This is a genomic window from Phycicoccus sp. Root101, from assembly GCF_001426245.1.
GTDB lineage: Bacteria > Actinomycetota > Actinomycetes > Actinomycetales > Dermatophilaceae > Pedococcus.
The window spans coordinates 1-230,686 of sequence record NZ_LMCM01000006.1; the positions used below are offsets into that span (position 1 = coordinate 1).

A 230,686-nucleotide genomic window follows, 5' to 3' on the forward strand; every position below is an offset into this window, starting at 1 on the left:
CAGCGCCGATGGTACTGCACTGGTTACGGTGTGGGAGAGTAGGACGCAGCCGGACATACTTTCAAAAGGGCCTTCCCACACGGGAAGGCCCTTTTGGCTTTTGCGGTGCTTTGCGCACCCGCACACGAGAACACCGTTCATCGCAGTCACAGCCCAGGGGGCACCGGGAGTGCCCGGGTCCGGACGAGTCCGTAGACTGCGAGTCGATTACTGCACAGCGAGGAGCATTTCGTGTCCGAGAACCAGTCAGGTCGTGACGGCCAGGGCCGTCGTCCATCCTCGGGCGGCGGACGTCCTGGTGGCGCCGGAGGCTCGCGCGGTGGTCAGGGCGGCGCAGGCGGTGGGTACCGCGGTGGCTCCTCCGGTGGTTCTGACCGCGGCGGCTATCGCGGTGGATCCTCTGGCGGCTCCTCGGGCGGTTCCGGTGGTGCTGACCGCGGTGGGTACCGCGGTGGTTCCTCCGGCGGTTCCGGTGGTGCCGACCGCGGCGGCTATCGCGGTGGTTCCTCGGGCGGTTCCGGTGGTGCCGACCGCGGCGGCTATCGCGGTGGCCCCTCCGGTGGGTCCGACCGGGGTGCGGAGCGTGGTGGCTCCGAGGGCGGCTACCGCGGCCAGGGTGGTGCACGTCCGGGCGGCGGCCGTCCCGGTGGTCGCCCGCCGGGTGGCTCCGAGCGTCGCGGCGGCGTGGGCCGTCGGGACGACCGTGACGCCGGCAGCTTCGACAACAGCGAGCGTCGTGGTGGGCCGCGCCTGGCTCCGAAGAAGCCCAAGCTCCCCGAACCCCGCATCGCCGAAGGCGTCACGGGCAAGGAGCTCGACCGTTCCATCCACGTGCAGCTGCGCACCCTGAGCAAGGAGAACGCCGAGGGGGTCGCCCAGCACCTCGTGATGGCTGCCGCGCTCCTCGAGATCGACGACTTCATCGGGGCCGAGGCCCACGCCGAGACCGCTGTCCGGCGGGCCGGCCGGGTGCCGGCCGCCCGCGAGGCGCTGGGACTGGTCGCCTACCGCAAGGGGGAGTGGGCGCGGGCCCTGAGCGAGTTCCGTACGGCGCGCCGCCTCAGCGGCTCCTCGCACATGTTGGCCCTCATGGTCGACTGCGAGCGGGGCCTGGGCCGCCCGGAGCGCGCGCTGGAGCTCGCGATGTCGCCCGAGGCGCGGTCCCTGGCCGTCGAGGACCGGGTCGAGCTGGCCATCGTCATCTCCGGCATCCGCCGTGACCTGGGTCAGCTCGATGCTGCCCGTCTCGCCCTGGAGATCCCGCAGCTCAAGGGTTCCAGCCGCAAGCCGTGGGCCGCCCGCCTGTCGTACGCCTACGCCGAGACGCTGCTCGCCACGGGTCGCGAGGAGGACGCGCGTGAGTGGTTCGCCCGCGCGGCCGACGCCGACCACGAGCTCGAGACCGACGCCGCCGAGCGGCTGGCCGAGCTCGACGGGGTCATCCTCACCGACCTGCTCGAGGGTGAGGACGACGACACCGACGTCTCCGACCCCCGTGACCGCGGTGCTGACCGGTCCGAGGTCGAGGGTGGCCGTGGACGCGACGAGGACGTCCGCTAGGTGGCGAGCCTGATCGAGCGGTACGCCGCGGTCGTCTGTGACCTCGACGGTGTGGTCTACCGCGGCCCCGATGCCGTCGACCACGCGGTCGGCGCGCTCTCGGGCCTCACCGTGCCGATCGTCTACGCGACGAACAACGCGTCCCGTCCTCCCGAGGAGGTTGCGGCGCACCTGACCGACCTCGGTCTGCACGCGAGTGGCCGAGACGTGGCCACCAGCTCGCAGGCCGGTGCCGAGGAGCTCGCTGCCCACCTGCCCCACGGCGCGCGGGTGCTCGCCGTCGGTGGTGTGGGTGTGCGGGAGGCGTTGCAGGCCAAGGGGTTCCGTGTCCTCCAGCCCGCCCAGGTGCGCGACGACCCCGGCCAGCGGGTGGCCGGCGTGCTGCAGGGCTACGGCCCCGACGTGACCGCTGCCGACCTCGCCGAGGCCGCGTATGCCGTGGCCGCCGGAGCCATGTGGGTGGCCACCAACACCGATGGCACCCTCCCGACGCACCGCGGCACCGCCCCGGGCAACGGCACCCTCGTGGCAGCCGTTCGCCGTGCGGTGAACCGGGACCCCGTCGTGGTCGGCAAGCCCGAGGCGCCGCTGTACCACCTGTGCGCCGGGCGCCTCGGGATCGAGGTCCGTCGGGTGCTGGCCGTCGGGGACCGTCTGGACACCGACATCGCCGGTGCGGTCAGCGCGGGGATGGACTCTGTCCTGGTGCTCACGGGCGTCGACTCGGTGACCACGCTCGCGACGGCACCCAGGCAGCTGCGACCCACCTACCTCGTCGAGGACCTGCGGTCACTGCAGGACGAGTACGACGACGCCGAGACCGACTACTCCTGGTGGGTATGCGGGAACGACCGGCGACGGGTTGTCGACGGTCGGTGGGAGGTGGCGAGCCAAGGGGCCGCGATGGAGGCGGCTCGGGCCGGGATCGCCGCGCTCCACCAGGGGCTCGACGACGGTGACCTCGACACCGAGACGGTGCGACGTCTCGTGCGGGACCTCGACGACTGGCAGTAGCGTGAACGACCAGCAGCGGCGTCCAGCCGCTCCACCCAGGAGGTCTCCCATGGCATTCGAGTCACTGCGCGGCTACATCCAGCTCGCGAGCGGACTGGGGGAGCTGACCATGGCCAAGGCGATGGAGGCAGCCCAGGGCCTGCTGGCCCTACCCGGTGCAGATGAGGTGACCCGCAAGGTCGTCCAGGCCTCCACCGTGGCCGAGGAGCTGCTCGACGTGGCGAAGTCCAACCGCGCCAACCTTGTGGCCCTGATCCAGGGCGAGGTGGAGACGGCGCTCAAGCGTGCCGACGTGGCACGGGTGGCCGACCTCGACGCGGCGCGGACCGCCCTGGCCGGGGTGAGCAAGGAGCTCGCAGACCTGCGAGCCCTCGTGGTGACCACCGGCGCCTCGGCCGTCGCCGGTGCCTCCCGCGGAGGCCTGGGCAGGTCCGGTGCGGTGTCCACCTCCGCCCGACCCGTAGCGCCTGCCACCAGCACGCCGTCACCCGCCACGCCTTCGGCCAAGAAGGCTGCTGCGAAGAAGGCCGCGCCGGCCAAGAAGGCTGCTGCGAAGAAGGCTGCGCCGGCCAAGAAGGCTGCTGCGAAGAAGGCTGCGCCGGCCACAAAGGCAGCTCCCGCGACAAAGGCTGCTGCGACGACGAAGGCGGCTCCCGCGACAAAGGCTGCGCCGGCCAGGAAGGCGGCTCCCGCGACGAAGGCTGCGCCGGCCCGCAAGGCCACGGCGACGAAGAGCACGACCCGCAAGACCGCGACCAAGAAGGCGACCTCGTGAGCGAACCCACTCCTGCCAGCACGCCGACCCCGGTCCCGGTCCCGGGTCCGCCGGTCCCCGGCCCGCCCGCGCCCAGTGCGCCCGCGCCGCCTGCACCTGGACCCGGTGCACCGGGGCAGACCGACGCTCCCGACCTCGGTGAGCACGGCACCGGTGACATCGTCATCGACTCCGCCCTGCAGGACCTGCGGGACGCCCCGGCGGACGACCTGGACGCCCAGATCGAGGCCGGCCGTCGGGTGCACCAGACGCTCCAGGGTCGGCTGTCCCACCTCGGCGGCGAGTGAGCGACACCACCCGGCTCGACGTCGAGCTCGTCCGCCGCGGGCTGGCCCGGTCGCGCGGCCATGCCCGGGCGCTCGTCGAGGCCGGGGACGTCCACGTCAACGGCACCGAGGCAGCCAAGATCTCCACCCCGGTGCGCCCCGGCGACGACATCGACGTCCGTGAGGCCGGGCCGGGCTGGGTGAGCCGCGCGGCATACAAGCTCGTGGGGGCCTTCGACGCGTTCGGGGGGCAGGGTCTGACGGCGGCGGGCAAGCGGTGCCTCGACGTCGGAGCCTCGACGGGTGGGTTCACCCAGGTGCTGCTCCACCAGGGGGCGGCGCACGTGGTGGCGTTGGACGTCGGGCACGGACAGCTCGTCGCCGAGCTCGCGGACGACGCACGGGTCACCGAGCGCAGCCGGACGACGGTCCGAGGACTGGAGCCCACCGACATCGGTGGACCGGTCGACCTCCTGGTGGCCGACCTCAGCTTCATCTCCCTGACCCTGGTCCTCGCGACCTTCCGTGCGCTCGTCCAGGACTCGGGGGACGCCCTCGTGCTGGTCAAGCCGCAGTTCGAGGTGGGGCGGACCCGCCTGGGCAAGGGCGGGATCGTCCGCAGCCAGGGGGACCGCGCCTGGGCGGTGACCGAGGTGACCCGAGCGGCTATCGAGGCAGGGCTGCACCCGAAGGGCCTGGCCGAGAGCCCGATCCGTGGGGGAGAGGGCAACGCCGAGTACCTGTTGTGGCTGACCCCGCGCGCCGAGGAATCCCTGGGATGGGAGGCTCTGGTGAGGACCGCAGACCTGGTGAGCCTGAAGGGAGCCCCGTGAGCACTGCAGACCAGCGCCGGATCCTGCTCGTCGCCCACCCGCGCCGGCAGGAGGCCCACGACATCGCCATCGACGTGGTGAAGCGGCTGCACGCGGCGGGCATCGAGGTCGTCATGCAGCCGGAGGAGGCCCAGCTGCTCGGGTTGGGCGACCACCCAGGCGTTCGGCTCGCGACGGCGGACAACCCCGCGGAGGGCTGCGAGCTGATCTGCGTGCTCGGCGGCGACGGCACGATCCTGCGCGGGGCGGAGATGTCCCGCGGCACAGGCGCACCGCTGCTCGGTGTGAACCTCGGCCACGTGGGGTTCCTCGCCGAGGCCGAGCGCGAGGACCTCGGCTCGACCGTCGAGCACATCGTCGCCCGTACCTACACCGTGGAGGAGCGGATGACCCTGGAGGTCACCGCCCACGTCGACGGGACGCCCGTCTACTCCAGCTGGGCCCTCAACGAGGTGACCGTCGAGAAGGCCAACCGCGAACGCATGCTCGAGGTCGTGGCCGAGGTCGACGGCCGGCCGCTCACGACCTGGGGATGCGACGGGGTGGTCGTCGCGACGCCGACCGGCTCGACGGCCTACGCCTTCTCGGCCGGTGGCCCGGTCGTGTGGCCCGACGTCGAGGCCCTCCTGCTCGTGCCGATCAGTGCGCACGCCCTGTTCGCCCGTCCGCTCGTCCTCGGGCCCCAGTCGCACCTGGCGCTCGAGGTGGTGCCCGACACGCTCGGCACCGGTGCGCTGTGGTGCGACGGCCGCCGCGCCGTGGACCTGCCGCCCGGAGCCCGGATCCAGGTGGTCCGGTCCGACACGCCGGTCCGCCTGGCCCGGCTCAGCACCTCGCCGTTCACCGACCGCCTCGTGGCCAAGTTCGACCTGAACATCCACGGTTGGCGCGGTCAGGCCCGTCGCGAGGAGGCCGCCCGCGCCGGGCGGGGCGTCACCTCCGAGTCCTAGGGTGGGCGCATGTTCCTGGAGAATCTCGTCTTCGACGCCGTCGAGCCCCAGCGCACAGGGCGGTTCTGGGAGGCCGTGGTGGGCGGGGAGCGCCTCACCGACGAGCCCGACGGGTTCGAGACCCGCCTGACCATCGATGGCGGCCCCGTGCTCGACCTGTGCTTCCAGCGCGTCCCCGAGTCGCCGTCGGAGCCGCTGCGGCTGCACCTCGACCTCCTCGGCGGCGACCGTCAGGCGGCCGAGGTCGAGCGACTGCTGGGGCTGGGCGCCCGCCACCTCGACATCGGGCAGCAGGACGTGCCGTGGGTCGTGCTGGCCGACCCGGAGGGCAATCCCTGCTGCGTCATGGAGGAGCGTTCGGTGTATGCCGACACCGGCCCCATCGCGGCGCTGCCGCTCGACTCGGCCGACCCCGGGCGGGACGCGGAGTTCTGGGCCTGGCTGACCGGCTGGGTCCCTGCGCCGGGTGCGGCTCCGCAGACCCTGCGCCACCCGTCGCTGCGCGGGCCGCTCCTCGAGCTGTGCACCGAAGCGGAGCCCAAGGGACCCGGCAAGAACCGGGTGCACCTCGACGTCCGCCTCGAGGCCGGTGAGGACCCCGACGAGATCGAGTCCCGGATCGTCGAGCGGGGAGGGCGGCGGTGGCACCCCGGCTGGGGCGACCTGCCCTGGCGCAGCTACACCGACCCCTCCGGCAACGAGTTCTGCGTCCTCCCTGCCCGGTCGTGACCTCGACGCGACGTGGGACGCGTGGCGCAGTGGCGTCGTGGGCGCGTGAGAGGGTGGCCCCGTGCTGCAGGAACTGAGGATCCAGCGACTCGGCGTCATCGACGACGCCGTGCTCGACCTGCACCCCGGGCTCAACGTCCTCACGGGTGAGACCGGCGCCGGCAAGACCATGGTCGTCACCGGCCTCGGGCTGCTGCTCGGTGCCCGCGCGGACGCCGGCCTGGTCCGCGCCGGGGCGGCGTCTGCCGTGGTCGAGGGCCTGGTCGAGGTCGGGCCGGACCATCCCGCGTCGGTGCGTGCCGCCGAGGCCGGTGCCGAGGTCGGTGACGGACTGGTCCTCATCCGCTCGGTGTCGGCCGAGGGCCGGTCGCGCGCCCACGTGGGTGGGCGCAGTGCCCCCGTCGGCGTCCTCGCCGAGGTGGGGGAGCACCTGGTCGCGGTCCACGGCCAGGCCGACCAGTGGCGGCTGCGGCACGGCGACCAGCACCGGGCCATGCTCGACCAGTTCGGAGGGGCCCCGGTCGCCAAGGCGCTGGGCCGCTACACCGAGCTCCACGACGAGCACGAAGCCGCCCGCGCGGAGCTCGCCCACCTGCGCGAGCAGGCCCGTGACCGGGCCCGCGAGGTCGAGGTGCTCCAGCACGGACTCGAGCAGCTCGAACAGCTCGACCCGCGGCCCGGCGAGGACGCCGACCTGCGCATCGAGGACGAGCGACTCAGCCACGCCGAGGGTCTGCGGACGGCTGCTGCCCTGGCGCACGACCACCTCGGTGGCGCCCAGGAGTATGCCGCGGAGCCCAGTCCCAGCGCGGTCGAGACGATCGCGGCCGCACGCCAGGCCCTCACCGGTGAGGTCGGGCACGACCCGGCCCTGCGCGAGCTCGACCGCAGGCTCGCCGACATCGGCTACCTCGTGGCGGACCTGGCCGCCGACCTGAGCTCGTACCTCACCGACGTCGACGTCGACCCCGCCCGCCTCGCCTGGGTGCAGCAGCGGCGCGCCGACCTCACTGCGGTGACGCGCAAGTACGGGGAGACCGTCGAGGACGCCCTGGAGTGGGGTCGCTCTGCGGCGCAGCGGCTGGACCTGCTGCTCGGCTCCGACAGCCGGATCTCCGAGCTCGAGCCACGGGTGGCCGAGCTCGACCGTGAGCGCACGGTCGCCGCGGCGGCCCTCACCCGGGCGCGGAGCAAGGCCGCTGCGAGGCTGGCCAAGGCCGTGACGACCGAGCTGTCCCACCTGGCCATGGGACAGGCGACCGTCGAGGTCGCCGTCACGCCGCGCACTGCGGGGCTCGGTCGGCACGGCGCTGACGACGTCGAGATCCTGCTCGCCGCCAACCCCGGCAGCCCGGCGCGGACGGTGGCCAAGGCTGCGTCGGGTGGTGAGCTCTCGCGCGTCATGCTCGCCCTCGAGGTCGTCACCGGCGCTGCCGGTGGTGCCGACGTCCCGACGTTCGTGTTCGACGAGGTCGACGCAGGAGTCGGCGGGTCCGCCGCCCTCGACGTGGGTGCGCGCCTCGCTGCCCTGGCCGAGCACGCCCAGGTCGTCGTCGTCACCCACCTGCCGCAGGTCGCGGCATACGCGGACCGGCACCTCGTGGTGCGCAAGGCGAGCGACGGGCACATCACGTCGAGCGGGATCCACGCCCTCGAAGGGGACGAGCGGTTGCGCGAGCTGGCCCGGATGATGTCCGGTGGCGAGAGCGAAGCGGCCCTGGACCACGCCCGTGAGCTCGTCGCCAGCACGTCCGCACGGCGCACCGCGGCCGCAGCCTCCTGACCTGCCCGACCCGTCCCGGTCGACCGGCGCCACCCCCGCGTGGGGCGCGCTGAACAGCGCTGCCGCCGTGGGAGGATGGCCGCGATGCCCCTGAAGATTCCCCGCCAGCGAGCCCGCGAACCCGAGAGCCCCGGGGTCCGTGGGCTGGCCCGCGTCGACGCCCGGACCAAGAACCTCACCAAGCGGTTGCGTCCCGGCGACATCGCCGTGATCAACCACCAGGACATCGACAAAGTGAGCGCCGAGGCGCTGCTGGCCTGCAAGCCGGCCGCCGTCGTCAACGCCGCCCCGTCGATCTCCGGGAGGTACCCGAACCTCGGGCCCGAGATCCTCATCGATGCCGGGATCCCGTTGCTGGACAACGTCGGTGCAGATGTCATGCACGACCTCCAGGACGGCCAGCAGGTCCGGCTGGACGGCGACGACCTGTGGCTCGGCGACCAGGTCGTGGCCAGCGGCCAGGCGTTCGACCACGAGATCGTCGCAGCCGCCATGACCGAGGCGCGGGCCGGGCTCGCGGTTCAGCTCGAGGCGTTCGCCGCCAACACGATGGAGTACCTCCGTCGTGAGCGGGACCTGTTGCTCGACGGTGTCGGGGTCCCCGACATCACGACCGAGATCGACGGCCGGCACGCGCTGATCGTCGTCCGCGGGTACCACTACAAGGAGGACCTGCAGACGCTGCGGAGCTACATCCGCGAGTACCGCCCGGTCCTCATCGGTGTCGACGGCGGCGCCGACGCGCTCCTCGAGGTCGGCCTCAAGCCCGACCTCATCGTCGGCGACATGGACTCCGTGTCGGACGCGACGCTGCGGTGCGGTGCAGAGGTGGTCGTCCACGCCTACCGCGACGGCAACGCCCCCGGCCTCGAGCGCGTCCGGCGCCTCGGGATCGAACCCGTCGTCTTCCCGGCCACCGGCACCAGCGAGGACGTCGCCATGCTCCTCGCCGACGACAAGGGCGCCGAGCTCATCGTCGCCGTCGGAACCCATGCCACCCTCGTCGAGTTCCTCGACAAGGGTCGCAGCGGCATGGCCAGCACCTTCCTCACCCGGCTGCGGGTGGGTGGCAAGCTCGTCGACGCCAAGGGCGTCAGCCGGCTCTACCGCTCCCGCATCTCCAACCTCACCCTCACGTTCATGCTGCTCGTCGGCCTGAGTGCCCTGTTCGCGGCGCTCTGGTCGACGACGGGTGGGCGCGCCCTCCTGCAGGTCCTCGGCGCTCGCTGGGACGACCTGTGGTCCTTCGTCGTAGGAATTGTCACGTGATCGACTTCCGGTACCACCTCGTCTCCATCGTCTCGATCTTCCTGGCACTCGCCGTGGGCATCGTGCTCGGTGCCGGTCCCCTCAAGGAGGACCTGGGCAACACCCTGACGTCCGAGGTGAAGAACCTGCGCGCCGACAAGGCCACCCTGCGGGCGCAGCTCGACGCGGCCGACCGCGGCACCAAGGCGCGGGACGAGTTCACGACCGCGAGCAACCGCAGCCTGCTCGCGAGCCGCCTCACCGACACGACGGTCGCCGTGATCGTCCTGCCGGGTGCGGACGCCGGCCTCGTGAAGTCGACGACCGAGACGCTGACGGCTGCCGGGGCCAAGATCGGCTCCTCGATCCAGGTCCAGGACGCGTGGGTCGACCCCGACAAGGCGTCGTTCCGCGCCAGCCTCGGCCAGCAGCTCGCGAGCCAGGTCGGTGTGCCGCTGGACGCCCAGGGCAACGTGATCGACACCGTGCTCGCGCGTTCGGTCCTCACCAAGGCGGGTTCGGCCTCGACCGGTGCCGCGGCAGCGCTCGAGGTGATGCGCACGGGTGACCTCATCAAGTACAGCTCCGACGCCGTCACCCCCGCCAGCGTCGCCGTCGTCGTCTCCGGACCGGTCACCGGGTCGGACTCGGCAGCGCGCACGGCCCGGACCACCGCCCTCGCCCAGCTCTCGGTCGCGATGGACGCGGCCGGCGCCGGTGCCGTCCTGACCAGCACGACCAGCACCCCGGGCGCCACGGGCGTCTCCTCGGTGGTGACCGCGGTGCGCGACGACAACGACCTGTCCGACGTGCTGTCCACCGTCGACGACGGCGAACTGCCGATGGGCCAGGCGAGCGTGGTGTTCGGCATCCTCGAGCAGGAGGCGGGCAAGGCCGGGGCATACGGGCTGGCCGGCGACGCCACCGCGGCCTTCCCGCAGCTGGCGACGAAGTAGGCCCTGCCGTGCGTGCGCTGCACCCCCTGGTGACCGGTGCGGTCGCCGGCGTCGTGTCCGCCGGCGCGCTGGCCCTGCTGCGGGTGGTGCCGCCCGGTGGCGCGGACCGGTGGGACCGCACCAACCACGCGGGTGGAACGGTGACCCTCCTCGAGGGCCCCGCGTATGCCGCCGGTGCGGCCTGCGCGGCAGCCCTCGCCGGCGGGGGGCCCGGGCCGGTGGTCGCGGCCACGGCGGCGGCCGGCCTCGGTGCGCTCGACGACCTCGTGGGCGACTCGTCGAGCAAGGGCTTCAAGGGCCACCTGGGTGCCCTGGCCCGCGGCGAGGTGACCACCGGCGCGGTGAAGATCCTCGGGCTGGGGCTGACCGGGCTGGCCTCGGCCGCCCTCGTCGACCGCCGCGCGCGCAGGCTCGGCCCCGGCTCCGTGGCACCGACGGTCGTCGACACCCTCGTGGGTGGGGCCGTCGTCGCGGGTTCGGCGAACCTCCTCAACCTGCTGGACCTGCGCCCCGGGCGCGCGCTCAAGGTGACCCTGCTCTGGGGTGCCCTCGCGGCGACGCGTCCACGCGGGGCCTCTGCGGCCGCCGCGGCCGCGGGTGCAGCCTCGGGGCTGCTGAAGCCCGACCTGGCCGGCGAGGCCATGCTCGGTGACACCGGGGCCAACAGCGCGGGCGCCCTGCTCGGCACGGCGCTGGTCCAGTCGACCGGGCGCCGGGGCCGGCTCGCGGCCCTCGCGGCCCTGACCGCGCTGACCCTCGCCTCGGAGAAGGTGTCCTTCACCTCCGTGATCGAGTCGACCCCCGTCCTGCGCGACCTCGACGCCCTGGGCCGCCGGTGACCTCCGCCGCGCCCGGTTCCGCCGACCGCTCGGACGCCCGCTCCGACGATCGCCCGGAAGAACGCTCGAACGCCCGGTCGGTCGGGCTGTCCGTCGCGAAGGCCGCGGGGGTGATCGCCCTCGTCACCTTGGCAGCCCGCGTGGTGGGTTTCGGCCGCACCCTGGTCTTCTCCAAGGGTGTCGGCACCACCGAGGTCGGCGACATCTACCAGACCATCAACATCCTCCCCAACGTCGTCTACGAGGTGGCAGCCGGCGGGGTCCTCGCGGCGGTGGCCGTGCCACTCATCGCCGGCCAGCTGGGGCTGGGTCGCACCGAGGAGGCCGACCGCACCGCGTCGGCACTGCTCGGCTGGGCCGTCGTGGTCCTTGCGCCATTGAGCCTGCTGCTCGGTGTGCTCGCCCCCTGGCTGAGCCGAGCACTGCTCGGGGCCGGCGCGACCTCCGGCGACGTCGCGCTCGGCTCGCACATGCTCGTCCTCTTCGCCCCCCAGGTCCTGCTCTACGGCGTGGGGATCGTCCTGTCCGGCGTCCTCCAGGCGCGACGCAGGTTCTTCGCCGCAGCCCTGGCGCCGCTCCTGTCGAGCCTCGTCGTGATCGGGGCCTACATCGCCTATGCGGTCATGGTCGACCACGCCACCTCGCCGTCCGACGTCCCGGACCCGGCGGTCTGGGCCCTCGCCGGCGGCACCACCCTCGGGGTGGTCGTCCTGAGCCTCCCGCTGCTCGTCCCCGTGCTGAGGTCGGGGGTGCACCTGCGCCCCACCCTGACCTTCCCCGACGGGCTGGCCCGCCGGGCCCGCTCGCTCGCGGGCGCCGGGGTGGTGGCGCTCATCGCCCAGCAGGCCTCCGTCCTGACGGTCCTGTGGATCACCCACCACCGGACCGACGTGGTGGGCACGGTCAACGTCTACACCTACGCCCAGGCCGTCTACCTGCTCCCGTATGCCGTGCTGGCCGTCCCGATCGCGACGTCGGCCTTCCCGGCGCTGGCCCACACCGCGGCCGAGGAGTCGGCCGGCTTCGCGGGAACGGCGTCCCGCGACACCCTCGCGAGGGCGCTGCAGGGCATCATCCTGCTGACCGCCGGTGCAGCAGCCGTCCTCATGACCGTGGCCCCGGCGGTCGGGGTGTTCTTCGACCACCTCGACCGCGGTGCCCGCGCCGGCGGTGGCGTGGCTCTCGCGGCCCTGCCGGGGACGCTGTCGGCGTATGCCCCTGGCCTCCTGGGCTTCGGCGTCGCAGCCCTCCTGACACGGGCGCTGTACGTCCGGGGGCGTCCGTCGCTCGCCGCCGCGGCCGTGGCCGCCGGGTGGGCGATCTCCGCGCTCCTGCCGCTGGGCCTGCTGCCGGAGGGTTCGGGTGCCGGAACCACGCTGGGCATCCTGGGGGTCTCGTCGTCGGTCGGCATGACCGTCTCGGCCGTCCTGCTCGGCGTGCTCGTGCGCCGGGCCTGGGGCGCCGAGGCCACCCACGGCAGCGGCCGGACGCTGGGCACTGCCGTCGTCGCCGTCGCCGTCGCGCTGGCCATCGGCGACGTGGTCAGCCGGGCGATCCCCGCCACCTCCCTCTGGAGCGCGCTGGGCAGCGGGTTCGTCGTGGCCCTGACCACCCTCGGGACCTACCTGCTCGTCATGGCGGTGGCCGACCGGAGCACCGTCAAGACCCTGCGCGACCGGGGCCGCAGCCGTCGGCGGGGGAGCGCCGCGTGAGGGTGGCCATGGTGGTCGGTCGCTCCACCGGGGGCATCGGCCTGCACGCCGTCGACCTCGCGACGCACCTGCGGGCCATGGGCGACGAGGTGGTCTTCGTCACCGACGACCTCACGGCCGACCGGTTCGAGCTGCCCGGGGCGCTGCGCTGGTGGCCGTCGCGCGCGGGTGGCCTCCCCTCGGCGGTCCGGTCGCTGTGGCGGCTGCACGGGCTGGCGCGGACGTCCGACGTCGTGCACGCGCACGGCCACCAGGCAGGACTGCTCGCCGTCCTGGCGGCGACCGGCACGGGCACCCCCGTGGTCGTCAGCCAGCACAACGCCGTGCTCGGCGCCCGGGGCCCCCGGAGGGTGATCTCGACCGTCCTGCAGTCGCTCGTCGCCCGGCGCTCGGCCCTCGTCACCGGCGCCTCGAGCGACCTGGTCGAGGAAGCCGCCGCGTACGGGGCGCAGGGCGCGCGGCTGGCGCCGGTGCCGTCCCCACGGGTCCCGGCCCTCGTGGCGGCGCCGCTCGCCGACGTGGCCGCACGCCGGGCCGCGGCCGACGCGCTGTTGGAGGCCCACGGCATACCCGGACCGGGCGCGCTCGTGCTCACGATCTCGCGCATCGCACCCCAGAAGAACCTCGACGTGCTCGTCGAGGCGGCCGGCCTGGTGGCCGCGCCCGTGGCGTGGGTCGTCGTCGGTGACGGCGACGACGCGCTGCTGTCCGAGCTGCGGCGGCGCGCGGCCGACGACGGCGCCCCGGTGCACTTCGTCGGCGCGGTCGCGGACCCGACACCGTGGCTGCGGGCCGCCGAGGTGTTCGTCCTGCCGAGCCGGTGGGAGGCGCGGGCGCTCGTGGTCCAGGAGGCGATGGCCGCCGGTGTGCCCGTGGTGGCCAGCGACACCGGCGGACTGCACGACGTGGTGGAGGGTGCCGGTGTGCTCGTCCCGGTCGGCGACGCGCCCGGGTTCGCGGCCGCCGTCGACGAGATCCTCGGGGACGGCGAGCGGCGCGGGAGGCTCTCCCAGCAGGGGCGGGAGCGCGCCACATCCTGGGACGACGGGCTCGCGACCGCGCGTCGCTGGCGCGAGTGGTACTCAGGCCTGCCCGGGATGACGTAGGCTTGAATCCCGTGGTGGAGCAGACGAAACACATCTTCGTAACCGGGGGCGTTGCCTCCTCATTGGGCAAGGGTCTGACGGCGTCGAGCCTCGGCCTTCTTCTGCGGTCGCGTGGTCTACGCGTCACGATGCAGAAGCTCGATCCGTACCTCAACGTGGACCCCGGGACGATGAACCCGTTCCAGCACGGCGAGGTCTTCGTGACCGACGACGGGGCCGAGACGGACCTCGACGTGGGGCACTACGAGCGGTTCCTCGACAGCAACCTCGTGGGCAGCGCCAACGTCACGACGGGCCAGATCTACAACCAGGTGATCGCCAAGGAGCGTCGCGGGGAGTACCTCGGCGACACCGTCCAGGTCATCCCGCACATCACCAACGAGATCAAGGAACGCATGCGGGCGCAGGCCGCCGGCAGCCCCGGCGTCCCGCAGTCCGAGGCGCCGGACATCATCATCACCGAGATCGGCGGCACCGTCGGCGACATCGAGTCGCTGCCATTCCTGGAGGCCGCGCGCCAGGTCCGCCACGACGTGGGCCGCGACAACGTCTTCTTCCTCCACGTCTCGCTGGTCCCCTACCTCGCCCCCAGCGGTGAGCTCAAGACCAAGCCGACGCAGCACTCCGTCGCAGCCCTGCGCCAGGTCGGCATCCAGCCCGACGGGCTCGTGCTCCGTGCCGACCGTGAGATCCCCGACGGCATCAAGCGCAAGATCTCGCTCATGTGCGACGTCGACACCGAGGCCTGCGCCGCTGCCGTCGACGCCCCGAGCATCTACGACATCCCGAAGGTGCTGCACAAGGAGGGCCTCGACGCGTACGTCATCCGTCGCCTGGGCCTGAACTTCCGGGACGTCGACTGGCACGACTGGGACGAGCTCCTGCGCCGGGTGCACAGCCCCGAGCACACCGTCGAGATCGCCCTGGTCGGCAAGTACATCGACCTGCCCGACGCGTACCTGTCGGTCACCGAGGCCATGCGTGCCGGTGGCTTCCAGAACGACGCGAAGGTCCACATCCGCTGGGTCGCCAGCGACGAGTGCCAGACCGAGGCCGGCGCGCAGCGTGCCCTGGGCGGCGTCGACGCGGTGCTCGTGCCCGGCGGCTTCGGCGTCCGCGGCATCGAGGGCAAGCTCGGCGCCCTGCGCTGGGCCCGCGAGAAGCAGGTGCCGACGCTCGGCATCTGCCTGGGCCTGCAGTGCATGGTCATCGAGTACGCGCGCAACGTCGCCGGGATCGAGGGTGCGAGCTCCACGGAGTTCGACCCGCAGACCCCGGCCCCGGTCATCGCGACCATGGAGGAGCAGAAGGCGTTCGTCGAGGGTGCCGGCGACCTGGGCGGCACGATGCGCCTGGGTGCCTACCCCGCCAAGCTCGCCGAGGGCTCGGTCATCGCCGAGGCGTATGGCGCCGTGGCCGTGGACGAGCGCCACCGGCACCGCTACGAGGTCAACAACGGGTACCGCAAGGAGCTCGAGGAGGCCGGTCTGGTGTTCTCCGGCCTGTCCCCGGACGGCAACCTCGTCGAGTTCGTCGAGCTGCCGCGCGAGGTGCACCCCTATTACGTCTCGACCCAGGCGCACCCGGAGTTCAAGTCCCGCCCGCACCGCGCCCACCCGTTGTTCGCCGGTCTCGTCGAGGCCGCGATCAACGCGCAGCGCGCTGCCCGGCTGGTCGAGGTCGAGCGCCCGCGGGCGACTGCCGACGCGACGGCCACGGCGTGAGCGGGTCCCCGCTCGAGTCGCTGGCCGACCGGTTCGAGGCGCGCCCGGTGGTGGCCTCCTCGACGGTCTTCGAGGGACGCGTGTGGGACGTCGTCAGCGAGACGGTCGACCTCGGCGCGGCCGGTGAGGTGACGCGCGAGTTCGTGCGCCACCCCGGGGCCGTCGCGGTCGCCGCCGTCGACGAGCAGGGGCGGCTGTGCCTGATCCAGCAGTACCGCCACCCGATCCGGGCGTTCGAGTGGGAGATCCCGGCCGGGCTGCTCGACGTCGACGGGGAACCGCCGCACGTCGGGGCCGCCCGCGAGCTGCACGAGGAGGCCGACCTCGTCGCCGCCACCTGGCACGTGCTGGCCGACTACGTCAGCTCGCCCGGAGGGCTCGACGAGGCCCTGCGCATCTACCTCGCCCGTGACCTTTCCGCGGTGCCCCACGACGAGCGGCACGACCGCGACGGCGAGGAGCTCGGCATGCCGCTGCGCTGGGTGCCGCTCGAGCAGGTGCGCGACGCGTTCCTGGCCGGTCAGCTGCACAACGCGACCATGGGCATCGCCGCCCTGGCCGCCCTCGCCTCCCGCGACCAGGGGTGGACGACGCTGCGCCCCGTCGACGCGCCCTGGCCCAGCCACCCGGCGCACCGCGACCCTGCCGGCTCCTGACGTGGCCGGCACGTTCGGTGTCGGTGCGTCGGGGGTCACTGCCGCCGGTGACTGCCCCTGCGGCACCGGTGAGCCCTATGCCACCTGCTGCGGCCCGCTCCACGCCGGCGAGTCCGTGGCCACCACGGCCGAGCAGCTCATGCGCAGCCGGTATGCCGCGTACGTGCGTGGCGACGCGCCATACCTCGTGCGGACCTGGCACCCCCGCCACCGCCCGGACCCGCTCGAGGTCGCTCCCGACCCCGGCTGGTTGCGGCTCGAGGTGCTCGACGTCGTCGGCGGTGGGGAGGACGACGGGACCGGAGAGGTCGAGTTCGTCGCGACGCACGTGGACGGGCCCCTGCACGAGCGCAGCAGGTTCGTCCGTCGGGCCGGCCGGTGGGTCTACCTCGACGGTGTCGTCCGCGACTGACGAGTCGTCCGCCGGGGAGGCGGAAACCGATTCGTGGGGGTTGCGGCTCGGTCCGTAGGATGGGCGGGCTCGTCAGAGCGTTCCTGTCCCCGACCTCGAAGGATCTCCTGTGCTTCGCACCCACGAGGCCGGCACGTTGCGTGCCGACCACTCCGGCCAGACCGTCACGCTCACGGGCTGGGTCGCCCGTCGGCGCGATCACGGCGGAGTCGCGTTCCTCGATCTGAGGGACGCCAGTGGCGTCGCGCAGGTGGTCGTCCGTGACGAGGTGCTCGAGCAGGGTGGCGCCCACGACCTGCGCAACGAGTACTGCGTGCGTGTCGTCGGCGAGGTGCGGACCCGTCCCGAGGGCAACGCCAACGCCGACCTGCCCACCGGCGAGATCGAGGTCATCGCCGGCGAGATCGAGGTGCTCAACGCCTCCGCGCCGCTGCCGTTCCAGATCGACGAGCGCGTCACCGTCGGCGAGGAGGCCCGCCTCAAGCACCGCTACCTCGACCTGCGTCGCCCGGGTGCCTCGTCGGCCGGGGCCGCGGTCCGCCTGCGGTCCAAGGTCAACGCCGCGGCCCGCTCGGTGCTCGGTGCCCGCGACTTCGTCGAGATCGAGACCCCGACGCTGACGCGGTCCACCCCCGAGGGTGCCCGCGACTTCCTCGTGCCCGCACGCCTCGCGCCCGGTTCCTGGTACGCCCTGCCGCAGAGCCCGCAGCTGTTCAAGCAGCTGCTCATGGTCGCCGGTATGGAGCGCTACTACCAGATCGCCCGCTGCTACCGCGACGAGGACTTCCGCGCCGACCGCCAGCCGGAGTTCACCCAGCTCGACATCGAGATGTCGTTCGTCGAGCAGTCCGACGTGCTCGAGCTCGGTGAGGAGATCGTGCGCGAGGTGTGGAAGCTGATCGGCGTGGAGCTGCAGACGCCGTTCCTGCAGATGACCTATGCCGACGCGATGCGCCGGTTCGGCTCGGACAAGCCCGACCTGCGGTTCGGCAACGAGCTCGTCGAGTGCACCGAGTACTTCAAGGACACCCCCTTCAGGGTCTTCCAGGCGGAGTACGTCGGGGCCGTGGTCATGCCCGGGGGCGCCTCGCAGCCGCGCAAGCAGCTCGACGCCTGGCAGGACTGGGCCAAGAGCCGCGGCGCCAAGGGTCTGGCCTACGTGCTCGTCCAGGAGGACGGCACGCTCGGCGGTCCGGTGGCCAAGAACCTCACCGACGCCGAGCGCGACGGGCTGGCCGCCCACGTGGGCGCGAAGCCCGGTGACTGCGTCTTCTTCGGCGCGGGCACGACCAAGGCGTCCCGGGCGCTCCTCGGCGCGGCCCGCCTCGAGATCGGCAAGCGCTGCGACCTCATCGACGAGGACGCCTGGTCGTTCCTGTGGGTGCTCGACGCCCCGCTGTTCGAGCCGACCTCCGAGGCCGTCGCCGCCGGTGACGTCGCCGTCGGTGGAGGCGCCTGGACCGCGGTGCACCACGCCTTCACCTCGCCCAAGGCCGAGTTCCTCGACACCTTCGACACCGACCCCGGCCCTGCCCTGGCGTACGCCTACGACATGGTCTGCAACGGCAACGAGATCGGTGGCGGGTCGATCCGTATCCACCGCCGCGACGTGCAGGAGCGGGTCTTCAAGGTCATGGGCCTGTCGGAGGAGGAGGCGCAGGAGAAGTTCGGCTTCCTCCTCGACGCCTTCGCCTTCGGCGCCCCGCCGCACGGCGGCATCGCCTTCGGCTGGGACCGCGTCGTCACCCTGCTCGCAGGAACCGACTCGATCCGCGACGTGATCGCCTTCCCGAAGTCCGGTGGCGGCTACGACCCGCTCACCGCCGCGCCGGCGCCGATCACCCCGGAGCAGCGCAAGGAGGCCGGCGTGGACGCCAAGCCGGCCGCCCCCGCTGCCCAGGGCGCCGAGGCGGCGACCTCCGCCACCAGCTGATCCGAGCCCGCTCGGGGCACGACGAAGGGCGGGGACCACACGGTCCCCGCCCTTCGTCGTGCCCCGAGGTGCTGGCTACTTCGCGAGGAAGGTCAGCAGTGCGCTGTTGAACTCGTCCTTGTGGGAGACGTTGATGCCGTGCGGGCCGTCCTTGACGACGTGCAGCTCGCTGCCCGCGACCGCGTCGTGGGTCCGCTGCCCGGAGACCTCGAACGGCACCGTGCCGTCGCTGTCGCCATGGATGACCAGCGTCGGCACGTCCACCTTGGCGAGGTCGTCGCGGAAGTCCTCGACCCAGGCGGCGATGCACTGGGCGGCGGCCTCGGGGTCGGCCTGGGCAGCCAGGCCCAGTGCCTCCTGGCGCTGGGCCTCGCTCACCTTGAGCTCGTCACCGGCGCTGAAGAACCCGGTGGTGAAGCCGTCGAAGAACGCCGGCGGGTCCTTGCGCAGGTCGTCCTGCATGCCGGCCACGGTGTCCTTGTCGAGGCCACCGTCGGGGTGGTCGTCGCTCTTGAGCAGGAACGGCGGGATGGCTGAGGCGAAGACGGCGCTGTGCACCCGGTCGGTGCCGTGCCTGCCGATGTAGCGGGCGACCTCGCCGCCACCCATCGAGAACCCCACGAGCGAGGCATCACGCAGGTCCAGCTCCTCGACGACCGCCTTGAGGTCGTCCGCGAAGGTGTCGTAGTCGTAGCCCTTCTCGGGCTTGTCGGACTCGCCGAAACCGCGGCGGTCGTACGTCACCACGCGGTAGCCGGCCTCGGTGAGCGCGGGCACCTGGTCGGCCCAGGACCTGCCGCTGAGCGGCCAGCCGTGGATCAGCACGACGGGGCGGCCGGTGCCGCCGGTGTCCTCGTAGTGCAGCTCGACGTCCTTGGACAGCAGGCCGGAGGATCCCTTGACGGTGGGCATGTGGTTCACCTTTCAATCGAATGCTGGACCATTCGACCCTAAGCACATCCCGGGGTCTCTGCAGATCTGCGGACCTCCCGCACCCGTGGGGCTGCCGTCACAGGCTGCCGGCTGCCGGGCGCTCGGCGTCCGGCATCCCACCGGTGAGGCGCTCGCCGTCGACGAGCACCTCGCAGCGCTCGGACCAGAACGCGACGTGGTCCTGCAGTCGGACGGCGTCGTCGAGCGGGTCGGGGTAGAACCACGCGATGTCCGCGCCGACGTCGTCCCCGGTGCCGAGGTAGCTCGCCCGCCCCTTGTAGGCACAGACGGTGTGCGTCTGCGACGGCGTGAGGAGGTCCATCCGGACGTCGTCGACGGGCAGGTACCAGCGGGTCGGCAGGGCGGTCTCGTAGACGGCGAGGGCCCTGCGGGACTCTGCGAGCACCGTCCCAGCCAAGCTGACCACGACGTGCCGGTCGCTGCGCAGCACGTCGATCCGCTTCCACGGGTCGTGCGCGTGGCCCATGACCGGTTGGTCCTCCTCCACCCAGTCGAACAGGGCGAAGTCGAGGACGACACGACCACCCAGGTCCGGGTCGTCGGGGCGGAAGCCCACCTCGACGAGCCCACCGGCATCGTCGTCGGGTGCTCCCTCCCGCACGGCCACCGGGGTTCCCGGGCACGTGTGCAGCTCGAAGTGCAGCGGGCCGAGGACCGGGGGCAGCCCGTCGGGGAGCTCACGACGGGGGAGGTCCACCAGCTCGATCCCGTTGGCTGCGAAGGCGTCCGGCGGCACGGCATACTCCGGGACCACCCGGCGCGGCTCCCACACCAGCAGGGCATCGGTCGTGTCGACGAGGAGGTGACCGTGCCGGGAGGCGCGCAGCCGCTTCGTGGTGCGGGTGAGGCGCAGCTCGGACAGGCCGCGGAACCACTGGTCGTGCAGGTCGAGTGCCATGGGTCCACGATCCTCGCCCGGGACCGGGTGGGCAACGGTCCGTGCAGCCGCCCGCTCAGGCGGTCGCCAACCGTCGGCTCGACCAGAGGTGTGCCTCGCCGTACCCGAGGCCCGTGTAGAGGCGGCGGGCCACGTCGTTGTCGGAGTACATCCCGAGGGTGCACACCCCGGCGTCGCGGACGGCCGCTCGCGTGAGCCGGGCCGTCACCGCGAGGCCCAGACCGGTGCCACGCGCCCTCGGGTGGACCGTGATGCCGGACAGGTGCGGGTGGCCGGCCACGTTGGGTTCGCGGACGCCGCAGGCCAGCAGGCTGCCGTCGTCGGCGCGGACCCCGACCCAGTGCTGGTCGGCCCGCTCGAACGGCCTCGCTTCGGTGCGCTGGTTGGCCAGCGCCAGCAGGGCACGGATGGGGGCCTCGTCGGCGTCGCCGAGGACCTCCAGCCGGTCCTCGGCAGGGACCTGCGACGGTGGCTGCGTCGCGCACAACCACTCCCACTCGTTGCCCTCGGTGACCGGCAGGTGGTGGGCGACCGCGGGCAGCGACCCGCGCTCGACCGTCACCGAACCCAGCGGATCAGGCAGCAGCCGGGCCGCCACCAGCTCGCCCACGAGCGCGTCCACGTCCGTGGGCGGACCCATGACGAGGAGCCCGTGGCGGCGGGTGTGGGTCTGGCGGGGGAGGGCCATCGCGGCACCGAGGCAGTGAGCGGCGCCCACGAGGGGCGAGGGGATGTCCCACCGCAGGAACGCGCTCCCACCGCTGAACGCCAACAGCTCCTCGTGGCTCGAGATCTCCTGCAGCACAGCGTTGTTCGCGCAGGAGCCGGACGCGTGCGTCACTCCGTGATCCCGAACCGCGCGTGCCACCTCTTCAGCCGCGCCGGCGCCCACCAGTTCCAGTCGCCGAGCAGGGCCATCGTCGCCGGCACGAGCAGCATGCGGACGAGGGTGGCGTCGAGCAGCACGGCCACGGCCAGGCCGACACCCGTCTCCTTGATGATGAGCAGCTGCCCCGCCACGAACCCCGAGAACACGATGACGACGAGGATCGCCGCCGACGTGATGATCCGCCCGGACCGCTGCAGCCCGGCGATGACGGCGTGGTCGTTGTCCGCGCCGCGCTCGTGCAGCTCGACGATGCGCGACAGCAGGAACACCTCGTAGTCCATCGACAGCCCGAACCCGAAGGCCAGCACGAGCATCGGGATCGTCGACTCGATGCCCCCGACCGAGTCGAACCCCAGCAACCCTTGGAGGTGCCCCTGCTGGAAGACCCAGACGACGATCCCGAGGCTGGCGCCGAGCGAGACGACGTTCATGAGCAGGGCCTTGACGGGGATGACCACCGAGCCCGTCATGAGGAACAGCAGCACGAGCGTCGCGAGGGCCACGAGCGCAAAGGCGTATGGCGCGCGCTCGCGCAGGGAGTCGGTGAAGTCGCGCAGGCCGGACGCCTGCCCGATCACCTTGGTGGGGAAGTCCGGTCGGTCCGCGCGCAGCGCGGTGACGGCGTCGCGGGCGCCGTCGTCCAGGGGGCCGCCGGGGGTGTCGATGGCGATGACGCTGAGCCGGTCGGACACCGCCTCGACCCGGCCGGTGAGGCGGGTGCCGCCGACGACGGGCAGCGCCGCGGCATACGCCTGCGCCTGCTCGGGGCTCGCGGTGGCCACGACCTGGACGTCGGGGCCGGCCAGGCCCGGGTAGCGGGCCTCGAGGGTCGTGAAGAACTCGCGCTGGGGGGCGCTCACGGGTAGGAGCTCCTTGCCCGACGAGGTGAGCCGCAGGTCGAACGCCGGCGCCGCGAGGGTGCCGAGGACGGCGAGGACGGCGAGGATCACCAGGAGGGGGTGGCGGAAGACGCGGGTCGCGAGCCGCGAGAACACGCCCTCCTCCGGCGCCTGCTCGGTGCCGCGCTTGAGCAGCCGCCTGGCGCCCAGGACGCACAACGCCGGGACCAGGGTGAGGGCGACGAGCATCGCGACGAGGACCACCGACAACCCGGCCGAGCCGATCGCCTTGAGGATCGACGCCTCGAAGACGAGCAGGCCCCCGAGCGAGATGGCGACCGTGAGCCCGGAGAAGACCACGGTGCGGCCGGCCGAGTCGACGGTCCGGACGATGGCGGCGAGCACCTCCTCCTGGGTGATCTCCGACGCCGGGCGGCCCTGCACCCGGCTGCGCAGCTCCTCACGGAACCGGCTCACCGTGAGCAGTCCGTAGTCGATGCACAGGCCCAGGCCGAGGACGGTGACGACGTTGACCACCGTCGCGTCGAGGTCGATCACGTGCGAGAAGCCGAGGAGGGAGGCGAGCGCGCCGGCGATCGAGGCGATGGCGCCGATGATCGGCATGCCTGCCGCGACGAACCCGCCGAACACCAGGACCATGACGAGGAAGCTGATCGGCAGGGCGATGCCCTCACCGGCTCGCAGGTCCTTCTCGACCTGCGAGGTGATGGCGTGGATGAGGTCGGCCAGGCCGCCGGTCGTGCCGTGCGCGCCGGGGATGGCTGCCACGAGGGCGTCGAGCTGCTGGTCGACCTGCGCCTGGGCGCGGTCCCGCGCATCGCCCTCGAGCCCGGGGTCGAACGTCACCACGGCCGCGAACCCGTCACCCGACGTCGGCAGCAAGGTCTTCGCCTGGGGGCTGTCGAGCCCTGCCGGCACCAGCTGGGGTGCGGCGACCGAGGCGACACCGTCGATGCCGCTGATCGCGCTCGCAGCAGCCTTCACCGCGGCGACGGTCGCCGGGGCGGCGGCGTCGGCGTCCGTGACCTGGAGCAGGTGGGTGCTCGTCGCGGAGCGACCCGCCGCGACGAGCTGGTCACGGCCCTGGAGGTTCTCCCCGGCGACGGACGGGTCGCCGGACTGGAGGCGCTCGAACAGCGACTGGTTGCCGAACGCCCCGGTGGCCCCGGCGAACGACGCGACCACGGCCAGGAGCCAGATGAGGACCACGGTGCGCGGGTGGCGCCCGACGAGGCCGCCGAGGTGGGACAGGGCTGAGGTCGACCGGTCGGGGTGGTCGGGCGCGTCGGTCACGCGGGATAGCCTGCCATCCGTGGTGACAGGCGATGGCGACGACCTCTTCGCGGCGGCCAGCGGGACCGCAGGTGGTCCCGGTGCGGCCGTCGACGGGGCCCGCCTGCCGTCGGGTGCGGCGCTGCCCCCGCTCGCCGTCCGGATGCGGCCGGCGAACCTCGACGAGGTGCGGGGCCAGTCCTCGGTGCTGCGCCCGGGGAGCCCGCTGCGCCGCCTGATCGAGGGCTCGGCCGGAGCTGCCGGGCCGCTGTCGGCGATCATCTGGGGCCCGCCGGGCACGGGCAAGACCACGCTGGCGCACCTCGTGGCGACGGCGGCCGGTCGCCGGTTCGTCGAGCTGTCGGCGGTGACGGCAGGCGTCAAGGACGTGCGCCAGGTCATGGACCAGGCTGCCCGCGACCGCGACATGTACGACCGGCAGACCGTGCTCTTCCTCGACGAGATCCACCGGTTCACCAAGGCCCAGCAGGACGCGCTGCTGCCGGGCGTCGAGACCCGGCAGATCATCCTCGTGGCGGCGACGACGGAGAACCCGTCCTTCTCCGTCATCGCGCCCCTGCTGTCCCGGTCGATGCTCATCACCCTGGGCTCCCTCTCGGACTCGGAGGTCGCCGAGGTGCTCGTCTCGGCCGTCGCGGACGAGCGTGGGCTGGCGGGGGAGTTCAGCCTGGCCGACGACGCCAGCGCCCACCTGGTGCGGATCGCCGGCGGAGACGCGCGGCGAGCCCTCACGTCGCTGGAGGCCGCGGCGGGCGTCGCCCTGGACGAGATCGCCCCGGGTGCCGAGGTCGACGGCCCGGTCGAGATCACCCTGGCGCACACCGAGCAGGCGGTCGCCTTCGCCAGTGTGCGCTACGACAAGACCGGCGACCAGCACTACGACGTCGCCTCGGCGCTGATCAAGTCGATGCGCGGTTCCGACGTCGATGCCGCCCTGCACTACCTCGCGCGGATGCTGGAGGCGGGGGAGGACCCGCGCTTCATCGCCCGGCGCATCGTCATCTCCGCCAGCGAGGACGTCGGCATGGGCGACCCCACGGCCCTGCAGACCGCCGTCGCCGCGATGCACGCCGTCGCCCAGATCGGCATGCCCGAGGCGCGCATCATCCTGGCCCAGGCGGTCGTCCACAACGCCCTCGCACCCAAGAGCAACGCGGCATACACCGGCATCAACGAAGCCATCGCGGACGTGCGCGCGGGACGCGGCGGGGCGGTGCCCCCGCACCTGCGTGGCAGCGGGTATGCCGGCGCGGCCCGCCTCGGGCACGGCGACGGCTACGTCTACGCCCACTCCGAGCCGGACGGCGTCGCCCAGCAGGCGTACCTGCCCGACGACCTCCAGGGCAAGACCGACTACTACCGGCCGACCGACCGCGGGTTCGAGGAGCGCCTCGGTCCGCGGTGGGCCTGGCTGAAGTCCAGGATCCGCGGCACCTGAGCCGGGGCTCGCGGTGTCGGATGGCGTCACCCACAACCGGGTAGGGTTGCCGACATGGATGTGAGTCTGGGCGACATCGCCGGAATGATCGCGGCCCTGGCGTTCGCGTTCCTGGTCTTCAGACTGGGCAGCGTGATCGGCAAGGCCGGCAAGATCCTCGACGAGACGCGGATCGGTCTGCGGACGACCACCGAGAACGTCCAGCCGACCCTGATCAAGCTCACCGACACGGTCAGCCTCACCAACGAGCAGCTGGCGCGGGTCGACGGCATCACGACCAACGTCTCGGCCATCACCACGAACGCCAGCGCCCTCACCGCCCTCTTCGCGGCGACGCTCGGCAGCCCGGTGGTCAAGGTCGCGGCCTTCACGTATGGCGTCCGGTCGGCCCTGAGCGGGGCCGGCACCAAGTCGACCGGTGGCCGTCGCCGCCGCAGGGGCTGATCGCCGTGGCACGACTCTTCTGGCTCGGGCTGGGCGCGGCCGCCGGTGTCTACGCGGTGCGCAAGGTCGGCAAGGCCGCCCAGGCGTACACGCCCGCCGGCGTGGCCGACGGCCTGTCCGACTTCGGTGACGGCCTGCGCGAGCTCGCCGCCGCCGTCCGCGAGGGCATGGCCGAGCGCGAAGGCGAGCTGCGGCTGGCCCTCGGCATCGACGCCGGGACCGCCGACGACCCCGAGGCCAGCGCCGCACGCCTCGACGCCGCCTCTGCACGGGCGCTCCTGGACGACCCCATGGGCCGCCGCGCCGACCGGGACTTCCGAGCTCGGTAGGGGCGTTCGCGCACCCGCGCGTCCCGTCCCCGCACACCGCTCACCCCTACCCGTACGATTCGTCATGCCCGCCCACCCCTCCAGGGCATGCGCAAAGGACTGAGTACATCCATGGAAACCGCCGAGATCAGGCGCCGCTTCCTCTCGTTCTACGAGAGCAAGGGCCACACGGTCGTCCCGTCGTCCCCGCTGGTCTACGACGACCCCAACCTGCTGTTCGTCAACGCAGGCATGGTGCCGTTCAAGCCCTACTTCCTCGGGCAGCAGACCCCGCAGTGGGACCGTGCCACGTCGGTGCAGAAGTGCGTCCGCACCGGTGACATCGAGGAGGTCGGCAAGACCTCCCGCCACGGCACGTTCTTCCAGATGAACGGCAACTTCTCCTTCGGGGACTACTTCAAGGAAGGCGCCATCCGGTTCGCCTGGGAGCTCATCACCACCTCCCAGGACCAGGGTGGCTACGGCCTCGACGCCGACAAGATCTGGCCCACCGTCTACGAGGACGACGACGAGGCCTACGACCTGTGGCACCGCACCATCGGGGTGCCCAAGGAGCGGATCACCCGCCGCGGCAAGCTCGACAACTACTGGCACATGGGTGTTCCCGGTCCCGGTGGCCCGTGCAGCGAGCTCTACCTCGACCGTGGCCCGGACTACGGCCGCGAGGGTGGGCCCGCCGTCGACGAGGACCGCTACCTCGAGTTCTGGAACCTCGTCTTCATGCAGTACGAGCTGTCGGCCGTGCGCGCCAAGGACGACTTCGACATCGCCTCGGAGCTGCCGAAGAAGAACATCGACACCGGCATGGGCCTCGAGCGCATGGCCACCCTGCTCCAGGGCGTCGACAACCTCTACGAGATCGACGAGGTCTACCCGGTCCTCGACCGCGCGGCTGAGCTGACGGGCAAGAAGTACGGCGCGCACTCCGGTCACGCCGCCAGCGAGTCCCACCCCGACGACGTGCGCCTGCGCGTCGTCGCCGACCACGTCCGCTCGAGCCTCATGCTCATCGGCGACGGCGTCACCCCCGGCAACGAGGGTCGTGGTTACGTGCTGCGCCGCATGTTGCGTCGCGCGGTGCGTTCCATGCGCCTGCTCGGGTATGACGAGCCCAGCCTCCCGCTGCTGCTCCCCGTCTCCGTCGAGCGGATGAAGAACTCCTACCCCGAGCTCGAGGCCGGGTTCGACCGGATCTCGCAGATCGCGTACGCCGAAGAGGAGGCGTTCCGCCGCACGCTGGCCTCGGGCACGACGATCCTCGACACGGCCGTGTCCCGCACCAAGGACTCCGGCGGCACGACGCTGCCGGGCGACCAGGCGTTCCAGCTGCACGACACGTACGGCTTCCCGATCGACCTGACCCTGGAGATGGCGCAGGAGCAGGGCCTCGAGGTCGACCGGGCGGGCTTCACGCGGCTCATGCAGGAGCAGCGCGAGCGCGCCAAGGCGGACGCGAAGTCCAAGAAGGGCGGGCACGCCAACACCGAGGTGTGGCGGGACCTGCGCGCGCTCGGCGCGACCGACTGGCGGGCCTACTCGCAGCTGACCAGCGAGGCGAAGGTCGTCGGCCTCGTCGTCGACGGCGTGCGCGTCGAGGAGCTCGAGCCCGGCCAGCGTGGCCAGGTCGTGCTCGACCGCACCCCCTTCTACGCCGAGTCCGGTGGCCAGGTCGGTGACGAGGGCATCATCACCGCCGACGGCGCGCACCTGCGGGTCGTCGACGTCCAGCGGCCCGTCAAGGGCCTGGTCGCGCACACCGTCGAGGTGCTCACCGGGCCGGTCCGCACCGGCCAGGAGGTGTCGGCCGAGGTCGACCCGGAGTGGCGCATCTCGGCGTGCCAGGCGCACTCGGGCACGCACGTCGTCCACGCCGCCCTGCGCCAGGTGCTCGGCCCGACGGCCCTGCAGTCCGGCTCCTACAACAAGCCCGGCTACCTGCGCCTCGACTTCGCCTGGGGCCAGTCCCTGTCGAGCGAGACGCGCAGCGAGATCGAGGAGGTGGCGAACCTCGCGGTCCGCCAGGACCTCCCCGTGTCGGCGCAGTTCATGACCCTGCCGCAGGCGCGCGAGTTCGGGGCGCTGGCGCTGTTCGGCGAGACCTACGACGAGCAGGTCCGAGTCATCGAGATCGGTGGCCCGTGGTCGCGTGAGCTCTGCGGTGGCACGCACGTCGGCCACTCCTCGCAGATCGGTGCCCTCTCAGTGACCGGCGAGTCGTCCGTGGGCTCGGGTGTCCGTCGCCTCGAGGCGTTCGTCGGCATGGACGCCCTGCGCTACCTCGCCAAGGAACGCGCCCTCGTCGCGGAGCTCACGGAGATCGTCAAGGTCCAGCCGGGCGAGCTCAAGGAGCGCGTCGCGGCCCTCGTGGCGCGGGTGCGCGACGCCGAGCGCGAGCTCGAGAAGGTCCGTCGCGAGCAGGTGCAGGCCCAGACCGGCAAGCTCGTCGAGTACGCCCGTGACCTCGGTGGCATCCGGGTCCTCACCCACGACGCGGGTGACGGCGCCAGCGCCGACGACCTGCGCACCATGGCCCTGGACCTGCGTGGCCGCCTTGGCGAGGCGACCCCCGTGGTCGTCGCGCTCACCGGCGTGGCCAAGGGCCGGCCCGGTGTCGTCGTGGCGACCAACGCCGGAGCGCGTGCGCGCGGCGTCAAGGCTGGTGCGCTCGTGCGCGTCGCGGCCCAGACGCTCGGCGGCGGCGGAGGTGGCAAGGACGACCTCGCCCAGGGTGGTGGCACCGATCCGGCCAGGACCGGTGACGCGCTCGGCCGCATCGACGCCGCGGTGCGCGAAGCCGCCGGCATCACCGGCTGACCGCGGACGACATCGTGACGCAGGCGGTCACCAGGACCGGGGTGCGGGTCGGCGTCGACGTCGGTAGCGTCCGGGTCGGGGTGGCCGCCAGCGACCCGTCGGGGTTGCTGGCGACCCCGGTCCGCACCGTGGGCCGTGACCGGCAGGAACCCCCGGCCGCCGAGCCGACGGACCTCGAGGAGATCGCCGGCATCGTCGACGAGACGTCGGCGATCGAGGTCGTGGTCGGCCTGCCGCGGACACTCGCGGGGGCCGAAGGTGCCGCCGCCGAGACCGCCCGCACGTATGCTGGGCGGCTGGCGGTCCGTATCGCCCCCGTGCCGGTGCGCCTGATCGACGAGCGACTGACCACGGTCGATGCGCACCGTTCCCTCCGTGACAGCGGGGTCGACGGCCGCAAGCAGCGCGCGGTCATCGACCAGGCGGCGGCGGTCCTGATCCTGCAGGCCGCCCTCGACGCGGAGCGAGCCTCCGGGCGACCGCCCGGTGAGCTGGTCAGGACTGGCGGGCGCAAGCCCCGGACGAAGGACAGGCACCGATGACCGAGCCCCATCTGGAGCACTCGATCTTCGGGGGACAGCCGGACGAGGGCCACGACCCGCACGGGGACGCGGCCGGACGACCGGTCAGCCGCGCCCAGACGCGTCAGCAGGCCCGGCCGCGTCGCCGCAGGCGCGGACGTCGCCGGGGCATCCTCGTCGTCGCCCTGGTGATCGTGGCCCTGGCCGGCTTCGCGGCATACACCGTGCTGCGTCCGGTGGTCGACGGCTTCCTGGAGAGCAACGACTACGCCGGCCCCGGCGCGGGCGAGGTGAAGGTCGTCGTCAACGACGGCGACACCGGCCGCGCCATCGGGACCACCCTGGAGAAGGCCGACGTCGTGAAGTCGGCGAAGGCCTTCCTCGACGCGGCGTCCGCGGACAGCCGGTCGGCCGGGATCCAGCCCGGCACCTACACGTTGAAGAAGCAGATGTCGGCCAAGGGCGCCCTCGCGCTGCTCGTCGACTCGGCCAACCGCAGCGTCCCCCGCGTGACGATCCGTGAGGGGCTCTGGAAGAACGAGATCTTCGCCGCGCTGTCCAAGGGCACCGGGGTTCCCGTGGCGGAGTACACCGCCGCGATCAAGGACCCGCAGGCGATCGGCCTCCCGGCCGTGGCGAAGGGGAACGTCGAGGGGTACCTCTTCCCGTCGACGTACGAGTTCCCCGCGAAGGCGACCGCGACCACGCAGCTCAAGACCATGGTGGCCAAGACCCTGAGCGAGCTCGACCAGGCCGGTGTCGCCGAGGCGGACCGGGAACGGACCCTCATCGTCGCGTCCATCGTCGAGGGCGAGGTGAGCGGCGACGCCGACCGCGGCAAGGTCGCCCGCGTCATCGAGAACCGCCTGCGCACCAAGGGCGCGCCCAACTACGGCCTGCTCCAGATGGACTCGACGGTCCACTACGCGGTGCAGAAGCGCGGCCGCGCCGGCACGAGCAACACCGACCGGCAGAGCCCGAGCCCCTTCAACACGTACAAGAAGCAGGGCCTCCCGCCGGCGCCGATCAACAGCCCCGGCGCCGCGTCGATCGAGGCAGCCGCCTCACCCACGGCAGGCTCGTGGCTCTTCTTCGTCACGGTCGACCCCGACACCGGTGAGACCAAGTTCGCGACGACGCAGGCCGAGCACGACCAGAACGTCAAGGAGTTCCAGGCGTGGTGCAGGGACCACTCGGACCGGTGCTGAACGCCGCCGTCCTCGGGCGACCCGTCGCCCACTCCCTGTCACCCCTGCTGCACACCGCCGGCTACCGTGCGCTGGGCCTGCGCGACTGGACGTATGGCGCGCACGACCTCGGCGCCGACGAGCTGGCTCCCTGGGTGGCCGACCGTGACGAGGGGTGGCGTGGCCTGAGCCTCACGATGCCGCTCAAGGAGGCTGCCCTCGCGGTGGCCGCCACGGTGTCGGAGACCGCGCGGCTCACGGGGGCCGTCAACACGCTCGTCCGGCGCGAGGACCTCGGGTGGGACGCCCATAACACCGATGTCCACGGGCTGGTGGCCGCGCTGGCGCACGTCGACCACGGCGGGGCGGCGACCCTGCTCGGGTCCGGCGCGACGGCAAGGTCGGCCGCCGTCGCCCTGTCGGAGCTGGGGGTCTCGCGCGTCCGGGTCGCGGCACGCAACGTCGTGACGGCGACCGAGGTGGTCGCGCTGCTGGACTCGCTCGACGTCCACGCCGTGCCGGTGCCACTCGGGGAGTGGGCCGCCGGCCCGGGCGGAGTGGTCGTGTCCACCCTGCCCCCGCCCGCGGCCGAGGCCGCTGCCGTGCACCTCCCGCCGGACGGTGACCTGGCGGGCACCACCCTCCTCGACGTCGTCTACGCCGACTGGCCCACCCCGTTGGCCCGCGCAGCGGAAGCGGCCGGCGCCGACGTCGTCAGCGGCCTGGAGATGCTCGTGCACCAGGCGGCTCGCCAGTTCGAGCTGTTCACCGGGCAGGCCGCCCCCGTCGAGGTCATGCTCGCTGCCGGCCGAGAGGCGTTGGGCCGGTGATCGCCCGTTCCGCCGGTGTGGGCGCCCCCGTCTGGGTCGTCGCCGTCCTCGCCCTGGCCGGTCTCCTCCTCGGCGGGCTCACCGGACGCAGGCTGTCCGAGGGTGGGTACCGCACCGAGTACGACGAGGCGGGTGCGCTGCCGCGGGTCTGGTGGTGGCCAGCACCCGTGCTCGCCCTGCTCTGGGGCTTCCTCGCGTGGCGGATCGGTGACTACGCGGGGTGGGCGGCGCTGCCGGCCTTCCTGCTGTTCGCCTGGCTCACCGTCGCCCTGGTGTGGATCGACGCCGACGTGCACCGCCTGCCCGACGGGCTCGTGCTCCCGGCCTACCCCGCACTCGGGATCCTGCTGCTGGTGGCCACGCTGGGCCTGGGGGACTGGCACGCCGCCGTGCGGGCGTTGCTGTGCCTCGCCGCGGTCTTCACGCTGTTCTTCCTCATGAACCTGGTCTCGCCGGCCTCGCTCGGCTTCGGGGACGTCAAGCTGTCCGGGTTGATCGGGCTGCTGCTCGGCTGGCTCGGGGTCCAGGAGGCCGTGAGCGGCATCGTGGCCGGGTTCGTCGTGGGTGGTGTCGTGGCCCTGCTCATGCTCGTCGGGCAGCGGGTCGGGCTGCGCTCGCACATCGCGTACGGCCCCTCGCTGCTCGTCGGCACGTTCCTCGCGCTGGCGTTCGAGTACCAGCTGGTGGCCTAGCGGAAGGGGCCCACGGGCTGCGTGGGAGGATCGAGCCATGCTTCGCTGGTTGACCGCAGGTGAGTCCCACGGCCCGGCCCTCCTCGCGACGATCGAGGGCCTGCCCGCTGGTGTGGAGGTGACCTCCAAGGACGTCGCCGCCGCCCTCGCCCGTCGTCGCCTCGGCTTCGGTCGTGGGGCCCGGATGAAGTTCGAGCAGGACGAGGTCGAGTTCCTCGGTGGGTTGCGCCACGGCGTGACGATGGGCTCGCCCCTGGCGATCCGCATCGGCAACACCGAGTGGCCCAAGTGGGAGACCGTCATGTCCCCCGATCCCGTCTCCGACGAGGCGTATGCCGCGTCCGACGACGTGAACGCGGAGAAGGAGGTCGCCCGCAACCGGCCCCTGACCCGGCCGCGTCCGGGGCACGCCGACCTCGTGGGGATGCAGAAGTACGGCTTCGACGACGCCCGCCCGGTGCTCGAGCGGGCCTCGGCCCGCGAGACCGCCGCCCGCGTCGCCCTGGGCGAGGTCGCGGCCCGGTTCCTCGAGCAGGCGTACGGGATCCGGCTGGTCTCCCACACGGTGGCGATCGGCACGGCCGGTGTCTCCGACGACGCCGAGCTGCCCACCCCCGACCAGGTCGAGCAGATCGACGCAGACCCCGTGCGGACGCTCGACGCCGACGGCTCCGCGGCGATGGTGGCCGAGGTCGAGGCGGCGAAGAAGGACGGCGACACCCTCGGCGGCGTGGTCGAGGTGCTGGCCTACGGGCTGCCCCCGGGCCTGGGCTCGCACGTGCACTGGGACCGCCGGCTGGACTCCCAGCTGGCAGGCGCTCTCATGGGGATCCAGGCCATCAAGGGGGTCGAGGTCGGCGACGGCTTCCGCACCGCCGCCCGCCGCGGCTCGGCCGCCCACGACGAGATGGAGCGCGACGCGGGCGGAACGATCCGTCGCAGGACGGGGCGCGCCGGCGGCACCGAGGGCGGCATGTCCACCGGGCAGGTGCTCCGCGTCCGGGCCGCGATGAAGCCCATCTCCACGGTCCCGCGCGCGCTCGACACGATCGACACCACCGGCGCCGAGGCGGCCAAGGCGATCCACCAGCGCTCCGACGTGTGCGCCGTGCCCGCTGCGGGCGTCGTGGCCGAGGCGATGGTCGCGCTCGTCCTCGCGCAGGCCTGTGTCGAGAAGTTCGGCGGCGACTCGGTGACCGAGACGGCCCGCAACCACGCGGCATACCTCGCGGCGATCCCTGAGGCGATGCGGACGTGGTGACCTCCTCCCACGACGAGGGCGCCACGGCGCGCCCCGTCGCCGTCGTCATCGGTCCGCCCGGCGCGGGCAAGAGCACGATCGGTCGTCGCCTCGCTGCGGCGCTCGGAGTGCGTTGGCACGACACGGATTCGGCGATCGAGGAGGCCCAAGGCGCTTCCATCTCCGACCTGTTCGTCGACCACGGCGAGGACCACTTCCGCGCCCTCGAACGCGCCGAGGTCGCACGCGCCCTTCGTGAGGGTGACGTGGTCGTCTCCCTCGGCGGCGGCGCGCCCATGGACGCGCAGACGCAGGAGCTGCTCGTGGGGCACACCGTGGTGTTCCTCGACGTGGGCATCGCCGACGCGTCACGCCGGATCGGGTTCGAGGGGAACCGTCCGCTGCTGATGGTCAACCCGCGGGCCACCTGGACCAAGATGATGAACGAGCGCCGCGCCACCTACGAGCGACTGTCGACCGTCCGCGTCGACACCGCCGGCCGCAAGCCCGCCGAGATCGTGGCAGAGGTCGTCGCCGCGCTGGGCCACACCCCTGCCGGCGCCGCGCCCGCCCCTGCCACGCCCCCCACCGACCCGGAGGAGCAGTCATGAGTGACGCCACGCGGATCAGCGTCGGCGGGCAGTACGACGTCGTCATCGGCACCGGTCTCCTCGACGAGCTGCCGGGCCTGGTGGGGGAGGGCGTCCAGCGCGTCCTCGTCATCCACCCCCGTGCCCTGGCGACCACGGGCGAGGCAGTGCGGGAAGACCTTGCCGCCAAGGGTTTCGAGGCGTATGCCGCGGAGGTTCCCGATGCGGAGGAGGCCAAGACCGCGCAGGTCGCCGCGTTCCTCTGGGGTGTCCTCGGGCAGGCGGGTTTCACCCGCTCCGACGCCGTCGTCAGCGTGGGCGGGGGAGCGACGACCGACCTCGCCGGGTTCGTCGCCGCGACGTGGCTGCGGGGCATCCGCGTCGTGCACGTGCCGACGACGCTGCTCGGCATGGTCGACGCCGCGGTGGGTGGCAAGACCGGCATCAACACCAGCGAGGGCAAGAACCTCGTCGGCGCGTTCCACGAACCAGCCGGGGTGCTGTGCGACCTCGCGACGCTCGAGACCCTGCCGCAGCACGACTTCACGGCCGGACTGGCCGAGGTGGTCAAGTGCGGTTTCGTCGCCGATCCCGTGATCCTCGACCTCGTGGAGGCCGACCCGGTGGGGGTGCGTTCACCGTCAGGCGAGCACGTCCGCGAGCTGATCGAGCGAGCCGTCCGCGTCAAGGCCGACATCGTCGCGCAGGACCTGAAGGAGTCGTCGCTGCGCGAGGTCCTCAACTACGGCCACACGTTCGGCCACGCCGTGGAGCAGGTCGAGCGCTACGCGTTCCGGCACGGCGCCGCGGTCTCGATCGGCATGGTCTACGTCGCCGAGCTGGCCCGGCTCGCCGGGAAGCTGGACGACGACCTCGTCGACCGGCACCGGGCCGTCCTGACCTCGCTCGGCCTCCCCGTCACCTACCGCGGTGACCGCTGGCCGCAGCTGCTCGACGCGATGAAGCGCGACAAGAAGTCCCGGGGCTCGCTGCTGCGGTTCGTCGTGCTCACCGGGCTCGCGAAGCCGGCCCGCCTCGAGGGTCCGGACCCCGCGATCCTGCAGGCCGCCTACGCCGAGGTCAGCTCCGAGGTCGCCCGTGGCGGGGCGATCTCGCTCTGACGTCGCCGGCCGTCAGCAGCGCCCGGTGCCCCAGGCCTTGCAGGCGATCCGCACGGCCTCGGCGGTGCGCAGCTCCACGAAGCTGCCGGTGTTCGACAGGATCGGCTTGGTGCTGCCCCAGTAGTTCGTGAGCCGTGAGTTCGTGCCCTTGCCGACCCGCAGGGTGTAGACCTCGCCGGGCCTGATGACGGTCCCGCGCGGGATCTCCCACGTGTACCCGTTGTTCGAGAGCGTCTGGTACGACACGTCGACCGAGTACGTGCCTGCCGAGCGGAGGCTGATGTATTCGCCGTTGAGGTTGTCCGCGTCGACCCCGGGAGCGTCGGGAGCGGCGTTGATCCGGACCTTGCCAGCGAGGGGGCTCGTGCACGCGGACATGCATGGGTACATCGACCAGGCGCGCAGGTCGCCGTCGCGGTCGAAGAGGTAGGCGCCGCTGCCGTGCCGGTTCGCGGCGATGCTCGCGTTCGGGAACTTCGGCGCGGTGCCGCCCCAGTAGAACGACGTCGTCGTGGCGGTGCCCTTGCCGACGTGCAGGGTCAGCAGCCCACCAGCCGGGACGACCGCGGTGGACGGGAAGGTGAACCAGTCCTGGCCGCCCGTGCGCATCTGCCAGCCGGCGACCGACAGGGTCGCGGTGCCGCTGTTGAGGACCCGCACCCACTCACCGTTGACGTTGCCGCCGTCGTCGCCGTTGGCGTCCCAGTTGACCCAGACCTTGAGGGGGGTGCCCTGGGACGGACCGGAGCGGCAGTAGTCGGTGTCCCACAGGTTCTTGCCGGCGCGGGCCGCCTGCTCCGCCGCGGTGAAGTACGCCTTCCAGCGGGTGTCGTCGTTGGCCAGGATGATCGGCAGGGCGTGCCCGGCCCTGAGCTGGGCCAGCTGGGTGTCGAGCCAGCCGGTGCTCGTCGAGACGTCGATGTGGCGCACCGGCCGACCGAGGCTGGAGGCGGTCGTCGAGTTGGTGGTCAGGCGCACCCGGCGACCGGCGACCATGCGGTCCATCGCCGCGGTCGCCTCGTCGGCGTGGCAGCTGCCGATCTCCATCGTCTGGATGCCGGTGTTGCGGATGTGCGGGGGAGTCAGGGAGCTGGGGTCGCCGTCGACGCGTATCGCCACGGTGTCTCCGTCGATCGTGTGGTCGTAGGTCCCGTAGGTGACCTTGGCCGACCAGACCTTCGAGGTGGTGGCTGCGGACGCCACCGAGCCGGTGGCGAGGAGGGCGGCTGCGCAGGTCAGGCCGAGCGCCGCGGCGACGGGCCCCCTGACGGCGCCACGCGCCATACGGCGGGGTCGGCCGGCGGGGCGGACGGAGAGGCGGGGGACGATGCGGTCTGGCACGAGGAGCTCCGGGGACTGGCGGGGTCGACGGTGGGGGGATGCGTCGACGGCAGCCATGGTGACATCGCGACGGCTCCCGTGGAGCACTCGCGGTCAAACGTGGCCAAACGGGGGAGGTCGCCCCACAGCAACCCCACAGCGACGGCACAGGGCGCCACGGGGTGCGCGGGGCACCATCGTCGACATGAGCAACCACGAGGACCACGGAACCGACCACTTCGGGAACCCGCACGACGACCGCCACGACCGGGGCCTCGAGTTCGACGTCGCCACCCTCCTCGGGCGGCGCGGCATGCTCGGGATCCTCGGTGCGCTGGGAGCAGGTGCGGCACTCGCGGCCTGCGGCACCGGGTCGGACACGGCCGCGACGTCGACGACGAGCAGCCCGGCGTCCTCGTCGTCGTCCGCCAGCAGCACGACGTCGACCTCGTCGGGGGCCGGCACGCCCGCGGCCGAGGTGCCGGACGAGACCGGCGGTCCGTACCCGGGCGACGGGTCGAACGGACCCAACGTGCTGGACGACTCCGGCATCGTCCGGTCGGACATCACCACCAGCTACGGCACGTCCACGACGAAGGCCGAGGGCATCCCCCTGACGATCAACCTCACCGTCACCGACGCGGGCAACGGCTACTCCGCCATGGAGGGCGCTGCCGTCTACCTGTGGCACTGCAACCGTGACGGCCAGTACTCGCTCTACTCCCCAGGAGTGGAGGACGAGAACTACCTGCGCGGCGTCCAGGCGACCAGCGCCTCGGGGACGGCGTCCTGGACGAGCATCTACCCGGCGGCGTACGACGGCCGCTGGCCTCACATCCACTTCGAGGTCTACTCCTCGGTGGCCGACGCCACGAGCAGCGGCCAGATCGTCAAGACGTCGCAGATCGCCCTCCCCGAGGCCGCCTGCAAGGAGGTCTACGCGACCACCGGCTACGAGGCCAGCGTCGCCAACCTCGCCCGGACCTCCCTGACCCAGGACATGGTGTTCGGGAACGACGGCGGGATCCACCAGCTGGCGACGGTGACCGGGAACGTCACCGACGGGTATGTCGCGAACCTCACCATCGGGGTCTGATGAAGCGACGTTCCGGCCGGGTGTCGCGCCCGTTGAGGTGCCGGGTATGGCGCGCGGTCAGGTGAGCCGGCGGGTGAACCGTCGCTCGTCCCGGCCGGAGGTCGGGTCGGCCACGACGTCGTCCGTGGGCACCCACCCGGCGCGCCGGTAGACCCCGGTCGCGCGGGTGTTGTCGTCGATCACCCACAGCTCGATCTCGTCGTAACCCTCCGTGCGGGCGTGGTCGTCCACGGCGGCGAGGAGGGCTGCACCGACGCCGTCGCCCCAGGACACGGCGTCGACCGCCAGGTAGAACAGCTCGAGCACCCGGGGGTTCGGGGCGCACAGGGCGAAGCCGACCACCGCATCGTCGCGACGGGCGGCCAGGAGCGTGGCCCCGTCGAGGGCGAGACGACGCAGGACCCCGGGCACTGCGCCCTCCACGTCGACGGTCCACCCCGACCGTCGCGTCGAGCGACAGCACGGGCCCAGATCCCGGCGACGGCCCGGACGGCATCCTCCCCGGCGTACCCGCCGTCCTGGCTCGAGAGGGTCAGCACCGCGCAGGCTCAGAGCTCGTCGAGGGCGGCGAGGTCGGCCAGGCTCGGCTGCCAGGCGACGGCACGGGCGTTGCGCTCGACCTGTGCGGCGCTCGTCACCCCGGAGATGACCGAGGCGACCTGTGGCTGGGCGGCGAGCCCGCCGATGGCGACGTCGAGCAGCTCGAGGCCACGGTCGGCGGCGAACGCCTGCAGGGCCTCGACGCGGTCCCAGTCGGCGTCGACGAGCCAGCTCGCACGGTCCGCTTCGAGGGCGGCTCGGGAACCCTCGGGCGCCGCGGCCCCGCGCTGGTACTTGCCCGTGAGCAGGCCGCGGGCTAGGGGGAAGAAGGGCAGCAGGCCGAGGTCGAAGCGCTCGCACGCCGGCGTCACCTCGTTCTCGACCGTCCGGTCCAGCAGGGAGTACTCGTTCTGCACGGACACGAACGAGGCCAGCCCGGCCGTCGCCGAGGTCCACGATGCGTCGGCGACCTGCCACCCGTCGAAGTTGGAGCACCCGACATACAGGACCTTGCCCTCCCTCACGAGGTCGGTCAGGACCTCCAGGGTCTCGCCGATCGGGGTGAGCGGGTCCGGGCGGTGCAGCTGGTAGAGGTCGATGTGGTCGGTCTGCAGCCGGCGCAGGCTGGCCTCGACGGCCCGGCGGACGTAGCGCCGCGAGCCGCGGGCACCGAAGTCCTCACCGTTCGCGCCCTGCATGTCCATCCCGAACTTGGTCGCCACCACGAACTCGTCCCGCTGGCCGCGCAGCGCCTCGCCGAGCATCTCCTCGCTCTGCCCGGGGTGGCCGCCGTAGATGTCGGCCGTGTCCAGCAGCGTGACACCGGTGTCCCGCGCCGCCCGGAGGAGGTCGACGAGGCCGTCCTGGTCGACGCGTCGCCCGAACGCGTTGCAGCCGAGTCCGACCGCACTGACCATCAGGCCGCTGCCGCCCAGGGGGCGGTACTCCATGTCGCTCATGCCACCACCCTAGGTCGGCGCCGGGACCCCCACCCGGCAGGGCGGCGACCACGTCGCGACCCAGCCCGGGCCCCGCAGCGATTCGGGGGAGACCCGCCCCGGCGGCTAGACTGAACGGCGATTCCCACCCCGAACCTTCCGGAGCACTCGCGCGCGCCTGCGCCGCTGGATACCGGCTCATCGAAAGCGATTGACACGTGGCATCGACCAACGAGCTCAAGAACGGCCTGGTCCTGAACCTCGAGGGACAGCTGTGGTCCGTCGTGGAGTTCCAGCACGTCAAGCCCGGCAAGGGCCCGGCGTTCGTGCGCACCAAGCTCAAGCACGTCCTGTCCGGCAAGGTCGTCGACAAGACGTTCAACGCCGGCCTCAAGGTCGAGACCGCCAACGTCGACCGTCGTGACATGCAGTACCTGTACAAGGACGGCACCGACTTCGTCTTCATGGACGGGACGACGTACGACCAGATCCACATCCCGGAGACGATCGTCGGCGACGCCGCCAACTACCTCCTGGAGAACCAGGTCGCGCAGATCGCCACGCACGACGGCAGCGTCCTCTACGTCGAGCTCCCGACCTCGGTCGTCCTCGAGATCACGTACACCGAGCCGGGCCTGCAGGGCGACCGCTCCACCGGTGGCACCAAGCCGGCCACCCTCGAGACCGGTGCGACGATCAACGTCCCGCTGTTCCTCGAGCAGGGCACGAAGGTCAAGGTCGACACCCGCGACGGCTCGTACCTCGGCCGAGTGAACTAAGTGGCTGCTCGTTCCAAGGCGCGCAAGCGCGCGATCGACATTCTCTTCGAGGCCGAGCAGCGCGGGCTCAACGCCCGCGACCTGCTCGCCGACCGGCTCGCGAAGCCGGTCACCGAGGCACCGCTGAACCAGTACACCGCCGACCTCGTCGAGGGTGTCGTGTCGCACTGGACCGACATCAACGAGCTGCTCTCGACCTACTCCCAGGGCTGGACGATCGAGCGCATGCCGAGCGTCGACCGCGCGATCCTGCGCCTGGGTGCCTACGAGATCCTCTACACCGACGACATCCCGGACGGTGTCGCGATCTCCGAGGCCGTCGAGCTGGCCACGTCGCTGTCCACGGACGACTCGCCGAAGTTCGTCAACGGCCTGCTGGGCCGCCTCGCCGAGGTCAAGCCGACCCTGGCCTGAGACCCCTGTCGTCCCGCTTTGGGTGCCTGGACGGTCGGAATTCCGACCGTCCAGGCACCCAAAGTCGCATCGGGGGAGCGTGCGGCGAGCCCGGTGTGCGTCCGCAGGGGATCGGCCGCTACAGTGGCCAGCGATCGACATCCTTTAACGACCTGTCCTGTGAGGCAGGGAAGGAGGTCCTGACGCCCGTGCGTCCTGACTCAGCCGTACCCGTCCCGGTCGACGCCTCCCCGGCTCCCGGGGCCCCGACCCCGTCACCGTCGCGCACGGTGCTCTCGGCCAGCGACATCTCCCGCGCCCTGCGCCGCGTGGCCCACGAGATCCTCGAGCACAACAAGGGTGGGACCGACCTCGTCATCCTCGGCATCCCGAGCCGCGGCGTCGTCCTCGCCCAGCGGCTCGCCGCCGTGATGGAGAGCGTCGAGGGCAAGCCGGTCCCGGTCGGCGCGCTCGACGTGACGATGCACCGCGACGACCTGCGCCGCCAGCCCACCCGCAGCCCCCGGCACACCGACATCCCCGGCGGCGGGATCGACGACAAGGTGGTCGTGCTCGTCGACGACGTCCTGTACTCGGGCCGTACCGTGCGCGCCGCCCTCGACGCCCTGTCGGACCTCGGCCGTCCCCGCGCCGTGCGGTTGGCCGTGCTCGTCGACCGCGGTCACCGCGAGCTGCCGATCCGCGCCGACCACGTGGGCAAGAACCTTCCCACCTCCAGCGCGGAGCGCGTCTCGGTGCGCCTCAGCGAGCACGACGGCGTCGAGGACCAGGTCACCATCGCCGGAGGAGAGTCGAGATGACCATCGCCCTGTCCCGCGAGGCGACCACGCGGCACACCCGTCGTCACCTGCTGTCCTCGGCGGACCTCGACCGCGCGCAGGTCCGCGAGATCCTCGACACCGCCGCCGAGATGCACGGCGTGCAGCAGCGTGAGGTGAAGAAGCTCCCGACCCTGCGGGGGCGCACCGTGGTCAACCTGTTCTTCGAGGACTCGACCCGCACCCGCAGCTCGTTCGAGATCGCCGGGAAGTGGCTCTCGGCCGACGTCATCAACATCAGCGGCAAGGGGTCCTCGACCTCCAAGGGTGAGTCGCTGCGTGACACGGTCCTCACCGTGGCGGCCATGGGGGTCGACGCGCTCGTCATCCGCCACCACGCCAGCGGCGCCGCCCAGCAGGTCAGCCAGTGGGTCGACGCGCACGTGGTCAACGCCGGCGACGGCACCCACGAGCACCCGACGCAGGCATTGCTGGACGCGTACACGATGGAGCGCCGGCTCGGGGACCTCGAGGGTCGCCACGTCGCGATCGTCGGCGACCTGACCCACTCCCGGGTGGTCCGGTCGAACCTCATCACGCTGCGCACCCTCGGGGTCCGCGTCACCCTGGTCGCGCCGCCGACCCTGATGCCCAGCGGCATCGGTCCGTGGGCAGCGGCGGAGGGGTTCGCGCTGTCGAACGACTTCGACGCGGTGCTGCCGACCGTGGACGCCGTGATGATGCTGCGGGTGCAGCGGGAGCGCATGAGCGGAGGGTTCTTCCCGACGCCGCGCGAGTACACCGTGGGGTACGGCCTGACCCGGCCGCGGCTCGACGTGCTCATGGCCGCCAACCCCGACGCCGTCATCTGCCACCCCGGCCCGATGAACCGTGGCCTCGAGATCTCGCCGGACGCCGCGGACGCCGCCGCGTCGCTGGTGCTCGACCAGGTCAGCGCCGGGGTCGCGGTGCGGATGAGCGTGCTCTACCACCTGCTCGCCGGCGGCGAGGGAGAGGACAGCTGATGGCCAGCCTGCTCATCACCGGAGCCGACCTCGTCGGCCGCGACACCGACGGACGCGCCGACATCCTCGTCGAGGACGGCGTCATCACCGAGGTCGGCTCGATCCGCTCGGCCAAGGGGGCCGACGTCCTCGACGCCGACGGGCTCGTGGCGCTGCCCGGACTGGTCGACCTGCACACCCACCTGCGCGAGCCCGGCCGCGAGGACGCGGAGACGATCGCCTCCGGTGCCGCGGCCGCCGCGGTCGGTGGGTTCACCGCGGTGCTCGCGATGGCCAACACCAACCCCGTCACCGACACGGCAGAGGCCGCGGAACGCATCTTCGACCTGGGACGGGCCACCGGCCTGGTCGACGTCGTGCCCGTGGGTGCGGTCACCAAGGGCCTGGACGGTGAGGAGCTCGCCGAGCTCGGTCTCATGCACCGTTCCCGAGCGCGCACCACCTTCTTCTCCGACGACGGCAGGTGCGTCCACAACGCACGGGTGATGCGCCGCGCGCTGGAGTACGTCCGCGCCTTCGGGGGCGTCGTCTCCCAGCACGCCCAGGACCCGAACCTCGCCGGTCCGCAGGCCTGCGCCCACGAGGGCGAGCTGTCCGGTCGACTCGGGCTGCCCGGCTGGCCGGGCATCGCCGAGGAGTCGATCGTCGCCCGTGACGTCATGCTTGCCCGCCACACCGGCTCGCGCGTCCACGTCGCCCACGTCTCCACCGCGGGCACGGTCGAGGTGATCCGCTGGGCCAGGGCCCAGGGCATCGACGTGACCGCCGAGGTCACGCCCCACCACCTCGTGCTGACGACCGACCTGCTGGCCGGCTACGACCCCACCTTCAAGGTCAACCCGCCGCTGCGGCCCCAGGAGGACGTCGACGCCCTGCGCGCCGCGCTCGCCGACGGCACCATCGACGCGGTCGCCACCGACCACGCCCCGCACGCCCGGCACGACAAGGAGCACGCCTTCGTCGACGCGGCGTTCGGGATGCTCGGCCTCGAGACCGCGTTGTCCGTGGTGAGCGAGGTCATGGTCCACGGCGGGTTCCTGGACTGGGCCGGCGTCGCGCGCGTCATGTCGCAGAACCCGGCCCGCATCGCCGGGATCGCGGCCCACGGGTCGGCGCTGGCGGTCGGCGACGCGGCCCACCTCACGCTGGTCGACCCCTCCGCCGAGGTGACCGTCGACCGCAGCGCGAGCGTGTCCCTGTCCCGCAACAACCCCTGGCACGGCCGGACCCTGCGCGGTGCGGTCCACGCCACCGTCTTCGGTGGCCGGGTCACCGCCCAGAAGGGAGCCCTCGCGTGACGCGACTCCAGGCCGTCGGGGTGCTCCTCGTGGCGCTCGGCCTCATCTACGCGCTCCTGTATGCCGCGTGGCTGCGCAAGCGCCGCCGTCACGCCTCCGCGGCCATCGTCGCCGAGCGCGAGCGCACCCGGAGCGGTGAGGTCACCGACGACGGCAAGGAGCCGAAGGCTGCGGCAGCCCGGCTGTCGGTCGAGGGCACGTACGTCAGCACCACCACGGCCGTCAGCCGGCTCGAGCGGGTCACCGTCGAGGGACTCGGCAACCGCGCCAGGGCGACCCTGGTCATCAACCGTGGGACCCCCGAGGACCTGGTCCGCATCGAGCGCCAGGGCGAGTCGACCGTGGTCATCACCGGACCGCGCCTGGTGGCGGTGCGCCGCGACCGCGGCATGGTCGGCAAGTTCGTCGGCAGCAACAAGATGCTGATCCTGCAGTGGCGGGCCGATGACGACGCGCTCTACGAGACCGGGTTCCTGCCGCGCTACAAGGCCGACCTCGACCGGGTCGAGTCCGCCCTGTGGTGGCACACCGGCGAGTCCCGCGAGTCGGAGAACCCGGCTCACGACCCCGATTCCCCTGCGACAGAAGGACGATCCACGTCATGACCAGTCCCGCCCACCTCGCGCCGCGCGGTGCCGCCGTCCTCGTCCTCGAGGACGGGCGGGCCTTCCACGGTGAGGCCTACGGCGCCACCGGCCAGACCGTCGGCGAGGCGGTGTTCTCCACCGGCATGACCGGGTACCAGGAGACGCTCACCGACCCGAGCTACCACCGGCAGGTCGTCGTCATGACGGCCCCCCACATCGGGAACACCGGCGTTAACGACGAGGACGGCGAGTCCCGCAGGATCTGGGTCGCCGGCTACGTCGTGCGCGACCCCGCGCTGCGGCCGTCGAACTGGCGCTCGCAGAAGTCGCTCGAGGACGACCTGCGCGAGCAGGGGGTCGTGGGGATCAGCGGCATCGACACCCGTGCCCTGACCCGCCACCTGCGTGAGCGCGGCGCCATGCGCGTCGGGATCTTCTCCGGCGACCGGGCCGACCAGTCCGTCGCGCAGCTCACCTCGACCGTGCAGGAGGCGCCGCTCATGGCCGGTGCCGCCCTGGCCGCCGAGGTCACCACCGAGGAGGCGTACGTCGTGCCGGCGGTGGGGGAGAAGCGCTACACGGTCGCGGCCCTCGACCTCGGCATCAAGGCGATGACGCCGACCCTGCTCGCGCAGCAGGGCATCGAGGTGCACGTGCTCCCGGCCACCTCGACCTTCGAGGAGATCCGCGCGATCGGCGAGGACGGGCCGGACGGGGTGTTCTTCTCCAACGGTCCCGGTGACCCCTCCACCGCGGACGCCGAGGTCGCCGTGCTGCGCCAGGTGCTCGACGCGCGCATCCCGTTCTTCGGGATCTGCTTCGGCAACCAGCTGCTCGGGCGCGCGTTGGGCTTCGGCACCTACAAGCTCAAGTACGGCCACCGCGGCATCAACCAGCCGGTGATGGACCGCACCACCGGCAAGGTCGAGGTCACCGCGCACAACCACGGCTTCGCGGTCGACGCGCCCCTGAACGGGGAGGTGACCGCCCCCGCGGACGCCGACGGCACGGCATACGGGCGGGTGCGGGTCTCGCACGTCTGCCTCAACGACGACGTGGTCGAGGGCCTCGAGTGCCTCGACCTGCCGGCCTACTCCGTGCAGTACCACCCGGAGGCAGCAGCCGGTCCCCACGACGCGGGCTACCTGTTCGACCGGTTCGTCGAGCTCATGAAGGCCAACCAGCAGAAGGGACACGGTCTCTAGACATGCCGAAGCAGGAAGACATCAAGAGCGTCCTCGTGATCGGCTCCGGGCCGATCGTCATCGGCCAGGCGTGCGAGTTCGACTACTCGGGCACCCAGGCGTGCCGCGTCCTGCGCGAGGAGGGCATCCGCGTCATCCTCGTCAACTCCAACCCGGCGACGATCATGACCGACCCGGAGTTCGCCGACGCGACGTACGTTGAGCCGATCACCCCTGAGGTCGTCGAGTCGATCATCGCCCGCGAGCGTCCCGACGCCGTGCTGGCGACCCTGGGCGGCCAGACGGCGCTCAACTGCGCGATCTCGCTGCACGAGGCCGGCGTCCTGGAGAAGTACGGCTGCCCGCTCATCGGCGCCAACGTCGAGGCCATCCAGCTCGGTGAGGACCGCGAGAAGTTCAAGGGCGTCGTCGAGCGCTGCGGCGGCGAGTCGGCCCGCTCGCTCATCTGCCACACCATGGACGAACTGCTGGCAGCCGCCGACGACCTGGGCTACCCGGTCGTGGTGCGCCCCTCGTTCACCATGGGCGGCCTGGGCTCCGGCTTCGCCTACGACGAGACCGACCTGCGCCGCATCGGCGGGGCCGGCCTGCAGTACAGCCCCACGACCGAGGTGCTCCTGGAGGAGTCGATCCTCGGCTGGAAGGAGTACGAGCTCGAGGTCATGCGCGACCACGCGGACAACGTCGTGGTGGTCTGCTCGATCGAGAACCTCGACCCCATGGGCGTCCACACCGGTGACTCGATCACGGTCGCGCCCGCCCTGACCCTCACCGACCGCGAGTACCAGCGACTGCGCGACCTCGGGATCGCGATCATCCGCGAGGTCGGCGTCGACACCGGTGGCTGCAACATCCAGTTCGCGGTGAACCCCGCCGACGGCCGGATCATCGTCATCGAGATGAACCCGCGCGTCTCGCGGTCGAGCGCCCTGGCGTCCAAGGCGACCGGCTTCCCGATCGCCAAGATCGCCGCGAAGATGGCCATCGGCTACACGCTGGACGAGGTCCCCAACGACATCACCCGCGAGACGCCGGCGTCGTTCGAGCCGTCCCTCGACTACGTCGTGGTCAAGGTGCCGCGCTTCGCGTTCGAGAAGTTCCCTGCTGCCGACCCGACCCTCACGACGACGATGAAGTCCGTCGGCGAGGCCATGTCCATCGGCCGCAACTTCACCGAAGCCCTCCAGAAGGCGTTGCGCTCCATGGAACGCAAGGGCAGCAGCTTCCACTGGGACGGCCCGAAGCCCAGCGTCGAGCAGGCCCGGACCTACCTGCACACCGCGAAGACGCCGACCGACGGCCGCATCGTCACGGTCCAGCAGGCGATGCGCGGGGGGCTGTCCGTCGAGGAGGTCCACGAGGCGACGGGTATCGACCCGTGGTTCCTCGACCAGATGGAGCTCATCAACGCCATCGCCGAGCAGGTCGCCGCGGCGCCCGAGCTGACCCCGGCGCTGCTGCGCCTGGCCAAGCGGCACGGGTTCTCCGACACCCAGATCGCGTCGTTGCGGGCCATGCCCGAGGCGGTCGTGCGCGGGGTGCGCCACGCGCTGGGCGTGCGTCCCGTCTACAAGACGGTGGACACCTGTGCCGCGGAGTTCGCGGCCCTGACGCCGTACCACTACAGCACCTACGACGAGGAGACCGAGGTCCAGCCGCGCGAGAAGCCAGCCGTCCTCATCCTCGGCAGCGGCCCCAACCGCATCGGCCAGGGTGTCGAGTTCGACTACTCCTGCGTGCACGCCAGCTTCGCCCTGCGTGACGCCGGCTACGACACGGTGATGGTCAACTGCAACCCCGAGACGGTCTCGACCGACTACGACACCAGCTCGCGCCTCTACTTCGAGCCGCTGACCCTCGAGGACGTCCTCGAGGTGGTGCACGCGGAGCAGCAGGCCGGTCCGGTCGCCGGCGTCATCGTCCAGCTGGGCGGCCAGACGCCGCTCGGGCTCGCGAAGGCGCTCAAGGAGGCCGGTGTGCCGATCGTCGGCACCAGTCCCGAGGCCATCGACCTCGCGGAGGACCGCGGTGCCTTCGGCCGCGTCCTCGCGGAGGCGAACCTTCCCGCCCCTCGTCACGGAACCGCATACAGCGCAACGGAAGCCGTCGCCGTCGCCCAGGAGATCGGCTACCCGGTCCTCGTGCGCCCCTCCTACGTCCTCGGTGGGCGCGGCATGGAGATCGTGTATGACGACGAGACCCTCTCGGGGTACGTCACCCGCGCGACCATCGCCAGCCCCGAGCACCCGGTACTCGTGGACCGGTTCCTCGACGACGCGATCGAGATCGACGTCGACGCCCTCTACGACGGCACCGACATGTACCTCGGCGGGATCATGGAGCACATCGAGGAGGCCGGCATCCACTCGGGCGACTCGGCCTGCACCCTGCCGCCGGTGACGCTCGGTGTCGCCGAGCTGCAGCGGGTCCGCGAGGCGACGCTCAAGCTCGCCGAGGGCATCGGCGTGCGTGGACTCATGAACGTGCAGTTCGCCCTCGCCCAGGACGTCCTCTACGTCCTCGAGGCCAACCCCCGTGCTTCGCGCACGGTGCCGTTCGTCGCCAAGGCGACCGGTGTGCCCGTCGCCAAGGCGGCTGCCAGGGTCATGCTCGGCGCGAGCATCAAGGAGCTGCGCGCGGAGGGCATGCTGCCGCCGTTCGGCGACGGCGGCACCATGCCGAGCCACGCGCCGGTCGCCGTGAAGGAGGCGGTGCTGCCGTTCAAGCGGTTCCGCACCAAGGACGGCCAGGTCGTCGACAGCCTGCTCGGCCCGGAGATGCGCTCCACCGGTGAGGTCATGGGCATCGACCAGGACTTCGGGACGGCGTTCGCGAAGGGGATGCTCGCCGCCGGGTCGGGGCTGCCGCGCGAGGGCAAGATCTTCGTGTCGGTCGCCAACCGCGACAAGCGCGCGATGATCTTCCCGGTCAAGCGCCTCGCCGACCTCGGTTTCACGATCGTGGCGACCACCGGCACCGCGGACGTGTTGCGCCGCAACGGGATCGCCTCGCAGGTCGTGCACAAGCACAGTGAGCGGGCCACCGCGGAGGGCAGCATCGTCGACCTCATCCTCGACGGTGAGATCGCCATGGTCGTCAACACGCCGAGCGGCCCGAACGCCCGTGCCGACGGCTACGCGATCCGGGCGGCGACCACCTCGATGGACCGCCCGATCGTCACCACGGTGCAGGAGCTCGCCGCAGCCGTGCAGGGCATCGAGGCCCAGATGAAGGGGGAGTTCACCGTGAAGCCGTTGCAGGAGCACGCCCGCGACCTCGACCTCTACGGCCGGACCCAGGCCGACCTGGACGGTGGTGTGGCGTGAGCGAGGCCACCACGCGCCATACCCGTCCCGGTGGGGGAGTCGTGCAGGTGACCGGTGAGCTCATCGCGACCCGGCGCGCCGGCGCCTACCACCACCTCACCTTCGTGGCGCCGGGCATCGCCGAGCTCGCCCGGCCCGGCCAGTTCGTCGCCCTCGCCGTGGGCGGGCCGACGAGCGCGAACCTGCTGCGCCGCTGCTTCTCGATCCACAAGGTCAGCCCCTCCGGGACCTACGGCGGGACGGTGGACGTCGTCGTCGCGGCGCACGGCCCGGGCACCCAGTGGATCTCCGAGCTGCGCGCCCATGACGAGGTCGACATCGTCGGACCGCTCGGCCGCGCCTTCCCGCTCCCCAAGGAGCCGGTGCCCTGCGTCCTCGTCGGCGGCGGGTACGGCAGCGCCCCGCTGTTCTGGCTGGCCGAGGCGCTGCGGGCCCGCGGCTGCCACGTCGAGGTCGTCCTCGGCGCGGCGACCGAGTCCAGGCTCTTCGGCGTCGTCGAGGCGCGCCGCTACGCGGACGGGGTCACGGTGACCACGGACGACGGGTCCATGGGCACCAAGGGCTGGGTCTCCGACGTGCTGCCCGACGTGATCCGCCGCACGGGCGCCGCCGTCGTGTACGGCTGCGGACCGATGGCCATGCTCAGGTCGATCACCGACGTGGCCACGGCCGAGGGTGCGGTGGCCCAGGTCGCGGTCGAGGAGTCGATGGCCTGCGGTGTCGGGGTCTGCATGACCTGCGTCATGCCGGTCGTCGACGCGTCGGGCGTCACCAAGATGGTGCGGTCCTGCGTCGAGGGACCGGTGTTCCGCGGAGACCGGGTGCGCTGGGACGCGTTCTCCGACGGACTGTGCCGGGTGCCCGACGACGCCGTCGGTGCGCCGAGGGCAGGAGGCCACTGATGACCACCACCACCACCACCACCACCGTGCCGGCCACGCCCGCGATGTCCGCAGCGTCCGCCGTGTCCGCCGTGGACATGTCGGTCGACCTCGCCGGTCGGCACCTGCCGAGCCCCATGATGACCGCCTCCGGCTGCGCCGCCAACGGCCGCGAGCTCGGCCGGTTCTTCGACGTCGCCGAGCTCGGGGCGTTCGTCACCAAGTCCGTCATGGCCGACCCGCGGTCCGGCCGCGGCACGCCCCGCATGGCCGAGACGCCCTCCGGGATGCTCAACTCGATCGGCCTGCAGGGCCCGGGCATCACCTCGTTCGTCGAGAACGACCTCGCCTGGCTCAAGCAGGCCGGGGCCAGGACGCTGGTCTCCATCGCCGGCAACACCAGCGGCGAGTTCGCCGACGTCGCTGCCACGCTGCGGGCCAGCGACGCGTTCGACGCGGTGGTCGGTGTCGAGGTCAACATCTCCTGCCCGAACGTCGCGAACCGCGGGCTTGTCTTCGCCTGCGACCCGTTGGCCTCGGCCAAGGTGATCGCCCTGGTGCGGGAGCAGCTGCCGCGGGACGTGCCGATCTTCGCCAAGCTGACGCCCGACGTCACCGACATCGTCAGCGTCGCGCAGTCCTGCGTGAAGGCGGGTGCCGACGGCCTCACGATGATCAACACCCTGCTCGGCATGGTCATCGACACCGACCTGCTCCGACCGCAGGTCGCGGGGGTGACCGGTGGGCTGTCCGGCCCGGCCGTCCGGCCCGTCGCCGTCCGCGCGGTCTGGCAGACCCGCGCCGCGATGCTCGAGGGGCGGCTGCCGTTCGTCCCGATCATCGGCGTCGGGGGAGTGCGCACCGGGCGCGACGCGCTCGAGCTCGTCGCTGCCGGCGCGAGCGCCGTGCAGGTCGGCACCGCGACGTTCAACGACCCGTCGGCGCCGGTGCGCGTCGGTCGAGAGCTCGCGGGACTGTTGCACGACAAGGGATTCGAGCGACTTGCCGACGTGGTCGGTATCGCCCACGAGAGGGTGGCACGCTGATGGCGGACCAGGCGCGGCAGGACGAGACACAGGACCAGGCGCACGACCAGGCGCACGAGCGGGTGACGTTCGGCCAGCGGCTGCGGGCCACCACCGACCGGTTCGGACCGCTGTGTGCCGGGATCGACCCGCACCGCGCCCTGGTGGAGTCGTGGGGCCTGACGTACGACGTCGAGGGGCTGACCCGGTTCACCGAGACGTGCGTCGAGGCCTTCGCCGGGCACGTCGGCGTGGTCAAGCCGCAGTCCGCCTTCTTCGAGGTCTTCGGGTCCCGAGGCGTCGCCGTCCTCGAGCGCGCCATCCTCGCCCTGCGCGAGGCCGGCACGCTGGTCATCCTCGACGCGAAGCGCGGCGACATCGGCTCGACGATGTCGGCCTACGCCGAGGCCTACCTCGGCGACGACGCCGTGGCGCCCGCTGACGCCCTCACCGCGAGCCCCTACCTCGGGTTCGAGTCCCTGCGCCCGGCGCTCGACCTCGCGGCGCAGACCGGTCGTGGTGTCTTCGTCCTCGGCCTCACCTCGAACCCCGAGGGACGCACCGTGCAGCACGCCACCCTGCGCGACGTGAGCGTCGCGGAGAGCATCGTGGGCGGCGCCGCCACGGAGAACGCAGCGGCCCGGTCGCACGGCGACCTCGGTTCGGTGGGGCTCGTGGTCGGCGCGACCGTCGGGTCCGCCGTCCAGGAGCTCGGCCTGGACCTGGCCGGCTGCAACGGCCCGCTGCTCGCCCCGGGCGTCGGGGCGCAGGGTGGGACGAGCGAGGACCTGCGGCGCGTCTTCGGTGACGCCCTGCCGAACGTCCTGCCGTCCTCCAGCCGTGAGGTCCTCTCCGCCGGACCGGACGTCGTCCGGCTCCGGGAGCAGGCCGTCCGCACCAGCGAGCACCTCGCCGACCTGCTCCGCTGACGCGGTCCACCCTCCGCGCTGCGGCTTGCCGCGGCCTGCCCACCTCGACGAGAAACGAGCTCGTTCGGTTGCTAGAGTCGAGTGAAACAGTGAACGACGTTCGCACGACCCCTCCCGCACGCCTCACAAGGAGTACAGCTGTGGCACTTCCCCCGTTGACGCCCGAGCAGCGAGCAGCGGCCCTGGAGAAGGCCGCCGTGGCCCGCCGCGAGCGCGCCGCCGTCAAGAACCGCCTGAAGTACGCGCAGGGCTCCCTCAAGGAGGTCATCGCGGACGGCAAGGGCAACGACGTCGTCGGCAAGATGAAGGTCTCCGCGCTGCTCGAGTCCATGCCCGGCGTCGGCCGGGTGCGTGCTCGCCAGATCATGGAGGAGGTCGGCATCTCCGAGAGCCGCCGCGTCCGTGGCCTGGGCGCCAACCAGATCTCCGCGCTGCTCACCCGCTTCGACGAGGCGTGAGCCGCCCCGCACCTGCCGGCGAGGAACGCCCCCGGCGCCTCGTCGTCCTGGCCGGACCCACCGCGGTCGGCAAGGGCACCCTCTCCGCCTACGTCCGCGAGCACTTCCCCGAGGTGTGGCTGTCGGTGAGCGCCACCACCCGGGCGCCCCGACCCGGTGAGGTCGAGGGAACGCACTACCACTTCGTCGACCAGGCCGAGTTCGCCCGCATGGAGCAGGACGGCGAGCTCATCGAGTCAGCCGTGGTGCACGGCCGCAACCACTACGGCACGCCGCGCGGGCCGGTGGAGCAGGCACTGGCCGAGCACCGGATGGCCCTGCTCGAGATCGACCTCCAGGGGGCGCGCCAGGTCAGGGCCACGATGCCCGAGGCGCTGTTCGTGTTCCTCGCCCCGCCGAGCTGGGACGAGCTGGTCCGCCGGCTGGTCGGCCGGGGCACCGAGGACGAGGAGGAACGCACCCGCCGCCTGGAGACCGCGAAGGTCGAGCTGGCCGCCGAGGACGAGTTCGACGTGACCATCGTCAACGACGATGTTCGTCGGGCTGCCGAAGAACTCGTATCATTGATGCGAACCCACTGACTTCTTGCGCCCCGAAACAACAACAGGAGTGATTTCCCCCGTGTCCGGAACCGTCGCGAACCCGATCGGCATCACCAACCCCCCGATCGACGACCTCCTCACCAAGGCCGACTCCAAGTACGCCCTGGTCATCTACTCCGCCAAGCGCGCCCGCCAGATCAACGCGTACTACAGCCAGCTCCAGGAGGGCCTGCTCGAGTACGTCGGACCGCTCGTCGACAGCCAGGTCCACGAGAAGTCGATGTCCATCGCCCTGCGCGAGATCAACGAGGGCCTGGTCACCTCCGAGCCGATCGAGAGCTGAGCCCGGCGGGGGAGCAGGGAGCGACAGCGCGATGGCGCGCATCGTCCTCGGTGTCAGTGGTGGCATCGCGGCCTACAAGGCCTGCTCCCTGCTGCGCCTGTTCACCGAGGCCGGCCACGACGTGACCGTGGTGCCGACCGAGTCGGCCCTGCACTTCGTGGGTGCCCCCACGTGGGAGGCGCTCTCCGGCAAGCCGGTCGCGACCGGGGTCTGGGAGTCCGTGCACGAGGTGCCGCACGTGCGCCTCGGCCAGTCCGCCGACCTCGTCGTCGTGGCCCCGGCCACCGCCGACCTGGTCGCCAAGGCCGCGCACGGCCTGGCCGGTGACCTGCTCACCAACGTCCTGCTCACCGCACGCTGCCCGGTCGTGGTGGCGCCCGCGATGCACACCGAGATGTGGGAGCACGCAGCGACGCAGGCCAACATCTCGACGCTCATGGAGCGCGGGGTGCATGTCATCCCGCCGGCGTCCGGTCGCCTCACCGGCGCGGACACCGGTCCCGGCCGGCTCCCCGAGCCCGCCGACCTGTATGCCGTGTGCGAGCGGATCCTCGCCCACGGCACCGCCGCGGTGGTACCGCCCAAGTACGCGACCGAGCTCCGCGCCATACCCGAGGACGAGGGGCTCGCCGAGGGTGGCCTCGAGGGGCGCAGGGTCGTCATCACCGCCGGAGGGACCCGGGAGCCGATCGACCCGGTGAGGTTCCTCGGGAACCGCAGCTCGGGCAAGCAGGGGTTCGCGCTGGCCACGGTGGCTGCCCGGCGGGGTGCCGAGGTGGTGCTCATCGCCGCGAACACGACCCTGGCGGCTCCCGCGGGGGTCCTCGTCGTCCCGGTGCAGACCGCCCTCGAGCTCGAGACCGCCGTCGCCGCGGCTGCGCCCGGGGCCGATGTCGTCGTGATGGCCGCTGCCGTCGCCGACTTCCGCCCGGCGCACTACACCGACGCCAAGATCAAGAAGACCCACGACGCCGACGACCCGGACGCCGCGCCGACGATCGAGCTGGTGCGCAACCCCGACGTCCTGGCCGGGCTGGTCGCCCGCCGCGGCGACGACGCGAGCCCCGTCATCGTCGGGTTCGCCGCGGAGACCGGCGATCAGGACGGCAGCGTCCTCGACCACGCGCGCGCCAAGCTGGCCCGGAAGGGCTGCGACCTGCTCGTGGTCAACGAGGTCGGCACCGACAAGACGTTCGGGCTCGACGACAACACAGTCCACATCCTGCGGCTGGGTTCGAGCCACGTGATCGATGCGGGGCCCGCCCCCAAGGAGCAGATCTCCGCCGCAGTGTGGGATGCCGTCCAGCAGATCTTGTGACGTAGGTACACTCGCGAGGTCCGTGCGGCTCCGGCTCGCGGCCCCCAGTCAGCAGCCGCTGCCCCCGAAGGAGTTTTGAGTGTCCGCACGCCTGTTCACGTCCGAGTCCGTCACCGAGGGTCACCCGGACAAGATCTGTGACCAGATCTCCGACTCGATCCTCGACGCCATGCTGGCGGAGGACAAGGACAGCCGGGTCGCCGTCGAGACGATGGTGACCACCGGGCTGGTCCACGTCGCCGGCGAGGTCGACACCCGCAGCTACGTCCCGATCGCCCAGATCGTGCGCGACACCATCAAGGGCATCGGCTACGACTCGTCCGAGAAGGGCTTCGACGGCGCCTCCTGCGGCGTCTCGATCTCCATCGGCGAGCAGTCGCCGGACATCGCGCAGGGCGTCGACACGGCCCACGAGAACCGCACCGGTGGAGTCGACCCGCTCGACAAGCAGGGTGCCGGCGACCAGGGCCTGATGTTCGGCTACGCGTGCGAGGACACCGCCGAGCTCATGCCCCTGCCGATCTACCTCGCGCACCGGCTGGCCGAGCGCCTCACCGCGGTCCGCAAGTCCGGTCAGGTCGCCTACCTGCGCCCCGACGGTAAGACCCAGGTGACCATCGGCTACGAGGGTGACAAGGCCGTCCGCCTCGACACCGTCGTGCTGTCGACGCAGCACGCCTCCGACATCTCGCTCGACGACCTGCTCGCGCCCGACATCGAGCAGCACGTCATCGCCCCGGTCCTGGCCGAGCTCGCCGAGACCGGCACCGACCTCGACATCTCGGGGTACCGCAGCCTGATCAACCCGACCGGCCGCTTCGAGATCGGTGGCCCCATGGGCGACGCCGGCCTCACCGGCCGCAAGATCATCGTCGACACGTACGGCGGCATGGCCCGCCACGGTGGTGGCGCGTTCTCCGGCAAGGACCCGTCGAAGGTCGACCGCTCGGCCGCCTACGCCATGCGCTGGGTCGCCAAGAACATCGTCGCGGCCGGCCTCGCCCGCCGCTGCGAGGTCCAGGTCGCCTACGCCATCGGCAAGGCCCAGCCGGTCGGTCTCTACGTCGAGACGTTCGGCACCGAGACCGAGCCGATCGACAAGATCCAGGCCGCGATCACCTCGGTGTTCGACCTGCGCCCGGGGGCGATCGTCGACCAGCTCGACCTGCTGCGCCCGATCTACAAGGCGACGGCCGCTTACGGCCACTTCGGCCGCACCTCGGTCGAGGGCGTCGACAACGCCTTCACCTGGGAGCGCACCGATCGCGTCGAGGCGCTGCAGCGCGCGGTCAAGGGCTGACCGGCTCCTCGCACCCAGCGTCCGGTCGACCCGGCCGACCCCTGCCCCGCAGGAGTGTCGGCCGGGTCGACTAGTTTTCACACGTGTCCGAACCGGGAGCCGTCGAGCAGCTGTCGCTGATCCGCGCCGCGCTGCCCAAGGCTCCGCGCCCGCCGAAGGCGACCGACACGGCCGAGGTCGACCCCGTCGCGGCGGTGGTCGTCGACACCGGGCTGGCCCACCTGGACCGCCCGTTCGAGTACCTCGTGCCGACCGCGCTCGGCGAGACCGCCGTGCCCGGCGCACGGGTCAAGGTGCGGTTCGCCGGCCAGGACCTCGACGGGTTCGTCGTCGAGCGCAAGGCGGCGGCCGAGCACGACGGCCGGCTGGCGCCGATTCGTCGGGTCGTGTCGCCCGAGCCTGTCCTGACCGCCCGCCAGCTGTCGGTGGCCCGGGCGGTCGCCGCCCGCTACGCCGGCACCCTCGGTGACGTCCTGCGCCTGTCCGTCCCGCCGCGCCACGCCGCTGCGGAGAAGGCCCTGGCCCTCGAGCCGCCGGTGCCCGACCCCCTGCCGGCCCTCTCCGGTCCCGGCCCCGCCTGGACCCGGTATGCCGCCGGGCCGGCCTACCTCACCCGGCTCACCTCGGGGGAGACCCCGGCCGCGTCGTGGCTGGCCCTGCCCTCGACCGACCCGGCAGAGGACTGGCCGGCGGCCCTCGCGACGGCTGCTGCGGCAACCGTCGCCGGTGGCCGCGGCGCGGTCCTCGTCGTCCCCGACCACCGGGACGTCACCCGGGTGGATGCCGCCCTGACCGCCGCCCTCGGACCGGGAAGGCACGTGCGGCTGACCGCCGACCAGGGCCCGCAGGCGCGCTACACCGCGTGGCTCAAGGTGCTGCGCGGGCACGTGTCCGTCGTCGTCGGCACCCGGGCCGCAGCCTTCGCCCCCGTGAAGGACCTGGGCCTCGTCGCCTGGTGGGACGACGGCGACGACAACCACGAGGAGCCTCGCGCGCCATACCCGCACGTCCGGGAGGTGCTGCTGACCCGGGCCGCCGTCGAGGGGGCGGCGGTGCTGTCCGGGGGGTTCACGCGGACGGTGGCCGTGCAGCAGCTGGTGGAGACCGGCGCGCTGCGCCCCATCGCCGCGGCCGGCGCGGTGCGCGCCGCGGTGCCGCGGGTGGTCGTCGCGGGAGAGGGACTGGAGCTCGAGCGAGACCCGGCTGCGGCCAGCGCGCACCTGCCGTCCATCGCGTGGCGGACCGCCAAGACCGCCCTGGAGTCCGGGCCCGTGCTCGTGCAGGTGCCGCGGCGGGGGTACGTGCCGTCGCTCGCCTGCCAGACCTGTCGCGCCCCCGCTCGTTGCGCCCACTGCTCCGGCCCGATCGCCGTGACCGGGCGCGGTGCCGAGCCGGGGTGCCGTTGGTGCGGGCGTGGGGTCGGTCGGTTCGAGTGCCGCCAGTGCGGCGGACGTGAGCTGCGGTCGTCCGTCGTCGGCGCCCGCCGCACGGCGGAGGAGCTGGGACGGGCGTTCCCCGGCGTGCCCGTGCACACCTCGGGCGCGGGAGCGGTCCTCGAGCGGGTCGCGGCCGCGCCGTCGCTGGTCATCGCCACCCCGGGGGCAGAGCCCGTGGCCGACGGCGGGTACGCCGCCACGCTGCTGCTCGACGCCTGGGCCTCGCTCGACCGCCCGACGCTCGACGCGGGGGAGGAGGCGCTGCGTCGGTGGCTGGCAGCTGGTGCGTTGACCCGGGGTTCGGCAGCACGTGGGCAGGTGGTCCTGTGCGGGGCGCCCGGCCACACCACCCTGCCGGTCGTCGAGGCCCTGGTTCGCTGGGACCCGGCGTGGTTCGCCGCCCGCGAGCTCGCCGACCGGGCAGCCCTGTCGCTGCCCCCCACCGTGGTGATGGCCGCCGTCAGCGGCGAACGCCGTGCGGTCGACGCCGCGGTGCAGCAGGCCGACCTCGCCGACGGCACCGAACGGCTCGGGCCGCTGCCGCTGCCGGACGACGCGGTGCGCATGCTGCTCCGGGTGCCCCTCGCCGACCGCGACGCGCTGGCCACGTCCCTGACCGCGATGCGGGCCAAGCGCAGTGCGCGCAAGGAACCTGTCAGCGTGCAGGTCCGTGTCGACCCGCCCGACCCGGCGACGTAGGCCGAGCGAGGGGTTCGCCGGCTGGTGCGGGGCCTGGGGTGGGGTGTGCCATCGCGGGGGCCGCAGGATCGTAGGAGGGCCTGACGACATCCGTGTTCCTGACCTAGATTTGCGGCATGAGCTCTCGTCGGCAGGTCGCCGGTCTGGTCGCCCTGGTCCTCGCGTTGCTCGTCACCGGGGCCGTCCTGTGGATCGGTGGCGCGGAGACGGAGTTCGGCTGGTTCGCCTACTCACCGTTGGACCAGCAGCCCTCGCCGGGGATCTTCCTCATCTCGGAACGGCGACAGGCAGCGCTGGTGGTGTCGTTGGTCGGCCTCCTGCTGCTGAGTGGCGTGCTGGGCTTCGTGGTCGGCCGTCGGGCCACCCACGGCTCTGAGGCGTAGCCGCCTGCCTGACCGCTGCGACGAGCCGCGGTCCGTGAGTTCGTCCCGAACCGTCCGGCAGCCGGTTCCATGAGTGGTGACCGACTTCACGGCAGCGATGCGGACTAGGCGAGTGGCCACAGCATGTGGGCGCCCGCGTCTAGGGTGCCGCCATGGTCGCCCCGATCGAGATCGCCACTGCCGTGCTGGTGCGTGACGGCTTGGTGCTGCTGGCGCATCGCCATGCCAGGCGTCAGGCGTATCCCGACCGCTGGGGCTTCGTCGGCGGACATGTCGAGCCGGGCGAGCTGCCTCACCAGGCTGTCATCCGTGAGTGCCTCGAGGAGCTCGGTGTGCACGTCCAGAACCCCCTGCCGATCACGATGACGGTCAGCGACCCCGGCCTCGTGATGCACGGGTTCCTCGTGACCGATTGGAGAGGAGAACCGGTCAACGCAGCGCCGGAAGAGCATGACGATCTTGCCTGGTTCCGACCCGAGGATCTCGCGGAGCTGGAGATGGGCCACCCGGAGACTCTGCCCAGCGTCCTGGGCGCCATCAAGGACGCCACCAGTCAGCCGCGGCCAATCGTTCGCTGAGCGGTGGATCCGGTCGACGTGCAGCCGGACCCACCGCTCAGTGGTGGCCCCAGTTGGTGCGGATGAGTCCGCGGTCGGGGTTGTCGGGGTCGTCGAGCCAGGAGATGGTCTGCGCTGGTGGTGGTGGGGCGAGGCTGAGCCCGGGTGGGGGTGGTGTGCCGTGGGTGGCCTCGTGGTCGGAGGGGATGGCGAGGTCGTTCCAGGTGATGGGTCCGCCGCTGGGTGGTTGGTAGGTGCCTGCGGGGACGGGTGGGTCACCTTCGGGTGGTGGGGCGGTTNGAGGGGATGGCGAGGTCGTTCCAGGTGATGGGTCCGCCGCTGGGTGGTTGGTAGGTGCCTGCGGGGACGGGTGGGTCACCTTCGGGTGGTGGGGCGGTCTCGTGGGGTCGGGGTGGTCGGATGGGAAGCCCGTACCGGTTGGTGACGGTGAGTCCGTCGGGGTGGGTGGGGTCGCCGGTGATGGTGTAGTCGCCGCGGTCGATGCCGTCGTGGTGGGCGGTGCAGAGGCTGATCTGGTTGTCGGTGTCCGTGGGGCCGCCGTCGGCCCATGCCTGGAGGTGGTGGATCTCGACGAACCCGGTGGTGGGGCAGCCGGGGAATCGGCAGCCGCGGTCGCGGTCGGTGATCAGGCGGCGGGTGCGGTGGGGCAGGATCCGCATGGCCCGCCCGACGGAGACGGGTCGCCCTTCGGTTTCCCAGACGGGTTGGACCTGCCCGTCGCTGATGAACCGGCCGAGCAGGCGCAGGGGGATGGCGTGGCCGCCGTTGACCCAGGCGCCGGTCGTGTCGAGGTGCAGGTAGACCCGGTAGTGCGCCGATCNTGATGAACCGGCCGAGCAGGCGCAGGGGGATGGCGTGGCCGCCGTTGACCCAGGCGCCGGTCGTGTCGAGGTGCAGGTAGACCCGGTAGTGCGCCGATCTGCTGGTGGAGGTGACCGCCGCGAGTGATCGGGTGGCCATCTCCTCGAGGGCGTCGGCGTAGGTCGGCAAGCCCGCGTAGCGGTCGTCGACGTCGGCGCCGGCATGACGTGACTCGCCAGCCGCCGGGGTGGAGATTGCGGTCGCCTCCGCGTTGGCCGTGCTGGCGGCCTTGCGGCGAAGGAACAGTGCGTCCTTGGCTTCCTTGACGGCTTGTTCGACCAGGGCGCCGATGGTGGCGGGGGCGGAGTACCGCAGCTGGAACCGGCCGTCGGCGTCGTACGACATGGCCAGGTCGGGCTTGGCGCAGGCACGCTGCTCGGCGGCCGACTCTGCCTCGTCCGCGGCCTCCCCTGTCTCATCCATCGGTTCCGGGGCGGCGAAGGCGTGGCGGGCGACGGCTCGGCGCAGCTGGGTCACGGTCGCGTTCCGGGCGAACTGGGTGACCGAGGCCTGGTGGGTGACGGGGACGTGGCGGGCCAGGACGGCGACCTGGTCCAGGGACAGCTCCCCGGCNGTGACCGAGGCCTGGTGGGTGACGGGGACGTGGCGGGCCAGGACGGCGACCTGGTCCAGGGACAGCTCCCCGGCCTCCAACGCCACAGCTGCGTCGGTCAGCTCGGTGCGTCGCCTGGCCACGGCGACGATGTCAGCGGCGTGGGCATGGGACAGGCCGGCGCGGACGACGAGGTAGTGCTCGGGTGACTTGAACCCGCCCTCGCCCCAGTGCCGGTCGCGCATGACCTCGTCGATGATGTCGACGAGCTCGGCCTGCGCCCGGTTCAACCGACCCGCAACAGCAGCGGTCCGCTCCCACAACGCTTGGTTCCGCACGCCCCAGCCACCGTCCGGAACCGTGTCCGGGACGGCGGTGAGCGGGCTGACCGACATACCTCAATCGTACACCTGTTCGAATGATGCAGAAAGACTTGTCCACACCCCGAATCGCTCGAATCGTGTCCGGGACGGCGGTGAGCGGGCTGACCGACATACCTCAATCGTACACCTGTTCGAATGATGCAGAAAGACTTGTCCACACCCCGAATCGCTCGAATTCGCTGACAGCAGAACCACATTCGTCCCACGAGCCACGCGGGACGAGCCCGACCCACGGTGGCGCGCACCGCGACATACGCGTCGCACCTAGACTGGTCGCCGTGTCGATCCAGAACATCCGCCTCTTCGGTGACCCCGTGCTGCGCACGGCCGCCGAACCCGTCGTCGACTTCGACCGCGAGCTGCGCCAGCTGGTCAAGGACCTCACCGACACGATGATGGACGCGCCGGGCGCCGGCCTCGCGGCACCGCAGATCGGTGTGGGCCTGCGCGTCTTCACCTACTGGATCGACGGCGAGCTCGGGCACCTCGTCAACCCCGACCTCGCGCTCTCCGACGAGATGCAGGACGGCGAGGAGGGCTGCCTCTCGTTCCCGGGCATGAAGTTCGAGACGCCCCGCTCGCTGCGGGTGGTGGCCAAGGGCTTCAACCAGTTCGGCGAGCCCGTCCTCATCGAGGGCTCCGAGCTGATGGCGCGCTGCATCCAGCACGAGACCGACCACCTCGACGGCATCCTGTTCATCGACCGGATGGACCGCGAGCAGCGCAAGCTCGCCATGCGCGCCATCCGGGAGGCGCAGTGGTCCGGTGAGGCCGCGCCCACCGTCAAGGTCAGCCCGCACGCGACGTTCGGCAGGAGCCTGTGAGCCTGCGCCTGGTCTTCGCAGGCACCCCCGACGTGGCGGTCCCGGCCCTCGAGGCGCTCCACGCGTCGGCGCACGAGGTCGTGGCGGTGGTGACCCGTCCTGACGCCCGTGCCGGCCGAGGTCGGGGTCTCGCCCAGTCACCGGTGCGGCAGTGGGCGCAGGAACGTGGGATCGAGGTCCTCACACCGCGTCGCCCGAGCGAGGAGGACTTCCTCCAGCGGTTGCGTGAGCTCGAACCCGACGTCTGCCCGGTGGTCGCCTACGGCGCCCTGATCCCTCGCGCGGCTCTCGACATCCCGCGCCACGGCTGGGTCAACCTGCACTTCTCGCTGCTGCCCGCGTGGCGGGGCGCCGCCCCCGTGCAGCACGCCCTGATGGCCGGCGACGAGATGACCGGTGCCTCGACCTTCCTCATCGAGGAGGGCCTGGACACCGGCCCCGTGTATGGCGTGATGACCGAACGCGTCCGTCCCACCGACACGTCGGGAGACCTCCTCGGGCGACTCGCCGACGGGGGTTCGGGGTTGCTCGTGGCCACGATGGACGGGATCGAGGACGGTTCGCTGCGGCCGGTGCCCCAAGGGGCGGAAGGCGTCTCGCTCGCGCCGAAGATCGACGTCGCGGACGCCGAGGTCCGTTGGGACCGACCGGCGATCGCCGTCGACCGGCTGGTGCGGGGCTGCACGCCGGCACCCGGGGCCTGGACCACGTTCCGGGGCGAGCGCCTCAAGCTGTCTCCCGTCACCCTGACACCGACCGGTGCGGTCGACGTGCCCGACGGCTTGGGACCCGGTGAGATCTCGGCGGGCAAGCGCGCCGTCTGGGTGGGGACGGCGACGACCCCGGTCCTCCTCGGCGAGGTCCGCCCGCACGGCAAGAAGGACATGGCTGCGCCCGACTGGGCCCGTGGCACCCGCATCGCACGAGGAGAGTGCTTCACCATGGTCCAGGCCCCGTCATGAACGAGTCGGGCGGCGACCGGGGCAGAGGTCAAGGCGGGCCGCGGCGCAACGCACAGGGTCGCCAGCGACCCGAACGCGCGCACGGCGGACGTGAGCGTTCGGCACAGAAGCCCAGTGAGCGTGGCCGCACGAGCGACCCGCAACGGCTCGCCGCCTACACGGTGATGCGGGCCGTCGCAGACGGTGCCTACGCCAACCTCGAGCTCCCGAGAGTGTTGCGGGAGAAGGACATCCGTGGCCGTGACGCCGCGTTCACGACCGAGCTCGTGTATGGCGCGGTGCGCATGCTCGGCTTGTACGACCCGATCATCAGCGTTGCCGCGGCAAGGCCGATCACCAAGATCGACGAGAACGTCGTCGACACGCTGCGCCTCGGTGCTCACCAGCTGCTCGGCATGCGCGTCCCGACGCATGCGGCCGTCGACGAGACCGTCGCCCTGGCCCGCAAGGTCAACGGTGCCGGGGCCGCCGGCTTCGTGAACGCGGTCATGCGGCGGATCAGCGAGCGCGACCTCGACCAGTGGCTGGCCGAGGTCGTCCCCGCCAACGGTGACCTCACGGCACAGCTGTCGGTCGAGCACTCGCACCCCGAGTGGGTGGTCAAGGCGCTGCGCGCGGCCCTGCTCGGCCACGGCGCCGCGACGGCGGAGACCATCGACGACGAGCTGAGCGCCCTGGTCACCTCGGACAACGAACCCGCCAAGGTCTCGCTCGTCGCCAGGCCCGGCCTGAGCAGCGTCGACGAGCTCGTCGACGACGGGGCCGAGGCGTCCTGGCTCTCCCCGGTGGGGGCGGTTCTGCCGGGAGGTGACCCGGGCGCCATACGCGCGGTGCGGGAGGGACGGGCCGCGGTCCAGGACGAGGGTTCGCAGCTCCTGGCGCTGGCCCTCGCAGCGGTGCCCGTCGACGGTGACGGCACCGAGCAGTGGCTGGACCTGTGCGCGGGCCCCGGTGGCAAGGCGGGGCTGCTCGCCGCGCTGGCGTTCGGGGCGGGGGCCGACCTCACCGCCAACGAGGTCAGCGAGCACCGCACCGAGCTCGTCCGCCAGACCCTGCGCCCCGCGCTGCTCCAAGCCGGCGCCCACGGCCGCACGATCGAGGTGCGGACGGGTGACGGACGGGCTTACGGCGAGGACGAGCCCGGGCGCTACCAGCGGGTCCTCGTGGACGCCCCGTGCACCGGGCTGGGCGCACTGCGCCGTCGCCCCGAGGCGCGCTGGCGCCGGACTCCCGCCGATCTCGCGGACCTCGGCAAGCTGCAGCGCGAGCTGCTCGCCTCGGCCATCGACGCCACGGCGCCCGGCGGAGTGGTCGCGTACGCGACGTGCAGCCCGCACCTGGCGGAGACCCAGTTCGTCGTGCGCGACGTCACCCGCAAGCGCGACGACATCGAGCTGCTGGACGCCCGTGACTACCTCCGCGATGCCTCCGGCGAGCCGGTCGACGTGCCCGGCGACGGACCGACCGTCCAGCTGTGGCCGCACATCCACGGCACCGACGGGATGTTCCTGGCCTTGCTGCGCAAGAAGTAGCCAGCTCGGCAGAGCCTCTCGGGACGCTCCGGGTGGGTCGATCCGGCCTCTGGTCGCCCGTTAGGGTGAGCGCCGTGCAGATCTCGCCCAGCATCCTGTCGGCCGACTTCGCCAACCTCGAGTCCGAGCTGGCGCGCATCGCCAACGCGGACTGGGCACACGTGGACGTCATGGACGGCCACTTCGTGCCGAACCTGACCCTCGGCCTGCCGATCGTCGAGGCCCTGGCCCGGGTGAGCCCCATCCCGCTGGACTGCCACCTCATGATCGAGGACCCCGACCGCTGGGCGCCGCAGTACGCGGAGGCGGGCGGCTCGTCGGTCACCTTCCACGTCGAGGCGGCCGCCGACCCCCGCGCGGTCGCGCGCTCCATCCGTGCCGCCGGGGCACGGTCCGGTATGGCGGTCAAGCCCGGGACGTCGTTCGCCCCCTACGAGGACCTGCTCCCGGACCTGGACATGGTGCTCGTCATGACGGTCGAGCCGGGCTTCGGCGGCCAGTCGTTCATGGCCGACCAGATGCCCAAGGTCACCCAGGTCCGTGAGGCCGTGCGACGCCTCGGCGGCGAGGTCTGGGTGCAGGTCGATGGGGGAGTCTCCGCGGCAACCATCGAGCAGTGCGCCGAGGCCGGTGCCGACGTGTTCGTCGCCGGCTCCGCCGTGTACGGCGCCGAGGACGCTGCGGCGGCGGTGGACGAGTTGCGGGCCCTCGCCACGCGCCACCAGCACTGACCCGGAGCCCGCACCGGCCGCGGTGAGGACCGTCACGCGGACCTGGGCTACGCGCGGACGCGACCACGCTGGCATACTGGGAGCACGTGCTCCGGGGTCGGTGCAATTCCGAACCGGCGGTGACAGTCCGCGACCCGGCCGCAGCCAGCGGCCGGTTGACTTGGTGGAACTCCAGGACCGACGGTGAAAGTCCGGATGGTAGGCAGCACGCAAGGCAGGACCCTCGGTCCTGTCCGGTGGTGACGACTCCTGTCGTCGCGCGCCGGGCACCCGTCGACCCTGCCTGCACGTCCCCCGGAGCTCGACCGATCGGTCTCGAGCACGAGGGCAGGACATGCAGCAGCACCAGGACGAGCGCGACCAGGTCCCACCGGACCGTGACGTCGCCTGGATGCGTCGTGCGCTCGAGCTCGCGGCACGTGGTCGTCGCCCCGACGCCAACCCGCGCGTCGGCTGCGTCCTCGTCTCGCCTGAGGGCGACCTCGTGGCCGAGGGCTGGCACCGCGGTGCCGGGACCCTGCACGCCGAGACCGACGCGCTGAGCCACGCGGGCGACGCGGCGAGGGGCGCGACGGCCTACGTCACCCTCGAGCCCTGCAACCACACCGGACGCACGCAGCCGTGTGCCCAGGCGCTCCTGGAGGCCGGGGTGGCCCGCGTCGTGCACGCCCAGTCCGACCCGAACCCGCGCGCCGCGGGCGGGGCCGAGGTGCTGCGCGGTCACGGCGTCGAGGTGACCAGCGGGGTGCTGGACGACGAGGCGACCGCCCTGAACCGGACCTGGACCCACCTGGTCACGACCGGCCGGCCGTGGGTGACCTGGAAGCTCGCGTCCACGCTCGACGGGCGCAGCGCCGCGGCCGACGGCACGAGCCAGTGGATCACCGGCCCGGTCGCCCGCGACGACGTGCACACCCAGCGCTCCCGGTGCGGCGCGGTCATCGTCGGCACCGGTACGGCCCTCACCGACGACCCCCGGCTGACGGCACGGCGTGCCGACGGTTCCCTGCACGAGCACCAGCCGCTGCGGGTCGTCGTGGGGGAGCGCGACCTGCGCCCGGACGCCCGGGTGCTGGACGACAGCGCACCGACCTGGCACCTGCGCACCCGTGACCCGAAGGAGGTCCTCGCCCGGCTCGCGGAGGCCGAGATCCACCACGTGTGGCTCGAGGGCGGGCCGACGATGGCGGCCGCGTTCCTGGCCGCGGGGGTCGTCGACGAGGTCATCGCCTACGTCGCCCCCGTGTTCCTCGGGCGCGGGCGTCCCTCCGTCGGGGACCTCGGCATCACCACCATGGCCGACGCCCTGCGCCTCGAGCCCACCGACATCACCGTGCTCGGCACGGATGTACGAATCACCGCAGCACTGAAGGAGATCCACTGATGTTCACCGGAATCGTCGAAGAGCTCGGCCACGTGGTCGGGCTCGATGCGGGCGAGGACTCGGCACGGCTGACGGTGCACGGGGCGGTCGTGACGACCGATGCCGTGCACGGCGCCTCCATCTCGGTCAACGGGGTCTGCCTCACCGTGGTCGAGCACGGCGACGAGGAGTTCACCGTCGACGTGATGGCCGAGACCCTGCGGCGCTCCAGCCTCGGCGCGCTCGTCCCCGGTGCACGGGTGAACCTCGAGCGGGCGATGCCTGCGAACGGACGGTTCGGCGGTCACGTGGTCCAGGGCCACGTGGACGGGACGGCCACCATCACCCACCGCACACCGGGGGACCGCTGGGAGGTCGTGGGCTTCACGCTCCCGCCGGCGCTCTCGCGCTACGTCGTCGAGAAGGGCTCGATCACCGTCGACGGGGTCAGCCTGACCGTCGCCTCGGTCGACGACACGTCGTTCACCGTCTCGCTCATCCCCACGACACTCGACCTGACCACCCTCGGCCACAAGGGCGTCGGGGACCCCGTCAACCTCGAGGTCGACGTCATCGCCAAGTACGTCGAACGGCTCATGTCCCAGCAGGGTCGTGACGCTGCCGCCGACCCGCTCGTCGTCGCACAGGAGGACCACTCATGAACGTGCTCGAACGCCTCTTCGAGGCCCAGCTGACGATCGGCTCGCAGCAGATCCTCTGGCGTGAGGTCGTCGGCAACGCCTTCGGCTTCGCGTCGGCCATCGGCGGCATGCGGCGGCGCGTCTGGGCCTGGCCGGTGGGCATCGTCGGGAACGCCCTGCTGTTCACGGTCTTCTTCGGCGTGGCCTTCTCCAACCCGCAGCACACGACGCTCTACGGCCAGGCCGGCCGCCAGGTCTTCTTCATCATCACGAGCATCTACGGCTGGCTGCTCTGGCGGCGGGTGCGCCGGGCCAACCGCGCGGACGGCACCGACCGACCGGCCATCACCCCGCGCTGGGCCACGCCCCGGGAACGCCTCGCCTACCTCGGCTTCTGGGTGGCCGGCGTGGTCGTCCTGCAGTGGGGGTTCGCGGCCATCGGCGCCGGGTTCCCCGCGCCCCGCTGGTACTTCTGGTGCGACGCCTGGATCTTCGTCGGCTCGATCGTCGCGACCTACGCCATGGCGCGCGGGTGGAACGACTTCTGGCTCGCCTGGATCGCGGTGGACGTCGTCGGCGTGCCCCTGCTGGTGCACTCCGGGTTCTACCCGTCCGCGGTCCTGTATGCCGTGTACGGCGGCCTCGTGCTCTACGGCTTCTTCGTGTGGCTCAAGGCCTCTCGCGAGGAGATCAGTCCCGAGCGCGAGCTCGCGGGAGCTCGGGCATGACTCGGCTCGCGACCATCGAGCAGGCCCTGGAGGCGCTGCGCGAGGGTCGCCCCGTCCTGGTCACCGACAGCGAGGACCGCGAGAACGAGGGCGACGTCGTGCTGGCCGCCCAGACGTTGACGGACGAGTGGCTCGCCTGGACGATCCGGCACACGAGTGGCTACCTCTGCGCCCCCGTGACCAGCGAGACCGCGGACCGGCTGGGGCTGCCGCTCATGGTCGCGGACAACCGCGACCCCCTGCGCACCGCCTACACCGTCACGGTCGACGCGGCGGAAGGCGTGACCACGGGGATCAGCGCGGCGGACCGTGCACGCACCATACGGCTGCTGGCGGACCCGGCATCCACGCCGGGGTCGTTCGTGCGGCCCGGGCACGTGATCCCGTTGCGCGCCAAGGACGGTGGCGTGCTGGAGCGGCCCGGGCACACCGAGGCCGCGGTCGACCTCTGCCGCCTCGCCGGGCTGGCACCGGTCGGCGCGATCGGTGAGCTGGTCAACGACGACGGCACGATGATGCGCCTCCCCGAGGTGCTGGACACCGGCGCCCGCCACGGGCTGCCCGTCGTGACGATCGCCCAGCTCATCGCCTGGCGTCAGCGCCATGACCGTGTCCGCCGTCTCGCCGACACCGTGCTGCCCACCGCGCACGGGACCTTCCGCGCCGTCGGCTACCGCGACGTCGTCACCGGCGCGGAGCACCTCGCCCTCGTCAGCCCGCGGGGACTGGTCGGACGGGCGCCGTTGGTGCGACTGCACTCCGAGTGCCTCACCGGCGACGTGTTCGGCTCCCAGCGCTGCGACTGCGGACCCCAGCTCGAACGCTCCCTCGAGCGTGTCGCAGCCGAGGGGGGAGCGGTCGTCTACCTCCGCGGTCACGAGGGCCGTGGTGTCGGCCTCGTGTCCAAGCTCCAGGCGTACGGCCTGCAGGACCAGGGGCTCGACACCGTCGATGCGCAGGTCGAGCTCGGCCTCCCGATCGACGCGAGGGAGTATGCCGCCGGGGCAGCGGTGCTCGTCGACCTCGGCATCGCGGCGGTGCGGCTCCTGACGAACAACCCGCTCAAGGTCGAGGCGCTGCGGGGCCATGGCATCGAGGTGCCGGCGGTGGAGCCGATCAGCATCGCGCCCCTGCCCACCAACGAGGCCTACCTGCGCACCAAGCGGGACCGGATGGGGCACCGCCTCGTCATCGAGGGCACGGACCAGGGAGCATCGGCATGAGTGGACACGGGGCACCGGCGATCGCGGTCGACGGAACAGGGCTGCGGGTGGCGGTCGTGGCCGCCTCGTGGCACGACGTGGTGATGGACGGGCTGGTGGCCGGCGCGGTCCGTGGCCTCGCCGACGCCGGCATTCAGGACGCCGCCGTGGTGCGCGTCCCCGGGACGGTCGAGCTGAGCGTCGCCTGCGCCCGGCTCGCGCCGAGCCACGACGCCCTCGTGGCCCTCGGTGTGGTCATCCGTGGCGGCACCCCGCACTTCGAGTACGTCTGCTCCGGCGTGACGACCGGCCTGACGCAGGTCAGCATCACGACAGGGGTGCCGATCGGGTTCGGGGTGCTGACCTGCGACGACGAGCAGCAGGCCCTCGACCGGGCCGGCCTCGAGGGATCGAGCGAGGACAAGGGCCACGAGGCCGCGACCGCCGCCGTGGCGACTGCGGTGACCCTGCGCGACCTCCACGTCTGACGGCGCCGCCTCGCCCGCAAAGCGGGGGTTGCGTGGCGAAACGGGACATATTTCTGCAGGTCTCCCGGAACGACACCCGCTTCGCGGGGAGGGCTGCGGCCCTGACTACGCTCACGTGGTGACCGACAACGCGATGCGACGGGCCCTGGCGCGGGCCAGGGACGGCAAGGCCCTCGACGGTGCGGAGGCCCTGGTGCTGCTGGGGGCTCGCGGTGAGGACCTCGAGCAGCTGTTCACCTCGGCGAGCCGGGTCCGTGACGCGGCCATGGCCGCCGCGGGTCGACCCGGGGTCGTCACGTACTCGCGCAAGGTCTTCATCCCCCTCACCCGGTTGTGCCGCGACCGTTGCCACTACTGCACGTTCGCCACCGTCCCGGGTCGTCTCCCCGCGCCATACCTCTCACCGGACGAGGTGCTCGACATCGCGCGGGCAGGGGCGGCGCAGGGCTGCAAGGAGGCGCTGTTCACCCTCGGGGACCGGCCCGAGGACCGCTGGCCGGCGGCGCGGGAGTGGCTGGACGCCCACGGGTACGACGACACGCTGTCCTACGTCCGCGCGATGTCGATCCGCGTGCTGGAGGAGACGGGACTGCTGCCGCACCTCAACCCCGGCGTCATGTCGTGGTCGGACCTGCAGCGACTCAAGCCGGTCGCCCCGTCGATGGGCATGATGCTGGAGACGACGTCGCGAGCAGTGTTCGAGGAGCCCGGGGGAGCCCACTTCGGGTCGCCGGACAAGGACCCGGCGGTGCGCCTGCGGGTGCTCGAGGACGCCGGCCGGGTGGGGGTGCCGTTCACCACGGGCATCCTCGTCGGCATCGGGGAGGACGCCCAGGACCGCGTCGACAGCATCCTGGCGATCCGCCACGTGGCACGGGAGTACGGCACCGTCCAGGAGTGCATCGTCCAGAACTTCCGGGCCAAGGACGACACGGCGATGCGGTCGACCCCCGACCTCGGGGCGGAGGAGTACCTCGCCACCATCGCGGTGACCCGACTGCTCCTCGGCCCGACCGTCACGGTCCAGGCCCCGCCCAACCTGTCCGAACCAGCCGAGATCGCGCGCCTGCTCGCCGCGGGTGTCGACGACTGGGGCGGTGTCTCGCCGGTCACGCCGGACCACGTGAACCCCGAGCGCCCCTGGCCCGAGATCGAGCGGCTGGAGCAGTGGACGGCGGACTCCGGGCTGCGACTGGCCGAGCGCCTCACGGCGCACCCGCGGTTCGTTCGCGGAGGCCTGTCCGGTGACGAGCCGTGGTTCGACCCCCGCGTCCGCCCCCATGTCGAGGCCCTTGCCGACCCGGTGACCGGTCTCGCCCGTGAGGGCGCCGTCGCGACCGGGCTGCCGTGGCAGGAACCGGACGGTGGTGTCGCCGACCTCGGCGCCGGCACGGGCCGCACCGACCTGCACGCCAGCATCGACACGACCGGTCGGACCGCCGACCGGCGCAGCGACTTCGACCAGGTCTACGGCGACTGGAGCGAGGTCGCGACGCGCATCGACGGGTCCGCGACGTTGTTGCCCAGTGACGCCCGCGCCGCCCTGGCGCGCGCCGAGTCGGACCCGGCCGGTCTCTCGGACGCCGACTACCTGACGCTGTTCACCGCCGACGGCGCGGACCTCGAGGCCCTCACCTCGCTGGCCGACCACCTGCGACGCGAGGTCGTCGGTGACGACGTCACCTACGTCGTGAACCGGAACATCAACTTCACCAACGTCTGCTACGTCGGCTGCCGGTTCTGCGCGTTCGCACAGCGCAAGACCGATGCCGACGCCTACACGCTCTCGCTCGAGGAGGTCGGCACCCGCGCCGCGGAGGCGCAGGCGCTCGGCGCGACGGAGGTCTGCCTGCAGGGTGGGATCTCGCCCGACCTCAAGGCGGGGGCGTACGCCGACATCGTCCGGGCCGTGAAGTCCGCGGCGCCGGGCATCCACGTCCACGCCTTCTCTCCCATGGAGATCGCCACCGCGTCGGCCAAGCAGGGGGTCTCGGCCCGTGCCTGGCTGGAGGAGGTCAAGGAGGCCGGCCTCGACTCCATACCGGGCACGGCCGCCGAGATCCTCGACGACGAGGTGCGCTGGGTCCTGACCAAGGGCAAGCTGCCCGCCGACCAGTGGCTCGAGATCGTGGCCACCGCGCACGAGCTCGGCATCCCCAGCAGCTCCACGATGATGTACGGCCACGTCGACCACCCGCGCCACTGGGTCGGCCACCTGCGCCGTCTGCAGGAGCTGCAGGACCGCACGGGCGGGCTGACCGAGTTCGTGCCGCTGCCCTTCGTGCACACCAACGCCCCGGTCTACCTCGCCGGCCTCGCCCGACCCGGGCCCACGTTGCGCGACAACCGCGCCGTCCACGCCGTCGCGCGCCTCATGCTGCACGGCCGCATCGACCACGTGCAGACGTCGTGGGTGAAGCTCGGCGTCGAGGGCACCCGGGCGATGCTCACCGGCGGTGCCGACGACCTGGGTGGGACGCTCATGGAGGAGACCATCAGCCGGATGGCCGGCTCCGAGCACGGGTCCGCCAAGACCGTTGCCGAGCTCACCGAGATCGCCGGCGGCATCGGTCGTCCGGTGCGGGAGCGCACGACGACGTATGGCGCCCCCTCCCGCACCGTCCCTGCCTGAGCCCGGGCGGGTGGCGGCGGGGTGCCGGTTCCGGCACCCGGTCCGGGTTCGGTCGGTGCGACGGCCACCCGTACCCTTGACGCGTGAAGACCTTCGACGACCTGTACGCCGAGCTGGCCGAGAGGGCGGTGACCCGGCCCGAGGGCTCGGGCACCGTCCGTGAGCTGGACGCCGGCGTGCATGCCATCGGGAAGAAGATCGTCGAGGAGGCGGCCGAGGTCTGGATGGCTGCCGAGCACGAGGGCAAGGAGCGCACGGCCGAGGAGATCAGCCAGCTGCTCTACCACCTGCAGGTGCTCATGATCGCCTCCGACATCAGCCTCGACGACGTCTACACCCACCTCTAGGAACCACCGCCATGCTGCGAATTGCCGTACCCAACAAGGGCTCCCTCTCCGAGGCCTCCGTCGAGATGCTGCGCGAGGCGGGCTACCGCGTCCGTCGTGACAGCAAGGAGCTCGTCCTCACGGACGCCGACAACGACGTCGAGTTCTTCTACCTGCGCCCCCGTGACATCGCGGTGTACGTCGGCTCCGGCACCGTCGACTGCGGCATCACCGGACGGGACCTGCTGCTCGACTCCGGGAGCGCGGCCATCGAGGTGATGACCCTGGGCTTCGGGGGGTCCACCTTCCGGTACGCCGCCAAGCCCGGCACCTGCGCCTCCGTCGAGGAGATCGCGGGCCGCCGCGTCGCGACGAGCTACTCCGGCCTGGTCGAGAAGCACCTCGCCGGTCAGGGCATCAGTGCCGAGGTCGTCCGCCTGGACGGGGCCGTCGAGACCGCGATCACCCTCGGCGTGGCCGACGTCATCGCGGACGTCGTCGAGACCGGCACCACCCTGCGCCAGCAGGGACTCGAGGTGTTCGGCGAGGAGATCCTGCGCAGCGAGGCCGTCCTGATCCGCCGCGAGGGCAGCGGTGAGACCGCGGCGGTCGAGGTGCTCCGGCGCCGGCTCACGGGGGTCATCACCGCCCGCCACTACGTCATGCTCGACTACGACGTGCCCGTCGACCTCGTCGAGGACGCCTGCGCGATCACGCCGGGCCTCGAGTCGCCGACCGTGTCGCAGCTGCAGAACAAGGACTGGGCCGCCGTGAGGGCCATGGTGCCGCGGTCACGGACCAACGCGATCATGGACGAGCTGTGGGACCTCGGCGCGCGGGCGATCCTCGTGACCGACATCGCCGCGTGCCGGTTGTGAGCGAGCGCCGGGACGACCGCGACGAGGCCACCGCCTTCGCGGTGTTCCAGCCGCGTCGCGGACGGGCCGTCGCGCTCGGCTTCGCCGCCGCGACCCTGCTGCTGTTCGGGCTCATCGCCGTCTTCCTGCCCGGCCCGGCCCAGGGCGGCACCTGGCGCACCGGTGACAAGGTCTTCTTCGCCGGGGTCGGGGTGGCGATCGCCCTGCTGCTCTGGCGGTTCGCCTCGATCCGCGCAGTGCCGACCCGTGACGGCATCACCGTCCGCAACCTCGTCACGACCCGTGTCGTGCCGTGGCGCAGCATCGTCGACGTCCGCTTCGGTGGCGGCGACCCGTGGGTCACGGTGGAGCTCGACGACACCGACACGCTGGCGATCATGGCGATCCAGAAGGCCGATGCGGAGCTCGGGCGTTCCGAGGCGAGTCGGCTCGCCGCCCTGGTCCAGGCGCTCGGGCCGTCACCGAAGAGCCCGGACGTCACCGTCGACTGAGCGCCGTCGGTGCCGGCACCACCCGGCACCACCCGGCGCCACCCGGCGCCAGCCGGCGCCACCCGGCCCCCGGTCGTGGGGTGCGTCGACGTGGACGCGTAAATCAGTGGCCTGACCAGCCGTCCGCGGTGAGACTGTCGCCGTGCGCACCCAGGCCGAGCAGCTCCAGGACGACGCGGTGACCCGTCGATGACGACCGCGATCAGTCGACCCTGCGCAGTCCCGGCCGCAGTGCGAACGCAAGGGCCACCTGCGCGAACATCAACAGGGTCAATGACATCCACACTCCGTCGAACCCACCCGTCGCATCGCGGATGGCACCCATGGTCGCGGGGCCGAGCGAGGCCAGGCCGTAGCTGAACAGGAACGCCATCCCGGCCAGTCGTGCACTGGCCGCGGGCGTGGCCGCGTAGTCGACCATGAGCACGAGGCCGAGGGCGAAGGCCGCACCCTGCCCCAGCCCGAGGACGACCGCCCAGACCCACGGCAGCGCACCGGGCGCGAGCCACAGCCCCGCCTGGCCGAGCAGCCCGAGCACGGAGAACGAGACGAGCAGGACCCTGCGGTCGTGGACCTTGTCGGTCAGGGCCGGGGCGAGCAGCCCGGAGACGAGCTGGGCCGCGGTGAACGCGCTGAGGAGGTACCCGGCGTGGGTCGGGTCCCAGCCACGGCTCGCGTACGTCGGGGCGATCCAGGCGAGGGACGAGTAGAACTCGATCGACTGCACGGCCAGGTAGGCCGCGACCAGCCAGGCGGTGGGGTGCTTCCACGGGAGCCGGGCGGGGGTCACCACGACGGGGTTGGCAGCACGGTGACGGGTGTGTCCGCGCCACACCGGGATCCAGGCGAGCGCGCCGACGAGTCCCAGCAGCGACCAGGAGCCCAGCGAGGCCTGCCACGAACCCAGCCAGCCCTGCAGCGGCACCGAGAGGGCCGACGAGGCGCCGGCGCCACCCATCATGGCGAGCATGTAGAGGCCGGTGACCAGTCCGGCGCGCTCGGGCGGGAACAGCTCCTTGACCAGCCCCGGGAGGAGCGTGCCACCGATGGCGATGCCGACCCCGGCGACGAAGGTCGCGGCATACAGGAGCCACACGTGGCCCCCGCCGAAGCGCAGGGCGAGGCCGACCGCGACGCACACCACGGACAGCTCGATCGCGCCCGCGGCACCGATGCGTGCGGCCACGCGCTGGGCCATGGGCGCGAACGCCCCCATGCACAGCACGGGCAGCGTGGTGAGGGCGCCGAGGGCCGCGTTGGACAGCCCGAGGTCCGTACCGATCGACGCGACGACCGGGGGGACGCTGGCCATCGCGGTGCGGAGGTTGACCGCCACGGCGACGAGTCCGAGAGCCATGAGCCACAGGGGCGGGAGGTGGTGTCGTCGCGCAGTCATCGGCGCCAGTCTGTCAGGGCGGCGGTCAGCTCTCGTCCGCGGTGTGGGTCATGGACTCCGGCACCATGTCGCGGGCCTCCTCCAGGGGCAGCCCGGTGAGCATCAGGAGGTCCACCACCATGGAGCGGATCTGGGCACGCATGACCTCGCCCGACAGGCCGGACGACGGGTCGAGGACCGCGCTGGCCTCACCGATCCGGTGCAGACCGACCCGGGCGTGGGTGGGCAGCCGGCGCTCCGCGAGCTCGCGGGAGATGTCGGTGGTCGTCTCCGCGAGTGCCTCGAGCAGGCGCAGGTAGGCGGTGGGCACGGGTTCCTCGCGCCACGTCGCGATGGCGGCGCGGCGGACCAGGACGCGCAGGTTGCGGATGGCCCGGTCGAGGGGTTCGAGCAGGTCGGCGATGGCCAGCACCCCGGGCAGGTGCCGCCGTCGGAACAGCGACAGCCGGACCACCGCGACCCCCTCGGCGGAGAGCGCCCGGGCCTCGTCGAGCATCGACTCGGAGTCGCGGGCCCGGGACAGGGTGGCCGAGGCGAGGTCGGAGTCGCCCTCGCGCAGGGACCGCACCGTGTCGGTGAGGATCTCGCTGATCTCGGCGACCACGAGCGCGGCCTGCTGCCGCGGGCGGCGCAGGGGTGCCGCAGGGGCCACGAGGGTGAAGAGCAGGGCGATGACCCCGCCGACCACGGCGTCGAGCCAGCGGGTGAACGCGTACCCGGGGTCGGCGACGAGGGTGGTGACGATGACCGACTGCACGCCCGCCTGGGTCGTGAGCAGCATGCCCGCGCCGAGCAGCCCGGCGACGCTCATCGAGAGGACCACGACGACGACGATCTGCCAGGTGCCCGAGCCGAAGAAGTGCACGAACGCGTCGCCGACGAACACCCCGACCGCCACGCCGAGCATCACCTCGCCGACCCGCCGCAGCCGTTGGCCGTACGACAGCCCGAGGGAGATGATCGCCGTCACCGGGGCGAAGAACGGCCGCGCGTGGCCCAGGAGGTCGTAGGCGACCCACCACGCAGCCGCGGCGCCCAGGCCGCACTGGACGATGAAGAAGAGCCGGCTGACCATCCGGGCCGTGCGTGCCTTCGCCTCCTGGCGCGAGCGGGCGGCGGCGCGGGCCAGGTCCTGGGAGGTGGGGGTGCGCGTGCGCGCGGCGCCGCGCCGGAACCGCGCGCGGGCCCGGGTGATGCCGTCGGGGCTCACCCGCGTCAGCCGTTCGTGCGGTCGACGGCGGGGGAGGACATGGGCCGAGTATGGCGCTGCGCCGGGTCCGAGGGCGCGTCGAGTCCCACCGTGGTGTCCACGTGGAGGTCGGCGCGTGCCCGGGTGCCGTCCGCTGCATACAGCGCCTGCTCCTGGGCGGCCCAGCGGTCCCAGAACTCGGCGTAGCCGGGGTCGCGGGCGAGTCCGCGCTCCCGGCGCTGGGCCGGGTCGGCGTCGACCCACACGAGCACTGAGAGGAGCTCGCCGCCGGGCAGGGCGCCCGACCCGCACCCTTCGAGGACGACCACGTCGCCGGAGGCCTCGTGCCACTCCGCGTACGCGCCGGTTGACCAGTCCCACCGCCGGTAGCGGGCGGGCCGTCCTGCCAGCAGGGGGTCGACGACCCACTCGCGCACGCGCTCGGTGGAGGCGGCGAGCCCGTCCCACCCGGGGTAGAGGTCGTCCATGTGGATCGTGGGGGCGCCGAGCGCGTCCGCGACCTCGGCCGCCAGCGTCGTCTTCCCGGCACCGCTCGGACCGTCCACGGCGACGAGCCGCGTTCCCCCGCAACGGGGTCGGCTCGCGGCGACCCGCCGGACGATGCGGTCGACCGGGTCGACTCCGTCCATCTCGCGGCCGCCTGACATGCGCCCCACCCTAGATCGGTAGCCTTCCCGGGTGAGTGTCGCCACCCGGGTCATCCCGTGCCTCGACGTCGACGCCGGCCGCGTGGTCAAGGGCGTCAACTTCGCGAACCTGCGCGACGCGGGGGACCCCGTGGAGCTGGCCAAGCTCTACGGCGAGCAGGGCGCCGACGAGCTGACCTTCCTCGACGTGACGGCCAGCAGCGGCAACCGCGAGACGACGTACGAGATGGTGAGCCGCACCGCGGAGCAGGTGTTCATCCCGCTGACGGTCGGCGGGGGAGTGCGGACGATCGCCGACGTCGACAGGCTGCTGCGCGCCGGCGCGGACAAGGTGGGGGTCAACACCGCGGCCATCGCGCGACCGGAGTTGATCGCCGAGATCGCCGACCGCTTCGGTTCGCAGGTGCTCGTCCTGTCGGCCGACGTCCGGCGCCGCCGGGACGAGGCGGGCGCGTTGACCGGGGGCTTCGAGGTGACCACGCACGGGGGTCGGCAGGGCACCGGCATCGACGCGGTGGAGTGGTGCGCCCGCACGGCCGAGCTCGGTGCCGGCGAGATCCTGCTCAACTCGATGGACGCCGACGGCACCAAGGACGGGTTCGACCTCGAGCTCATCGGGCTGGTCCGACCGGAGATCTCCATCCCCCTCATCGCCAGCGGCGGAGCCGGGCAGGTCGGTCACTTCGCCCCGGCGGTGCGGGCCGGCGCGGACGCCGTGCTGGCCGCCAGCGTCTTCCACTTCGGGGAGCTGACGATCGGTGACGTCAAGGACGCCCTGCGCGCGGACGGTCTCGCCGTCCGCTGAAGCCGCCGGCCGTCGGCCACGTGCCCCCGCAGGGTGGGCGGCGGCGCAAGATGCGCCGGATCGCCTCAGTCGAGCAGCTTGCGCCGGATCGCCTCAGTCGAGCAGCTCGAGGCGCACCGTGACGGGGTCGCCCTCCTCGATGCCCTCGGACGCACGGACGGCCTTCTTGACGGGCAGCACGTACGAGCCGTCCTCGTCACCGGCCCCCGCACTCGGGAAGATCGAGGTGGTCCAGGTCGTGCTTCCCACCGTGGCCCGCACCCGGACCGACCCGAACCCGCGCGGTGGTCGGGGCCGCTCGCGCACGACCTCGGCAGCCTCGTCGTCCAGCGTGACGAAGTACCAGCTGTCGCGGGCACCCCACTCCCACAGCGGCCCCGTGAACCCGACCTGCTCGCCCATGGGTCAAGGGTAGGCCGCACCCCCGTCAGGGGCCGGTCAGCCGAGCCCGAGCTGCGCGCCCCAGAGGGCCTCGACCGCCTCGTCGCTGCCGGTGACCTCGACCTCGGCCACCCGGCGACGGCCGTAGGCCGCGAGCAGCAGCTCCACGGGCGAGCCCTCGAGGACGACGGTGCCGAGCTCGGTGGTGGAACGCGCGTGCAGGGACCTGCCGTCGGGATCGCGCAGGACGACGCCCACGGGGCTGCGGCGGAAGAGCAGCCGGCCCAGGCGGTTGAGCGAGCCCCACACGGCCCGTTCCTCCCGCAACGACATCGTGCGCCTCGGGCCGCGGGCCCCGTCGCCGCGCAGCACGTCCTCGTGGTGGATCACGAACTCCACGAGGTTCACGGCGTCGTCGAGCCGGGGGAGCCGCACCGGTGACCAGGCTGGTGGACCCGAGCGGACGAGGTCGACGAGCTCGGGCCACGGCTTCGCGGCATACGCGGCCTGTCCCTCCTCGAGCCGGGAGGCGAGCGCGGGCACCCACACCCCGGGGGACAGGTCGGGGCGCCGGTCCCGGATGACGAGGTGCGCCGCGAGGTCGGCCGTCGTCCACGGGGAGCACAACGTCGGTGCGTCCGGCCCCGTCGCGAGGAAGGTGTCGCAGAGGGCGTCGCGCTCGAGGCGGGCGAGGTGGGTCATGTGCCCATCATGCGTCCTGGCGGTCGGCGACGGCGCAGTCGGTGCCGCGTGAGAGGCTTCGGTGTTCCCACTCGTGCACCACCCGGAGGTTCCCTGTGTCCGTCGACGCCGCGCCGTCGCTGCGCCGCAGCCTCGGCATCGTGGGAGTCGGGATCCGCCGCGAGCCCCGCTGGTTCGGGCTGGCCGTGGCCGGAAGCGCCCTCTACGGCGTGATGACCGTGCTGACCGCCTGGGCCATCGGCAAGGTGACGCGGGAGCAGATCCAGCCCGCGGTCGCTGCCGGAGGCGTCACCGGTGCCCAGCTGTGGACGATCTTCGGCTGGGTGGCCGGCGTGGTCGTCGTCAACGTCGTCGGCGTCGTCATCCGCCGGGTCGCCGCCGGCTACACGATGTACAACGTGGCGGCCGGGTACCGCCGCGAGGTCACCCGCCAGTACCTGCGTCTTCCCCTGTCGTGGCACCACCGCCACCCGTCGGGGCAGCTGCTGTCGAACGCGAACGCCGACGTCGAGGCGACCTGGAACGTGTTCGCCCCGCTGCCCATGGCGCTCGGCGTCATCATCATGCTCGTCGCGGGCATCGTGCAGATGGTGCTCGTCGACCCGGTCATGGCGATCATCGGCCTGACCGTGTTCCCCGCGCTGTTCCTCGCCAACATGGTCTTCCAGCGCTCGATGTCCCCCCGGGTGTCGCGCGCGCAGCAGCTGCGGGCCGAGGTCAGCGAGGTCGCCCACGAGAGCTTCGAGGCCGCCCTCATCGTCAAGTCGATGGGTCGCGAGGAGCAGGAGGCGCGACGCTTCGAGGAGGTCACCCGCCGCCTGCAGGCCGCGAACGTCGAGGTCGGCCGCACCCGTGGCACGTTCGACCCGGTCATCGAGTCGATCCCCACGCTCGGCACGCTCGCGGTGCTCGTCGTCGGCGCGCACCAGGTCGCGAACGGCGTGCTCGAGCCGGCGGCGGTCGTCCAGGTGGCCTACCTCATCTCGGTGCTCGCGTTCCCCGTGCGGGCGCTCGGCTGGGTGCTCGGGGAGCTGCCGCGCACCGTCGTCGGCTGGGACCGTGTCGACGCCGTCCTCAAGGCCCGTGGTGAGCTGGAGTTCGGCGACGAGTCGTTGGTCCGCACCGGCGCGGCGCGCTCCCGGCTGGACCACGTCGACTACTCCTACGACATCGTCGACGAGCACGGCGTGGAGTCGAAGTTCCAGGCCATCCACGACGTCAGCATCGACGTGGCCGCCGGGTCCACGGTGGCCCTCGTCGGCCCGACGGGGTCGGGCAAGTCGACGCTGACCAACCTCACCCTGCGACTGGTCGACCCCGACCGTGGCGAGGTCACCCTCGACGGCACCGACCTGCGTCGCGTCGCCCGCGGCGGGGTGTCGTCGGTCGCGGCGCTCGTGCCCCAGCAGACGTTCATGTTCGACGACACCGTGCGGGGCAACATCACGCTCGGCCTCGACTTCACCGACGACGAGGTCTGGGCCGCGATCGAGGTCGCCCAGGCGACCGGGTTCGTCCAGGCCCTCGGCTCCGGACTCGACACCCGGGTGGGCGAGCGTGGCGCTTCCCTCTCCGGTGGTCAGCGTCAGCGGATCGCGTTGGCCCGGGCCATCATCCGTCGCCCCCAGCTGCTCGTCCTCGACGACGCGACGAGTGCCGTCGACCCCGCCGTGGAGCAGGCGATCCTGGCCGGCCTGCGCCGGTCCAGCGCCGGCACCACCGTCCTCGTGGTCGCCTACCGCATGTCGACCATCACCCTCGCCGACGAGATCGTCTACATCGAGCTGGGCCGGGTCGTCGACCACGGCACGCACCGCGAGCTCCAGGCGCGCTGCGCCGGCTACGAACGCCTCGTCACCGCCTACGCGCGGGAGGCCGCCGAGCGCGCCGCGGTCATCGCCGACGAGGAGGCCGCCCTCGCCGCCGACGTGGACAGCGCCGAGGAAGGGGTGGACGCACCATGAGCACCTCCATCGACGCCACCTCGGGCCTCGGCACGCTCGCGACCCTGCGCCGTGGGCTCGACCTCTCGCCCGAGCTGCGCCGCGGCCTGGGGGTCACCCTCGCCCTCGCCGCCGTCACGACGGTCGGTCGCGTCGTCGTCCCGTTCGTGGTCCAGAAGACCACCGACAACGGGCTGCTCGGCAAGAACGGCCCGGACCCCGGTCTCGTGACGCAGTACGTCCTGCTGGCCCTCATCGCCGTGGCCGCGACAGCGGTCACCGCGTATGCCGTGAACGTGCGCCTGTTCCGCGCCTCCGAGGCGGGGCTGGCGACGCTGCGGCTGCGGGCGTTCCGCCACATCCACGACCTCTCGATGCTCACCCAGAACACCGAGCGCCGGGGGTCGATGGTCAGCCGCGTCACCAGCGACGTCGACACGATCTCGCAGTTCGTGCAGTTCGGCGGGATCATCCTCATCCTCAGCCTCGGCCAGATCGCCGTGGCCACGGCCCTGATGCTCTTCTACAGCCCGCTGCTGACGGCCGTCGTCTGGCTCTGCTTCGTGCCGTTGCTGTTCGTCATCCGCCGGTTCCAGGCGATCGTGGGCCGCGCCTACACCAAGGTCCGCGAGCGCGTGGGCGACCTGCTCGCAGCCGTCTCCGAGTCCGTCGTCGGTGCCGCGACCATCCGCGCCTACGGCGTGGAGGAGCGCACGGCGCACCGGATCGACACCGCCATCGAGGACCACCGGGCCGCGGCGATCGGTGCCCAGGTGCGCTCGGTCGTGGCCTTCTCCTCGGGGCAGCTCGTCGCCGGGCTGACGCTGGCCGTCGTCCTCGTCGTGGGGACCATCCAGGCGGTGCACGACGACCTGAGCCTCGGGCAGCTGCTGGCGTTCCTGTTCCTCGTCAACCTCTTCACCCAGCCGGTGCAGCAGGCCACCGAGATCCTCAACGAGCTGCAGAACGCCGTCGCCGGCTGGCGCCGCGTGATCGGCGTGGTCGACACCCACGCCGACGTCGCCGACCCCGGCGACGCCGGGCAGGTGCTGCCGCGCGGTCCGATCACCGTCGAGTTCGACGACGTCTCGTTCGCCTACCCCGGCGGCGACACCGTCCTGCACGACGTCAGCCTGTCCATCGCTCCTCGGTCACGGGTGGCGATCGTCGGCGAGACCGGTTCGGGCAAGTCGACCCTGGCCAAGCTGCTCACACGCCTGATGGACCCGACCGACGGGACGGTCCGCATCGACGGCGTCGACCTGCGGGACGTGCGGTTCTCGTCCCTGCGCGAACGCGTGGTGCTCGTGCCGCAGGAGGGCTTCCTCTTCGACGCGACCCTGCGGGAGAACGTGCGCTTCGGCCGGCCCGACGCGACGGACGCCGACGTGACGCTGGCCATCACCGAGCTCGGGCTCGACGCCTGGCTCGCCGGCCTGCCGCAGGGCCTGGCCACCGAGGTCGGGCAACGCGGCGAGTCGTTGTCGGCGGGGGAGCGTCAGCTGGTGGCGCTGGCCCGGGCCTACCTCGCGGACCCCGACCTGCTCGTGCTCGACGAGGCCACCTCGGCCGTCGACCCCTCCACCGAGGTCCGGCTGCAGCGGGCCCTCGAAGGGCTCACCCGCGGGCGCACCTCGGTCGCGATCGCGCACCGCCTCTCCACGGCGGAGGCCGCCGACGAGGTCGTCGTCGTCGACCAGGGCCGCATCGTCGAGCGCGGGCCGCACCGTGACCTCGTGCGGGCCGGCGGCGTGTATGCCGCGCTGCACGCCTCCTGGTCAGCCCAGCAACGCGGCTGACGGGGCCTGCTCGCTGCCGGTCGTTCGCTGCCGGTCACGGCTGTCCACACCCGGGTGGGACGGTCCGCACTCGTGGCTGTCGGTGGGCTGTTGCATGATGGGTGGTGGACGGCCTGGTCGACAGCCCGGTCGCCCCGATGACCCGCGGATCCTGAGTGGATCCGGCCCGGACCGCGAGGGGCAGCACCAGTGAGCACGACAGCCGCACGACACTCCGCATCGCGCCATCCGAGCGGGGAGGACGATTCCACCCCGATCGGCCTGGAGGACGCCCGCGCCCTCATCGAGGGTCTCGCCCTCGCCGACCTGCCGGTGGGCACCGTGGGCCTCGAGGTCGAGGGCCACGCCGTCGTCTGGGACGACCCCACGGCCCGGCCCTCGTTCGAGGTCCTGTCCGCGGTGGCCTCCCGGTGCGCCCAGCTCCCGGCGGGTGGGCGCACCAGCCTCGAACCCGGTGGCCAGGTCGAGGTCTCCTCCGCACCACACCCGGACATCGGCACCGCGCTGGTCGCCATGGCCCAGGACACCGCCCACCTGCGCGCAGCCCTGGCCGCCGAGGGACTCGGGTGGGCCCTGCTCGGCAGCGACCCCCTGCGACCGCCGCAACGGCTCAACCCCGCCCAGCGGTATGCCGCGATGGAGCGCTTCTTCTCGGCCAGCGGCCGCACCCGTGACCACGGCGCCACCATGATGTGTTCCACCGCCGCCCTCCAGGTGAACCTGCAGCCCGGGCACCCCGACCAGTGGTCCGACCGCGTCCGACGGGCTCAACGGCTCGGGCCGCTGCTCACCGCGATCAGCGGCAGCTCGGCCTACCTCGCAGGGCAGGACACCGGCTGGCACTCGGCCCGGCAACGAGCCTGGACCGGGCTGGGGGAGCTCCGGGCCGGGCCCATCGACGACCGCGACCCGGCGCGCGCCTGGGTCGAGCGTGCGCTCGAGGCGCCCGTGGTGCTCGCCCCGCCCCGGGCGACCGGGGTGCCGGACGACCGCCCCGCCCCGTCGTTGCGCGCGTGGATCACCGACCCCGGCGACTGGCCGGCGGCGACGGCCGCCGACGTCCGCCGCCAGCTGACGACGTTGTTCCCGCCCGTGCGGTTGCGCGGGTGGCTGGAGCTGCGCTGCCTCGACTCCCTGCCCGATCGGTGGTGGCCCGCCGTGGCCGCGCTGACGACGTCGTGGATGGACGTCGAGGAGATCCACCCCGTCGTCGACCGGGCCGTCGCCGCCACGGCCGACCGGTGGCACGAGGCCGCGAGCGACGGCCTCGGCGACCCGGCCCTGGGACGGGCCGCCGCCACCTGTCTCGAGGCCGCACTGTCCGTGGTGCCCGAGGGCGTCCGGCCCGCGGTCGAGGAGCTCACCGACCTCGCGGTGGCGGGACGCAGTCCCGGCACCCTCATCGTCGACGACCTCCGCAGGCGGGGGCCTGCGGTCGTCCTGGAGGAGATGTCCCGTGCCTGACCCGTCCGCACCCACCACCGCGCCGACCCCGTCCATCCCGGTGCTGCCCACCGCGACGGAGGTCGCCCGCGACCTCGAGCTCGCGCGTGAGCGCACGACCTGGCTCACCGAGCTCGACGAGGCCGAGCTGTTCGCCCAGCACAGCCCGATCATGAGCCCGCTCGTCTGGGACCTCGCGCACATCTCGCAGCAGGAGGAGCTGTGGCTGATCCGCGGTGGCGACCCGGCCTGTCCGGGGATGCTGCCCGCCGGGGTCGACGCGCTCTACGACGCGTTCACCCAGCCCCGTGCGATCCGGCCCCGCCTGCCGCTGCTGCCCCCGGTCGAGGCCCGCCGCTACGGGCGCGAGGTCCGCGGTCGGGTGCTCGACGCGCTGGAGCGGGCGGACGACGTCTTCCCCTACGCCATGGTGGTGCAGCACGAGGAGCAGCACGACGAGACCATGCTGGCCACGTTGCAGCTGCGCTCGGGAGCCCCGGTGCTGACCCCGACGCGCCAGCTGCCGCCGGGACGACCCGTCGCGCCCGGCTCGGTGCTCGTCCCGGCGGGCGAGTTCGTCCTGGGGGTCAGCGCCCTCGAGGAGCCGAGCTCGCTCGACAACGAGCGCCCCGGACACGTCGTCGACGTCCCCGCGTTCCGCATCGGCCGCGTCCCCGTGACGAACGCCGAGTGGCAGGGCTTCGTCGAGGCCGGTGGGTACGACCGCGAGGAGCTGTGGTCGGCTCGCGGCTGGGCGCACCGGCACGAGGCCGGGCTCGAGCGACCCATGGCATGGCGCGGCGACGGCACCCGGGTGCGCTTCGGGGTCGTCGAGGACATCCCGTCCGACGAGCCGGTGCAGCACGTCAGCCACTTCGAGGCGGAGGCCTTCGCCCGCTGGTCGGGAGCGCGGCTGCCCACCGAGGTCGAGTGGGAGAAGGCCTGCGCCTGGGACCCGCAGGCAGGGCGACGTCGTCGCTGGCCCTGGGGATCCGCGGCGCCCGGCCCCAAGCTCGCCAACCTCGGTGGCGGAGCCCTGCGCCCCGCACCGGTGGGCTCGCTCCCGGCCGGCGCGTCGGCATACGGGGTGGAGCAGCTCGTCGGGGACGTCTGGGAGTGGACGTCCTCGGCGTTCGAGCCCTGGCCCGGGTTCAGCCCGATGCTCTACGCGCAGTACAGCGCCCCGTTCTTCGGCGGGGACTACCGCGTCCTGCGCGGTGGCTCGTGGGCGACGGCGGCGTCGACGGTGCGGCCGTCGTTCCGCAACTGGGACCACCCGTTCCGCCGGCAGATCTTCACCGGCGTCCGCCTCGCCTGGGACGCCTGATGTGCCGGCACCTCGCGTGGTTCGGGGCGTCGCGCTCGGTGGCGTCGCTCGTCCTCGACGCCCACCACGGTCTGCTCACGCAGTCGTGGGCTCCGCGCCGGCAGGCCCACGGCACGGTCAACGCCGACGGCTGGGGCATCGGGCTGCACCCGGAGGGCGGGGGAGCGGCGGCCCGTTGGCGCTCCGACAAGCCGATCTGGTCCGACACCAACCTGGCCTCCATGGCGCCGCACCTCGTCGCCGGCCGGGTGATCGCCGCGGTCAGGTCGGCCACCGAGGGGATGCCGGCGGACGCGACGGCGGCAGCGCCGTTCCTGCACGACGGGTGGCTCGTCTCGCACAACGGCAGGGTCGACCGGGCCGCCGTCGGACCCAGCCTCGACGCCGAGTCAGCCTGCGACGCGGCGCTGCTCGCCGCGCGCGTCGTCGCCGCGGGTCCCGAGCGAGTGGGGGCCACCCTGCACGACATCGCCGACGCCGACCCGGCCGCGCGTCTCAACCTGCTGCTGCTGTCACGGGACCAGCTGCTCGCCACGCGCTGGGGCGACACGCTGTTCGTGCGGCATGACGACGACGGCGTCCTCGTGGCGAGCGAGCCGGACGGGTCCACCGGCTGGGAGGAGGTGCCCGACCGGCACCTCGTCACGGTCACCGCTGCGGGCGTGCGGGTCGCGCCGCTCACCAGCGGCTGACCCGCGGACCCGCCCGACCCGTCGCTTCGGCACAATGGCCCGGTGACCTCACCCGCAGCCCTCGACCCCCGGATCGCCGCCCGGCTCAAGCGTGACGCCCAGGGCCTCGTCGCCGCGGTGGTGCAGCAGCACGACAGTGGCGAGGTGCTCATGCTCGGCTGGATGGACGACGAGGCGCTGCGCCGCACCCTGACGGAGGGGCGCGTGACCTTCTGGTCGCGCAGCCGCGAGGAGTACTGGCGCAAGGGCGACACCAGCGGTCACGTGCAGCACGTGCGCTCGGTGGCGCTCGACTGCGACGGCGACGCGCTGCTCGTGCGGGTCGACCAGGTCGGCGCCGCGTGCCACACCGGCGACCACACCTGCTTCGACGCCGGCGACCTCGGCGCGGTGGTGGCCACCGATGGCTGAGGCACCCGTCGGCGCCGACCGGCCCGCGGGTGACGTCGCCCCCGACCTGTCGTTCGGCACGACCTGGCCCTCCCTGGAGACCTTCCAGCTGCTGGCCCGTGACCGTCGCGTGATCCCGGTCGTCCGGCGCCTCATGGCCGACGCCGAGACGCCTGTCGGGGTCTACCGCAAGCTGGCCAAGGACGCCCCGGGCACGTTCCTGCTCGAGTCGGCCGAGCACGGTGGGGTGTGGTCGCGGTACTCCATCGTCGGCGCCGCCAGCGGTGCCGTCCTCACCGAGCGTGACGGCCAGGCCCACTGGGTCGGGGAGGCTCCGGTCGGGGTACCCACCACGGGCAGCCCGCTGGACGCCCTGCGCGACACCGTGGCCGTGCTCGCCACCGCCCCGATCGAGGGCCTGCCCCCGCTGACCGGCGGCATGGTGGGTGCCATCTCGTACGACGCGGTGCGGCACTGGGAGAAGGTCCCGTCGGAGGTGCCCGACGAGCTGGGCATCCCCGAGATCACGATGATGCTCGCCACCGACCTCGCGGTCCTTGACCACGCGGACGGCTCGGTGCTACTCGTCGCCAACGCCGTGAACTTCGACGGGACCGACGAACGCGTCGAGGATGCCTGGGCGGACGCGGTCGGGCGGCTCGACGCCATGACGAGCGACCTCGCGGCGGCGGCCCCCAGCACCGTGTCGACGGTCGACGGTCAGGCCTTCGACCGGGCCCGGGGTGACGTGCGCAGCAACTACTCGCAGCCGGACTTCGAGGAGATGGTCGAGCAGGCCAAGGAAGACATCCGTGCGGGCGAGGTCTTCCAGGTCGTTCTCTCGCAACGGTTCTCGACGCCGTGCCCCGCTGACGCCCTCGACGTCTACCGGGCGCTGCGCACCTCCAACCCCAGTCCCTACATGTACCTGCTCCGTCTGCCCCTGGCCGACGGGACGGCGTACGACGTCGTGGGGTCGTCGCCGGAGGCGCTGGTCAAGGTGACCGGGCGGCGCGCCATCACCCACCCCATCGCGGGGTCGCGCCCCCGCGGCAAGACGCCGGAGGACGACCTGCGGCTGGCGGAGGACCTGCTGGCCGACCCCAAGGAGCGGGCCGAGCACGTCATGCTCGTCGACCTCGGGCGCAACGACCTCCAGCGCGTCTGCCGGGCCGGCACCGTCGACGTCGTCGAGTTCATGAACGTCCGCCGCTACTCCCACGTGACCCACCTCGAGTCCACGGTGGTCGGCGACCTCGCACCCGGCCACACGGCATACGACGTCCTCGCGGCGACGTTCCCGGCAGGCACCCTGTCCGGCGCGCCGAAGCCGCGCGCGCTCAGCCTCATCGAGCACTACGAACCCAGCCGCCGCGGCATCTACGGCGGCGTCGTGGGGTACCTCGACTTCCACGGAGACCTCGACATGGCCATCGCCATCCGCACCGCCGTCATCAAGGACGGCACCGCCCACGTCCAGGCAGGGGCCGGCATCGTCGCCGACTCGCTGCCCTCGGCGGAGTTCGAGGAGACGGTCAACAAGGCCGCCGCCGCCCTCCGGGCCGTCGCCACCGCCGGCGCCCTGCGGACCGTCCGGTGAAGCACCTCAGACCGACGTCCAAGCTCACCGTCATCCTGCTCGCCCTGATCGGGGCCGGCGTCCTGCTCGCCAGCGGCGGCCGCACCTGGGTGACCGGCACCGTCGACGACCCGGTCCTCGGTGCGAGCCGCATCCTCGGGACGGGCAGCGAGCTCGCGAGCGGGGTCGTGGCCCTGGCGCTCGTCGCTGCGGCCGCGGCCCTCGCCAGTGCCACGAGCGGGCCGGTCGTGCGCCGGATCACCCTCGTCGTGCTCGCCCTGGCCGCGCTCGGGGAGGGTGTCGTGGCCGCCCGGATCGCGCTCGACCCGGCGCAGTCCCTCGGTGCCGTCGCCGCGCGGTCGCTCGGACGGACCGGGTCGATCGAGACCCATGCCACCCCGACGTCCTGGCCGTGGATCTCCGTGGTCGCCAGCGTGCTGCTGCTCGTCGCCGCCGTCGGCGGCTGGTTCGGCGCGGGGTCGTGGCGCGGCCTGGGGGCGCGGTACGAGGCCCCGGGCGCGACGGCGGGTGCGCGTGGCCAGCGGGTGGCCAGCGACTGGGACCGGCTCGACGCCGGCGACGACCCCACCACGCGCGACGACGCGCCAGGCACCTGACAGAATGGCTCCGAACGACCTCCCCTCACTTCCCCAGGAGTCCCGCACCATGGCAGAGCACGAGATCCACGAAGACCACGGCCACAGCGTCGCCGCGTGGACGGCCGTCGGGGTCCTGCTCGTGGGCACCGCCGTCATGGCTCTCGCGGTCGCCATCGCGAACGTCCCGCTGTTCTTCGTCGGCGTCGGGGTCTGCGTCGTCGGCGTGGTCCTGGGCAAGGTCCTCGGGATGGCCGGCTTCGGCGCCAAGGACGTCCCGCCGGTGACGAGCGACTCCCAGAAGACCTCCGGCGTCAGCTGAGCCGTGACGGTCGCGGCCAGCCGCCTCCCGGAGCCGCTCCGCGCCCCGCTGCTCGTCGGTGCCGGTGGGTTGCTCACGGCCGCCGCGCTCCTGGCCCGTGACCCGCACACCGCGGGCTCGTGGCCGGTCTGCCCGATCCTTGCCCTCACCGGCGTGCCGTGCCCGGCCTGCGGTGGCCTGCGCGCCACCCACGACCTCCTCACGGGTCACGTCGTGGCCGCCCTGTCGAGCAACGCGTATGCCGTGCTCACGGTCCTGCTCGCCGCCGGTGCGTATGTCGCGTGGCTGGCTGCCGCCGCACGGGGGCGGCCCCTGACCTGGCTGCGGCGTTCGTCGTGGGTGGGTGGGCTCTGGGCCGTCGGGCTGCTGGCGTTCGGGCTGCTGCGGCTGCTGCCCGCCTTGTCCGTACTGCGACCCTGACGCGGCGCCGCCGGACCCGATCTATAGCCTGTCAACCATGGCCACCGTGCTCGACGAGATCGTCGCTGGTGTCCGCGAGGACCTCGCGGACGCCGTGTCCGCGACCCCTCCCGCCAGGATCGAGCAGCTCGCCCGCGACGCGGCTGCCGCGCTCGACGCCGAAGCCGCCCTGCGCCGGCCCGGGTTGTCCCTCATCGCCGAGGTGAAGCGGGCCAGCCCGAGCAAGGGGGCCCTGGCCGACATCGCCGACCCCGCCGCCCTGGCCGCCGACTACGAGGCCGGTGGTGCGACCGCGGTGAGCGTCCTGACCGAGCGCCGCCGGTTCGGTGGCTCCCTCGACGACCTGGATGCGGTGCGGCGGGCCGTGCGGATCCCGGTGCTGCGCAAGGACTTCATGGTGGAGGACTACCAGCTGTTCGAGGCCCGGGCCCACGGCGCCGACCTCATCCTGCTCATCGTCGCCGCCCTCGCGCAGGACGACCTGGTCCGCATGCAGCAGCTGGCCCGCGACCTCGGGATGACCGCCCTCGTGGAGGTCCACGACGAGGACGAGACGGCCCGTGCCGTCGACGCCGGTGCGTCGGTCATCGGCGTGAACGCCCGCAACCTCAAGACCCTGGCTGTCGACCCCGACACCTTCGGGCGCCTCGCGCCCCTCATCCCCGACACCTGCGTCAAGGTGGCCGAGTCCGGGGTCTCCGGACCCGCCGACGCCGCCCGCTTCGCCGGTGAGGGCGCGGACGCCGTGCTCGTCGGGGAGGCACTCGTCCGGGGCAGTGCGCCACGACAGGCAGCCCACGACCTCATCGCGGCGGGAGCCCACTCATGACCGACCAGACGCCTGCCACCCCTGCGCACGGGCTCGTGCCCGAGCCCGTGGCCCGACCGGGCCGCTTCGGCGACTTCGGCGGCCGCTACGTCCCCGAGGCGCTGATCCCCGCGCTCGAGGAGCTCGACGAGGCACGGCGCAAGGCGATGGTCGACCCCGAGTTCCTCGGCGAGCTCGAGCGGCTGCACCGCACCTACACGGGTCGTCCCAGCATCATCACGGAGGTGCCCCGGTTCGCCGAGCACGCCGGAGGCGCCCGGATCATCCTCAAGCGCGAGGACCTCAACCACACGGGCTCGCACAAGATCAACAACGTGCTGGCGCAGGCCCTGCTGACCAAGCGGATGGGCAAGTCCCGGGTCATCGCCGAGACCGGCGCCGGCCAGCACGGCGTCGCCACTGCCACGGCGGCGGCACTCATGGGGCTGGAGTGCGTCATCTACATGGGCAAGGTCGACACCGAGCGCCAGGCGCTCAACGTCGCCCGCATGCGGATGCTCGGTGCCGAGGTCAGGCCGGTCCCCACGGGCAGCGCCACGCTCAAGGACGCCATCAACGACGCCCTGCGCGACTGGGTGACCAACGTCGAAGACACCCACTACATCCTCGGCACCGTGACCGGCCCGCACCCGTTCCCCGAGATGGTCCGCGACTTCCACCGCATCATCGGGGTCGAGGCGCGGGCCCAGGTGCTCGACACCGCGGGACGGCTGCCCGACGCCGTCATCGCCTGCGTCGGCGGCGGTTCCAACGCCATGGGCATCTTCCACCGGTTCCTCGACGACACCGACGTCCGCCTCATCGGCGTCGAGGCCGGGGGAGAGGGTGTCGAGGGCGGACGCCACGCGGCCCGTTTCGCGGCGAGCTCGCCCGGCGTGCTGCACGGGACGTTCAGCTACCTCATGCAGGACGACGACGGCCAGACGCTCGAGTCGCACTCGATCTCGGCAGGGCTCGACTACCCGAGCGTCGGACCCGAGCACGCGCACCTCCGGGACACCGGCCGGGCGGAGTACCGCTACGCCACCGACGAGCAGGCCATGAAGGCCTTCGAGCTGCTCTGCCGCACCGAGGGCATCATCCCCGCCATCGAGTCGGCACACGCGCTCGCCGGTGCCATCGAGGTGGGTCGTGAGCTCGGTCCGGACGCGCTGCTCCTGGTCAACCTGTCAGGGCGCGGCGACAAGGACATGCACACGGCCGCGGAGTACTTCGGCCTCATCGACGGCGACGCGGTCCCGCCCGGCACGGCCGACGAACCGGGCGCCGAGGGCGACGGGAGGACCCAGCTGTGAGCACCGCCACCGGCACGACCGGCATCGGGGTCAGCGACGTCCTGGCCCGCTGCCGCGAGGAGAACCGCGCGGCCCTCGTGGGCTACCTGCCCGTGGGCTTCCCGACCGTCGAGGGCTCGATCGCGGCGATGGTGGCCATGGTCGAGGCAGGCGTGGACATCGTCGAGGTGGGCATCCCCTACAGCGACCCGCTCATGGACGGACCGGTCATCGCGTATGCCGCGGACCAGGCCCTCAAGCACGGCGTCCGGGTCGGTGACGTCTTCACGGCCACCCGCGCCGTGCGTGACGCCGGCGCCCCGCCACTGGTGATGTCGTACTGGAACCTCATCCTGCGCCACGGACCGACCGCCTTCGCGACCGACCTCGCGGCAGCCGGGGGAGCCGGCATCATCACGCCGGACCTCATCCCCGACGAGGCCGGCGAGTGGATCGCCGCGAGCGACGCCAGCGGGCTGGACCGGGTCTTCCTGGTCGCCCCCAGCTCGACGGACGAGCGGATCGCCTCGGTCACCGAGCGCTGCCGCGGGTTCGTCTACGCCGTCTCCCACATGGGAGTCACCGGTGCGCGCACCTCGATGGGCGACGCGGCCTCGGTCATCGTCAGCCGCACCAAGGCCGCGACCGACCTGCCCGTCTGCGTCGGCCTCGGGGTCTCGACCGGCGCGCAGGCGGCCGAGGTGGCCGCCTACGCCGACGGGGTCATCGTCGGGTCCGCCCTCGTGCGGTGCCTCACGGAGGCCGCCGACCTCGAGTCCGGCATCACCGTCCTGCGGGCCCTCGTCGCCGAGCTGGCCGAGGGTGTCCGGAGCGGTCGCTGACGTGGGCGTGCTCGCCCGGCCGCGGACCCGGGACGTCATCGGTCTGCTGGCCAGGCTCGTGCTCGGTGCCGTCATCCTCGTCGCGGGACTGCTCAAGGTGGGCCACCTCGAGACGTCCGCCCGGGCGGTGCGGGCCTACCAGCTCCTCCCGTACGACGTGGCGGGGTACGTGGGGTACGCCCTGCCGATCCTCGAGGTCGCCGTGGGCGTCCTGCTCGTGCTGGGCCTGTTCACCCGGGGGAGCGCCCTCGTGGGCGGCGTCCTCATGGTGGTGTTCATCGTCGGGATCTCGTCCGCGTGGGCCCGCGGCCTGAGCATCGACTGCGGGTGCTTCGGCAAGGGGGGAACCATTGCGGCGGCCCAGACGCAGTATCCACAGGAGATCGCCAGGGACGTCGGGCTGCTGCTCTGCGCCGCCTGGCTCGTGCTCCGGCCGCGCACCGCGCTGAGCCTCGAGCGCTTCCTGTTCCCGGACCGTCACGACCAGGCCCGGATCGACCCCGACCCGCACCACGAAAGGCCCCCGGCATGACCAGCAGCAGCGCCAGCCGCAAGGCGAAGATCCAGGCGGCCACGCCGAAGTCGCAGCAGCGCAAGGGCGCCAACCCGGTGGTCGTGGCCACCGTGGTCGTGGTCGTCATCGTCGCGGCGGTCGTGACCGCCGTGATCCTCGGCAGCCGCGACAAGGAGGCGGCGACCACCGCCGGTGGGTCGTCGCTCCCCAAGGGTGCCTCCGCGATGGGAACCGGGATCGTGGTCAACCCCGGTGCCCCGGCCAACGTGCCGACGCTGGACCTCTACGAGGACTTCCAGTGCCCCATCTGCGCCGAGTTCGAGCACCGCTTCGGTGAGGGCATCACCGCCCTGGCGGAGAAGAACCAGGTCAAGCTCGTGTTCCACACGCTGAGCTTCCTGGACGACAACCTCCGCAACGACTCGTCCAACCGCGCGGCCAACGCGGCGGCCTGCGCCGCCGACCAGGGCAAGTTCCTCGAGTACCACACGGCGACGTTCGGGGGGCAGCCGCTGAAGGAGGGCGCCGGCTTCACCGACGCGGCGCTGAAGTCGTTCGCCGAGAAGGTCGGGATCACCGGAGCCGGCCTGACCACCTGGCAGCAGTGCTACGACGGCCGGGCCCACAACCAGTACGTCGAGTCCGTCCAGACCCAGTCGGAGAAGGACGGCGTCCACGGCACCCCGACGCTCAAGCTCAACGGCAAGGACGTCTCCCTCAACGGCTTCACCAACGAGTCCCTCGACGCCGCCGTCAAGGCCGCCACCAAGTGAGTGCAGCGGCGGTCCTGACCCTCCCCTCGGCCCTCCCGGCCGCCATCCCCAGCCCCACGTCCGGCGTCTGGCACCTCGGGCCGTTCCCGCTCAGGGGCTACGCCCTGTGCATCCTGGCCGGGATCGTCGCGGCCGTGTGGATCACGGGCCGGCGGCTGGCGGACCGGGGCCACCCCTCCGAGAAGGCGATCGACATCTCGGCCTGGGCGGTCCCGTTCGGCATCGTCGGAGGTCGCCTCTACCACCTCATCACCTCCCCGCAGGCCTACTTCGGCGAGGGCGGCCACCCGTGGCGCGCCTTCGCCATCTGGGAGGGGGGCCTCGGCATCTGGGGGGCCATCGCCCTCGGCGCCGTGGGGGCCTGGATCGGGGCGCGTCGCCACGGCGTCTCGTTCCACGACTTCGTCGACTCGGCCGCTCCCGGGGTCGCGGTCGCCCAGGCGCTGGGCCGCTGGGGCAACTGGTTCAACAACGAGCTCTACGGCCGGCCGACCGACGTCCCGTGGGGCCTGACCATCCACCAGTGGGACAGCGCCGCGGGACACGCGGTCCGTGACTCGTCGGGCAAGGCGGTGGTGCTCGGCACCTTCCAGCCGACGTTCCTCTACGAGTCGCTGTGGTGCCTGCTCCTCGCGCTGGTGCTCGTCGTGCTGGACCGCCGCCGGGCGCTGCGCAAGGGACAGCTGTTCGCCCTCTACGTCGTGGGGTACCCGCTCGGTCGCATCGTCTTCGAGCTGATGCGCAGCGACGAGGCCAACCACATCCTCGGGGTCCGGGTGAACGTGTGGACGAGCATCCTCGTGTTCCTGCTGGGGTTGTTCCTCTTCCGGGCGGGGCGTCGCCGCGAGGTGGCCGTCCCCGCACGCTCGGCATCTCACCATACGGAATAGGGCGGCTCACATGCTAGGACGAGAAGGGTTGTCGGTATTCTCGTCCGAGCCGTGGCCAAGGCCGTCCACGCGCGTGTACAGGTGTGCCCCGGACAGTCCAGGAGGGCCGCTCCGACGCACCACGACCCCTCTAGGACGGTGACCCGAACGTGACTTCTGCGCGCTTCTCCGCCCAGCCCGCCGACACCGGGCTCTACCGCCGCGAGTTCGAGCACGACGCCTGCGGCGTGGCCCTCGTGGCCACGATGCGGGGCAGCGCAGGTCACGACATCGTCGACCACGCCCTCACCGCGCTGCGCAACCTCGAGCACCGCGGCGCCACCGGCGCCGACCCGCTCGTGGGCGACGGCGCGGGCATCCTCACGCAGGTCCCGGACGCCTTCTTCCGCGCGGTCGTGGGTTTCGACCTCCCCGTCGCCGGCGCGTATGCCGTGGGCACCGCCTTCCTGCCCGCCGACGAGACCGAGCGTGCCCGTGTCGTCGAGCGGATCGAGGCCATCGCCGCGGAGGAGAACCTCACCGTGCTGGGCTGGCGCGACGTCCCGGTGAGCGCCGAGCTCGTGGGCCAGGCCGCGCGCGACTGCATGCCGTTCTTCCGCCAGCTGTTCGTCAGCTCCTCGTCCGGCCGGATGGTCGGGATCGGCCTGGACCGACTGGCCTTCTGCCTGCGCAAGCGGGCCGAGCGCGAGACCGAGGTCTACTTCCCCTCGCTGTCGTGCCGCACCCTCGTCTACAAGGGCATGCTCACCACCGGTCAGCTCGAGCCGTTCTTCCCCGACCTGTCCGACCGCCGGTTCGAGACCCAGCTCGCGCTGGTGCACTCGCGGTTCTCCACGAACACCTTCCCGAGCTGGCCGCTGGCCCACCCCTACCGGCTCATCGCCCACAACGGCGAGATCAACACGGTCAAGGGCAACCGGAACTGGATGCGCGCCCGCGAGAGCCAGCTCGTCTCCGACGTCATCCCCGGTGACCTCGAGCGGCTGTTCCCGATCTGCACCCCCGAGGCCTCCGACTCGGCGTCCTTCGACGAGGCGCTCGAGCTGCTGCACCTCGGCGGACGTTCGCTGCCCCACGCCGTCCTGATGATGATCCCCGAGGCGTGGGAGAACCACACCGAGATGGACCCCGCCCGACGGGCGTTCTACGAGTTCCACTCCACCTTCATGGAGCCCTGGGACGGACCCGCCTGCGTCACGTTCACCGACGGCTCGCTCATCGGTGCGGTCCTCGACCGCAACGGCCTGCGCCCCGGTCGCTACTCGGTCACCGACGACGGCCTGGTCGTCCTCGCGTCCGAGGCCGGTGTCCTCGACCTCGACCCGACCCGGGTCGTGCGCAAGGGCCGCCTCCAGCCGGGCCGGATGTTCCTGGTGGACACCGAGCACGGCCGCATCGTGTCGGACGACGAGATCAAGTCCTCCCTCGCCACCCAGCACCCGTACGACGAGTGGCTGCACGCGGGCCTCATCCACCTCGACGACCTCCCCGAGCGTGAGCACATCGTGCACACCGCCGCCTCGGTGGCGCGTCGCCAGCAGACCTTCGGCTACACCCAGGAGGAGCTCAAGATCCTCCTCGCGCCGATGGCGCGCACCGGGGGAGAGGCGCTCGGCTCCATGGGCACCGACACCCCGATCGCGGTGCTGTCCGACCGTCCCCGCCTGGTCTTCGACTACTTCACCCAGCTGTTCGCCCAGGTGACGAACCCCCCGTTGGATGCCATTCGCGAGGAGCTGGTCACCTCCCTCGGCACCGTGATCGGTCCCGAGGGCAACGCCCTTGCCGCGAGCCCGGCGCACGCCCGCCAGGTCGTGCTGCCGTTCCCCGTCATCGACAACGACCAGCTCGCGAAGGTCGTCCACGTCAACGCCGACGGCGACCTGCCCGGCTACGCCACCCACGTCGTCCGTGGGCTCTACGACGTCACCGGTGGGGCCGCCGCCATGCAGGCCCGGCTCGAGGAGATCTTCGCCGAGGTCTCGCAGGCCATCGCCGACGGCGCCCGCTTCGTCGTCCTGTCCGACCGTGACTCCGGTCGCGACCACGCCCCGATCCCGTCGCTGCTGCTCACCTCCGCGGTGCACCACCACCTGATCCGCGAGAAGACCCGCACCCTGGTCGGCCTCGTGGTCGAGGCGGGTGACGTGCGCGAGGTGCACCACGTCGCCCTGCTCATCGGGTACGGCGCCGCCGCCGTGAACCCCTACCTCGCCATGGAGTCGGTCGAGGACCTCGTCCGCTCCGGCGCGATCGAGGGCGTGACCTCCGAGCAGGCGGTCAAGAACCTCATCAAGGCGCTCGGCAAGGGCGTCCTCAAGGTGATGTCGAAGATGGGCATCTCCACCGTCGCGTCCTACCGCGGCGCCCAGGTGTTCGAGGCGATCGGTCTGTCCCAGGAGCTCGTCGACCGGTACTTCACCGGCACGGTCAGCCAGCTCGGCGGGATCGGGCTCGACGTCGTCGCCGCGGAGACCGCGGCCCGCCACGCCGCGGCCTACCCCCCGGACGGCGTGCGCCTCCCGCACCGCAAGCTCAACGTGGGCGGTGAGTACCAGTGGCGCCGGGAGGGCGAGCCGCACCTGTTCGACCCGGACACGGTGTTCCGCCTGCAGCACTCGACGCGCCAGCGCCGGTACGACATCTTCAAGCAGTACACCCAGCGGGTCGACGAGCAGTCGGAGCGGCTGATGACGCTGCGCGGCCTGTTCGAGCTCGGTGGGGCGAACCCGCGCGAGGCCGTCTCGATCGACGAGGTCGAGCCGGTCAGCGAGATCGTCAAGCGGTTCAACACCGGCGCGATGTCGTACGGCTCGATCAGCCTCGAGGCCCACGAGACCCTCGCCATCGCGATGAACCGGCTCGGCGCGCGCTCCAACACCGGCGAGGGCGGTGAGGACGTCGAGCGCCTCATGGACGACGAGCGCCGCTCGGTCATCAAGCAGGTGGCCTCGGGCCGCTTCGGCGTGACCTCGCTCTACCTCACCAAGTCCGGTGACATCCAGATCAAGATGGCCCAGGGCGCCAAGCCCGGCGAGGGTGGCCAGCTGCCCGGGCACAAGGTGTACCCGTGGGTGGCCAAGACCCGTCACTCCACGCCCGGCGTCGGCCTCATCAGCCCTCCGCCGCACCACGACATCTACTCGATCGAGGACCTCGCCCAGCTGATCCACGACCTCAAGAACGCCAACCCCGAGGCCCGGATCCACGTCAAGCTCGTCTCCGAGATCGGGGTCGGCACGGTGGCCGCAGGCGTCTCCAAGGCGCACTCCGACGTGGTGCTCATCTCCGGCCACGACGGCGGCACCGGCGCCTCGCCGCTGACCTCGCTCAAGCACGCCGGTGGTCCCTGGGAGATCGGCCTCGCCGAGACCCAGCAGACGCTGGTGCTCAACAACCTGCGCGACCGCATCGTCGTGCAGTGCGACGGGCAGCTCAAGACGGGCCGTGACGTCGTCATCGCCGCCCTGCTGGGTGCGGAGGAGTTCGGGTTCGCCACGGCGCCGCTCGTCGTCAGCGGCTGCGTCATGATGCGCGTCTGCCACCTCGACACCTGTCCGGTCGGCATCGCCACCCAGAACCCCGAGCTGCGCAAGCGGTTTAGCGGCAAGCCGGAGTTCGTCGAGACGTTCTTCGAGTACATCGCCGAGGAGGTGCGCGAGCACCTCGCCGCCCTGGGCTTCCGGTCGGTCGAGGAGGCCATCGGCCAGGTGTCGTCGATCGACGCCACCAAGGCCGTCAACCACTGGAAGGCCGCGGGCCTGGACCTGTCGCCGATCTTCGCCGACGTGCAGAGCCCCGACGGCTCGCCGCGTCGGAACACGACCAAGCAGGACCACGGCCTCGAGAAGGCGCTGGACCACCAGCTCATCACGATCGCCAAGGAAGCCATCACCGACGGCACCCCGGTGTCGGCCGAGGTCGCCGTCCGCAACGTCAACCGCACCATCGGCACGCTGCTCGGCCACGAGGTCACCAAGGCCCACCCCGACGGCCTGCCCGACAACACGATCGACCTCACGCTCCGGGGCTCGGCCGGGCAGTCGCTCGGCGCCTTCCTGCCGCGGGGCATCACGCTGCGCCTGTACGGCGACGCCAACGACTACGTCGGCAAGGGCCTCTCCGGCGGCCGGGTCGTCGTCCGTCCCGACCGCGCGGCGCCCCTGGCCGCCGAGCAGAACGTCATCGCCGGCAACGTCATCTGCTACGGCGCGACCACCGGCGAGCTCTTCCTGCGCGGCAAGGTGGGCGAGCGGTTCTGCGTCCGCAACTCCGGCGCCAGCGCGGTCGTCGAGGGCGTGGGCGACCACGGCTGCGAGTACATGACCGGTGGCACCGTCCTGGTCCTCGGGCCGACGGGTCGCAACTTCGCGGCCGGCATGTCCGGTGGCGTGGCGTATGTCCTCGACATCGTCGAGGACCGGGTCAACCGCGAGCTCGTCGACCTGTCGCCGCTGCGACCGGACGACGAGACGGTGGTGCGCGAGCTGCTCGCCAAGCACGTCGAGTGGACCGAGTCCCCGGTGGCCTCAGGGCTGCTCGAGGACTGGGACACGGCGCGCGGCCGGTTCACGCTCGTGCTGCCTCGCGACTACCAGCGCGTCCTCGACGTGCGGGCGGCCGCTGAGGAAGAAGGTTTGGACGTCAACGGCTCCGAGGTCTGGGAGCGGATCATGGAGGCTTCCCGTGGCTGACCCCCAGGGCTTTCTCAAGACGCGCGAGCGCGAGCTCCCGGCCCGCCGACCCGTTCCGGTCCGCATCCGGGACTGGAAGGAGGTCTACGAGGAGCAGGAGCTCGGGCAGCTCCAGCGCCAGGCCGGTCGCTGCATGGACTGCGGGATCCCGTTCTGCCACAGCGGTTGTCCGCTCGGCAACCTCATCCCCGAGTGGAACGACCTCGCCTGGAAGGGTGACTGGCGCGAGGCCATCGAGCGCCTGCACGCGACCAACAACTTCCCGGAGTTCACCGGTCGCCTGTGCCCGGCCCCGTGCGAGACCGCCTGCGTGCTCGGCATCAACCAGCCGGCCGTGACGATCAAGCAGATCGAGGTCACGACGATCGACCGTGCCTTCGACGCCGGCTACGTCCAGCCGCAGGCGCCCGAACGCCTCACCGGCAAGACCGTGGCCGTGGTCGGCTCCGGTCCCGCAGGGTTGGCGGCCGCCCAGCAGCTGACCCGGGCGGGGCACACCGTGGCGGTGTACGAGCGCGCCGACAAGCCCGGAGGCCTGCTGCGCTACGGCATCCCCGAGTTCAAGATGGAGAAGTCGGTGCTCGACCGCCGCATCTCCCAGATGGAGGCCGAGGGCACACGCTTCCGCAGCGGCGTCAAGGTCGGCGAGGACGTGACCGGCCGCCAGCTGCGTGACCGGTACGACGCCGTCGTCCTGGCCATCGGTGCCACCGTCCCCCGGGACCTGCCGGTGCCCGGGCGTGAGCTCGACGGCGTCATGCAGGCCATGGAGTTCCTGCCGCCGGCCAACAAGGTCGCGCTCGGCGAGAGCGTCCAGGGCCAGGTCACCGCGGAGGGCAAGGACGTCATCGTCATCGGTGGAGGTGACACCGGCGCCGACTGCATCGGCACCTCGCACCGCCAGGGCGCCAGGTCGGTCACGAGCCTGGAGATCATGCCCCAGCCGGGGGAGGAGCGGGTGGCCGGCCAGCCGTGGCCCACCTACCCCATGACCTTCCGCGTCGCCTCCGCCCACGAAGAGGGCGGSGAGCGGGTGTATGCCGTGTCGACCAAGGAGGTCCTCGGCGAGGACGGCAAGGTCAGCGGCATCCGCGTCGTCGACGTGCAGCGCGGTGAGAACGGCTTCGACGAGGTCGAGGGCACCGAGCGGGTGCTGCCGGCGCAGCTCGTCCTGCTCGCCATGGGATTCCTCGGGCCGGAGCAGCCGGGCGTCGTGGAGCAGCTCGAGGTGGAGCTCGACGAGCGCTCGAACATCAAGCGCGACAAGGAGTACATGTCCAGCGTGCCCGGCGTCTTCGTCGCGGGTGACGCCGGTCGTGGCCAGTCGCTCATCGTCTGGGCCATCGCCGAGGGCCGTTCCGCTGCAGCGGGCGTCGACAAGTACCTCAGCGGCCAGACCGCCCTGCCGCGTCCGATCAACCCGAACGACCGCCCCCTCGTCGTCTGAGCGGCGGGCGTCCTGCGCGACTCGAAACACGGCATACCCGGACACCCGGTGGGCCTCCCCGGAAGGGGTGGTTCACCGGGTGTTCGCGTGTCCGCAGGGTGACCGCCGTCACGTTCCGGACGGGGCGGGCGATAGGGTCGCAACCATGCGTCGCGCCAAGATCGTCTGCACCCTCGGCCCGGCTGTCTCCAGCCCCGAACGCATCCGTGCGCTCGTCGATGCGGGGATGGACGTGGCCCGGCTGAACCTCTCCCACGGCGAGTACGCCGACCACGAGGAGATCTACCGCTCCATCCGCCGGGCCAGCGACGAGACCGGTCACGCCGTCGGGATCCTCGTCGACCTCCAGGGGCCGAAGATCCGCACGGGTCGCTTCTCGGGTGGCCCAGTGAGCCTGCCCACCGGCTCCGAGTTCACCATCACGACGCGGGAGATCGACGGCACCCCGACCGAGGTCGGCACGACCTACAAGGGCCTGCCCGGCGACGTCCGCCCCGGTGACGCGCTGCTCATCGACGACGGCAAGGTCGCGCTCGAGGCCGTCGAGGTCACCGCCACCGACGTCCGCTGCCGGGTCACGGTCGGGGGCACCGTCAGCAACAACAAGGGCATCAACCTTCCCGGTGTCGCGGTGTCCGTCCCCGCCCTGTCCGAGAAGGACAAGGAGGACCTGCGCTGGGCGCTGCGCCTGCGCGCCGACATGATCGCGCTGTCCTTCGTGCGGTCGGCCAAGGACCTCGACGACGTCTACGAGGTGATGGACGAGGTGGGCGTGCGGCTGCCCGTCATCGCCAAGATCGAGAAGCCCCAGGCCGTCGACAACCTCGCCGAGATCATCGCCGCCTTCGACGGGGTCATGGTCGCGCGCGGCGACCTCGGCGTCGAGCTGCCGCTCGAGGAGGTGCCGCTGGTCCAGAAGCGCGCCATCGAGATTGCCCGCCGCAACGCCAAGCCGGTCATCGTCGCCACCCAGGTGCTCGAGTCGATGATCGAGAACCCCCGCCCCACCCGCGCGGAGGCCTCCGACGCGGCGAACGCGGTCCTCGACGGCGCGGACGCGCTCATGCTGTCCGGCGAGACCAGCGTGGGCGCCTACCCGATCGTCGCCGTCGAGACGATGGCCCGCATCATCGAGAGCACCGAGGAGCATGGCCTCGACCGCATCCTCCCGCTCGGCACCAAGCCGCACACGATGGGTGGCGCCGTGTCGGCCGCCGCGGTCGAGATCGGCGAGCTGCTCGGCGCGAAGTACCTCATCACGTTCACCCAGTCCGGTGACACGGCCAAGCGGATGTCGCGCGTCCGTCCGCGCATCCCCATGCTGGCCTTCACGCCGGAGGCGCACACCCGCTCGCGGCTCGCCCTCGCGTGGGGCATCGAGACCTTCCTCGTGCCGATGGCCCGGCACACCGACCAGATGGCGCGCCAGGTCGACAAGACCCTGCTCGCCGACGGCCGCGTCAAGGAGGGCGACCTCGTCGTCATCGTCGCCGGCTCGCCCCCCGGCATCCCCGGCTCCACCAACGCCCTTCGCGTCCACAAGATGGGTGACGCGGTCAACAAGGTCGCGCCCGCCTACGAGGACCTCGAGGACTGACGCCGCGAGGGGTGCCAGCGGGTGGCGGGCACCGCCCCCACCCGCTTGTATGCTGCTCCCGCACCTCCGCCGGCCCGTCCGGCGAGCTGCGCCGAAGTGGTGGAATGGCAGACACGGAGCACTCAAAATGCTCTGCTCGAAAGGGCGTGCGGGTTCGAGTCCCGCCTTCGGCACCACAGACCTCCCACTCTCGCCGTGGAGCACCGGTCTCGCCCAGTGGGGCGTCCCCACGCCGGGCACGCAACATGCCGTTAACGTGCGTCCCATAGGCTCAGTCCTGTGAGCGAGACCCAGTCGACGACGACCACCACCAAAGCCCCCACGCGGATCCTCGTGGCGGAGGACGAGGCGCTGATCCGCCTCGACCTCGCCGAGATGCTGGCCGAGCTCGGTTACGAGGTCGTCGGGCAGGCGAGCAACGGCGAGCAGGCGGTCGAGATGGCCAAGGAGCTCACGCCCGACCTGGTGATCATGGACGTGAAGATGCCCGTCATGGACGGCATCACCGCAGCCGAGGAGATCGGCTCGGCGAAGATCTGCCCCGTGGTGATGCTCACCGCCTTCAGCCAGACCGAGCTGGTGGAGCGGGCGCGCGACGCCGGCGTGATGGCGTACATCGTCAAGCCGTTCACGGCCTCCGACCTCGCGCCGGCCATCGACATCGCCCGGCACCGCTGGACCGAGGTGAAGGCGCTCGAGAGCGAGATCGCCGACCTCGGCGAGCGGCTCGAGACGCGCAAGGCCGTCGACCGGGCCAAGGGCATCCTCATGAAGAAGCTGAAGATCTCCGAGGCGGAGGCGTTCCGATGGATCCAGAAGACGGCGATGGACCGTCGCCTGGGCATGCGCGAGGTGGCCGAGGCCGTCGTCACCGGCATGGACAAGGCCTGACCGGTGCCGGCAGTGGTTCGCGCGGCCTCGGCGGCCGACGCGCAGGCGCTGGCCGGCGTCGCCGCGGCGACCTTCGCCCTGGCCTGTCCACCGCACGTGACGCCGGAGGCCATCGCGACCTTCATCGCCAACGTGCTGTCGGAGGAGCGGTTCGTCGAGTACCTCGCCGACCCCGCCCGTGACCTGTTCCTCGCCGAGGACGGCGGCACGGCGACGGGCTACGCCATGCTCGTCACGGGGGAACCGTCCGACCCGGACGTACAGGCGGCGCTGAGCCTGCGGCCGACGTCGGAGCTGAGCAAGATCTACGTGCTGCCCGACCAGCACGGCGGCGCCACCAGCAGGCTCCTGATGGCGGCCGCCCTCGACGCCGCTCGCGCCAGGGGGTCCGGGGGCGCCTGGCTCGGGGTCAACCAGCTCAACGAACGCGCTCAGCGGTTCTACGCCAAGAGCGGGTTCACGCAGGTGGGCACCAAGCGGTTCCTCGTGGGGGACCGGTACGAGGACGACTACGTGTTCGAGCAGCCGTTGTGACGCTCGCCCGGGCGGCCGAAACGGCCTCCTGATCCGAGGGCCGTCGCGACGAAATGCCAGTGGTCGCAAGCAAGCCCATTCACTTGCACGGAGCAGTTCTGTTGAAGACTTCACTAATGGAGCGCGGTGGCTCTAGAGTCCTACTCCTGGCGCGTTCCTGGAACGGCCAGCGGCCCTCGGGGGAGCCGCGCACACACGAGTCAGACCGTCGATGATGGAGGAACCGGTGAGCCGTCCCGCGATCAGCGTCAAGCGTGTGCGCGAGGACGAGCAGCGAGCGTTCACCGAGCTGTGGATGTCGGCCCGGGTCGAGGCCGGGGTCAGCCCGGAGGTCGCTGCCCGAGCCGCGTCGGAGGGCCGCGTCGCCGCCGCCCTGGGCCGTGAGGACGTCCGGGCCTACGTCGCGATGGCGGACGGGCGCGCGGTCGGGTTCGCCGTCGCCGCCACGAGCCCCTTCTCAGCGCTCACCGAGGCTCCCTGCGTGACGATCGACCAGCTGTACGTCGTGCCCGAGTCGCGCAAGCACGGCGTCGCGCGCCAGCTCATGGGTGCCGTCACGGTCTACGCCGACTCGCGCGGGTGCGAGCAGATCGGCTGCAACGTGCCCGCGCAGCACCGCGAGGCCAACCGCTTCTTCGCTCGCCTGGGCTTCAGCTCGCAGGTGGTCCGACGGATCACCACGGTGGCCGCCCTGCGCCGGCGACTGGGCACCGACGAGCAGCGCACGCACTCGCTCGAGGCGCTGCTGCACCGTCGCCGGTCGCTGCGGGCACGGGCCGCCCAGTCGGCCAACCGCCTGGCCGGCTGACTGGGTCAGCTCTGGGGCCTGGCGATCCCCAGCCGGGTCGTCGGCACCCCGGGCAGGACGGTGCCGGCGGTGATGCCGCAGCGCTTCTCGAGGATCTCGCCGAGGACGATGCGGTAGTCCGTCGTGGCGTTGAGGTCGCCGGCGAGGAGCTTGTCCGGAGTCAGGCCGGGCCAGGTCCCGTAGACCTTGCCCCCGTTGACGCCGCCGCCCATGACGAACGAGACGTTGCCGTACCCGTGGTCCACGCCGCCGGAGCCGTTCTCCGCCACGCGACGGCCGAACTCCGAGAGCGTCACGAGCGTGACCTTGTCGCCCGCTGCCCCCAGGTCGGTGTTGAACGCGGCGAGCGCCTTGCCGACCTCCGTGAGCTGGTTGTACATCCACCCGCCGTCGGAGCGTCCGAGGTTGACGTGCATGTCCCAGTTGCCGGAGTCGATGGTCACCGCTCGCAGGCCCACGCCGGCCTTGATGAGGCGGGCTGCATCGCGCAGTGCGTCGCCGAGCGCGCCATACGGGTATGCCGCGCCACCGGCAGGCGTGTAGGGGGTGCTGGTCAGCGCGGTGGTCGTGCCGACCGTGCTGAGTGCGGTGTTCGCCGGTCCGGCGAGCTGCGCGGGCGCACCGGCGTAGAGGGCGCCGAGCGCCTTGGTCCACCGGCTCATCTCGGTGGCGTCCCACGCGCCGGCCAGGTCGAAGCTGTCCAGGCTGCGCATGGCGAGCTCGACCGTGGGGCCCATGAGGGAGCGCGGGGCGCTGGTCGACGCGAGCGAGGTCGCGGCGAAGGGACCGGGGGTCGTGGTCGCGCCGACCATGCGGTCCAGCCAGCCCGTCCGCAGGGAGGACCCGGGGGCGGCGCGCTCCATCTCGTCCATGTCGGTGAAGTGCGACCGCGTGGGGTTGGGCTGGCCCACCGCGTGCACCATGGCCAGGCGACCGGACGTGAACAGGGGCAGAAGGGGGGCCAGTGCCGGGTGGAGGGCGAAGCGCGCGTCGAGCTTGAGCCCGCGGGACTGGGGGACGGCGATGTTGGGCCGGGCCTCGTAGTACGCGGCGTCGCCGACGGGTGCGACCGCGGTGAGGCCGTCGAAGCCGCCGCGGAAGGACAGCACGACGAGGGTGTCACCGGTGTAGCCGGCGTCGGCGAACGTCAGCTGCGTCGCGGCCTCGGCCGAGGTCGAGCCGAGGGTGAGGGCGCCGGCGGCGCCGAGCCCGGAGGCGGCGAGGAAGCCGCGGCGCGAGAAGCCGGTGTCCCTGATGGTGCGGACGAAGTCGGGGCAGCCGCAGGCGTCAGCTGACGGGGGGCCGGGGGCGGCACCCTCGACGGGGACGGGCGCGGTGCCGGGCAGGGTGGTGTGGGTCATCAGGGCCTCAGCGGGTTGCGAACTCGGGGGAGTCGAGGATGAGCGCGACGACGTAGGGCAGGCGCCAGCCGAGGGCGGCGTCGTTCGCGGACAGGGTCGTGGCAGCGGTCTTGTCGAGGAACGCGCAGACCGCGTCGCGCTTGGCGGCGGGCAGCGGTGCCTGGGTGAGGCGCTGCGCGAGGGCGTCCACGTACGCGCCATACGTCGCGGGTGCGGTGGTGGGGAGCAGGGTCCGGAGGGCCGGGTACTTCACCTTGGTCGTGGCGGGGTCGGAGGCCGTCCACGTCTGGTACATGTGGAAGTTCCAGGTGGTCAGGGTGGTGCCGGCCCCGGCCCAGGCAGGCGCCACGTCGGGGTAGCCGTTCGGCGCGGGCCACCCCATGGGGGCCTGTCCCGCGGTCTGGGCCATCCACAGCAGGTCGTTGAGCCAGCCGGGGAGGTCGGCCCCGGGCTGGGCGCCGAGGACGCGGACCGCCGAGACGATGTTCTCGAGCGGTCGCTTGGTCTTCTGGCCCGCAGAGGCGGAGAACTCCGGGGAGGTGAGCAGTGCCCGCAGCACCGGGGCGATCTGGGTGTCGTTGGCGAGGTAGACCTGGGCCAGCCGGTCGATGAGCGTCGTCGGCGGGGTGTCCGACACGAAGCGGACCGCGAGCTTGGTGACGATGCGGCGGGCCGTCTTCGGGTGCCGGGCGAGGTAGTTGAGGTAGGACTCCACGACCGGGGTCCCGGCGGGCGAGGCGTTGTCGTTGCTCCAGGTGAGCAGCGAGACCTTGCCGCGGTAGTGCCGCATGTCGCGCCAGAGGTACTCGCCGGTCTCGAAGTCGATGCCCATGCCCGTGAGGACCAGGGCGGACCGGCGGATGTCGGACTCCCGGTATCCGCCGTCGACACCGACGGTGTGCAGCTCGAGCAGCTCACGGCCGAAGTTCTCGTTGGGGGACCGCTTGGTGGAGAACGCGTTGTCGAGCTGCTGCAGCATCGCGGGGTGCTTGGCCGCCGCGACCAGCATGTCGGAGTACCGGCCGAGGGCGTTCCGGCGGATCACGTCGAGGTGGTAGCGGTGCAGGCTGTCCCACGCGTCGCCCCATGGGCCGGTGACGACGAGGTGGTTGGTCCAGAAGTCCACCATCACCTCGAGCAGCTGGCGCTTGGACCAGATCGCGCGGGCCAGGTAGGCCTGGATGACGGCGTAGCCGGCGTCGCCGGTTCTGTCGGGGTAGTACTTGTCCCGCACGCCCCAGATCCGGCTGTTGAGGATGGGCCACTGGGTGGTCACCAAGGAGTCCATCGCGGTGTCGGGGACGGCGGTCAGGGGGCTGAGCTGGGCGTCGATCCAGGCGGTCGTTCCCTTGGCCGCGATCTCGGCGACCAGGGCGGGGGTGGCGCCCCACGACGCACGCCGGGCCAGGTGCAGGGCGGGGCTGGGTGCGGCGACGGCGGTGGCTCCAGCGGTGGCCCTGGCCGTCGAGGTGGATGAGGTGTAGGCGACGCCCTTCCGGGGGGTGTAGGCGCGGTCGATCGTGGCGGGGGCCGGGTCGTGCGCGGTGACAGGGGGTTTGGCCAGCTGCTGGGGGAGGGGGCGCTGCGTGATCGGGTTGGCGACGGTCGGGGCGGTGTAGGTGCTGGGGGACCGGTGCGGGGCGACGGCGTCGACCGCCGCGGCCGCCACGGCGCCCACGGCGCCGCGTCGGGTGACCTTGGCCCCGGCCGGCTCGGTCCGGGCGTCGGGGAGGGGGCCGGTCGCGGTGGGGGGTGACTGGGGGGAGTCGGTGGCGACGGCCGAGCGGTTGCGGATGATGCTGGGGGGCACGTCGTCGATCGTCTCCCGCGCGTCACGGGGGCGTCGTCACCCGTTCGGGCCGTTCGACGGGGGACCAACGGACGGCTTCCCAGCCCACTTGACCGGCCCTTGACCTTGCGCTGACCACGCCCTGACGAAGCGGGTCGAAATGTCGGGTTTCGGGGGTCAGGCCCCGGGTGCCGCCGCCCGCACCAGGCAGGTGATGCGGCAGGTGCAGATGCGCCGTTCCTGCTCGTCGGTGATGACGACCTCGTACGACGCGAGGGTGCTGCCGAGCGAGAGCGCCGTCGCGGTCCCGGTGACGAACCCGGAACGCGCCGCCCGGTGGTGCGTCGCGTTGATGTCCAGGCCCACCGCGATCCGCTCCGGACCGGCGTGCAGCGCCGCTCCGATGGAGCCGAGCGTCTCGGCCAGGACCACCGAGGCCCCACCGTGCAGGAGGCCGTACGGCTGGGTGTTGCCGGCGACCGGCATCCGGCCGACGACCCGGTGCGGGGTGCCCTCGAGCACCTCGATCTGCATCCGGTGCAGGAGCGAGTCGGGGTTCATCGCCTGCATCGCCGCGAGGGCGGGGCCGAAGTCGTCGGTGGTCTCGGGGGTGTCACTCATAACCAATAGGCTGCCATGCGTGAGTCGCCTCCTGCTCCTCGACGGACATTCCCTCGCCTACCGGGCCTTCTTCGCGCTGCCGGTCGAGAACTTCTCGACCAGCACCGGTCAGCACACCAACGCGGTCTACGGCTTCACGTCGATGCTGATCAACGTGCTGCGCGACGAGCAACCCACCCACCTCGCCGTCGCGTTCGACGTGAGCCGCAAGACGTTCCGCAGCGAGGAGTACGCCGAGTACAAGGCGACCAGGTCCGCGACCCCCAGCGAGTTCCAGGGCCAGGTGGCGCTGGTCCGTGAGGTGCTCGACGCGCTGAAGATCAAGCACGTGCAGCTCGACGGCTTCGAGGCCGACGACGTCATCGCGACGCTGACCACCCAGGCGACCGCGCAGGGGATGGACGTCGTCATCTGCACCGGCGACCGTGACGCCTTCCAGCTCGTGACCGACAAGGTGACCCTGCTGTACCCCGTGCGCGGTGTCTCCGAGGTCTGGCGGATGGACCCCAAGGCGGTCGAGGAGAAGTACCTCGTGGCGCCGGAGCGCTACAGCGACCTCGCCGCCCTCGTCGGGGAGACCAGCGACAACCTGCCCGGGGTCCCCGGTGTCGGACCCAAGACCGCGGCCAAGTGGCTCGGGCTCTACGGCGACCTGCAGGGCGTCGTCGCGCACGCCGACGAGATCAAGGGCAAGGCGGGGGAGTCGCTGCGCGAGCACCTCAACGGCGTCCTGCGCAACCGCCGGCTCAACCACCTCCTCACCGACCTCGAGCTGCCGGTCACCATCGACGAGCTCGAGCGGCAGAACTGGGACCGCGACCAGGTCCACACGGTCTTCGACAGCCTCGAGTTCAGGGTGCTGCGCGACCGCCTCTTCGAGTACCTCGAGGCGCCGCAGGAGGAGGCCGAGCACGGCTTCGACCTCGAGGGGAGCGTGCTCGCCCCCGACGAGGTGGCCGGCTGGTTGCAGGAGTATGCCGCCGCCGGGGCCCGCGTCGGCGTGCACGTCGTCGGCAGCTGGGGTCGCGGCACCGGGGACGCCACCGCCCTCGCGCTGGCCACCGACGGTGATGCAGCCGCATACGTCGACCTCGCGGCGCTCGACCCGGCCGGGGAGGCGGCTGTCGGGGCCTGGTTGGCTGACCCGATGCGGCCCAAGGTGCTGCACGACGCGAAGGGTCCGCTGCTCGCCCTGGCAGCTCGCGGCTGGGCGGTCGACGGCATCGAGACCGACACGGCGCTCGCGGCCTACCTGGTCCGGCCCGACCAGCGCTCCTACGACCTGTCCGACCTGGTGCTGCGGCACCTCGGCCGCGAGCTGCGCGCCGAGACCGCCGACAGCGGCCAGGGGCTGCTCGACTTCGGCGACGACCAGGACACCGGGGCGCAGGAGTCGATGGTCCGGGCCCGCGCCGTCCTCGACCTCGCGGCGTCGCTGGCCGAGCAGCTGGAGGCCACCGGGGGCACCTCCCTGCAGCGCGACGTCGAGCTGCCGCTCGAGCACGTCCTCGCCGGGATGGAGCGCACCGGCATCGGGGCCGACACCGAGACCATGACCGGGCTCGAGGCCGACTTCGCCGCCAAGGTGCGCGAGGCCCAGGAGGACGCCTACGACGCGATCGGGGGCGACCAGATCAACCTCGGTTCGCCGAAGCAGCTGCAGGTGGTGCTGTTCGAGACGCTGGGGCTGCCGAAGACGCGGCGCACCAAGACCGGGTACACCACGGACGCCGACGCGCTGACCGACCTGTTCACCAAGACCGAGCACCCGTTCCTCGAGGCGCTGCTGCGCCACCGTGACGCCTCCCGCCTGCGGGTCACCGTCGAAGGGCTGCTGAAGTCGGTGGCCGACGACGGCCGCATCCACACGACGTACCAGCAGACGATCGCCGCCACGGGTCGTCTCAGCTCGACCGACCCCAACCTCCAGAACATCCCGATCCGCACCGACGAGGGCCGCCGCATCCGCGAGGTGTTCGTCGTCGGTGAGGGGTACGAGTCGCTGATGTCGGCCGACTACAGCCAGATCGAGATGCGGATCATGGCGCACCTGTCCGGCGACGAGGGGCTCATCGAGGCGTTCCGGACGGGGGAGGACCTGCACCGGTTCGTCGGCTCGCGCGTCTTCCACGTCGAGCCGCAGGACGTCACGTCGGCGATGCGCTCCAAGGTCAAGGCGATGTCGTACGGCCTGGCCTACGGCCTGTCGGCCTTCGGCCTGTCCAAGCAGCTCACCATCTCGACCGGTGAGGCGCAGGGGCTCATGGACGAGTACTTCGCCCGGTTCGGTGGTGTGCGCGACTACCTGACCGAGGTCGTCGCCGAGGCGCGGGGCACGGGGTACACGCAGACCATGCTCGGGCGCCGCCGGTACCTGCCCGACCTGACCTCCGACAACCGCCAGCGCCGCGAGATGGCCGAGCGGATGGCACTCAACGCGCCGATCCAGGGCTCGGCCGCCGACATCATCAAGCTCGCCATGCTGCGGGTCGACAAGGCCCTCACCGAGTCGGGTGCCCGGTCCCGCCAGCTCCTCCAGGTCCACGACGAGCTCGTCCTCGAGATCGCCCCGGGCGAGCGGGACGATGTCGAGGCGCTGGTCCGCCGTGAGATGGGCGGTGCCATGGAGATGGACGTCCCGCTCGAGGTGAGCGTCGGCGTCGGCCGTTCCTGGCACGACGCCGCCCACTGAGACGAGGATGGTGCGTCCGCGGCCGGATCTGCAGCAGGACCCGGACTCCTCGGTCGACCGTGTCCGGCCGGTCGGCCGCTGGGGCGTGCTCCCCGCCACTCTGGTGAGTCTGGCCCTGGCCCTCGTGGTCTGTGGCCGTTCGTTGGGGCCCGGGGTGTACCTCTACCGCGACTTCGTGACCGTCCCGGAGCTCGCGCGCGGCAGGGGGTTGCTCGGCGGTGACGGCGAGCCGCCGCGCGCCGTCCCACTCGACGCAGTCATGGCCGCGCTGTCCCCCCTGCTGGGGACGGGCGTGCAGCAGCAGGTCATGCTCGTCGCGACCCTGTTCCTCGCAGGGACCGGTGTGGCCGTGCTGCTCCGGTGGCGCGGGACGGCCGCCATGGTCGCTGGCGCCGCCGTCGCCACCTGGAACCCCTTCGTTGCCGAGCGGTTGGCCCTGGGCCAACCACCCACCCTGCTCGCGTACTCGATGACGCCCTGGCTGGTCGTCGCCGTGCGCTCGCGGCTCTCGACATCGCGCGCGCTCGGTCTCGTGCTCGGCTGCGCCCTCCCCGCGGCGCTGACTCCCTGGGGGGCGCTCGTGGCCGCGTTCGTCACCATCGGGGCCAGCCTGGCCACCTCGTGGAGGCGGCGGCTGACCTGGATGGGCGGTGTCACCATGCTGTCGGTCCTGTGGTCCCTGCCCTGGCTCGTGCCGGCCCTGGCGAACTCCACAGGTGGGGCCGACCCCGACGGCGCGCGCGCCTTCGCCCTGCGGGCCGACTCCCCGCTCGGGCTGGTGGGCTCGGCACTCACCCTGGGAGGCAGCTGGGCTGCGGCCACGGTGCCGGGGTCGCGCACGTCCGTGGTCGGGGTAGCCGCCTCGATGCTCCTCGTGGCCGCCTCGCTCGTCGGCCTCGTGGCACTGACCCGCAGGTCCGGACGCTCGGCCGGGCTCCTGGCGGGTGCGGCCTGGCTGGTGCCGGTGGCAGTGGCAGTCGTCCTCGCTGGGCCCGCGCTCGAGCTCTTCTCGAGCTTGCAACAGGTGCCAGGCGTCGCGATCGGAAGGGACACCCACCGGTGGCTGGGACTCAGCGCCGTCGCCAGTGCAGTCCTCGTCGGGGTGGCCGTCGGTGAACTCGCGTGGCGCACGCGGTCCCGCCCGGGAAGGACGCTGCGCCGAAGTGCCTCTCGCATGCCCGGAGTGGTCGGGGCCGTGGTGGTCCTCTCCGCGGCGGTCCTCGCCGTGCCCGACCTGCCCTCGGTCGTCTCCCGGGGATACCGCCCGGTCACCCTGCCGTCGGACTGGGCGCCGATGGTGCGCGCCGCGGAGGGGGCGGCAGGCGGCGGGCAAGTCCTCGTGCTCCCCTTCCAGGCGTTCCGGCGGACCCCATGGGTGGGGGACCAGCCGTTCCTCGACCCCACCCCCAGGGCACTCGGCGTCCCGGTGGTGGTGTCCCGTCAGCTCGTCGTCGCGCGAGGACAGCAGCGGTGGACCGTCGACGACGACGTGGTCACGAGTGCCGAGCTCGGCCTCGGGGCGACGCCCGGCGGACCCGATCCGGTCCAGCTGCGACGGCGGGGGATCACCACGGTCGTCGAGTGGCTGGACAGCCCGGGGGCTCGCTGGAGGAAGACCGACGGGCTGGTCACGGTGTTCGACGGCCCGCACTTCCGCGTGTGGGCGGTGACACGGGGGGGGGTGAGAAATCCCCGAAGGATTGCGCGAAAAGCAGAACCAGCCGGTAACCTCTGCGCAACACCACCGAGCCTGGAGGCCACCGAGCATGAAGTTCTTGCGACGCGACGAGCGCGGAGCCGTGTCGTCTGCCGCAGCCATCACCCTGCTCAGCGTCGTCATCGGTGGTGGTGCCGCCACAGCGGCGGTCTTCGGCGTGATCAGTGCGAACGGCCCGAAGGACAGCACGGCCATCGTCGACGGCAAGAAGGACATCGTGCCGCCCGAGGACCTGCTCAATTACGGCGGCTAGTCAGCCCCGTACGGTCTCGGAGCGGGCGTCGGTCATCGTGACCGGCGCCCCTCGTTGTGTCACGTGGTCCAAGAGGACCTCCCAGTGCTGCGCCGTTCCCACCCAGGTGAACTGGCGCGCGTAGTCACGCGCGTGTCCGCCCAGCTCGGCGCGCAGCCCGGCGTCGGCGAGGAGCGCGGACACGGCCCGGGTCATGGCGTCGAGGTCGTCGACCAGCATGCCGGTGCGGCCATCGATGATCGACTCCGACAGCCCCCCCGCATCTGAGTACGCCACGGTCGGCACCCCGTGGCTGGCAGCCTCCACGACACAGAGCCCCCAGCCCTCCTTGACGCTGGGCGCAAGCGCGACCCAGGCGCTCGAGAGCTCGGCGTGCTTGGTGGCCTCGTCGACGAACCCGAGGAGGGCGACATCGTCCTCGACCCCCGAGGCGTGGGCGTGCTCGGCGATGCGGTCGTGCCACCAGCCGTGGCCGACGACGCGCAGCCGTAGGCCCGGGTGGGTGGGCCGCAGCCGGGCGACCACGTCGATCGCGTGCTCGACACGTTTGTGGGGGACGAGCCGGCCCAGGACGATGAGGGTCGGGTCGGCGGCACGCGCGACCCCCAGGGCCAGTGGGGCGTCGGTCCCGTTGTGGATCACGGCGATGTGCGCACCGGTGACGCCGAGGTCCACGAGCTCGTCGCGGGTGCGGCCGGACACGGCGACGTACTGACGGGAACGGTAGACCCGCGGTGCGATCCTCGACTCGATGAACCACCCCACGCGCGCTGCGACCGGGCCGAACACGACCGGCCACTGCTCCCGGTGGACGTGGTGCACCAGGACGACGACGGGAGTGCGGGTCCAGAGTGACGAGAAGAACGGGATGCCGTTCTGGGTGTCCACCACCGCGTCGTACGCCCCGTGGGCGGCTTCGTCCCGGCGCAGCGCCCGCGTCGCGGCGGCATACACCGTGAGGCGGCCGCCCTGGCGCCGGAAGGTGACCCCGCGACGCACCTCGGTGGCCCGGGCGTCGCCGTGGGCGGCGCAGTAGAAGGTCACGTCGTGGCCACGCGCGGCGAGGTGCTCGGCAACGGTCTCGAGGTAGTGCTCGGCGCCGCCTCCCTCAGGGTGCGTGAAGTCGCGCCAGCTGAGAAACGCGAGACGCACGTGTGCACATCCTCACAACGGTGGGAGTTGGGCATGTTGACTGATGGGTAACCGTAGCGGCACTAGGGTTCAGGGCGTGGTCGAGTCGGGCGATGTCGCCGTGCAGCCGTACCCCAGGGGATCCCTGCGCAGGACCGTCGAGCTCTTCCGGGCCTTCCTCGTCGAGCAGACCGACCCGGATCGCTTCTACTCCACCCTGGCCGTCGACTCGGTGGCCGAGGTGCAGCGCTGGACCAGCCTGGAGGGTGCGACGGTCATCGACATCGGGGGTGGTCCCGGGTACTTCGCCGACGCCTTCGCGGCCGCGGGCGCGCGGTATGCCGGGGTCGAGCCGGATGTGGGGGAGCTGACCGCACGGGGAAAGGTCGGGTCCAACGCGGTACGCGGTTCGGGTCTGCAGCTCCCGCTCGCGTCGGCGAGTGTGGAGGTGGCCTACTCGAGCAACGTCCTCGAGCACGTCCCCGACCCCGAGGCGATGGCTGCCGAGATGCTGCGCATCACGCGTCCCGGCGGAGTCGTGGTCCTGTCCTGGACGCCGTGGCTCTCTCCTTGGGGTGGCCACGAGACGGCGCCCTGGCACTACCTCGGTGGCCGCCGGGCCGCCGACCGGTATGCCGCGAAGCACGGCAAGCGACCCAAGAACGACTTCGGGCGGTCCCTGTTCGCCTGCTCGGTGGGTCGAGTGATGCGCTGGGTGCGGTCCGTCGAGGCCGCCGGCCAGGTGTCGGTCGTCGAGGTGCTGCCGCGGTACCACCCCTGGTGGGCCAGGTGGGTCGTCCGTGTTCCCGTCGTTCGTGAGGTCGCGTGCTGGAACGCCGTCGTCGTGCTCCGCAGGAGCGGCTCGTGACCGCTGCCACCCCGTCGGTGCGGCACCGCTCATGGCTCGACCTGTTCGCACAGTCCGCGATCCTCGTCGCCTTCTGCGTCGTGCAGAGCCCCCGCTGGGTCGTGCCGGACACCAAGCTCGACCTCACCGTGGCCCCCGGGGCCTTGCTGACCCGGGCGTTCACGCTCTGGGACCCACAGGCGGCCGCGGGACAGCTGCAGAACCAGGGATACGGCTACCTCTTTCCGATGGGGCCCTTCTTCTGGCTGGGCGAGGTTGTCGGGCTGCCGGACTGGGTGGTGCAGCGCCTCTGGTGGTGCGTCATCCTGCTCACCGCTTTCCACGGCATGCGCCTGCTCCTCGAGCGGCTCGGGGTGGGCACCCCCGCCTCGCGGCTGGTCGGGTCCTTCGCCTTCGCCCTGGCTCCACGGATGCTGGAGGGCCTGGGTGCCGTGAGCTCGGAGATCTGGCCGATGGCCGTGGCCCCCTGGGTGCTGCTGCCACTGGTCGCCGTGGCGGACGGCGACGAGCGCCAGGCGGCTGCCCGCTCGTCGGTGGCCTTCCTCTTCGCCGGCGCGGTCAACGCCGTCGCCACCCTCGCATTGCTGCCGCTGCCCCTGTGGTGGCTGCTCACCCGTCGCAGTCCGCGGCGGTGGCCGCTCTTCGCGTGGTGGGCTTCCGGCATCACGGCGGTGTCCCTGTGGTGGGCCCTCCCGCTCGTGCTGCTCGGACGGTACAGCCCGCCGTTCCTGGACTGGATCGAGTCCAGCGCGGTCACCACCTCGGGGGCCTCGACCACCGAGGCCCTGCGCGGCACCACCCAGTGGATCGCCGCGATCAACGGCGCCAGAGGGCCACAGTGGCCGGCCGGGTGGCAGATCCTCACGGCCGCTCCGGTCGTCGGGCTCGGGCTCGCGCTAGCCGCCGTCGGCCTCTGGGGCGTGTGGATCGCAGACCGGCGCTGGAGCCTGTTCGTGCGGGGAGGTCTGGCCGGAGGAGTCCTCTTGGTGACCCTCGGGCGTGTGGCTGCCGGGACGGGGCCGCTGGCCCCGGTGTTCGGCGACCTGCTCGACGGTCCGCTGGCGCCGTTCCGCAACACGCACAAGTTCGAACCCGTGATCCGCGTCGTGCTCTGCATCGGGCTGGCCCACGCCATACCGGTGGCCACGGCCTCCCTGAGACGGGTGGGGAGCCGACTGCCCCAGGTCGTCCAGGTGGTGGCGATCCTGGCCATCGTCGCGCAGGCTGCTGCACCCGCCCTGCAGGGCGTCAGCCAGCGGGGTCAGTTCATCGCAGTGCCCGACTACTGGAAGGAGTCGGCGAACTGGCTCCGCGACCACCGCGGACCGGGCCGCACCCTGGTCCTTCCCGGCGCCTCCGCGCCGGCGTCCTACTGGGGCGACCCCCGCGACGAGCCCCTGCAGCCGTTGGCGGGAAGCCCGTGGATGGTGCGCGACGCCGTGCCGCTGGGTTCGGCGGGTGCCACCCGGGTCCTGAACGACATCGAGGCACGGGTGGCGTCCGGCTACGGCGGGCGCGAGCTCGCCAATGAGCTGTCGCGGCTCGGCGTCAGCCGCGTCCTCCTGCGCTCGGACCTCAACTACCGCGTCACCGGTGCGCCCTCCCCGGCGGTCGTCGGCGCGGCCCTCAGGTCCTCGGGAGCCACTCCGGTCAAGGCGTTCGGACCGCCCGTCGGCGGGAGTCCGTCCACGGCCCTCGCGGTAGACGGGGGACGCGAGACGCCCACGCCCGCCATCACGATCTACGACCTCGCCCCGACGTCGATCGCGCCCAAAGCGACCACCGCGGCTGCGACGACCAAGGTCGTGACCGGGGGACCCGAAGGCGTGGCGCTGCTGCCGGATCCCTCCGTCCCGACGGTGCTCGCCTCGGACCGTTCCTCACTGGCGGCGGCCGGGTTGGCAGACGCCCCCCAGGTCCTCACCGACACCCTGCAGCGGCGCGAGGCCGGCTTCGCCTCGGTCCGCCAGAACTACGGGCCCCTGCTGGCCCGCGGTGAGGAGTACCGCGCCAACCGTCGAGTGCATGACTGGCTCATGCCGTTCCTGCCGCTCGGGAGCCAGCTCGCAGCCCTCCAGACTGTGCTTGAGGTGGTGGGGGCCCGTGACGTCGCCGCGACGAGCTCGCTGGCCGTGCCGGACCTCGGTCAGGGCCGCGACCTCACGAGGGTGCCCGAGAGCGCCTTCGACTCCAGTGCCGACACGATGTGGGAGAGCGCGGGATTCCGGCCTGCCGGACAGCAGATCTCGGTCACCTGGGCCACTCCCGTAGCCGTCCCCGCGACGATGTCGGCGCTGTTCGACATGGCGCGCGGCGCGGACGTCGCGGCGGTCACGATCTCCACGGATCGCGGGACCGTCCGCACCCCGATCTCGAGCCCCGACGTGGCCGCCACGGACGCCGCGCGCTATGCCGTGCAGCTGTCGGCGCCCGTCGGGACCTCGCGGCACCTGACGCTCACCATCGCCGAGGTTCGCCCGGGCCGTCCGACGGTCCGGATCCGCGACATCGGGCTCGGGAGCCTGCCACGGGTCGAGACCTGGCAGCGCCTGGCCGACCCCACGGCATCGACGGTGTCGGACGTCTTACTGCAGGCTTCACCGTCCCGCGTCCCCGCGTGCGTGCCCGACGTCCAGGGATCACCGGTCTGCGTGCCCGATCGGGCGGTCGTCGCGGACGGTGAGACGGACCTGCGTCGGATCTTCAGGCTCCCGGTGGGAGCCACGTTCTCCGGCTCGGGGACGGTCGTCCCCCGCGACGACCCGGCGACCCGGAGGCTTCTCGCCCGCGGCGACAAGATCTCGGTCAGGGCCTCGAGCTCCTGGCTGCCGGGGGCACAGACGGCGCCGGCCCTGGCCGTCGACGGCGACGAGCGCACGTACTGGGCGGCCGATCCCGTCGACAAGCGGCCGTCGCTCACGGTGACCTTCCCCGGGCGTCGGGAGGTGTCGGGCGTTACCCTCACGACCGCTGCCACGATCACCGGGCGACGACCCACGGCGGTCGAGGTGACGGTGAACGGTCACGTGTACGCCCGGGCGGTGGGTGAGGACGGCACCGTGAAGACCCCGACGACCCGGGCGGTGAAGGTGGCTGTGACCGTGACCGCGTCCACCCCGCTGGTGTTCCAGAACGGGCTGACCCGCACTCCTGCGCCCGTGGTCGTGGGCGACCTGAACGTGCTCGGCACTCCCTTCCCGCCGGCCGACCAAGACCTCGTTGCCGTTCCGTGCGGGTTCGGGCCCCGGCTCCAGGTGAACGGCACCGAGTACGCCACCCGGGTCCAAGGGTCACGATCCGCCCTCGTCAACGGTCAGCCGCTCGACCTGACCGTGTGCTCGCCCGTGCGACTCGGGACGGGTGAGCAGCGGCTGCGGGTGCTCGCCTCCCAGGAGTTCGGCTTGCGCACCTTCGCTCTGACGACATCGCCCCCGTCGACCGGCGCCTTGGCGACCTCGCCCGGCTCGTCGGCGAGCCTGGGCACGCAGAAGTGGTCGGCGACCTCGCGCGAGCTCGTGACCGGGGCCACGTCGGTGCCCTCGCTGTTCGTCGTCCGGGAGAACCAGAACGCGGGCTGGGCCGCCTCCGACCCGTCGGGCGACCTCGCCGCCGTGAGCGTGGACGGCTGGGCGCAGGGGTGGGTGGTCCCCGCGGGACGTGGCGGCGCGGTCGACCTGTCCTTCGGCCCGCAGATGCCGTTCAGGCTGTCGCTGCTGCTGGGATTGGTGACCGCTCTCGCCGCGGTCGCCCTGGCCCTCGCGCGTCCGAGGCGTGGTCGGGAGAACCATGGACGACCGGAGGTGCTTCCGGAGGTGTCCGCCCCTGTCCTGCCGCTGGTCGCGGCCGGTGCCGTCGTCGCCGTCCTCGTCTCCGGCTGGTGGGGTCTGCTGGCCGTCGTCCTGGCGATCGCGCTCCGGCACCTGCCGAGATCGGCGCGGACCTGGGGTTTCGTGGCGCTCGCCACCGGCTGGGTCCTGTGGTCGGCCTCCGCGCCGTGGCCAGATGCCGGGGCGACGAACCGAGGACTGGTGTCGCAGCTTCTCGCGGGGGCCTTGCTGATCGTGGTGGTCTTGCCGAGCACCTTATCGCGCCAGGGGTCTCCCGGCTCTCAGGCTCGCTGAGGACGCGAGGGTGTGCGGTCCCGCACCCAGGCCTGGACCGGCGACTCGAGGACGTGCCAGCTCACGGCCGAGAGGGCGATGGTGGGGAGCAGGGTGAGGACCAGCGTGGTCCAGAAGTGACCGTTGAACAAGGGGTAGCCCAGGACGTTCCGGACCGCGAACATCACCGGAAGGTGCCACAGGAACACGCCGTAGCTGATCTTCCCGAGGTAGCCCATCAGGCGGCTGGCGAGCACCGGCGAGAGGGGGGTGGTCGCGCCGACCGCCGACGGCGCGACGACGAGAAAGGCCACGATGCCGTACCCGAGGTGCTTGAAGGTCTGTTCACCCGTCGTGGGAGGTCGCAGGTCGTAGGGGCCAGCGAGGCGGGTGGTGAGCACCCAGAGGACGGCTGCGGCGATCACCCACAGAGAGGTGGGCGACCGGCGCACGGCCGTCGTTAAGGGAGTCCAGCGTCCCGGAGCCGAGGTGAGGACTGCGAGCAGCATGCCTGCAGCGAACCAGTCGAGGGTCGCCGGCAGCGTCTGGAGCCAGGTGTACCCGGTCGGGAGCACGTGCTCGGCACCCCAGCGGAAGACCTGCGCGGCGAGCGCCAGGGCGGCGATGGCGGCCACCTCGGCCCGCGGCCCGCGACCGCGGCAGACCCACACGACCACGGCCGCGAGGCCGGGCAGTGCCAGGTAGAACATCACCTCGGCAGACAGACTCCACAGCTGCGCGAGTCCGGGGAGCAGCCACGACTGCTTCAGGCTCTGCAGCTGGAGCAGGTTGGCCACCCAGTGGCCGGGGGACGCGGCGCGGGCTGCCGGCACGAGCAGCGGGGTGACAGCGAGGACGACGAGCCACGCGGGCACCAGCCGGGCCGCCCGACGGGCGAAGAAGGTCCGGATCTCGGGTGTCCTGCCGAGTCCGGCGTTCGCGCGCGCGTGCGGCCGGTAGAGCAGGAACCCGCTCAGAACGAAGAAGACGGCCACCCCGATGTCCATGCGGGCGAGGAGGCCCGGGAGCACGTCACGCCCGATGGCTCCGGACATGAACCCGGCGTGGGTGAGCAGCACGGCGCCGGCGGCCACGGCACGCAGGCCTTCGAGCTCCTGGACGTGTCGCGGGCCCGACGAGCCCCCGGTGCTGGTCGCGGTGGTCGGGGCGCCCGAGGTGTCCGTCGGGGTCGTCACCGGGACTCTTTCTCGGCGACGACGATCGACGCGCCGGTGATGCAGACGCCCGAGTCGGGACGGCTGCGCGACAGCGTCAGGCTCGACACCCGGACGTTGGGGGGCAGTGGGAAGGCCACCATGTGCGGCCCACGCTGGAGGTCGGGGCTGCTGTGGGCGACGACGGGGGAACTGACGCCGGTGTCTCCGGTCACGGTGGCGGAGACACGTGTCGTGTCGGACACCAGGAGGCGCATCTGCAGCAGGGCGCCACGGTAGTAGGGCACGGGGTTGGCGAACCGGACGGTGACGGTCTTCGACCCGGCGATCAGGCCGTTGCCGCAGAAGTCCTTGCGTTCATTGGTGGCGGTCGCCACGGCCTTCAGCCGCGCGGTGACCAGGTGTCCGTCCCTGTCGACGATCCGGGGTGTCGCGTCGAGGCGGACGGTCTCTGTGTCCGGGTGCAGCAGGGCTACCAGGCTGGCCGACGAGAAATCGGGCTGGACCCAGGCCGGCACCACGGAGTCGGGGACCGGGGTGGGGATGACGGGCGCCCGGTTGGTCGCGAGGTCCTTGGCGAGCGTGTCGACGTACTGCGTGTTCGTCGAGGTGTGCCAGCGGACCGCGAACCGTGACCAGGACGTCGCGAAGCAGACGCCGACGGCGAGGGCCGCGACCAGCCCGACCCTGGCGAGTCGCCGGGCGCGACGTGCCGACGTGGCGCCGCTCGTGGTCGACGCTGTGCCGGCGGTGGACTGGCCGGTGAGGACCGCTCCGAGCGCGGCGGCGAGGAAGACCGCGAGCAGGACGCTGACGTCGGAATAGAGGCGCAGGTCGTCGACGGAGCGGATGTCGGCACGGCTGACCCGGCCGACGTACACCAGAACGTACACGGGGAAGACGTAGCTCAGCACGAGCACGAGCACCCGCCACGGCCGCTCCCGGGTGTCGGAGGGCGCCCCCTTCCGACCGGCCAGGAACGCCAGGAGCAGGACGGCAGCCACCACCACGAGCGCCACGACCACGAACCAGGCCGGGGTGGTCGCGAAGCTGTAGGTGGGGCCTGCCTTCCGCCACATTAGGGGCCCGCCGAGAAGCCCGGGGACGGTGTTGACGAAGACCGACCGCATGGTGCTCGCGACGAACCCGGCGACGCTCGGGGACCCGGTGCTGGCGTGGTCGTACTCGCCGGAACCGTAGAAGGCAAGGAACAGGAGGTTCACACCGGCGAGGGGCGCGAGCACCACCAGGGCCCGACGGAGCCGCTGGAGCCGGGTGCCGGTGGTGGAGTAGAGCAGGGCGCCGGCGGCCGCCACGACCGCGACGACCAGGGCGCGTTCGGAGAAGCACAGTCCCAAAGCGGTCGCGCCGACGCAGACGGCGGCCCAGATGAGTCGGCCGCCCCGCACGACGCGGAGGGCGGCGTCGACGGCCACGAGCACGCAGGTCAGGGCGACCAAGGTCGTGAGGGCCTGGCGGTACCACGCCAGCGCGGGCACGATCGAGGTGCCGAAGAGTCCGAGGGACAGCCCGACGAGGGCGGCCCGTCCGTCAGGGACGAGGTGCTCCAGCAGGCGCCACAGAGCGACCCCGAGGCCTGCCGCCACCACGAGGGTGACCACCGCGGCCGGTCCATGGGCCAGCGGCCAGTAGGTCGCCTGGAGCCAGTCCACGGACCGCGCGCCGGGGGAGAGGTGCGTGCGGTTGCTCTCCACGATGAACGGCCAGATCCCGCGCCCGGCCGCATACGCCTGGGCGCGAAAGTCGTCGATGTAGAGGCCGCCGGGGACGACGAGGTATGCCGTCGCCAGCACGAACGCCGCGATCACCGCGCCCGCGGCGCGTTGCGTCCCGGTCAACCCCTTCAGCGCCGTCAGCCCGGCGAGGCCGGCGGGACCGATGGAGTCGGGGCGGCCGGCGGGCACGTCCGAGCCATCGGGGGTTCCGAGTGGCGACGACGCTGCTGTCGAGCTCCCAGTGCGAAGCGTTGAGTCCATGCCATCCGTTCATGAGTCGAAGTCGCGGTGGGCGCGCCCCGTCATATCTACACGTCGGCAGGCTACCCGCTGGTAGCGTGCGCTCACCTCAAATCGCAAGGAGATAGCCGGGATGCGCAAGGTGCTTGGCAGCGTTGCCATGGTGCTGGGAGTTCTGCTGTTGGTGCTCGGAGTGCTGGCCAAGCCAGTGCTCTACAAGGGCCTAGCCACAGTGAAGCTAGACCAGCGTTCGGAGTCGACGTCTCAAGGATCGGGGATGTCGGCGCTGTACGCGCATGAAGTCAACGGTTCGGCCGTCTTCGACAAGCTCCAGAACGTCAATCTGAAGAGCACCCGCGAGGTGATCGGCATCCCCGGCCGTGTCAAGGCCAAGGGGACCCAGGACGACCAGGCGTTCTGGCAGACGACGGTCCAGTCCCAGGCGCAGATCAACGGGAAGTGGACCGACCTCAGCTACAGCAACGAGGGTGTCTCGTTCAACCGCAAGTCGGGCACGGCGACCAACTGCTGCGGCGACTACAAGTCCGCCGGTGACCTCGACGACCCGTCGAAGCTCGTGCCGGTCGACCACCAGGGCAACTTCTTCAAGTTCCCGTTCGACGTCCAGAAGAAGTCCTACTCCTGGTGGGACGGCGACCTCGGCAAGGCGACGGACATGCAGTTCGTCCGCGAGGAGAAGATCGAGGGCCTGAACACCTACGTCTTCCGCCAGATCATCGACAAGGCGCAGGTCGCCCAGCGCGAGGTCCCCAAGGCCATCTTCGGGGACTCCTCGTCCGGCAACGTCCAGGCGTCGGTCATGTACGGCAACGTCCGCACGCTGTGGATCGAACCGCACACGGGTGTGCTCATCAAGGGCCAGGAGCAGGTCGACAAGTCGCTCGTGGCCGAAGGCTACGACGACGTCCCGACGACGCTCGGCACCATCGGCTACAGCGACGCGACGGTGAAGAAGAACGTCGAGGACTGGTCGAGCAAGGGCGCCCTGCTGGGCTTCATCGGTGGCGCGCTCACGCCGGTGGGCATCGGGCTCGGGATCCTGCTCATCGCCCTCGGGCTGGTCCTCACCCTCGGTGGTGGCCGCCGTGGCCGCCGGGAGGCCTGACCCGCGCGAACAGCGAGGAAGGGCCCGGTCGGAGATCCGACCGGGCCCTTCTCGTGGTGTCCGTGCCGTGCGCCCGCGCGGGGTTCGGCCCCATGAGGGGGCCGTCGGGTCGGCGGAGTGGCTGCTCCCTGCCGACCCGACGGCCCGGGGAGGTGCCGGTGCGAGGCGTCCCGCCTGTGGGGGATGGCGTGGGCGCCTCGTCCGGTCACGGACGGATTCGTCGTCTTTCAGGTATAGCGCCCCTTCGGCGTTTTGTCTCGGCGAACCTGCGAATGGTGCCGGGTGCGCCCGTCTGCGCACGGTCGCCGTGGCCCTCGTCCGGAGGTGGACGCGCCGAGGCCCGGTCCCGTCCGGAGGTGGACGCGCCGAGGCCCCGGTCCCATTCGGAACCGGGGCCTCGGCGCACGGCTCAGGCCGTCGACGGCTGGGGCTGCCGGGGGCCGCGCCCCGTTCCCTGGTCGCCGGGGCCACCGTCGGAGTCGGCCTCGTCGGCCGTCAGCGGCTGGGCGATGCTCTCCAGCGACTGGCCCTCGGCCTTGACGCCGAGGAACGCCTCCGCGAGGCCGCCGATGACCATCAGGGCCGCGCCGAGGAAGTAGCCCACGGCCAGACCGGTGATGTCCTTGGACGCCGAGGCGTCGTCGATGAGCTTGCCGAACAGCAGCGGGCCACTGATGCCGCCGGCCGCGGTGCCGATCGCGTAGAAGAACGCGATGCACAGGGCACGGGTCTCGAGCGGGAACACCTCGCTGGCGGTGAGGTAGGCGGCGCTGGCCCCGGCCGAGGCGAAGAAGAAGATCACCACGCCGAACAGCGTCAGGGTCACTGCGCTGAGGCCACCCAGGCTGAAGCCGGCGATGGCCAGCAGCACTCCCGACAGGAGGTACGTCCCGGCGATCATGCGCACGCGACCGATCGAGTCGAACAGCGGGCTGAGCAGCAGCGCGCCGGCGAAGTTGCTGACGGCGAAGATGGCGATGTACCACCCGGTCTGCTTCACCCCGAAGAACGTGGTCAGGCTGTCGCCGTAGGTGAAGAAGAAGGCGTTGTAGAGGAACGCCTGGCCGACGAACAGCAGGAAGCACAGGACGGTGCGGCGCGGGTAGAGCGTGAACACGGTCTTGGCGATCTCCGGGATGGAGATGGTCCGTCGTTGCCGGATGGTGATCGGCTCGTCGTCGATCGTGGGGAGGTCGCGCCCGGTTTCCTCGGCCACCGTCCCCTCGATCTGCTTGACGATCGTCTCGCCCTCGTCCTCACGGCCGTGGATGAAGAGCCAGCGCGGGCTCTCCGGGACGTGGCGTCGCACCACGAGGATGCCGACGGCGAGGATGGCGCCCAGGCCGAAGGCGAGCCGCCAGCCGATCGCGGGGTCGAGGACCTTCGGGTCGAGCAGCGGGATGGTGAGCAGGGAGCCGAGGGCGGCACCGATCCAGAACGAGCCGTTGATCGCCACGTCCACGCGACCGCGGTACTTCTTGGGGATCAGCTCGTCGATCGCCGAGTTGATGGCGGCGTACTCGCCGCCGATGCCCATGCCGGTGAGGAACCGCGCGATGAAGTACCAGAGCGGGTTCGGGGCGAACGCCGTGAGCACGGTGGCCACGGTGTAGACGCCCAGGGTGAGCAGGAACAGCTTCTTGCGACCGAACTTGTCGGTCAGCTGTCCGAAGAACAAGGCTCCCAGGCACGCACCGGCGACGTACACCGCGCCGGCCATCCCGATGTCGGAGCTGCTGAGGCCGAGTCCGGTGTCGGTGGGCTTGAGCGCCTCCGACATCGAGCCGACGATGGTCACCTCGAGGCCGTCGAGGATCCACACGGTCCCCAGGCCGATCACGACCATCCAGTGCCACCGGGCCCAGGGCAGGCGGTCCAGCCTGGCCGGGATGTCGGTGGTGATGCGTCCTGTTTCGACGTCTGACGCCACGGTTCCTCCTCATTGAGTTCCAGGCGCGGACCCGTGGTTCGGGTGCGGCGCCGCCAGAACGCTAGGGCGAACCGGGACCATCCGCACTCCGGGGAGCGAACCGGGCACCTTGCGCCCGCGCCATACCGGCACCGACCGCGTCCGGTATGGCGCCCAGCCGGCCCTCGCGGAGAAGGTGCAGGTCAGGGGCGGTAGCAGACGAAGATCGCCGTCCCGGGGAACAGCTGTCCGCGCAACGGGGACCACCCGCCCCACGCCTGGTCGTTGCGGTCGGGCCACTCGGGCTCGACGAGGTCGACGAGGAACAGGCCGGCGGCCACCATTTCGCGGACCCGGTCACCGACGGTGCGGTGGTGCTCCACGTAGCTCGCCTCCCCGTCGGAGTCGCTCTCGACGTAGGGAGTGCGGTCGAAGTAGGACTGGCCGACCGTCAGCCCTGCCGGGCCGGGGTCGTCGGGGAAGGCCCACCGGAAGGGGTGGGTGGTGGAGAAGACGAACCGCCCACCGGGGCGCAGCACCCGGGCCACCTCGCGCATGAGGAGTGCCGTGTCCGCGACGAACGGCACGGCGCCGTACGACGTGAAGACGAGGTCGAAGCTGCCGTCGGCGAAGGGGAGGGCCACCGCGTCGCACTGGGCGAACGGCACGGCCTGCTCCGGGCTCGACCTCCGGTTGAGGTCGAGGCCCTGGCGCACCATCCCCGCCGACAGGTCGGTGGCGACGACGGTGCCCCCGGCCGCGGCGACCCACCTGGCGCACTGCCCGGCGCCCGCACCGATCTCCAGGACTCGGCGTCCGGCCACCTCGCCGAGCAGCGTCAGCTCCTCCTCGCGCCAGCCCTCGGGCCCCCAGACGAACTGGGCGTCACCGAGGAAGGTGCCGTGCTCCGCGTAGTACTCGCCGGCCTCGGCGTCCCACCAGGACCGGTTGGCGGCCGCGGTCTCCTCGGCTCCCGCGTCGCGGCGGCTGACCTGCGCAAACTCGCTCACCGGTGGACCTCTCGTGTTTTGACCGTGCGGGGACGGTCTCGGTAGGGTGGGGGAGCACATCCGTGTGCGCGCTTCGTCGTGTCACCCCACCGGTGCGCGCGAGCGTGAGCACAACAACCATCTTCTATTCACTGTCCATCATCGGAGTTCCTACTACATGACTGCCAGCACGGTCGAAAAGACCGCCCCTCAGGTTGCCATCAACGACATCGGCACCGAGGAAGAACTGCTTGCCGCGATCGACGCGACGATCAAGGATTTCAACGACGGCGACATCGTCGAGGGGATCATCGTCAAGGTCGACCGGGACGAGGTCCTGCTCGACATCGGTTACAAGACCGAGGGTGTCATCCCCTCCCGCGAGCTCTCGATCAAGCACGACGTCGACCCCTCTGAGGTCGTCAAGGTCGGCGACGAGGTCGAGGCCCTGGTCCTCCAGAAGGAGGACAAGGAAGGTCGCCTGATCCTGTCCAAGAAGCGTGCGCAGTACGAGCGCGCCTGGGGCACGATCGAGAAGATCAAGGAAGAGGACGGCGTCGTCACCGGCACCGTCATCGAGGTCGTCAAGGGTGGACTTATCCTCGACATCGGCCTCCGTGGCTTCCTCCCCGCGTCCCTCGTCGAGATGCGTCGCGTCCGCGACCTCCAGCCCTACGTGGGCAAGGAGATCGAGGCCAAGATCATCGAGCTCGACAAGAACCGCAACAACGTGGTCCTGTCGCGCCGTGCGTGGCTCGAGCAGACCCAGTCCGAGGTGCGCACCACGTTCCTCAAGGAGCTCCAGAAGGGGCAGGTCCGCTCCGGCGTCGTCTCCTCGATCGTCAACTTCGGTGCGTTCGTGGACCTCGGCGGCGTCGACGGTCTCGTCCACGTGTCCGAGCTGTCCTGGAAGCACATCGACCACCCGTCCGAGGTCGTCGAGGTGGGCCAGGAGGTCACCGTCGAGGTGCTCGACGTGGACATGGACCGCGAGCGTGTCTCCCTGTCGCTCAAGGCGACGCAGGAGGACCCGTGGCAGCACTTCGCCCGGACCCACGCGATCGGTCAGGTCGTCCCGGGCAAGGTCACCAAGCTCGTCCCGTTCGGTGCGTTCGTGCGCGTCGACGACGGCATCGAGGGCCTGGTCCACATCTCCGAGCTGGCCGAGCGCCACGTGGAGCTGCCGGAGCAGGTCGTCACGGTCGGGTCCGACATCTTCGTCAAGGTCATCGACATCGACCTCGAGCGTCGCCGTATCTCGCTGAGCCTCAAGCAGGCCAACGACGACAGCGCGCCCACGGCCGAGTTCGACCCGACGCTCTACGGCATGGCCGCGGAGTACGACGAGAAGGGTGACTACAAGTACCCGGAGGGCTTCGACCCCGAGACCCAGGAATGGCTCGAGGGCTTCGACGCCCAGCGCGAGAAGTGGGAGAAGCAGTACGCCGAGGCCCACGCTCGCTGGGAGGCCCACAAGGCCCAGATCGAGGAGGCCACCAAGGCCGACGCCGAGGCTGCGGCCAACGCCGGTGCCGCGACGTCGTACTCCTCCGACTCGGGTTCCTCCTCCTCGTCGTCGTCCGACAGCGACTCGGGCAGCAGCAGCCGCCCGGCCGCTCCGGCGTCCGAAGGCACCCTGGCCTCCGACGAGGCCCTCGCCGCGCTGCGCGAGAAGCTCACCGGCAACTGAGCCCACGCTCGCGCCATACCTCGGTATGGCGTGGGCACGGCTTCGAGAGGCCCGGTTCCCCTGCGGGGGAGCCGGGCCTCTCGGCGTTCCCCGTGTCGGGCGCTGCGGAGGTGCCTGCCCGTGCTTGGCTGTGGCGGTGCCCTTCACCGTCAGCCACGTCGCCGCAGTCCTCCCGGTCGCCGGGCGGTCCGAGCGGTTCCTGCCCGCGGCCGGGCTCGTGGCAGGGTCGATGGCACCGGACTACCCGTGGTTCCTCACGGGCGGGCGTTCGGCCGGCCTGAGCCACTCCGCCCTCGGGATCGTGACCGTGGACCTCGTCGCGGGCGTCCTCGGGGTCCTGCTCTGGCGGCGGTTGGTCGCCGCGCCGGTGCGTGACCTCCTGCCGCGTCGGATCGGAAGAGCGGTGCCGGAGCCTGCCCGCACCCGGGTCGTCGACCTGCCCTGGTTGACCCTGGCCGTGGTCACGGGGGCGGTGACCCACGTGCTGTGGGATGGCTTCACCCACCCCGGGAGGTTCGGGGTCAGGTGGATCGGCTGGTTGTCCGCGGACCACGCCGGGGTGCCCGGGCACCAGTGGGCCCAGCTCGTCAGCGGCGCGGTCGGCGGCCTGGTGGTTCTCGCCTGGGCGGTTGCACGGGTGGTGCGGGAGGACGCGCCGCCAGGGCGACCCGTCATCGGCAGGAGCACCCTCCGCGAGCGGCTCGGCGCCCTGCTCGTCGTCCTCGTGGGCCTCCTCGTGGGTGCCCTGGTCGGCCTGGTCACCGCCCCGGCCGACCTCGAGTCGATGCTCTTCCGGGTCGTCACCCGTGGTGGGCTGGCGGCGGGCCTCGGCGCGGTCGCCGTCTGCCTCGCCTGGCACGCTCGAGCTGCCGGCCGAGTGGGGGTGTCGGCTCCGGGCAGGTAGCGTGCCGGACATGGCACGCAGCATCGCGACGAACACGAAGGTCGACCTCGAGGGGCTCCTGGACTTCGTCCGCCCCCGCCACCAGATGGTGGTCATCACCACGCGGTCCGACGGGCGTCCGCAGGCGTCACCGGTGACCGGGGGAGTCGACCAGGAGGGCCGCATCGTCATCTCGTCCTACCCCGAGCGGGCCAAGACGAACAACGCCCGCAAGCGTCCCGAGCTCAGCGTCATGGTGCTCTCGGACGACTTCGGCGGGGCGTGGGTGCAGGTCGACGGGGACTGCGAGGTGATCGACGCACCAGAGTCGGTCGAACCGCTCGTCGACTACTTCCGCTGCATCTCGGGGGAGCACCCCGACTGGGACGAGTACCGCCAGGCGATGCTCGACCAGGGCAAGTCGATCCTGCGCCTCACCCCCACCCGTTGGTCGCCGATCGCGACAGGCGGTTTCCCCGCCCGCCTGGCCGACTGACGCCCGACCCCACCTCGCCCAGGACATCACGATCGGGGCACAGGCGGCGCGAACCGCGCTCTCCCCGGGCGGCGAGGCCGCTACCTTCCCGGGCATGGAGGGGACGGTGTGGGGGGTCCTGATCGGCACGGTCAAGACGATCGTGGCGATCCTCAGCGTGCCGGCGTGGCTGCTGGCGGCGTACTTCGTCGGCTGGTTCTGGGTGGGGCTCCCGAGCTTCGCCACCTGCAACATCGGAGTCACACCGAGCTGTGCACGCGGCCACGGCATGCCTCAGTACCTCACCGTCCTGGTGCTCACGATCTCGTCCACGCTGCTCCTGCTCGCCGCCGCATCCAGGTGGCACCGGAGTCGTGCCTGGCTCGCGGCCTGCCTGTGTGCCATCGCGGCATGGCTCGTGGCGACGCTCATGGGCGAGCTCGCGTTCGTCCCCCGTTGGTGGCTTGCCTGACTTCTGCCCCTCTGGACGACCTGAGTCGGGACTAGGGTGGGTGCCATGTTGCGCGTCGGTCTCACGGGTGGAATCGGGTCCGGGAAATCGACTGTGGCCCAACGGTTCTCGGCACTCGGAGCGGTGATCATCGATGCCGACGTCCTCGCCCGCGAAGTCGTGGCGCCGGGGTCGCAGGGGCTACGGGCTGTGGCCGAACGGTTCGGCGAGGACGTGCTCGACGACGAGGGCGGCCTCAACCGCCCGGCGCTCGGGGCGATCGTGTTCGCGGACCCGGCGGCGCGGCGTGACCTCGAGGCGATCACGCACCCGTTGATCGCCGCCCGGACGGCGGAGCTGCTCGAGCAGGCCGGGGAGAGGTCCATCGTGGTGCACGACGTGCCGCTGCTCGTCGAGAAGCAGATGGGACCGTCATACCACCTGGTCGTGGTGGTGGGGGCGGCCGAGTCGACCCGCGTGAAGCGCCTCGCGGCCGCACGGGGGATGACCGAGCAGGAGGCCCGGAGCCGGATCGCCGCGCAGGCCGGTGACGACGAGCGCCGAGCCACTGCGGACGTGTGGCTCGACAACGACGGGGCCCGGGAGGACCTCGGGGTCGCGGTCGACCGGTTGTGGAGCGACCGACTGGTCCCGTTCGAGGTCAACGTCCGCACCGCCACCCGGTCCCGCCGGCCCGAGCGACTGGTGCTGCACGAGCCCGACCCCACCTGGCCCGCCCAGGCCGAGCGGCTGCTCGGGCGACTGCGACGCGCGTTCGGTGACGTCCTGGTCACTGCCGACCACGTCGGCAGCACGGCCGTGCCCGGGCTCATCGCCAAGGACGTCATCGACCTCCAGGTGGGGGTGCGGTCCCTGGCCGACGTCGACGAACCGGAGCTGCTGGAGACGTTGCGCAGGGCCGGCTTCCCGAGGCCCTCGGGCGACTGGAGCGACAACAGCAAGGACGGGTCGGTCTGGCCCAAGCGGTTCCTCGGCAGCGCCGACCCCGGCCGGGTCGCACACGTCCACGTCCGTGAGGTCGACAGCGAGGGTTGGCGCTGGGCGCTCGTCTTCCGCGACTGGATGCGAGCCGACCCTGCCGCCCGGGCCGAGTACGCCGCCGAGAAGCAGCGGATCGCCACGACGACCGACACCGTCGACGCGTACGCCGACGCCAAGGAGCCATGGTTCGACTCGGTCCACGACCGAGCGGCCGCCTGGGCCCGGGACACGGGGTGGACGTACCCGCGTGGCTGACGAACGGACCCCGCGCAGCGTCTACGGCGTGGGGGAGGAGCCGGACCCCCGCTTCTCCCTCGCCAACGAGCGGACCGCACTGGCGTGGATGCGCACCGCCCTGGCCCTCGTCGGCGGCGGCGTGGCCATGGTGTCGCTGGCGAGCCTGGACTCCCTGCCCGCCTGGACCGCCCTCGTGGGAGCCGCTGCCTGCCTCGGGGGCGCCACGCTGTCCCTGCGTGCCGTCGGTGCGTGGGCACGGGTGGAGCGCGCCCTGCGGCTGCGCCAGCCGCTGCCCGCACCATGCGCGCTGGGGGTGCTGGCGGGCGGCGTCGTCGTCCTGGCCGTGCTCACGCTGGTGCTGTCCGTCGTCGAGCTGCGCGGCCGGTGAGGGGCAGGAGGGGGCTGCGCGGCCCGGTGCGTGGGTGGTCGGGTTGAGCTCGTTCCCGCAGCGCGAGGCCCTGCAGCCAGAGCGGACGGCCCTGGCATGGCAACGCACCGCCGTCACGGCCCTGGTGGCCTTCGTCCCGCTGGTCGTCGTCGCCCTGCGGCGCGACCTGCCGTTCGTAGCAGGCGGTGGCGGGGTCGCCATGGCGGTCAGCGCCGGGTTGGTGGTGTCGGTTCGTCGCCGGCTGCGGCAGCTGGACGACGACGAGCGCGGGTACTCGCCACTGCCACCCCTGGCCCAGGTCGCCGCGATCACGGTGCTCTGTGCCGTGGGCGGTGTCGTGGTCGCCGTGGCGCGGTTCAGCTGAGGTCGCGCTCGTCGCGCACGGGGACGAGGGGCAGGGCGACGGCGGCGAACACCGCCGCGAGCCCGAACACCGCGGCATACCCGACGTGGGTGGCGACGAGGCCGGCGACCGGGGGCACGCACGCGGCGACCAGGAACTGGCCGGTGTTCTGCAGGCCGAGGGCCCGCCCGCTCCAGAACGGCCCGGCCCGCTCGGCCACGGCGGTGAAGGCGAGCCCGTTGTCCGCGACGGTGACCGTCGAGGCCACGACCAGCAGCACGACGGCAACACCCCAGCCGAGGCCGGCCGTGAGGCCGAGAGCCGCCATGGTGACCACCGCGGCGACCGCGACCCAGCGCAGCGGCCGCATCCTGCTGCCCACGACGTCGGACAGCTGGCCGACCCCGATCCGGCCGAGTGCCCCGGCGACCTGGGTGAGGGCCACGAGGACGCCTGCCGTCCCGGCGGACCAGCCGCGTTCGGAGACGAGCCAGACGAGCGCATAGGTCCAGACCACGAACTGGGGCACGACCAGCAGCATCGACACCCCGTGGATCCGGGGGAGGTACCGGTCGGAGCGGTAGGGGCTGTCGGACGCCTGCTGACGTCGGACGGGTCGCGGCGGGTCGATGACGACGGCGGCGACGAGGACCAGACCCAGGGCAGCCGCCGCGGTGGGCAGCCACAGGGCGGCCGTCACCCCGTGCGCGTCGGCGACCACGGCCATGCTCACGGCGGCGACCCCGACCCCGACCGGCTGGGCCATCTGCCGGATGCCCATCGCGAGGCCGCGCCGCTCGGGCGGGAACCAGCCGACGATGACCCGCCCGCTGGCCGCGTTCGCGGAGGCCGCGGCTGCTCCGGCGAGGAACAGGGCGAGGGCGAGGGTGGTCGTACCGGGGGCCAGGACCCCGGCGACGGAGGCCACCGCCGTCCCCGCGAGCCCTGCGAGGAGGACGAGGCGTTCGCCGTGCCGGTCGACGACGGCGCCCCAGGCCACGAGGGTGAGCATCGTCCCTAGCACCGGTGCGGCCGCCACCAGACCGGCCTGGGCGAGCGTCAGCCCCGAACGGGCCACGAGCGCGGGGATGAGGAAGGCCGGTCCGTGCACGGCGACGGCCGAGGCCGCCTGGGCGAGCGTGGTGGCGCCGAGCATGGCCCACCGACGGACCGTCCCGACCTCGACGGCGCGGCCCGGTGCGGGGCGGGTCAGTGCCACCCGCCCAGTCAACGCCGCGCACCTGGTGCGCGCAGCCGTGTCTCACCGGATCGTGAGACGCCCGTCCCGGGTGTGCCGCGCAGCCCCGCGGGTGGGCCGGCGGCGGCTGTCGGTGGCGAGGCATACGGTGGACCCATGCGTCCCACGACTGACCTGCAACGCACCGTTGCCCCGTTCGAGGTCGTCTCCGAGTTCTCGCCGGCCGGCGACCAGCCGACCGCGATCGCCGACCTGGCCAAGCGGGTCCGCGCCGGCGAGCAGAACACCGTGCTCCTCGGCGCCACCGGCACCGGCAAGTCCGCGACGACCGCCTGGCTCATCGAGGAGGTCCAGCGCCCCACGCTCGTGATGGCCCCGAACAAGACGCTGGCCGCCCAGCTGGCCAACGAGTTCCGCGAGCTGCTGCCCAACAACGCGGTCGAGTACTTCGTCTCCTACTACGACTACTACCAGCCCGAGGCGTACATCGCGCAGACGGACACGTACATCGAGAAGGACTCCTCGATCAACGAGGAGGTGGAGCGGCTGCGGCACAGCGCGACCAACTCGCTGCTGACCCGGCGCGACGTCATCGTGGTCGCCTCGGTGTCCTGCATCTACGGCCTCGGCACCCCGCAGGAGTACGTCGACCGGATGGCGCGGCTCAAGGTCGGTATGGAGGTCGACCGTGACGAGCTGCTCCGCCGGTTCGTCCAGATGCAGTACACCCGCAACGACCTGGCCTTCACGCGGGGCACCTTCCGCGTCCGGGGCGACACCGTCGAGATCATCCCGGTCTACGAGGAGCTGGCGGTCCGCATCGAGTTCTTCGGCGACGAGGTCGAGCGGATCTACACGCTGCACCCCGTCAGCGGCGAGATCATGCGCGAGGAGACGGAGATGTACGTCTTCCCGGCGACGCACTACGTCGCCGGTCCCGAGCGGATGGAGCGCGCCATCCGCGGCATCGAGCTCGAGCTCGCCGACCAGCTCGCGACGTTCGAGAAGCAGGGCAAGCTGCTCGAGGCGCAGCGGCTGCGCATGCGCACGACGTACGACATCGAGATGATGCGCCAGGTCGGCTCCTGCTCCGGCATCGAGAACTACTCGATGCACATCGACGGCCGGGCCCGGGGCACCGCTCCCAACACCCTGCTCGACTACTTCCCCGAGGACTTCCTGCTCGTCATCGACGAGTCGCACGTCACCGTGCCGCAGATCGGTGCCATGTACGAGGGCGACATGTCCCGCAAGCGGCAGCTCGTCGACCACGGGTTCCGGCTGCCGTCTGCGATGGACAACCGTCCGCTGCGCTGGGAGGAGTTCCTCGAGCGGATCGGCCAGACCGTCTTCCTGTCGGCCACCCCGGGCCCCTACGAGCTGGCGCAGAGCACGGGCGTCGTCGAGCAGATCATCCGACCCACGGGCCTGATCGACCCCGAGGTCGTGCTCAAGCCGACCAAGGGCCAGATCGACGACCTGCTGCACGAGATCGGCGAGCGGACCGCGAAGAACGAGCGCGTCCTGGTCACCACGTTGACCAAGAAGATGGCCGAGGACCTCACCGACTACCTGCTCGACAAGGGGGTCCGGGTCCGCTACCTGCACAGCGAGGTCGACACCCTGCGCCGCGTCGAGCTGCTCCGGGAGCTGCGGATGGGGGAGTACGACGTCCTCGTCGGCATCAACCTCCTGCGCGAGGGGCTCGACCTCCCGGAGGTCTCGCTCGTCAGCATCCTCGACGCCGACAAGGAGGGGTTCCTGCGGTCCGCCCGTTCGCTGATCCAGACCATCGGTCGCGCCGCCCGCAACGTGTCCGGCCAGGTGCACATGTACGCCGACAAGATCACCCCGTCCATGGCGGAGGCGATCGACGAGACCTCACGCCGGCGCGAGAAGCAGATCGCCTACAACCTGGCCGCCGGGGTCGACCCGCAGCCGCTGCGCAAGAAGATCGCCGACATCACCGACCTGCTCAACCGCGAGGACGCCGACACCGAGGCTCTCATCGGCTCCGGTCGCAGCCAGTCCCGCGGCAAGGGCGGGGGTCGTGGCGGCCGGGGGACGGTCCAGGCCGACGCGGCGGTGGCCAGCGACCGGCTCCGCGGCATGCCGGCCAACGACCTGGCCAACCTCATCCAGGAGCTGTCGACGCAGATGCACCAGGCCGCCACCGACCTGCACTTCGAGCTGGCTGCGCGGTTGCGCGACGAGATCGGCGACCTGAAGAAGGAGCTGCGCCAGATGTCGAACGCCACGCAGTAGCGGCGCCGCGACCCACCGGCATACGGACCGAATAGGGCAGGCGGCCGAAGTCTGGGAGACTGCTCGACGGACCAAGGGCCGGACGGGTACGCACACCCGGCGCCGGACACGGTCCGAGCAGTTCTGCACCACGCTTTTCATGTTCATCGGAGGGCCGGGTCCCCCGAGGAACATCGCTGTACATGTTCATCGGAGGGGAGTATCCCCACGCGGTGTCCTCGTCATCACGGCAGCTCCGCCCGTGGCCTCCTGGCCGCTCGGGGCGCTGCCCGGGGAGCCGGTCCGCACCAGCTCAGGGGCGGGAGAGACCTCCGGCCACCTCAGTCGTGACCGGAAGGGTCGTCTCGTGAATTCCCTCGTCCATGCCGCCGCGGATGCCGACAAGATGGATGTCGCTCCGTGGGTCTGGTACCTCACCATCGGTCTGATGGCCGCCGTCCTGCTCTTCGACGTCTTCATCATCGCGCGCCGTCCCCACGTGCCGAGCACCAAGGAGGTCAGCATCGCGCTGGCCGGCTACGTCGGTGCTGCCGTCCTGTTCGGCCTCGGTGTCTGGTGGTTCACCAAGGACGCCCACGGCGCGAAGTTCATGACCGAGTACTACGCCGGCTGGCTCACCGAGTACTCGCTGTCGGTCGACAACCTCTTCATCTTCCTGCTGATCATGGCCAGGTTCGGGGTCCCCGAGAAGCTGCAGCAGTCCGCCCTGCTCATCGGCATCATCATCGCCATCGTGCTCCGAGGCATCTTCATCGCCGTCGGTGCCGCCGCGATCAACAACTTCGCCTGGGTGTTCTACATCTTCGGTGCGTTCCTCATCTACACCGCCGTCAAGCTCGCCAAGGAGGGCGAGGGCGACGACGACGAGTACGAGGAGAACCGCTTCATGAAGTTCGTCGAGAAGCGCTTCCCGGCCACCCAGGAGTACGACGGCGCCAAGCTCTTCACGAAGATCGACGGCAAGAAGCTCGCCACCCCGATGTTCATCGTCATCATGGCGCTGGGGACCACGGACCTGCTGTTCGCCCTCGACTCCATCCCCGCGATCTTCGGCCTCACCAAGGACCCCTACCTGGTCCTCACGGCCAACCTCTTCGCGCTGATGGGGCTGCGCCAGCTGTACTTCCTCATCGGGGGTCTGCTGAAGCGGCTCGTGTACCTCAGCATCGGCCTGGCCGTCCTGCTGGCCTTCATCGGGGTCAAGCTCGTGCTGCACGCCATGCACGAGAACGAGCTCCCGTTCATCAACGGCGGCGAGCACATCGAGTGGGCCCCGGACATCCCGATCTCGGTCTCGCTCGGTGCCATCGTCGTCATCCTCGGCGTCACCACCGTGGCCAGCCTGCTGAAGACCCGCAAGGACGACCAGGCGGCCACGCCCGGCACCTGACGGCACCCTCGACGGCACCCGCGTGCCCGCTCCCGGCTCCGTGCCGGCAGCGGGCACGCGCGCGTCAGCCGGTGGACGTCGCAGGCTCCTTGCAACCCCCAGCGCCCATGACGAGGACGCTGGCCAGCACCACGAGCCCCATGCCGAGCAGCTGCCGCCCGGTCAGGCGCTGGTGCAGCACGAGGAAACCGGCGAGCGCGGCCGCCGCCGGCTCGAGGCTCAGCAGGATCCCGAACACCCGCGCGCTGAGGTGCCGCAGTGCTGCGAGCTCCAGCGAGTAGGGCAGCACCGACGAGAGCACGGCGATCCCGAGCCCTTTGACGACCGCTCCGCCGCTCCAGTCGGGGACGCTGCGCAACCCCAGTGGCAGGCTCACGACGAGCGCGACGGCCATGGCGAGGGCGAGCCCGTCGAAGCTCGCGAACTCCCGGCCTGCCCGTCCGCTGGCCAGGATGTATGCCGCCCAGCAGGCTCCCGCCGCCGCGGCCAGTCCCAGCCCGGTCCACTCGACGGTACCCAGCGGTACCTCGAGGGCGCGGGAGATGAGCACGACCCCGATCGCGGCCGCCACCACGGCCAGGAGGTCGCGTGCCCGACGTGCCAGCACCGTCGCCAGGGTCAACGGACCGAGGAACTCGACGGTGACGGCGACCCCGATCGGCAGATGCTCCAACGACGCGTAGAACGCGAGGTTCATCAGCCCCAGCGCCAACCCGAACGCGATGACGGTGCGCCAGGCAACGGGGGACTGGCCGCGCAGAGACGGTCGGGCCAGCCCGAGGAGGATGGCCGTGGCGAACAGCAACCGCAGGGTGACCGACCCGGCCGCACCGATCTCCGGGACGAGGGTGGCGGCGAGGGCGCCGCCGAACTGGACCGAGACGACTGCGGTGAGGACGAGCAGCAGCGGGGAGGCCGGAGCTCGCGTCGTCGCCATGGGCGCGACTGTAGTGAGGAGGTCGGGACCGGGTGCAGCTGGTCTCACCAGCCGCGGTCGCGCCACTCCTGCAGGTGGGGTCGCTCGGCACCGAGCGTCGTGTCGTCCCCGTGGCCGGGATAGACCCAGGTCTCGTCGTCGTAGACGTCGAAGACACGGGTGGTCACGTCGTCGATGAGGGCCGCGAAGCTCTGGCCCTCGTTCTTGGTGTTCCCGACACCTCCGGGGAACAGCGAGTCCCCGGTGAACAGGTGGGTGTGCCCGTCCGGGTCGTCGTACGCGAGGGCGATCGAGCCGGGGGTGTGGCCACGGAGGTGGATGACGTCCAGGTCCACCTCGCCGAAGCTGATCCGGTCGCCGTGCCCGACCGTGCGGTCCGGCGGGACCGGGAGTCCGTCGGCGTCCGCGGCACCACAGATGCTCGTCGCCCCGGTGGCGGTGAGGACGTCGGGCAGCGCGCGGTGGTGGTCCCAGTGCTGGTGGGTCGTGACGACGACGTCGAGACGACCTGATCCCTCCGCCACGAGCTCGAGCAGTCGAGGTGCGTCGTCCGCCGCGTCGATGAGGAGCTGTGCGCCCGTGTGGTGGCACTGCAGCAAATAGGCGTTGTTGTCCATCCCTGAGACAGAGATCTTCCAAATGCTGAGAAGGTTGAGGGTCCTTTTTTCACTTGGGCCAGTCGATTTCACATGTCCGTCGTAGGTCATGTCACGCATTCTGTAGTCACGGGAGGCAATCACGGTGAATCAGTGGGTTCGCCTAGTTCCTATTGACTATTGCTGCTCCTCTTTTTGACGTCATACGTTTGACCCGTCGCGGAAGCAACGGGGGCCTCACAGGGGGTGCAGTCTCCCGTCCGCGGGTTGGTGAGGGATACAACATGGCTGCAACATTTCAGGACTACCCGCGCCCAGTCGCGGGTGGAGAGCTCGACACAGTAAGAGCACTGCTGCACGACCTGCGGCAACCGCTGGCCGCCATTCTGCTCCTCTCGGGAGCTGAAGGTGGCGACAACGCACGAAAGATGAACCTGATCGAGGGCCAGGCCCGTTGGTTGGCCGAGCTCGTCGAGGCGGTGCTGTCCGACGCGTCCGATGACGACGTCGAGAGCATCGACCTCATCACCGTGGTCCGTAGGGCCACCGAACGGGCACAGGTGACCGCCTCGTGCCCGATCAAGATCGATGTCGTGGGTGCGCCGCAGGCTTGGGCGCGACCGGTGGCTCTGGGACGGGCACTCTCGTGCGTCCTGGACAACGCCGTCCGGGCAGCGGGTGAGGAAGGCCATGTCACCGTGGCCGTCCACACCGACGGCGCCGGCGTCCACGTGACCGTGCGAGACGACGGGCCCGGTCTCGGGCGCATCGCCTCTGTCACATCGCTTGGACTCACGACCACGCGCGCCATGGTGGCTGCTTGCAAGGGGTCCTTCCGTCTCTACACGGCCGATGAGGGCGGCGTCGTCGCCGACATCACCCTCGCGCCCGTGTCCGACCGCGAGGCGCTGCCGGCGCTTCCGACCCTTCAGGTGGTTGCATCATGAGGATCGTCGTCTGCGATGACCATCTCCTCCTCCTCGAGGCCCTCGGCCTCGCCCTCGGTGCCAAGGGGCACGACGTCGTCGCCCTGGCCGGTACGCCGGACGAGGCCATCGCCGCAGTGGCGATGCACCGGCCCGAGGTCTGTCTGCTCGACGTGAACTTCCCCGGCGGCAACTCCGTCGCGGCGATCCACCAGATCAGGGAGATCTCACCGGAGACCAAGGTCGTCATGCTCTCGGCCGAGGCCGACCACGCGGTGGTCGGTCGCGCGATCGCCGAGGGCGCGTCCGGCTACGTCGGCAAGGAGAAGCCGATCGTCGAGATCATCGAGATGCTGGACCGCGCGGTGCGCGGCCAGCTCGCGGTGGAACCTGCTCTCCTGCAGCGCGCCCTGCGCCCGCAGAAGACCACGGAGGACCCGCTCTGGGCCCTGCAGTTCCTGACCGACCGTGAGTGGCAGGTCATGCGCTGCATCATGGAGGGACAGACGACCGAGGAGATGGCCGAGGCCCTGGGCGTGCAGCGGAGCACCGCGCGCACGCACGTCCAGAACCTGTTGACCAAGCTCGGGGTCCACTCCCGCCTGCAGGCCGCCGCGCTGATGTCCGCCCACGGCTCGCACGAGTCGTGGCCGGCGCACCTGCGCTGAGCCCACCAGGTCCGACCACGACGTCGGACCACAGGGCGCCACCGCACCACTGCACCACCGGCCCCGGTGACGACGCACCCGCGTCGACACCGGGGCCGGTGGTCTCGGTCGACGGGTCCGACAGGGGTCGTCCCACGTCCGGTTTCCGCCTCGGCGGGAGAAGATCACCCTTTTGACGTAGGGGCTTCTCCAGCACCAGTCGGTGGGGCAATCGGTGTGGAGGCGAGAGGGTGAGGTCATGCCTGCCCCCACGCGCATACTCGTCGTCGATGACCATGAGGTCTTCGTCGACGCCCTCGCCGTCTGCCTCGGTGACTTCGACGGCGTGGTGGTCGCAGGAACGGCCACCAGTCTCGAGTCCGGCATGCGCCTGCTCGACCAGGCGTCCTACGACGTCATGGTCCTCGACCTCGACCTCGCCGGTGAGGACGGGCTGCGGCTCGCCCGTGAGGCCCTGCGCCTCAACCCGGGCGCCGGGGTCGTCGTGGCCACCGGCCTCGACGCGTCCGACCGGATCGTCGAGGCCGTCCAGCTCGGCGTGCGCGGCTGGGTCACCAAGACGGTGACGCCCGAAGAGCTCGTCGACGCGGTCCAGGGCGTGGCGCGCGGGGAGACCCGGATCCCTGCGGACCTCCTCGCCGGTGTCCTCGTGTCGTTCTCGCGCGAGCAGCGAGCGCCCCTGGAGCACGTGCAGGGCATTCGCGACCTGACGACGCGTGAGCTCGAGGTGCTCGGGTGCCTGGTGGAGGGGATGAGCCGCACCGAGATCGGCGAGCTGCTGCACGTCTCTCCCAACACCGTGCGGACCCACGTCCAGAGCATCCTGCACAAGCTCAAGGTGCACTCGGCGCTCGCTGCCGTGGCGATCGCCCGGCGCGCCGGCGTCACCGGTGCGTCGATCCTCACCAGCTGAGCTCAGGCGCCCCGGGGCAGCTCGGGGACACGACCACCGTCGGCCCGGACCTGCGAGCCGTCGCGACGTGCGAGCCACAGCATCAGGCCACCGAGGCTGCCGCTGACCGTGGTGCTGCCCTCGCCGACCGTCCAGGTGTCACCCTCGTCCGCGCGGAGGGTCACCGCGGGGGGCCTGCTCCCGAGCGCGAGGCGGTCCACCGCGTCGGCGACGAACGCGCGCAGCAGGTCCGGCTCGACGTCGTCGAAGGTGAATCCCGCGTCGAGGTCCACGTGGTGGAAGACGACCTCGCGCAGGCGCAGGAAGGGCAGCCTGCTGGAGGGCACTTCGTAACCGCCCCGCATCTCGACCCGTTCGGCCGCCAGGGTGCCGCCCAAGGCCTCGAGCGCCGGGACCAGGCGTTCCGCGGTGGCGCGCAGGTCCTCGAGCTGCTCGGTGGCCGGCCGCCCCGCTCCTGCCGCGATCTCGGCGTCGCGAGCCCCCGTGCCCCCGGGGTACATGTCCTGCCGCTCACCCGTCACCGCCCACGACGCGAGCCTGGCGATGGCGTCGGCGTTGCGTGCCACGTGGCTGAGGACGTGCCCGCGCGTCCAGCCCTCGCAGAGCGAGGGGCCCGAGACGTCGTCGAGCCGGGCGGCGGTCCCGAGGAGTCGGTCCGTGTGGGCGGCCAGCAGGGTGAGGTCGGTGTCGAGGCTCATCTGCGCCACGCTAGTCCGACGCCGGGTCGGCAGCCTGCTGGGCAGCGACCTTCTCGGCGGCGGCCACGGCGTGGGCCGCGCCGATGAGCGCGAGGTGGGAGAAGGCCTGGGGGAAGTTGCCCACCATCCGACCGTGCTGGGGGTCGTACTCCTCGGACACCAGCCCGACGTCGTTCACCAGACCCACCAGGCGGTCCATGAGGGCGGTGGCGTCCGCGACCCGGCCGCACGCGGCATACGCGCTGACGAGCCACCAGGAGCAGGCGAGGAACGGGTGCTCGTCCCCGGGGAGTCCGTCGACCCCGGTCTGGGTGCGGTAGCGCAGCAGGAACCCGTCGCGCATCAGGTCGGACTCCACCGCGCGCACGGTGCCCAGGACGCGCGGGTCGTCCGCGGGCAGGAACCCGACCAACGGGATGAGCAAGAGCGAGGCGTCGACCTCCGTGGTCTCGTAGTGCTGCGTGAAGGTGCCCCGGACCGGGTCGTAGCCGCGGGACAGGACCTCGTCGCGGACGGCGTCGCGGACCTCGCGCCACCGCTCGACCGGGCCCTCGAGGTCGTGCTCCTCGACGCTGCGGACCGCGCGGTCGAACGCCGCCCACACCATGACGCGCGAGTGGGTGAAGTGCCGCAGGGGACCGCGGATCTCCCACAACCCGTTGTCCGGCTGGTCCCAGTGCTTCGCGAGGTCGTCGACCAGGGCTCGCTGCATCGCCCACCCCTGGGCCGACACCTCGAGCCCGGCCCGTCGCGCCTCGTCCAGCGCGATCATCACCTCGCCGAGGACGTCGGACTGGCGCTGGTCGACGGCGCCGTTCCCGATCCGGACCGGTGCGGAGCCGGCATAGCCCGGGAGGTGGTCCAGGGTCCGTTCCGGGAGCCGCCGGGCCCCGTCCACGGCATACATGATCTGCAGGTCCTCGGGGTCGCCGGCGACGGCGCGGATGAGCCAGTTGCGCCACAGGCGCGCCTCGTCGAGGTAGCCGGAGGAGACCAGCGCCTCGAGGGTGAGGGAGGCGTCCCGGAGCCAGCAGAAGCGGTAGTCCCAGTTCCGCTCGCCCCCGAAGTCCTCCGGCAGGCTCGTCGTGGGGGCCGCCACGATCCCGCCGTAGCGCGAGTGGGTGAGCAGGCGCAGGGTCAGCAGCGAGCGGACCACCTGCTCGCGGTAGGGGCCCTCGTAGCTGCAGCGGTGGGCCCAGGCGTTCGAGACGTCGATGGTCTCCTTGATGCGGGAGTCGATGTCGAGCGGCGCGGGCACGGGCTCGTGGGAGGGGAACCACGTCGTCGAGAACGTGTAGGTCTCACCGGCAGCGACGTCGAACTCGTCGACGTGGTGACCGTCCTCGGGGTCCGGGAGACGCGTGCCGCGCAGCACCAGCATGTCCGGACCGGCGATGGCGGTGATCACGTCGCTGTCGAGGCGGTGCCCGACCCCGCGGGACACCCACGGGCGGACCTTGCCGTAGTCGAAGCGGACGGTCCACTCGTGCCGCATCCGGACCGTGCCGCGTTCGCCGCGCACGCTCCGGACGATGTCGGCCCGCCCGTCCCCGATCGGCATGAGATCGGTCACGGTGACCCTGCCCGAGTCGGTCTCGTGGACGGTCTCGAGCACGAAGGAGTTGTCGACGTACCGCCGGGTGCTGCGTGCCTCCTCCACCGGTCCGAGCAGCCACCGGCCGTTGTCGCGGGTGCCCAGCAGCCCGGCGAAGCACGCGGGGGAGTCGAACCGGGGGAGGCAGAGCCAGTCGATCGACCCCCCTCGGCTCACCAGGGCGGCGGTCTCGGTGTCGCCGAGCACGGCGTACTCCTCGATGGGGGTCGGCTGCGGAGTCGTCGTCACGACCTCACCGTAGGCGCCCGTGACGCGGCTGTCAGTGCGGGCACCTAGCATGAAGCGCGTGACCGCAGTGCACCCCACCACACCCCCCATCCGCCCCCACCACGACCAGCTCGTCGTCCGTGGGGCCCGTGAGCACAACCTCAGGGACGTGTCGGTCGAGCTGCCCCGCGACTCGATGATCGTGTTCACCGGGCTCTCCGGCTCCGGCAAGTCCTCGCTCGCGTTCGACACGATCTTCGCCGAGGGCCAGCGCCGCTACGTCGAGTCGTTGTCGGCCTACGCCCGCCAGTTCCTGGGGCAGATGGACAAGCCCGACGTCGACTTCATCGAGGGCCTGTCGCCCGCCGTCTCGATCGACCAGAAGTCGACCAACCGCAACCCGCGGTCCACGGTCGGCACGATCACCGAGGTCTACGACTACCTCCGCCTGCTCTTCGCGCGCGCCGGCCGACCGCACTGCCCCGTGTGCGGTGAGCCGATCACCCGGCAGAGCCCGCAGCAGATCGTCGACCGGCTCCTCGAGCTCCCCGACAAGACCCGTTTCCAGGTGCTGGCGCCCGTCGTGCGTGCCCGCAAGGGCGAGTACGTCGACCTCTTCACCGAGCTCCAGAGCAAGGGCTTCTCGCGTGCCCGCGTCGACGGTGAGGTGGTGTCGCTCACCGAGCCCCCGAAGCTCGAGAAGCAGGTCAAGCACACCATCGACGTCGTCGTCGACCGCCTCGTCGCCAAGGGGTCGGACTCGGGCGCCAAGCGCCGGCTCACCGACTCGGTCGAGACGGCCCTCGGCCTCGCCGGGGGAGTCCTCGTCGTGGAGTTCGTCGACAAGGAGGCCGACGACCCGACGCGGGAGCGGCGCTTCTCCGAGAAGATGGCCTGCCCCAACGACCACCCGCTGTCCATGGACGAGGTCGAGCCGCGCTCGTTCTCGTTCAACAGCCCCTTCGGCGCCTGCCCCAAGTGCAGCGGCCTCGGCACCGAGCTCGAGGTCGACCCCGAGCTGCTCGTGCCGGACGAGGACCTCACCCTGGCCGAGGGCGCGATCGCCCCTTGGGCCCAGGGCAGTGGATCGGCGGAGTACTTCCAGCGGGTCATGACCGCCCTCGGCAACGACCTCAAGTTCGCGATGGACGTCCCGTGGAGCGCGCTCCCCGCGCGGGCCCGGGAGGCGCTGCTGCACGGCCAGAACTACAAGGTCCACGTCCGCTACAAGAACCGCTACGGCCGGGAGCGCTCCTACACCACCGGCTTCGAGGGTGTCGTCCCCTTCGTGAAGCGGCGCCACTCCGAGACGGACTCCGAATGGAGCCGGGAGCGGTACGAGGGCTACATGCGTGAGGTGCCGTGCCCCGAGTGCCAGGGCGCCCGGCTCAAGCCCGAGTCGCTCGCCGTCACCATCGGCGGGCAGAGCATCTCGGCGATCTGCGCCCTGGCCATCGCCGACTGCGCGACGTTCCTGCAGACCGTCGACTTCACCGAGCGGGAGCGGCAGATCGCCGAGCGCGTCATCAAGGAGATCGAGGCCCGCCTCGGGTTCCTGCTCGACGTCGGCCTCGACTACCTGTCCCTGGACCGGCCTGCCGGCACGCTGTCCGGTGGCGAGGCGCAGCGCATCCGCCTGGCCACCCAGATCGGGTCCGGCCTCGTGGGCGTCCTGTACGTGCTGGACGAGCCGAGCATCGGCCTGCACCAGCGCGACAACCACCGCCTGATCGAGACCCTGACCCGGCTGCGCGACCTCGGCAACACGCTCATCGTCGTCGAGCACGACGAGGACACCATCGCCACGGCCGACTGGGTCGTCGACATCGGCCCTGGGGCCGGCGAGCACGGTGGTGAGGTGGTGCACTCCGGTCCGGTCAAGGGCCTGCTCGAGCACCCCGACTCGATCACCGGCAAGTACCTCTCGGGTCGCCTCGAGATCCCGACACCGATCACCCGCCGTCCGCAGGAGAAGGGTCGCGAGGTCACCGTCGTGGGGGCGCGCGAGCACAACCTGCACGGGGTCGACGTGTCGTTCCCGCTGGGCAACCTCGTCGCGGTCACCGGCGTCTCCGGTTCGGGCAAGTCGACCCTCGTCAACGACATCCTCTACAACGTCCTGGCCAACAAGCTCAACGGTGCCCGGCACGTCCCGGGGCGGCACAAGACCGTCAAGGGGCTGGACAACCTCGACAAGGTGGTCCACGTCGACCAGAGCCCGATCGGCCGCACCCCGCGGTCCAACCCGGCGACCTACACCGGGGTCTTCGACGCGATCCGCAAGCTCTTCGCCACGACGACCGAGGCCAAGATCCGCGGCTACCAGCCGGGCCGGTTCTCGTTCAACGTCAAGGGCGGACGCTGCGACGCCTGCTCCGGAGACGGCACCATCAAGATCGAGATGAACTTCCTGCCGGACGTCTACGTCCCGTGCGAGGTCTGCCACGGCGCGCGGTACAACCGCGAGACGCTCGAGGTGCACTTCAAGGGCAAGACGATCGCCGACGTCCTCGACATGCCGATCGAGGAGGCGGCCGACTTCTTCGCCGCGGTTCCCGGGATCGCCCGGCACATGCGGACGCTCAACGACGTCGGGCTGGGCTACGTCCGGCTCGGGCAGCCGGCGCCGACGTTGTCCGGTGGTGAGGCGCAGCGCGTGAAGCTGGCTTCCGAGCTGCAGAAGCGGTCGACCGGTCGGACGATCTACGTCCTCGACGAGCCGACGACCGGCCTGCACTTCGAGGACATCCGCAAGCTCCTCGAGGTGCTCCAGGGCCTCGTCGACAAGGGCAACAGCGTCATCGTCATCGAGCACAACCTCGACGTCATCAAGAACGCCGACTGGGTCATCGACATGGGTCCCGAGGGCGGCAACGGCGGCGGGCTGGTCGTGGCCGAGGGCACGCCCGAGGAGGTCGCCGAGGTCGAGGCGAGCCACACCGGCCGGTTCCTGGGACCGGTGCTCGCCAAGAGCGCCCGCACCACGGCGCGACCGACCGGAGCCACCGTGGCCAAGGCGGGGGCCGAGAAGGCCGCCGTCGTGACCAGGGCCACCCGGGCGAAGACCGCTGCGGCGCCGTCGGGTGCCGCGAAGTCCGCTGCGGCCAAGCCGGCCAAGCGCACCGCGGCGGCCTCGGCCACCACTCGTGCCACGGCGACGAAGAAGGCGGCCAGCCAGAAGGCGGCGTCGGCAAAGGCCGCTCCGAGGAAGGCCACCGCGACCACGGCAGCGGCCAAGACCGCCAAGGCGGCGACCAGGGCGCCGCGGTCGGCGGGCGCGAAGCGGAGCTGACGGGGGCGCCGGACGCGCGGTCGTGCGCGTCCAGGCGCCATACGCAGAAGGGGTGGACCGCAGCTGCGGTCCACCCCTTCCGGCGGTCAGGTCGGGCTGACCCTCAGACGTCGCCGCCGAGGTAGGCGGCCTTGACCGCTGGGTCGCTCGCCAGGTCCTTGCCGGTGCCCTCGCGGATGATCTCGCCCGTCTCGAGGATGTAGGCGCGGTCGGCCCGCTTGAGGGCCTGGGCGGCGTTCTGCTCGACGAGCAGCACCGTGGTGCCCTGCTTGTTGATCTCGGTGATGATGTCGAAGATCTGCTGGATCAGCTTCGGTGCCAGGCCCATCGACGGCTCGTCGAGCAGCAGCAGCTTCGGGTTGGCCATCAGGGCCCGCCCCATCGCCAGCATCTGCTGCTCGCCGCCGGACATCGTGCCGGCCACCTGCGTGCGGCGTTCGGCCAGCCGGGGGAAGAGGCCGAAGACGCGGTCGCGGTCCTGGCCGATCTTCGGGGACTTGCGGTCGGGGCGCGCGTAGGCACCCATGTCGAGGTTCTCCTGCACCGTCATCCCGACGAAGCAGCCACGTCCCTCGGGGGACTGGGCGATGCCGAGCACGGGGCGCTCGTGGGCGGGCATCGCGGTGATGTCCTGCCCCTCGAACCTGATGGCGCCCTGGCGCACGGGACGCAGCCCCGACACCGTCTTCATGGTCGTCGTCTTGCCGGCGCCGTTGGCCCCGATGAGCGTGACGATCTCACCCTCGTTGATGGTGAACGAGATGTTGCGGATGGCCTCGATGCGTCCGTAGTTGACGCAGAGGTCGTCGACCTCAAGAAGCATCTTCATCAACTCCCAGGTAGGCGGCGATGACCGCAGGGTTGTCCTGGATCTCGGCGGGGACGCCCTCGGCGATCTTCTTGCCGAACTCGAGGACGACGATCCGGTCGGTGACCCCCATGACGAGCTTCATGTCGTGCTCGATGAGGAGCACGGTGTAGCCCTGGTCGCGGATGGACCGGATGAGCTCCATGAGCCGGGCCTTCTCGGCCGGGTTGAAGCCGGCAGCCGGCTCGTCCAGGCAGAGCAGCTTCGGGTTCGTGGCGAGGGCTCGCGCGATCTCGAGCCGACGCTGGTCACCGTAGGGCAGGTTGCGGGCCAGCTCGTCCGCGCGCTTCTCCAGGCCCATGAACTTGAGCAGCTCGTAGGCACGGTCCATGCCCTCGCGCTCCTCGGAGTGGTGCTTCGGCAGCCGGAGCAACGCCGAGCCCATGCCGGTGGAGTGGTGGGCGTCGGCACCGACGAGCACGTTCTCCAGGGCCGTCATGTTGTGGAACAGGCGGATGTTCTGGAACGTGCGGGCGATGCCCAGCTTGGTGATCTGGAACTTCTTGCGCTTGCCGAGGGCTTCGCCCATGAACTTCACGTCGCCGGACGTGGGCTGGTAGACGCCGGTCATCACGTTGAAGCAGGTCGTCTTGCCGGCACCGTTCGGCCCGATGAGACCGAGGATCTCGCCCGTGTTGATGTGGAACGAGACCCCGTCGAGGGCGGTGACGCCACCGAAGCGCAAGGTGACGTCGTCGACCTCGAGCATCTTGCCCTTGGGCAGGTCGGTGACCGCGTCGACGGAGATGTCGACCGACGTGTCGGGTCGGGCGTCCTCGTCGGGGGACAGGGGCGTGTCGTCGTCGACGCGGGCACCCCGCGTCTCGTCGGCGCTGCTGGCGCCGGCCTTGGTGTCAGACATGCGCTGCTCCTTCCTCGAGCACTTCGGTTTCCTCGTCAGCTCGTTTCGCCCGCACCGACCGCCGCGGCGGCAGCAGGCCCTGCGGCCGGAAGATCGCCAGAGCCATCAGCACGAGGCCGAAGAGCAGGAACCGCGCGTCGGAGAGGAACCGGAACTTCTCCGGGGCCCAGGTCAGCAGCGCAGCGGCGAGGATGACGCCCCAGCGGTTGCCCTGGCCACCGACGACGACCATGGCCACGAAGAGCACCGAGTACAGGATCGTGAAGTTGTCGGGGTTGATGAACTGCTGCTTGGTCGCGAACAACGCGCCGGAGAGGCCACCGATGGCGGCACCCGTCGCGAAGGCGAGCAGCTTGAACCGGAACGTCGGCACACCCATGAGCTCCGCGGCGTCCTCGTCCTCACGGGTCGCCTCCCAGGCGCGGCCGACGCGGGAGTTCTGCATGCGCCAGTCGAGGAACAGCACGATGAACACCAGCGTGAGGGCCAGCCAGTAGTAGGGGATCGAGTCGGTCACCGAGAACTGGATGAACCGGGTCTGGTTGCTCAGGTCGACCTTGGCGACGAAACCGTCCCACACCAGGTGCGGCACCCCGAAGAGGTCCAGGCTCGGGGGAGTCGGGATGTTGGAGATGCCTCGCGAACCACCGGTGAGGCCGTCCGCGTTGACCAGGACCAGCCGGACGATCTCACCGAAGCCGAGCGTCACGATGGCGAGGTAGTCGCCGCGCACGCGCAGGGTCGGTGCACCCAGGACGATGCCGGAGAACAGCGTGACGGCCATGGCGATCGGGATGCACAGCAGCAGCGGGATGTTGCCGTGCGCGGACCCGAGGATGCCTACGGTGAACGCACCGATGGCGAAGAAGCCGATGTACCCGAGGTCGAGCAGCCCGGCATACCCGATGACGATGTTGAGCCCGATCGCCACGAGGGCGTAGAGGGCGCAGAGGAACAGCACCGCACCGAAGTCGGAGTCCGTCGTCGTGATGAGCGGCGGGTTGATGATGGGCAGCAGGTACACGAACACGGCGGCGGCGATCGCGAGGACGATCTTGGCCCAGCGGGGCAGCGCGCGGAAGCGGTCCCCGACCCCGTGGAGGAAGTTCCTGACGGCGTTCATGCGCGTGCCTTTCCGAGGGACTCACCGAGCAGGCCGGTGGGGCGGAACAGGAGGATGACCACGAGGAGGGTGAAGGCCACGACGTCCTTCCACTCACCGCCGAAGACCGCCTGGCCGTAGTTCTCCGCGACCCCCAGGATGAAGCCACCGAGCAGGGCGCCGCGCAGGTTGCCGATGCCGCCGAGGACAGCTGCGGTGAAGGCCTTGACGCCGAGGATGAAGCCGGAGTTGTAGCGGATCTGGCCGACCTTCAACAGGTACATCACCGCGGCGGCACCGGCCATGGCGCCACCGAGGACGAACGTGAGGCGGATGACCCGGTCACGGTTGACACCCATGAGTGCAGCGGACTCGGGGTCCTGGGCGACGGCGCGGATGCCGCGGCCGAGGCGGGACCGGCTGACGAACTGGTCGAGGCCGATCATCATGATGATGGCGGCACCGAGCACGATCAGGTCGATGTTGGAGACGTGGTAGTCGAAGACGTAGAAGAGCCGCTTCACCTCGATGTTGAGGGGGAACGGCGAGGCCTCGCGGGGTCGACCGACGTAGCGCACGAGGTCCTGGTCCTTGCCGAACCACTTGAACGGCTTGTCGCGCAGGCCCATGGCCTCGGACAGGGTGTACGAGGCACCGATGGCAGAGATCAGCGCGATCAGCGGCGGCGAGTTGCGCTTGCGGAGCGGGCGGTAGGCCACGAACTCGAGGACGAGGGCCACCAGGGCCGACATCGCCATCGCCGTGGCGAAGGCCACGACGAGGAAGCCGGCCGTGCCGAGCCCGGTCGCCTTGGTCGCGCCGATGGCGGTCAGCACCCAGACGGCTGCGAAGCCGCCGTACATGAAGACCTCGGAGTGCGCGAAGTTGATCAGGCGGAGCACGCCGTACACGAGGGTGTACCCCAGGGCGATGAGGGCGTAGATGGCTCCGTAGGCCAGGCCGGTGATCGTGAGTTCCCAGAAGTTGTTGAGCAGAAGATCCATCAGGCCTCCGAGTCAGGGGGCTTCTCAACCTGGGTCAGGGGGAGACCAGGCCGGCCCGCGTCCGGGTGGGAACACGGTAGCGGCCAAGGCCCTCGATGCCGAGAGCCTTGGCCGCTACGCGTGGAACTACTTGATTTCCTGGTCCGGGACGATCTTGCCGCCGGTGACCTTGTAGGCCCAGACGGAGACCTCGGCCGGCTCACCCTTGGCGTCGAACTTGACGTTCTTGGTGACGCCCTGGGCGGAGTAGGAGCCGATGAAGGCCGTCATGTCCGCCGAGGTGGTCTTGCCGGCCTTGATGCCCGCGAGGAACACGTTGGCCGCGTCGTAGGCCTCGGCCGAGTAGGTGGCCGGGTCGGAGTTGTACGCCTTCTTGTAGGCGGCCTGGAACTCCGGAGCCTTGTCCGGGGGGAGGCAGGGGCAGGTCACGATGGCACCCTCGGCCGCCGCACCGGCGCCCTTGATGAAGCCGTCGTCCTTGACACCGTCAGCCGCGACGAACGTGCCGGTGAAGCCGCCGTCCTTGAGCTGCTTGGCCAGCTTCGAGGCGTTCGAGTAGTAGCCGCCGTAGAAGAACACGGTGGCACCCGAGGACTTGGCCTTGGTCACGGTGGCCGAGAAGTCGTCCTGCTTGCCGTCGGCAGCGGTCTCGTCCGAACCCGCGACCGCGGAGCCGAGGTCCTTCTTGACGATGTCGGCGAGGCCCTTGCCGTACTCGGACGTGTCGTCGGAGACGAAGACCTTGGTGGCCTTGAGGGTGTCCTTGATGTACTTCGCGGCCGCCGGGCCCTGCGTGGCGTCGTTGCCGAGGATGCGGTGGAAGGTCTTCCAGCCGTTCTCGGACAGCGCCGGGTTGGTGGCGGAAGCGGAGATGGTGTTGAGGCCGGCCTGCTCGAAGATCGGGTCGGCAGCCTTGGACTCACCGGAGAAGGCGGGGCCGACGATGCCGACGAGCTTCTTGTCGGTGACGGCCTTCTGGGCCAGTCCGGGGGCGATGGCCGGGTCACCCTGGCTGTCGAACGAGGTCAGCGTGACCTTGCAGTCGGCGTTCTTCTCGTTGTACTGGGAGACGGCGAGCTCGGCACCGTTCTTGATGTTGATGCCGAGGTTCGCGGCGTCTCCGGTCAGTGCACCGAAGAAGCCGATCTTGAGGTCGCACGCCTTGCCACCGCTGGTGGATCCGGCGTCGTTGGTGGTGCCGCCACAGGCACTCAGTGCGAGCGCAGCCGCCACGAGGGGCGCGCCAATCTTGAACACGGAACGCAAGAGTCCTCCTGAAGTCACATGGTGCACGTGGAGGCAGCAGGGTCACAGCGCCCACGGTTCCCCGGATGGGGTGTGTGCAGACTATGACGCCGGACGTCGCCCGGTTGGGGACTTCGGCCTCAGGCGTGATCGTGTCGTTATCACAGGTCTTACTGTTTGGCCGCGTCAGACGACGACATCCTCCGGCCATGTAGGAGCGGTGGGACGACGATCTCCGTGAGGCGAACTCGGCGGACCTTTCGTACGTATACACAGCATGGCGCTGCATACTCGGCGCCACGTGTCTGTCCCCGAAGGGCCATCCCACCGAAAGGCGTACCCATGACCCACCTCGACGACGAGCCCACCACCGCCCCGCCTGCCCACGATGCCTCGGTCTCGCGCCCCAGCCGCCGGGTGGTCCTGGCGTCCGCCGGTGCCGGGGTCGGTGCGGTGGCCCTGGCCGGCTGCGGCTCGGCCCAGGACGCCGCCAACACGGCCGTCAGCAGCGCCTCGGACGCGGCGGCCGGCGCCGTCAAGGACGCCATCTCCAAGGCGACCATCCCCGTGGGCGGTGGCAAGGTGTTCGCCGACCAGAAGCTCGTCGTGACCCAGCCCGCCTCCGGTGAGTTCAAGGCGTTCAGCGCCGTCTGCACCCACCAGTCCTGCGTGGTCGCGGACGTCGCGGACGGCACGATCAACTGCGCATGCCACGGCAGCAAGTTCGACATCACCACGGGTGCCGTGAAGAACGGGCCCGCCTCGTCGCCGCTGCCGGAGAAGAAGGTCACCGTGAGCGGTGACGGGATCTCCGTCACCTGAGCCGACAACGGCGTCGGCCGGGGGTGTGCTCCGCAGGCCCGCGGGGCACACCCCTCGACGTGGGCGGCGTCGGTGCCGCTCCATAGAGTGGGGCCGTGGCTGATCCGACGACCTACCGTCCTGCGCCGGGGGAGATCCCCGTCGACCCGGGGGTCTACCGGTTCCGCGACTCGGCCCGGCGGGTCATCTACGTCGGCAAGGCCAAGTCCCTGCGCCCGCGGCTGTCCTCGTACTTCCAGGACCTGTCCGCCCTGCACCCGCGGACCGCGACGATGGTCACCACCGCGGCCAGCGTCGAGTGGACCGTCGTCTCCACCGAGGTCGAGGCCCTGCAGCTCGAGTACTCCTGGATCAAGGAGTTCGACCCGCGGTTCAACGTCAAGTACCGCGACGACAAGTCCTACCCCTACCTCGCGGTGACGATGGGGGAGGAGTTCCCCCGCGCGCAGGTGATGCGCGGTGCCAAGCGCAAGGGCACCCGGTACTTCGGCCCCTACGCCCACGCGTGGGCCATCCGCGAGACGCTCGACCTGCTGCTGCGGGTCTTCCCGGTGCGCACCTGCTCGTCCGGCGTGTTCAAGCGGGCCGGCCAGGTCGGCCGCCCGTGCCTGCTCGGCTACATCGACAAGTGCTCGGCGCCCTGCGTCGGCCGGGTCAGCCCGGAGGAGCACCGGGCCATCGCCGAGGACTTCTGCGACTTCATGGCCGGCAACACCTCACGGTTCGTGAAGCGGCTCGAGCGCGACATGGCCGCCGCGTCCAAGGAGCTCGAGTTCGAGCAGGCGGCCCGGCTGCGCGACGACCTCGTCGCCCTCGGCAAGGCGCTCGAGAAGTCGGCCGTCGTCCTCGGTGACGGCACCGACGCCGACGTCTTCGCCCTCGAGGACGACGGCCTCGAGGTCGCCGTCCAGGTCTTCCACGTCCGCGGCGGACGGGTGCGCGGCCAGCGCGGCTGGGTGGCCGAGATGGACGCCGAGACCGTCCCCGAGATCGTCGGTCACCTGCTCCAGCAGGTGTATGGCGGGGAGTCGGGTGAGGGGGTGCCGCGCGAGGTGCTCGTCCCCGTCCTGCCCGACGACCCGGGGGCGGTGTCGCTGTGGCTCGGTGCGCTGCGGGGCTCCAACGTGGACCTGCGCGTGCCGCAGCGCGGGGACAAGCGCACCCTGCTCGAGACCGTGCACCGCAACGCCAAGCAGTCCCTGGCCCGCCACAAGCTGGCCCGGGCCGGTGACCTCACGGCCCGCAGCGTGGCCCTGCAGCAGCTGCAGGAGACCCTCGACCTGACCGACGCACCGCTGCGGATCGAGTGCTACGACATCAGCCACATCCAGGGCTCCCAGGTGGTCGGGTCGATGGTCGTCTTCGAGGACGGCCTGGCCCGCAAGAGCGAGTACCGCCGGTTCGTCATCCGTGGCGAGCAGGTGGACGACACCGCAGCCATGGACGAGGTGCTGACCCGACGGTTCAGCCGCTACCTCGAGGAGCGCGACCAGTCCGCGGACCTCGAGCTCGGGCCCGACCCCGAGGCAGGTCCGGAGCGGATCGACCCCGACACGGGCAGGCCCAAGCGTTTCGCCTACCCGCCCAACCTCGTCGTCGTGGACGGTGGTCTGCCCCAGGTCAACGCGGCCAAGGCGGCGCTGACGGCCCTGGGCATCGACGACATCGCGGTCGTGGGCCTGGCCAAGCGGCTGGAGGAGGTGTGGGTGCCGGGCCAGGACTACCCCGTCATCCTGCCGCGCACCAGCGAGGGGTTGTACCTCCTGCAACGGCTGCGCGACGAGGCGCACCGCTTCGCGATCACCTTCCACCGGCAGCGCCGGTCCAAGGCAATGACCGCCAGCGTGCTCGACGCCATACCCGGACTGGGGGAGACCCGGCGCAAGGCCCTGCTGCGGCACTTCGGGTCGGTCAAGAAGATCCGGGCGGCGACCGCCGAGGAGCTCACCGAGGTTTCTGGCATCGGGCCTGCGCTGGCGGCCACGATTGCGGCAGAGTTGGCCTCGCAGGGGTCGGGCACTCCGGCCGTCAACCTGATGACGGGCGAGATCATCGACGAGGACGGAGCAGGGCAGTGACCAGCGCGGCAGGGACAGGCCCCGACGAACCGGACGAGGCGACCCCGTCCCGACCCGAGCTCGTCATCGTCACCGGCATGAGCGGGGCCGGTCGCTCCACCACGGCCAACGTCCTCGAGGACTCCGGCTGGTACGTCGTCGACAACCTGCCCCCGCACCTGCTGGTCTCCCTCGCCGACCTCGCCAGCGGCGTGGGCCGCAGCGCGGAGCTGCCGAGGATCGCGGCCGTCGTCGACGTGCGGGCCCGCGGGTTCTTCGCCCACCTGCAGACCGCGCTCAACGAGCTGCGACTGCGGGACTGGCACCCCAACCTGGTCTTCCTCGATGCCACCGACGAGGCCCTGGTGCGCCGGTTCGAGTCGGTGCGGCGCCCGCACCCGCTCCAGGGGGACGGCCGCCTGCTCGACGGCATCGTCCGTGAGCGCGAGATGCTGGCCGACCTGCGCGCCGTCGCGGACGTCGTCATCGACACGTCCGGGCTGAACGTCCACCAGCTCGCGAAGAAGGTGCACCCCGTCTTCGCCGACGGCGGGTCCGGCCCGAAGGTCCGGCTCGCGGTGATGTCGTTCGGGTTCAAGTACGGCGTCCCTCTCGACGCCGACTTCGTCTTCGACATGCGCTTCCTGCCCAACCCGTTCTGGATCCCCGAGCTGCGCAACTTCACCGGTCAGGACGCCCCGGTGTCGGAGTTCGTGCTCGGACAGGAGGGCGCGGGCGAGTTCGTCGAGCGGGTGGGCGCCCTCATGGAGCCGGTCGTGGCCGGCTACGTCCGCGAGGGACGGCGGTACGCCACCGTCGCCGTCGGGTGCACGGGCGGCAAGCACCGCTCGGTCGCCGTGGCCGAGGCGCTCCGGACCCGGTTGGCCAGCGACGACGTGGCGACCTTCGTCGTCCACCGGGACCTGGGGCAGGAATGACGGGTCCCGCGGTCGTCGCCCTCGGGGGCGGGCACGGCCTGGCAGCCTCACTCGAGGCCCTCAAGCTGGTCTGCGACGAGATCACGGCCGTCGTGACCGTCGCGGACAACGGTGGCTCATCGGGACGGTTGCGCGACGAGTTCGACGTGCTCCCGCCCGGTGACCTGCGGATGGCCCTCACGGCGCTGTGCGACGACACCGAGTGGGGCCACACCTGGCGCGACGTGCTGCAGCACCGGTTCCGGGGCGACGGGCCGCTCGCCGGCCACGCCCTCGGCAACCTGCTCATCGCCGCGCTGTGGGACCTGCACCACGACCCCGTGACCGGGCTCGACCTCGTCGGGCGGCTGCTCAACGCGCGGGGGCGGGTGCTGCCGATGGCGGCCGTCCCGCTGGAGATCACCGCCCAGATCGCGGGCACGGACCCGGCCGACCCGGAGCGCGTCGACACGGTCCGCGGCCAGGTCGCGGTCGCCAGCACCCGCGGTCAGGTGCGCAGCATCGCGCTCGAGCCCGCCGACCCCCCGTCGGCGGCCGAGACGATCGACGCGGTCCGTGAGGCGGACTGGGTCATCCTCGGCCCCGGTTCGTGGTTCACCTCGGTCATGCCCCACCTCATGGTGCCGGCGTTGCGTGACGCCCTCCACGACACGGCGGCCAGGCGGTTGCTGACCCTGAACCTCGAGCACTCGGGCGAGACCGCCGGGTTCTCCTGCGCCCGCCAGGTCGACGCGCTGGCCGACCACGCCCCCCGACTGCGGCTCGACGTCGTGCTCGCCGACCCGGGTGCGGTCGACGACGAGGACCAGCTGCGCGAGGCGGCGGCGCGGCTCGGTGCGGAGGTCGTCGTGGCGGCGGTCGCCCAGCGCAGTGCACCGGGGCACCATGACTCCCTGCGACTCGCCGCGGCGTACCGTGACATCTTCGGGTGACGACGCCCCGACCGGGCGAGCACCCGGGAGCAGGACCGACCAAGCGGGGCCCACGGACCCCACCGAAGCACCACGGCGAGATGGCAGGATGACGGCATGGCGATGACGGCGCGGGTCAAGGACGAACTGAGCAGGCTCGACGTCACGAAACCGTGCTGCCGCAAGTCGGAGGTGGCGGCGACCCTGAGGTTCGCGGGCGGCCTGCACATCGTCGGAGGCCGCATCGTCGTCGAGGCCGAGCTCGACACGGCCAACGCCGCCCGACGGCTCCGCAAGAACATCGGCGACCTCTACGGCCACCCGTCCGAGGTGCTCGTCCTCGCTGCCGGAGGCCTGCGCAAGGGCAGCCGTTACGTCGTGCGGGTCGTGCAGGACGGTGAGGCCCTGGCTCGCCAGACCGGCCTGATCGATGCGCGGGGTCGTCCCGTCCGGGGTCTGCCGCCGAAGGTGGTCAGCGCCTCGGCGTGCGACGCCGAGGCGGCCTGGCGTGGCGCGTTCATCGCCCATGGCTCCCTGACCGAGCCCGGGCGCTCCTCTGCCCTCGAGATCACCTGCCCCGGCCCGGAGGCCGCCCTGGCGCTCGTCGGTGCCGCGCGCCGCCTCGGCATCCAGGCGAAGGCCCGTGAGGTCCGTGGGGTGGACCGTGTGGTCATCCGCGACGGCGACGCCATCGGCGCGATGCTGACCCGGCTCGGCGCCCACGAGGCGGTGCTCGCGTGGGAGGAGCGCCGGATGCGGCGTGAGGTGCGGGCCACGGCCAACCGCCTGGCCAACTTCGACGACGCGAACCTGCGCCGCTCGGCCCGCGCGGCCGTCGCGGCCGGGGCGCGGGTGCACCGTGCCATGGAGATCCTCGGCGAGGAGATCCCCGACCACCTCCGCGAGGCCGGTGAGCTGCGGCTGCAGCACAAGCAGGCCTCCCTGGAGGAGCTCGGCCAGCTGGCGCAGCCGCCGATGACCAAGGACGCGGTGGCCGGGCGGATCCGACGGCTGCTGGCGATGGCCGACAAGCGGGCGCAGGACCTCGGCGTCCCCGGCACGGACGCCAACCTCACGCCTGACATGCTGGACGCATGACACAGATCGCCGTCGTCGGCACGGGGTACGTCGGCCTGTCCATCGCCGTGCTGCTGTCCCGTCGGCACCCGGTCGTCGCCCTCGACATCGACGCCGGTCGCATCGCGGGCCTGCAGGAACGTCGCAGTCCCATCCACGACAGCGAGATCGAGGCCGCCCTGGCGTCCGAGGACCTCGACCTGACGTTCACCACGGACCCGGCCCTGGCCTACGCCGGCGCCGAGTTCGTCGTCGTCGCGACACCGACCGACTACGACCCCGAGACCAACTACTTCAACACGTCGTCGGTCGAGTCCGTGCTCAAGGACGCCGCGGCCCACAACCCGCAGGCCACCCTCGTCGTGAAGTCGACCGTGCCCGTCGGGTTCACCCGCGACGTGTCCGACCGCCTGGGGCTCGACTCGGTGGTCTTCAGCCCCGAGTTCCTCCGCGAGGGCAAGGCCCTGTGGGACCTGCTGCACCCGTCCCGGATCGTCATGGGCGAGCGCAGCGACCGGGCCCAGCGGTTCGCCGACCTCCTCAGCGAGGCGGCCCTGACCGACGACGTCCCGGTGCTGCTGACCGACAGCACCGAGGCCGAGGCGATCAAGCTGTTCGCCAACACCTTCCTCGCGATGCGGGTGGCCTTCTTCAACGAGCTGGACACCTTCGCGGCCACCCACGGCCTCGACAGCCGGCAGATCATCGACGGCGTGGGGCTGGACCCTCGCATCGGCAGCCACTACAACAACCCGTCCTTCGGGTACGGCGGATACTGCCTGCCCAAGGACACCAAGCAGCTGCTCGCCAACTACCAGAACGTCCCCCAGAGCCTCATCGAGGCGATCGTCCACGCGAACGCCACGCGCAAGGACTTCGTCGCGCAGGACATCCTGTCGAGGCGTCCGCAGGTCGTCGGGATCCACCGGCTCATCATGAAGGCCGAGTCCGACAACTACCGGTCCAGCAGCGTGCAGGGGATCATGAAGCGGATCAAGGCCAAGGGCGTCGAGGTCATCGTCTTCGAACCGGCCATCGCCGATGACCACTTCTTCGGGTCGCGCGTGGTCCGTGACCTCGCGGAGTTCAAGGCCGAGGCGGACGTGATCGTGGCGAACCGCGTGGTCGCCGAGCTGGCCGACGTCGCCGACAAGATCTACACGCGCGACCTCTTCGGCGGCGACCAGTAGCTGGCCCCGGCACCTGGCTGCGTCACCGTCAGGTTGCCCGGAGGTTACCGGCCCGTACACCGGACCGTCCTGTCGGCGTGGGACCACCATCCAATAGGGTCGGGAGCGACTCCTCGTGCCGCGTCACGCGGCACACCGTCCCCACCTGAGAAGGACTTGGCACAGTGACTGTTCGCGTAGGAATCAACGGCTTCGGCCGCATCGGTCGCAACTTCTTCCGCGCCGTCGTGGCGTCGGGAGCCGACATCGAGGTCGTGGCCACCAACGACCTGATGGACAACAAGACGCTCGCCCACCTGCTCAAGTACGACTCCATCCTCGGTCGCTTCCCGGGTGAGGTGACCTACGACGACACCTCGATCACCGCTGGTGGCAAGACCTTCCGCGTCTTCGAGGAGCGCGACCCCGCCAAGATCGACTGGGCCGCAGTGGGCGCCGACATCGTCGTCGAGTCGACCGGCTTCTTCACCGACGCGACCAAGGCCAAGGCCCACATCGACGGTGGCGCCAAGAAGGTCATCATCTCCGCGCCGGCCTCCAACGAGGACATCACGATCGTCATGGGTGTCAACGACGGCGAGTACGACGCCTCGAAGCACACCATCATCTCCAACGCGTCCTGCACGACGAACTGCCTGGGCCCGATGGCCAAGGTCCTCAACGACGAGTTCGGCATCGTCAAGGGCCTCATGACCACGATCCACGCGTACACCCAGGACCAGAACCTCCAGGACGCCCCGCACAAGGACCTGCGTCGGGCCCGCGCCGCCGCCCTCAACATCGTCCCGACGTCGACCGGTGCCGCCAAGGCCATCGGCCTGGTCCTCCCGGAGCTCAAGGGCAAGCTCGACGGCTTCGCCCTGCGCGTGCCGATCGCCACCGGCTCGGCCACCGACCTCACCTTCGAGGCCGGCCGCGACACCACCGCCGAAGAGGTCAACGCCGCCATCAAGAAGGCTGCCGAAGGCCCCCTCAAGGGTGTCCTCGTCTACACCGAGGACCCGATCGTCTCCAAGGACATCGAGACCGACCCCGCCTCCTGCATCTTCGACGCGGGCCTCACCAAGGTGATCGGCAACCAGGTCAAGGTCATCGGCTGGTACGACAACGAGTGGGGCTACTCCAACCGCCTCGCGGACCTCGTCACCCTCGTCGGCAAGTCCCTCTGACGCATGCGGTCGATCTCCGAGCTGGGCGACCTGCGCGGAAAGCGCGTCCTCGTCCGGTCTGACCTCAACGTGCCGCTGGACGGCGCACAGATCACCGACGACGGCCGCATCCGTGCGTCCGTCCCGACGATCAAGGCCCTGTCCGAGGCGGGCGCACGCGTCATCGTGTGCGCCCACCTCGGGCGGCCCAAGGGAGCGCCCGAGGACCGGTACTCCCTGGCGCCCGTGGCGGCACGCCTCGGCGAGCTCCTCGGTCGCGGCGTCACCTTCGCCACAGACACGGTGGGGGAGAGCGCCCGGTCGGCGGTCGACGCCGCGCAGGACGGCGACGTCGTCGTTTTGGAGAACCTTCGCTTCAACGCGGGGGAGACGGCCAAGACCGACGAGGAGCGCGCCGAGTTCGCGGGTCAGCTCGCCGGGTTGGCCGAGGCCTTCGTCTCCGACGGGTTCGGGGTGGTGCACCGCAAGCAGGCCAGCGTCTACGACGTGGCCCGTCTGCTGCCGTCCGCGGTGGGTGGCCTCGTCGAGACCGAGGTGGGTGTCCTCAAGCGCCTCACCGAGGACCCCGAGCGCCCGTATGCCGTGGTGCTCGGCGGTGCGAAGGTCTCCGACAAGCTCGGGGTGATCGACAACCTGCTCCAGACCGCAGACCGCCTCCTCATCGGCGGCGGCATGGTGTTCACCTTCCTCGCCGCCCAGGACTACGAGGTGGGCAAGAGCCTCCTCGAGGCCGACCAGCTCGACGTCGTCCGCGGCTACATCGAGCAGGCCAAGGAGCGCGGCGTCGAGATCGTCCTCCCCGTCGACATCGTCGCCGCGACGGAGTTCTCGGCGGACGCCGAGCACGACGTGGTGCCGGCCGGCGCCATACCGGCGGACCGGATGGGGCTCGACATCGGACCGGAGTCCGGAGTCCTCTTCGCCGAGAAGCTCAAGGACTGCCGGACCGTGTTCTGGAACGGCCCGATGGGCGCGTTCGAGATGGAGCCGTATGCCGCGGGCACGGCCGCCGTGGCCAAGGCCCTGGTCGAGGTCACCGAGAAGGGCGCCCTCACCGTCGTCGGCGGTGGCGACTCCGCGGCCGCCGTGCGCCAGCTCGGGTTCGAGGACGCGCAGTTCGGCCACATCTCCACCGGCGGTGGCGCGAGCCTGGAGTACCTCGAGGGCAAGGAGCTCCCGGGGCTCACGGTCCTCGACGAGACCGGACCCGACCACCAGACCGCGCCCGACACCACCAAGGACCCCGCCTGATGGCAGCCAAGACCTCCGGACGCACGCCGCTCATGGCAGGCAACTGGAAGATGAACCTCGACCACCTGCAGGCCACCCACCTCGTGCAGAAGCTCGACTGGACCCTGCGCGACGGCCGGCACGACTTCAAGGCCGTCGAGGTCGTCGTCCTCCCGCCGTTCACCGACCTGCGCTCGGTGCAGACCCTGATCGACGGTGACCGGCTCGAGCTGCGCCACGGCGCACAGGACCTGTCCGCGCACGACCCGGGCGCGTACACCGGCGAGATCTCCGGGGCGTTCCTGGCGAAGCTCGGCTGCACCTACGTGACGGTCGGGCACAGCGAGCGGCGCGAGTACCACGCCGAGAGCGACGAGGTCGTCAACACCAAGGTGAAGATGGCCTACAAGCACGGCCTGACGCCGATCTTCTGCGTCGGGGAGGGCCTCGAGGTGCGCCAGGCCGGCGAGCACGTCGCCCACGTCCTCGCCCAGGTCGAGGCCGGCCTCGCCGGCGTCACGGCCGAGCAGGCCAGGTCGGTCGTCATCGCGTACGAGCCGGTCTGGGCCATCGGCACGGGTGAGGTGGCGACGCCCGAGGACGCCCAAGAGGTGTGTGCGGCGATCCGGACCAAGCTCGCCGAGCTCTACTCCGGTGACCTCGCCGACGCGGTGCGCGTGCTCTACGGCGGGTCGGTCAAGGCCAACAACGTCGCGGCCATCATGGCCCAGGAGGACGTCGACGGCGCCCTCGTCGGTGGGGCCTCGATCGTGCCGGAGGAGTTCTCCTCGATCTGCCGGTACCGCGACCACAACAAGACGAGCTGAACCCCGCGCCGACCGGCGCGGCAGGAGCTCGGTCGGGCCGTTCGGCGCGGTCGGTTCAGCCCGGCGCGGCAAGAAGGTATCCTGACCGCTGCTGCCTTTACGGTGGCGAACTGTTGTCGACGAAGATGGGTGAACCGTGGAAGCCGTACGCATTGGCCTGCAGGTCCTGCTGGTCATCGGTGGTCTGATCCTGACCTTGCTGATCCTGCTGCACAAGGGCAAGGGTGGCGGCCTGTCCGACATGTTCGGTGGTGGCATGTCCACGTCGCTGGGTTCCTCGTCCGTGGCCGAGCGCAACCTCGACCGCTTCACGGTCGCGGTCGGCGTCATCTGGTTCGCCTGCATCGTCGGCATCGGTCTCATCGACCGCTTCTCCGCCTGACCCGAAAGGAAGCACTCCAACATGGCAGGTGGCAACGCAATCCGAGGCAGCCGAGTCGGCGCCGGACCTATGGGCGAGGCGGAGCGCGGCGACGCAGCTCCCCGAGTCTTCGTCTCCTACTGGTGCGCCAACGGCCACCAGATCCGTCCCAGCTTCGCCGAGGAGCCCGGGCTCGTCGTCCCCGAGACCTGGGACTGCCCGCGCTGCGGGTTCCCCGCCGGCCAGGACGAGGCGAACCCCCCGGCCCCGCCGAAGGTGGAGCCGTACAAGACGCACCTGGCCTACGTGAAGGAACGTCGTTCGGACGCCGACGGCAAGGCCATCCTCGACGAGGCCCTGGCCACGCTGCGCGACCGCAAGCTCATCCAGTAGCACGACGCACCTGCGCCGAAGGGCGCCGCGGACCACGGTCCGCGGCGCCCTTCGCGCAGGTCGGGGGCTGCGTCAGCTGCGGGCCGAAGGATCGGGCGCAGCAGGCCCGGGTCCGCCGGAGCCTCGGCAAGCAGCAGATCCGGACTCCCCGCAGGTTTGAGCCGGCTGCGACCGGGGCACACACCACGTGGGCGGACGACCACCGCCGCCCCTCACGCCTGCCCCACCCGAGGAGAGTGCTCCGTGGCTCCCCAGCCCCCCGGTCCCGCCCCACGCTGGGTCCCGCTCGGACCCCGTCCTGCGGGCACCCCGAGCGGCCACGACGAGACGTCCCTGCTCGACAGGGCCCGACGCGCGGCGGGCGATGTCCCGGCGGCCCTGGCGCTCCTGCCCGATCTCGCGGACACCCCGTTGCCCGGGCACGGGGACACGGCCCGGCTGTGGGAGGTCCTGGCGTCACTGGCCTGTGTCGACCTCACCGTCGCCCGTGTCGCCGAGCCCCACCTGGACGCCCTGGCCATCCTCGACCAGGCAGCCGTCGTGGTCTCCGCTGCCGCCACGACGTGGGGGGTGTGGGCCGCGCACGCCCCCGGCGCCCGCCTCGAGGCGACCCCGAACGGCGACGGCGGATGGCGGCTCGACGGAACCAAGCCGTGGTGCTCGCTGGCCCAGCACCTCGACCACGCGGTCGTCACGGCCCACACCTCGGAGACGACCCGCCGGGCGTTCGTCGTGGACCTGCACCACCCCGGCGCAACGCACGACGACCCGCGTGGCTGGGTCTCGCGGGGCCTGGTCGACCTCGTCTCCGTGGCCACGCACTACGACGGGGTGCCCGCCACCCCCGTCGGCGAGGACGACTGGTACCTCACGCGACCCGGCTTCGCCTGGGGCGGCATGGGGGTGGCCGCCTGCTGGTACGGCGCGGCCGTCGGCCTCGCGCGCACCCTCGCTGCGGCCGGGGGGCGACGTGAGCCCGACCAGGTGGCCCTCATGCACCTCGGAGCGGTCGACGCGAGGCTGCACGCCGCCCGAGCCGTCCTGGCGGAGGCCGCCGCTGCGGTGGACGCCGGGCAGGCCGACGGTGCGGCGGGTGCGCTGCTGGCCTCCCGGGTCCGCGCGGTGGTGGCGTCGGCCGCGGAGGACGTGATGGTGCGGGTCGGGCACGCCCTCGGTCCCGGCCCGCTCACCTCCGACGAGGCGCACGCCGCTCGAGTCGCCGACCTGACCGTCTACCTGCGCCAGCACCACGCCGAGCGTGACGACGCGGCCCTGGGCCGGCAGGCATCACCCCACTGGGTGGGTATGGATCCGGATGGCGCGCCGGACCGGACGCCGGACCGGACGCCGGACCGGGCGCAGTCGGGTGGCTCGGCGTGACGGCCTCCCCGCAGGACACGCGACCGGCGGACGGGTTCGACCCGAACGCACCGGGCACCCCCGAGGAGCACTGGACCGCGGCCATGCAGGAGGCAGCGGCACCGGTCACGGCCGTCGAGCTGCTTCCCGCAGGGGTCGACGTGGTGGTGCTGTCGGCGCACCCGGACGACGAGTCCCTGGCAGCGGCAGGGCTCATGGCCGCCGCCTCCGCGCTGGGACGTCCGACCACGGTGGTGGTCGCCACGTCGGGGGAGGGGTCGCACCCCGCCTCACCCACCCACACCGCCGAACGGCTGGCCGGCATCCGTGAGCGTGAGGTCGCTGTGGCGGTGGCAGCCGTCGCCCCCGGCGCCACCCTGGTCCTGCTCCGCCTTCCCGACGGGGAGCTCGGGCAGCACCGGACGGGCCTCACGGAGGCGTTGACCGACCTGGTCGGTGCGGACACCGTGGTCGTGGCGCCCAGTCGCCATGATGGCCACCCCGACCACGAGGCTGCCGGGGAGGTCGCCGCCCGTGTGGCTGCCGCGGCAGGGGCGACCCTCGTCGAGTACCCGATCTGGCTGTGGCACTGGGGGACCCGGGACGACCTGGCGGGCAGGGACCTCGTCCGGCTGGCCCTCGACCCGGCGGCCCGGACCGGCCGCGAGGTCGCCCAGCGCGCCCACGTGTCCCAGGTCGCGCCGCTGTCGGACCAGCCCGGTGACGAGGTCCTTCTCCCGGCGCACGTCCTGGCCAGGTTCGCCCGCCCCCACGAGGTGTTCGTTCGGACGCTGCCTGACCGGGGAGTTGCCGCGCCGGTGAACGAGTCCTTGCCCATGCAGCGCACTCGCACGGAGCCCACGCGGACGCAGCCCACGCAGACACGCACGGCGCCCGGCGGCCCGGCCGGCGCGCAGGACGCCGTCTTCGACGCGATGTTCGACGAGTCCGACGACCCGTGGGGGTTCGAGTCGAGATGGTACGAACGCCGCAAGCGTGCCGTCACCCTGGCTGTGCTCCCCAGGGCCGACCTGGGGCGGGTCCTCGAGGTGGGCTGCTCTACCGGGGTGCTCACGGCTGAGCTGGCAGCCCGTGCAGCCACCGTGCTCGCCACCGACCTCAGCGCCGAAGCGGTGCAGCGCGCCCGGCAACGCCTGGACGGTGACCCGACGGTGACTGTCGCCCAGCTGCGCGCCCCGCAGGAGTGGCCGCCGGGCACGTTCGACCTGGTCGTGCTCTCGGAGATCGGGTACTTCTGGGACGCCGACGAGCTGCACCGGGCGCTGGGCCTCGTCGTCGCGTCGCTGGCCGAGGACGGGCTCGTCCTGCTGTGCCACTGGCGTCACCCCGTGAGTGGCTGGCCGCTCGACGGCGACGACGTGCACGCGGCTGCCGTGGCGCTGCCGGGGCTGGAGGTCGTCGTCAGCCACGTGGAGGAGGACTTCCGGGTCGACGTGCTGGCCGCCGGGTCCTGGCGGACGCCGGCGACGGCGGAGGGCCTGACGTGACCGGGCTGACCTCGGTGGTCGTCGTGGTGCCGGCCCGCGACGAGGAGCTCGTGCTGCCCGACTGCCTGCGGTCGCTGGAGCGCGCTGTCGGCGCGCTCCGTGCCGCGCGCCCCCATGTTGCGGTGACCGTCCTCGTCGTGCTGGACCGCTGCACCGACGGCTCGGCCGAGGTGGTGGCGCGGCACCCGTGGGTCCGGAGCCTCGACTCGTCGGCAGGGCGCGTCGGCACGGCCCGGGCTGGCGGTGCCGCGGACGCGCTGCGCGACGCCACCGACCCCCGCGAGGTCTGGCTGGCGAGCACGGACGCGGACAGCGTCGTGCCCCCGCACTGGCTCACGGCGCAGGTCGAGCTCGCCGAGGGCGGGGCCGACCTCGTCCTCGGCACCGTGGAGCCCGAGCTCGTCGACGACGGCCTGCTCGGCCGGTGGCGACAGCGCCATCGGCTCGGCGAGGGCCACCCGCACGTGCACGGAGCCAACCTCGGGGTACGGGCCTCGCGGTACCTCGAGGTCGGCGGCTTCCCTGCCGTCGCCCTGCACGAGGACGTCCTGCTCAGCGAGGCGGTCAAGGCGACCGGCGCAGCCTGGGTCGCGACGGACGCCACCCGGGTGCGGACGTCAGGACGCCTCGACGGCCGCGCCCGGGGAGGGTTCGGGACCTACCTGCGCGACCTGGCCGCCGAACCGGACCCAGCCGTCGTCGTGCCGTGAGCCGGACGGCTCAGGACAACTCGGAGGCCGCCTCGGCGTCGAGCAGCCACAGCGTCTCCTGACGCCCCTTGACCTGGGCCGCGGAGGACTGCGCCGGCGCAGCCCCGGCGACCGAGACCTTGACCGCATGCGCCTTGTCGGCACCCGCCACGATGAACCAGGTCCGGTCCGCCCGGGCCAGGGCCTCGAACGTCAGGGTGATCCGCGTCGGTGGCGGCTTGGGCGAGTCGTGCACGGGAGCAGCAGCCACCCCGCTCGTCAGCTGGTCGGGGTGACCGGGGAAGAGGGAGGCGACGTGCGCGTCGGGGCCGACCCCGAGCAGCAGCACGTCGAACGTCGGAGACGGGGCGCCGTCGCCCGCGGCGGCCGCCAGCTCGGCGGCATACCGCTGCGCGGCCGCAGCCACGTCGTCACCGTCGGGGCCGTCCGGGCCCGGCATGGCGTGGACCTTGGCCGGGTCGAGCGGGACGGCATCGAGCAGCGCCTCCCGGTTCTGCGTCTCGTTGCGGTCGGCGTCGCCGGCCGGCAGGAAGCGTTCGTCGCCCCACCACACGTGCAGGTTCGCCCAGTCCACGGCGTCGCGCGCCGCACTGGCCGCCACGGACGCGAGGATCGCCGAACCCATGGTCCCGCCGGTGAGGACGACGTGCGCCTCACCGCGGGCCGTCTGGGCGTCGACGAGGGCGGTGATGAGCCGCGCCGCCGACGCGTCGGACAGCAGCTGCTTGGTCGCGTGGACCAGGACGACCGGTTCGCCCGTCACGAGTCCGCCTTCCTGGGTGCGGCCTTCTTCGCCCCTGCCTTCTGCGCCCTTGCCTTCTGCGCCCCTGCCTTCTGCGCCGCCGACTTCGTGGCAGGAGCGGTCCGGGCGGCCTTGGCCTTGTCGAGCTTGCGCGCGGCAGCCTTCTTCACCGTGGCCGTGGTGCTCGGCTTCTGCTCGGGGTCGGGTGCCTGGACCATCGCCGAGCTGCCGGTCCTGTGGGCGCGCGACAGCTTGCGAGCCTCGGCCGCGGCCTCCTCGGTGGACGGGGCCTCGCCCTCGCGGATGGCCTCGCTGGCGGTGACACCCTTGCGGCCGACGCGGGGAAGGCCCTTGCGGATGGTCTCCTCGTAGATGTCGTCCGGGTCGAGGCGACGCAGCTCGTCGGCGAGGCACTCGGCCGTGGCGCGACGGGCGAGGGTGATGCGCCGCACCGGCTGACCGGGCTGGCTCAACGTGGCCACCGTGCCGTCGGGGCGGACCAGGTCGACCGGGCCGCTCTTGCGGTCGAGACGGACGCTGATCATGCCCGTACCAGCGCGGCTGCGAGCGCGAGTCACCTTGCAGCGCAACGTCTGCGCGAGCCACCCGGCGAGCAGGTCGGTCGAGGGGGAGTCGCTGCCACCGGTCACGGTGGCCTCGGTGACCGGCTCGAACGGACGCTGGTCCAGCGCCGCCGCGAGCAGGCCGCGCCACAGGGTGACGCGCGTCCACGACAGGTCGGTGTCGCCACCGGCGTACGTCGCCGCGCGGTTGAGCAGGGCGTTGCGCGGGTTCTTGGCCTCCGCGGCATCGGTGACGCGGCGCTGGGCCATCGAGCCGATCGGGTCCTTGGACACGTTGGCCGGGGCCTCGCGCGGCCACCAGGCCACGACCGGGGAGTCGGGCAGCAGCAGGGGCGTCACCACGCTGCGGCCGTGGTCGGCCAGCGGACCGTAGAGGCGGGCCACGACGACCTCGCTGGCGCCGGCGTCACCACCGACCCGGATCTGGGCGTCGATGCGTGAGGCGCTGCGCTTGTTGCCGATGACGACGGCGATGATGCGGCAGGGGTGCTGCCGGCTCGCGTCGTTGGCGGCCTCGATGGCCTCGTCCGCGTCCTGCTCGTCGACGACGATGATCAGGGTGAGCACGCGGCCGAGGGCCATGGCGCCGGTGTCCTGGCGCAGGGCCACCAGCTTCTTGCTGATCGCCACGGTCGAGGTGCTGGGCAGGTCGATGATCACCGGGGTCCCCGATCAGTATTGGAGGAGCGCAGCGGGGCGGGTCCCACGCTCTGCGTGGGCGAACTGAGTGGGGTGGTCAAGGCATTCTCCAGACGCGTCCGTCGCGGTGCATCATCTCGTCGGAGCTGTCAGGTCCCCAGCCGCCCGAGAGGTACGGCTCGACGGGACCCTTCTGCTTGGCCCAGAACGCCTCGACCGGGTCGAGGATCTTCCAGGACAGCTCGACCTCCTCGTGCCGCGGGAACAGCGGTGGGTCGCCGAGCAGCACGTCGAGGATGAGCCGCTCGTACGCTTCGGGGCTGGACTCGGTGAAGGCACGGCCGTACCCGAAGTCCATCGTCACGTCGCGCACCTCCATCTGCGCACCGGGCACCTTGGCTCCGAACCGCATGGTGATGCCCTCGTCGGGCTGAACGCGGATGACGATGGCGTTCTGCCCGAGCTCCTCGGTGGCCGTGTCGTTGAACGGCAGGTGCGGGGCCTTCTTGAACACCACGGCGATCTCGGTGACCCGCTTGCCCAGGCGCTTGCCCGTGCGCAGGTAGAACGGCACGCCCGCCCAGCGGCGGGAGTCGATCTCGAGCTTGAGCGCGGCATACGTCTCCGTGCGGGAGCCGGAGGCGACGCCGTCCTCGTCGAGGTAGCCGCCGACCTCCTCGCTGCCCTGCCACCCGGCGGCGTACTGCCCACGAGCGGTGGCCTTGGCCAGGTCCTTGGGGAGGCGGACCGCGGAGAGGACCTTCTCCTTCTCGGCGCGCAGGTGCTCCGCTGCGAAGGAGACGGGCTCCTCCATGGCGGTCAGTGCGAGGAGCTGCAGGAGGTGGTTCTGGATGACGTCGCGGGCGGCACCGATGCCGTCGTAGTAGCCGGCGCGGCCACCGATGCCGATGTCCTCGGCCATGGTGATCTGCACGTGGTCGACGTAGTTGGCGTTCCAGACCGGCTCGAACATCTGGTTGGCGAAGCGCAGGGCCAGGAGGTTCTGGACCGTCTCCTTGCCGAGGTAGTGGTCGATCCGGAAGACCGAGTCGGCCGGGAAGACGCCCTCGACGATGTCGTTGAGCTCACGCGCACTCTTGAGGTCGTGGCCGAACGGCTTCTCGATGACGACGCGGCGCCACGAGTCGCCCTCGGGACGGCTCAGGCCGGAGCGCTCGAGCTGCTCGCACACGGTGGAGAACGATCCCGGCGGGATGGACAGGTAGAACGCCTGGTTGCCGCCGGTGCCGCGCTCCTCCTCCAACGACTTGACCGTCTCGGCCAGCAGGTCGAAGGAGTTGGGGTCGTCGAACGTCCCGGGGACGAACCGGAACCCCTCGGCCAGGTTGCGCCACACGCTCTCGCGGAACGGCGTCCTGGCGTGGGCCTTGACCGCGTCGTACACGATCTTGCCGAAGTCCTGGTCGGCCCAGTCGCGTCGGGCGAAGCCGACGAGCGAGAAGCCCGGCGGCAGCAGGCCACGGTTGGCCAGGTCGTAGATGGCCGGCATCAGCTTCTTGCGGGCCAGGTCGCCGGTGACCCCGAACAGCACCAGACCACAGGGGCCGGCGATTCGGGGGAGGCGCTTGTCACGCGGGTCACGCAGCGGGTTGCTGTCCTGCGTCACACGGGTGGGACTCATGCACTGCCCTTCGTGTCGTCGTCGGCAGCCGGGACGGCGAGGGCGGTGAGTGCCTCGCGGACCTGGGCCAGGCCGGCGTCGTGGTCGGTGAGGTGGAGCTGCAGGACCGGGCGACCGTGCTCGGCGAGGACCTGGGCGTCACCCGCGGCCTGAGAGGCCACGAAGTCGCCGAAGCTGAACTCGCGCCCCGGGATCGGCAGGTCCGCGTGGGGGGCGGTCGTCACCTGCAGGTAGACGCCGGTGGCCGGGCCGCCCTTGTGGAACTGGCCGGTGGAGTGGAGGAAGCGGGGCCCCCAGCCGAACGTCACCGGACGGTGCGTGCGGCGTGCCAGCCCTGGCCGCACGGAGGCCAGGTCCGCGTCGGTGATCCGGTCGAGGTAGGCCATCACCGCGAGGTAGCCGCGGGCGGGGTCGAGCTGCCGCAAGAGGGCGTCGAGCGCCTGGGGCACGGTCGTGGCGTCGCCGAGCCAGTCGCCACCCAGGGCGCGGATCTCCACGGCACCGTCGGTGGCTGCGGGCTCGTCGCCCGAGCCCATGCCCTGGTCCAGCAGCGCGCGAGAGGCCTTCTTGGCGCTCTCGACGTCCGGCTGGTCGAACGGGTTGATGCCGAGCAGCCGGCCGGCGGCCGCGGTGGCGACCTCCCACAGCAGCAGCTGGGCGCCGAGGGGCCCGGTCACCTCGATCGAGGAACGGTCGGCGTGCACCTCCGCGTCGGTGTCGACCGCGTCGTCGTCACCGGTGAGGCGCACGACGGTGACGTCGGGATCCGGGTGGGCGACCTCGGGGTCGTCGAGGGAACCCACGACGACGGGCAGGATCCCGGTGCCCTGCTTGCCCGTGCTCTCGGCGATGAGCTGCTCGGCCCAGTCGGCCAGGCCGACGATGCCGGAGCCGTCGTCGACGAGGACCAGCTTGTCGCGCAGGGGGTTCGTGGCCGCCATGGCAGCACCCAGGCGCAGGGCCGGGTTGCCGTCGTCGTCGGCGCTCAGGACGTCCGCGACGGCCTCGGCGTCGTCGAGCACGCCCTCGATGTCGGCCCCCGCCAGCCCCGACGGGACCAGCCCGAACGCGGTCAGAGCGGAGTAGCGTCCGCCCACGTTCGGGTCGGCGTTGATGACGCGGTAGCCGTCGGCGCGGGACTGCTCGTCGAGCGGGCTGCCCGGGTCGGTGACGACGACGATGCGGCTCGTGGGGTCGATGCCCTTCTCCTCGAACGCCGCCTGGAACGCGCGGCGCTGGGAGTCGGTCTCGACGGTGGACCCGGACTTGCTCGAGACCACGACCGCGGTGCGCTCGAGCTCGACGATCGCGTCGCGGACCATGTCGGGCTGCGAGGAGTCGAGGACGACCAGGTCGACCCCGGCCGTCCCGCAGATGACCTCGGGAGCGAGGGACGAACCGCCCATGCCGCACAGCACGATGCGGTCGACACCCTCGCCACGGAGCTGGTCGCGCAGGGCCGCGATCTCACCGAGGAGCGGCCGCGACGTGCGGGCGAGGTTCACCCACGACAGGCGGATGGCCGACTCGGACTCGGCCTCCGGACCCCAGAGCGTCGCGTCCTGGGCGAAGAGCTTGCTGGCGAACTGCGCCTCGACCAGGGCCGGGACGGATGCGGCGATCGCGTCCGCGGCGGGGCCGGAGGCGACCACACCGAGCGAGGTCACCGGTCGACCTGCTCCGAGTGGCCGGACTCGTTGTCGGGCGCGTCCGTGCCGACGTCGGCGCGAGCGAGGTCGATGTCCTTCTGGACCTCGTCGAGCAGCTCGCCCCACGCGACCTCGAACTTGTCGACGCCCTCGCGCTCGAGCTGGGCCGTCACGTCGGCGTACGAGACACCCAGGCCCTCGAGGGCGTCGAGCACCTCGGCGGCGTCGGCGTAGGCGCCGGTCACCGTGTCACCGGTGACCTCGCCGTGGTCGACGACCGCGTCGAGCGTCTTCTCGGGCATGGTGTTGACGGTGTTAGGGGCGACCAGCTCGGTGACGTAGAGCGTGTCGGAGTAGGCCGGGTCCTTGACGCCGGTGGAGGCCCACAGGGGACGCTGCGCGTGGGCGCCGTCGTCCTCGAGGTTCTTCCAGCGCGGGGTGGAGAAGACCTCCTCGTAGGCCTGGTAGGCGAGGCGCGCGTTGGCGACGGCCGCCTTGCCCTTGAGGGCCTTCGCCTCGTCCGTGCCGATCGCGTCGAGTCGCTTGTCGATCTCGGTGTCGACGCGCGAAACGAAGAACGACGCGACGGAGTGGATCGTCGACAGGTCCTTGCCCTTCTCCCGTGCCTGCTCGAGGCCGGTGAGGAAGGCGTTCATGACACCGCGGTAGCGGTCGAGGGAGAAGATCAGCGTCACGTTGACGCTGATGCCCTCGGCCAGCACCTGCGAGATGGCCGGCAGGCCCTCGACGGTCGCGGGGATCTTGATGAGGACGTTGGGGCGGTCGACGGCCTCGACGAGGGTCTTGGCCTCGGCGACCGTCTTGGCGGTGTCCTTGGCCAGTCGCGGGTCGACCTCGATCGACACGCGGCCGTCGACACCGTCGGTGGACTCGTAGAGCGGGAGGAACAGGTCGCACGCGTTGCGGACGTCCTCCGTGGTGAGGCCGAACACGGTCTCGTCCACGGTCTTGCCGTCGGCGGCGAACGCGCGCAGGTCGGCGTCGTAGCGGTCGCCCTTGGCGAGGGCGGCCTGGAAGATCGAGGGGTTCGTCGTGACGCCGACGACGCCCCGGTCGATGAGGTCCTTGAGGTTGCCGGTCTCGATCCGCTCGCGCGACAGGTCGTCGAGCCAGACGGAGACGCCCTGGTCGGCGAGGGCCTTGAGTGCGTTGTCAGTCACAGTGGGTCACTTCCCTTTGGATGCAGCGCTCTTCGTTGCGGCGCTGCGCTTGGTCGTGGTGTCGGTCGCCTTGGTCGGCGAGACGCCGGCGCGGGGCCGGGTCTGGTTGACGGCGGGCGCGACGCTCTTGCGCGCGGTGGCCCTGGCGTCCTTGAGGGAGTCCTTGGCGGCCTTCACGACGGCCTCCGGGGTGATCCCGAACTCGCGGTACAGCGTCTTGTAGTCGGCCGAGGCACCGAAGTGCTCGAGGCTGATGCTGCGACCCGCGTCGCCGACCAGGTCGTGCCAGCCCATCGACACGGCGGCCTCGACGCTGACGCGCGCCCGGACCTCCGGGGGGAGGACACGGTTCTGGTAGGCCTTGCCCGACTGCTCGAACCACTCGCGACACGGCATGGACACCACACGAGTTGCAACGCCCTGGCGCTTCAGCGATTCCCGTGCCTCGAGGGCGATCGCGACCTCGGAGCCGGTGGCGATGAGGATGACGTCCGGGGCCGACTTGCCGTCCTTGCCGCCGTCGATGAGGACGTAGGCGCCCTTGGCCGCGTTGGCGGCCTTGGCGTAGACCTTGCGGTCGAGGACGGGCACGTTCTGCCGCGTGAGCGCCAGCGCCGCCGGGCGGGCGTTGCGCAGGACCTGGCCCCACACCGCCGCCGTCTCGTTGGCGTCCGCGGGGCGGACGACGTCGAGGCCCGGTATGGCGCGCAGCGAGGCGAGGTGCTCGACCGGCTGGTGGGTGGGCCCGTCCTCGCCGAGGCCGATGCCGTCGTGCGTCCAGACGTAGGTGACGGGGAGCTGCTGGATGGCAGCGAGCCGCACCGCGGGACGCATGTAGTCGGAGAAGACGAGGAAGGTGCCGCCGTAGGGGCGGGTCAGTCCCTCGAGCGCGATCCCGTTGAGGATCATGCCCATGCCGTTCTCGCGGATGCCGAAGTGCAGGGTGCGACCGTAGGGCCCGCCCTTCCACTCGCGGGTCTGGCGGTTGCGCGGGATGAAGGACGGCTCGCCCTCCATCGTCGTGTTGTTGGACTCGGCGAGGTCGGCGGAGCCACCCCACAGCTCGGGCATCACGCCGGCGAGGGCGCTGAGCACCTTGCCGGACGCGGCGCGGGTCGCCATGCCCTTGGCCTCGTCGGCCTCGAACACCGGCAGCGCCGCGTCGAGCCCGGCCGGGAGGTCACCGGCGACGAGGCGGTCGAGCAGTCCCGCACGGTCCGGGTTGGCCTTGCGCCACGCGGCATACGTCTTGTCCCACGCCTTGTGCGCCGCCTTGCCGCGCTTGCCCGCGAGGCGGGTGTGGGCGAGGACCGCACGGTCGACCTCGAAGGTCTTCGCGGGGTTGAAGCCGAGCAGCTCCTTGGTGGCCGCGATCTCGGCGTCGCCGAGGGCGGAGCCGTGCGACTTGCCGGTGTCCTGCTTGGTGGGCGACGGCCACGCGATGATCGTGTGGAGCTGGACCAGGGTCGGCCGGTTGGCCTTCTTGGACTTCTCGAGGGCCGCGAGCAGTGCGTCGACGTTCTCGACGTAGCTGGCGCCGTCACCGTCGCCGCGCCAGTCGACGTCGACGACGTCCCAGCCGTACGCGCGGTAGCGCGCCGCGACGTCCTCGGAGAACGAGATGTCGGTCTGGTCCTCGATCGAGATCTGGTTGGCGTCGTAGATGACGGTGAGGTTGCCGAGCTGCTGGTGACCCGCGAGCGAGCTGGCCTCGGCCGACACGCCCTCCATGAGGTCGCCGTCGGAGGCGATGACCCAGATGTGGTGGTCGAAGGGGCTCTCGCCGGCCTTGGCGTCGGGGTCGAGCAGGCCGCGCTGGCGACGCTGCGCCATGGCCATGCCGACGGCGGACGCGAGGCCCGAACCGAGGGGACCGGTGGTGATCTCGATGCCCGTGGTGTGGTGCACCTCGGGGTGCGCCGGCGTCTGGGATCCCCACGTGCGCAACGACTTCAGGTCGTTGAGCTCGAGGCCGTACCCGGACAGGAACAGCTGCACGTACTGCGTCAGGCTCGAGTGCCCGGCCGACAGGACGAAGCGGTCACGACCGAGCCAGGCGGCGTCGGTCGGGTCGTGCCTCATGACGTTCTGGTAGAGCAGGTAGGCCGCGGGGGCCAGGCTCATGGCGGTGCCGGGGTGGCCGTTGCCGACCTTCTGGACGGCATCCGCGGCGAGCAGTCGAGCGGTGTCGACCGCACGCACGTCGAGGTCGGTCCAGCCGGCCTTGCGGGCCACGGGACGGCGCAACGACGTGCTGCGCTTCCTCACGGCGGTGGCCTTGGTGGAACGGGTGGTGGTGGGCACTGACGGTTCTCCTCACACTGAGTTGCACAGGCGGTCGAGGCTTCGGTCCGAGACTAGTCCTGAGCGTGACCGTCGTCGCATCCAGTCCCGGCGTTCGGCTCGCTCCGGACGGGGATAGACTTGCCCCGCCCGTGAGACCCCCAGCAGCACCCGCGAAGGACGCCGTGACCGCACTCGATCCGACTGCCCGGATCTCCGCGTCCCCGATGCCGCCTCGGCGCAAGGCCGCCGCATACCTGGCGTTGACCAAGCCCCGCATCATCGAGCTGCTGCTCGTGACGACGGTGCCGGTGATGTTCCTCGCCGAGGGCGGGGTTCCGTCGCTGTGGCTCATCATCGCCACCCTCGTCGGTGGTGCGCTCAGCGCCGGCGCGGCCAACACCTTCAACTGCGTGTACGACCGCGACATCGACGCCGAGATGCACCGCACGAGCAACCGGCCGATGGTCACCGGCGAGATCTCGCCGCGTGAGGGACTGGTCTTCGGAGCGGTCCTCACCCTGGCGTCCACCGTCTGGTTCGCGCTCGTCGTCAACTGGCTCTCCGCCGCGCTGTCGCTCGGTGCGATCGTCATGTACGCCGTGGGCTACACGATGCTGCTCAAGCGCCGCACCGCCCAGAACATCGTCTGGGGCGGCGCAGCCGGGTGCATGCCCGTCCTCATCGGGTGGTCGGCCGTCGCGAACTCGGTGTCGTGGTCCGCGGTCGTGCTCTTCCTCGTCATCTTCTTCTGGACGCCGCCGCACTACTGGCCGCTGTCGATGAAGTTCAAGGACGACTACGCCGCCGCCCACGTGCCGATGCTCCCGGTCGTCGAGAAGTTCGTCGTCGTCGCGCGCCAGATCGTCGCCTACTCGTGGGCCATGGTCGCCGCGTCGCTGCTGCTGGTGTGGGTCAACCCGATGGGCTGGCTGTACCTCGTCACGGCCGTGGTCACCGGCGCCCTGTTCCTCGCCGAGGCGCACCGCCTGCACCGGGCCGCCAGGGCCGGCGAGGGTCCGACCGTGCTCAAGCCGATGCGGCTGTTCCACTTCTCGATCACCTACGTCGGGATCCTCTTCCTCGGCGTGGCGCTCGACCCCCTGTTCTACCTCCCGCTGCGCTGACGGCGGACGACCGGCCGTCGTCGCCCCGGCCTCGGCCCCGGTCGAGCCGGCTGCTGGCTCGACCGGGGCCACCCTGCCCTCCGGGTCCGTGCCCGGGACCCCGGGAGGCTCTCAGCCGCCCGTGACGGCGATGTAGACGGCGGGGTTCCCGTTGGGGTTGAGCAGCACTGCCGGGGCGAGGCACCGCTCGGGGAGCATGACCTTGGCCCGGATGCGGGCATCACCCTGGGCGTCGAAGGCGACCGGCTTCGTCGTGGCGACGACCATGCCGCCACAGGCGACGCTGGCACTCAGCTGGGGCACGGGGTTGCCGCGGCCCGGGATGACCAGGCCCTCGACCTCCACGCGCACCGAACCGTCCCGGGAGACCCGGGCCTGGCCCTCGTCGATGACCCAGGGGGCGCCGCCCGGCTTGGCGCCGAACAACGTCGGGTCCGCGACCATGCTGCCGACGACGCCCGCCCGCAGGATGGTCGTGTCGTGGTCATCGTGGCCGGAGGAACCGCTGGCGAGGGCGGCGGTGGAACCGAAGGCGACAGCGGCGAGGACGGCACCGGTGGCGGCGGCAAGGCGGGTGGGTGACTTCATGACTGACCTCTTTGTCGGCGGTGAGGTCCCCGGTGGACCTCCTCAACGGGAGACGAGGTGGCTGCCGTCGTCGTTCACCTCAGGCAGGTCGCGCAGTCCGCGCAGCGGTCCCCAGAACATCGACAGGCACGCCACGGCGTGCACCGCGGCCATCAGCGCGATCGTCGGCCGCAGCCCGAGCTGGGTCCCGAGGAGACCGGCCGCCAGTCCGGCCAGCGGCATGGTGCCGAAGTTGACCACCTGGGCCGTCGTCACCTGCCGGGCGAGCATCTCCTCGGGGACGTACCGGTTGCGCCACGCGCCGCGGATGACGTTGCCCGCCACGACCCCGGTGCCGACGAGCAGCTGCCCGACGACAAGGTATGCCGTGCCGGCACCGTGCGTCGCCAGCGGCACGAGGAGGGCGGTCGGGCCTGCCACGACCTGCAGCCACACCACCGCCCGCGCGCTGCCGAAGCGGCTGGAGAGCCGGGTGGCGAGGGCGGCGCCGAGGAACCCTCCGACGCTGCCGGTCGCCATCACCACCCCCACGGCGGCCGGCGACAGGTCGAGGTCACGGACGAGGAAGAGGACCAGCAGCGCGGCATACCCGGTGAGCCCGAAGTTGGAGACGCCGCCCATGACGGTGAAGAACCGCAGGAACCGGTCTGTGCGGATGTAGTCGACGCCCTCGCGGATGCTCGTCCGCAGGGACGACCGCGCAGGGGTCCCGGCACCGTCCTCGCCGTCGGGTCCGGCAGCCGTGGTGAGCCGCAGGGAGGCCAGGCAGACCGCCGAGACGAGGAAGCTCACGGCGTCGACGAGCAGTCCCGTGGCCGCCGACCCGAGCTGGGCCAGCAGGCCGCCGACACCGGGGCCGGCCACCTGCATCGCCGACTCGGTGCCGAAGAGCTGGGCGAAGGCCTGCTCCTGCTGTTGGGCGGGAGCCACCTGGCGGACCAGGGCGGGGTACGCGGCACGGAAGAAGACCGTGCAGGTGCCGTTGCCGAGGGCGGCGAGCACGAGGTGGGTCAGGGTGAGGTGGCCCAGGGCCCAGGCGAGGGGGACGCTGGCCAGGACCGCAGCGGCCACGAGGTCGCTGCCGACCATGACGCGGCGGGCGGGCAGGCGGTCCACCCAGGCCCCTGCGGGGAGGCCGACGACCAGCCACGGCACCCAGGCCGCAGCCGTGAGCACGCCCATCCAGCCCGGCCCGGCGTCGAAGGCGACCACGGCAAGGAGGGGGAGCAGGACGGACGTGGTGGCGTTGCCGAGGACGCTGACGCCCTCGCCGAACCAGAGCAGGCTGAAGTCCCGGTTGCGGCGCAGGGGGAGCGCGGCGACCGGTGCGGTGCGGTCCGTCATGGCTGGGCCGGGAACCCTCGGGCGAAGACGAGCACGGGCTCGCGGGCGACGCCGTCGTCGGGCACCTCGCGCCGTCCCCAGCGCATGAGGACCTCGATGAGCTCCTCGGAGACCTGGCGCAGCTCGTCGGGGGACAGGCGCATCCAGTTCTGGGTGGCGAACGCAGCCCGGTCCCACTCGGGCACGTCGGCGGCCTGGGCGTTCCACTGCTGAACGCGCTCGAACTGTCGCTGCAGGTGCATCGCCTCGGCGGCGTACGCAGCAGTGACTGCGGCCGTGTCGTCGGCGAACTCGGCGCGCGACCAGCGGGTGCCGGGGTCGACCAGGCGCCACCAGCGCTCCCGCCGGTCCTTGGCGAGCTCGGGGGCCTCCTCGACCAGGCCCGCCTCGGAGAGGACCTTGAGGTGGTGGCTCGCGCTCCCGACGGCCTGGCCGGTGCGCTGGGCCAGGCCCGAGGCGGTGGACGGACCGTCGACCTTGAGGGCGTCCATCATCCGTGAGCGGAACGGGTTGGCCATGGCCGACAGGGCCTTGGCATCGGTCACGTGGCGGATGCCGTCATGCTCTCGTGGAGTGTTCACGCCCTCAGGCTAGATGCACAAGAGACATTGCACAAGGCCCATTGCACAAGAGAGCTTGTGCAATGGGTCGTCAGCCGGTGCAGCCCACGGGGATCTCGCCCAGGGTGGTCAGGCTGGCGTTCTGGGGAGTGGCCTCGAACGTGGTGCAGGAGCTGTCGTCGTACCCGCGGCCGGTCCACCACATCAGCAGCGTGGCGGCGATGATCAGCGCGGCCACGATGCGCCCGAGACGTCGGTTGCTCGCTGCCCTCGAGCCCAGCGCGCGGGGTCCTGCGGTGGCATCCATGCCTGAGTGTCCACCCGCAGCAGGACGTTTGCCTAGGTTCGGGGAACTGCGCGTTGACGCACCATGGCGCGCGTCAGGGTCACGACGAGCAGGCTGGCGAGCAGCATGTGCACGACGACCACGGCCCACGGCAGGCCGGTGAAGTACTGCGTGTAGCCGACGACGCCCTGCAGCACGGTGACCGCGAGGACGGCCGCCCACGCCCGGCCGGGGGCCGACGTGGTCCCCGTCAGCCGCGCGGCGACCCAGGTCGCCACGACCAGGCCGACGAACAGCATCACCGCGTCGGCGTGCAGCCACGAGACGGTGCGGGGGTCGAAGCCGAGTCGGGCCGGCTCGTCGGCGTCGCCCGAGTGGGGGCCGGAGCCGGTGACGACGGTGCCGAGCGCCAGGACGACCGCGGCGACGGCGCAGGTCGCCCGGCCGAGCCGCTCGACGAGGGGGTGCACGGACAGGGTGCGTGGGCCGGCCGGTCCCTGCGCCCGGTAGTAGAGGAGGGCTGCGGCGGTCACCAGCCCCATCGAGACGAGGAAGTGCGCCGCGACGGTGACCGGGCTCAGGCCCGTCAGGACGGTGATGCCGCCCAGGACCGCCTGCACGACGACCCCGCCCAGGACGACGACGGCGGGGACGAGCAGGTCGCGGCGCCGGTCGGCCCAGACGACGACCGCGACGATCGCCAGGAGGGCCGCGATCCCGACGACGCTGGTCAGGGTGCGGTTGCCGAACTCGATGTAGCGGTGGAAGCCCTCCGCCTGGTGCCGGACCGGGGTGTACGAACCGGGGACGCACTGTGGCCAGGTGGGGCACCCCAGCCCGCTCCCGGTCAGCCGCACGAGCCCGCCGGTGACGACGATCAGCACCTCGACGACGAGGTTGAGGAGCAGGACCCGGGGGAGCCAGACCGCCCCGGTGGTGGCCGCACGAGCGGTCTGGGCGGGGGTCGAGACGGGTGGTGCGGTCACGCAACGAGGGTACGTCTCAGGTGGAACCCTGATGACGCTGGGGGAGACACCCGATGGTCGCCGGCGTCCCGGGCTGGCTGACTGGGGCCATGACGAGGAACGCCTGGAGGCTGAGTGCCGCGTGGATGCTGCTCTTCGCAGGGATCCACACCTACTGGGGCCTCGGAGGCACGGCGCTGCTGCCACCGGGGATCTCGGTCCGTCAGCACCCGGCCCTGCTGGTCATCGACCTCGTCGCAATCCCGCTCTGCCTCGCGGGGGCCGTGACCACGTGGCTGCTGCGACCCGGTCAGCGGCACGGCAAGCTGCGGCAGCGGGCGTGGCTGCTGTGGCCCGCCCAGGTGGGGACGGCCGTCATGCTCGGCCACGTCCTGTCCAATGTCGCCCTCGTTCTTCCCGGGGTCGTCGCAGGGAACGGCCTCGGCGACGCCCGGGCGCGCTACGTCCTGGTCCACGAGACCTTCTGGCTGCTCGGGGGCCTGCTGCTCGCGGCGACGGTCGCCGCGTTCCGTCGTGAGCTCGAGGCTCAGTCGCTCCAGCGGAACAGGCGCCGGGCGAGCAGGGTCGCCACCGCACCCCAGACGACCAGGACGACCCAGTGGGCAGGGCTCGCCGTGCCGTCGACGAGCGCCGCCCTGAGGCTGTCGCCCAGCGCCGCCGAGGGCAGCAGCTCGACGACGGGGGCGAACCGGTCGGGCAGCTCGCTGCCGGCCACCACGACACCACCGAGGCCCAGGAGGACGAGCCAGACGAGGTTGGCCAGCGCCAGCACCCCCTCGGCGCGCAGCGTGCCACCGAGCAGGAGGGCGAGGGCCACGAAGGCCCACGTGCCGAGGAGCGTGGACAGCACCGCCGCCGGTATGCCGCTCCAGCTCGGCTCCCAGCCGAGCGCCAGCCCCACACCGGCGATGACGACGAACTGAATCGCGATCACCGCCAGCACCGCGACCGCCTTGGCCGCCAGCAGGCCGGTGCGACCCAACGGGGAGACCCCGAGCAGGCGCAGCACGCCGTACCTGCGGTCGAAGCCGACCGAGATCGCCTGGCCGGTGAAGGCCGACGAGACGACGCAGAGGGCGAGGACACCCGGCACGACCAGGTCGACGCGGCGGCCGGCACCCACCGAGATACCGGTGGTGTGGACCAGGGCGACGAGGACGGCGACGGGAAGGACGAGCGCCACGAGCAGCTGCTCGCCGTTGCGCAGCAGCGTGGCCGCCTCGAACCGCGCCTGCGCGAGCACGCGGTCCCGGGCCGGGGCGGCAGCGGCCGTCGTCCCCGTGGTGGGCGCCGAGGGGGTCGTGCTCATGCGGCCGGCCGTCGGGTGAGGGCGAAGTAGCGGTCCTCGAGGCGCTCGCCGGCCGTGACCTCCGCGAGCGAACCCTGCGCGACGACGCGTCCGGACGCCACGACGACGATGTGGTCGGCCAGCCGCTCCGCCTCCTCGAAGGAGTGCGTCGTCAGGATGACCGCCGCTCCTGCGTCGGCGACCTCCCGCACCAGCTCCCAGACGTCCAGGCGGGCGTGCGGGTCCAGCCCTGCGCTCGGCTCGTCCAGGAAGGCCACCTCGGGACGTCCGACCAGCGCCGCGGCGAGGGCCACCCGCTGCTTCTGGCCACCGGAGAGGCGGCGGACCGAGGTGGTCGCGAAGTCGCCGATCCCGAGCCGGGCGACGAGGTCGTCGAGGGGTGCCGGCGCGGCATACAGGGAACGCAGGTGACGCAGCAGCGGCACGGGACGGGCGGCGTTCGGCAGGCCGCCGTCCTGGAGCATCACGCCGACCCTCGCGCGGTGGTCTGCGCCGGCGTGCCACGGATCGGTGCCGAGCACGCGCACCTCACCGGCGTCGCCCCGACGCAGGCCCTCACAGCACTCCACCATCGTGGTCTTGCCGGCCCCGTTGGGGCCGAGGACGGCGGTGACCCGGCCGGCGGGGGCCGACCACGAGGCGCCGTCCAGGGCGACGACGTCGCCGTAGCGCTTGACGAGGCCGGTCACGGCGACTGCTGGTGGCACGGCCCGAGTCTAGGTCCGACCGCGGGTCCCGCCTGCCACGGGTCGCCGGTCGGGGACTGAGGTCCCCGGGGCTCCGAGGACGGGGCGGATGCCCCATGCCGGGGGGTACCTCACGCGCGGAGCGTGACTGCTGTCGCGCCCGCTCCGGGTGCGGCGCACCTCCCGAAGGAGCACCTCATGAGCCTGACCGCACACCCCTACGTCGTCCTCGCCGAGCAGCAGTGGAAGCAGGAGAGCCTCGGCAGGGCGAACCGCGCTCCACGGCGCACCCCATCGGGGCCGGGCCGGGTGCGGACCGCAGCACGCCTCGTCCTGGCAGCGCTGGCGACGCAACGGCACGACGGCCCCCGACCCGACGGCCACCGGCCCGGCACCGGCGGTGGTCGGCACACCGCCCGCCCCGTCTGAGGTAGCCGGGGGCGTCGGCCGCGGCAGATAAGGCATCTGCCCCATGTGGGACCCCACCTCACCCGCGCAGCGTGGGACCCGTCGAAGCACCACTCACCAGAACCACCGCGAAGGAGAAGACCCATGAGCATCACCGCAGACCCGCTGTTCGTCGCCGCCGAGGTGGCCTACCGCCGCGAGAGCCTGGTGGCCGGCCTGCCCGCCGCCGGACGGAGCCGCCGCCACCACCGCCTCGTGGCCGGCGCCCTGGCGCACCGGCCGCGCCTGCACCACCGGCACGGCGTCGCCCGGCACGCCTGAGATGACGGTCGGCACCACCCGGACCGCCACCACCACCTTGGCCAGCACCACCGGGGCCACCGCCGTCCCAAGGACCCACGCCGTCGTGTCACGCCCCTCTGACATGATCGACGGCGTGGGTCTGGACGCTGCCGGCAGCAGCTTGTTCGTGGGGCGGGCGGACGAGGCTGCTCGGCTCGTCGCGCTGACCGGGGTGGACGGCGCGGGGGAGTCCCACGGCAGCGTGGTGCTGTCCGGTGACGCCGGGATCGGCAAGACCAGGTTGTTGGCAGAGGTCGCGCGCACCGCCCGTGACCACGGCTGGACCGTGCTCGTCGGCCACTGCCTCAGCGACGCCGGCCAGTCGCTGCCGTACCTGCCCTTCCTCGAGGTGCTCGGGCGGCTCGAGGCGCTGGCGCCCGAGGCCGTCGCCCGCGCCGCCCAGGCCAACCCGGGGCTCTCGCGGCTCCTGCCGGGGCGCTCCGACGCCGGGGCCGGGTCCGCCGACCGGGGAGACCTCGTGGCAGCCGTCCACGCGGCGCTCGACGAGCTCGGCGCGACGACCCCCCTGCTGGTCGTGGTCGAGGACGTCCACTGGGCCGACCAGTCCTCCCGCGACCTGCTGACCCTGCTGTTCACCCGCGGGTTCACCCACCCGGTCAGTGTCGTCGCGTCCTACCGCAGCGACGACCTGCACCGCCGGCACCCGCTGCGTCCGACGCTCGCCCACTGGTCCCGGCTCGCCGGGGTCGAGCGGCTCGACCTCCCACCCCTGCCGGACTCCGCCGTCCGCGAGCTCGTCCACGGGCTGCAGACCCGCCCGCTGGACGACGCCGACGTGCGCGCGGTCGTGGCCCGCGCCGAGGGCAACGCCTTCTTCGCGGAGGAGCTGGTGGCCGCCTCGGCCATCGGGGGCGCGGGCCTGGCCGAGGACCTGTCCCGGCTGCTGCTCGTCCGGTTCGACCAGCTCGGGACTGCCGGGCAGCACGTGGTGCGGATGGCGTCCGCCTCCGGCCGCCACGTCTCCCATCAGCTCCTCGCCGTCGTCGCGGCCCTCCCCGAGGCCGAGCTGGACAGCGGCCTGCGCGATGCCGTGGAGCACCACGTCCTCGTCCCGCTGGACACCGGCGGCTACGCCTTCCGGCACGCCCTGCTCGGCGAGACCGTCTACGACGACCTGTTGCCCGGGGAGCGGGTGCGCGCCCACGAGCGGTATGCCGCGGCCCTCACCGCCGACCGCTCATCGGGTTCGTGGGCCGAGCTGGCGCGGCACGCGTCGGCCGCGGGGCAACGCGATGTCGCCCGCGAGGCGAGCGTCCGGGCAGGCGACTCGGCGCTGCGGATGGCCGGACCGGAGGAGGCGTGGCGGCACTTCAGCCACGCGCTGTCCCTGATGCCGGAGGACGCCGCCGACGACGAGGTGGACGCCGTCACCCTGAGAGCGGCGGTGGCCGCGGTCGCGGTGGGCCGGGTGCACAAGGCCCTCGAGCTCCTGCAGGAGCGGCTCGACCGGCGCCCTGCCTCCGCCGCACCGGTCGGCCGGGCCGAGCTGCTCGCCGCCCTCGCGACCGCCGCCCGCATCACCGAGAGCACCCTCGACACCCTCGCGACGACCACCGAGGGACTGTCGCTGCTGGACTCGGCCGACGGTGACCACCCGCGGGTCCGGGCGCAGCTGCTCGCGGCCCGGGTCCAGGCGCTCGCCGACCGCGGCCGCGACGAGGAGGCCCTGGTGGCCATCGACGAGGCCGTCGCCGCCGCGCGGGCCGCGGGGCTCGACGAGCTGGCCGAGGAGGTGCGCGTCGTCGCCGCGCGGATCACCGAGAAGGCCGGCGACCCGGAAGGGTCCCGTCGTGCCCTCGAGGCGCTCGTCGAGTCTCCCGGGAGCCTCGGCGAGGCCGCCGAGGCGCGGGCCTTCCACCACCTCGGCTGGCTGCACCACCGCGCGGGCCGGCTGGACGAGGCGGTCGACGTCTACCGCCGCGGGGTCGAGCGGGCGCGGGCCGCAGGACGGCCCTGGGCGCCCTACGCCTTCGACGGTCGGCTGCTCGCCGGGATCGCCGCCTACGAGCGCGGCCGCTGGGACGAGTCCCTGGCCATCCTCGCGGTCGGGGGCGAGGTCGCCCCGGAACCTGCCGGGTCCTCGTTGCGGGCCGCCCGCATGTACGTCGCCGCGGGGCGGGGTCAGGTCGAGGCGCTGCGCGAGCTGGAACCGACCCGACCGTGGTGGGAGCGCGAGGGCCTGGTCGCCCTCATCGCGGGCTCTGCCGCCGTCGACCTGTACGGGCACTCCGGCGACCTCGACCGGGCCGTCGCCGTCCACGACGAGGTCGTGGAGGTGCTCTCGCGGGTGTGGGACCCCTTCTTCCAGGGCCGGCTCCGGCTGGGCACGCTGCTGCTCGGCCAGCTCGCCGGGCACGTGCAGCGGCTCCCCAGCGTCGACCGGCCCGACCTGCTGTCACGGGGTGCGGGACTGGCCGCGACGAGCGAGGAGGTCTGGGCCCGTGCGGTCACCAGGCCGGGCAACGACGGTCCGGAGTCGAGGGCCTGGCTGGCCCGGTCACGGGCCGAGGCGCTGCGGCTGCGCTGGCTCGGGGGAGAGGACGTCGACGCCGACGAGCTCGTGGCGGCCTGGCAGGCGGCGGTCTCGGCGTTCGAGACGTACGGCCACCCGTACGAGACGGCCCGGTCGCGGGCCCGCCTCGGCGTGGTGCTGCGCTCCACCGGGCACGGTGACGGCTCGGCCGAGCTGGCGGCGGCGCTGGAGGTCGCGGTGCACCTCGAGGCCGCCCCGCTGCGTGCCGAGATCCGCACGACCGGCGGGGCCCGACCCGCGACCCGGCCCGCCTCCCGTCACGGTGAGGCCCTGACCGCGCGTGAGCAGGAGATCCTCGCCCTCGTCGCGCTGGGCCGCAGCAACAACCAGATCGGCAGCCAGCTCTTCATCAGCGGCAAGACCGCCAGCGTCCACGTCTCGAACATCCTCGCGAAGCTCGGGGTCGCCGGGCGAGGTGAGGCCGTGGCGGTCGCCCGGGAGCGTGGCCTGCTCCCCTGACCGCGAGGTTAGGTTCACCTTGCTATCGGAGTCGCGGATCAATTACGTAACATCAGCGTTGTGAATATCGCCGAAGCGCCCCAGGTGCTCGAGTCGCGCACGCGCGACCGGGTGCTGCAGGCGATCAGCGAGCGCGGACCCGTGACCGCGGCGACGCTGGCCGAGGAGTTCGGCCTGACCGCCCCGGCCGTCCGCCGCCACCTCGAGAACCTCGTCGACGCCGGCCTGATCGTCGAGCGCGAGCAGGGCCCGTCGGCCGGCCACCGCGGTCGGGGTCGCCCGGCCCGGGCGTACGTCGTCAGCGACATCGGGCACCACGCCCTGGAGTCCGACTACGACGACCTCGCCATGGAGGCCCTGCGCTTCCTGTCCGACGAGGCCGGCGACGGTGCCGTGCGCCGGTTCGCCGAGCAGCGCGTGCACGAGCTCGAGCAGCGGTACGCCGTGGAGCTGGCCGCCGCCGGCACCTCGCGGGCCGCCCGGGTCGACGCCTTGGTGGGCGCCCTGACCCGTGACGGCTTCGCCGCCTCGGCCCGTCCGGTGGGCGAGCCGGGGAGCTCCAGCCCCTTCACCGGCATCCAGCTGTGCCAGGGCCACTGCCCGGTCCAGGACGCCGCCCGGGAATTTCCGCAGTTCTGTGACGCTGAAACAGATGCGTTCTCGCGCCTGCTCGGTGTCCACGTGCAGCGGTTGGCGACGTTGGCGCACGGCGACCACGTCTGCACCACGTTCATCCCCACGAGCACCGTCCAGCACGCCATACCGGCGAGCCGGGCGAGCAACGCCCCCACGAACTCCACCAGCAGCGCTGACCCCACCGCTGTGACACGAACCGAAAGGTCGACGCGATGAGCACCAACATCGAGGAGCTGAACCCGGGTCTGAAGGACCTCGGCCGCTACGAGTACGGCTGGGCCGACAGCGACAGCGCCGGCGCCACCGCGAAGCGAGGCCTCAACGAGGACGTCGTGCGCGACATCTCGGCCCGCAAGAACGAGCCCCAGTGGATGCTCGACCTGCGTGAGAAGTCGCTGCGCCTCTTCGGCAAGAAGCCCATGCCCAACTGGGGTTCCGACCTCACCGGCATCGACTTCCAGAACATCAAGTACTTCGTGAAGTCGACGGAGAAGCAGGCCACCACCTGGGACGAGCTGCCCGAGGACATCAAGAACACCTACGACCGCCTGGGCATCCCGGAGGCCGAGAAGCAGCGCCTCGTCGCGGGTGTCGCGGCGCAGTACGAGTCCGAGGTCGTCTACCACCAGATCCGCGAGGACCTGGAGGAGAAGGGTGTCATCTTCGTCGACACCGACACGGGCCTGCGCGAGCACGAGGACCTGTTCCGCGAGTACTTCACCTCGGTGATCCCCGCCGGTGACAACAAGTTCGCCGCGCTCAACACCGCGGTCTGGTCGGGTGGCTCGTTCATCTACGTCCCGCCGGGCGTCCACGTCGACATCCCGCTGCAGGCCTACTTCCGGATCAACACCGAGAACATGGGCCAGTTCGAGCGCACCCTGATCATCGCCGACGAGGGCTCCTCGGTGCACTACGTCGAGGGCTGCACCGCGCCGATCTACAAGTCGGACTCACTGCACTCCGCCGTCGTCGAGATCGTCGTGAAGAAGAACGCCCGCGTCCGCTACACGACCATCCAGAACTGGTCCAACAACGTCTACAACCTCGTCACCAAGCGCGCGACCTGCGCCGAGGGCGCGACGATGGAGTGGATCGACGGCAACATCGGTTCCAAGGTCACCATGAAGTACCCGGCCGTCTTCCTCCTGGGCGAGCACGCCCGGGGCGAGACGCTGTCCATCGCCTTCGCCGGCGAGGGCCAGCACCAGGACGCCGGCGCCAAGATGGTGCACGCCGCCCCCAACACCTCCTCGACGATCGTGTCGAAGTCGGTGGCCCGTGGTGGTGGCCGCACGTCCTACCGCGGGCTCGTCCAGATCCTCGAGGGCGCCCACGGCTCCCGCTCGAGCGTGGTCTGCGACGCGCTGCTGGTGGACACCATCAGCCGGTCCGACACCTACCCCTACGTCGACATCCGCGAGGACGACGTGACCATGGGGCACGAGGCCACGGTCTCCAAGGTGTCCGAGGACCAGATGTTCTACCTCATGTCCCGAGGCATGACCGAGGAAGAGGCCATGGCCATGATCGTGCGCGGGTTCGTCGAGCCCATCGCGCGTGAGCTGCCCATGGAGTACGCCCTCGAGCTCAACCGCCTGATCGAGCTGCAGATGGAAGGAGCCGTAGGTTGAGCCTGCTGGCCCAGAAGAACCCCGAGGCGACCGCCGGAGCCCACACGGACTCCGCCGCCGCCTTCGTCCCCGACCAGTCGCGCGCCGAGCGCAAGACCTCGTATGCCGTCGCGGACTTCCCCGTTCCCGGCGGCCGTGAGGAGGAGTGGCGGTTCACCCCCGTCGACCGCCTCGGCGGCCTGTTCTCCGAGGAGGGCAGCACCGAGGGTGCCGTCACCGTCGAGACCGACGCCCCCGAGGGTGTCGAGCTGCTCGAGCTGGCGATGGACGACGAGCGCGTGGGCACGGCCTACCGTCCCGCCGACCGAGCCGCCGTCACGGCCTACGCCGGCACCGAGCGAGCCCTGCTCGTCGGCATCCCGGCCGAGGCCGAGCTCGACGCCCCGGTCTTCGTCCGCGTGAACGGTGTCGCCGGGCGCGACAACGCCCACCTCGTCGTGGACGCCGGTCGGCACAGCAAGGCCACCGTCATCCTCGAGCACCGTGGCACCGGTGAGCACACCGCCGGCGTGGAGATCCGGGTCGGCGACGGCGCCGACCTGACCTTCGTCACCGTCCAGGAGTGGGACGACGACGCGTTGCACGTCGCCCAGAACGACGCCCTGATCGGTCGCGACGGCAAGCTGCGCCACATCGTCGTCACGCTCGGGGGCGAGCTCGTGCGCATCTCCACCAACGCGCGCTACTCCGGCCCGGGCGGCTCCTTCGAGGGCCTCGGCGTCTACTTCGCCGACGCCGGGCAGCACCAGGAGCACCGGCTCTTCGTCGACCACGAGGCGCCGCACTGCCACTCGAACGTCGAGTACAAGGGTGCGCTGCAGGGCGAGACCGCCCACACGGTGTGGGTCGGTGACGTCCTCATCCGCGCGAGCGCCGAGGGCACCGACACCTACGAGCTCAACCGCAACCTCATCCTCGACGACGGGGCGCGGGCCGACTCGATCCCCAACCTCGAGATCGAGACCGGCGAGATCGTCGGAGCCGGGCACGCCTCGGCGACCGGTCGCTTCGACGACGAGCAGCTCTTCTACCTGCAGGCCCGCGGCATCCCGGAGGACATCGCCCGACGCCTCGTCGTGCGTGGCTTCTTCGCCAGCGTCGTGGCCCGCATCGGCGTGCCCGAGGTGTCCGAGCGGCTCATGGCTGCCATCGACACCGAGCTCGGCGGCACCGCGGCGCAGGAGACCGCCACCGAGGCTGCCCTGTGAGCGCAGCAGCAGAGCTCGTCCCCGACGAGGAGTTCGTGCGGGTCTGCCGACTCGACGAGCTCCCCGAGGTGGGCGCGGCCGCGGCCGACATCGGCGGCACGATCGTGGCGCTGGTCCGCACCAAGGACGGCAGCGTCCACGCGGTGGACGACACCTGCAGCCACGCCAACGTCTCGTTGTCCGAGGGTGAGCTGGACGGCTGCACGCTCGAGTGCTGGCTGCACGGCTCGCGGTTCGACATCCGCACCGGAGAGCCGTCGGGTCCGCCCGCGATCGTCCCCATCAACGTGTACGCCGTGAAGATCGACGGCGACGACGTCTACGTCGCCACCACCCCCCAGAACACCTCCTCCACCACTCCCACACACCTGGAGCGCTGAGCATGTCCACACTCGAGATCCGCAACCTGCAGGTCACCGTCGAGACCGAGACCGGCACCAAGGAGATCCTCCGCGGCGTCGACCTCACCGTGAAGTCCGGCGAGACCCACGCGATCATGGGGCCCAACGGCTCCGGCAAGTCGACCCTCGCCTACTCCATCGCCGGTCACCCCAAGTACACCGTCACCGGTGGCACCGTCACGCTCGACGGTGAGGACGTGCTGGCGATGAAGGTCGACGAGCGCGCCCGCGCCGGCCTGTTCCTCGCGATGCAGTACCCCGTCGAGGTCCCCGGCGTCACGGTGAGCAACTTCCTGCGCACCGCCAAGACCGCCATCGACGGCGAGGCCCCGAAGCTGCGCACCTGGGTCAAGGACATGAAGTCCGCCATGGGCGAGCTGCGCATGGACCCGGCGTTCGCCGAGCGCAACGTCAACGAGGGCTTCTCCGGTGGCGAGAAGAAGCGCCACGAGATCCTCCAGATGGAGCTCTTGCGCCCGAAGGTCGCGATCCTCGACGAGACCGACTCCGGCCTGGACGTCGACGCCCTGCGCGTCGTCTCCGAGGGCGTCAACCGGGTCAAGGACAACACCGACGTGGGTGTCCTGCTCATCACGCACTACACGCGCATCCTGCGCTACATCAAGCCCGACTTCGTGCACGTCTTCGTCGACGGCAAGATCGTCGAGGAGGGTGGCTCCGAGCTGGCCGACCGCCTCGAGGCCGAGGGCTACGACCGCTACGTCGGCGCCTCGGCCTGACGGCCAGAGTCCGCTGACCCACTCCATGACGAGGTTGACCCAGATGTCGAACGCGACGACGGCGACCGTCTTCGATGACGGGGAGCTGGCCCGGATCCGGGCCGGCTTCCCCATCCTGACGCGCACGGTCCGGGACGGTCGCCCGCTGGTCTACCTCGACTCCGGAGCGACCTCGCAGCGGCACACGCGCGCCCTGGACGCCGAGCGAGCCTTCAGCGAGCAGGTGAACGCCGCCGTCCACCGCGGTGCGCACCAGCTCAGCGAGGAGGCGACCGACCGCTACGAGCAGGCGCGCGCGACGATCGCCGGGTTCGTCGGCGGGGCGACCGACGAGGTGGTCTTCACCAAGAACGCCACCGAGTCCCTCAACCTCGTGGCGTACGGCTTCTCCAACTCGGTCGCCGGCCAGGACAAGGACCCGCGGCTGTCCCTGGGCCCGGGCGACGAGATCCTCATCACCGAGATGGAGCACCACGCCAACCTCGTGCCGTGGCAGGAGCTGGCGCGACGCACCGGCGCCACGCTGCGCTGGGTCGGTGTCACCGACGAGGGTCGGCTCGACCTCGACGGCGTCCACGGTCCGGCGCTGGGCGAGCTGCTCACCGACCGCACCAAGGTGTTCGCGTTCACCCACGTGTCGAACGTGCTCGGTACGGTCAACCCGGTGCGCCGGCTCGCCGATGCCGCCCGCTCCGTGGGGGCGCTGTCCGTCCTCGACGCCTGCCAGTCGGCGCCACACCTGGCGCTCGACGTGGCCGACCTCGGTGTCGACTTCGCCGCCTTCTCGGGCCACAAGATGTACGGCCCCACCGGGATCGGCGTCCTCTGGGGCCGCCAGGACCTCCTGGCAGCGATGCCACCGTTCATCACGGGCGGCTCGATGATCGAGACCGTCCGGATGGAGGGCACGACGTATGCCGCGCCGCCGCAGCGCTTCGAGGCGGGTTCCCCGAACGCCGCCCAGGCGATCGGCCTCGCCGCGGCCATCGAGTGGCTGCAGGAGCTCGGCATGGACCGCGTGCACGCCCACGAGCAGGCGCTGACCGAGCGGCTGCTCGCCGGCCTGGCCGAGCGCCCCTGGGTCCGCGTGGTCGGTCCCGTGGACGGTGTCGACCGGGGGAGTGCCGTGGCGTTCGTCGTCGACGGCGTCCACGCGCACGATGTCGGCCAGGTGCTGGACGACCAGGGCGTCGAGGCCCGGGTGGGCCACCACTGCGCCTGGCCCCTGCACCGTCGGATGAGGGCGACGGCGACGACGCGGGCCAGCCTCGCGGCATACACGACCCCGGCGGAGGTCGACGCGCTCCTCGTGGCGCTCGACCGCGTGCCGGACGTGTTCGGGGTGGCGAGCTGATGGACCTCTATCAAGAGCTCATCCTCGAGCACTCCAAGCGCCCCCAGCACGCCGGGCTGCGCGAGCCCTTCGAGGCCGAGGTGCACCACGTCAACCCCACCTGCGGTGACGAGGTCACCCTGCGCGTGCACGTCGAGGGCGAGGGCGCTGACGCCGTCGTCCGCGACATCTCCTACGACGCCCTCGGTTGCTCGATCTCGACCGCGTCGGCCAGCGTCCTCGCCGAGGAGGTCATCGGCCGCACCGTCGCCGAGGCCATGGTCACGCACGAGGCGATGCGCGCGATGCTCACGTCCAAGGGCGAGGACCCCGGCGACGAGGACGTCATCGGCGACGGCGTCGCGTTCGCCGGCGTCGCGAAGTACCCCGCGCGCGTCAAGTGTGCTCTGCTGGGATGGATGGCGTTCACGGACGCGTTGCACCAGGCAGGCATCGACACGAACTCCACCACGACAGCACCCTGAAGACCAGTTCATGAAAGAGGCTGACACGATGAGCGACACGACCACCGCCACCCCCAACGTCGCGGACGTCGAGGAGGCCATGCGCGACGTCGTCGACCCCGAGCTGGGCATCAACGTCGTCGACCTCGGCCTCGTCTACGGCATCACCGTCGACGCCCAGCGCCACGCCGTCCTCGACATGACGCTCACCTCCGCGGCCTGCCCGCTGACCGACGTCATCGAGGACCAGACCCAGCAGGCCCTCGAGGGCCTCGTCGCGTCCTACCGCGTCAACTGGGTCTGGATGCCGCCGTGGGGCCCCGACAAGATCACCGACGACGGCCGCGAGCAGCTGCGCGCCCTCGGCTTCAACCTCTGACGCATCCCGTCACCTCGACGACGCCGCCACACCCGTGAGCCGCGTCGTCGAGGTGTCTGCGGAGCGGCTCGACGGGTGGCTCGAGAGGTTCGCGGCCAACAACCCCGAACCCGGCGCGCGCCAACGGATCTCCGCGCGTGAGGAGTTTCCGCACGACCCCGTCGGGGTCCTGCTCATCCGCCGTGGCGGGTATGCCGTGGGGCTGGCCCACGGGGCGGCCTTCAGCGAGTCCAAGGTCGGGACCCGGCACGTGCAGTCGCGGACGGCGGCGGGCGGCTGGTCGCAGCAGCGGTTCGCGCGACGGCGGGGCAACCAGGCCGACGAGCTGGTGCGCGCGGTCTGCGACCACACGCTGCGGATCCTGCCGCGGGGGAGCGCCAGCGGCCTCGTCGTCGGTGGGGACAAGGCGCTGGTGCGGGCGGTGCTCGACGACCCCCGCCTCGCGCACCTCGACGCCCTCCCGAGGCGTGAGCTCTACGACCTGCCCGACCCGCGCCGGGCCGTCCTCGAGGACGCGCTGAAGCGTGGCCGCGCGGTGCGCATCACCATCGAGGACGTCCGACCCGGCTAGTCGTGGTGCTGGGCGATGTTGACGACGGTCCCGCCGGGTGCCCGGACGAAGAACCTGCGCACGCCCCACTCCTCGGTGACGATGGGGTGGACCACCTCGACGCCCCGGTCCTGCACCTGGCGCCAGGCCTCGTCGACGTCGTCGACCTTGACCGTCAGGGCCGAGTTCTCCGGGGCGGTGGCGTCGGACGTGACGAGCTGGACGTGGGCCCCCGTCGTGGGGTCGGTGAGGCGGGTGACCCAGCCGAGGTCCATCTCCGTGGTCAGGCCGAACAGGCCGGACCAGAAGGTCCTGGCCTCGTCGATGTCGGGGACCGTCAGGTTGGTGGTCACGCTCATGATGCGCATGCGGGCTCCTTCGTCGGTGTCTCGATCCTGCGACGGGGCTGCCGTGAGGTCCAGGGCTACTCGACGGTCGCGGGGGAGAAGGTGTCGCAGCTGTTGAGGTCACCGCTCTGGTAGCCCGTGGTGAACCACTTCTGCCGCGCCGCCGCCGAGCCGTGGGTCCACGACTCCGGGCTGACACGGCCCTGCGTCTTCTGCTGGATCCGGTCGTCCCCGACGGACGAGGCTGCCGACAGGGCGTCCTTGATGTCGGACTCGGTGAGCGGCTTCATCAGGGTGTTGCCCTTGGCGTCCTTGGTCTGCGTGGCGTTGTTGGCCCAGACACCACCGAGGCAGTCGGCCTGGAGCTCCACGCGCACGCTGCCGCTGTTGGCGCCCTGCGGGTTCTGCTGGGCCTTGTCGAGCAGGCCGAGGATGTCCTGGATGTGGTGCCCGTACTCGTGCGCCACGACGTACTCCTGGGCCAGCGGGCCGCCGCTGGACCCGAACTGGTCGGTGAGGATCTTGAAGAAGCTCGCGTCGATGTAGACCTGCTTGTCGAGCGGGCAGTAGAACGGGCCGACCTGGTTGGAGGCCGTGCCGCAGGCCGACTGGGTCGAGCCGGTGTAGATGATCGTCTTGGCCGGCGTGTACTCGCGGCGGAAGCGGGGGAGCTCGCTGGTCCAGAACGCCTGGACCGAGTTGACGGTGGCGATGATCCGACAGGTGTCGTCGCGGTTGGCGTCGGCACCGGTCTTGCACTGGGCGAACGCGTTGGGGTCGGTGCTGCCCCCGGGCTCCACCTGGCCGGAGCCACCCGTGCCCGGGTCGGTGCCGGTGCCCCCGGGGAGGTCGTTGGGGTTGATGCCGAAGACCAGGGCGATGATCAGCAGGATGATGCCGCCGACGCCACCGCCGACCACCATGCCGCCGGGACGTCCGCCGCCACCGCCCGACCCGACCTGTGAGGTGTCGAGCTGCGCGTTGTCGTTGAAGCTCATCTGCCCTCCGGGGCCTCGGGCGTGCACTCGGGGGTCGAGCGACGTCGCTAGACTAGTGATCTCAGCCGCTGTGCGGCGCCGGCGCAACCCGTGCACGGCGAGCCCACGGCGACGCGAGCGTGACCGGACCTGCATCGACGCAGCGGATCGGCACGAACCGCCGCTGAGCTGCCTGTTCTTCCTCGAAACGTGTCTGGAGTACGTCTGTGATCGCCGCCAGTGGGATCGAGCTGCGCGCTGGCTCCCGCCTCCTCCTGGACGGCGCGACCTTCCGCATCGCCCCCGGTGACCGGGTCGGCCTCGTCGGCCGCAACGGTGCCGGCAAGACCACCCTCACCAAGGTCCTCGCCGGCCAGGGCCAGCCGGCTGCCGGCAGCGTGACCGTGAGCGGTGAGGTCGGCTACCTGCCCCAGGACCCGCGGACCGGTGACCTGCACGTGCTCGCCCGTGACCGGATCCTCAGCGCCCGCGGCCTCGACCGCATCATCACGCAGATGCGTGAGGCCGAGGGTGCGATGGCCTCGGCGGACGACGAGACGCGCGACAAGGCCATGCGCCGCTACTCCCGCCTCGAGGGGGAGTTCACCGCCGCCGGCGGTTATGCCGCGGAGTCCGAGGCCGCGACCATCGCCAGCGCGCTGGCCCTCGACGAGCGCATCCTCGGACAGCCGCTGGCCACCCTCTCCGGTGGTCAGCGCCGACGGGTGGAGCTGTCGCGGATCCTGTTCTCCGGTGCCCAGACGCTGCTCCTCGACGAGCCGACCAACCACCTCGACGCCGACTCGATCGGGTGGCTGCGCGACTACCTCAAGGGCTACCAGGGCGGGCTCGTGGTCATCAGCCACGACGTCCAGCTGCTCGACGCCGTGGTGACGCGGGTGTTCCACCTCGATGCCAACCGCGGTGAGCTCGACCTCTACAACGTCGGCTGGAAGCCCTACCTCCAGCAGCGCGAGACCGACGAGCGCGCCCGCAAGCGCGAGTACGCCAACGCCACGAAGAAGGCCGCTGCCCTGATGGAGCAGGCCGAGAAGATGCGCGCCAAGGCGACCAAGGCCGTCGCCGCCCAGAACATGATCAAGCGCGCCGAGCGCATGGTCGCCGGCCTCGAGGGCGCCCGGACCACCGACAAGGTGGCCAAGCTGCGCTTCCCCGACCCCGCGCCGTGCGGGAAGACGCCGTTGCGGGCGTCCGGCCTGTCGCGGTCCTACGGCAGCCTCGAGATCTTCACCGACGTGGACCTGGCCATCGACCGCGGCTCGCGCGTCGTGGTCCTCGGCCTCAACGGCGCCGGCAAGACGACCCTGCTGCGGATGCTCGCCGGCGTCGACACCCCGGACACGGGAGAGGTCGAGCCCGGCCACGGCCTCAAGCTCGGCTACTACGCGCAGGAGCACGAGAACCTCGACGTGACCCGCTCGGTCCTGTCGAACATGAAGTCGGCCGCCCCCGACTCGTTCGGTGAGACCGAGGTCCGCAAGGTCCTCGGCTCGTTCCTGTTCAGCGGCGACGACGTCGACAAGCCGGCCGGGGTGCTCTCCGGTGGCGAGAAGACCCGCCTGTCGCTGGCCATGCTCGTCGTGTCCGAGGCCAACGTGCTGCTCCTCGACGAGCCCACGAACAACCTCGACCCGGCCTCGCGCGAGGAGATCCTCGGCGCCCTGCGGACCTACAAGGGCGCGGTCGTGCTCGTGACGCACGACGAGGGCGCGGTCGAGTCGCTCGACCCCGAGCGCATCCTGCTGCTGCCCGACGGCATCGAGGACCACTGGGGCCAGGACTACCTCGACCTCATCTCCCTCGCCTGACCCGCACTGGCGCGCCCGCGCCATACCGCCTCGATCTCCCATCGCGCTGGGGGGCGATGGGGTCGGATAATGGACGGTTATGCAATCCATAACCGAGTTGGCAGAATGGGCGGGTGACGCAGACCCCCACGCGCCCCCAGCGCCAGTCCGGCAAGGCCACCGGTGCCTGGGCCGACGGTGACCGCACGCCGCTGAACCCCAACGAGGAGTTCAAGCAGGCCGACGACGGGCTGAACGTCCGGGCCCGCATCGAGGAGGTCTACAGCCGCGACGGCTTCGCCTCGATTCCCGGCGAGGACCTCCGCGGCCGGATGCGCTGGTGGGGGCTGTACACCCAGCGCAAGCCCGGGATCGACGGTGGCAAGACCGCGACCCTGGACCCCTCGGAGCTCGACGCCGAGTACTTCATGCTCCGCGTCCGCAGCGACGGGGGAGCGCTGACCGGCGAGCAGCTGCGCACCATCGCCGGCATCAGCACGGAGTTCGCGCGCGACACCGCGGACGTCACCGACCGCCAGAACATCCAGCTGCACTGGATCCGCATCGAGGACGTCCCCGCGATCTGGGAGCGCCTCGAGGCCGTCGGGCTGACGACGGCTGAGGCGTGCGGCGACACCCCGCGGGTCATCCTCGGCTCGCCCGTCGCCGGGATCGCGGCGGACGAGGTGCTCGACGGAACGCCGGCGGTCCGCGAGATCCTCGAGCGCTACATCGGCAGCCCGGAGTTCTCCAACCTGCCGCGCAAGTTCAAGACGGCCATCTCGGGCTCGCCCAGCCTCGACGTGGCCCACGAGGTCAACGACATCTCGTTCGTCGGCGTCGTGCACCCCGAGCACGGTCCCGGGTTCGACCTGTGGGTGGGTGGCGGCCTCTCCACCAACCCGATGTTCGCCCAGCGGCTGGGTGCCTGGGTTCCCCTCGAGGAGGTCGCGGACGTCTGGAAGGGCGTCGTGTCGATCTTCCGCGACCACGGCTACCGCCGGCTGCGCAACCGCGCCCGGCTGAAGTTCCTCATGGCCGACTGGGGTCCGGAGAAGTTCCGCGAGGTCCTCGAGACCGAGTACCTGCACCGCACGCTCGTCGACGGCCCGGCACCGCAGGCGCCGTCGGCGCACCGCCGCGACCACGTCGGAGTGCACGCCCAGAACGACGGCCTGTACTGGGTCGGGGTCGCACCCGTCGCCGGTCGCGTCAGCGGCGCGACCCTGGCCCAGGTCGCCGACGTCGCCGAGCGCTGGGGCTCCGGGCGGGTCCGCCTCACGGCGCACCAGAAGCTGCTGGTCCTCGACGTCCCGAAGGCCAAGACCCGGTACGTCAAGGCGGCCCTGGCCAAGGTCGGGCTGCCCGCCGAGCCGAGCGAGTGGCGTCGCGGCGTCATGGCGTGCACCGGCATCGAGTTCTGCAAGCTGGCCCTGGTCGAGACCAAGGCCCGGGCCGGCACGGTGATCGCCGAGATGGAACGTCGGCTGCCGGAGTTCGACGTGCCGTTCTCCATCCACATCAACGGCTGCCCGAACTCCTGCGCCCGTACCCAGGTCGCCGACATCGGCCTCAAGGGCATGGTGCAGACCGACGACGACGGCAACCTCGTCGAGATCTTCCAGGTGCACCTCGGGGGCGGCCTCGGCACCGAGCCGCAGCTCGCCCGCAAGACCCGTGCGCTCAAGGTCCGCGCCGAGGACCTGCCCGACTACGTCGAGCGGCTGGCCGGCCGGTTCCTCGAGCAGCGCGACGGCACCGAGTCGTTCGCGCACTGGGCGCACCGGGCCGAGGAGGACGACCTGCGATGAGTGAGAACCGGTCTGCAGTCATCTACCACTGCCCCTTCTGCGCCGAGGAGGACCTGCGCCCCGTCGAGGAGCCGCGGGGCGCCTGGCGGTGCAACGCCTGCGCCCGCGTCTTCACGGTGCAGCTGGCCTCGATCGACACGACCCGCATCCCCGGGCGCCTCCGGGAGGAAGCGGAGCTGCAGCAGCAGCCGGCTGGGCTCCACCAGCAGCAAGGGAGTTCGTCATGACCGCAGCGACAACGACCCATCCGGCTGACGCCCTGCGCGCCCTCGCCGTCGAGGGTGAGCAGCGCTTCGGCGCGCTCGAGGGGGACGGTGCGCACGCGTCATACGAGGCTCGGGTGGAGCTGGCCCGCGAGGCGCTGCGCTGGGCTGCCGAGACGTTCGGCGACAAGCTCACCGTCGCCTCGTCGATGGGCGACGAGGTGCTGGTGCACCTCGTCGGGACGACCATCCCCGGCGCGGACGTGTTCTTCCTCGACACCGGCTACCACTTCGCCGAGACCCTCGGCACGCGCGACGCCTACGAGGCCATGCTGCCGGTGAACATCCGGACGATCCTGCCGCTGCTCACCGTCCCCCAGCAGGACGCCGAGTACGGCGCCAAGCTGCACGACCGCGACCCCAACGCGTGCTGCGCGATGCGCAAGGTCGAGCCGCTCAACCGGGCGCTGTCGACGCACGAGGCGTGGGTGACCGGCATGCGTCGGGTGGACGCGCCGACCCGCACCGACATCGGCATCGTCGGCTGGGACGACAAGCGCGGCATGGTCAAGCTCAACCCCATCGCGGGCTGGACCGACGAGGACGTGGACCGGTACGTGGAGGAGCACGGGGTGTTCCTCAACCCCTTGCGCCAGGAGGGGTACGCGTCGATCGGCTGCGCGCCGTGCACGCGACCCGTCGCCGAGGGCGAGGACGCCAGGGCCGGTCGCTGGGCCGGCAAGGACAAGACGGAATGCGGGCTGCACACGTGACCACCACTCCTGCCCGGGCGCTGCCCGACCAGTACACCCTGGACCACCTGGACCACCTGGAGTCCGAGGCCATCCACATCTTCCGCGAGGTGGCGGGGGAGTTCGAGCGGCCGGTCATCCTCTTCTCCGGCGGCAAGGACTCGGTCGTCATGGTCCACCTGGCGCTCAAGGCCTTCGCGCCGTCACCGCTGCCGTTCGCGCTGCTGCACGTGGACACGGGGCACAACTTCCCCGAGGTGCTGACGTACCGCGACGAGACCGTCGAGCGGCTGGGCGTGCGCCTGGTCGTCGCGCACGTGCAGGACTACATCGACGACGGTCGGCTGCGGGAGCGCCCGGACGGCACCCGGAACCCGCTGCAGACCGTCCCCCTGCTCGACGCCATCGAGTCCAACAAGTTCGACGCCGTCTTCGGCGGTGGTCGCCGCGACGAGGAGAAGGCCCGGGCCAAGGAGCGGGTGTTCAGCCTGCGCGACTCGTTCGGTGCGTGGGACCCCCGGCGCCAGCGGCCCGAGCTCTGGGACCTCTACAACGGCAAGCACGCCCCCGGCGAGCACGTCCGGGTCTTCCCGCTGTCCAACTGGACCGAGCTCGACGTCTGGCGCTACATCGAGCGCGAGGGCATCGCCCTGCCCGACCTCTACTACGCCCACGAACGCGAGGTGTTCGCGCGCGACGGCATGTGGCTGTCGGCGGGGGACTGGGGCGGTCCGAGGCCGGCGGAGCAGGTCCAGGTGCGGCAGGTCCGGTACCGCACGGTCGGCGACATGAGCTGCACCGGGGCGGTCGACTCCGCCGCCACCGACGTGGCCGGTGTGATCCTCGAGCTGGCCGCGTCCCGGCTGACGGAGCGGGGCGCCACGCGTGCCGACGACCGGATGTCCGAGGCAGCCATGGAGGACCGCAAGAAGCAGGGGTACTTCTGATGTCGACGACCCACGCCACCACTCCCGACAGCGAGGCCACCGTGACCACTGCTGCCCCGGCGCCGGCCGCGCCCACACGCCGCCACGACCTGCTCCGGCTCGCGACGGCCGGGTCGGTCGACGACGGCAAGTCCACCCTGGTCGGTCGACTCCTCTACGACACCAAGTCGGTGCTCGCCGACCAGCTCGATGCCGTCGAGCGGGTCAGCAAGGAGCGCGGCCTCGACGCCGCCGACCTGGCGCTGCTCACCGACGGCCTGCGGGCCGAGCGCGAGCAGGGCATCACCATCGACGTCGCCTACCGCTACTTCTCGACGGCCACCCGCTCCTACGTCCTCGCGGACACCCCCGGGCACGTGCAGTACACCCGCAACATGGTCACGGGTGCCTCGACGGCCGAGCTGGCACTGATCCTCATCGACGCCCGCCACGGCGTCGTCGAGCAGACCCGGCGCCACCTCGCCGTCACCGGGCTGCTCGGGGTCCGCCACGTCGCCGTGGCGGTCAACAAGATGGACCTCGTCGACTGGGACCGGGTGCGGTTCGATGAGATCGTCGCCGAGTTCAGCCGCCACGCAACGCGATTCGGCATCGAGGACGTCGTGGCGGTGCCGGTTTCGGCGCTGTTCGGCGACAACATCGTGGACCGCTCCGACCGCGCTTCCTGGTATGCCGGGCCCACGCTGCTCGAGCACCTCGAGTCGGTGCCCGTCGGGACCGACCCGTCGGCCCAGCCGCTCCGGGTCCCGGTCCAGTACGTCATCCGCCCGCAGAAGGACGGCCACCGCGACTACCGCGGCTACGCCGGACGGCTGTCCTCCGGCGTCGTGCGCCCCGGTGACGAGGTCGTCGTCCTTCCCGGGGGCGCCCGAACCAGGGTGGCCGGGATCGACCGCGCCCGCGCCGACGGGACCGTGGAGGAGCTGGACGTCGCCTTCGCGCCACAGTCGGTCACCCTGCGCCTCACCGACGACATCGACGTCTCCCGGGGCGACCTCATCGCCGCGGCCGACGATCCGAGCCTCACCACGCGCTCCCTTGCCGGCACGGTCGCGGTCCTCGACGACCGACCCGTCCGGCAGCGGGACCGGGTGCTGCTGCGCGTCGGGACCCGCACCGTCCGGGCCATCGTCGAGGACGTCGTCGACCAGCTCGACATCGAGACCATGGAGCAGCGCACGGCGCCGGACGGGTTGGCGCTCAACGCGATCGGCCGCGTGAGGATCCGGCTGGCCGACGACGTCGCGATCGACGACTACCGACAGCTGCGTCGCACGGGCGCCTTCCTGCTCATCGACGAGAACGACGGTTCGACGCTTGCAGCCGGCATGGCGGACGCGCCGGACCGCAGCATCGGCGAGGGCATCTGATGACCGCCCCCGCCTACCCGCTCACCCTCGACCTGACCGGCCGGCGGGTCGTGGTCGTGGGCGGCGGTCCCGTGGCGGCTCGTCGAGCGCGCGGGCTGGTCGAGGCGGGCGGAGCGGTCGAGGTCATCGCCCCCTTCGTCTGCGAGGACCTCCGTGACCTCTTGGAGCGTGTCGAGATCACGTGGCACGAGAGGGAGTTCGTCACCGGAGACCTCGTCCTGCCCGAACCCGCGTGGCTCGTCCACACCGCGACGGGCGACCGGTCGGTCGACACCCAGGTGTCGCGTGAGGCAGAGGCCGCCCGGGTCTGGTGCGTGCGGGCGGACGACGCGTCGACGTCGAGCGCCTGGACCCCCGCCGTCGCCCGTGGCACCCACGGCACCGCGAGCGAGGGCCTCACGGTGGCCGTCACCGCGGGCGCAGACCCCCGACGCGCGGTGGCCGTGCGGGACGCCGTCCTCGCGGCCCTCGACAGCGGCAGCCTCCCCGTCCGGCGCGTGCGTCCCGCCACCGGAGGCGGCGATGTCCTGCCGGGCGGCGACGCTGTCCAGGCGGGCCGCGTGGCCCTCGTCGGCGGTGGCCCCGGCGCCGAGGACCTCATCACCGTCCGCGGGCGGGCCCTGCTCGCAGCCGCCGACGTCGTGGTCACCGACCGGCTCGGTCCGCGCGGCCTGCTGGCGGCCCTCGGCCAGGACGTGGAGGTCGTCGACGTCGGCAAGACGCCCGGCAACCACCCGGTCACCCAGGGGCGCATCAACGAGCTGCTGGTGCACCACGCGTCCCTGGGGAAGCGGGTGGTCCGCCTCAAGGGAGGCGACCCGTTCGTCCTCGGTCGGGGTGGCGAGGAGGCACTGCACTGCATCGAGCACGGCATCCCGGTCGAGGTCGTCCCGGGCGTCACCTCTGCCGTGTCCGTGCCTGCGGCTGCAGGGATCCCGGTGACGCACCGGGGGATCACGGCGTCGTTCGTCGTCGCCTCCGCCCACGACGGCGCCGACCAGGTCCTCCGGGCCGCGTCCGACGCGGCGCCGGACGCCACCCTCGTCCTCCTCATGGGGGTGACCCGGCTCGCCTCGACCGCCCGAGCGCTGCTCGACGCGGGACGACGCCCCGACACGCCGGTGGCGCTCATCGAGCGGGGCTGGATGCCGGACCAGCGGACCACCGTGACGACGCTCGAGCACGCCGCCGCCGACGCGGAGCGGGCCGGGGTGAAGGCGCCCGCCGTGGTCGTCGTCGGGGACGTCGTGTCGGTGCGCCAACAGGTCGGCGACCTCGCCGGGGGAGTACCGTCCCGAGGATGAGCGCCGCGCCCGACATCGTCCTGCTCGCGCACGGGTCGCCCGACCCGCGCCACGCCAAGGGCGTCGAGACCCTGGCCGACCACGTGCGCACGCTCGCGCCGGACCGGCCGGTCCACACGGCATACCTGGACCACCACGCACCCAGCCCGAGCCAGACCGCCGCGGGGATCGGGAAGCACGCGGTGGTCGTCCCCGTGCTGCTCACGCCGGCCTACCACGCGAAGGTCGACGTGCCGGCTGCCGTCAACCAGATGATCGCCGACTCGGGCTCGGAGGTCGGCGTCGCCGCAGCCCTCGGCCCCCACCACCTGCTCCTCGACGCCGCGGAGGAGCTCCTCGCGGCGGAGGGCATCGAGCCGGACCCGTCCACCGCCGTCGTCCTGTATGCCGCCGGGTCCAGCGACAGTGAAGCCGTCGCCACCGTGGGCCAGACGATCGCGGACCACCCGCGCGAAGGATGGGGTCGCTGGGGCGTGGCCGCCCTCGACGGCGGGGCGACGATGGAGCAGGTGCTGCGGACCATGCCCGACGAGGTCGAGCGCACCGTTGCCGTCTCGTTCATGGTCGCCGAGGGCATCCTCCGGGACCGGATGGCCCAGCACTGCGGCCGCGCCGGGGTCTCGATGGTCCCGGGCGCGCTCGCCCAGACGGGGGCCATGGCCCAGCTGGTCCTCGAGCGGGCCGATAACCTGCCCGCGTGACCGACCCCTCGACCGAGCCCACCACCGAGCCCTCCACCGAGCCCACCACCGAGCCCTCCACCGACGCCCGGTCCGCCACCGGCGGCGGGAGCTCGACGCGGCCGCACCCCCACCTGCTCGTCACGCGGGAGGGGCCGGTGCTCACCGTCACCCTCGACAACGAGGCACGCCGCAACGCCCAGCTCCCGTCGCTGTGGCTGGCCCTGGCCGAGGTGGCCGCCTCGCTGGACCAGGCTGTCCGGGTCGTCGTGCTGGCAGCGCGCGGGCCGTCGTTCTCGGCCGGACTCGACCTGTCCGTGGTGGCCGGCGACCCGGCGAAGGCTCCTCATGGTGAGCCGGACCTGTTCGAGATCGCCGCCCGCGGAGTGGAGGAGGCGGCCGACGTCATCGCGGGCTTCCAGCGGGGGTTCACCGCGTGGGCCGAGGCCGACGCCGTCGTCGTGGCGGCGGTCCAGGGCCACGCGATCGGCGCGGGGTTCCAGCTGGCGCTGGCCGCGGACCTGCGGGTCGTGGCCGACGACGTGCAGCTCGCCATGCGCGAGACGTCCCTGGGACTCGTTCCCGACCTGGGCGGCACACAGCCGCTGGTCTCCCTGGTCGGACCGGCGCGCGCCCTGGAGATCTGCGCCACCGGACGGTTCGTCGGGGCCCAGGAGGCCGTGGCGACAGGGCTGGCCAACGTCGCGGTGCCACGGGACGAGCTCGAGGCGACGACGGCCGACCTGGTGGCTGCCCTGCTCGCGGCTCCTGACGCGTCGCTGCGGGCGCTGAAGCCCCTGCTGCGGTCCGCGGGTCCAGCCGGCCGCGAGGACCAGCTGCGGTCCGAGCGGGAGACCCAGGCCGTGCTCCTGCGCGGACTCGGAGAGGCACGGGCGGCCGGACGTCGCTGACCCGGCACGGACACCGCCGGCCGAGTCCGATGAGGCCACTGTCGGTGCTCGCCGTCATGCTGGGGAATGCCGCTGTGGGCGCAGGACGTTCCACGGCGTGACTGCAAGGAGAACATCGTGAGCATGTCCGGCTGGAGCGCCATGCGCTCCCTCACCCGGGACGGCTCGGTCAAGGACCGCAAGCTGGCCCCCGGGACCGCACGACGGGTGCTTGGCTACGCCACGCCCTTCAAGCGGCAGATCCTGCTGTTCCTCGTGCTCGTCGTCATCAGTGCAGCGCTCGTCGTCGCGACGCCGTTGCTGCTCAAGGACCTCATCGACAACGGCATCACACCGCGCAACCGGAGCGTCGTCATCGAGCTCGCACTCGTCGTCGCGGCGCTGTCCGTGGCCGACGCCGTCCTCACGCTGGTGCAGCGCTGGTACTCCAGCCGGATCGGCGAGGGCCTGATCTACGAGCTGCGCACCGAGGTGTTCGCCCACGTGCTGCGGCAGCCGATCGCCTTCTTCACCCGCGCCCAGACCGGCGCCCTCGTGACGCGGCTCAACAGCGACGTCATCGGCGCCCAGCAGGCCTTCACGTCGGTGCTGTCCAGCGTCGTGAGCAACGTCGTCTCGCTCACCCTGATCATCGCGGCGATGGCGTCGCTGTCGTGGCAGCTGACCCTGGCGTCGCTCGCCCTCGTGCCGTTCTTCCTCATCCCCGCAAGGGTCATGGGGCGCCGGCTCTCCGGCCTCACCCACGCGCAGATGAACCTCAACGCCGACCTCGGGTCGCGCATGACGGAGCGCTTCAACGTGGCGGGCGCGCTGTTGGTCAAGCTGTTCGGCGATCCCCGCCGCGAGGACCGGGAGTACTCCGGCCAAGCAGCCGACGTGCGCGACATGGGCGTCAAGATCGCCCTCAACCGCAGCGTGTTCTTCGTCGCCCTGACCCTCGTCGCGTCGCTGGCGACCGCGATGGTCTACGGCTTCGGCGGCATCATGGCCGTCAACGGCTCGCTGACCGTCGGCACGCTGCTGGCGCTCACGGCCCTGCTCGGCCGCCTGTACGGACCGCTGACCTCGCTGTCCAACGTGCGGGTCGACGTGATGACCGCGCTCGTCTCGTTCGAGCGGGTCTTCGAGGTGCTCGACCTCAAGCCCCTCGTCACCGAGCGCGCCGACGCCAGGCCGATCCCGGCCGGGCCGGTGCGTGTGGAGGTCGACGACGTCGCGTTCCGCTACCCGTCGGCCGACGAGGTGTCCCTCGCCTCGCTGGAGAGCGTCGCCGCGGGCGACCGCAAGGGGTCGGGCCTGGTGCTGCGCGACGTCGCCTTCGAGGTCGAGCCCGGACAGCTCGTGGCCCTGGTCGGCCCCTCCGGCGCCGGGAAGTCCACCATCACCTCCCTCCTCGCTCGCCTGTACGACCCGAGCGCCGGCGCCGTCCGGATCAACGGGCTCGACCTGCGTCAGGCCACCACCGCCTCCTTGTCGGCCACGGTGGGCATGGTGACGCAGGAGGCCCACCTCTTCCACGACACCATCCGGGCCAACCTCGCGTATGCCGCCCCGGACGCCACCGACGAGCAGGTCGTCGCGGCGTTGAAGGCGGCCCAGGTCTGGTCCCTCGTCAGTGCCCTGCCCGAGGGCCTCGACACCGTGGTCGGCGACCGCGGGCACCGGCTCTCCGGTGGGGAGAAGCAGCGCCTGGCGCTCGCCCGGCTGCTGCTCAAGAGCCCCGGCCTCATCGTCCTCGACGAGGCCACGGCGCACCTCGACAGCGAGTCCGAGGCAGCCGTCCAGCGTGCCCTCGACACCGCGCTGCGGGGCCGCACCGCCGTGGTCATCGCCCACCGCCTCTCGACCGTGCGCGGAGCCGACCAGATCCTCGTGGTGGACGGGGGCCGCATCGTCGAACGCGGCACCCACCGTGAGCTGATGACGCGTGGTGGTGTCTACAGCGACCTGTACACGACGCAGTTCGCCGACCAGGAGAGCGACGTCCCCGCCTGAGCCGACCGGCGTGGCCGGCGACCGGGAGCCCCGGGCGCATCCGCGCCCGCTGCAGGAGGACGGCTCAGCCGTCCTCCTCGTCCCAGATCCGTGTCCTCTTCTGGCGGGGCCTCGGAGGGGCGGACCCTGACGCGTGCGCGTCGACCAGGGCCTGCTCGTCGAGCCCGTCGCGGTACTCGCGCCGGATGCCGAACCACACCAGCACGAACCCGCCGACCATGGCCATCCACCACTGGAAGGCGTACGCCTGGTGCGGTCCCAGCCCGGTGTCCGGCGCCTCGAGCGCGGTCGGTCGCGGGGGAGCGCTGCCGTCGGCACGTCGCTCGACCTCGAGGACGACGTAGGCGCCGAGGAGGGGTTCGGCGACCTGCCGCCCGGCCTCGGCCAGGTTGATGCTGGCCACCTGGCCGGCAGGAGGGGTCCGGCCCAACGACGGCTCCGACTGGCGCAGCCACCCGGTCAGGGTGACCTCGTCGGCGGGGGCAGCGGGGAACGTCGGGAGCGACTCGGCCGTCTTGGCGTTCTGCACCCAGCCGCGGTCGACGAGCACGGTCTTGCCGCTGTCCGTCGTGAACGGCACGAGCACCTCGTACCCGTAGGTGCCCTCGTACGGCCGGTTGCGGACCAGCAGCGTCTGGTCCGCGGCATACCGACCGGTGGCGGTGACCCGGGTCCAGTCCTCGGACAACGGCATCGGTGCGGCGCCCAGGACGTCCGTGAGCTGTCGGGGCTGGGCCTTGTAGTGCGAGTTGATGCGATCGGCCTTGGCGGCCTTGCCCTCGTACCGGTGCCACTGCCACTGCCCGAGGAAGAACGCGGCGACGGCAAAGACGAGGGCCGCGGTGAGGGCCCCCAGCCAACGCCGCGAAATGAGCACCCTGAGCACTTCATCACGGTACCCGGCTTAGGCTGGGGGGTATGACCGGCCTCCCCTTCCCGACCGTGCGCGGTGCCACGCCTGCGCCCGAGGGCCTGGTGGGCCTTCCCGACCGCTACGGACGGGTGGCCCGGGACCTGCGGGTCTCGGTCACCGACCGGTGCAACCTGCGCTGCCGCTACTGCATGCCGGCCGAGGGCCTGCCGTGGCTGGCCAAGCCCGAGATGCTCTCCGACGACGAGCTCGTGCGGGTCGTCGGGGTGTTCGTGGGACTGGGGATCCGCCAGGTCCGCCTCACCGGCGGTGAGCCGATGCTGCGCCGGTCGCTGGTCGACGTGGTGCGACGCATCGCCGCCCTCCAGCCGCGACCCCGGATCGCCATGACCACCAACGGGATCGGCCTGGACCGGCTGGCCCAGCCGTTGGCCGACGCCGGGCTCGACCGGGTCAACGTCAGCCTCGACACGATCGACCCCAAGGAGTTCGCCGACCTCACCCGTCGCGACCGCCTGCACGACGTCGAAGCAGGCCTCAAGGCCGCGGCCACCGCCGGCCTGGTGCCGGTCAAGGTCAACGCCGTCGCCATGCGCGGCATCAACGACGACTCGGTCGCCGACCTGCTCCAGTGGTGCCTCGACCGCGGCTACGAGCTGCGCTTCATCGAGCAGATGCCGCTCGACGCCCAGCACGGCTGGGACGCCTCGACGATGGTCTCCTCGCAGGAGCTGCACGAGCACCTCCGGGAGCGGTTCACCCTGACGCCGCTGCCGCAGGCCGACCGGGGCAGCGCGCCGGCGGAGCGGTTCCTCGTCAACGGCGGTCCGCAGACGGTGGGCATCATCGCCAGCGTCACCGACCCGTTCTGCGCCGCCTGCGACCGCACCCGGCTCACCGCCGACGGCCAGGTCCGCAACTGCCTGTTCTCCCAGGCCGAGACCGACCTGCGCGGGCCCCTGCGCGACGGCGCCACCGACGAGGACCTGGCCCGGCTCATCCAGGGCGAGATGTGGCGCAAGGAGCCGGGGCACGGGATCGGGTCGGAGGGCTTCGTCCAGCCCGACCGCCCGATGTCCGCCATCGGCGGCTGACGGGCCACCAGCGAGAGGTGGGGCGCGGGGCCGGCCGGCCCTGTCGCCATACCGACCGGTCGTTCGGCCCGCGGTCGCTCGGCCGGCGGTCGCTCAGCCCGCGGTCGCGGGGATCGCGTCCGCGGGGACCGTCTCGGCGAGGAAGCCGCGGACGGACAGGAACTCCCCGAGCGACGTCCGGTGGTCCTCGCAGGCCAGCCAGACCTTGCGGCGATCGACCGTGTGCAGCTTCGGGTTGTTCCAGAGGTGCGCCCAGGTCGCGGTCGCACGGCAGCCCTTGGCGCTGCACACCATGCCGTCCATCAGCGGCCGATCTGGGTGGGACCGTCGCCGCGTGGCGTGACCGGTGCCGAACCCCGCCCCGCACCCCGGGGAGCCACGGCGTTGACCATGACCACGGCGACGTACGGCAGCAGGACGGCAAGAACCGCGAGAGTGCCCCACAGCCACCACGGCGCCCCGGAGGTCGCCGTGAGGACGGCGCCGATGAAGCAGACCGTGCGGACCCCCATGGTGAAGAGGTAGCGCCGGATCCGGCCCGCCTGCTCGTCGGCGATGTTGGCCGGGGCCGACGTCACCGACTGGACGACGGGTTCGTCGGGGCGGTGGCGTCGGGAACGGGGCACGTGTCCACGATAAGCCGCCTGCGATGCGGTGTACCCATCGGTAGTCGATAGGGTCGCGCGCAGACGCCAACCGAGCACGGACGACACGGAGGAATCGATGGCAGGCCGCAACGTCCTGGTCACCGGAGGCAACCGCGGGATCGGGTTGAGCATCGCCCGTGCCCTCGCCGAGGCGGGCCACCACGTGGTCATCACGCACCGCTCGGGCGAGCCGCCTGAGGGCCTGCAGGGGGTGCTGTGCGAGGTCACCGACACGTCCTCCGTCGACGCCGCGTTCACCGCGGCCGAGGAGCTCCTCGGCGGCCCGGTCGACGTCCTCGTCGCCAACGCCGGGGTGACCCGCGACCAGCTGCTGATGCGGATGAGCGACGAGGAGTTCGACTCCGTCATCGACACCAACCTCGCCGGCGCCTTCCGCTGCGCACGCCGTGCCGTCAAGGGCATGATCCGCGCCCGTCACGGGCGGATCATCTTCATCTCCAGCGTCGTGGGCCTGTACGGGTCGCCCGGCCAGACGAACTACTCCGCCAGCAAGTCCGGCCTCGTGGGTCTCGCCCGGTCGATCTCCCGGGAGCTCGGCACCCGGGGCATCACCGCCAACGTCGTCGCCCCCGGGTTCATCGAGACCGACATGACCGAGGTCCTCCCCGAGGACCGCAAGAAGGCGTACCAGGCGAGCATCCCCGCAGGACGCTTCGGCCAGTCCGACGAGGTCGCGGCGACGGTGCGCTTCCTCGCGTCGGACGACGCGGCATACATCACCGGCGCCGTGATCCCCGTCGACGGTGGCCTCGGGATGGGCCACTGACCCCGGTGGCGAGCAGGGACCGCCGGTCCCGACCGTCACCGCACCACCCCTGACCCCACCAGATCGGAGTACCCGCCCATGCTGCTCGAGGGTAAGAAGCTGCTCATCACCGGTGTCCTCATGGACTCCTCGATCGCCTTCCACGTGGCGAAGATCGCCCAGGAGCAGGGTGCGGAGGTCGTGCTGACGTCGTTCGGCCGCACCTTCAAGATCACCCAGACGATCGCCAAGCGCCTGCCGACCACGCCCCCCGTGGTCGAGCTCGACGTCACCGACCAAGAGCACCTCGACACCCTCGCCGAGCGGCTGGGCGAGCATGTCGACCACCTCGACGGGGTCCTGCACTCGATCGGGTTCGCGCCGCAGGGGGCGTTCAACTTCCTGGAGGGCACCTTCGAGGACGTGTCGACGGCCATCCACGCCTCGGCCTACTCGTTGAAGTCGCTCGGCGTGGCCACGCTGCCGCTCATGAAGGACGGCGGCAGCATCGTCGGCCTCACCTTCGACGCGAAGTTCGCCTGGCCGGTCTACGACTGGATGGGCGTCGCCAAGGCGGCCTTCGAGTCGACCAACCGCTACCTGGCCCGCGACCTCGGCCCCAAGGGCGTCCGCTGCAACCTCGTGGCCGCCGGTCCGATCCGGACCACCGCCGCCAAGTCCATCCCGGGGTTCGCGACGTTCGAGGAGACGTGGAACACCCGCGCCCCGCTCGGGTGGGACGTCAACGACGCCGTGCCGGCGGCCCAGGCCTGCGCCGCGCTCCTGTCGGACTGGTTCCCGGCGACGACGGGCGAGATCGTCCACGTCGACGGCGGCGTCCACGCGATGGGTCAGTGACGCCCGTTCTGCCGTGGTGGTGAGCCGCTACTAGGCTCGCCGCATGACGTCCGCACCTGCCGTCGCAGCGACCGAGGTCCGGGTCCTCGAGGGCCCGAACCTCTACTTCGCCAAGCCGGCCATCAAGGTCAGCCTCGAGCTGCCCGGGTACCTGTCCGCCGACGAGGCCGACCTCAAGAAGCTGGCCCGCTCGGTCGGGCTGAAGAGCTCGCGACCCGGCGCTCCGGGCACCGAGCAGCGCCAGCGGTTCGTCATGCGGCTCGTCGAGCGCGCCACCCGTCGCCTCGCCGCCGCCAGCGGCACCACCCGGCTTGGGGTGCGGACCCGTCCCGGCAGCGACCCCGCCCAGGTCGTGGTGGCCTTCGTATGGCGCCGCCGTGGTCGGGCGCGCGCGCTCGGTGAGGGCGTGGCCCCCCTCCTGCAGTCCTGGCTCGACGGGGACGACCAGGTCGAGGCGCTCGGCGCCCAGGTGGCCGCGGCCGAGCCGGGGGAGCGCCCGTCGCTCATCACCCCCACCATCCCGGTCGCGTCGATCACCGGCACCAACGGCAAGACGACGACCACCCGCCTGCTCGGCCACATCGGCATGACGGCAGGCCTGCGCACCGCCTGGTCGTCGACCGACGGCATCGTCGTGCAGGGCGAGGTCATCGAGGGCGGCGACTACTCGGGGCCGGCCGGCGCACGCGCGGTCCTGACGGCGCCCGGCGTCCAGCTGGGCATCCTCGAGACCGCCCGCGGAGGCATGCTGCTCAAGGGCATGGGCGTCTCGGCCAACGACGTCTCGGTCGTCACGAACGTGTCCGCCGACCACCTCGGGCTCCAGGGCATCGACACGGTCGACCAGCTCGCCGAGGTCAAGGCGATCGTCACCAAGGCCACCAAGCCCCGGGGCTGGGCCGTGCTCAACGGTGAGGACCCGCGGGTGTGGGCGATGCGCTCGGGCACCAAGGCGCGCCCCTGGGTGTTCACGCTCCGCTCGGACGCCCCGGCCGTCCGGGAGGCGCTCGACGCGGGCGGCCGGGCCATCACCGTCCTCGACGGCGACATCGCCGTGCTGGAGAACGGGCAGGACCCCGACCGCCTCGTGAGCATCCTCGACGTTCCGGCGACCCTGTCGGGGCTGTCGGTCCACAACATCGCGAACGCCCTCGCCGGTGCCGCCGCTGCCCTCGGTCTGGGCCTGCCTCGTGCGGCCGTCGTCGAGGGCCTGAAGAGCTTCGCCCCCGACGACCAGCTCAACCCGGGGCGGATGAACACCTACACGCTGCGCCGCGAGGACGGCAGCGCCATCACCGTCATCGTCGACCTCGCCCACAACGAGGCAGGTCTCGACGCGTTGATGGACGTCGCCCACGGCCTGAAGGTCCCCGGCGGCCAGGTCCACCTGGGCCTCGGCCTCGCAGGGGACCGCACGGACGACCTGCTGGAGTCCATCGGTGAGGTCGCGGGCCTGCGGGCCGACCGGATCGTCGCGGCGCACAAGGAGCACTACCTGCGCGGGCGGACCATGGAGGAGCTCGAAGGCCACCTGCGCACCGGGTTGGCGCGAGCCGGCGTCGCCGACATCGACTCCTACCCGACCGAGCTCGGTGGTCTGCAGGCCCTCGTTCCCGGCGCCTCGGACGGCGACGTCGTCGCGCTCATGTGCCACGCAGAGCGGTCCCAGGTGGCCTCGTGGCTGGCCGAGCAGGGGGCCGTGGCCGACGGGCCTGACGACATCCGCCGCAAGGTCGTGGCCGCCCGCGGGGAGCACGAGTTCGAGACGCAGATCGCCGAGCTGTGGGAGCTGGACGACGACCAGGCCCGGATCGAGGCGGCCACCTCGTTGCGCACCTCACGCCCCGGCGACGCCCGCCTGGTCTACGAGCTCGCCGCGACCCTGGACGCCGCCGGGCGCGAGAAGGACGCGATCGACCTGTACCGCGACGCCCTCGCCAGCGGGCTGCGCGAGCCGCACCGGCACCGTGCCCGGATCCAGCTCGCCTCCAGCCTGCGCGTCACCGGCCAGCCGGACCTCGCGCACTCGCTGCTCACCGAGCTCTCGCACGAACGGCCCGGCAGCGTGGCCGTCGAGGCGTTCCGCGCCCTCGCGGCCTACGACAGCGGTCGCGGTGCCGAGGCGGTGGCCGACCTCATCGACACCCTGCTGCACCACGCCGGTGACGAGGACAGCCTGAGCTACCAGCGGGCCCTGCACGGGTATGCCGCGCAGCTGCGGGATGCCTGACCGCACCACACGCCGCCACGACGACCGGCGCCCCACGACGGATGGCCCGATCCCGCAGCAGTGGGGTCGGGCCGTTCGTCGTGCTGCTCAGCTGGTGGCGGGCTCGACCTCGGGAGCCTCGGCCGCTGCGGCCTCGTCGCCGGAGGCCTGAGCCTCGACCTGCATCTCCACGGGGTCGAGGTCGGGGTCGCCGATCCCCTCCTTGTTGTGGGCGCCGGCCTGGGCGTGCTGGGTCATCTGCTCGAGCTCGTTCAGCACCTCGGCGTGCTGGTCCACGCAGAGCACCACGACGTCACCGGGGTTGGCGCGGGCCATGCAGTGCCGGACGGCGTCGACCTCGTTGAGGACGGTCTCGACCTGGCGGCAGCGGATGCCCTCCTTGCCGATCTCACCCTTGGCGCCCTCGGCGATGAGGGCAGCCGTCTCGCCGGCGGGACGACCCCGCTTGCGCTCGTCCTCACGGACCACGACCACGTCGAAGTGGCGGGCGGCGATGGCTCCGAGCTCGCGCATGTCGTCGTCGCGGCGGTCGCCGGCCGTGGAGATCATGCCGATCCGCGAGACCTTGCCGAGGTCGGACTGGCCGGCCTTCTGCGCGGCATACCCCTCGACGAACTCACCCAGCACCCGCATGCCGGGGGCGTTGTGGCAGTAGTCGACGAACACGTCGACGTTGTGCACGTTGACGAGGTTCATGCGGCCGGGGGAGAGGTAGTAGCTCGTCGTGAAGGTGCGCAGGCCCTGGCGGATCTCGTGCAGACCGGCCCCGGCGGCGAACGCGGCACCCGCGGCCGCCATGGCGTTGGCGACGTTGAACTTCGCGGTGCCGCCGAAGGTCGCGGGCAGCAGGTGGGTCCACGCGAGCTGCATCGAGCGACGCCCGTGCTTGATGACGATCATGTCGCCACGGTCGGTGTGGTCGAGGACGACCGCCCTGCCACCACGGCGGCAGTAGTCCTCGATGAACTCGCGCACCTTGCTGCCGGGTGGCTGCATGGAGAACCACACGATCCCGCCGGAGCACCGACGACGCATCTTGCGGACGAGGTCGTCGTCGGCGTTGAGGACGGCGAAACCGTTGCGGGGCACCGCTTCCACGATGACGGCCTTGACGTCGGCGAGCTGCTCGAGGGTGTCGATGCCCTTCATGCCGAGGTGGTCGGGGGCGACGTTGGTGACGACGGCGACGTCGTTGCGGTCGTAGCCGAGGCCCTCGCGCAGGATGCCGCCGCGGGCGACCTCCATGACGGCGAAGTCGACGCGGGGGTTCTGCAGGACCATCCGGGCCGAGCGGGGGCCGGACGCGTCGGCCTTGTAGACCAGCCGCTCGTCGATGATGATGCCGTCGGTCGAGGTCATGCCGACCTTGCGCCCGATGCCCTTGAAGATGTGGGCGATCATGCGCGACGTCGTGGTCTTGCCGTTGGTGCCGGTGACCGCCACGATCGGCACGCGCGAGGGCGAGCCGGGCGGGAACAGCAGGTCCACGACCGGCTTGGCGATGAACTGGGGCTCGCCGACCGTGGGGTGCGTGTGCATCCGGAACCCGGGAGCGGCGTTCACCTCGCAGATGGCGCCGCCGGTCTCGCGGACCGGGGAGGCGATGTCGGGGCAGATGAAGTCGATGCCCGCGACGTCGAGCCCGATCATGCGGGCCGCCTCCTCGGCGATCTCGACGTTGTCCGGGTGCGCGTCGAACGTCCGGTCGACCGAGATGCCGCCCGTCGACATGTTGCCGGTGAGGGCGAGCTTGACCATCTGGCCCTCCGGCGGCACGCCGTCGAGCTCGTAGCCCTGGTCGCGGACGAGCGCGATGGCGGCGTCGTCGACCTTGATGCGGGTCAGGACCTTCTCGTGGCCGACACCTCGGCGGGGATCGGCGTTGGTCGTCTCGACCAGCTCGGCGACCGTGTGGGTGCCGTCGCCGATGACGTGGGCGGGGACGCGCTCCGCGATGGCCTGCATCTTGCCGCCCACGATGAGGCAGCGGTAGTCACGGCCGACGACGAGCGACTCGACGATGACGTAGCCGCGCCGGGACTCTCCCTCGGCCGTGACGAAGGCCGACCGCACCTCGTCGTCGGACTGCAGGTCGAGGCACACACCGCGACCGTGGTTGCCGTCCAGGGGCTTGACGACGACGGGGAACCCGATGCGCCGGGCCGCGGCCACCGCACCGTCCGCCGTGCGCACGGTCTCCTGCTTGGGCACGGGGAGTCCGGCGGAGGCCAGCAGGCGGGTGGTCATGTCCTTGTCGCTGGCGATGTCCACGGCCAGGGCGCCGGTCTTGGACGTCATCGTCGCCCGGATGCGCTGGGCGTGCACGCCCTGCCCGAGCTGGACGAAGGACGCGCTGTTGAGCCTGATGTACGGGATGTCGCGGGCGATGGCCTCCTCGAGGATCGCCCCGGTCGACGGCCCGAACGCCGAGCGCTGCGCCCGGCGCAGGAACAGGTCGAGCTCCTCGGTGAAGTCGAACTCCTCCTCGGCCTGGACGAGGTGGTTGACGAGGCGCACCGCGAGGGTGCCGGCCGCGAGGCCGACCGTCTCGTCGGCGTAGTCGTAGATGACGTTGTAGCGACCGGGCTGCCCCTTGACGGCGCGCGTCTTCCCACGCCGCAGGTCGTGGCCGGCCTCCTGCTGCAGCTGGAGGGCGACGTGCTCGGCGACGTGGCCGACCCAGGTGCCCTCACGGAGCCGCTCGATGAAGCCGCCCTTCACCCCGCGCGAGCAGGTGTGGTTCTCCAGGCCGGGCAGCAGCTCCACGAGGTGGTCGGTGAACCCCTCGATGGTGTCGGTCGGGTAGCCCTCGAGCACCCCGAGGTCCACGATGAGGTGGATGGCCGGGCTGTAGGACCAGATGTTGCCGCCGCGGTAGACGCGGGACTCGACGATCGAGAGCTCGGGAGCTGCGGGCCCGGTGGGCGTGGGGCGATCGGCCATGGGATCTCCTAGCGGTTCGGGCTGGGGGTGGGATCGGTGGGGCGACCGGTCAGGCCTTCGCCGTGGCCAGGGCCACGGCGGCATCCGCGTGCTTCTCGACGAAGTCGACGAGCTTCACCTCGGAGAGGTCGAACGTAGCGCCTGCGGGCAGCGAGTGCACGACCGCACCGGAGACCATGAGCGGTGCTCCACGCCGGGCGTCCGGTGCGTCGGACACCGCCTCGCGGCAGTCGAGGACGAACACGGCGCCGGCACCGTGGACGGTGAAACCGGACCGGTCGCGCACCTCGATGGCGGTGTCCTCGTCGATCCCGATGCCGATCAGGCTGGGGGAGGCGGCCACCATGGACATCAGGCGCCCGTAGCGGGACCGCTGCGCGAAGTGCTGGTCGATGATGACGCCCTGGAGCAGGCCGAGGCCGGCGCTGAGCTGGCTGTGCCGCTGACGTGGGGTGATGCCCTCGTCGCCCATCGAGATCATGAACTGGCTCATGATCGAGGCGCCTGCCGACGTGCCCCCGACGACGGCGCCGCGGTCGTGCGCACGGTGCAGGGCGTCGCCGAGCGGGGTGCCCGGGAAACGCTGGCTCAGCTTGAGCTGGCTGCCGCCGCTCATGAAGACGCCGGTGGCCTGGTCGACGAGGGCGACCAGCTCGTCGTCGTGCGCCTCCTGGCGGGACTGGGGGTTCACGACGGACGGAGCAGGTGCACCGAGACGCGTGAACACCTCGGTGTAGGCCTCGGTCACCTCGTCCTGGAACGAGGACGCGGTGGGGATCAGGACGATCTTCGCCTTGCGTCCGCCGGCGAGGCGCACGAAGCGTCGCAGGACGGTGGCCTTGCCGACACGGTCCTCGGCACCACCGATGATCAGGAGGGTCGGTGTCGCTCGACGTTTTGACGGAGGCATCCCACCAGCCTAGGAGTCAGGGGTGGGGGATCGGCGGAGCGGGGGTCGGCGTGCCGTCCGCCTCGTCCGCCTCCTCGATCTCCTCGCGGGTGATGCCGAGCAGGTAGAGCACGGCATCGAGGTACGGGACGTTGACGGCAGTGTCGGCCTGGTCGCGGACCACCGGCTTGGCGTTGAAGGCCACCCCGAGCCCGGCGGCCTCGAGCATGTCGAGGTCGTTGGCGCCGTCGCCGATCGCGACGGTGCGCGACAACGGCAGACCCTCGGCCTCGGCGAACCGGCGCAGGGCCGCCGCCTTGGCCGCCCTGTCGACGATCTCACCCACCACCTTGCCGGTGAGGACGCCGTCGCGGACCTCCAGCCGGTTCGCGTGGGCGTGGTCGATGCCGAGCTCCTTGGCCAGCTCCTCGACGATCTCGATGAACCCGCCCGAGACCACGGCGACCGTGAAGCCCAGCCGCTTCAGGGTGCGGACCAGCGTCCGGGCACCCGGGGTGAACTGGACCGCTGCACGGACGTCGTCGAGGACCGACACGGGCAGGCCCGCGAGGACCGCCACCCGCTCGCGCAGGCTCTCGCCGAAGTCGAGCTCGCCGCGCATGGCGGCCGCGGTGACCGCAGCCACCTCGGCCTCTCGTCCGGCGTGCGAGGCGAGCAGCTCGATGACCTCGTCCTGGATGAGCGTGGAGTCGACGTCCATGACGACGAGCCGGCGACCGCGGCGGGCCAGCCCGCCGGCCGCGACGGCGATGTCCAGCCCGTGCACGCTCGACTCGAGCGCGAGCTCGCGTCGGAGCCGGTCCACGTCCGCACCGGACACGTCGAACTCGACGGTCGTGACCGGATACCGGGAGAGCCTGCGTATGCGGTCGATGTTGGCGCCGTGCGAGGCGATCCGGGCGGTGATGGCTGCGACGCCGCCGGCCTTCAGGGGCGCGCCGAGGACCACGACCGCCGCACGCCCGGTGCGCCGACGACGACTGTCGCCGGTCCCCTTCTTGATCTTGACCTTGAGGTCGAGCTCGTCGCCGACGTCGTAGATCACGGTGCGGAGGCGGTCGTCCGCCTCGCCGGACTCCAGGAGCATCGCGAGGGTGAGGTGACCGCGGACGACCACCTGCTCGAGGTCGAGGACCTCGGCGCCGACCGCGGCGATCGCGTCGAAGAACGTGCTCGTGACACCCGGCCGGTCCTCGCCCGAGATGGTCACGAGGAGGGTCAGCGGCATCACGTCGGGCACGCTCGGACGATACCGACCTGTCTCAGCCCTCGACGTGCGAGTCTCGCCATGCGACCAGGTCCCGCAGGGGCCCGAGGTCGTAGGACGGGCCGCCCACACCGACAGTGAACAACCGGGTGCCGATGTCGTGGAGGGCCTGGGCGCCGGCCGCGTAGTCGGCGACGTCCTCGGGGAGGCGCCCGGGCTTGGGGGACACCCCGGCCGAACGCTCGATCTCTCCGGGGTCGCGGCCGACCGTGGCGCACCACTCGTCGAGCACGGCGTGCTTGTGCGCGACCGTCTCCGGCGTCCCGAACCCGTGCCAGATCGACGCGTGCTGCGCGACGATCTTGAGGGTCTTCTTCTCCCCACCGCCACCGATGAGCACCGGGATGTCGCGCGTCGGGGCGGGGTTCAGCTTCGCCCAGCGGTCGCGGATGAGGGGCAGGTCCCGGGCGAGGTTGTTCAGCCGGCCCCCGGCCGTCCCGAAGTCGTAGCCGTACTCGTCGTAGTCCTTCTCGAACCACCCGGAGCCGATGCCGAGGATGAGCCGGCCGTCGCTGATGTGGTCGACGGTCCGCGCCATGTCGGCGAGCAGCTGCGGGTTGCGGTAGCTGTTGCAGGTGACGAGGGCGCCGATCTCGACCCGCTCGGTCGCCTCGGCCCAGGCCCCGAGCATCGTCCAGCACTCGAAGTGCGCGCCCTCGGGGTCGCCGTACAACGGGTAGAAGTGGTCCCAGTTGAAGATGACGTCGACGCCGATCTCCTCCGCCTCGGCGGCAGCCCGCCGGATCGAGGCGTAGTCGGCGTGCTGGGGCTGGAGCTGGACACCGATGCGGATGGGGCGACCCTCGCCCGTCACTTCGTGACCTCCTGGAACTTGGCGACGACGACCAGGCCGGACTCGGTCACCATGAACCCGCGCTCCCGGTCGTGGTCGTGGTCCACCCCGATGCTCGTGTCCTCGGGCACCGTGACCCCCTTGTCGATGATCGCCTTCTTGATCACGCAGTTGCGGCCGACCTCGACGCCGTCGAGCAGCACGCTGTCGTCGATCGTCGTCCCGCTGTGGATGTGGCAGCGCGGCGACAGCACCGAGTTGGTCACGGTGGCCCCGGAGATGACGACACCCGGGGAGACGGCCGAGTTGTGCGCCTCGCCGAACTTGCCCATCGCGCCGTGGACGAGCTTCGCCGGCGGGAACGGGCCGTAGTCGGTGTAGATCGGCCAGTCGTAGTTGTAGAGGTTGAAGACGGGGTGGATGGACACGAGGTCCATGTGCGCGTCCCAGTAGGAGTCCATCGTCCCGACGTCGCGCCAATACGCCTGGTCGCGCGGCGTCGCGCCCGGGATGACGTTGTCCTTGAAGTCGTAGACGTAGCCGCGGCCCTCGTCGACGAACGCCGGGACGATGTCGCCGCCCATGTCGTGCCGGCTGCCCTCGCGGTCGTTGTCGCGGGTCACGGCGTCGATGAGGACGTCGGCGTCGAAGACGTAGTTGCCCATCGAGGCCAGCACCTCGTCGGGCGAGTCGGGCAGGCCCTTGGCGTCCTTGGGCTTCTCGAGGAACGCCCCGATCTTCTTGTGGTCGTCCGCGTCGACCTCGATGACGCCGAACTGGTCGGCCAGCGAGATCGGCTGACGGATGGCCGCGACGGTCACGCCCGCACCGGTCTCGATGTGCTGCTTGACCATCTGGGAGAAGTCCATGCGGTAGACGTGGTCGGCCCCGACCACGACGACGATGTCCGGCTTCTCGTCGTGGACGAGGTTGAGGCTCTGGAAGATCGCGTTCGCCGAGCCGAGGTACCAGTTCTTGTCGATGCGCTGCTGCGCCGGCACCGGGGCGATGTAGTTGCCCAGCATCGTCGACATGCGCCAGGTCTTGGTGACGTGACGGTCGAGGCTGTGCGACTTGTACTGCGTCAGCACGACGACCTTGAGGTAGCCGCTGTTGACGATGTTGCTCAGGGCGAAGTCGATGAGGCGGTAGATCCCCCCGAACGGCACCGCAGGTTTGGCACGGTCGGCGGTCAGCGGCATCAGCCGCTTTCCCTCACCGCCAGCCAGGACGATGGCAAGGACCTTGGGCACTCCGCGGCGGTACGGCATACCGCTGACCCTAGGGAATGCCCGCCCCTGTGGCGACCCCTGTCCGTGAACCCGTCCCGCTACTACGCTCGCCACCGTGAGAGTCGACATCCTGTCCAAGGAGTACCCGCCCAACATCTACGGCGGAGCGGGGGTCCACGTCGCCGAGCTCGTCCGGGCCCTGCGCGACCGCGGTGACATCGACACGAGGGTGCGGGCGTTCGGTGCGCCCGTGGTCGAGGAGGGCACGACCGGGTATGGCGACCTGCCGGACCTCGCTGCCGCGAACCCGGCGGTCCGGACGATGGGCGTCGACCTCGCGATGGCCGGCGACTGCGTCGGTGCCGACCTCGTGCACTCCCACACCTGGTACGCCAACTTCGCCGGCCACGTCGCCTCGCTGCTCGGGGGGATGCCGCACGTCGTGACCGCCCACAGCCTCGAGCCCATGAGGCCGTGGAAGGCCGAGCAGCTCGGCGGTGGCTACCGCCTCTCGTCCTTCATGGAGCGCACCGCCTACGAAGGCGCCGACGCGGTCATCGCCGTGAGCGAGGGCATGCGGCAGGACGTCCTGCGCAGCTACCCCGGCATCGACCCCGATCGGGTCAAGGTGGTGCACAACGGGATCGACTCCGAGCTGTGGTCGCAGCACGAGGACCTCGACGTCGTGCGGCGCCACGGCGTCGACCCGGACAAGCGCTCGGTCGTCTTCGTCGGGCGCATCACCCGGCAGAAGGGGCTCCCCTATCTCCTGCGTGCAGCCGCGCAGCTGCCCCCCGACGTGCAGCTCGTGCTGTGTGCCGGTGCGCCGGACACGCCGGAGATCCTGGCCGAGGTCGAAGGCCTCATGGACGAGCTCAAGGCCACCCGCGAAGGCGTCGTGTGGATCGCAGAGATGCTGCCGCGCGCCGAGGTGATCGCCCTCCTGTCGGCGGCAACGGTGTTCGCGTGCCCCTCGATCTACGAACCGCTCGGCATCGTCAACCTCGAGGCGATGGCGTGCGAGCTCGCCGTCGTCGCGACGGCGACCGGGGGGATCCCGGAGGTGGTGGTCCACGGTGAGACGGGCTGGCTGGTGCCGATCGAACAGCACCAGGACGGCAGCGGCATCCCGCTCGACCCGCAGAAGTTCGTCGACGACCTCGCCGCCGCCCTCACCGAGGCCGTGAGCGACCTTTCTCGCGCCGAGCAGATGGGCCTGGCCGGCCGCAAGCGTGCGGTGGAGTCCTTCTCGTGGGCCAGCATCGGCGAGCAGACGCTGCGCGTCTACGAGGACGTCCTGCGCCGCCGGATGCTGACAAACGGGCCCGACAACTGAGCGCGGTGTCCAGCCCCACGCTCCCGACATGAAGCCCTTTCTCCCGGGCGCCGGGTCACGATGGCCCTGAGGGGTTCAGGATGTCTCCGCGGGCTCATCTCCTGCCGCGGCGGTCAGGGATGTCACGGCGCGGCCGTACTCCCGCCGGATGTCGCTGAGAAGTGCCATCGAGACGGGCTGGCCAGCCATGGCGGTCGCCTCGGCTTCAGCCGCCAGCTCGGCGAGTCGGCGCGCCGCCAGGTTCCCGCTGCTTCCTCTCAGCGAGTGGCTGATCGAAGTCACCTCGTCGCCGTGGCCGGCCCGCGCCGCGGCCTCGAGCGCGTCGATGCGGGCGGCGGCCGTCTCGGCGAACGTCGCGACCAGGCTGTCGAAGAACTGCGGCCCGAGCTGGACGAGCTCCGCCAGGAGGTCAGGGTCGAGCACCTCCTCATCGGCAGCGAACTTCCCGACGGCGGGTTCGTCGGGGACCGCATTGGTCGCGTCATGACCCACCCAACGGCCCAGAGTCGCCGCCAACACGTCCGTGTGCAGCGGCTTGGAGAGGAAGTCGTCCATGCCTGCGGCCAGGCACCGCTCCCGGTCGGTATCCAGCGCCGAGGCGGTCAGCGCGATGATGGGAACACCGGCTGCCGAACGGGCTGCCCGGATCTGCTGCGTGGCGGCGAACCCGTCCATGACGGGCATCTGGCAGTCCATCAAGACCACGTCGTAGCGGCCGCCGATGACCATTTCGACCGCCTGCCGACCGTTTTCCACGACGTCCACCGTGAAGCCCAGCGAGGTCAGCATGCCGATCGCGACCTTCTGGTTGACGAGGTTGTCCTCCGCGACGAGCACATGGCCGCGTCCGGCCGCGGATGCCCGCAGCGCGGTCTCGGGGGTGTCCCGCTCACATGTGGTCAAGAGATCGAGCAGGCATTCGTACAGGGCCATCTCGCGGACCGGCTTGACGAGGTAGGCGTCGACCCCGGCCGACTTCGCCCAGGCGCGCTCGGCCCCCTCCGAGCTCGAGGTCAGCATGACCATCGGGGTGGTGGCAAGGTCGGCGTCTGCGTGCACCTCGGCGGCAACCTCGAGCCCATCCTTGCCGGGCATGTGCATGTCGAGCAGCACCAAGCTGTAGGGCTGTCCGTCCCGGACTGCCTCGCGCAGCTCCACCAGGGTCCCTCGAGGGTCGGCCAAGGATGTCGGTCGCAGCGACCACGAGGTGAGCAGCTGCTCCAGCACCTTGCGGTTGGTGGCGTTGTCGTCGACCACGAGAACGCGGGCGCCGGCGAGGTCGGCAGGCGCCGGCTTCGTCGCCGGAAGCGAGGTCGCGGCAGGTAGTGGCAGCTCGAAGAAGAAGGTCGACCCGTGCCCCAGCTCACTCTGGACGTGCAGGGAGCCCCCCATCAGCTCCACGAGCTGCCGGCTGATCGTCAGGCCCAGACCGGTCCCCCCAAAGCGGCGGGTCGTGGAGGCGTCGGCCTGCTGGAAGGCCTCGAACAGCCGCCCCTGCTGGTCCGGGCTGATGCCGATCCCCGTGTCCTGAACCGCGATGCGCACATGCGTGGGGTCGACTTCTCCGGGTGCCACCGAGACAACCACCTCCCCGCGGTCGGTGTACTTGACGGCGTTGCCGACGAGGTTGGTCAGCACCTGGCGCAGCCGGTGCGGGTCGCCGTGCGCCGCGGCGGGGACGCCTGGGTCGACGAGCACGACGAGCTCGGTTCCCCGGCCATGGGCTGCGGGTGCCATGAGGGCCGACACCTCTTCCACGAGGCGCCTCAGCTCGAAGTCCACCGCCTCGAGCTCGAGCAGGCCCGCCTCGATCTTCGAGAAGTTCAAGATGTCGTCGATGACCGTGAGCAGTGCCTCGGCTGAGCTCGCGATGGTGTCGGCGTAGTCGCGCTGCACGGGGTCCAGCGAGGTGGACCGCAGCAGGGACGTCATGCCCAGCACGCCGTTCATGGGGGTTCGGATCTCGTGGCTCATGTTCGCCACGAACTCCGATTTCAGCCGTGAGGCCTGGAGCGCGGCGTCCCGTGCTTCGGCCACCTCATTCTGCTGTCGCGTTCGCTCGCTGACGTCCCTGACAAAGGCGTTCCATGAGGGTGCTCCGGGGGTGGTGCTCTGCCACAGGGTGACCTCGGCCGGAAAGCGGTGGCCATCCGCGTGCATGGCCTCGACCTCGACTCGCCGACCCCGTTGGGGCTCCGGCTCGTCGACGACCACACCGACGACACTGGTGTGGCTGCGCAGCGCCGGTCGCGCCTCGGGCGGGATGACCAGGTCGGCCAGATCAGCACCGAGGACGGTCTCGCGGTTGTGGCCGAAGACGGTGGTGGCTGCGCTGTTCCAGGCGGTGACCCGGCCATCAGCGTCCACCGAGACGAAGGCGTCACCCGCCGCCTCGAGGACGCCGCGCAGGTGCTCCTCCCGTTCGCCGAGGACCGCCTCGGCCTCGCGTCGCCGGTTGTGAGCGCGCACGGCCAGCAGCATTCCGCCCAGCAGAACCTGTCCGAGCAGCACGGCGGCTGAGATCAACCGAGCGCTCTGGCGCCGCTGGCCCGCCAAGGCGACGTCATCGGAGATTTCCGCGACCACCGCCCAGCGCGAACCGCCGACCGGCCGGTAGGAGGAGAGGGAGGCTCCGTCCTCACCCTGCCCCTCGACAGTTCCGGAGCGGCCGGTCAGTGCGGCTGCAACCCGCCGGTCATCGGCGACCGGGAGGCCTGCGGCCTCGCTGCCAGTTCCCGCCAGCAGGTGTCCCGCCTGATCAGTGATGGTCAGACGCACACCTTGCACGTCGGCCAACTGCTCGGAGAACGCCTTGATGGCGCCCATTCGGTACCCCAACGCCACGACGCCGAGAACCCGGCCGTCCGCCGCGCGGACCGCGCGGCTGGCGCTGATCACCCGCTCGTGCGGTGGGGCTGCTCTGGTGTACGCCTCCGACACGTACGCCCTGTCCTGGTCAAGGGCGCCGCGGAAGTAGCCTCGGTGGGCGAAGCTGTGCCCCACCACCGACGTCGCGGCGGGGCGGATGGCGAGCAGGTCGCCCGCCGGGTCGAGCACCCAAGCAGCGCTGAGGTCTGGATACGCCACGTGCAGCGACTGCATCTGGAGGTTCAGCGCGGTGACATCCGGGCCACCGGGCGCCCGCAGCGCCCCCACCACGGCGGGACGGTCGGCATAGGAGGAGACCAGCGTCTCAAGGCTGCGCAGCTTCTCCCCGATGTACTGGGCGCTGACCGAGGCGGTCACCTCCATCCGGTCGCGCACCTCGGCGCGCATCGTGGCCTCGGACTGATACACCGCAACGTACGCCAGGCCCGCCAGAGGCAGCAGTGCCAGCACCATGAAGCCAGCCACGAACCGGACGGCCGACCACCGCACCGCGGCCCGGGCCGCCGCGGATGACGAGCCCTCGACGACGAGCCCGCGGACGAGCGCGAGGACCGTGATCACCACCGAGCCGATGGCGATGATGAGCACGTGATGAGCGACTCCCTTGGCGGCGTACACCACCAGCAGCACGGGCAGCGGCACCACGACCACGGCGACGGCGACCGGGCCGAATGCCCGCTGCCAGCGCCCCGATCCTCGGCGGACCTGGCGGTCCGGCAACAGCGCCGCAGCACCCACTGCGACGTAGCCCGCCAGCCAGAGGATGAACAGCGGGCCATCAGACCGGAACGAGCCGCGCAGCACCTGCACCGCGTACACGATGTCGCCGACCGCCTGCGCCACCACCCAGAGAGCGAGAAGCCAGGTGCGTGGGCCGCGGAGATCGGCGAACAGGACTCGGGCGGCAACCGCGACGAGCAGCACGTCGACGACCAGGTACGTCAGCAATGCGGAGCGCACCTCGCCGGACACTCCAGCGGTCGGCGCGGAGGGCTGCACCAGCACCCACACCAGCACCCCGAAGCCGACGCCGAGCATCCCAGCGTCCAGGACCGCGACGCGGTCGCGCCGCCGCCACCCCACCAAGGTCACCAGCCCCGCCGCCGAGACCAGGTACGACAGCACGAAGAGGGCGTCTGCACCGGCCTTGGAGGGATCAACGCCACCGATCCACCACGGGTCCAAGCGCATCCAAGCCCAGGCAGCAGCGGACAGCACGCTCCCCACGGCGAGTGCCCACCAGGCCGGTGCGCGCGCCAACCGGTGCAGGCGGGCCACCGTGGTCACGGTGGCGCCAGCGATCACCGGGACGCCTACCAACCCCACCGTCCGTACCGTCTCGGAAGGTCCGCCGAAGAAGAGAGCGCAGCAGATCAGCTGGAGGACGACGTACCCAACGAGCCAGCGGTCAGGAGCCCTGACGCCGCGCATGGACAAGCGGGCAACTCGAGGGACGTGGAGAATCATCGCTCGCCGGTGCGGCAGCCTGCAGGGAGGACATGGGCGCTACCGTCCCCGTCCCGACGCCCAGGAGCCCACGAGGGTGGGCGCCATGGCTCGCGTCGCGGAGGGGTGTGTGGCCGACCAGAGGAGCGGATGTCGGATGACCGGTGGCTGCCGTGATGCCGGTTCAAGGTGTCTGATGCAATCCGGGCCAAGCCGATCGGGCCCTCACACCGGTCCGGTAGCCGGACGGTGGTCCTCGGCCGGGCTCGTCTGAGTGGTGGACCCGGTCGCTCGCAGAACATGGAGCGAGTCTGGCGCAGGCACGCAGACCCCTGACAGCCGCGAAGCGCGGCCCCCTAGCCGATTCGCGCCGGTTGAGGCGGGGTGGCCGTCACTCGGGCGCAGGCAGGCGCCTCGGCCGAACTGAGCAGTCCTGGTGACCCACCCCTGTAACGCGTTGCCGACCGGATCGGGCTCAGGCCGGTCGCCAGCCGGCCAGCACGGCGCACGCGGCGTTCGTGGCGTCGGCCAGCGCGTGGTCGGCCGCCCGCTGCAACCTGAGCAGCAGCGAGTGCCGGGACGCTGCCGTGGCGGCGTTCAACGCCCCGTCACCGGTCTCGATGGCGACGTCGACGACGTGGCCCACCGTCCCGGCGAGGGCGATCACCTGAGCCGCTCGTCCCGGGAGCCCGCCGGGCAGGCCCCACCGCCCACCGAGCGCGGCATCGGCCATCTCCCGCGCTGCCGACCGGGCGAACGGCTGTCCGCCCAGGGCGTCGAGGTGCTCCGTGGCCACCCGCAGCTCCTCGCGCAGGTGCCGCTCGAGCTGCGACGCCTCGAGCGCCTCGATGCGGTGGCGGGGGACCGGTTCGGAGTCGTATGCGGTCCAGTCCACCCGGGTGCCCACGTCCAGCCCACCCCGGGCGTCGTCCCCGAACGACGAGATCGACGGCACCAGCATCCCGCCGAGGGCTGGGACGAACACCGCCTCCCCTCCGGCTGCGGCGGCGCCCAGGGCGTCGGCCGACGCGCGGGGGAGTCCGGCGAGGTCGCCCGGAGCGGGCAGGGAGACGAGGAGCGCCTGCTCGCCGAGGTCGCGCCATACGGACAGGCGGTCGAGGTCGCCGTCGACGTGGTCGATGTCGGGCAGTGCCCGCCGCACCGCGTCCTCCAAGGGCGAGCCGGTCGCCCACGCGTGCGTGGTCCACAGCGAAAGGCGCACGGAGGCAGGGAGTTCGGGCACCCGATCATGCTAAGCCGATAGGGTCCGGTGCCATGAGTGACGTCCTTGAGTTCGCCGGGGTGAGTGTGGTCCGCGGCCACACGACCCTTCTCGACGACCTCACGTGGGAGGTCGAGGAGGGCCAGCGCTGGGTCGTCCTCGGGCCGAACGGCGCGGGCAAGACCACGTTGCTGCAGCTGGCCTCGGGCCGGATGCACCCCACGCGCGGCGTCGCCGGCGTCCTGGGCGAGGTGCTGGGCGCCGTCGACGTCTTCGAGCTCCGACCCCGGATCGGCCTGGCCTCCGCCGCCCTGGCCGAACGCATCCCGAACGACGAGGTCGTGCACAACGTCGTCGTGACCGCCTCGTACGGCGTGGTCGGGCGGTGGCGCGAGACGTACGAGAACTTCGACCACGCCCGGGCCTTCGAGCTCCTCCAGGCCCTCGGCGCCGACCACCTCGCCGACCGGACGTACGGGACGTTGTCGGAGGGTGAGCGCAAGCGGGTGCAGATCGCGCGCGCCCTGATGACCGACCCCGAGCTGATGCTCCTCGACGAGCCCGCGGCCGGTCTCGACCTCGGCGGTCGCGAGGACCTGGTCCGCCGGCTCGGCGAGCTGGCGGGCGACGTCGACGCCCCCGCGCTGGTGCTGGTGACCCACCACGTCGAGGAGATCCCCCCGAACTTCACCGACGTGCTGCTCCTGCGCGAGGGCCGGATCGTCGCGCAGGGCCCGGTCGAGATCACCCTGACCGAGGAGAACCTGTCGGCCACCTTCGGGATGCCGCTGGAGCTGGAGCGTCGTGGGGAGCGCTGGTCGGCCCGGCTCAAGGTCGGCGCAGGAACGACTGGGGCATCTCCCTCGTCCTAGAGTTACCGCACACGAACAGAAGGGGGCACTCATGGACGTCTTCGCGGACAACCCGTGGTTGGCGTGGTTGGGGATCGCCCTGATCCTCGCGGCGATCGAGGTCGCCACGGTCGACTTCGTGTTCCTGATGCTGGCCGGCGGGGCGCTGGCCGCCTCCGCTGCCTCGGCGCTGGGAGTGCCCTTCCCGTTGCAGGTCGTCGTCGCCATCGTCGTGGCGCTGCTGCTGCTCGGGGTGGTCCGGCCCATGATCAAGAAGAAGTTCATGGTGTCCGAGGCGAGCCACGACATCGGGGCGGCGAGCATGGTCGGCCGCCACGGCCGGGTGCTCCAGACGGTCACGGCGACCGATGGTCGCGTCAAGGTGGCAGGGGAGACGTGGTCGGCTCGCACCGTCCGTGACGGTGCCACGTGCCAGCCCGGCCAAGAGGTCCGGGTTGTATCCATCGAGGGGGCCACCGTGATCGTCACCGACGACACGGCGGGTCAGAAATCGGAGTAAGTCGTGGACTTCAGTGCAGGCTTCGTTGTCCTGCTGATCCTGGTGGCGTTCGCGCTCATCGTGCTCTTCCGCACGGTGCGCATCGTCCCGCAGCAGACAGCGCTGATCATCGAACGGCTCGGTCGCTACTCACGCACCCTCGAGGGAGGCATCCACATCCTGGTGCCCTTCGTCGACAAGGTCCGCGCCAACGTCGACCTGCGTGAACAGGTCGTCTCCTTCCCGCCGCAGCCCGTCATCACGTCCGACAACCTCGTGGTCAACATCGACACGGTCATCTACTACTCCGTCATCGACGCCAAGTCGGCGGTCTACGAGATCGCCAACTTCATCCAGGGCATCGAGCAGCTCACCGTCACCACGTTGCGCAACGTCATCGGCTCGCTCGACCTCGAGCAGACGCTGACCAGCCGCGACCAGATCAACGCCCAGCTGCGCGGCGTCCTCGACGAGGCCACCGGCAAGTGGGGCATCCGCGTCAACCGCGTCGAGCTGAAGGCGATCGACCCGCCGCACTCAGTCCAGGAGTCGATGGAGAAGCAGATGAAGGCCGAGCGTGAGCGTCGTGCCCAGATCCTGTATGCCGAGGGCACCAAGCAGTCGGCCATCCTCACCGCCGAGGGCGAGAAGCAGAGCCAGATCCTGCGCGCCGAGGGTTCGGCCCAGGCCCGCATCCTCGAGGCGCAGGGCCAGGCCCGCGCCATCCAGCAGGTCTTCGACGCGATCCACCGGGGCAAGCCCACCCAGAAGCTGCTGGCCTACCAGTACCTCCAGGTGCTGCCGCAGATCGCGCGGGGCGACTCCAACAAGATGTGGATCATCCCCAGCGAGCTCACCGACGCCCTGCGCGGCATCGGTGGCGCCCTGGGTCAGGCGGACGCGCCGCGCCCGGACGACCAGGGCGACGACGGCGAGTGGGTCGACCCCGGTCCGATGCAGGACGCCTTCGACGAGACCACGCTCGAGGACCCGATGCAGGCCCTCGCCGAGGCCCGCGGGCAGGCGGGTCGGGCCAGCCGCGAGGCGACCGAGCACGCCAACCCGGTCAAGCGGGTGGCACCGCCGATCCCGCCGTCGGCCGACGCCGTGCCGGAGTTCGAGCCGCCCACGGCACCGACGACTCCGGCGGACCCGGAGCCCGCTCCACCCGCTGCTCCCACCGCGCCGCCGGCCCCGCCCACTGCTCCTCCCACCGAGCCGCCCGCGGCTCCGGAGGACGGTCCGCGCGCCCCGGGCGCCTGACCACGCGGCATACCTCGTCCGAGCGCCGCCCCCGCACACGCGGGGGCGGCGCTCGTCGTTAGGGTTCTGGGATGTCCGTTCTTGAAGCCCTCGGGATCCTGCTCGCGGGCCTCGGCGCCGGTGCCATCAACACCGTCGTCGGCTCGGGCACCCTCATCACCTTCCCGACCCTGCTGTTCTTCGGCTTCCCACCCGTGGTGGCGAACGTGTCCAACACGCTGGGCCTCGTGGCCGGCGGCATCACGGGCGTGCACGGGTACCGGCACGAGCTGAAGGGGGCCGGCCCGACCCTCAAGCGGCTGGCGCCGGCGTCGTTGGTGGGCGGGGTGATCGGGGCGGTGCTGCTGCTCGTGCTGCCACCCGAGGCGTTCACGGCGATCGTGCCGGTGCTCATCGGGCTGGGGCTGCTCCTGGTCCTCCTCGGCCCCCGGCTCAACCGTCGGGCGGCCGAGCGCCGCGAACGAGGCGTGACGGCCCAGGTCGCCTGGCACGGACCTGCCCTCGTGGCCGGTGTGCTCGTCGGTGGCATCTACGGCGGGTACTTCGGCGCCGCCCAGGGCGTCATCCTCATGGGGCTGATGAGCGCGCTGACGACCGACCCGATCCAGCGCCTCAACGGCTACAAGAACGTGCTCGCCACCATCGTCAACGCCGTCGCAGCCGTGACCTTCATGCTCGTCGCCTGGGACCAGATCAACTGGGCGGCGGCGGGACTCATCGCGATCGGGGCGTTCGCAGGAGGATGGGTCGGTGGCAAGGTCGGGCGCCGCCTGCCGCCGGTGGCGCTCCGTGGGGTCATCCTCGTCGTCGGCGTCGTGGGGATCGTCAAGATCGTCTGGTTCAGCTGAGCCCCGACCTCGTATGCCGCCGGCGGCAGCTCCCGCCGCAGGCGCCGGTGCCCGGCCGGCCTCCGTCGTGTCCTAGCCTGCTGGCCGTGCCCATCGCGATCACCACCCCCGACGACGAGCGACTCGCCGACTACGTGTCGCTCACCGACGTGGCGCTGCGGCGTCGCACCGAGCCGGAGCGGGGGCTCTACATCGCGGAGTCCGAGAAGGTCATCCGGCGGGCCCTGGCCGCGGGACACCGGCCGCGCAGCTACCTCATGGCGCAGCGTTGGCTGACCGACCTCGCGGACCTCGTCGAACGGGCCGAGGCGGACGGCGTACCCGTGTTCGTCGGCGAGCACGACGTCATCGAACAGCTCACGGGCTTCCACCTGCACCGCGGGGCACTGGCGTCGATGCAGCGGCCCGTCCTGCCCACCGTGGCCGAGGTCGTCCGCGACGCCCGCCGGGTCGTCGTCCTCGAGGACATCGTCGACCACACCAACGTGGGAGCTGTCTTCCGTTCGGCTGCCGCCCTCGGCGTCGACGCGGTGCTGGTGACCCCGCGGTGTGCGGATCCGTTGTACCGCAGGGCGATCCGGGTCTCGATGGGCACGGTCTTCCAGGTGCCGTGGACCCGGATCGACCCGTGGCCCGCCGGGATCCAGGACCTGCGTGACCTCGGGTTCACCGTGGCCACGCTGGCCCTGGCCGACGACGCAGTCAGCCTCGACGACCTGGCCGCCGACCCGCCCGAGCGCCTGGCGCTGGTCCTCGGCACGGAGGGTGACGGCCTGTCGCGGCGGACGCTCGAGGCTGCCGACCTCACGGTCACGATCCCGATGGCGGGGGGAGTCGACTCGCTCAACGTCGCGGCAGCAGGCGCGGTCGCAGCCTGGGCGCTGCGACCGCGCTGATCGAGCCGACGACGGCGGAGGTCAGCCGTTCTGGTACGTCGCCGAGACGACGCCGCGCGCCAGGGTGTGGAAGCCGGTGTTGAAGGCGGCCACGGCGGGGGACACCGAGTCGTCGATGCCGAGGTCGTCGGTGTCGAGGGCGCTCACCGCGAACAGGTACCGGTGGGCCCGGTCCCCCTCGGGCGGGGCGGCGCCGCCGAAGGCCTTCGTTCCGTAGTCGGTGGCCACCATGAAGGCTCCCTCGGGCAGGGACGCGCCACCTTCGGCGCCTGCGCCCTCCGCCAGCTCGGTGGTGTCGGCGGGGATGCCGACGACGACCCAGTGCCAGAAGCCCGACGGGGTCGGCGCGTCCGGGTCGAAGCAGGTGACGACGAACGACTTCGTGCCCTCGGGTGCCCCGCTCCAGGACAGCTGCGGCGAGGTGTTGCCGCCGCTGAAGCCCCAGTCGTCGAACACGTGCGCGTCCGGGAGCGTCCCTCCGTGCTCGAAGGAGCTGCTGCTCACGGTGAGTGCGGGCACCTGCGGGAGCAGGTCGTAGGGGTTGGGGGCGACGGGGCGCTCGAGAGTCATGCCCCGAACCTAACCCGCGCCGCGGTGCGCAACCACTCAGCCGACGAGGCGCTCCACCAGGGCGGCGAGCGAGGCGGCTGGGTCCTGCGTGAGGCCGCCGTGGATCGGGCCGGGCTGCACCACGGTGCTGCGGGGTGCGCTCAACCACCCGAACCGGCGTCCCAGCCCGCCCAGGGTGGGCAGACCCCCGCCGGTGACCCCACGGCACACCTGGCAGACCGTCTCGAGCGCGTCGCCGACCGCGGCGGCGTCCACCTCGGGGAAGAGCGTCCGGAGCCGGTCCTCGTCGACGCGGTAGGCGGCCTCGAGGAACTCGGCGCCCTGGGAGTAGAGGATGACGCCCACGTTGACGAACTCCTCACGCTCGACGCGGGGGACGCAGCGCAGGGTGACGTACTGGTAGCCGTGCCGGGTCGGTGCCTGCCCGGTCATGACGGCGCACCCGGCAGCCATGCGGCAGGGTTGGCCACCCGCGCCTGGAAGTGCTCACGATACGCCGCGCGAACCTCGGCGGGGGAGTCGAGGCCGGGGGCCGGCTCCAGCCACTCGTCGGGCACCAGCGCGGTGACCGAGTCCAGCAGCTCGGTCGTCAGCAACGGTGAGAGCCGCTCATGGGCTGCAGCCGGGTCCGCCGCGACGTCGCGCAGCACGTGGGTGCTCGCGTCGAACGGCTGGGCGGCGAACCGCTCCGGGTTGGCGCCGCGACCGGGCCAGCCGTGGTGGAAGTACAGCGCTGCGCCGTGGTCGATGAGCCACGGCTTGCGGTGCCAGACGAGGAGGTTGGGGTTGCTCCACGTGCGGTCGACGT

207 protein-coding genes, 1 tRNA gene, 1 pseudogene and 1 riboswitch (1 of these 210 cut by a window edge) are annotated in these 230,686 nt (G+C 71.7%); of the genes and pseudogenes, 150 read left to right on the top strand and 59 right to left on the bottom strand.

The window, feature by feature from the left end; genetic code table 11:
* Window positions 1-231 precede the first annotated feature (231 nt).
* The 17 genes from ASC58_RS21580 to aspS all read left to right on the top strand — a co-directional run bounded on the left by ASC58_RS21580 (window position 232) and on the right by aspS (window position 18,496).
* Window positions 232-1,560 carry a lipopolysaccharide assembly protein LapB gene (locus ASC58_RS21580; protein ID WP_235529137.1) on the top strand — a complete coding sequence of 443 codons (1,329 nt, stop codon included), beginning with the start codon at window positions 232-234 and terminating at the stop codon, window positions 1,558-1,560.
* Window positions 1,561-2,574 carry an HAD-IIA family hydrolase gene (locus ASC58_RS07375; RefSeq protein WP_056914208.1) on the top strand — a complete coding sequence of 338 codons (1,014 nt, stop codon included), beginning with the start codon at window positions 1,561-1,563 and terminating at the stop codon, window positions 2,572-2,574.
* Window positions 2,575-2,623: 49 nt separating this feature from the next.
* Window positions 2,624-3,349, top strand: coding sequence for a hypothetical protein (locus ASC58_RS21360; protein ID WP_200947762.1), 726 nt, complete (start codon window positions 2,624-2,626; stop codon window positions 3,347-3,349).
* The gene (locus tag ASC58_RS07385) at window positions 3,346-3,636 is read left to right on the top strand and encodes a hypothetical protein (protein WP_056918882.1); all 291 of its coding nucleotides are present in this window, start codon (window positions 3,346-3,348) and stop codon (window positions 3,634-3,636) included. Before ASC58_RS21360 ends, ASC58_RS07385 begins: the two co-directional genes overlap by 4 nt.
* The gene (locus ASC58_RS07390) at window positions 3,633-4,448 is read left to right on the top strand and encodes a TlyA family RNA methyltransferase (protein WP_056914210.1); all 816 of its coding nucleotides are present in this window, start codon (window positions 3,633-3,635) and stop codon (window positions 4,446-4,448) included. Before ASC58_RS07385 ends, ASC58_RS07390 begins: the two co-directional genes overlap by 4 nt.
* A complete protein-coding gene (locus tag ASC58_RS07395; protein ID WP_056918883.1) occupies window positions 4,445-5,398 on the top strand; it encodes an NAD kinase in 954 nt (317 codons plus the stop codon). The genes ASC58_RS07390 and ASC58_RS07395 overlap by 4 nt, the downstream gene beginning before the upstream one ends.
* A gap of 9 nt (window positions 5,399-5,407) precedes the next feature.
* Window positions 5,408-6,127, top strand: coding sequence for a VOC family protein (locus ASC58_RS07400; protein ID WP_056918884.1), 720 nt, complete (start codon window positions 5,408-5,410; stop codon window positions 6,125-6,127).
* A gap of 61 nt (window positions 6,128-6,188) precedes the next feature.
* Entirely contained in the window at window positions 6,189-7,910 is a 1,722-nt protein-coding gene (gene recN / locus ASC58_RS07405) for a DNA repair protein RecN (RefSeq protein ID WP_056918885.1), read from the top strand.
* A gap of 84 nt (window positions 7,911-7,994) precedes the next feature.
* Entirely contained in the window at window positions 7,995-9,179 is a 1,185-nt protein-coding gene (steA, locus tag ASC58_RS07410; RefSeq protein ID WP_056918886.1) for a putative cytokinetic ring protein SteA, read from the top strand.
* Entirely contained in the window at window positions 9,176-10,114 is a 939-nt protein-coding gene (locus ASC58_RS07415) for a copper transporter (RefSeq protein ID WP_056914215.1), read from the top strand. The genes steA and ASC58_RS07415 overlap by 4 nt, the downstream gene beginning before the upstream one ends.
* Before the next feature lie 8 nt (window positions 10,115-10,122).
* Window positions 10,123-10,953, top strand: coding sequence for a hypothetical protein (locus ASC58_RS07420; protein ID WP_056918887.1), 831 nt, complete (start codon window positions 10,123-10,125; stop codon window positions 10,951-10,953).
* Window positions 10,950-12,665 carry a murein biosynthesis integral membrane protein MurJ gene (murJ, locus tag ASC58_RS07425; protein WP_056914217.1) on the top strand — a complete coding sequence of 572 codons (1,716 nt, stop codon included), beginning with the start codon at window positions 10,950-10,952 and terminating at the stop codon, window positions 12,663-12,665. The genes ASC58_RS07420 and murJ overlap by 4 nt, the downstream gene beginning before the upstream one ends.
* Window positions 12,662-13,771 carry a glycosyltransferase family 4 protein gene (locus tag ASC58_RS07430; protein WP_235529138.1) on the top strand — a complete coding sequence of 370 codons (1,110 nt, stop codon included), beginning with the start codon at window positions 12,662-12,664 and terminating at the stop codon, window positions 13,769-13,771. Before murJ ends, ASC58_RS07430 begins: the two co-directional genes overlap by 4 nt.
* An 11-nt stretch (window positions 13,772-13,782) precedes the next feature.
* Complete coding sequence (locus ASC58_RS07435; protein WP_056914219.1) at window positions 13,783-15,495, top strand: CTP synthase; 1,713 nt, start codon at window positions 13,783-13,785, stop codon at window positions 15,493-15,495.
* Window positions 15,492-16,151, top strand: a complete 660-nt coding sequence (locus ASC58_RS07440; RefSeq protein WP_056914220.1) for an NUDIX hydrolase — start codon at window positions 15,492-15,494, stop codon at window positions 16,149-16,151. Before ASC58_RS07435 ends, ASC58_RS07440 begins: the two co-directional genes overlap by 4 nt.
* Before the next feature lies 1 nt (window position 16,152).
* A complete protein-coding gene (locus tag ASC58_RS07445) occupies window positions 16,153-16,563 on the top strand; it encodes a YchJ family protein (protein WP_056918888.1) in 411 nt (136 codons plus the stop codon).
* A 109-nt stretch (window positions 16,564-16,672) separates the two neighbouring features.
* A complete protein-coding gene (gene aspS, locus ASC58_RS07450) occupies window positions 16,673-18,496 on the top strand; it encodes an aspartate--tRNA ligase (protein WP_056918889.1) in 1,824 nt (607 codons plus the stop codon).
* Between the two features lie 75 nt (window positions 18,497-18,571).
* Here the strand turns inward: aspS and ASC58_RS07455 are convergent, their stop codons facing one another.
* The 4 genes from ASC58_RS07455 to ASC58_RS07470 all read right to left on the bottom strand — a co-directional run bounded on the left by ASC58_RS07455 (window position 18,572) and on the right by ASC58_RS07470 (window position 23,390).
* On the bottom strand, window positions 18,572-19,408 hold the full coding sequence (locus tag ASC58_RS07455; protein ID WP_056914223.1) for an alpha/beta fold hydrolase: 837 nt from the start codon (window positions 19,406-19,408) through the stop codon (window positions 18,572-18,574).
* Window positions 19,409-19,505: 97 nt separating this feature from the next.
* Window positions 19,506-20,348 (bottom strand): DUF427 domain-containing protein, encoded by an 843-nt coding sequence (locus ASC58_RS07460; RefSeq protein WP_056918890.1) that lies wholly within the window; start codon window positions 20,346-20,348, stop codon window positions 19,506-19,508.
* 55 nt (window positions 20,349-20,403) lie between these two features.
* Complete coding sequence (locus ASC58_RS07465) at window positions 20,404-21,189, bottom strand: GNAT family N-acetyltransferase (protein WP_056918891.1); 786 nt, start codon at window positions 21,187-21,189, stop codon at window positions 20,404-20,406.
* A complete protein-coding gene (locus ASC58_RS07470; protein WP_056918892.1) occupies window positions 21,186-23,390 on the bottom strand; it encodes an MMPL family transporter in 2,205 nt (734 codons plus the stop codon). Before ASC58_RS07470 ends, ASC58_RS07465 begins: the two co-directional genes overlap by 4 nt.
* A gap of 142 nt (window positions 23,391-23,532) precedes the next feature.
* Here ASC58_RS07470 and ASC58_RS07475 point away from each other — a divergent pair, with 142 nt between their 5' ends.
* From ASC58_RS07475 to aroB, 11 genes are all read left to right on the top strand, one after another.
* Complete coding sequence (locus tag ASC58_RS07475; RefSeq protein ID WP_082553175.1) at window positions 23,533-24,828, top strand: replication-associated recombination protein A; 1,296 nt, start codon at window positions 23,533-23,535, stop codon at window positions 24,826-24,828.
* A gap of 60 nt (window positions 24,829-24,888) precedes the next feature.
* Window positions 24,889-25,272 (top strand): DUF948 domain-containing protein, encoded by a 384-nt coding sequence (locus tag ASC58_RS07480; protein WP_056917035.1) that lies wholly within the window; start codon window positions 24,889-24,891, stop codon window positions 25,270-25,272.
* Between the two features lie 5 nt (window positions 25,273-25,277).
* Complete coding sequence (locus ASC58_RS07485; protein ID WP_056914227.1) at window positions 25,278-25,601, top strand: DUF6167 family protein; 324 nt, start codon at window positions 25,278-25,280, stop codon at window positions 25,599-25,601.
* A gap of 111 nt (window positions 25,602-25,712) precedes the next feature.
* On the top strand, window positions 25,713-28,415 hold the full coding sequence (gene alaS, locus ASC58_RS07490; protein ID WP_056918893.1) for an alanine--tRNA ligase: 2,703 nt from the start codon (window positions 25,713-25,715) through the stop codon (window positions 28,413-28,415).
* Window positions 28,416-28,429: 14 nt separating this feature from the next.
* Window positions 28,430-28,957, top strand: a complete 528-nt coding sequence (gene ruvX, locus ASC58_RS07495) for a Holliday junction resolvase RuvX (protein WP_082553073.1) — start codon at window positions 28,430-28,432, stop codon at window positions 28,955-28,957.
* Window positions 28,954-30,144, top strand: coding sequence for an endolytic transglycosylase MltG (mltG, locus tag ASC58_RS07500; protein ID WP_056914229.1), 1,191 nt, complete (start codon window positions 28,954-28,956; stop codon window positions 30,142-30,144). The genes ruvX and mltG overlap by 4 nt, the downstream gene beginning before the upstream one ends.
* On the top strand, window positions 30,114-30,953 hold the full coding sequence (locus ASC58_RS07505; protein ID WP_235529139.1) for a shikimate dehydrogenase: 840 nt from the start codon (window positions 30,114-30,116) through the stop codon (window positions 30,951-30,953). The genes mltG and ASC58_RS07505 overlap by 31 nt, the downstream gene beginning before the upstream one ends.
* Window positions 30,950-31,645 (top strand): prepilin peptidase, encoded by a 696-nt coding sequence (locus ASC58_RS07510; RefSeq protein WP_056918894.1) that lies wholly within the window; start codon window positions 30,950-30,952, stop codon window positions 31,643-31,645. The genes ASC58_RS07505 and ASC58_RS07510 overlap by 4 nt, the downstream gene beginning before the upstream one ends.
* Before the next feature lie 37 nt (window positions 31,646-31,682).
* Window positions 31,683-32,906, top strand: a complete 1,224-nt coding sequence (gene aroC / locus ASC58_RS07515; RefSeq protein WP_056914231.1) for a chorismate synthase — start codon at window positions 31,683-31,685, stop codon at window positions 32,904-32,906.
* A complete protein-coding gene (locus tag ASC58_RS07520; protein WP_056919237.1) occupies window positions 32,903-33,496 on the top strand; it encodes a shikimate kinase in 594 nt (197 codons plus the stop codon). The genes aroC and ASC58_RS07520 overlap by 4 nt, the downstream gene beginning before the upstream one ends.
* Complete coding sequence (aroB, locus tag ASC58_RS07525; protein ID WP_056914232.1) at window positions 33,493-34,596, top strand: 3-dehydroquinate synthase; 1,104 nt, start codon at window positions 33,493-33,495, stop codon at window positions 34,594-34,596. Before ASC58_RS07520 ends, aroB begins: the two co-directional genes overlap by 4 nt.
* A 12-nt stretch (window positions 34,597-34,608) precedes the next feature.
* Here the strand turns inward: aroB and ASC58_RS07530 are convergent, their stop codons facing one another.
* Entirely contained in the window at window positions 34,609-35,994 is a 1,386-nt protein-coding gene (locus ASC58_RS07530) for a lamin tail domain-containing protein (protein ID WP_056918895.1), read from the bottom strand.
* A 127-nt stretch (window positions 35,995-36,121) separates the two neighbouring features.
* Here ASC58_RS07530 and ASC58_RS07535 point away from each other — a divergent pair, with 127 nt between their 5' ends.
* A complete protein-coding gene (locus ASC58_RS07535; protein ID WP_056918896.1) occupies window positions 36,122-37,012 on the top strand; it encodes a 3,4-dioxygenase subunit beta in 891 nt (296 codons plus the stop codon).
* 57 nt (window positions 37,013-37,069) lie between these two features.
* Here ASC58_RS07535 and ASC58_RS21260 read toward each other — a convergent pair whose 3' ends face one another.
* Window positions 37,070-37,435 carry a GNAT family N-acetyltransferase gene (locus tag ASC58_RS21260; protein WP_162246827.1) on the bottom strand — a complete coding sequence of 122 codons (366 nt, stop codon included), beginning with the start codon at window positions 37,433-37,435 and terminating at the stop codon, window positions 37,070-37,072.
* A 125-nt stretch (window positions 37,436-37,560) separates the two neighbouring features.
* On the bottom strand, window positions 37,561-38,502 hold the full coding sequence (locus ASC58_RS07545) for an aldo/keto reductase (RefSeq protein WP_200947785.1): 942 nt from the start codon (window positions 38,500-38,502) through the stop codon (window positions 37,561-37,563).
* A 206-nt stretch (window positions 38,503-38,708) separates the two neighbouring features.
* On the opposite strand from ASC58_RS07545, the gene efp reads away from it, so the two are divergent.
* From efp to ASC58_RS07640, 19 genes are all read left to right on the top strand, one after another.
* Window positions 38,709-39,269: an elongation factor P gene (efp, locus tag ASC58_RS07550; protein WP_056914237.1), complete on the top strand. Its 561-nt coding sequence runs from the start codon at window positions 38,709-38,711 to the stop codon at window positions 39,267-39,269.
* Window positions 39,270-39,683, top strand: a complete 414-nt coding sequence (nusB, locus tag ASC58_RS07555; protein WP_056914238.1) for a transcription antitermination factor NusB — start codon at window positions 39,270-39,272, stop codon at window positions 39,681-39,683.
* Window positions 39,684-39,871: 188 nt separating this feature from the next.
* Entirely contained in the window at window positions 39,872-40,483 is a 612-nt protein-coding gene (gene pyrR / locus ASC58_RS07560) for a bifunctional pyr operon transcriptional regulator/uracil phosphoribosyltransferase PyrR (protein ID WP_082553074.1), read from the top strand.
* Entirely contained in the window at window positions 40,480-41,466 is a 987-nt protein-coding gene (locus ASC58_RS07565; protein ID WP_056918899.1) for an aspartate carbamoyltransferase catalytic subunit, read from the top strand. The genes pyrR and ASC58_RS07565 overlap by 4 nt, the downstream gene beginning before the upstream one ends.
* Window positions 41,466-42,764, top strand: coding sequence for a dihydroorotase (locus ASC58_RS07570; protein WP_056918900.1), 1,299 nt, complete (start codon window positions 41,466-41,468; stop codon window positions 42,762-42,764). Before ASC58_RS07565 ends, ASC58_RS07570 begins: the two co-directional genes overlap by 1 nt.
* On the top strand, window positions 42,761-43,369 hold the full coding sequence (locus ASC58_RS07575) for a hypothetical protein (RefSeq protein WP_056914241.1): 609 nt from the start codon (window positions 42,761-42,763) through the stop codon (window positions 43,367-43,369). Before ASC58_RS07570 ends, ASC58_RS07575 begins: the two co-directional genes overlap by 4 nt.
* Window positions 43,366-44,556: a glutamine-hydrolyzing carbamoyl-phosphate synthase small subunit gene (carA, locus tag ASC58_RS07580; protein WP_056918901.1), complete on the top strand. Its 1,191-nt coding sequence runs from the start codon at window positions 43,366-43,368 to the stop codon at window positions 44,554-44,556. The genes ASC58_RS07575 and carA overlap by 4 nt, the downstream gene beginning before the upstream one ends.
* Before the next feature lie 2 nt (window positions 44,557-44,558).
* The gene (gene carB, locus ASC58_RS07585; RefSeq protein ID WP_056914243.1) at window positions 44,559-47,882 is read left to right on the top strand and encodes a carbamoyl-phosphate synthase large subunit; all 3,324 of its coding nucleotides are present in this window, start codon (window positions 44,559-44,561) and stop codon (window positions 47,880-47,882) included.
* Window positions 47,879-48,784 carry a dihydroorotate dehydrogenase electron transfer subunit gene (locus ASC58_RS07590; RefSeq protein WP_082553075.1) on the top strand — a complete coding sequence of 302 codons (906 nt, stop codon included), beginning with the start codon at window positions 47,879-47,881 and terminating at the stop codon, window positions 48,782-48,784. Before carB ends, ASC58_RS07590 begins: the two co-directional genes overlap by 4 nt.
* Window positions 48,784-49,809 (top strand): dihydroorotate dehydrogenase, encoded by a 1,026-nt coding sequence (locus tag ASC58_RS07595; protein ID WP_235529140.1) that lies wholly within the window; start codon window positions 48,784-48,786, stop codon window positions 49,807-49,809. The genes ASC58_RS07590 and ASC58_RS07595 overlap by 1 nt, the downstream gene beginning before the upstream one ends.
* Window positions 49,809-50,717 carry an orotidine-5'-phosphate decarboxylase gene (gene pyrF, locus ASC58_RS07600; protein ID WP_082553076.1) on the top strand — a complete coding sequence of 303 codons (909 nt, stop codon included), beginning with the start codon at window positions 49,809-49,811 and terminating at the stop codon, window positions 50,715-50,717. The genes ASC58_RS07595 and pyrF overlap by 1 nt, the downstream gene beginning before the upstream one ends.
* Window positions 50,718-50,857: 140 nt before the next feature.
* On the top strand, window positions 50,858-51,175 hold the full coding sequence (gene mihF, locus ASC58_RS07605) for an integration host factor, actinobacterial type (protein WP_056882257.1): 318 nt from the start codon (window positions 50,858-50,860) through the stop codon (window positions 51,173-51,175).
* Window positions 51,172-51,756, top strand: a complete 585-nt coding sequence (gene gmk, locus ASC58_RS07610; RefSeq protein WP_056914245.1) for a guanylate kinase — start codon at window positions 51,172-51,174, stop codon at window positions 51,754-51,756. Before mihF ends, gmk begins: the two co-directional genes overlap by 4 nt.
* 40 nt (window positions 51,757-51,796) lie before the next feature.
* Window positions 51,797-52,060: a DNA-directed RNA polymerase subunit omega gene (gene rpoZ / locus ASC58_RS07615; RefSeq protein ID WP_056914246.1), complete on the top strand. Its 264-nt coding sequence runs from the start codon at window positions 51,797-51,799 to the stop codon at window positions 52,058-52,060.
* A 31-nt stretch (window positions 52,061-52,091) separates the two neighbouring features.
* Window positions 52,092-53,378 (top strand): phosphopantothenate--cysteine ligase family flavoprotein, encoded by a 1,287-nt coding sequence (locus ASC58_RS07620; protein WP_056914247.1) that lies wholly within the window; start codon window positions 52,092-52,094, stop codon window positions 53,376-53,378.
* A 79-nt stretch (window positions 53,379-53,457) separates the two neighbouring features.
* Window positions 53,458-54,678 (top strand): methionine adenosyltransferase, encoded by a 1,221-nt coding sequence (gene metK, locus ASC58_RS07625; protein ID WP_056914248.1) that lies wholly within the window; start codon window positions 53,458-53,460, stop codon window positions 54,676-54,678.
* 83 nt (window positions 54,679-54,761) lie between these two features.
* Entirely contained in the window at window positions 54,762-56,813 is a 2,052-nt protein-coding gene (locus tag ASC58_RS07630) for a primosomal protein N' (protein ID WP_082553077.1), read from the top strand.
* A gap of 116 nt (window positions 56,814-56,929) precedes the next feature.
* Window positions 56,930-57,196, top strand: a complete 267-nt coding sequence (locus tag ASC58_RS07635) for a hypothetical protein (RefSeq protein WP_056918902.1) — start codon at window positions 56,930-56,932, stop codon at window positions 57,194-57,196.
* 152 nt (window positions 57,197-57,348) lie between these two features.
* Window positions 57,349-57,774 carry an NUDIX domain-containing protein gene (locus ASC58_RS07640; protein ID WP_056918903.1) on the top strand — a complete coding sequence of 142 codons (426 nt, stop codon included), beginning with the start codon at window positions 57,349-57,351 and terminating at the stop codon, window positions 57,772-57,774.
* Between the two features lie 1,435 nt (window positions 57,775-59,209).
* Here the strand turns inward: ASC58_RS07640 and ASC58_RS21935 are convergent.
* A pseudogene (locus ASC58_RS21935) lies at window positions 59,210-59,583 on the bottom strand (DUF222 domain-containing protein); the annotation flags it as partial.
* 266 nt (window positions 59,584-59,849) lie between these two features.
* Here ASC58_RS21935 and def point away from each other — a divergent pair.
* The 13 genes from def to ASC58_RS07715 all read left to right on the top strand — a co-directional run bounded on the left by def (window position 59,850) and on the right by ASC58_RS07715 (window position 72,369).
* Window positions 59,850-60,395: a peptide deformylase gene (gene def, locus ASC58_RS07655; RefSeq protein ID WP_056914250.1), complete on the top strand. Its 546-nt coding sequence runs from the start codon at window positions 59,850-59,852 to the stop codon at window positions 60,393-60,395.
* 2 nt (window positions 60,396-60,397) lie between these two features.
* Window positions 60,398-61,357: a methionyl-tRNA formyltransferase gene (fmt, locus tag ASC58_RS07660; protein ID WP_056919240.1), complete on the top strand. Its 960-nt coding sequence runs from the start codon at window positions 60,398-60,400 to the stop codon at window positions 61,355-61,357.
* Window positions 61,354-62,889 (top strand): RsmB/NOP family class I SAM-dependent RNA methyltransferase, encoded by a 1,536-nt coding sequence (locus ASC58_RS07665; protein ID WP_056918906.1) that lies wholly within the window; start codon window positions 61,354-61,356, stop codon window positions 62,887-62,889. Before fmt ends, ASC58_RS07665 begins: the two co-directional genes overlap by 4 nt.
* A 74-nt stretch (window positions 62,890-62,963) precedes the next feature.
* A complete protein-coding gene (gene rpe, locus ASC58_RS07670; protein ID WP_056914252.1) occupies window positions 62,964-63,620 on the top strand; it encodes a ribulose-phosphate 3-epimerase in 657 nt (218 codons plus the stop codon).
* Window positions 63,621-63,702: 82 nt separating this feature from the next.
* A riboswitch (FMN riboswitch) is annotated at window positions 63,703-63,833 on the top strand.
* 121 nt (window positions 63,834-63,954) lie between these two features.
* Window positions 63,955-65,004, top strand: coding sequence for a bifunctional diaminohydroxyphosphoribosylaminopyrimidine deaminase/5-amino-6-(5-phosphoribosylamino)uracil reductase RibD (ribD, locus tag ASC58_RS07675; RefSeq protein WP_056918907.1), 1,050 nt, complete (start codon window positions 63,955-63,957; stop codon window positions 65,002-65,004).
* Complete coding sequence (locus tag ASC58_RS07680) at window positions 65,004-65,645, top strand: riboflavin synthase (RefSeq protein ID WP_056918908.1); 642 nt, start codon at window positions 65,004-65,006, stop codon at window positions 65,643-65,645. Before ribD ends, ASC58_RS07680 begins: the two co-directional genes overlap by 1 nt.
* Window positions 65,642-66,352, top strand: a complete 711-nt coding sequence (gene pnuC, locus ASC58_RS07685) for a nicotinamide riboside transporter PnuC (protein ID WP_056918909.1) — start codon at window positions 65,642-65,644, stop codon at window positions 66,350-66,352. Before ASC58_RS07680 ends, pnuC begins: the two co-directional genes overlap by 4 nt.
* The gene (locus ASC58_RS07690; RefSeq protein WP_056914256.1) at window positions 66,349-67,575 is read left to right on the top strand and encodes a bifunctional 3,4-dihydroxy-2-butanone-4-phosphate synthase/GTP cyclohydrolase II; all 1,227 of its coding nucleotides are present in this window, start codon (window positions 66,349-66,351) and stop codon (window positions 67,573-67,575) included. Before pnuC ends, ASC58_RS07690 begins: the two co-directional genes overlap by 4 nt.
* Complete coding sequence (gene ribH, locus ASC58_RS07695; protein WP_056914257.1) at window positions 67,572-68,042, top strand: 6,7-dimethyl-8-ribityllumazine synthase; 471 nt, start codon at window positions 67,572-67,574, stop codon at window positions 68,040-68,042. Before ASC58_RS07690 ends, ribH begins: the two co-directional genes overlap by 4 nt.
* A gap of 133 nt (window positions 68,043-68,175) precedes the next feature.
* Window positions 68,176-70,674, top strand: a complete 2,499-nt coding sequence (locus ASC58_RS07700; protein WP_200947786.1) for a bifunctional FO biosynthesis protein CofGH — start codon at window positions 68,176-68,178, stop codon at window positions 70,672-70,674.
* A gap of 83 nt (window positions 70,675-70,757) precedes the next feature.
* Window positions 70,758-71,021 (top strand): phosphoribosyl-ATP diphosphatase, encoded by a 264-nt coding sequence (locus ASC58_RS07705; protein ID WP_056918910.1) that lies wholly within the window; start codon window positions 70,758-70,760, stop codon window positions 71,019-71,021.
* An 11-nt stretch (window positions 71,022-71,032) separates the two neighbouring features.
* A complete protein-coding gene (gene hisG, locus ASC58_RS07710; protein WP_056914259.1) occupies window positions 71,033-71,878 on the top strand; it encodes an ATP phosphoribosyltransferase in 846 nt (281 codons plus the stop codon).
* Window positions 71,875-72,369, top strand: a complete 495-nt coding sequence (locus ASC58_RS07715) for a PH domain-containing protein (RefSeq protein ID WP_056914260.1) — start codon at window positions 71,875-71,877, stop codon at window positions 72,367-72,369. The genes hisG and ASC58_RS07715 overlap by 4 nt, the downstream gene beginning before the upstream one ends.
* 202 nt (window positions 72,370-72,571) lie before the next feature.
* On the opposite strand, the gene ASC58_RS07720 is transcribed toward ASC58_RS07715, so the two are convergent.
* The 3 genes from ASC58_RS07720 to ASC58_RS07730 are packed head-to-tail and all read right to left on the bottom strand — an operon-like array spanning window position 72,572 to window position 75,622.
* Window positions 72,572-73,765: an MFS transporter gene (locus ASC58_RS07720; RefSeq protein ID WP_235529141.1), complete on the bottom strand. Its 1,194-nt coding sequence runs from the start codon at window positions 73,763-73,765 to the stop codon at window positions 72,572-72,574.
* Between the two features lie 25 nt (window positions 73,766-73,790).
* Entirely contained in the window at window positions 73,791-74,975 is a 1,185-nt protein-coding gene (locus tag ASC58_RS07725) for an aromatic acid exporter family protein (RefSeq protein WP_235529142.1), read from the bottom strand.
* Between the two features lie 5 nt (window positions 74,976-74,980).
* Complete coding sequence (locus ASC58_RS07730; protein WP_235529143.1) at window positions 74,981-75,622, bottom strand: AAA family ATPase; 642 nt, start codon at window positions 75,620-75,622, stop codon at window positions 74,981-74,983.
* Window positions 75,623-75,653: 31 nt separating this feature from the next.
* Here ASC58_RS07730 and hisF point away from each other — a divergent pair, with 31 nt between their 5' ends.
* A complete protein-coding gene (gene hisF, locus ASC58_RS07735) occupies window positions 75,654-76,427 on the top strand; it encodes an imidazole glycerol phosphate synthase subunit HisF (RefSeq protein WP_056918911.1) in 774 nt (257 codons plus the stop codon).
* 93 nt (window positions 76,428-76,520) lie between these two features.
* On the opposite strand, the gene ASC58_RS07740 is transcribed toward hisF, so the two are convergent.
* The gene (locus ASC58_RS07740) at window positions 76,521-76,829 is read right to left on the bottom strand and encodes a DUF1905 domain-containing protein (RefSeq protein ID WP_056918912.1); all 309 of its coding nucleotides are present in this window, start codon (window positions 76,827-76,829) and stop codon (window positions 76,521-76,523) included.
* 36 nt (window positions 76,830-76,865) lie between these two features.
* On the bottom strand, window positions 76,866-77,510 hold the full coding sequence (locus ASC58_RS07745) for a TIGR03085 family metal-binding protein (protein ID WP_056918913.1): 645 nt from the start codon (window positions 77,508-77,510) through the stop codon (window positions 76,866-76,868).
* 95 nt (window positions 77,511-77,605) lie between these two features.
* Here ASC58_RS07745 and ASC58_RS07750 point away from each other — a divergent pair, with 95 nt between their 5' ends.
* From ASC58_RS07750 to ASC58_RS07860, 23 genes are all read left to right on the top strand, one after another.
* Window positions 77,606-79,474 (top strand): ABC transporter ATP-binding protein, encoded by a 1,869-nt coding sequence (locus ASC58_RS07750; RefSeq protein WP_056918914.1) that lies wholly within the window; start codon window positions 77,606-77,608, stop codon window positions 79,472-79,474.
* Entirely contained in the window at window positions 79,471-81,252 is a 1,782-nt protein-coding gene (locus tag ASC58_RS07755; RefSeq protein ID WP_056918915.1) for an ABC transporter ATP-binding protein, read from the top strand. Before ASC58_RS07750 ends, ASC58_RS07755 begins: the two co-directional genes overlap by 4 nt.
* 189 nt (window positions 81,253-81,441) lie before the next feature.
* Window positions 81,442-82,716: a glutamate-cysteine ligase family protein gene (locus ASC58_RS07760; RefSeq protein WP_056918916.1), complete on the top strand. Its 1,275-nt coding sequence runs from the start codon at window positions 81,442-81,444 to the stop codon at window positions 82,714-82,716.
* Window positions 82,709-84,022, top strand: a complete 1,314-nt coding sequence (gene egtB, locus ASC58_RS07765) for an ergothioneine biosynthesis protein EgtB (protein WP_235529144.1) — start codon at window positions 82,709-82,711, stop codon at window positions 84,020-84,022. The genes ASC58_RS07760 and egtB overlap by 8 nt, the downstream gene beginning before the upstream one ends.
* Window positions 84,022-84,714, top strand: a complete 693-nt coding sequence (gene egtC, locus ASC58_RS07770; protein ID WP_056918917.1) for an ergothioneine biosynthesis protein EgtC — start codon at window positions 84,022-84,024, stop codon at window positions 84,712-84,714. The genes egtB and egtC overlap by 1 nt, the downstream gene beginning before the upstream one ends.
* 42 nt (window positions 84,715-84,756) lie before the next feature.
* On the top strand, window positions 84,757-85,125 hold the full coding sequence (gene hisI / locus ASC58_RS07775) for a phosphoribosyl-AMP cyclohydrolase (protein WP_056914269.1): 369 nt from the start codon (window positions 84,757-84,759) through the stop codon (window positions 85,123-85,125).
* Window positions 85,118-86,704 carry an anthranilate synthase component I gene (locus ASC58_RS07780; protein ID WP_056918918.1) on the top strand — a complete coding sequence of 529 codons (1,587 nt, stop codon included), beginning with the start codon at window positions 85,118-85,120 and terminating at the stop codon, window positions 86,702-86,704. The genes hisI and ASC58_RS07780 overlap by 8 nt, the downstream gene beginning before the upstream one ends.
* Window positions 86,701-87,300: a Trp biosynthesis-associated membrane protein gene (locus ASC58_RS07785; protein ID WP_056918919.1), complete on the top strand. Its 600-nt coding sequence runs from the start codon at window positions 86,701-86,703 to the stop codon at window positions 87,298-87,300. The genes ASC58_RS07780 and ASC58_RS07785 overlap by 4 nt, the downstream gene beginning before the upstream one ends.
* Before the next feature lie 49 nt (window positions 87,301-87,349).
* Complete coding sequence (locus ASC58_RS07790; RefSeq protein WP_056914272.1) at window positions 87,350-87,601, top strand: HGxxPAAW family protein; 252 nt, start codon at window positions 87,350-87,352, stop codon at window positions 87,599-87,601.
* Window positions 87,602-87,604: 3 nt separating this feature from the next.
* A complete protein-coding gene (locus ASC58_RS07795; protein WP_056918920.1) occupies window positions 87,605-88,021 on the top strand; it encodes a DUF2752 domain-containing protein in 417 nt (138 codons plus the stop codon).
* A 37-nt stretch (window positions 88,022-88,058) separates the two neighbouring features.
* On the top strand, window positions 88,059-88,850 hold the full coding sequence (gene trpC, locus ASC58_RS07800) for an indole-3-glycerol phosphate synthase TrpC (protein ID WP_056914274.1): 792 nt from the start codon (window positions 88,059-88,061) through the stop codon (window positions 88,848-88,850).
* A complete protein-coding gene (trpB, locus tag ASC58_RS07805; protein ID WP_082553079.1) occupies window positions 88,847-90,145 on the top strand; it encodes a tryptophan synthase subunit beta in 1,299 nt (432 codons plus the stop codon). Before trpC ends, trpB begins: the two co-directional genes overlap by 4 nt.
* Window positions 90,142-90,966, top strand: coding sequence for a tryptophan synthase subunit alpha (trpA, locus tag ASC58_RS07810; RefSeq protein WP_056918921.1), 825 nt, complete (start codon window positions 90,142-90,144; stop codon window positions 90,964-90,966). The genes trpB and trpA overlap by 4 nt, the downstream gene beginning before the upstream one ends.
* Window positions 90,947-91,498 (top strand): DoxX family protein, encoded by a 552-nt coding sequence (locus ASC58_RS07815; RefSeq protein WP_235529145.1) that lies wholly within the window; start codon window positions 90,947-90,949, stop codon window positions 91,496-91,498. The genes trpA and ASC58_RS07815 overlap by 20 nt, the downstream gene beginning before the upstream one ends.
* Window positions 91,495-92,253 carry a thioredoxin domain-containing protein gene (locus ASC58_RS07820; protein ID WP_056918922.1) on the top strand — a complete coding sequence of 253 codons (759 nt, stop codon included), beginning with the start codon at window positions 91,495-91,497 and terminating at the stop codon, window positions 92,251-92,253. The genes ASC58_RS07815 and ASC58_RS07820 overlap by 4 nt, the downstream gene beginning before the upstream one ends.
* The gene (gene lgt / locus ASC58_RS07825) at window positions 92,250-93,143 is read left to right on the top strand and encodes a prolipoprotein diacylglyceryl transferase (RefSeq protein ID WP_082553080.1); all 894 of its coding nucleotides are present in this window, start codon (window positions 92,250-92,252) and stop codon (window positions 93,141-93,143) included. The genes ASC58_RS07820 and lgt overlap by 4 nt, the downstream gene beginning before the upstream one ends.
* Before the next feature lie 149 nt (window positions 93,144-93,292).
* Window positions 93,293-97,837, top strand: coding sequence for a glutamate synthase large subunit (gene gltB, locus ASC58_RS07830; protein WP_056918923.1), 4,545 nt, complete (start codon window positions 93,293-93,295; stop codon window positions 97,835-97,837).
* Window positions 97,830-99,284, top strand: a complete 1,455-nt coding sequence (locus ASC58_RS07835; RefSeq protein WP_056914279.1) for a glutamate synthase subunit beta — start codon at window positions 97,830-97,832, stop codon at window positions 99,282-99,284. The genes gltB and ASC58_RS07835 overlap by 8 nt, the downstream gene beginning before the upstream one ends.
* 145 nt (window positions 99,285-99,429) lie before the next feature.
* Complete coding sequence (gene pyk, locus ASC58_RS07840) at window positions 99,430-100,881, top strand: pyruvate kinase (RefSeq protein WP_056914280.1); 1,452 nt, start codon at window positions 99,430-99,432, stop codon at window positions 100,879-100,881.
* A gap of 90 nt (window positions 100,882-100,971) precedes the next feature.
* Window positions 100,972-101,057, top strand: a tRNA-Leu gene (locus tag ASC58_RS07845).
* Between the two features lie 103 nt (window positions 101,058-101,160).
* Entirely contained in the window at window positions 101,161-101,772 is a 612-nt protein-coding gene (locus tag ASC58_RS07850; RefSeq protein ID WP_056914281.1) for an ANTAR domain-containing response regulator, read from the top strand.
* Between the two features lie 3 nt (window positions 101,773-101,775).
* Entirely contained in the window at window positions 101,776-102,306 is a 531-nt protein-coding gene (locus ASC58_RS07855; protein ID WP_056914282.1) for a GNAT family N-acetyltransferase, read from the top strand.
* Between the two features lie 226 nt (window positions 102,307-102,532).
* Window positions 102,533-103,114 carry a GNAT family N-acetyltransferase gene (locus ASC58_RS07860; protein ID WP_056914283.1) on the top strand — a complete coding sequence of 194 codons (582 nt, stop codon included), beginning with the start codon at window positions 102,533-102,535 and terminating at the stop codon, window positions 103,112-103,114.
* Between the two features lie 5 nt (window positions 103,115-103,119).
* Here the strand turns inward: ASC58_RS07860 and ASC58_RS07865 are convergent, their stop codons facing one another.
* The 3 genes from ASC58_RS07865 to ASC58_RS07875 form a co-directional block, all read right to left on the bottom strand.
* Entirely contained in the window at window positions 103,120-104,475 is a 1,356-nt protein-coding gene (locus ASC58_RS07865; protein ID WP_082553083.1) for a DUF1501 domain-containing protein, read from the bottom strand.
* Window positions 104,476-104,482: 7 nt separating this feature from the next.
* A complete protein-coding gene (locus tag ASC58_RS07870) occupies window positions 104,483-106,285 on the bottom strand; it encodes a DUF1800 domain-containing protein (protein ID WP_056918924.1) in 1,803 nt (600 codons plus the stop codon).
* A 156-nt stretch (window positions 106,286-106,441) separates the two neighbouring features.
* Window positions 106,442-106,885: a PaaI family thioesterase gene (locus tag ASC58_RS07875; RefSeq protein WP_056914285.1), complete on the bottom strand. Its 444-nt coding sequence runs from the start codon at window positions 106,883-106,885 to the stop codon at window positions 106,442-106,444.
* Between the two features lie 19 nt (window positions 106,886-106,904).
* On the opposite strand from ASC58_RS07875, the gene polA reads away from it, so the two are divergent.
* Together polA and ASC58_RS07885 are read left to right on the top strand one after the other, a co-directional pair.
* Window positions 106,905-109,577, top strand: a complete 2,673-nt coding sequence (gene polA / locus ASC58_RS07880) for a DNA polymerase I (RefSeq protein WP_056918925.1) — start codon at window positions 106,905-106,907, stop codon at window positions 109,575-109,577.
* 7 nt (window positions 109,578-109,584) lie between these two features.
* Window positions 109,585-111,588 (top strand): hypothetical protein, encoded by a 2,004-nt coding sequence (locus ASC58_RS07885; RefSeq protein WP_056918926.1) that lies wholly within the window; start codon window positions 109,585-109,587, stop codon window positions 111,586-111,588.
* Here ASC58_RS07885 and ASC58_RS07890 read toward each other — a convergent pair.
* Window positions 111,548-112,699, bottom strand: coding sequence for a glycosyltransferase family 4 protein (locus ASC58_RS07890; RefSeq protein ID WP_056918927.1), 1,152 nt, complete (start codon window positions 112,697-112,699; stop codon window positions 111,548-111,550). The two genes, ASC58_RS07885 and ASC58_RS07890, sit on opposite strands and share 41 nt — an antisense overlap.
* A gap of 76 nt (window positions 112,700-112,775) precedes the next feature.
* On the opposite strand from ASC58_RS07890, the gene ASC58_RS07895 reads away from it, so the two are divergent.
* Both ASC58_RS07895 and ASC58_RS07900 read left to right on the top strand, forming a co-directional pair.
* Complete coding sequence (locus ASC58_RS07895) at window positions 112,776-113,546, top strand: class I SAM-dependent methyltransferase (RefSeq protein WP_235529146.1); 771 nt, start codon at window positions 112,776-112,778, stop codon at window positions 113,544-113,546.
* Complete coding sequence (locus tag ASC58_RS07900; protein ID WP_056918928.1) at window positions 113,543-117,667, top strand: alpha-(1->3)-arabinofuranosyltransferase family protein; 4,125 nt, start codon at window positions 113,543-113,545, stop codon at window positions 117,665-117,667. Before ASC58_RS07895 ends, ASC58_RS07900 begins: the two co-directional genes overlap by 4 nt.
* Here the strand turns inward: ASC58_RS07900 and ASC58_RS07905 are convergent.
* Both ASC58_RS07905 and ASC58_RS21265 read right to left on the bottom strand, forming a co-directional pair.
* Window positions 117,655-118,842: an acyltransferase gene (locus ASC58_RS07905; RefSeq protein WP_056918929.1), complete on the bottom strand. Its 1,188-nt coding sequence runs from the start codon at window positions 118,840-118,842 to the stop codon at window positions 117,655-117,657. The two genes, ASC58_RS07900 and ASC58_RS07905, sit on opposite strands and share 13 nt — an antisense overlap.
* Complete coding sequence (locus ASC58_RS21265; RefSeq protein ID WP_056918930.1) at window positions 118,839-120,746, bottom strand: hypothetical protein; 1,908 nt, start codon at window positions 120,744-120,746, stop codon at window positions 118,839-118,841. The genes ASC58_RS07905 and ASC58_RS21265 overlap by 4 nt, the downstream gene beginning before the upstream one ends.
* A gap of 184 nt (window positions 120,747-120,930) precedes the next feature.
* Here ASC58_RS21265 and ASC58_RS07915 point away from each other — a divergent pair, with 184 nt between their 5' ends.
* On the top strand, window positions 120,931-121,923 hold the full coding sequence (locus ASC58_RS07915) for a DUF3068 domain-containing protein (protein ID WP_082553087.1): 993 nt from the start codon (window positions 120,931-120,933) through the stop codon (window positions 121,921-121,923).
* Between the two features lie 409 nt (window positions 121,924-122,332).
* On the opposite strand, the gene ASC58_RS07920 is transcribed toward ASC58_RS07915, so the two are convergent.
* Together ASC58_RS07920 and ASC58_RS07925 are read right to left on the bottom strand one after the other, a co-directional pair.
* Window positions 122,333-123,853, bottom strand: a complete 1,521-nt coding sequence (locus ASC58_RS07920; RefSeq protein ID WP_056918932.1) for an MFS transporter — start codon at window positions 123,851-123,853, stop codon at window positions 122,333-122,335.
* Window positions 123,854-124,035: 182 nt separating this feature from the next.
* Window positions 124,036-124,842, bottom strand: coding sequence for a class I SAM-dependent methyltransferase (locus tag ASC58_RS07925; protein WP_056918933.1), 807 nt, complete (start codon window positions 124,840-124,842; stop codon window positions 124,036-124,038).
* Between the two features lie 157 nt (window positions 124,843-124,999).
* Between ASC58_RS07925 and rpsA the strand changes: the two genes are divergently transcribed.
* From rpsA to ASC58_RS07960, 7 genes are all read left to right on the top strand, one after another.
* On the top strand, window positions 125,000-126,511 hold the full coding sequence (rpsA, locus tag ASC58_RS07930; RefSeq protein ID WP_056918934.1) for a 30S ribosomal protein S1: 1,512 nt from the start codon (window positions 125,000-125,002) through the stop codon (window positions 126,509-126,511).
* A 136-nt stretch (window positions 126,512-126,647) separates the two neighbouring features.
* Window positions 126,648-127,415: a DUF4184 family protein gene (locus ASC58_RS07935; protein WP_162246828.1), complete on the top strand. Its 768-nt coding sequence runs from the start codon at window positions 126,648-126,650 to the stop codon at window positions 127,413-127,415.
* Window positions 127,416-127,425: 10 nt separating this feature from the next.
* The gene (locus ASC58_RS07940; protein WP_056919244.1) at window positions 127,426-127,890 is read left to right on the top strand and encodes a PPOX class F420-dependent oxidoreductase; all 465 of its coding nucleotides are present in this window, start codon (window positions 127,426-127,428) and stop codon (window positions 127,888-127,890) included.
* Window positions 127,891-127,984: 94 nt separating this feature from the next.
* Complete coding sequence (locus ASC58_RS07945) at window positions 127,985-128,341, top strand: hypothetical protein (protein WP_157581168.1); 357 nt, start codon at window positions 127,985-127,987, stop codon at window positions 128,339-128,341.
* Window positions 128,342-128,386: 45 nt separating this feature from the next.
* Window positions 128,387-129,577 (top strand): dephospho-CoA kinase, encoded by a 1,191-nt coding sequence (gene coaE, locus ASC58_RS07950; protein ID WP_056918936.1) that lies wholly within the window; start codon window positions 128,387-128,389, stop codon window positions 129,575-129,577.
* Window positions 129,578-129,665: 88 nt separating this feature from the next.
* The gene (locus ASC58_RS07955; RefSeq protein ID WP_369796219.1) at window positions 129,666-129,947 is read left to right on the top strand and encodes a hypothetical protein; all 282 of its coding nucleotides are present in this window, start codon (window positions 129,666-129,668) and stop codon (window positions 129,945-129,947) included.
* Between the two features lie 43 nt (window positions 129,948-129,990).
* A complete protein-coding gene (locus ASC58_RS07960) occupies window positions 129,991-130,311 on the top strand; it encodes a DUF202 domain-containing protein (RefSeq protein WP_157598405.1) in 321 nt (106 codons plus the stop codon).
* Here the strand turns inward: ASC58_RS07960 and ASC58_RS07965 are convergent.
* Entirely contained in the window at window positions 130,304-131,509 is a 1,206-nt protein-coding gene (locus tag ASC58_RS07965) for an MFS transporter (protein WP_235529147.1), read from the bottom strand. The genes ASC58_RS07960 and ASC58_RS07965 overlap by 8 nt on opposite strands.
* A gap of 135 nt (window positions 131,510-131,644) precedes the next feature.
* Here ASC58_RS07965 and uvrB point away from each other — a divergent pair, with 135 nt between their 5' ends.
* Window positions 131,645-133,753 carry an excinuclease ABC subunit UvrB gene (gene uvrB / locus ASC58_RS07970; protein ID WP_056914301.1) on the top strand — a complete coding sequence of 703 codons (2,109 nt, stop codon included), beginning with the start codon at window positions 131,645-131,647 and terminating at the stop codon, window positions 133,751-133,753.
* Between the two features lie 385 nt (window positions 133,754-134,138).
* Window positions 134,139-135,143, top strand: a complete 1,005-nt coding sequence (locus ASC58_RS07975; RefSeq protein ID WP_056917053.1) for a TerC family protein — start codon at window positions 134,139-134,141, stop codon at window positions 135,141-135,143.
* Window positions 135,144-135,207: 64 nt separating this feature from the next.
* On the opposite strand, the gene ASC58_RS07980 is transcribed toward ASC58_RS07975, so the two are convergent.
* Together ASC58_RS07980 and ASC58_RS07985 are read right to left on the bottom strand one after the other, a co-directional pair.
* A complete protein-coding gene (locus ASC58_RS07980; RefSeq protein WP_056918939.1) occupies window positions 135,208-136,080 on the bottom strand; it encodes a DMT family transporter in 873 nt (290 codons plus the stop codon).
* Between the two features lie 44 nt (window positions 136,081-136,124).
* Window positions 136,125-136,787 carry an MBL fold metallo-hydrolase gene (locus tag ASC58_RS07985; RefSeq protein WP_056917054.1) on the bottom strand — a complete coding sequence of 221 codons (663 nt, stop codon included), beginning with the start codon at window positions 136,785-136,787 and terminating at the stop codon, window positions 136,125-136,127.
* A gap of 173 nt (window positions 136,788-136,960) precedes the next feature.
* On the opposite strand from ASC58_RS07985, the gene ASC58_RS07990 reads away from it, so the two are divergent.
* The 3 genes from ASC58_RS07990 (at window position 136,961) to ASC58_RS08000 (ending at window position 139,183) form a co-directional block, all read left to right on the top strand.
* Entirely contained in the window at window positions 136,961-137,623 is a 663-nt protein-coding gene (locus tag ASC58_RS07990; RefSeq protein WP_082553090.1) for a sensor histidine kinase KdpD, read from the top strand.
* A complete protein-coding gene (locus ASC58_RS07995; protein ID WP_056914304.1) occupies window positions 137,620-138,270 on the top strand; it encodes a response regulator transcription factor in 651 nt (216 codons plus the stop codon). The genes ASC58_RS07990 and ASC58_RS07995 overlap by 4 nt, the downstream gene beginning before the upstream one ends.
* A 238-nt stretch (window positions 138,271-138,508) precedes the next feature.
* The gene (locus ASC58_RS08000; RefSeq protein ID WP_056914305.1) at window positions 138,509-139,183 is read left to right on the top strand and encodes a response regulator transcription factor; all 675 of its coding nucleotides are present in this window, start codon (window positions 138,509-138,511) and stop codon (window positions 139,181-139,183) included.
* A gap of 2 nt (window positions 139,184-139,185) precedes the next feature.
* On the opposite strand, the gene ASC58_RS08005 is transcribed toward ASC58_RS08000, so the two are convergent.
* Together ASC58_RS08005 and ASC58_RS08010 are read right to left on the bottom strand one after the other, a co-directional pair.
* A complete protein-coding gene (locus ASC58_RS08005) occupies window positions 139,186-139,881 on the bottom strand; it encodes a maleylpyruvate isomerase family mycothiol-dependent enzyme (protein ID WP_157581171.1) in 696 nt (231 codons plus the stop codon).
* Window positions 139,882-139,891: 10 nt separating this feature from the next.
* On the bottom strand, window positions 139,892-141,724 hold the full coding sequence (locus ASC58_RS08010; RefSeq protein ID WP_056919246.1) for a glycoside hydrolase family 15 protein: 1,833 nt from the start codon (window positions 141,722-141,724) through the stop codon (window positions 139,892-139,894).
* A gap of 49 nt (window positions 141,725-141,773) precedes the next feature.
* Here ASC58_RS08010 and uvrA point away from each other — a divergent pair, with 49 nt between their 5' ends.
* Window positions 141,774-144,995 (top strand): excinuclease ABC subunit UvrA, encoded by a 3,222-nt coding sequence (gene uvrA / locus ASC58_RS08015; RefSeq protein WP_056918941.1) that lies wholly within the window; start codon window positions 141,774-141,776, stop codon window positions 144,993-144,995.
* Window positions 144,996-145,098: 103 nt separating this feature from the next.
* On the opposite strand, the gene ASC58_RS08020 is transcribed toward uvrA, so the two are convergent.
* The 5 genes from ASC58_RS08020 to ASC58_RS08040 all read right to left on the bottom strand — a co-directional run bounded on the left by ASC58_RS08020 (window position 145,099) and on the right by ASC58_RS08040 (window position 150,088).
* A complete protein-coding gene (locus ASC58_RS08020) occupies window positions 145,099-145,824 on the bottom strand; it encodes an ABC transporter ATP-binding protein (protein WP_235529148.1) in 726 nt (241 codons plus the stop codon).
* On the bottom strand, window positions 145,808-146,725 hold the full coding sequence (locus ASC58_RS08025; RefSeq protein ID WP_056914308.1) for an ABC transporter ATP-binding protein: 918 nt from the start codon (window positions 146,723-146,725) through the stop codon (window positions 145,808-145,810). Before ASC58_RS08025 ends, ASC58_RS08020 begins: the two co-directional genes overlap by 17 nt.
* Window positions 146,718-147,848: a branched-chain amino acid ABC transporter permease gene (locus ASC58_RS08030; RefSeq protein WP_056914309.1), complete on the bottom strand. Its 1,131-nt coding sequence runs from the start codon at window positions 147,846-147,848 to the stop codon at window positions 146,718-146,720. Before ASC58_RS08030 ends, ASC58_RS08025 begins: the two co-directional genes overlap by 8 nt.
* Window positions 147,845-148,831 (bottom strand): branched-chain amino acid ABC transporter permease, encoded by a 987-nt coding sequence (locus ASC58_RS08035; RefSeq protein WP_056918942.1) that lies wholly within the window; start codon window positions 148,829-148,831, stop codon window positions 147,845-147,847. Before ASC58_RS08035 ends, ASC58_RS08030 begins: the two co-directional genes overlap by 4 nt.
* A 126-nt stretch (window positions 148,832-148,957) precedes the next feature.
* Window positions 148,958-150,088 carry a branched-chain amino acid ABC transporter substrate-binding protein gene (locus ASC58_RS08040; RefSeq protein WP_056914311.1) on the bottom strand — a complete coding sequence of 377 codons (1,131 nt, stop codon included), beginning with the start codon at window positions 150,086-150,088 and terminating at the stop codon, window positions 148,958-148,960.
* 330 nt (window positions 150,089-150,418) lie between these two features.
* On the opposite strand from ASC58_RS08040, the gene ASC58_RS08045 reads away from it, so the two are divergent.
* The 14 genes from ASC58_RS08045 to ASC58_RS08110 all read left to right on the top strand — a co-directional run bounded on the left by ASC58_RS08045 (window position 150,419) and on the right by ASC58_RS08110 (window position 164,628).
* Window positions 150,419-150,898, top strand: coding sequence for a Rieske (2Fe-2S) protein (locus ASC58_RS08045; RefSeq protein WP_056918944.1), 480 nt, complete (start codon window positions 150,419-150,421; stop codon window positions 150,896-150,898).
* A gap of 95 nt (window positions 150,899-150,993) precedes the next feature.
* Window positions 150,994-152,976 (top strand): excinuclease ABC subunit UvrC, encoded by a 1,983-nt coding sequence (gene uvrC / locus ASC58_RS08050; RefSeq protein WP_056918945.1) that lies wholly within the window; start codon window positions 150,994-150,996, stop codon window positions 152,974-152,976.
* Window positions 152,973-153,893: an RNase adapter RapZ gene (gene rapZ, locus ASC58_RS08055; RefSeq protein WP_056914313.1), complete on the top strand. Its 921-nt coding sequence runs from the start codon at window positions 152,973-152,975 to the stop codon at window positions 153,891-153,893. The genes uvrC and rapZ overlap by 4 nt, the downstream gene beginning before the upstream one ends.
* Window positions 153,890-154,825 carry a uridine diphosphate-N-acetylglucosamine-binding protein YvcK gene (gene yvcK / locus ASC58_RS08060; protein ID WP_056914314.1) on the top strand — a complete coding sequence of 312 codons (936 nt, stop codon included), beginning with the start codon at window positions 153,890-153,892 and terminating at the stop codon, window positions 154,823-154,825. Before rapZ ends, yvcK begins: the two co-directional genes overlap by 4 nt.
* A 96-nt stretch (window positions 154,826-154,921) precedes the next feature.
* Window positions 154,922-155,902: a DNA-binding protein WhiA gene (gene whiA, locus ASC58_RS08065; protein ID WP_056914315.1), complete on the top strand. Its 981-nt coding sequence runs from the start codon at window positions 154,922-154,924 to the stop codon at window positions 155,900-155,902.
* On the top strand, window positions 155,899-157,071 hold the full coding sequence (locus ASC58_RS08070; protein WP_056918946.1) for a nucleotide sugar dehydrogenase: 1,173 nt from the start codon (window positions 155,899-155,901) through the stop codon (window positions 157,069-157,071). The genes whiA and ASC58_RS08070 overlap by 4 nt, the downstream gene beginning before the upstream one ends.
* Before the next feature lie 164 nt (window positions 157,072-157,235).
* Entirely contained in the window at window positions 157,236-158,240 is a 1,005-nt protein-coding gene (gene gap, locus ASC58_RS08075; RefSeq protein WP_056918947.1) for a type I glyceraldehyde-3-phosphate dehydrogenase, read from the top strand.
* A 3-nt stretch (window positions 158,241-158,243) separates the two neighbouring features.
* Window positions 158,244-159,491: a phosphoglycerate kinase gene (gene pgk, locus ASC58_RS08080; RefSeq protein WP_056918948.1), complete on the top strand. Its 1,248-nt coding sequence runs from the start codon at window positions 158,244-158,246 to the stop codon at window positions 159,489-159,491.
* Window positions 159,491-160,297 (top strand): triose-phosphate isomerase, encoded by an 807-nt coding sequence (tpiA, locus tag ASC58_RS08085; RefSeq protein ID WP_056918949.1) that lies wholly within the window; start codon window positions 159,491-159,493, stop codon window positions 160,295-160,297. The genes pgk and tpiA overlap by 1 nt, the downstream gene beginning before the upstream one ends.
* A gap of 136 nt (window positions 160,298-160,433) precedes the next feature.
* Window positions 160,434-160,679 (top strand): preprotein translocase subunit SecG, encoded by a 246-nt coding sequence (gene secG / locus ASC58_RS08090; RefSeq protein ID WP_056914320.1) that lies wholly within the window; start codon window positions 160,434-160,436, stop codon window positions 160,677-160,679.
* Between the two features lie 21 nt (window positions 160,680-160,700).
* Window positions 160,701-161,051 (top strand): RNA polymerase-binding protein RbpA, encoded by a 351-nt coding sequence (locus ASC58_RS08095; protein WP_082553092.1) that lies wholly within the window; start codon window positions 160,701-160,703, stop codon window positions 161,049-161,051.
* 243 nt (window positions 161,052-161,294) lie between these two features.
* Window positions 161,295-162,431, top strand: a complete 1,137-nt coding sequence (locus tag ASC58_RS08100; protein WP_157598406.1) for an acyl-CoA dehydrogenase family protein — start codon at window positions 161,295-161,297, stop codon at window positions 162,429-162,431.
* Window positions 162,428-163,918: a bifunctional PIG-L family deacetylase/class I SAM-dependent methyltransferase gene (locus tag ASC58_RS08105; protein WP_056918950.1), complete on the top strand. Its 1,491-nt coding sequence runs from the start codon at window positions 162,428-162,430 to the stop codon at window positions 163,916-163,918. Before ASC58_RS08100 ends, ASC58_RS08105 begins: the two co-directional genes overlap by 4 nt.
* The gene (locus ASC58_RS08110) at window positions 163,915-164,628 is read left to right on the top strand and encodes a glycosyltransferase family 2 protein (RefSeq protein ID WP_235529149.1); all 714 of its coding nucleotides are present in this window, start codon (window positions 163,915-163,917) and stop codon (window positions 164,626-164,628) included. The genes ASC58_RS08105 and ASC58_RS08110 overlap by 4 nt, the downstream gene beginning before the upstream one ends.
* Before the next feature lie 10 nt (window positions 164,629-164,638).
* Here ASC58_RS08110 and pgl read toward each other — a convergent pair whose 3' ends face one another.
* From pgl to tkt, 6 genes are all read right to left on the bottom strand, one after another.
* On the bottom strand, window positions 164,639-165,391 hold the full coding sequence (pgl, locus tag ASC58_RS08115) for a 6-phosphogluconolactonase (protein ID WP_056918951.1): 753 nt from the start codon (window positions 165,389-165,391) through the stop codon (window positions 164,639-164,641).
* A complete protein-coding gene (locus ASC58_RS08120) occupies window positions 165,388-166,614 on the bottom strand; it encodes a glucose-6-phosphate dehydrogenase assembly protein OpcA (protein ID WP_056914324.1) in 1,227 nt (408 codons plus the stop codon). The genes pgl and ASC58_RS08120 overlap by 4 nt, the downstream gene beginning before the upstream one ends.
* Window positions 166,615-166,690: 76 nt before the next feature.
* A complete protein-coding gene (gene zwf / locus ASC58_RS08125) occupies window positions 166,691-168,235 on the bottom strand; it encodes a glucose-6-phosphate dehydrogenase (protein WP_056914325.1) in 1,545 nt (514 codons plus the stop codon).
* Window positions 168,232-169,902, bottom strand: a complete 1,671-nt coding sequence (locus ASC58_RS08130) for a hypothetical protein (protein WP_056918952.1) — start codon at window positions 169,900-169,902, stop codon at window positions 168,232-168,234. Before ASC58_RS08130 ends, zwf begins: the two co-directional genes overlap by 4 nt.
* On the bottom strand, window positions 169,899-171,065 hold the full coding sequence (gene tal, locus ASC58_RS08135; protein WP_056914327.1) for a transaldolase: 1,167 nt from the start codon (window positions 171,063-171,065) through the stop codon (window positions 169,899-169,901). Before tal ends, ASC58_RS08130 begins: the two co-directional genes overlap by 4 nt.
* Window positions 171,066-171,071: 6 nt before the next feature.
* Window positions 171,072-173,369 carry a transketolase gene (gene tkt / locus ASC58_RS08140; protein WP_056918953.1) on the bottom strand — a complete coding sequence of 766 codons (2,298 nt, stop codon included), beginning with the start codon at window positions 173,367-173,369 and terminating at the stop codon, window positions 171,072-171,074.
* A 206-nt stretch (window positions 173,370-173,575) separates the two neighbouring features.
* Between tkt and ASC58_RS08145 the strand changes: the two genes are divergently transcribed.
* Window positions 173,576-174,475, top strand: a complete 900-nt coding sequence (locus ASC58_RS08145; protein ID WP_056919248.1) for a heme o synthase — start codon at window positions 173,576-173,578, stop codon at window positions 174,473-174,475.
* Between the two features lie 111 nt (window positions 174,476-174,586).
* Here ASC58_RS08145 and ASC58_RS08150 read toward each other — a convergent pair whose 3' ends face one another.
* The 7 genes from ASC58_RS08150 to ASC58_RS08180 all read right to left on the bottom strand — a co-directional run bounded on the left by ASC58_RS08150 (window position 174,587) and on the right by ASC58_RS08180 (window position 180,255).
* Window positions 174,587-175,063, bottom strand: coding sequence for a hypothetical protein (locus ASC58_RS08150; protein ID WP_056914329.1), 477 nt, complete (start codon window positions 175,061-175,063; stop codon window positions 174,587-174,589).
* Between the two features lie 42 nt (window positions 175,064-175,105).
* Complete coding sequence (locus tag ASC58_RS08155) at window positions 175,106-176,407, bottom strand: MFS transporter (RefSeq protein WP_056918954.1); 1,302 nt, start codon at window positions 176,405-176,407, stop codon at window positions 175,106-175,108.
* Window positions 176,404-176,988 (bottom strand): helix-turn-helix transcriptional regulator, encoded by a 585-nt coding sequence (locus ASC58_RS08160; RefSeq protein ID WP_235529150.1) that lies wholly within the window; start codon window positions 176,986-176,988, stop codon window positions 176,404-176,406. Before ASC58_RS08160 ends, ASC58_RS08155 begins: the two co-directional genes overlap by 4 nt.
* A gap of 70 nt (window positions 176,989-177,058) precedes the next feature.
* The gene (locus tag ASC58_RS08165) at window positions 177,059-177,274 is read right to left on the bottom strand and encodes a hypothetical protein (RefSeq protein ID WP_056918955.1); all 216 of its coding nucleotides are present in this window, start codon (window positions 177,272-177,274) and stop codon (window positions 177,059-177,061) included.
* Between the two features lie 32 nt (window positions 177,275-177,306).
* Window positions 177,307-178,239, bottom strand: coding sequence for a heme A synthase (locus ASC58_RS08170; RefSeq protein WP_082553093.1), 933 nt, complete (start codon window positions 178,237-178,239; stop codon window positions 177,307-177,309).
* A 526-nt stretch (window positions 178,240-178,765) separates the two neighbouring features.
* Window positions 178,766-179,548: an ABC transporter permease gene (locus ASC58_RS08175; RefSeq protein WP_056918956.1), complete on the bottom strand. Its 783-nt coding sequence runs from the start codon at window positions 179,546-179,548 to the stop codon at window positions 178,766-178,768.
* On the bottom strand, window positions 179,545-180,255 hold the full coding sequence (locus ASC58_RS08180) for an ABC transporter ATP-binding protein (RefSeq protein WP_056918957.1): 711 nt from the start codon (window positions 180,253-180,255) through the stop codon (window positions 179,545-179,547). Before ASC58_RS08180 ends, ASC58_RS08175 begins: the two co-directional genes overlap by 4 nt.
* A gap of 177 nt (window positions 180,256-180,432) precedes the next feature.
* On the opposite strand from ASC58_RS08180, the gene ASC58_RS08185 reads away from it, so the two are divergent.
* The 12 genes from ASC58_RS08185 to ASC58_RS08235 all read left to right on the top strand — a co-directional run bounded on the left by ASC58_RS08185 (window position 180,433) and on the right by ASC58_RS08235 (window position 191,363).
* Window positions 180,433-180,663, top strand: a complete 231-nt coding sequence (locus ASC58_RS08185; protein WP_056914334.1) for a hypothetical protein — start codon at window positions 180,433-180,435, stop codon at window positions 180,661-180,663.
* A gap of 123 nt (window positions 180,664-180,786) precedes the next feature.
* On the top strand, window positions 180,787-180,963 hold the full coding sequence (locus ASC58_RS20940) for a hypothetical protein (protein WP_157581177.1): 177 nt from the start codon (window positions 180,787-180,789) through the stop codon (window positions 180,961-180,963).
* A gap of 85 nt (window positions 180,964-181,048) precedes the next feature.
* Window positions 181,049-183,997, top strand: a complete 2,949-nt coding sequence (locus ASC58_RS08190) for an AAA family ATPase (protein ID WP_162246829.1) — start codon at window positions 181,049-181,051, stop codon at window positions 183,995-183,997.
* 60 nt (window positions 183,998-184,057) lie between these two features.
* Window positions 184,058-184,849: a metalloregulator ArsR/SmtB family transcription factor gene (locus ASC58_RS08195; protein WP_235529151.1), complete on the top strand. Its 792-nt coding sequence runs from the start codon at window positions 184,058-184,060 to the stop codon at window positions 184,847-184,849.
* A complete protein-coding gene (sufB, locus tag ASC58_RS08200; RefSeq protein ID WP_056914337.1) occupies window positions 184,846-186,267 on the top strand; it encodes a Fe-S cluster assembly protein SufB in 1,422 nt (473 codons plus the stop codon). Before ASC58_RS08195 ends, sufB begins: the two co-directional genes overlap by 4 nt.
* Window positions 186,264-187,475: a Fe-S cluster assembly protein SufD gene (gene sufD, locus ASC58_RS08205; RefSeq protein WP_056918960.1), complete on the top strand. Its 1,212-nt coding sequence runs from the start codon at window positions 186,264-186,266 to the stop codon at window positions 187,473-187,475. Before sufB ends, sufD begins: the two co-directional genes overlap by 4 nt.
* On the top strand, window positions 187,472-187,855 hold the full coding sequence (locus ASC58_RS08210) for a non-heme iron oxygenase ferredoxin subunit (protein WP_235529152.1): 384 nt from the start codon (window positions 187,472-187,474) through the stop codon (window positions 187,853-187,855). The genes sufD and ASC58_RS08210 overlap by 4 nt, the downstream gene beginning before the upstream one ends.
* A gap of 2 nt (window positions 187,856-187,857) precedes the next feature.
* Window positions 187,858-188,616 carry a Fe-S cluster assembly ATPase SufC gene (gene sufC, locus ASC58_RS08215; protein ID WP_056914340.1) on the top strand — a complete coding sequence of 253 codons (759 nt, stop codon included), beginning with the start codon at window positions 187,858-187,860 and terminating at the stop codon, window positions 188,614-188,616.
* Between the two features lie 43 nt (window positions 188,617-188,659).
* Window positions 188,660-189,970, top strand: coding sequence for an aminotransferase class V-fold PLP-dependent enzyme (locus tag ASC58_RS08220; RefSeq protein ID WP_056914341.1), 1,311 nt, complete (start codon window positions 188,660-188,662; stop codon window positions 189,968-189,970).
* On the top strand, window positions 189,970-190,434 hold the full coding sequence (sufU, locus tag ASC58_RS08225; protein WP_056918961.1) for a Fe-S cluster assembly sulfur transfer protein SufU: 465 nt from the start codon (window positions 189,970-189,972) through the stop codon (window positions 190,432-190,434). Before ASC58_RS08220 ends, sufU begins: the two co-directional genes overlap by 1 nt.
* A gap of 28 nt (window positions 190,435-190,462) precedes the next feature.
* Window positions 190,463-190,792 carry a metal-sulfur cluster assembly factor gene (locus ASC58_RS08230; protein ID WP_056914343.1) on the top strand — a complete coding sequence of 110 codons (330 nt, stop codon included), beginning with the start codon at window positions 190,463-190,465 and terminating at the stop codon, window positions 190,790-190,792.
* Between the two features lie 34 nt (window positions 190,793-190,826).
* Window positions 190,827-191,363 (top strand): acVLRF1 family peptidyl-tRNA hydrolase, encoded by a 537-nt coding sequence (locus tag ASC58_RS08235; protein ID WP_056918962.1) that lies wholly within the window; start codon window positions 190,827-190,829, stop codon window positions 191,361-191,363.
* Here the strand turns inward: ASC58_RS08235 and ASC58_RS08240 are convergent.
* Together ASC58_RS08240 and ASC58_RS08245 are read right to left on the bottom strand one after the other, a co-directional pair.
* Window positions 191,360-191,710: a VOC family protein gene (locus ASC58_RS08240; protein WP_056918963.1), complete on the bottom strand. Its 351-nt coding sequence runs from the start codon at window positions 191,708-191,710 to the stop codon at window positions 191,360-191,362. The genes ASC58_RS08235 and ASC58_RS08240 overlap by 4 nt on opposite strands.
* A gap of 56 nt (window positions 191,711-191,766) precedes the next feature.
* Window positions 191,767-192,687, bottom strand: a complete 921-nt coding sequence (locus ASC58_RS08245; RefSeq protein WP_056914346.1) for a neutral zinc metallopeptidase — start codon at window positions 192,685-192,687, stop codon at window positions 191,767-191,769.
* 206 nt (window positions 192,688-192,893) lie between these two features.
* Between ASC58_RS08245 and ASC58_RS08250 the strand changes: the two genes are divergently transcribed.
* The 10 genes from ASC58_RS08250 to ASC58_RS08295 all read left to right on the top strand — a co-directional run bounded on the left by ASC58_RS08250 (window position 192,894) and on the right by ASC58_RS08295 (window position 204,447).
* Window positions 192,894-194,495: an ABC-F family ATP-binding cassette domain-containing protein gene (locus tag ASC58_RS08250; protein WP_056914347.1), complete on the top strand. Its 1,602-nt coding sequence runs from the start codon at window positions 192,894-192,896 to the stop codon at window positions 194,493-194,495.
* 113 nt (window positions 194,496-194,608) lie between these two features.
* Complete coding sequence (locus tag ASC58_RS08255; RefSeq protein WP_056914348.1) at window positions 194,609-196,285, top strand: nitrite/sulfite reductase; 1,677 nt, start codon at window positions 194,609-194,611, stop codon at window positions 196,283-196,285.
* Complete coding sequence (locus tag ASC58_RS08260) at window positions 196,282-196,512, top strand: hypothetical protein (RefSeq protein WP_056914349.1); 231 nt, start codon at window positions 196,282-196,284, stop codon at window positions 196,510-196,512. Before ASC58_RS08255 ends, ASC58_RS08260 begins: the two co-directional genes overlap by 4 nt.
* Entirely contained in the window at window positions 196,509-197,261 is a 753-nt protein-coding gene (locus ASC58_RS08265; RefSeq protein ID WP_056918964.1) for a phosphoadenylyl-sulfate reductase, read from the top strand. Before ASC58_RS08260 ends, ASC58_RS08265 begins: the two co-directional genes overlap by 4 nt.
* Window positions 197,243-198,187 carry a sulfate adenylyltransferase subunit CysD gene (cysD, locus tag ASC58_RS08270; RefSeq protein WP_056914351.1) on the top strand — a complete coding sequence of 315 codons (945 nt, stop codon included), beginning with the start codon at window positions 197,243-197,245 and terminating at the stop codon, window positions 198,185-198,187. Before ASC58_RS08265 ends, cysD begins: the two co-directional genes overlap by 19 nt.
* The gene (locus ASC58_RS08275) at window positions 198,187-199,557 is read left to right on the top strand and encodes a sulfate adenylyltransferase subunit 1 (protein ID WP_082553097.1); all 1,371 of its coding nucleotides are present in this window, start codon (window positions 198,187-198,189) and stop codon (window positions 199,555-199,557) included. The genes cysD and ASC58_RS08275 overlap by 1 nt, the downstream gene beginning before the upstream one ends.
* Window positions 199,557-200,861: a uroporphyrinogen-III C-methyltransferase gene (gene cobA / locus ASC58_RS08280; protein ID WP_056918965.1), complete on the top strand. Its 1,305-nt coding sequence runs from the start codon at window positions 199,557-199,559 to the stop codon at window positions 200,859-200,861. Before ASC58_RS08275 ends, cobA begins: the two co-directional genes overlap by 1 nt.
* Window positions 200,858-201,562, top strand: coding sequence for a sirohydrochlorin chelatase (locus ASC58_RS08285; RefSeq protein ID WP_056914353.1), 705 nt, complete (start codon window positions 200,858-200,860; stop codon window positions 201,560-201,562). Before cobA ends, ASC58_RS08285 begins: the two co-directional genes overlap by 4 nt.
* Window positions 201,559-202,452, top strand: a complete 894-nt coding sequence (locus ASC58_RS08290; RefSeq protein ID WP_235529154.1) for an enoyl-CoA hydratase/isomerase family protein — start codon at window positions 201,559-201,561, stop codon at window positions 202,450-202,452. Before ASC58_RS08285 ends, ASC58_RS08290 begins: the two co-directional genes overlap by 4 nt.
* Before the next feature lie 123 nt (window positions 202,453-202,575).
* A complete protein-coding gene (locus tag ASC58_RS08295; protein ID WP_056919252.1) occupies window positions 202,576-204,447 on the top strand; it encodes an ABC transporter ATP-binding protein in 1,872 nt (623 codons plus the stop codon).
* A 64-nt stretch (window positions 204,448-204,511) separates the two neighbouring features.
* Here the strand turns inward: ASC58_RS08295 and ASC58_RS08300 are convergent, their stop codons facing one another.
* Window positions 204,512-205,333, bottom strand: a complete 822-nt coding sequence (locus ASC58_RS08300; RefSeq protein WP_056914354.1) for an SURF1 family protein — start codon at window positions 205,331-205,333, stop codon at window positions 204,512-204,514.
* Between the two features lie 32 nt (window positions 205,334-205,365).
* On the opposite strand from ASC58_RS08300, the gene moaA reads away from it, so the two are divergent.
* Window positions 205,366-206,412: a GTP 3',8-cyclase MoaA gene (gene moaA / locus ASC58_RS08305; RefSeq protein ID WP_082553098.1), complete on the top strand. Its 1,047-nt coding sequence runs from the start codon at window positions 205,366-205,368 to the stop codon at window positions 206,410-206,412.
* Window positions 206,413-206,505: 93 nt separating this feature from the next.
* Here moaA and ASC58_RS08310 read toward each other — a convergent pair whose 3' ends face one another.
* Window positions 206,506-206,715: a hypothetical protein gene (locus ASC58_RS08310; RefSeq protein WP_056914355.1), complete on the bottom strand. Its 210-nt coding sequence runs from the start codon at window positions 206,713-206,715 to the stop codon at window positions 206,506-206,508.
* The gene (locus ASC58_RS08315) at window positions 206,715-207,038 is read right to left on the bottom strand and encodes a DUF3099 domain-containing protein (protein WP_056914356.1); all 324 of its coding nucleotides are present in this window, start codon (window positions 207,036-207,038) and stop codon (window positions 206,715-206,717) included. The genes ASC58_RS08310 and ASC58_RS08315 overlap by 1 nt, the downstream gene beginning before the upstream one ends.
* Window positions 207,039-207,135: 97 nt before the next feature.
* On the opposite strand from ASC58_RS08315, the gene fabG reads away from it, so the two are divergent.
* The 3 genes from fabG to ASC58_RS08330 all read left to right on the top strand — a co-directional run bounded on the left by fabG (window position 207,136) and on the right by ASC58_RS08330 (window position 210,913).
* On the top strand, window positions 207,136-207,846 hold the full coding sequence (gene fabG / locus ASC58_RS08320) for a 3-oxoacyl-[acyl-carrier-protein] reductase (RefSeq protein ID WP_056918966.1): 711 nt from the start codon (window positions 207,136-207,138) through the stop codon (window positions 207,844-207,846).
* 78 nt (window positions 207,847-207,924) lie between these two features.
* Entirely contained in the window at window positions 207,925-208,683 is a 759-nt protein-coding gene (gene fabI, locus ASC58_RS08325) for an enoyl-ACP reductase FabI (protein ID WP_056914358.1), read from the top strand.
* Between the two features lie 43 nt (window positions 208,684-208,726).
* Window positions 208,727-210,913, top strand: a complete 2,187-nt coding sequence (locus ASC58_RS08330; protein ID WP_056918967.1) for a tetratricopeptide repeat protein — start codon at window positions 208,727-208,729, stop codon at window positions 210,911-210,913.
* Between the two features lie 87 nt (window positions 210,914-211,000).
* On the opposite strand, the gene cphA is transcribed toward ASC58_RS08330, so the two are convergent.
* From cphA to glgC, 5 genes are read right to left on the bottom strand one after another with little or no spacing between them, the layout of a single operon-like run.
* Window positions 211,001-213,856, bottom strand: a complete 2,856-nt coding sequence (cphA, locus tag ASC58_RS08335; RefSeq protein WP_056918968.1) for a cyanophycin synthetase — start codon at window positions 213,854-213,856, stop codon at window positions 211,001-211,003.
* Between the two features lie 49 nt (window positions 213,857-213,905).
* Window positions 213,906-214,766 carry a cyanophycinase gene (locus tag ASC58_RS08340; protein ID WP_056914361.1) on the bottom strand — a complete coding sequence of 287 codons (861 nt, stop codon included), beginning with the start codon at window positions 214,764-214,766 and terminating at the stop codon, window positions 213,906-213,908.
* A 16-nt stretch (window positions 214,767-214,782) separates the two neighbouring features.
* Window positions 214,783-215,994 (bottom strand): phosphoserine phosphatase SerB, encoded by a 1,212-nt coding sequence (gene serB / locus ASC58_RS08345; protein ID WP_056919254.1) that lies wholly within the window; start codon window positions 215,992-215,994, stop codon window positions 214,783-214,785.
* 34 nt (window positions 215,995-216,028) lie between these two features.
* Window positions 216,029-216,847, bottom strand: coding sequence for an LLM class F420-dependent oxidoreductase (locus tag ASC58_RS08350; protein WP_056918969.1), 819 nt, complete (start codon window positions 216,845-216,847; stop codon window positions 216,029-216,031).
* The gene (gene glgC, locus ASC58_RS08355) at window positions 216,844-218,097 is read right to left on the bottom strand and encodes a glucose-1-phosphate adenylyltransferase (RefSeq protein ID WP_056918970.1); all 1,254 of its coding nucleotides are present in this window, start codon (window positions 218,095-218,097) and stop codon (window positions 216,844-216,846) included. Before glgC ends, ASC58_RS08350 begins: the two co-directional genes overlap by 4 nt.
* A 76-nt stretch (window positions 218,098-218,173) precedes the next feature.
* Between glgC and glgA the strand changes: the two genes are divergently transcribed.
* Window positions 218,174-219,394 (top strand): glycogen synthase, encoded by a 1,221-nt coding sequence (glgA, locus tag ASC58_RS08360; RefSeq protein WP_056918971.1) that lies wholly within the window; start codon window positions 218,174-218,176, stop codon window positions 219,392-219,394.
* Between the two features lie 75 nt (window positions 219,395-219,469).
* Here glgA and ASC58_RS08365 read toward each other — a convergent pair whose 3' ends face one another.
* Window positions 219,470-223,588, bottom strand: coding sequence for a response regulator (locus ASC58_RS08365; RefSeq protein WP_056918972.1), 4,119 nt, complete (start codon window positions 223,586-223,588; stop codon window positions 219,470-219,472).
* Window positions 223,589-224,204: 616 nt separating this feature from the next.
* Entirely contained in the window at window positions 224,205-224,972 is a 768-nt protein-coding gene (locus tag ASC58_RS20945) for a hypothetical protein (RefSeq protein WP_082580498.1), read from the bottom strand.
* Between the two features lie 32 nt (window positions 224,973-225,004).
* Here ASC58_RS20945 and ASC58_RS08375 point away from each other — a divergent pair, with 32 nt between their 5' ends.
* The 5 genes from ASC58_RS08375 (at window position 225,005) to ASC58_RS08395 (ending at window position 229,308) form a co-directional block, all read left to right on the top strand.
* On the top strand, window positions 225,005-225,823 hold the full coding sequence (locus tag ASC58_RS08375) for an ABC transporter ATP-binding protein (RefSeq protein ID WP_056918973.1): 819 nt from the start codon (window positions 225,005-225,007) through the stop codon (window positions 225,821-225,823).
* Between the two features lie 31 nt (window positions 225,824-225,854).
* Window positions 225,855-226,322: an NfeD family protein gene (locus ASC58_RS08380; RefSeq protein WP_056918974.1), complete on the top strand. Its 468-nt coding sequence runs from the start codon at window positions 225,855-225,857 to the stop codon at window positions 226,320-226,322.
* 3 nt (window positions 226,323-226,325) lie between these two features.
* Window positions 226,326-227,564, top strand: a complete 1,239-nt coding sequence (locus ASC58_RS08385) for an SPFH domain-containing protein (RefSeq protein WP_056918975.1) — start codon at window positions 226,326-226,328, stop codon at window positions 227,562-227,564.
* A gap of 71 nt (window positions 227,565-227,635) precedes the next feature.
* Window positions 227,636-228,412, top strand: coding sequence for a sulfite exporter TauE/SafE family protein (locus tag ASC58_RS08390; protein ID WP_056914370.1), 777 nt, complete (start codon window positions 227,636-227,638; stop codon window positions 228,410-228,412).
* Window positions 228,413-228,498: 86 nt separating this feature from the next.
* On the top strand, window positions 228,499-229,308 hold the full coding sequence (locus tag ASC58_RS08395; RefSeq protein ID WP_056918976.1) for an RNA methyltransferase: 810 nt from the start codon (window positions 228,499-228,501) through the stop codon (window positions 229,306-229,308).
* Window positions 229,309-229,329: 21 nt separating this feature from the next.
* Here the strand turns inward: ASC58_RS08395 and ASC58_RS08400 are convergent, their stop codons facing one another.
* The 3 genes in view from ASC58_RS08400 to ASC58_RS08410 are tightly spaced (at most 36 nt apart) and all read right to left on the bottom strand, a layout consistent with a single transcriptional unit that may run on beyond the window.
* On the bottom strand, window positions 229,330-229,878 hold the full coding sequence (locus ASC58_RS08400) for a YbhB/YbcL family Raf kinase inhibitor-like protein (RefSeq protein ID WP_056918977.1): 549 nt from the start codon (window positions 229,876-229,878) through the stop codon (window positions 229,330-229,332).
* A 36-nt stretch (window positions 229,879-229,914) separates the two neighbouring features.
* Window positions 229,915-230,310 carry a DUF3037 domain-containing protein gene (locus tag ASC58_RS08405; RefSeq protein WP_056917067.1) on the bottom strand — a complete coding sequence of 132 codons (396 nt, stop codon included), beginning with the start codon at window positions 230,308-230,310 and terminating at the stop codon, window positions 229,915-229,917.
* Window positions 230,307-230,686: the final stretch of a HipA family kinase gene (locus tag ASC58_RS08410; protein WP_056918978.1), read on the bottom strand. Its footprint extends 388 nt past the window's final position; the window shows 380 of its 768 coding nt (coding positions 389-768); its start codon lies off the right edge, out of view; it ends in the stop codon at window positions 230,307-230,309. The genes ASC58_RS08405 and ASC58_RS08410 overlap by 4 nt, the downstream gene beginning before the upstream one ends.

Bases quoted from the DNA above. Each gene is read 5' to 3' on its own strand.
- cysD (WP_056914351.1), top strand. From the start codon at position 197,243: ATGCGGGCTGCACACGTGACCACCACTCCTGCCCGGGCGCTGCCCGAC.
- ASC58_RS08005 (WP_157581171.1), bottom strand. From the start codon at position 139,881: ATGAGCCTCGACACCGACCTCACCCTGCTGGCCGCCCACACGGACCGA.
- ASC58_RS07755 (WP_056918915.1), top strand. From the start codon at position 79,471: ATGAGCACCTCCATCGACGCCACCTCGGGCCTCGGCACGCTCGCGACC.
- ASC58_RS07865 (WP_082553083.1), bottom strand. From the start codon at position 104,475: ATGACCCACACCACCCTGCCCGGCACCGCGCCCGTCCCCGTCGAGGGT.
- alaS (WP_056918893.1), top strand. From the start codon at position 25,713: ATGGAAACCGCCGAGATCAGGCGCCGCTTCCTCTCGTTCTACGAGAGC.
- carB (WP_056914243.1), top strand. From the start codon at position 44,559: ATGCCGAAGCAGGAAGACATCAAGAGCGTCCTCGTGATCGGCTCCGGG.
- ASC58_RS08230 (WP_056914343.1), top strand. From the start codon at position 190,463: ATGAGCGACACGACCACCGCCACCCCCAACGTCGCGGACGTCGAGGAG.
- ASC58_RS07680 (WP_056918908.1), top strand. From the start codon at position 65,004: ATGTTCACCGGAATCGTCGAAGAGCTCGGCCACGTGGTCGGGCTCGAT.
- ASC58_RS08380 (WP_056918974.1), top strand. From the start codon at position 225,855: ATGGACGTCTTCGCGGACAACCCGTGGTTGGCGTGGTTGGGGATCGCC.
- trpC (WP_056914274.1), top strand. From the start codon at position 88,059: ATGGCCACCGTGCTCGACGAGATCGTCGCTGGTGTCCGCGAGGACCTC.
- ASC58_RS07820 (WP_056918922.1), top strand. From the start codon at position 91,495: ATGACCAGCAGCAGCGCCAGCCGCAAGGCGAAGATCCAGGCGGCCACG.
- fabG (WP_056918966.1), top strand. From the start codon at position 207,136: ATGGCAGGCCGCAACGTCCTGGTCACCGGAGGCAACCGCGGGATCGGG.
- ASC58_RS21360 (WP_200947762.1), top strand. From the start codon at position 2,624: ATGGCATTCGAGTCACTGCGCGGCTACATCCAGCTCGCGAGCGGACTG.
- ASC58_RS07620 (WP_056914247.1), top strand. From the start codon at position 52,092: ATGGCGCGCATCGTCCTCGGTGTCAGTGGTGGCATCGCGGCCTACAAG.
- ASC58_RS07665 (WP_056918906.1), top strand. From the start codon at position 61,354: ATGAACGAGTCGGGCGGCGACCGGGGCAGAGGTCAAGGCGGGCCGCGG.
- mltG (WP_056914229.1), top strand. From the start codon at position 28,954: ATGACCGAGCCCCATCTGGAGCACTCGATCTTCGGGGGACAGCCGGAC.
- ASC58_RS08020 (WP_235529148.1), bottom strand. From the start codon at position 145,824: ATGAAGATGCTTCTTGAGGTCGACGACCTCTGCGTCAACTACGGACGC.
- ASC58_RS07780 (WP_056918918.1), top strand. From the start codon at position 85,118: ATGGCTGAGGCACCCGTCGGCGCCGACCGGCCCGCGGGTGACGTCGCC.
- ASC58_RS08245 (WP_056914346.1), bottom strand. From the start codon at position 192,687: ATGAGCTTCAACGACAACGCGCAGCTCGACACCTCACAGGTCGGGTCG.
- ASC58_RS07640 (WP_056918903.1), top strand. From the start codon at position 57,349: ATGGTCGCCCCGATCGAGATCGCCACTGCCGTGCTGGTGCGTGACGGC.
- ASC58_RS08275 (WP_082553097.1), top strand. From the start codon at position 198,187: ATGTCGACGACCCACGCCACCACTCCCGACAGCGAGGCCACCGTGACC.
- cobA (WP_056918965.1), top strand. From the start codon at position 199,557: ATGACCGCCCCCGCCTACCCGCTCACCCTCGACCTGACCGGCCGGCGG.
- ASC58_RS07570 (WP_056918900.1), top strand. From the start codon at position 41,466: ATGGCCAGCCTGCTCATCACCGGAGCCGACCTCGTCGGCCGCGACACC.
- ASC58_RS07875 (WP_056914285.1), bottom strand. From the start codon at position 106,885: ATGAGTGACACCCCCGAGACCACCGACGACTTCGGCCCCGCCCTCGCG.
- ASC58_RS08095 (WP_082553092.1), top strand. From the start codon at position 160,701: ATGGCAGGTGGCAACGCAATCCGAGGCAGCCGAGTCGGCGCCGGACCT.
- ASC58_RS07565 (WP_056918899.1), top strand. From the start codon at position 40,480: ATGACCATCGCCCTGTCCCGCGAGGCGACCACGCGGCACACCCGTCGT.
- ASC58_RS08400 (WP_056918977.1), bottom strand. From the start codon at position 229,878: ATGACTCTCGAGCGCCCCGTCGCCCCCAACCCCTACGACCTGCTCCCG.
- fabI (WP_056914358.1), top strand. From the start codon at position 207,925: ATGCTGCTCGAGGGTAAGAAGCTGCTCATCACCGGTGTCCTCATGGAC.
- ASC58_RS08285 (WP_056914353.1), top strand. From the start codon at position 200,858: ATGAGCGCCGCGCCCGACATCGTCCTGCTCGCGCACGGGTCGCCCGAC.
- whiA (WP_056914315.1), top strand. From the start codon at position 154,922: ATGGCGATGACGGCGCGGGTCAAGGACGAACTGAGCAGGCTCGACGTC.
- ASC58_RS07535 (WP_056918896.1), top strand. From the start codon at position 36,122: ATGAGCAACCACGAGGACCACGGAACCGACCACTTCGGGAACCCGCAC.
- ASC58_RS08165 (WP_056918955.1), bottom strand. From the start codon at position 177,274: ATGGATGCCACCGCAGGACCCCGCGCGCTGGGCTCGAGGGCAGCGAGC.
- ASC58_RS07790 (WP_056914272.1), top strand. From the start codon at position 87,350: ATGGCAGAGCACGAGATCCACGAAGACCACGGCCACAGCGTCGCCGCG.
- pnuC (WP_056918909.1), top strand. From the start codon at position 65,642: ATGAACGTGCTCGAACGCCTCTTCGAGGCCCAGCTGACGATCGGCTCG.
- ASC58_RS20940 (WP_157581177.1), top strand. From the start codon at position 180,787: ATGAGCATCACCGCAGACCCGCTGTTCGTCGCCGCCGAGGTGGCCTAC.
- ASC58_RS08330 (WP_056918967.1), top strand. From the start codon at position 208,727: ATGACGTCCGCACCTGCCGTCGCAGCGACCGAGGTCCGGGTCCTCGAG.
- ASC58_RS07635 (WP_056918902.1), top strand. From the start codon at position 56,930: ATGAGCTCTCGTCGGCAGGTCGCCGGTCTGGTCGCCCTGGTCCTCGCG.
- ASC58_RS07995 (WP_056914304.1), top strand. From the start codon at position 137,620: ATGAGGATCGTCGTCTGCGATGACCATCTCCTCCTCCTCGAGGCCCTC.
- sufU (WP_056918961.1), top strand. From the start codon at position 189,970: ATGGACCTCTATCAAGAGCTCATCCTCGAGCACTCCAAGCGCCCCCAG.
- egtC (WP_056918917.1), top strand. From the start codon at position 84,022: ATGTGCCGGCACCTCGCGTGGTTCGGGGCGTCGCGCTCGGTGGCGTCG.
- rpsA (WP_056918934.1), top strand. From the start codon at position 125,000: ATGACTGCCAGCACGGTCGAAAAGACCGCCCCTCAGGTTGCCATCAAC.
- ASC58_RS08220 (WP_056914341.1), top strand. From the start codon at position 188,660: ATGTCGAACGCGACGACGGCGACCGTCTTCGATGACGGGGAGCTGGCC.
- zwf (WP_056914325.1), bottom strand. From the start codon at position 168,235: ATGAGTCCCACCCGTGTGACGCAGGACAGCAACCCGCTGCGTGACCCG.
- ASC58_RS07730 (WP_235529143.1), bottom strand. From the start codon at position 75,622: ATGTCAGGCGGCCGCGAGATGGACGGAGTCGACCCGGTCGACCGCATC.
- ASC58_RS07980 (WP_056918939.1), bottom strand. From the start codon at position 136,080: ATGGCGACGACGCGAGCTCCGGCCTCCCCGCTGCTGCTCGTCCTCACC.
- ASC58_RS08175 (WP_056918956.1), bottom strand. From the start codon at position 179,548: ATGAGCACGACCCCCTCGGCGCCCACCACGGGGACGACGGCCGCTGCC.
- ASC58_RS08070 (WP_056918946.1), top strand. From the start codon at position 155,899: ATGACACAGATCGCCGTCGTCGGCACGGGGTACGTCGGCCTGTCCATC.
- trpB (WP_082553079.1), top strand. From the start codon at position 88,847: ATGACCGACCAGACGCCTGCCACCCCTGCGCACGGGCTCGTGCCCGAG.
- ASC58_RS07975 (WP_056917053.1), top strand. From the start codon at position 134,139: ATGGATGTCGCTCCGTGGGTCTGGTACCTCACCATCGGTCTGATGGCC.
- moaA (WP_082553098.1), top strand. From the start codon at position 205,366: ATGACCGGCCTCCCCTTCCCGACCGTGCGCGGTGCCACGCCTGCGCCC.
- hisG (WP_056914259.1), top strand. From the start codon at position 71,033: ATGCTGCGAATTGCCGTACCCAACAAGGGCTCCCTCTCCGAGGCCTCC.
- ASC58_RS07700 (WP_200947786.1), top strand. From the start codon at position 68,176: ATGCGACGGGCCCTGGCGCGGGCCAGGGACGGCAAGGCCCTCGACGGT.
- ASC58_RS08240 (WP_056918963.1), bottom strand. From the start codon at position 191,710: ATGCGCATCATGAGCGTGACCACCAACCTGACGGTCCCCGACATCGAC.
- glgC (WP_056918970.1), bottom strand. From the start codon at position 218,097: ATGCCGTACCGCCGCGGAGTGCCCAAGGTCCTTGCCATCGTCCTGGCT.
- cphA (WP_056918968.1), bottom strand. From the start codon at position 213,856: ATGGCCGATCGCCCCACGCCCACCGGGCCCGCAGCTCCCGAGCTCTCG.
- ASC58_RS07990 (WP_082553090.1), top strand. From the start codon at position 136,961: ATGGCTGCAACATTTCAGGACTACCCGCGCCCAGTCGCGGGTGGAGAG.
- ASC58_RS08310 (WP_056914355.1), bottom strand. From the start codon at position 206,715: ATGGACGGCATGGTGTGCAGCGCCAAGGGCTGCCGTGCGACCGCGACC.
- yvcK (WP_056914314.1), top strand. From the start codon at position 153,890: ATGACGGGTCCCGCGGTCGTCGCCCTCGGGGGCGGGCACGGCCTGGCA.
- ASC58_RS08145 (WP_056919248.1), top strand. From the start codon at position 173,576: ATGCCGCCTCGGCGCAAGGCCGCCGCATACCTGGCGTTGACCAAGCCC.
- ASC58_RS08150 (WP_056914329.1), bottom strand. From the start codon at position 175,063: ATGAAGTCACCCACCCGCCTTGCCGCCGCCACCGGTGCCGTCCTCGCC.
- coaE (WP_056918936.1), top strand. From the start codon at position 128,387: ATGTTGCGCGTCGGTCTCACGGGTGGAATCGGGTCCGGGAAATCGACT.
- ASC58_RS08185 (WP_056914334.1), top strand. From the start codon at position 180,433: ATGAGCCTGACCGCACACCCCTACGTCGTCCTCGCCGAGCAGCAGTGG.
- ASC58_RS08030 (WP_056914309.1), bottom strand. From the start codon at position 147,848: ATGAACGCCGTCAGGAACTTCCTCCACGGGGTCGGGGACCGCTTCCGC.
- uvrA (WP_056918941.1), top strand. From the start codon at position 141,774: ATGAAGCGCGTGACCGCAGTGCACCCCACCACACCCCCCATCCGCCCC.
- ASC58_RS07915 (WP_082553087.1), top strand. From the start codon at position 120,931: ATGCGCAAGGTGCTTGGCAGCGTTGCCATGGTGCTGGGAGTTCTGCTG.
- ASC58_RS07740 (WP_056918912.1), bottom strand. From the start codon at position 76,829: ATGGGCGAGCAGGTCGGGTTCACGGGGCCGCTGTGGGAGTGGGGTGCC.
- ASC58_RS08260 (WP_056914349.1), top strand. From the start codon at position 196,282: ATGAGTGAGAACCGGTCTGCAGTCATCTACCACTGCCCCTTCTGCGCC.
- aroB (WP_056914232.1), top strand. From the start codon at position 33,493: ATGAGTGACGCCACGCGGATCAGCGTCGGCGGGCAGTACGACGTCGTC.
- carA (WP_056918901.1), top strand. From the start codon at position 43,366: ATGACCAGTCCCGCCCACCTCGCGCCGCGCGGTGCCGCCGTCCTCGTC.
- sufB (WP_056914337.1), top strand. From the start codon at position 184,846: ATGAGCACCAACATCGAGGAGCTGAACCCGGGTCTGAAGGACCTCGGC.
- pyk (WP_056914280.1), top strand. From the start codon at position 99,430: ATGCGTCGCGCCAAGATCGTCTGCACCCTCGGCCCGGCTGTCTCCAGC.
- sufC (WP_056914340.1), top strand. From the start codon at position 187,858: ATGTCCACACTCGAGATCCGCAACCTGCAGGTCACCGTCGAGACCGAG.
- ASC58_RS08295 (WP_056919252.1), top strand. From the start codon at position 202,576: ATGTCCGGCTGGAGCGCCATGCGCTCCCTCACCCGGGACGGCTCGGTC.
- ribD (WP_056918907.1), top strand. From the start codon at position 63,955: ATGCAGCAGCACCAGGACGAGCGCGACCAGGTCCCACCGGACCGTGAC.
- pyrF (WP_082553076.1), top strand. From the start codon at position 49,809: ATGGCGGACCAGGCGCGGCAGGACGAGACACAGGACCAGGCGCACGAC.
- ASC58_RS07475 (WP_082553175.1), top strand. From the start codon at position 23,533: ATGCGGCCGGCGAACCTCGACGAGGTGCGGGGCCAGTCCTCGGTGCTG.
- ASC58_RS07530 (WP_056918895.1), bottom strand. From the start codon at position 35,994: ATGGCTGCCGTCGACGCATCCCCCCACCGTCGACCCCGCCAGTCCCCG.
- ASC58_RS07595 (WP_235529140.1), top strand. From the start codon at position 48,784: ATGACCACCACCACCACCACCACCACCGTGCCGGCCACGCCCGCGATG.
- ASC58_RS08035 (WP_056918942.1), bottom strand. From the start codon at position 148,831: ATGGATCTTCTGCTCAACAACTTCTGGGAACTCACGATCACCGGCCTG.
- ASC58_RS08265 (WP_056918964.1), top strand. From the start codon at position 196,509: ATGACCGCAGCGACAACGACCCATCCGGCTGACGCCCTGCGCGCCCTC.
- ASC58_RS08000 (WP_056914305.1), top strand. From the start codon at position 138,509: ATGCCTGCCCCCACGCGCATACTCGTCGTCGATGACCATGAGGTCTTC.
- ASC58_RS07985 (WP_056917054.1), bottom strand. From the start codon at position 136,787: ATGACCTACGACGGACATGTGAAATCGACTGGCCCAAGTGAAAAAAGG.
- ASC58_RS07455 (WP_056914223.1), bottom strand. From the start codon at position 19,408: ATGCCCACCGTCAAGGGATCCTCCGGCCTGCTGTCCAAGGACGTCGAG.
- ASC58_RS08375 (WP_056918973.1), top strand. From the start codon at position 225,005: ATGAGTGACGTCCTTGAGTTCGCCGGGGTGAGTGTGGTCCGCGGCCAC.
- serB (WP_056919254.1), bottom strand. From the start codon at position 215,994: ATGCCGCTGACCCTCCTCGTGACCATCTCGGGCGAGGACCGGCCGGGT.
- uvrB (WP_056914301.1), top strand. From the start codon at position 131,645: ATGCGTCCCACGACTGACCTGCAACGCACCGTTGCCCCGTTCGAGGTC.
- ASC58_RS07940 (WP_056919244.1), top strand. From the start codon at position 127,426: ATGGCACGCAGCATCGCGACGAACACGAAGGTCGACCTCGAGGGGCTC.
- ribH (WP_056914257.1), top strand. From the start codon at position 67,572: ATGAGTGGACACGGGGCACCGGCGATCGCGGTCGACGGAACAGGGCTG.
- ASC58_RS07545 (WP_200947785.1), bottom strand. From the start codon at position 38,502: ATGGAGTACCGCCCCCTGGGCGGCAGCGGCCTGATGGTCAGTGCGGTC.
- ASC58_RS08155 (WP_056918954.1), bottom strand. From the start codon at position 176,407: ATGACGGACCGCACCGCACCGGTCGCCGCGCTCCCCCTGCGCCGCAAC.
- tpiA (WP_056918949.1), top strand. From the start codon at position 159,491: ATGGCAGCCAAGACCTCCGGACGCACGCCGCTCATGGCAGGCAACTGG.
- pgk (WP_056918948.1), top strand. From the start codon at position 158,244: ATGCGGTCGATCTCCGAGCTGGGCGACCTGCGCGGAAAGCGCGTCCTC.
- ASC58_RS07400 (WP_056918884.1), top strand. From the start codon at position 5,408: ATGTTCCTGGAGAATCTCGTCTTCGACGCCGTCGAGCCCCAGCGCACA.
- ASC58_RS07955 (WP_369796219.1), top strand. From the start codon at position 129,666: ATGCGCACCGCCCTGGCCCTCGTCGGCGGCGGCGTGGCCATGGTGTCG.
- steA (WP_056918886.1), top strand. From the start codon at position 7,995: ATGCCCCTGAAGATTCCCCGCCAGCGAGCCCGCGAACCCGAGAGCCCC.
- ASC58_RS07460 (WP_056918890.1), bottom strand. From the start codon at position 20,348: ATGGCACTCGACCTGCACGACCAGTGGTTCCGCGGCCTGTCCGAGCTG.
- ASC58_RS08405 (WP_056917067.1), bottom strand. From the start codon at position 230,310: ATGACCGGGCAGGCACCGACCCGGCACGGCTACCAGTACGTCACCCTG.
- ASC58_RS08390 (WP_056914370.1), top strand. From the start codon at position 227,636: ATGTCCGTTCTTGAAGCCCTCGGGATCCTGCTCGCGGGCCTCGGCGCC.
- ASC58_RS07885 (WP_056918926.1), top strand. From the start codon at position 109,585: ATGGTGCGTCCGCGGCCGGATCTGCAGCAGGACCCGGACTCCTCGGTC.
- ASC58_RS08025 (WP_056914308.1), bottom strand. From the start codon at position 146,725: ATGTCTGACACCAAGGCCGGCGCCAGCAGCGCCGACGAGACGCGGGGT.
- ASC58_RS07720 (WP_235529141.1), bottom strand. From the start codon at position 73,765: ATGACTGCGCGACGACACCACCTCCCGCCCCTGTGGCTCATGGCTCTC.
- ASC58_RS08340 (WP_056914361.1), bottom strand. From the start codon at position 214,766: ATGCCTCCGTCAAAACGTCGAGCGACACCGACCCTCCTGATCATCGGT.
- aroC (WP_056914231.1), top strand. From the start codon at position 31,683: ATGCTTCGCTGGTTGACCGCAGGTGAGTCCCACGGCCCGGCCCTCCTC.
- ASC58_RS07690 (WP_056914256.1), top strand. From the start codon at position 66,349: ATGACTCGGCTCGCGACCATCGAGCAGGCCCTGGAGGCGCTGCGCGAG.
- ASC58_RS07945 (WP_157581168.1), top strand. From the start codon at position 127,985: ATGGAGGGGACGGTGTGGGGGGTCCTGATCGGCACGGTCAAGACGATC.
- ASC58_RS07745 (WP_056918913.1), bottom strand. From the start codon at position 77,510: ATGACCCACCTCGCCCGCCTCGAGCGCGACGCCCTCTGCGACACCTTC.
- ASC58_RS08045 (WP_056918944.1), top strand. From the start codon at position 150,419: ATGACCCACCTCGACGACGAGCCCACCACCGCCCCGCCTGCCCACGAT.